At 69.9% G+C, this 175,322-nt stretch carries 157 protein-coding genes and 9 pseudogenes (1 of these 166 running past the window's edge); 64 read left to right on the top strand and 102 right to left on the bottom strand.

The window, feature by feature from the left end:
* The 3 genes from RCO28_RS16775 to RCO28_RS16765 all read left to right on the top strand — a co-directional run.
* Positions 1-437: hypothetical protein (locus tag RCO28_RS16775; protein WP_308941928.1), on the top strand; the 437-nt coding region annotated here is incomplete at its 5' end.
* A 43-nt stretch (positions 438-480) separates the two neighbouring features.
* Positions 481-789, top strand: coding sequence for a transposase (locus tag RCO28_RS16770; RefSeq protein ID WP_374991175.1), 309 nt, complete (start codon positions 481-483; stop codon positions 787-789).
* Entirely contained in the window at positions 786-1,658 is an 873-nt protein-coding gene (locus tag RCO28_RS16765; protein WP_308941927.1) for an IS3 family transposase, read from the top strand. Before RCO28_RS16770 ends, RCO28_RS16765 begins: the two co-directional genes overlap by 4 nt.
* A 37-nt stretch (positions 1,659-1,695) precedes the next feature.
* On the opposite strand, the gene RCO28_RS16760 is transcribed toward RCO28_RS16765, so the two are convergent.
* The 16 genes and pseudogenes from RCO28_RS16760 to RCO28_RS16685 all read right to left on the bottom strand — a co-directional run bounded on the left by RCO28_RS16760 (position 1,696) and on the right by RCO28_RS16685 (position 17,022).
* The gene (locus tag RCO28_RS16760) at positions 1,696-2,898 is read right to left on the bottom strand and encodes a hypothetical protein (RefSeq protein ID WP_308941926.1); all 1,203 of its coding nucleotides are present in this window, start codon (positions 2,896-2,898) and stop codon (positions 1,696-1,698) included.
* A gap of 455 nt (positions 2,899-3,353) precedes the next feature.
* The gene (locus RCO28_RS16755; RefSeq protein ID WP_308941925.1) at positions 3,354-3,830 is read right to left on the bottom strand and encodes a hypothetical protein; all 477 of its coding nucleotides are present in this window, start codon (positions 3,828-3,830) and stop codon (positions 3,354-3,356) included.
* Entirely contained in the window at positions 3,827-4,606 is a 780-nt protein-coding gene (locus RCO28_RS16750; RefSeq protein WP_308941924.1) for a glycosyl hydrolase, read from the bottom strand. The genes RCO28_RS16755 and RCO28_RS16750 overlap by 4 nt, the downstream gene beginning before the upstream one ends.
* Entirely contained in the window at positions 4,603-5,208 is a 606-nt protein-coding gene (locus tag RCO28_RS16745; protein ID WP_308941923.1) for a DUF4913 domain-containing protein, read from the bottom strand. The genes RCO28_RS16750 and RCO28_RS16745 overlap by 4 nt, the downstream gene beginning before the upstream one ends.
* A gap of 93 nt (positions 5,209-5,301) precedes the next feature.
* Positions 5,302-5,646: a hypothetical protein gene (locus RCO28_RS16740; RefSeq protein WP_308941922.1), complete on the bottom strand. Its 345-nt coding sequence runs from the start codon at positions 5,644-5,646 to the stop codon at positions 5,302-5,304.
* A 324-nt stretch (positions 5,647-5,970) separates the two neighbouring features.
* Positions 5,971-6,198: pseudogene (locus RCO28_RS16735) on the bottom strand (C-5 cytosine-specific DNA methylase); the annotation flags it as partial.
* A gap of 302 nt (positions 6,199-6,500) precedes the next feature.
* Positions 6,501-7,070: a hypothetical protein gene (locus tag RCO28_RS16730; protein WP_308941921.1), complete on the bottom strand. Its 570-nt coding sequence runs from the start codon at positions 7,068-7,070 to the stop codon at positions 6,501-6,503.
* 47 nt (positions 7,071-7,117) lie between these two features.
* Positions 7,118-8,290: a DnaB-like helicase N-terminal domain-containing protein gene (locus tag RCO28_RS16725; protein WP_308941920.1), complete on the bottom strand. Its 1,173-nt coding sequence runs from the start codon at positions 8,288-8,290 to the stop codon at positions 7,118-7,120.
* Complete coding sequence (locus tag RCO28_RS16720) at positions 8,287-8,517, bottom strand: hypothetical protein (protein WP_308941919.1); 231 nt, start codon at positions 8,515-8,517, stop codon at positions 8,287-8,289. Before RCO28_RS16720 ends, RCO28_RS16725 begins: the two co-directional genes overlap by 4 nt.
* A pseudogene (locus RCO28_RS16715) lies at positions 8,514-10,302 on the bottom strand (type IV secretory system conjugative DNA transfer family protein). Before RCO28_RS16715 ends, RCO28_RS16720 begins: the two are co-directional and overlap by 4 nt.
* Positions 10,303-10,870: 568 nt before the next feature.
* On the bottom strand, positions 10,871-11,611 hold the full coding sequence (locus tag RCO28_RS16710; RefSeq protein ID WP_308941918.1) for a hypothetical protein: 741 nt from the start codon (positions 11,609-11,611) through the stop codon (positions 10,871-10,873).
* Between the two features lie 428 nt (positions 11,612-12,039).
* A complete protein-coding gene (gene ltrA / locus RCO28_RS16705) occupies positions 12,040-13,488 on the bottom strand; it encodes a group II intron reverse transcriptase/maturase (protein WP_308941917.1) in 1,449 nt (482 codons plus the stop codon).
* 841 nt (positions 13,489-14,329) lie between these two features.
* Positions 14,330-14,506: a hypothetical protein gene (locus tag RCO28_RS16700; RefSeq protein WP_308941916.1), complete on the bottom strand. Its 177-nt coding sequence runs from the start codon at positions 14,504-14,506 to the stop codon at positions 14,330-14,332.
* 26 nt (positions 14,507-14,532) lie between these two features.
* The gene (locus RCO28_RS16695) at positions 14,533-15,297 is read right to left on the bottom strand and encodes a hypothetical protein (RefSeq protein ID WP_308941915.1); all 765 of its coding nucleotides are present in this window, start codon (positions 15,295-15,297) and stop codon (positions 14,533-14,535) included.
* 97 nt (positions 15,298-15,394) lie between these two features.
* Positions 15,395-16,258, bottom strand: coding sequence for a hypothetical protein (locus tag RCO28_RS16690; protein ID WP_308941914.1), 864 nt, complete (start codon positions 16,256-16,258; stop codon positions 15,395-15,397).
* Positions 16,259-16,383: 125 nt separating this feature from the next.
* On the bottom strand, positions 16,384-17,022 hold the full coding sequence (locus RCO28_RS16685) for a hypothetical protein (protein ID WP_308941946.1): 639 nt from the start codon (positions 17,020-17,022) through the stop codon (positions 16,384-16,386).
* A 231-nt stretch (positions 17,023-17,253) separates the two neighbouring features.
* On the opposite strand from RCO28_RS16685, the gene RCO28_RS16680 reads away from it, so the two are divergent.
* Positions 17,254-17,556: a hypothetical protein gene (locus RCO28_RS16680; protein ID WP_308941913.1), complete on the top strand. Its 303-nt coding sequence runs from the start codon at positions 17,254-17,256 to the stop codon at positions 17,554-17,556.
* A gap of 54 nt (positions 17,557-17,610) precedes the next feature.
* On the opposite strand, the gene RCO28_RS16675 is transcribed toward RCO28_RS16680, so the two are convergent.
* The 7 genes from RCO28_RS16675 to RCO28_RS16645 form a co-directional block, all read right to left on the bottom strand.
* A complete protein-coding gene (locus tag RCO28_RS16675; RefSeq protein WP_308941912.1) occupies positions 17,611-19,116 on the bottom strand; it encodes an ATP-binding protein in 1,506 nt (501 codons plus the stop codon).
* 23 nt (positions 19,117-19,139) lie between these two features.
* Positions 19,140-19,592, bottom strand: coding sequence for a DUF6238 family protein (locus tag RCO28_RS16670; protein WP_308941911.1), 453 nt, complete (start codon positions 19,590-19,592; stop codon positions 19,140-19,142).
* A gap of 34 nt (positions 19,593-19,626) precedes the next feature.
* A complete protein-coding gene (locus RCO28_RS16665; protein WP_308941910.1) occupies positions 19,627-21,099 on the bottom strand; it encodes an SCO6880 family protein in 1,473 nt (490 codons plus the stop codon).
* Positions 21,100-21,269: 170 nt separating this feature from the next.
* Positions 21,270-22,580 carry an ATP-binding protein gene (locus RCO28_RS16660; RefSeq protein WP_308941909.1) on the bottom strand — a complete coding sequence of 437 codons (1,311 nt, stop codon included), beginning with the start codon at positions 22,578-22,580 and terminating at the stop codon, positions 21,270-21,272.
* A gap of 27 nt (positions 22,581-22,607) precedes the next feature.
* Complete coding sequence (locus tag RCO28_RS16655) at positions 22,608-23,297, bottom strand: hypothetical protein (RefSeq protein WP_308941908.1); 690 nt, start codon at positions 23,295-23,297, stop codon at positions 22,608-22,610.
* On the bottom strand, positions 23,297-23,605 hold the full coding sequence (locus tag RCO28_RS16650) for a DUF6112 family protein (RefSeq protein ID WP_161700323.1): 309 nt from the start codon (positions 23,603-23,605) through the stop codon (positions 23,297-23,299). Before RCO28_RS16650 ends, RCO28_RS16655 begins: the two co-directional genes overlap by 1 nt.
* Before the next feature lie 88 nt (positions 23,606-23,693).
* Entirely contained in the window at positions 23,694-24,839 is a 1,146-nt protein-coding gene (locus RCO28_RS16645) for a C40 family peptidase (RefSeq protein WP_308941907.1), read from the bottom strand.
* Positions 24,840-25,418: 579 nt separating this feature from the next.
* On the opposite strand from RCO28_RS16645, the gene RCO28_RS16640 reads away from it, so the two are divergent.
* Positions 25,419-26,165, top strand: coding sequence for a site-specific DNA-methyltransferase (locus RCO28_RS16640; RefSeq protein ID WP_308941906.1), 747 nt, complete (start codon positions 25,419-25,421; stop codon positions 26,163-26,165).
* A 95-nt stretch (positions 26,166-26,260) separates the two neighbouring features.
* Here RCO28_RS16640 and RCO28_RS16635 read toward each other — a convergent pair whose 3' ends face one another.
* Together RCO28_RS16635 and RCO28_RS16630 are read right to left on the bottom strand one after the other, a co-directional pair.
* Entirely contained in the window at positions 26,261-27,196 is a 936-nt protein-coding gene (locus tag RCO28_RS16635; protein WP_308941905.1) for a DUF5655 domain-containing protein, read from the bottom strand.
* Between the two features lie 517 nt (positions 27,197-27,713).
* On the bottom strand, positions 27,714-29,243 hold the full coding sequence (locus RCO28_RS16630) for an amino acid permease (RefSeq protein ID WP_308941904.1): 1,530 nt from the start codon (positions 29,241-29,243) through the stop codon (positions 27,714-27,716).
* Between the two features lie 412 nt (positions 29,244-29,655).
* On the opposite strand from RCO28_RS16630, the gene RCO28_RS16625 reads away from it, so the two are divergent.
* The 4 genes from RCO28_RS16625 to RCO28_RS16610 all read left to right on the top strand — a co-directional run bounded on the left by RCO28_RS16625 (position 29,656) and on the right by RCO28_RS16610 (position 33,592).
* The gene (locus RCO28_RS16625; RefSeq protein WP_308941903.1) at positions 29,656-31,017 is read left to right on the top strand and encodes an NAD-dependent succinate-semialdehyde dehydrogenase; all 1,362 of its coding nucleotides are present in this window, start codon (positions 29,656-29,658) and stop codon (positions 31,015-31,017) included.
* A gap of 137 nt (positions 31,018-31,154) precedes the next feature.
* Positions 31,155-31,949 (top strand): SDR family oxidoreductase, encoded by a 795-nt coding sequence (locus RCO28_RS16620; RefSeq protein ID WP_308941902.1) that lies wholly within the window; start codon positions 31,155-31,157, stop codon positions 31,947-31,949.
* 108 nt (positions 31,950-32,057) lie between these two features.
* Positions 32,058-32,807 (top strand): SDR family oxidoreductase, encoded by a 750-nt coding sequence (locus RCO28_RS16615; RefSeq protein WP_308941901.1) that lies wholly within the window; start codon positions 32,058-32,060, stop codon positions 32,805-32,807.
* Positions 32,708-33,592 (top strand): VOC family protein, encoded by an 885-nt coding sequence (locus tag RCO28_RS16610; protein WP_308941900.1) that lies wholly within the window; start codon positions 32,708-32,710, stop codon positions 33,590-33,592. The genes RCO28_RS16615 and RCO28_RS16610 overlap by 100 nt, the downstream gene beginning before the upstream one ends.
* Positions 33,593-33,646: 54 nt before the next feature.
* Here RCO28_RS16610 and RCO28_RS16605 read toward each other — a convergent pair whose 3' ends face one another.
* From RCO28_RS16605 to RCO28_RS16585, 5 genes are all read right to left on the bottom strand, one after another.
* Positions 33,647-34,228 carry a TetR/AcrR family transcriptional regulator gene (locus RCO28_RS16605; RefSeq protein ID WP_308941899.1) on the bottom strand — a complete coding sequence of 194 codons (582 nt, stop codon included), beginning with the start codon at positions 34,226-34,228 and terminating at the stop codon, positions 33,647-33,649.
* Between the two features lie 92 nt (positions 34,229-34,320).
* Positions 34,321-35,289, bottom strand: a complete 969-nt coding sequence (locus RCO28_RS16600) for a PDR/VanB family oxidoreductase (protein ID WP_308941898.1) — start codon at positions 35,287-35,289, stop codon at positions 34,321-34,323.
* Between the two features lie 156 nt (positions 35,290-35,445).
* Positions 35,446-36,426: a 3-hydroxyacyl-CoA dehydrogenase NAD-binding domain-containing protein gene (locus RCO28_RS16595; protein WP_308941897.1), complete on the bottom strand. Its 981-nt coding sequence runs from the start codon at positions 36,424-36,426 to the stop codon at positions 35,446-35,448.
* Positions 36,413-37,342, bottom strand: a complete 930-nt coding sequence (locus tag RCO28_RS16590) for a 3-keto-5-aminohexanoate cleavage protein (RefSeq protein ID WP_308941896.1) — start codon at positions 37,340-37,342, stop codon at positions 36,413-36,415. Before RCO28_RS16590 ends, RCO28_RS16595 begins: the two co-directional genes overlap by 14 nt.
* Positions 37,343-37,349: 7 nt before the next feature.
* On the bottom strand, positions 37,350-38,489 hold the full coding sequence (locus tag RCO28_RS16585) for a ring-hydroxylating oxygenase subunit alpha (protein WP_308941895.1): 1,140 nt from the start codon (positions 38,487-38,489) through the stop codon (positions 37,350-37,352).
* Between the two features lie 346 nt (positions 38,490-38,835).
* Here RCO28_RS16585 and RCO28_RS16580 point away from each other — a divergent pair, with 346 nt between their 5' ends.
* Positions 38,836-41,286 carry an FAD-dependent oxidoreductase gene (locus RCO28_RS16580; protein WP_308941894.1) on the top strand — a complete coding sequence of 817 codons (2,451 nt, stop codon included), beginning with the start codon at positions 38,836-38,838 and terminating at the stop codon, positions 41,284-41,286.
* A 478-nt stretch (positions 41,287-41,764) separates the two neighbouring features.
* Here RCO28_RS16580 and RCO28_RS16575 read toward each other — a convergent pair whose 3' ends face one another.
* Positions 41,765-42,298 (bottom strand): iron-containing alcohol dehydrogenase, encoded by a 534-nt coding sequence (locus RCO28_RS16575; RefSeq protein ID WP_374991174.1) that lies wholly within the window; start codon positions 42,296-42,298, stop codon positions 41,765-41,767.
* 290 nt (positions 42,299-42,588) lie between these two features.
* Positions 42,589-42,936 (bottom strand): SH3 domain-containing protein, encoded by a 348-nt coding sequence (locus tag RCO28_RS16570; RefSeq protein WP_308941893.1) that lies wholly within the window; start codon positions 42,934-42,936, stop codon positions 42,589-42,591.
* A 345-nt stretch (positions 42,937-43,281) separates the two neighbouring features.
* Between RCO28_RS16570 and RCO28_RS16565 the strand changes: the two genes are divergently transcribed.
* On the top strand, positions 43,282-43,470 hold the full coding sequence (locus RCO28_RS16565; protein WP_308941892.1) for a helix-turn-helix domain-containing protein: 189 nt from the start codon (positions 43,282-43,284) through the stop codon (positions 43,468-43,470).
* 73 nt (positions 43,471-43,543) lie between these two features.
* Here the strand turns inward: RCO28_RS16565 and RCO28_RS16560 are convergent, their stop codons facing one another.
* Entirely contained in the window at positions 43,544-44,707 is a 1,164-nt protein-coding gene (locus tag RCO28_RS16560) for a tyrosine-type recombinase/integrase (RefSeq protein WP_308941891.1), read from the bottom strand.
* Positions 44,708-44,801: 94 nt separating this feature from the next.
* Here RCO28_RS16560 and RCO28_RS16555 point away from each other — a divergent pair.
* Positions 44,802-44,966 (top strand): annotated as a pseudogene (locus RCO28_RS16555) (pirin family protein); the annotation flags it as partial.
* 124 nt (positions 44,967-45,090) lie between these two features.
* Here the strand turns inward: RCO28_RS16555 and RCO28_RS16550 are convergent.
* The 7 genes from RCO28_RS16550 to RCO28_RS16520 all read right to left on the bottom strand — a co-directional run bounded on the left by RCO28_RS16550 (position 45,091) and on the right by RCO28_RS16520 (position 54,891).
* Positions 45,091-46,449 carry an FAD-dependent oxidoreductase gene (locus RCO28_RS16550; RefSeq protein ID WP_308941890.1) on the bottom strand — a complete coding sequence of 453 codons (1,359 nt, stop codon included), beginning with the start codon at positions 46,447-46,449 and terminating at the stop codon, positions 45,091-45,093.
* A 14-nt stretch (positions 46,450-46,463) separates the two neighbouring features.
* The gene (locus RCO28_RS16545; RefSeq protein WP_308941889.1) at positions 46,464-47,444 is read right to left on the bottom strand and encodes an Ldh family oxidoreductase; all 981 of its coding nucleotides are present in this window, start codon (positions 47,442-47,444) and stop codon (positions 46,464-46,466) included.
* Between the two features lie 9 nt (positions 47,445-47,453).
* Positions 47,454-49,490 (bottom strand): FAD-dependent oxidoreductase, encoded by a 2,037-nt coding sequence (locus RCO28_RS16540; RefSeq protein ID WP_308941888.1) that lies wholly within the window; start codon positions 49,488-49,490, stop codon positions 47,454-47,456.
* 61 nt (positions 49,491-49,551) lie between these two features.
* Complete coding sequence (locus tag RCO28_RS16535) at positions 49,552-51,042, bottom strand: aminobutyraldehyde dehydrogenase (RefSeq protein ID WP_308941887.1); 1,491 nt, start codon at positions 51,040-51,042, stop codon at positions 49,552-49,554.
* A gap of 76 nt (positions 51,043-51,118) precedes the next feature.
* Positions 51,119-52,018: a 4-hydroxy-tetrahydrodipicolinate synthase gene (gene dapA, locus RCO28_RS16530; RefSeq protein ID WP_308941886.1), complete on the bottom strand. Its 900-nt coding sequence runs from the start codon at positions 52,016-52,018 to the stop codon at positions 51,119-51,121.
* A gap of 38 nt (positions 52,019-52,056) precedes the next feature.
* A complete protein-coding gene (locus tag RCO28_RS16525; protein ID WP_308941885.1) occupies positions 52,057-53,436 on the bottom strand; it encodes an NAD(P)/FAD-dependent oxidoreductase in 1,380 nt (459 codons plus the stop codon).
* Positions 53,437-53,517: 81 nt separating this feature from the next.
* On the bottom strand, positions 53,518-54,891 hold the full coding sequence (locus RCO28_RS16520; RefSeq protein WP_308941884.1) for an MFS transporter: 1,374 nt from the start codon (positions 54,889-54,891) through the stop codon (positions 53,518-53,520).
* Between the two features lie 393 nt (positions 54,892-55,284).
* On the opposite strand from RCO28_RS16520, the gene RCO28_RS16515 reads away from it, so the two are divergent.
* Both RCO28_RS16515 and RCO28_RS16510 read left to right on the top strand, forming a co-directional pair.
* Positions 55,285-57,132: a helix-turn-helix domain-containing protein gene (locus RCO28_RS16515; RefSeq protein WP_308941883.1), complete on the top strand. Its 1,848-nt coding sequence runs from the start codon at positions 55,285-55,287 to the stop codon at positions 57,130-57,132.
* A 337-nt stretch (positions 57,133-57,469) separates the two neighbouring features.
* The gene (locus tag RCO28_RS16510; RefSeq protein WP_308941882.1) at positions 57,470-57,655 is read left to right on the top strand and encodes a hypothetical protein; all 186 of its coding nucleotides are present in this window, start codon (positions 57,470-57,472) and stop codon (positions 57,653-57,655) included.
* Between the two features lie 161 nt (positions 57,656-57,816).
* Here RCO28_RS16510 and RCO28_RS16500 read toward each other — a convergent pair whose 3' ends face one another.
* Positions 57,817-59,682 (bottom strand): helix-turn-helix domain-containing protein, encoded by a 1,866-nt coding sequence (locus RCO28_RS16500; RefSeq protein ID WP_308941881.1) that lies wholly within the window; start codon positions 59,680-59,682, stop codon positions 57,817-57,819.
* A 314-nt stretch (positions 59,683-59,996) separates the two neighbouring features.
* On the opposite strand from RCO28_RS16500, the gene RCO28_RS16495 reads away from it, so the two are divergent.
* The 20 genes and pseudogenes from RCO28_RS16495 (at position 59,997) to RCO28_RS16400 (ending at position 81,636) form a co-directional block, all read left to right on the top strand.
* Entirely contained in the window at positions 59,997-61,373 is a 1,377-nt protein-coding gene (locus tag RCO28_RS16495; protein WP_308941880.1) for an MFS transporter, read from the top strand.
* 96 nt (positions 61,374-61,469) lie between these two features.
* Positions 61,470-62,522, top strand: coding sequence for a proline racemase family protein (locus RCO28_RS16490; protein ID WP_308941879.1), 1,053 nt, complete (start codon positions 61,470-61,472; stop codon positions 62,520-62,522).
* A 102-nt stretch (positions 62,523-62,624) separates the two neighbouring features.
* A complete protein-coding gene (locus RCO28_RS16485) occupies positions 62,625-63,029 on the top strand; it encodes a RidA family protein (RefSeq protein WP_308941878.1) in 405 nt (134 codons plus the stop codon).
* A gap of 37 nt (positions 63,030-63,066) precedes the next feature.
* Positions 63,067-64,341, top strand: coding sequence for an FAD-dependent oxidoreductase (locus RCO28_RS16480; protein ID WP_308941877.1), 1,275 nt, complete (start codon positions 63,067-63,069; stop codon positions 64,339-64,341).
* Positions 64,342-64,362: 21 nt separating this feature from the next.
* Positions 64,363-66,009, top strand: coding sequence for an L-glutamate gamma-semialdehyde dehydrogenase (gene pruA, locus RCO28_RS16475; RefSeq protein WP_308941876.1), 1,647 nt, complete (start codon positions 64,363-64,365; stop codon positions 66,007-66,009).
* Between the two features lie 45 nt (positions 66,010-66,054).
* On the top strand, positions 66,055-68,094 hold the full coding sequence (locus RCO28_RS16470) for an FAD-dependent oxidoreductase (RefSeq protein ID WP_308941875.1): 2,040 nt from the start codon (positions 66,055-66,057) through the stop codon (positions 68,092-68,094).
* 61 nt (positions 68,095-68,155) lie between these two features.
* The gene (locus RCO28_RS16465) at positions 68,156-68,926 is read left to right on the top strand and encodes a glucose 1-dehydrogenase (RefSeq protein WP_308941874.1); all 771 of its coding nucleotides are present in this window, start codon (positions 68,156-68,158) and stop codon (positions 68,924-68,926) included.
* Positions 68,927-68,960: 34 nt separating this feature from the next.
* Positions 68,961-69,746, top strand: coding sequence for an electron transfer flavoprotein subunit beta/FixA family protein (locus RCO28_RS16460; RefSeq protein WP_308941873.1), 786 nt, complete (start codon positions 68,961-68,963; stop codon positions 69,744-69,746).
* Between the two features lie 23 nt (positions 69,747-69,769).
* Positions 69,770-70,726: an electron transfer flavoprotein subunit alpha/FixB family protein gene (locus RCO28_RS16455; protein ID WP_308941872.1), complete on the top strand. Its 957-nt coding sequence runs from the start codon at positions 69,770-69,772 to the stop codon at positions 70,724-70,726.
* A gap of 23 nt (positions 70,727-70,749) precedes the next feature.
* Positions 70,750-70,953, top strand: a pseudogene (locus RCO28_RS16450) (hypothetical protein); the annotation flags it as partial.
* A gap of 209 nt (positions 70,954-71,162) precedes the next feature.
* A pseudogene (locus RCO28_RS16445) lies at positions 71,163-71,300 on the top strand (sugar ABC transporter ATP-binding protein); the annotation flags it as partial.
* 642 nt (positions 71,301-71,942) lie between these two features.
* On the top strand, positions 71,943-73,235 hold the full coding sequence (locus RCO28_RS16440) for an MFS transporter (RefSeq protein WP_308941871.1): 1,293 nt from the start codon (positions 71,943-71,945) through the stop codon (positions 73,233-73,235).
* Positions 73,232-74,455 carry a CoA transferase gene (locus RCO28_RS16435; RefSeq protein WP_308941870.1) on the top strand — a complete coding sequence of 408 codons (1,224 nt, stop codon included), beginning with the start codon at positions 73,232-73,234 and terminating at the stop codon, positions 74,453-74,455. The genes RCO28_RS16440 and RCO28_RS16435 overlap by 4 nt, the downstream gene beginning before the upstream one ends.
* Positions 74,456-74,536: 81 nt before the next feature.
* Positions 74,537-75,685 carry an acyl-CoA dehydrogenase family protein gene (locus RCO28_RS16430; RefSeq protein WP_308941869.1) on the top strand — a complete coding sequence of 383 codons (1,149 nt, stop codon included), beginning with the start codon at positions 74,537-74,539 and terminating at the stop codon, positions 75,683-75,685.
* A 108-nt stretch (positions 75,686-75,793) separates the two neighbouring features.
* A complete protein-coding gene (locus tag RCO28_RS16425) occupies positions 75,794-76,558 on the top strand; it encodes an SDR family NAD(P)-dependent oxidoreductase (RefSeq protein WP_308941868.1) in 765 nt (254 codons plus the stop codon).
* Positions 76,555-77,340: a crotonase/enoyl-CoA hydratase family protein gene (locus tag RCO28_RS16420; protein ID WP_308941867.1), complete on the top strand. Its 786-nt coding sequence runs from the start codon at positions 76,555-76,557 to the stop codon at positions 77,338-77,340. The genes RCO28_RS16425 and RCO28_RS16420 overlap by 4 nt, the downstream gene beginning before the upstream one ends.
* Before the next feature lie 48 nt (positions 77,341-77,388).
* The gene (locus RCO28_RS16415; RefSeq protein ID WP_308941866.1) at positions 77,389-78,558 is read left to right on the top strand and encodes a thiolase family protein; all 1,170 of its coding nucleotides are present in this window, start codon (positions 77,389-77,391) and stop codon (positions 78,556-78,558) included.
* A 76-nt stretch (positions 78,559-78,634) separates the two neighbouring features.
* Positions 78,635-79,420, top strand: coding sequence for an electron transfer flavoprotein subunit beta/FixA family protein (locus RCO28_RS16410; protein WP_308941865.1), 786 nt, complete (start codon positions 78,635-78,637; stop codon positions 79,418-79,420).
* Positions 79,421-79,519: 99 nt separating this feature from the next.
* Complete coding sequence (locus tag RCO28_RS16405; RefSeq protein WP_308941864.1) at positions 79,520-80,482, top strand: electron transfer flavoprotein subunit alpha/FixB family protein; 963 nt, start codon at positions 79,520-79,522, stop codon at positions 80,480-80,482.
* Positions 80,483-80,619: 137 nt separating this feature from the next.
* A complete protein-coding gene (locus RCO28_RS16400) occupies positions 80,620-81,636 on the top strand; it encodes a LysR substrate-binding domain-containing protein (RefSeq protein WP_308941863.1) in 1,017 nt (338 codons plus the stop codon).
* 94 nt (positions 81,637-81,730) lie between these two features.
* On the opposite strand, the gene pntB is transcribed toward RCO28_RS16400, so the two are convergent.
* The 13 genes from pntB to RCO28_RS16335 all read right to left on the bottom strand — a co-directional run bounded on the left by pntB (position 81,731) and on the right by RCO28_RS16335 (position 96,151).
* Entirely contained in the window at positions 81,731-83,158 is a 1,428-nt protein-coding gene (gene pntB / locus RCO28_RS16395; protein WP_308941862.1) for a Re/Si-specific NAD(P)(+) transhydrogenase subunit beta, read from the bottom strand.
* A complete protein-coding gene (locus RCO28_RS16390) occupies positions 83,155-84,714 on the bottom strand; it encodes a Re/Si-specific NAD(P)(+) transhydrogenase subunit alpha (protein WP_308941861.1) in 1,560 nt (519 codons plus the stop codon). Before RCO28_RS16390 ends, pntB begins: the two co-directional genes overlap by 4 nt.
* 25 nt (positions 84,715-84,739) lie before the next feature.
* The gene (locus RCO28_RS16385) at positions 84,740-85,840 is read right to left on the bottom strand and encodes a putative sulfate exporter family transporter (RefSeq protein ID WP_308941860.1); all 1,101 of its coding nucleotides are present in this window, start codon (positions 85,838-85,840) and stop codon (positions 84,740-84,742) included.
* The gene (locus tag RCO28_RS16380) at positions 85,840-87,000 is read right to left on the bottom strand and encodes an acyl-CoA dehydrogenase family protein (protein WP_308941859.1); all 1,161 of its coding nucleotides are present in this window, start codon (positions 86,998-87,000) and stop codon (positions 85,840-85,842) included. The genes RCO28_RS16385 and RCO28_RS16380 overlap by 1 nt, the downstream gene beginning before the upstream one ends.
* Positions 86,997-88,175 (bottom strand): acyl-CoA dehydrogenase family protein, encoded by a 1,179-nt coding sequence (locus tag RCO28_RS16375; protein WP_308941858.1) that lies wholly within the window; start codon positions 88,173-88,175, stop codon positions 86,997-86,999. Before RCO28_RS16375 ends, RCO28_RS16380 begins: the two co-directional genes overlap by 4 nt.
* A complete protein-coding gene (locus RCO28_RS16370; RefSeq protein WP_308941857.1) occupies positions 88,172-89,428 on the bottom strand; it encodes an acyl-CoA dehydrogenase family protein in 1,257 nt (418 codons plus the stop codon). The genes RCO28_RS16375 and RCO28_RS16370 overlap by 4 nt, the downstream gene beginning before the upstream one ends.
* A gap of 1 nt (position 89,429) precedes the next feature.
* Complete coding sequence (locus tag RCO28_RS16365; RefSeq protein WP_308941856.1) at positions 89,430-90,464, bottom strand: phosphotransferase family protein; 1,035 nt, start codon at positions 90,462-90,464, stop codon at positions 89,430-89,432.
* A 91-nt stretch (positions 90,465-90,555) separates the two neighbouring features.
* Positions 90,556-91,311 carry a 3-oxoacyl-ACP reductase FabG gene (gene fabG / locus RCO28_RS16360; RefSeq protein WP_308941855.1) on the bottom strand — a complete coding sequence of 252 codons (756 nt, stop codon included), beginning with the start codon at positions 91,309-91,311 and terminating at the stop codon, positions 90,556-90,558.
* Positions 91,308-91,994, bottom strand: a complete 687-nt coding sequence (locus RCO28_RS16355) for an HAD family phosphatase (RefSeq protein ID WP_308941854.1) — start codon at positions 91,992-91,994, stop codon at positions 91,308-91,310. Before RCO28_RS16355 ends, fabG begins: the two co-directional genes overlap by 4 nt.
* Positions 91,994-92,752, bottom strand: coding sequence for an SDR family oxidoreductase (locus RCO28_RS16350; RefSeq protein ID WP_308941853.1), 759 nt, complete (start codon positions 92,750-92,752; stop codon positions 91,994-91,996). Before RCO28_RS16350 ends, RCO28_RS16355 begins: the two co-directional genes overlap by 1 nt.
* A gap of 44 nt (positions 92,753-92,796) precedes the next feature.
* Complete coding sequence (locus RCO28_RS16345; protein ID WP_308941852.1) at positions 92,797-94,014, bottom strand: acetyl-CoA C-acetyltransferase; 1,218 nt, start codon at positions 94,012-94,014, stop codon at positions 92,797-92,799.
* A gap of 173 nt (positions 94,015-94,187) precedes the next feature.
* The gene (locus RCO28_RS16340) at positions 94,188-95,222 is read right to left on the bottom strand and encodes an NADP-dependent oxidoreductase (protein ID WP_308941851.1); all 1,035 of its coding nucleotides are present in this window, start codon (positions 95,220-95,222) and stop codon (positions 94,188-94,190) included.
* Entirely contained in the window at positions 95,222-96,151 is a 930-nt protein-coding gene (locus RCO28_RS16335) for an amidohydrolase family protein (protein WP_308941850.1), read from the bottom strand. The genes RCO28_RS16340 and RCO28_RS16335 overlap by 1 nt, the downstream gene beginning before the upstream one ends.
* A 129-nt stretch (positions 96,152-96,280) precedes the next feature.
* Here RCO28_RS16335 and RCO28_RS16330 point away from each other — a divergent pair, with 129 nt between their 5' ends.
* Genes RCO28_RS16330 through RCO28_RS16315 form a run of 4 tightly spaced genes read left to right on the top strand, consistent with a single transcriptional unit; the run spans position 96,281 to position 99,796 of the window.
* Positions 96,281-97,270: a zinc-binding dehydrogenase gene (locus RCO28_RS16330; protein ID WP_308941849.1), complete on the top strand. Its 990-nt coding sequence runs from the start codon at positions 96,281-96,283 to the stop codon at positions 97,268-97,270.
* Complete coding sequence (locus RCO28_RS16325) at positions 97,267-97,719, top strand: hypothetical protein (protein WP_308941848.1); 453 nt, start codon at positions 97,267-97,269, stop codon at positions 97,717-97,719. Before RCO28_RS16330 ends, RCO28_RS16325 begins: the two co-directional genes overlap by 4 nt.
* Positions 97,716-98,165: a hypothetical protein gene (locus tag RCO28_RS16320; protein WP_308941847.1), complete on the top strand. Its 450-nt coding sequence runs from the start codon at positions 97,716-97,718 to the stop codon at positions 98,163-98,165. Before RCO28_RS16325 ends, RCO28_RS16320 begins: the two co-directional genes overlap by 4 nt.
* Complete coding sequence (locus RCO28_RS16315) at positions 98,162-99,796, top strand: 3-(methylthio)propionyl-CoA ligase (protein WP_308941846.1); 1,635 nt, start codon at positions 98,162-98,164, stop codon at positions 99,794-99,796. The genes RCO28_RS16320 and RCO28_RS16315 overlap by 4 nt, the downstream gene beginning before the upstream one ends.
* Positions 99,797-100,021: 225 nt before the next feature.
* On the opposite strand, the gene RCO28_RS16310 is transcribed toward RCO28_RS16315, so the two are convergent.
* From RCO28_RS16310 to RCO28_RS16280, 7 genes and pseudogenes are all read right to left on the bottom strand, one after another.
* Positions 100,022-101,014 carry an ABC transporter substrate-binding protein gene (locus RCO28_RS16310; RefSeq protein WP_308941845.1) on the bottom strand — a complete coding sequence of 331 codons (993 nt, stop codon included), beginning with the start codon at positions 101,012-101,014 and terminating at the stop codon, positions 100,022-100,024.
* Positions 101,015-101,098: 84 nt separating this feature from the next.
* Positions 101,099-101,833 carry an ATP-binding cassette domain-containing protein gene (locus RCO28_RS16305; RefSeq protein ID WP_308941844.1) on the bottom strand — a complete coding sequence of 245 codons (735 nt, stop codon included), beginning with the start codon at positions 101,831-101,833 and terminating at the stop codon, positions 101,099-101,101.
* A gap of 106 nt (positions 101,834-101,939) precedes the next feature.
* Positions 101,940-102,794, bottom strand: coding sequence for an ABC transporter permease (locus RCO28_RS16300; protein ID WP_308941843.1), 855 nt, complete (start codon positions 102,792-102,794; stop codon positions 101,940-101,942).
* Between the two features lie 51 nt (positions 102,795-102,845).
* Positions 102,846-103,640: a TauD/TfdA family dioxygenase gene (locus tag RCO28_RS16295; protein ID WP_308941842.1), complete on the bottom strand. Its 795-nt coding sequence runs from the start codon at positions 103,638-103,640 to the stop codon at positions 102,846-102,848.
* A 291-nt stretch (positions 103,641-103,931) separates the two neighbouring features.
* Positions 103,932-104,699 (bottom strand): GntR family transcriptional regulator, encoded by a 768-nt coding sequence (locus RCO28_RS16290; RefSeq protein WP_308941841.1) that lies wholly within the window; start codon positions 104,697-104,699, stop codon positions 103,932-103,934.
* Between the two features lie 435 nt (positions 104,700-105,134).
* Positions 105,135-106,673, bottom strand: coding sequence for a cryptochrome/photolyase family protein (locus tag RCO28_RS16285; RefSeq protein WP_308941840.1), 1,539 nt, complete (start codon positions 106,671-106,673; stop codon positions 105,135-105,137).
* A 291-nt stretch (positions 106,674-106,964) separates the two neighbouring features.
* Positions 106,965-107,129 (bottom strand): annotated as a pseudogene (locus RCO28_RS16280) (MerR family DNA-binding transcriptional regulator); the annotation flags it as partial.
* 156 nt (positions 107,130-107,285) lie between these two features.
* Between RCO28_RS16280 and RCO28_RS16275 the strand changes: the two are divergent.
* A complete protein-coding gene (locus RCO28_RS16275; RefSeq protein ID WP_374991178.1) occupies positions 107,286-108,161 on the top strand; it encodes an oxygenase MpaB family protein in 876 nt (291 codons plus the stop codon).
* 96 nt (positions 108,162-108,257) lie between these two features.
* On the opposite strand, the gene RCO28_RS16270 is transcribed toward RCO28_RS16275, so the two are convergent.
* Positions 108,258-110,234: a hypothetical protein gene (locus RCO28_RS16270; RefSeq protein ID WP_308941838.1), complete on the bottom strand. Its 1,977-nt coding sequence runs from the start codon at positions 110,232-110,234 to the stop codon at positions 108,258-108,260.
* 269 nt (positions 110,235-110,503) lie between these two features.
* Entirely contained in the window at positions 110,504-111,712 is a 1,209-nt protein-coding gene (locus tag RCO28_RS16265) for an FAD-dependent monooxygenase (protein WP_308941837.1), read from the bottom strand.
* A 236-nt stretch (positions 111,713-111,948) separates the two neighbouring features.
* Between RCO28_RS16265 and RCO28_RS16260 the strand changes: the two genes are divergently transcribed.
* The gene (locus RCO28_RS16260; RefSeq protein WP_374991173.1) at positions 111,949-113,394 is read left to right on the top strand and encodes a glycoside hydrolase family 26 protein; all 1,446 of its coding nucleotides are present in this window, start codon (positions 111,949-111,951) and stop codon (positions 113,392-113,394) included.
* Here the strand turns inward: RCO28_RS16260 and RCO28_RS39360 are convergent.
* From RCO28_RS39360 to RCO28_RS16220, 8 genes are all read right to left on the bottom strand, one after another.
* Positions 113,297-114,016, bottom strand: a complete 720-nt coding sequence (locus RCO28_RS39360) for a GNAT family N-acetyltransferase (RefSeq protein ID WP_374991177.1) — start codon at positions 114,014-114,016, stop codon at positions 113,297-113,299. The genes RCO28_RS16260 and RCO28_RS39360 overlap by 98 nt on opposite strands.
* 506 nt (positions 114,017-114,522) lie before the next feature.
* Positions 114,523-115,239, bottom strand: coding sequence for a lipopolysaccharide biosynthesis protein (locus tag RCO28_RS16250; protein WP_308941834.1), 717 nt, complete (start codon positions 115,237-115,239; stop codon positions 114,523-114,525).
* Between the two features lie 77 nt (positions 115,240-115,316).
* Positions 115,317-116,432: a glycosyltransferase gene (locus RCO28_RS16245; protein WP_308941833.1), complete on the bottom strand. Its 1,116-nt coding sequence runs from the start codon at positions 116,430-116,432 to the stop codon at positions 115,317-115,319.
* 8 nt (positions 116,433-116,440) lie between these two features.
* Positions 116,441-117,226: a polysaccharide deacetylase family protein gene (locus RCO28_RS16240; protein WP_308941832.1), complete on the bottom strand. Its 786-nt coding sequence runs from the start codon at positions 117,224-117,226 to the stop codon at positions 116,441-116,443.
* Complete coding sequence (murJ, locus tag RCO28_RS16235; protein ID WP_308941831.1) at positions 117,216-118,865, bottom strand: murein biosynthesis integral membrane protein MurJ; 1,650 nt, start codon at positions 118,863-118,865, stop codon at positions 117,216-117,218. The genes RCO28_RS16240 and murJ overlap by 11 nt, the downstream gene beginning before the upstream one ends.
* Positions 118,858-120,213 carry an O-antigen ligase family protein gene (locus RCO28_RS16230; protein WP_308941830.1) on the bottom strand — a complete coding sequence of 452 codons (1,356 nt, stop codon included), beginning with the start codon at positions 120,211-120,213 and terminating at the stop codon, positions 118,858-118,860. Before RCO28_RS16230 ends, murJ begins: the two co-directional genes overlap by 8 nt.
* A 2-nt stretch (positions 120,214-120,215) precedes the next feature.
* Complete coding sequence (locus RCO28_RS16225; protein ID WP_374991172.1) at positions 120,216-121,505, bottom strand: sugar transferase; 1,290 nt, start codon at positions 121,503-121,505, stop codon at positions 120,216-120,218.
* A gap of 215 nt (positions 121,506-121,720) precedes the next feature.
* Entirely contained in the window at positions 121,721-122,848 is a 1,128-nt protein-coding gene (locus RCO28_RS16220; RefSeq protein WP_308941944.1) for a glycosyltransferase, read from the bottom strand.
* Positions 122,849-123,283: 435 nt separating this feature from the next.
* Here RCO28_RS16220 and RCO28_RS16215 point away from each other — a divergent pair, with 435 nt between their 5' ends.
* Positions 123,284-123,991: a M24 family metallopeptidase gene (locus RCO28_RS16215; protein WP_308941829.1), complete on the top strand. Its 708-nt coding sequence runs from the start codon at positions 123,284-123,286 to the stop codon at positions 123,989-123,991.
* Between the two features lie 84 nt (positions 123,992-124,075).
* On the opposite strand, the gene RCO28_RS16210 is transcribed toward RCO28_RS16215, so the two are convergent.
* Entirely contained in the window at positions 124,076-124,636 is a 561-nt protein-coding gene (locus RCO28_RS16210; protein ID WP_308941828.1) for a CGNR zinc finger domain-containing protein, read from the bottom strand.
* A 95-nt stretch (positions 124,637-124,731) separates the two neighbouring features.
* On the opposite strand from RCO28_RS16210, the gene RCO28_RS16205 reads away from it, so the two are divergent.
* The 3 genes from RCO28_RS16205 to RCO28_RS16195 all read left to right on the top strand — a co-directional run bounded on the left by RCO28_RS16205 (position 124,732) and on the right by RCO28_RS16195 (position 127,715).
* Positions 124,732-125,907 carry an epoxide hydrolase gene (locus RCO28_RS16205; RefSeq protein ID WP_308941827.1) on the top strand — a complete coding sequence of 392 codons (1,176 nt, stop codon included), beginning with the start codon at positions 124,732-124,734 and terminating at the stop codon, positions 125,905-125,907.
* 121 nt (positions 125,908-126,028) lie between these two features.
* Entirely contained in the window at positions 126,029-127,093 is a 1,065-nt protein-coding gene (locus tag RCO28_RS16200) for a hypothetical protein (RefSeq protein WP_308941826.1), read from the top strand.
* A gap of 172 nt (positions 127,094-127,265) precedes the next feature.
* Complete coding sequence (locus RCO28_RS16195) at positions 127,266-127,715, top strand: spore-associated protein (RefSeq protein WP_308941825.1); 450 nt, start codon at positions 127,266-127,268, stop codon at positions 127,713-127,715.
* A gap of 85 nt (positions 127,716-127,800) precedes the next feature.
* Here the strand turns inward: RCO28_RS16195 and RCO28_RS16190 are convergent, their stop codons facing one another.
* From RCO28_RS16190 to RCO28_RS16150, 9 genes are all read right to left on the bottom strand, one after another.
* The gene (locus RCO28_RS16190; RefSeq protein ID WP_308941824.1) at positions 127,801-128,700 is read right to left on the bottom strand and encodes an NAD(P)-dependent oxidoreductase; all 900 of its coding nucleotides are present in this window, start codon (positions 128,698-128,700) and stop codon (positions 127,801-127,803) included.
* A gap of 68 nt (positions 128,701-128,768) precedes the next feature.
* Complete coding sequence (locus RCO28_RS16185; protein ID WP_308941823.1) at positions 128,769-129,908, bottom strand: cytochrome P450; 1,140 nt, start codon at positions 129,906-129,908, stop codon at positions 128,769-128,771.
* Positions 129,905-130,675, bottom strand: coding sequence for a glycosyltransferase (locus RCO28_RS16180; protein ID WP_308941822.1), 771 nt, complete (start codon positions 130,673-130,675; stop codon positions 129,905-129,907). Before RCO28_RS16180 ends, RCO28_RS16185 begins: the two co-directional genes overlap by 4 nt.
* The gene (locus tag RCO28_RS16175) at positions 130,672-132,153 is read right to left on the bottom strand and encodes a class I adenylate-forming enzyme family protein (protein WP_308941821.1); all 1,482 of its coding nucleotides are present in this window, start codon (positions 132,151-132,153) and stop codon (positions 130,672-130,674) included. The genes RCO28_RS16180 and RCO28_RS16175 overlap by 4 nt, the downstream gene beginning before the upstream one ends.
* Positions 132,153-132,896 (bottom strand): glycosyltransferase family A protein, encoded by a 744-nt coding sequence (locus RCO28_RS16170; protein WP_308941820.1) that lies wholly within the window; start codon positions 132,894-132,896, stop codon positions 132,153-132,155. Before RCO28_RS16170 ends, RCO28_RS16175 begins: the two co-directional genes overlap by 1 nt.
* Positions 132,893-133,921: a ketoacyl-ACP synthase III gene (locus RCO28_RS16165; RefSeq protein WP_308941819.1), complete on the bottom strand. Its 1,029-nt coding sequence runs from the start codon at positions 133,919-133,921 to the stop codon at positions 132,893-132,895. The genes RCO28_RS16170 and RCO28_RS16165 overlap by 4 nt, the downstream gene beginning before the upstream one ends.
* 151 nt (positions 133,922-134,072) lie before the next feature.
* Positions 134,073-136,034, bottom strand: a complete 1,962-nt coding sequence (locus RCO28_RS16160) for an ABC transporter permease (RefSeq protein WP_308941818.1) — start codon at positions 136,032-136,034, stop codon at positions 134,073-134,075.
* A 175-nt stretch (positions 136,035-136,209) separates the two neighbouring features.
* Positions 136,210-137,004: a molybdate ABC transporter substrate-binding protein gene (gene modA / locus RCO28_RS16155; RefSeq protein ID WP_308941817.1), complete on the bottom strand. Its 795-nt coding sequence runs from the start codon at positions 137,002-137,004 to the stop codon at positions 136,210-136,212.
* A 129-nt stretch (positions 137,005-137,133) separates the two neighbouring features.
* On the bottom strand, positions 137,134-137,529 hold the full coding sequence (locus RCO28_RS16150) for a helix-turn-helix transcriptional regulator (protein ID WP_308941816.1): 396 nt from the start codon (positions 137,527-137,529) through the stop codon (positions 137,134-137,136).
* A gap of 298 nt (positions 137,530-137,827) precedes the next feature.
* On the opposite strand from RCO28_RS16150, the gene RCO28_RS16145 reads away from it, so the two are divergent.
* Positions 137,828-138,250 carry a TOBE domain-containing protein gene (locus tag RCO28_RS16145; protein WP_308941815.1) on the top strand — a complete coding sequence of 141 codons (423 nt, stop codon included), beginning with the start codon at positions 137,828-137,830 and terminating at the stop codon, positions 138,248-138,250.
* A 33-nt stretch (positions 138,251-138,283) separates the two neighbouring features.
* On the opposite strand, the gene RCO28_RS16140 is transcribed toward RCO28_RS16145, so the two are convergent.
* From RCO28_RS16140 to RCO28_RS16130, 3 genes are all read right to left on the bottom strand, one after another.
* Positions 138,284-138,967, bottom strand: coding sequence for a DUF1707 domain-containing protein (locus tag RCO28_RS16140; RefSeq protein ID WP_308941814.1), 684 nt, complete (start codon positions 138,965-138,967; stop codon positions 138,284-138,286).
* A 280-nt stretch (positions 138,968-139,247) separates the two neighbouring features.
* Positions 139,248-139,448: a CsbD family protein gene (locus RCO28_RS16135; protein ID WP_308941813.1), complete on the bottom strand. Its 201-nt coding sequence runs from the start codon at positions 139,446-139,448 to the stop codon at positions 139,248-139,250.
* A 138-nt stretch (positions 139,449-139,586) separates the two neighbouring features.
* Positions 139,587-139,976, bottom strand: a complete 390-nt coding sequence (locus RCO28_RS16130; protein ID WP_308941812.1) for a hypothetical protein — start codon at positions 139,974-139,976, stop codon at positions 139,587-139,589.
* Between the two features lie 194 nt (positions 139,977-140,170).
* Here RCO28_RS16130 and RCO28_RS16125 point away from each other — a divergent pair, with 194 nt between their 5' ends.
* Positions 140,171-140,971 (top strand): VOC family protein, encoded by an 801-nt coding sequence (locus RCO28_RS16125; protein WP_308941811.1) that lies wholly within the window; start codon positions 140,171-140,173, stop codon positions 140,969-140,971.
* A gap of 25 nt (positions 140,972-140,996) precedes the next feature.
* On the opposite strand, the gene RCO28_RS16120 is transcribed toward RCO28_RS16125, so the two are convergent.
* Positions 140,997-141,887 carry a universal stress protein gene (locus RCO28_RS16120; RefSeq protein WP_308941810.1) on the bottom strand — a complete coding sequence of 297 codons (891 nt, stop codon included), beginning with the start codon at positions 141,885-141,887 and terminating at the stop codon, positions 140,997-140,999.
* 206 nt (positions 141,888-142,093) lie between these two features.
* Here RCO28_RS16120 and RCO28_RS16115 point away from each other — a divergent pair, with 206 nt between their 5' ends.
* The 4 genes from RCO28_RS16115 (at position 142,094) to RCO28_RS16100 (ending at position 146,662) form a co-directional block, all read left to right on the top strand.
* Complete coding sequence (locus RCO28_RS16115) at positions 142,094-143,056, top strand: TerC family protein (RefSeq protein ID WP_308941809.1); 963 nt, start codon at positions 142,094-142,096, stop codon at positions 143,054-143,056.
* Positions 143,057-143,065: 9 nt separating this feature from the next.
* Entirely contained in the window at positions 143,066-143,332 is a 267-nt protein-coding gene (locus RCO28_RS16110) for a hypothetical protein (RefSeq protein ID WP_308941808.1), read from the top strand.
* Between the two features lie 255 nt (positions 143,333-143,587).
* Positions 143,588-145,225, top strand: a complete 1,638-nt coding sequence (locus tag RCO28_RS16105) for a BCCT family transporter (protein ID WP_308941807.1) — start codon at positions 143,588-143,590, stop codon at positions 145,223-145,225.
* Positions 145,226-145,483: 258 nt separating this feature from the next.
* Positions 145,484-146,662 (top strand): FAD-dependent oxidoreductase, encoded by a 1,179-nt coding sequence (locus RCO28_RS16100; RefSeq protein WP_308941806.1) that lies wholly within the window; start codon positions 145,484-145,486, stop codon positions 146,660-146,662.
* Between the two features lie 104 nt (positions 146,663-146,766).
* On the opposite strand, the gene purU (RCO28_RS16095) is transcribed toward RCO28_RS16100, so the two are convergent.
* Entirely contained in the window at positions 146,767-147,639 is an 873-nt protein-coding gene (purU, locus tag RCO28_RS16095; protein WP_308941805.1) for a formyltetrahydrofolate deformylase, read from the bottom strand.
* 299 nt (positions 147,640-147,938) lie between these two features.
* Here purU (RCO28_RS16095) and RCO28_RS16090 point away from each other — a divergent pair, with 299 nt between their 5' ends.
* The gene (locus RCO28_RS16090) at positions 147,939-148,799 is read left to right on the top strand and encodes a bifunctional methylenetetrahydrofolate dehydrogenase/methenyltetrahydrofolate cyclohydrolase (protein ID WP_308941804.1); all 861 of its coding nucleotides are present in this window, start codon (positions 147,939-147,941) and stop codon (positions 148,797-148,799) included.
* Positions 148,800-148,861: 62 nt separating this feature from the next.
* Positions 148,862-149,986, top strand: coding sequence for an aromatic ring-hydroxylating dioxygenase subunit alpha (locus tag RCO28_RS16085; RefSeq protein WP_308941803.1), 1,125 nt, complete (start codon positions 148,862-148,864; stop codon positions 149,984-149,986).
* Between the two features lie 37 nt (positions 149,987-150,023).
* On the opposite strand, the gene RCO28_RS16080 is transcribed toward RCO28_RS16085, so the two are convergent.
* Entirely contained in the window at positions 150,024-150,737 is a 714-nt protein-coding gene (locus RCO28_RS16080; protein WP_308941943.1) for a 2-phosphosulfolactate phosphatase, read from the bottom strand.
* A 263-nt stretch (positions 150,738-151,000) separates the two neighbouring features.
* Between RCO28_RS16080 and RCO28_RS16075 the strand changes: the two genes are divergently transcribed.
* Complete coding sequence (locus RCO28_RS16075; protein WP_308941802.1) at positions 151,001-151,840, top strand: aminoglycoside phosphotransferase family protein; 840 nt, start codon at positions 151,001-151,003, stop codon at positions 151,838-151,840.
* Positions 151,841-151,857: 17 nt separating this feature from the next.
* Here the strand turns inward: RCO28_RS16075 and RCO28_RS16070 are convergent.
* Positions 151,858-152,091: pseudogene (locus RCO28_RS16070) on the bottom strand (FGGY-family carbohydrate kinase); the annotation flags it as partial.
* On the opposite strand from RCO28_RS16070, the pseudogene RCO28_RS16065 reads away from it, so the two are divergent.
* The 3 genes and pseudogenes from RCO28_RS16065 to RCO28_RS16055 form a co-directional block, all read left to right on the top strand.
* Positions 152,088-152,295, top strand: a pseudogene (locus RCO28_RS16065) (rhamnose ABC transporter substrate-binding protein); the annotation flags it as partial. The pseudogenes RCO28_RS16070 and RCO28_RS16065 sit on opposite strands and share 4 nt — an antisense overlap.
* Positions 152,296-152,408: 113 nt before the next feature.
* Positions 152,409-153,440, top strand: coding sequence for a LacI family DNA-binding transcriptional regulator (locus tag RCO28_RS16060; protein WP_308941801.1), 1,032 nt, complete (start codon positions 152,409-152,411; stop codon positions 153,438-153,440).
* Between the two features lie 121 nt (positions 153,441-153,561).
* Positions 153,562-153,750 (top strand): annotated as a pseudogene (locus RCO28_RS16055) (gfo/Idh/MocA family oxidoreductase); the annotation flags it as partial.
* Positions 153,751-153,806: 56 nt separating this feature from the next.
* On the opposite strand, the gene RCO28_RS16050 reads toward RCO28_RS16055, so the two are convergent.
* Positions 153,807-154,649 carry a SigB/SigF/SigG family RNA polymerase sigma factor gene (locus RCO28_RS16050; protein ID WP_308941800.1) on the bottom strand — a complete coding sequence of 281 codons (843 nt, stop codon included), beginning with the start codon at positions 154,647-154,649 and terminating at the stop codon, positions 153,807-153,809.
* A 290-nt stretch (positions 154,650-154,939) separates the two neighbouring features.
* Between RCO28_RS16050 and RCO28_RS16045 the strand changes: the two genes are divergently transcribed.
* Positions 154,940-155,965 (top strand): NAD-dependent epimerase/dehydratase family protein, encoded by a 1,026-nt coding sequence (locus RCO28_RS16045; protein WP_308941799.1) that lies wholly within the window; start codon positions 154,940-154,942, stop codon positions 155,963-155,965.
* Between the two features lie 146 nt (positions 155,966-156,111).
* On the opposite strand, the gene RCO28_RS16040 is transcribed toward RCO28_RS16045, so the two are convergent.
* From RCO28_RS16040 to RCO28_RS16020, 5 genes are all read right to left on the bottom strand, one after another.
* A complete protein-coding gene (locus RCO28_RS16040; protein ID WP_308941798.1) occupies positions 156,112-156,756 on the bottom strand; it encodes a carbonic anhydrase in 645 nt (214 codons plus the stop codon).
* A 69-nt stretch (positions 156,757-156,825) separates the two neighbouring features.
* Positions 156,826-157,287: a hypothetical protein gene (locus RCO28_RS16035; protein ID WP_308941797.1), complete on the bottom strand. Its 462-nt coding sequence runs from the start codon at positions 157,285-157,287 to the stop codon at positions 156,826-156,828.
* A gap of 105 nt (positions 157,288-157,392) precedes the next feature.
* On the bottom strand, positions 157,393-157,971 hold the full coding sequence (locus RCO28_RS16030; RefSeq protein ID WP_308941796.1) for a hypothetical protein: 579 nt from the start codon (positions 157,969-157,971) through the stop codon (positions 157,393-157,395).
* A 157-nt stretch (positions 157,972-158,128) separates the two neighbouring features.
* Complete coding sequence (locus RCO28_RS16025; RefSeq protein ID WP_308941795.1) at positions 158,129-158,872, bottom strand: chitinase; 744 nt, start codon at positions 158,870-158,872, stop codon at positions 158,129-158,131.
* 127 nt (positions 158,873-158,999) lie between these two features.
* Positions 159,000-160,331 (bottom strand): phosphoribosyltransferase, encoded by a 1,332-nt coding sequence (locus RCO28_RS16020; RefSeq protein ID WP_308941942.1) that lies wholly within the window; start codon positions 160,329-160,331, stop codon positions 159,000-159,002.
* Between the two features lie 365 nt (positions 160,332-160,696).
* Between RCO28_RS16020 and RCO28_RS16015 the strand changes: the two genes are divergently transcribed.
* The 4 genes from RCO28_RS16015 to RCO28_RS16000 all read left to right on the top strand — a co-directional run bounded on the left by RCO28_RS16015 (position 160,697) and on the right by RCO28_RS16000 (position 163,167).
* On the top strand, positions 160,697-161,443 hold the full coding sequence (locus RCO28_RS16015) for a protein phosphatase 2C domain-containing protein (protein ID WP_308941794.1): 747 nt from the start codon (positions 160,697-160,699) through the stop codon (positions 161,441-161,443).
* A 70-nt stretch (positions 161,444-161,513) separates the two neighbouring features.
* Positions 161,514-162,620 carry a CapA family protein gene (locus tag RCO28_RS16010; RefSeq protein ID WP_308941793.1) on the top strand — a complete coding sequence of 369 codons (1,107 nt, stop codon included), beginning with the start codon at positions 161,514-161,516 and terminating at the stop codon, positions 162,618-162,620.
* A gap of 71 nt (positions 162,621-162,691) precedes the next feature.
* Positions 162,692-162,847, top strand: a complete 156-nt coding sequence (locus RCO28_RS16005) for a DUF6131 family protein (protein WP_308941792.1) — start codon at positions 162,692-162,694, stop codon at positions 162,845-162,847.
* Between the two features lie 113 nt (positions 162,848-162,960).
* Positions 162,961-163,167 carry a DUF2180 family protein gene (locus RCO28_RS16000; RefSeq protein ID WP_308941791.1) on the top strand — a complete coding sequence of 69 codons (207 nt, stop codon included), beginning with the start codon at positions 162,961-162,963 and terminating at the stop codon, positions 163,165-163,167.
* A gap of 83 nt (positions 163,168-163,250) precedes the next feature.
* On the opposite strand, the gene purU (RCO28_RS15995) is transcribed toward RCO28_RS16000, so the two are convergent.
* From purU (RCO28_RS15995) to glyA, 7 genes are read right to left on the bottom strand one after another with little or no spacing between them, the layout of a single operon-like run.
* Positions 163,251-164,102: a formyltetrahydrofolate deformylase gene (gene purU, locus RCO28_RS15995; RefSeq protein ID WP_308941790.1), complete on the bottom strand. Its 852-nt coding sequence runs from the start codon at positions 164,100-164,102 to the stop codon at positions 163,251-163,253.
* A 22-nt stretch (positions 164,103-164,124) separates the two neighbouring features.
* Positions 164,125-165,498, bottom strand: coding sequence for an L-serine ammonia-lyase (locus RCO28_RS15990; RefSeq protein ID WP_308941789.1), 1,374 nt, complete (start codon positions 165,496-165,498; stop codon positions 164,125-164,127).
* Positions 165,498-166,118, bottom strand: a complete 621-nt coding sequence (locus RCO28_RS15985; RefSeq protein WP_308941788.1) for a sarcosine oxidase subunit gamma family protein — start codon at positions 166,116-166,118, stop codon at positions 165,498-165,500. Before RCO28_RS15985 ends, RCO28_RS15990 begins: the two co-directional genes overlap by 1 nt.
* Complete coding sequence (locus RCO28_RS15980) at positions 166,111-169,008, bottom strand: sarcosine oxidase subunit alpha family protein (protein ID WP_308941787.1); 2,898 nt, start codon at positions 169,006-169,008, stop codon at positions 166,111-166,113. Before RCO28_RS15980 ends, RCO28_RS15985 begins: the two co-directional genes overlap by 8 nt.
* Positions 169,005-169,325 carry a sarcosine oxidase subunit delta gene (locus tag RCO28_RS15975; protein WP_308941786.1) on the bottom strand — a complete coding sequence of 107 codons (321 nt, stop codon included), beginning with the start codon at positions 169,323-169,325 and terminating at the stop codon, positions 169,005-169,007. The genes RCO28_RS15980 and RCO28_RS15975 overlap by 4 nt, the downstream gene beginning before the upstream one ends.
* 23 nt (positions 169,326-169,348) lie before the next feature.
* On the bottom strand, positions 169,349-170,569 hold the full coding sequence (locus tag RCO28_RS15970) for a sarcosine oxidase subunit beta family protein (RefSeq protein ID WP_308941785.1): 1,221 nt from the start codon (positions 170,567-170,569) through the stop codon (positions 169,349-169,351).
* Entirely contained in the window at positions 170,566-171,882 is a 1,317-nt protein-coding gene (gene glyA / locus RCO28_RS15965; RefSeq protein ID WP_308941784.1) for a serine hydroxymethyltransferase, read from the bottom strand. The genes RCO28_RS15970 and glyA overlap by 4 nt, the downstream gene beginning before the upstream one ends.
* 389 nt (positions 171,883-172,271) lie before the next feature.
* On the opposite strand from glyA, the gene RCO28_RS15960 reads away from it, so the two are divergent.
* The 3 genes from RCO28_RS15960 to RCO28_RS15950 all read left to right on the top strand — a co-directional run bounded on the left by RCO28_RS15960 (position 172,272) and on the right by RCO28_RS15950 (position 174,844).
* Entirely contained in the window at positions 172,272-173,357 is a 1,086-nt protein-coding gene (locus RCO28_RS15960; RefSeq protein WP_308941783.1) for an S-(hydroxymethyl)mycothiol dehydrogenase, read from the top strand.
* A complete protein-coding gene (locus RCO28_RS15955; RefSeq protein WP_308941782.1) occupies positions 173,354-173,974 on the top strand; it encodes an MBL fold metallo-hydrolase in 621 nt (206 codons plus the stop codon). Before RCO28_RS15960 ends, RCO28_RS15955 begins: the two co-directional genes overlap by 4 nt.
* 204 nt (positions 173,975-174,178) lie before the next feature.
* On the top strand, positions 174,179-174,844 hold the full coding sequence (locus tag RCO28_RS15950; protein ID WP_308941781.1) for a GntR family transcriptional regulator: 666 nt from the start codon (positions 174,179-174,181) through the stop codon (positions 174,842-174,844).
* A 47-nt stretch (positions 174,845-174,891) separates the two neighbouring features.
* Here the strand turns inward: RCO28_RS15950 and RCO28_RS15945 are convergent, their stop codons facing one another.
* Positions 174,892-175,322 carry the 3' portion of a LysR family transcriptional regulator gene (locus RCO28_RS15945; RefSeq protein WP_308941780.1) on the bottom strand. Its footprint extends 484 nt past the window's final position, so only the last 431 of its 915 coding nucleotides appear in the window; its start codon lies beyond the right edge, outside the window — the gene reads right to left on this strand; it ends in the stop codon at positions 174,892-174,894.

Below are 175,322 nucleotides of genomic sequence, written 5' to 3'. Positions count from 1 at the left end.
CCGACCTGGCGCGACACCTTTCAGGCGGCCGCGTGAACATCACCGAGTTCCTGACGGATCTCCAGGCCCGCCACGACGAAGCCGTTGCGCGGGCTGATGAACTCCGCGGTCAGATAGAGGACTTGACCGGCGCACTCGCCGAGACCGAAGCACGGCTCGCGGAGCTGACCACCGCCCGAAAGGTCATCGCCGAACTCGCGCCGACCGGCGGCGGAGGCGAGCTCGATCCGCCCGAGTCGAGCACTGCCTACCAAGCCATCGTGAACGCCTTCAACCAGCACCCCGACCAGGCATTCCGGGTCCGTGAACTACACGAACTCCTCGGCATGCCCACCGACGACCCGGTCATGAACGTCACGCGCAGCCGCCTCGGACGCCTCACCCGCCAAGGCTTCCTCACCCAACCCGGACGAGGCCGCTACCAGAAACGGACTTAACGACCTCTGAGATCAGGGGCCCTGCCCCGGAAGGATGTCCATCATGGAGAGCATGGGGAAGAAGAAGCCACGCCCTCGCCGCTCGTTCGCGCCGGAGTTCAAGGCTGAGATCGTCGAGCTGTGTCGGCGTGGTGACCGCTCGGTCGGCCAGATCGCCAAGGACTTCGACCTGACCGAGACCGCGGTGCGGCTGTGGGTCAGCCAGGCCGAGGTCGACGCCGGCGAGAAGGACGGGCTGACCAGCAGCGAACGCGAGGAGTTGGCCGCGCTGCGGCGGGAGAACCGCCGTCTGCGCGAGGACGTCGACATCCTCAAGCGGGCCACGGCTTTCTTCGCGAAGGAGACCCGGTGACGGTGCATCCGTTCATCGAGGCGGAGAAGCAGGACGGTCACAACGTCAAGCGCGCATGTGAACTGCTCAAGGTCTCCCGCACCGCCTTCTATGCCCGCCGCAGCGGCAAGCCCGGTCCCCGCGCGGTCCGCGATGCCGAGCTGACCCAGCAGATCACCGCAGTCCACGAGCGTTCACGCGGAACTTACGGAGCCCCGCGCGTCCATGCCGTGCTCAAGCAGGAAGGCGCTGACTGCAGCCGCCGCCGGGTTGCCCGGCTGATGCGGGCGGCCGGACTCGAGGGACGGCACCGCAGACGACGGCACCCGACCACGATTCCTGATCCACAAGCCGCCGTCCGGCCTGACCTCGTGGTCCGAGACTTCGCCCCCGACGCCTCAGGGCTCGATACCCGTTGGTGCGGCGACATCACCTACGTCCCGACCGAAGAGGGCTGGCTCTATTTGGCCACGGTCATCGACATCGCCTCGCGGCGGGTGGTCGGCTGGGCAACCGCCGATCACCTGCGGACCGACCTGGTCGCCGACGCTCTCAAAATGGCCTTTCGGCAGCGTCGCCCGGTCCATCCGGTGATCTTCCACTCGGATCGCGGCTGCCAATACACCAGCCAGCAATTCGCCTCTCTTGCCGATGAGTTGGGCATCCGCCTATCTGTCGGCCGCACCGGACAATGCTGGGACAACGCGCTCGCCGAGTCCTTTTTCGCCACCATCAAACGCGAAATGCTCGGCACCACCGCCTGGCCCAGCCGGGCCGGTGCCCGCACCGCGATCTTCGACTTCATCGAAGGCTGGTACAACTTGCACCGACTGCACAGCAGCCTCGGCTACCGCAGTCCCGCCGACTACGAGACCGCCCTCGCGGCCTGACCACCACACCGATAGTGTCCGTCAAAGCGGAACAAGCTCAGTCGGGCCTGGTGACATGGCTGCGTACGCAGGGGGCGTCTCTGCGGACGGGCTTGTTCGTGCTCTCGGGGTACATGATCCAGTCGCCGTTCTCCCACTTCGGGATGACGTCGGCGCACTTGCTGTTGATGGTCTTGCTGCCGCCGCTCTCGTAGGTGCTGGCGAACGGGAACTCATCGCAGGAGTCGTTCGGCACCACTTGAGGCATGCGCTTGAAGGGCGAAGGGCCGCTGCGGCAGATGCGCTTGCGCCAGGTATCAGCGATTTTCTCGTCCGCCATCCGCCGCAGGCCCTTGCCCCAATTCTGGCCGGTCATGTAATCGATCGCCCATGCGTAGGTGAACGCGGCTGCCTTGTACTTGGCCGCGGAGAGCTCGAATCGCGCCTTGACGGAGGGGTACACGCACCCGGCACCGGCGCCGACGGCGCGGTCGCAGCGGATCATGTGCTCCTGGTTCCAGCTGATGTTGGGCCGGATGGGCAGATCGCCCCGCTGGTTGACATGTATGCGGGTGCCGACGGTGGTCTTGAGGGACTCACCCTTGGCCGGGTCCAGACGGTATGTCATCGAACCGGTCGCCGCCCGGCCACCGGGGCGCAGTGTCTTCGCTCCGCTCCAAGCGGACTTCTTGACCATCGTGCAAGAGCCCGAGCAGGTGCCGCTGAGGCCAATGTTGAGGCTGCGCACGGCACGGGAGCCCTTGATCATGGCGACGGTGACGTTTTCGGTCCAGGTCGCCTGGGTTGAGCTGAGCTGGATGGAACCTGACACCTTGAACGTGCCCGTGCCCAAGGGGCGTCCAGTACGCGTGTTGATCTGCGTGTACGTCATGGTGGTGTCGCGGTAGCAGTAGTTCTGGCGCAGGTAGTAACTCTGACCTGGGCGGGTGAGGGCGCAAGCGCCGTCCGAGGCCGCGGTGACCGTCTTCGTCTCGATGTCATGGCTGTCGGTGGGCGTGGCCTTGGTATCGAAGCTGATGCAGTTGGCCGCTCTGCTCTTGCCCCCCGCAGTGTCACTGCAATCGGCCGTGGTGCGGGGCGAGATGGCGCTGCGTAGCGCGAGCCGGGCCCCCGCCTTCTGTAGCTTGACGCCCCCCAGGGGTGCTGTCCTCGGCGCCGATGCCTTGTCGTCGGATGCTTGGCCATCTGGAGCAGGTGACTGGCAGCCCGCCACAAGCAGCCCCAGCATCATGGCCGCCACTGCGACAACAGTCCTGGGCCGCCTCGAAGTTCCCCCGTTGCGCAGCACAGCAACGCCCCCGTCTTGAGTTTTCCGCATAGCTTGCAGATGATCATGGTCGAATCGAAGCGATACCTTACGCTCAGCTTTCCGTGCCCATGTCATTTCACCTGCGGATCCGCACAACATGCGCACACCCGCAACTGCCAGGCGCGCTCGACCTCCAGCCTGACAACGCTCGGAGAGCAAGGCCAGCACGAAGCCCCGGCCCGGGGCTTCGTGCTGACAGCCCTTCGAGGCGGTCGTTCAGCTTGCCGATCACCTGGGGCCCGGCCGCCAGTGCGCCCAGGATGGGGTGCAGGTAGGAGCGGCTGGGGGCCGTCGGGAACTCGGCGGTGAGGATGCAGGAGACGCTCTGCGCGGCATTGGTGAGAAGGTCCGCCAGTTCGGTACGGGTCAGGGGGCGCGGTCGGCGGTCATCGTTGGGGAACCTTTCGGGGAGTGGCAGCCGGAAGTGGGGCTGCTGCTGGAGGACTTGCCGGGCCCGCTGTCGGTCGGTCGAGGGCGAGCGACGACCGGGACCGTGCGGCCCGCACGCGCGCCTCGGTGGCGGAGTTGGTCTCGACGTCTTGCTGGGGGCTGGTGCGCAGGTGGGCCGAGCGGTAGACCGCGTAGTCCTTGCGGCTCCCGGCGGCGACGAGGTAGATCTCGCGCTTGTGGGTCGAGGTCGGGGGAGCGGGTCGGAACTGGATGACCATCCGGTAGGCGACGGAGGGGTCGACGTAGACCTTGTGGAAGCCGGCGAGGCGGCCCTTCAAGGCCAGGCAGTCGTCGCTGCCGTGGACCAGGTTCTGCAGCTCCAGCAGCGCCAAGTTGCGTATCTCGTCGGGAAGTTGACGCAGGTCGGCGATGGCGTCGGGGTGTGCGGCGAAGGCAAAGAGGGCGCGGCTCACAGCAGCCTCCCCTGTACCGGACGCTGGCCCGGTCCCGTCGGGGCGGGGCGTGGGGTGTCGACGCTGGCCTTCGGCGTCGTGGACGCGCCGGCCGACCGGGAGAGGGCGATGCGGGCGATGCGGGCCCGGACGACGGCGCCGTTGCTATCGCTGTACTCCGGCGGTTCCGGCAGCGAGCCGCTGCGGTCGTCGAGCCAGGAGCGGGCAGCACCCACATCCGCGAAGGCGCCCTCGCGCATCGAGTAGGTGCCGGCATCGTGGTCCCACTCTTCGTGGAAGACACGAATCGGTGCCTGACCGGCGCTGGAGTCGCGGGTCAGCGTCCAGGTCTCGCTCGGGTTGAAGTCCGAGGTGTGGGTGTCGAGGACCTTGTAGCGAGTGCCCGACTCCCGGATCTGCTGTTCCACCTGAACAGTGAGGTCGTCGGCGGGCTTGACGTAGTCGCCGCCGACCAGAGCGATGCGTTCGGGCGGGCAGCCTCGTTCGACGAGCCAGCTCTGGGCGAAGGACGCTGTGGCGTGGTGGCTCGTCTCCAGCGTGAACGTGGACTGGCTGAGGTCCCGCGCGACCGTGATCGCAACGAGCTGTGGCGAGCCGGGGATTCCCCACGTGAGCGATCGGTCGTGGGCGAGGACGAAGCTGTGCGAGCCGTTGGGAGTGGAGTGGTGCTGGGCCAGGGCCGTCAGGTCACTGAACCAGAACCTGTCCATCTCCTCCTCGGAGGCGTCATCGGCGGGCGCGAGTCCGTCGAGGTCGAGATCGAAGGCGTCGTTCACGCCGCCACCCCTGACTGCTCGGGCGCCGGGGTGGCCAGCACGCGATGGTTGAGCCGGTTGGCGCTGGTCGCGCAGGCCGCGAAGGGGCCGTCGGGGGCACGCAGGTGCGCCAGCGTCTGGTCCAGGTGGTCGCGGTGCCAGGTCGACGGACCGGACAAGCCGGCCTCCGTATCGGTGAACTGCTGCCACGCGAGCCAGAGCGCGTGGAGCCGGGCGACGGCCTCCAGGTGCTCGTGCCACTGGGCGCACCACGGCCGAGTCGTGCTGATCTCCCGGCCGTAGACCGGGAGGAAGAGGTAGTTCACCCAGTCGCTGAGGGCGGTGAGTTCGACTGCGTACGCCTCGCCGCCCAGGGCGAGGATGAACACCGAGGCGGGGCCGTCGATCTGTTTGGGGTCGGCCGCCCCGGCTGCCGAAGCGCCGTCCGCCTGCTGGCTGGCAGCGGGTGCGGGATCGGGTTCGGAGCCGAGGCGGTCGAGGATGACGCCGTGCCGCCTTACCTCGGCCATGGTCTTGGCGAGGGTGCTGGCGAGGTCGTCGAGGTCCCCGTCGGGGACACGGAACGGCTCCGGGTCGGGGGTGGTCGGGCTGGTGTCGGACATGCGGGCGTTCTCCATCTGTGAGACGGCGACATGCCCGAGAGGATCCGGAGAATCCGCGGTTTGGTCCTGCCGAGAAGACCCGGTAGTGGGGCGCTACCCGCCTGCGCAACGAGGGCAGCGCGGAAAGGGCGGTGCCAGCAACTGCAGTGCGCGCGAAGCCTGTTGGGGGACGACGCCGTTGCCGAGCGCGGTGAGCTGCGCCGGGCGTCCGAGCCCCGGGGTGGCGGTGACCCAGCCGGTGTCCAGGCCCTGCATCCACTCGACGAAGTCGGCGCGGAGCCGCCCGGCCGCGTCGGTGGGGGCCGGTGCGGGGCGGGTGGCCCTCTCCCATCGGGCGATGGCGGCGGCGTACGCTCCCCATCGCCGGTCTGCTCCTCGGCCGGAGGGGTCGACTCCGTCCAGAGCGGGAGGACCACCGCTGACAAGGGAGGACGCCACCCCTTGCCAGGGAGGCGACCCGGGGCCGTGTCGCTGGCCCTCGGCATGGGCAGCAGCGACGCGGCTGCGCTGGGCAGGGTCATGTCCCCGTTGCCGTGCCGCTGGTTGGGCGAGCCCTTGATCCTGTCCGACGCCTTCGGTGTCGGTTGCAGGAGCCACTCGACCTCGTCGGCCAGGTTCGGGCCGTGGCCCCCGTCCTTCCTCTTGGAAGGGTGTTGGGAGCCGCCGTTCTTGCCGATGTTGCTGGTCGGCGTCTTGAGCAAGGTGTCCGGTGGGCCAGGCGGCGAGGAAGGTCCGCTCGCGGCGGTGCGGGGCCCCGATGTCGGAGGCGCGAAGCACGAGCCACTTCGCGTCGTACCGGAGATCGGCCAGGGATCCGAGTACGGCACCGAGTGCCCGCAGAGGAGGCTGACCTGTGGTGTCTCCCAGACACCACGGGCAGGGTTCCACGTCGCCAGGGGAACCGGCGGGGGAGGTGAGGAGGCCGCGCACATTCTCGATCACAACCAGGCAGGGACGGAGGGCCTCGACCGCACGGGCGACGTGCAGCCAAAGCCCCGAGCGGGTCTGGGCGTTGAGTCCGGCCCGGTGGCCGGCGACCGAGACGTCTTTGACAGGGGAAACCTGCCGTCAGGACGCACACCCGGGGCGCGGTGGACCAGTCGACGGTCGTGATGTCGCCCAGGTTGGGCACGCCCGGCCAGTGGCGAGCCAGGATGCGCGAGGCGTTCGGATCGACCTCCGCGTGTCAGGCCAGCGTGCCGCCGAGGGCGGACTGCACGCCCAGGTCGAGGCCGCCGTACCCCGAGCAGAGCGATCCGATGAGCGGGGGATGCGCGAGGGCGGTGGGCATGTCACCGCCCCCGCGTGATCCGGATCGGGGGAGCTGCGGGCGGGATGGCAGGGGGCGGGGGAGCGGGAGAGGGTGCCGCGGTGACGGAACGGCTGCGAGCGGCTTCGACGCGGGCGGGCGAGGGTGAGATTGCCGCCGCTGCGGCGCGCAGGCCCTCGCAGGTCTCGCGAAGGGCCTCGTCCGCGATACCGAGGGCGTTGCCCATCACCAGTCGGTCGTTCTCCTCAGCCTCGGGCTCGTCGCCGAGGTGCAGGGCCTGGTCTCGGGCGGAGAGCCGGTGCGCCACGGTGCCGAGCGCGGACGCCGCCTCACACGCGGGTCGGATGGCGGCGGCGAAGCCCGTGACGGCCGGGGAGGTGTACCCGTCCCGCCTCTGCTCGGCATCACGGAAGAGGACCTCGTCGGTCAGATCGGCGAGCAGGATGCCGACGGCGGAGAGCTGACGGGCGACGGTGACGCTGTCCAGCGGGCGGTCGGGATCCCCGGTAGCCGGGAGTTTGCCGCGCACGGCGTTGAAGCTTGATGCCGTGGCGCGCAGGGCCCAGGCGTCGGTAGAAGAGGTGTCAGTCAAGGCGAACTCCAAGCGATAGAAAGGGACATGGCTGGACCGAGAGCGGGTTAGGGGTGGCCGCGCGCAGGCGAGCGGGCACTGGCCGGGGCGGGGACGGGACGGGTCCGGGCCGGGGGTGAGGGGGCCGGGTGCGGCGTGCTGCGGGCGCGGGCGGCCTGCACCCGGGCCGGAGGCGGCCCGCTCGCCAACGGGGTGGTCGACGGCTTCGGAGCCGGGCTGCCGTTCGCGGACTGCCAGCGGGCGCGCACCTCGTCGAGCGGGCCGAGCGCGTGCAGGGCGTGGTTGATCAACCGACCGGGCCCCAGGGCTTCGTCCTCGGCCAGAGCCCGGACGGCACGCGCGGAGGCGGCTGCGGTACGCGTGAGCGAGGAGCGCATCACCCGTTCCCCGAGCCATTCGGCGCTGCCGGGGACCATGCCGTCGCAGATGGCGGTGAGCTGCTCGCCCGACAGCGTGCCGTCGGCCAGGAGGCCGCGCCGCTGGGCTTCCCAGAGCAGGGTGATCCGGTCGATGGGCTCGCCCCGGTGGTGCAGCGCGCCGAGGCACCGGTAGAGCTGCCCGTGGGCCGGGTCGGCGAAGTCACCCGGCCGCAGCCAGGCCACCACCTCGTCCATGGCCCTGGGCTGTTCGGTGAGGACGGCCAGGAGGAACCGCTCGTCCTCGGCGACCTGGTCGGCTCGAACCGGCGGCGAGGCGGCCGGGGCGGTGGCCGGCGAAGTGGCGGGCGCGACCGGGCGCGGTTCGGTTCCCCAGCGCCGTGCAAGATCGGTGAGCACCCCGGTCAGGACATCCGCGGAGCGCAGCGCACCCTCGACCTCACCCCGCAGGGCGTCGGCCCGAGCCGCTTGGTGAAGGCGGATCGCGTGCTGGGCGACGGTGCGGTGGATCGCCCCCTCCAGCACCATGCGGCCGTACACCGGAGCGTGCTCGGGGCGCGGACATGCCTGGATCAGGGTGTGGGCGTACACCGCGGTCAGCCCCCGGACGTGGAGGCTGGCCTCGTCGATCGCGTCGGTCACCCACGACAGCGGCACCGGCCCGTTGGGGATGCCGACTGTGGGGTGGCCGTCACTTCGGAGCTTGCGGAGCGCGGCGAACAGAGCCTGGTGGACCGGCCGGTAGAAGTGATCCGGCGCGAGCCAGTCCAGGTGCGCGAGCTGGTCCGGGTCGAGGAGCACGGAGCCGAGGACCGCCTGCTCGGCGCTCAGCAACGGGTTCATCGCCAGCCCCGCGGATCGGAGCAGGAGGAGTCGCTCTGCCGGGTGTGGAGGTCGTGGATCGCCCGGTCGGCAGCGGCCATCGCCTGGGCGAAGTCGTCCAACACGGCGGTGAACGCGGGATCGGAGGCCGGAATCGAGCCCGCCCTGCCGACCAGCCACCACTGGCCGCCGCGCAGAACAACCGGCGAGCGCGGCAGCCGCCCGGGACGCGGCCTGGGCGCGCTCACGCCGACAGTCCGAAGTCGTCGTGCCCGATGGTCTTCGCGCGGGCCCGCTCGGTGATCGCCTTCGTGGCGCGGGCGGAGGCCGGCCCGACCACCTTGGCGGAGGGTTCCTTGTACCAGGGCTTGAGGTTGAGCATGGCGACCCGGATACCGGTGGCCAGCAGCAGCACCTTCCCCTTCGGAAGGGCACGGATCGCGTCGGGCGGCAGGATCCGCTCGGTGCGCATGCTCACCGAGGTGGACTTGCCGCTCTCGCTCGTCGACACCGAAGTCGTCTGGACATCGTGATCGCCGACCTGCCGACTGAGTCGGTCGGCGAAGTCTGCGTCGTCGATGCCCGACCCGATGATCTTGACGGTGGCGGCGGAGTACAGAGCGTCCATGCCCGCCTCGCCCCAACACCGCTGCCCCTGACGGTAGGACTGCAGGATCGTCATGGGGATGACGCCCCGGCTGCCCAAGTGGCTGTAGAGGTCCGGGAGATCCGAGATGCGGCACACGTTGGCGGCTTCGTCGAGGACACACAGGGCGGGCGGATCGAGCCGCCCGCCCGAGCGCTCAGCCACGATCACGGCCGCGCGCATCACGGCGTCGGCCGCCGCCGCGATGATCGCGCTCGCGCTGCCGCCGCCGTCCTTGCTGAGCAGATACAGCGTGTCCCGGGAGGCGGCGAAGGCGAAGGGCTTGAACTCGGGGAGGTCCTCGTTCGGCGTGACCCAGGCGGCCACGTCCGAGTCGAGCAGGCAGCTCGCGTACTGCCTCGCCGTCTCGAAGATGCCGTCGCGGGTCTCGGTCGCGCCGGAGACGGTGCCCTGGAGCTGGGCGGCGACCGCGTCGTGTCCGGCGTCGGTCAGCAGGTCCACCGGGGTGCGGTCGGCCGGGGTGGCGAGCCAGGCCAGAACGTCGGTGATCGGCCGCCGGTGGCTGGCGGCCGCCAGGAACAGGGCGCCGAGGGTGTTGCTCGCGGCGGTGGACCAGAAGTCGGAGCCGCTCGACTCGTCCACGCTCGCGGCGACGAAATGCCCGGCGAGCCGCTTCGCCCCGGCCAGGTCGCGGGCGTCGGCCAGGATGTCCCACCACATCTCGCGCGGATGGTGGGCGATCTGCTGGGGGTCGAGGGTCCAGATCGTGCCGACTTCTGCGCGGGCGTCTACCGTCGCGGTGAAGGCGTCGTTCGCAGCCTTGTTGCTGGTGAGCAGGACCGGGCCGGGCGCCGAGAGGATCGCGGGGATCGCCAGTCCGGAGGTCTTCCCGCTTCGGGGAGCCATGATCGCGACGATCACGTCCTCCCAGGAAGCGCGGACCTCGGCCCGCCCCGGGGCGAGGGTGCCGAGCAGGATGCCGCGGTCAGCGGGAGCGACCTCTTTTACGCTCCCGGTCGCTGAGGGACGGCCGCAGGCTCTTCGACTTGGCGGTGATCTCCTTGTCCAGCAGCGGCGCCAGGTCACCCTTCCGGGCGAGGCCGCTCTTCGAGCCGGAGCGCCAGCGCATCCACAGCACCAGGCCGGTGGTGATCAGGGCCAGGGTGAGCAGGCCGGGGACGACGCGTGCGCCGACCCGCAGCGCGGTGGTGCTCAGGGACGGCCACAGCACATCGGGGTGCAGCAGGGCGTCGGTGGCGCGGAACGGGGCCCACGGTCCGCTGCCGACAAGGGAGTTGGTGACATTGCCCGTCAGCCAGGCGAGGGAGCCGAAGGCCATGGCGGCGCCGAGGACGCCGAACAGGAGGTAGAGGAGCGCGTCCGACCCGGTGGTGGTCGAGGGCGCGCTGGTACGAGGGGAGGGCACGGCGGTTCCTTGGGGGTGCGAGCGGGCGGGGGCGGGGCGCGCTCGGCTCTCGTACTCCTCACGGGCCAACTCCTTGTGGATCGAGGACGTTTCAGCAGCGGCGGGCGGCGGGGCGTGCCGCGGACAAGGGCAGGGGCGGCGCAACGCCCGGAGGGTGCTGGTCGGCGACGACGGTCGTCGGGGGTCGACCTGCGGCGAGGGGTACGGGCAGCACGCTGCCGGCCCGCTTGGGGATCCGGAGAGAAGCCGGTACCGGGGCTGCGGCGGTACCGAGGGCGTCGTCGAGTAGTTCCCATGTCCGCAGGACGTTGACCGTCTCGTGATGCCTGGGGTCGGTCCGCTCGGCGGGACAGGCGGCGACCCGCCCTCGGCGATCCCCAACTGCTCCTGAACGTCCCGGAGCATGCCGTGGGCGGCGGCCAGCCGCGTCCAGGTCTCGAAGGCGGGGTGGTGGTGATCGGATGTTGTGCTGCATCGCGATGCCGACGGTGTCGCCGATGCTCGAGTAGAACTCGGGCACGAGTGCTCCATGGTGGTTGTCTTGGGCGACCTGGCAGTGGGTGCCGGATTACCGCTGCGGACCAGGAGCGTGCGGCGGGCGGACGGCCGCGCTGGAATGCGCCGCTTCGACGCCGAGGGCCGCGGGGACCTTGGCGTTCGCCGCAGCCGGGGACGTGGCCAGCGCGGCGCCCCAATGGTCGGACAGATTCGGGGAGTGCGTTCGCGTCTCGGTCTGAAGCTGCTGTGGGTTGCCGACACGGCGCAACTCGACCTCGGAGTCGACGAGTTCAGACTGAGCAGAGCTGACGAACTCGGAGGCGAAGCCGAACCGGTCCGCGAGCGCGTACGCCTCGTCGTCGAGGTCGTTGATCTGCTCGCCCGCTGCCTCCAGCGCTTCTCGTACGCGCTCCAGAGCACCGTGTTCGGGGTGAAGAAGGTGGTCGACGGCTTGCTGGAGGTCGGCCCCGTTATCGGCCGACCTGATCCGGTCCGTGATCTGGAGAAGTTCCGCGCCGGCGGCGTAGGGCCCGAGGGGGTGTGCCGGAGGACTCATCTGGGCCATGTCGAGGGAGGAAGGGAGGTCGACGCTGTAGCGGGCGGCGCGGAGCATTTCGGCTGCGTGGGTGGCGATGGCGACCTTGTCGGCGACCGGGGTGGTCGTGGGAAGGCGATGTCGTCGGCCGTGCCAGTCGTCGATCTGCTGGAAGCCGGCGTGCTTCAGGAGTGAGGCGGAGAGGTCGTCGGTGGCTCCCTTCGCCACGACGCTGCCGCTGAACTCGGAAGTGATGGTGATCGAAGGGGCAGGCACGTGGGTCTCCTGGGCGCGGGGGTCGGGTCTGGAGCGGCGGGCTGGTGCCGCTAGCTCGAAGGCGAGCGGCACAGTGAGGACCCGGTGAGTGGGCTCAGGGAGAGAGTCCGCAGATTCCGGGGTTTGGGCCTGCCGGAGATCGCTGGTAGATGCCGCTGCTTGCGCGGGGAGCCCAGATCGCCGACGGGAGAAAGGGGACCGGTGTCCCGCCGTAGCGGGACACCGGGCGGTCAGAAATGGGGATTCTCGGTCGGCCGGTCAGCCTCGGTGGCGGCCTGGAGCAGCTCGGTGAGGTCGTCCGGCTCGGAGGAGCGGTGAGGTCGGCCTGGGGCGCGGTACTGGCCTTTTGACCAGTCCGTTTCCCCAGGCCGCCTCCCGAACCGGACGTGCCCGTTACCAAGCATCCGGCTCTCCACTGTTTCGTGGCGTCAGGCGAGTTGCCGTGCCAAATACTCGGCCCATGGGGTTGGAATTCTCTCGCCGCGGAACCGGTAGCGAGTTACTTCCCTCGATGCGGCCAGATAGAGTCGCACGTTCTCCGTGGGGTCTGCCCACAGCCATCGATCGAATTGATACCGACGCCGTAGTTGCTTCCTGCTGGCACGGCGGTGCTTCTTCCGCAGCCACCTTCCGACGAGCCACCACACGTAGTGGCTGAGGTAATGGAAGGTGTGCGACGAAACGCCGTGCTGGAAGTACGCAGTCCATCCCCGCAGCACCTGATTGATCCGGCGTAGCAGGGTGCCGAGCGGGACGTTCGTGGTCTGTTTCGCGATGGCCTTCACCTTGTGCTTGACCGACGTCAACGCTTTGTCGGACGGCCAGGTGTAGACGTATCGCTTACGACTTCCCTTCTGGATCTGCCGCTGGATACGGAAGCCGAGAAAAGTGAAGCCCTCGTCGATGTGGACGACATTCGTCTTCTCCTCCGATAGACGCAGTCCCATCGGGGAGAGGATCTCTGCAGTTCGGCCCCGGATCGCTTCAGCGTGCGCTTTGGTCCCTGCAACCATCACCACAAAGTCGTCGGCATACCGCACGAGGCGGTAGGTCGCTCCTCCGCGACGACGGAGCCGGGTCCGCGCATTGCTGTCGCGTCCGGCCCTCTGCCACTGCTCGGCGAAGAACTCGTCGAGCACGGACAAGGCAATGTTGGCCAGCAGAGGCGACAGAATGCCGCCCTGCGGAATGCCGGTGTCGGTGCGCCTGACCAGCTGGCTCTCGGAGAGGATGCCAGCTTTCAGGAACCCCTTCACCAGACCCAGGACGCGCTTGTCTGCGACGCGGTGTCGCACCCGGCCCATGAGGGCCGTGTGGTCGATCTCGTCGAAGCACGCCGTGATGTCCGCCTCCAGGACCCAGTGGTAGATGCTGGTTCCGTAGTGGTGGATCTCAGCGATGGCGTCCTGAGCACGCCGGTTCGGGCGGAAGCCGTAGGAGCACGGCTTGAAGTCCGCCTCGAAGATCGGCTCCAAGACCAGCTTGAGAGCCGCCTGCACCACCCGGTCCCGCACCGTCGGAATGCCCAGCCGGTGCACCTTGCCGCCGGCCTTCGGGATCATCCGCTCACGTACGGGCATCGGGCGGAACGCCCCGGTCTTCAGGTCGGCCCGCAGCACGGCCAGAAACTCCTCCAGGCCGTAGCGGACTTCGACACCGGTGGCGGTCAGCCCGTCCACCCCTGCCGAACGGGCTCCCCTGTTGCCCCGCACCCGGCTCCACGCAATGAGCAGGAAGGCCGGGTCACAAACGAGGTTGAACAGATCATCGAACCTCTGCGACGGATCATCCGTCGCCCAACGATGCAGCTTGGCCTGGATTCCCAGTACCCGGCGTTCGGCCTTCATCAAGGCCCACTCCAGCTCGTCGGTATTCACCCACGACCTCCTGGCATTCCAGCACCTGCACTGCGCAACAGCTGCCGCCCTTCGCCATGTGGACGGCTTTCCCGCCCTCGGACTACTACGGCGGCTCCGTCCCACTGCACGACTTCCGGTCGACGACGGACCTGGCCACTCCCGCACTGGAGGTGCGGACAGACGGCGGGCCGCGCAGCGGTTCCCACGTTCACCACAAACCGATCGGCGGGGGGTGCCCAGCTCTTCCCCGGCAGCATGGCCACGCCTACGCCGCAGACCTTCGGCGTGACTCCCGACGACAGCAACAAGAACTGCCGCCGGGCGCGCTCCGTCGACCAAATACTCGGCGCCTACTGCAATCCAGCCCATATCCACCAGATTTGAGCTGGCGGTGGAGTTACGGGGGTTCAGCCACTGGTTCACTCGCGTTACACCTCTCCGCCTTGCTTGCCGCACCCAGGCCGTCTGGTAGTTCCGGCCCGTCACGGCTTTGTCAGGGCTGCTTTCCGCCCTCCCCGGCGTCTCCCGGATCGGACTGCCCTCAGCTTCACCACCCCGCTGCGACGGGACGGCGGTGGAGTCCTTCCACCCCCACTCGGTTACGTGGCGCCTCGTGGCGCACCTGGTTGATCCACCATCCGGCACGGGTGACGCTACGAACGGCTTCCTCGATCCCTTCCCACACCGTCTCGGTGGTGTCGCCGTCGAGGACCAGGGCGGTGTAGGCGGCTGCCAGGACCTGGTGACGACAGCGCACAGCCCAGGCGACGGCCCGTTCGGTCCCCTCCAGAGGGGGCATCCGGTACTGCTGCGACCAGTCTTCGGACTCTGCCTGCTCTTCGGCCCGCTTGGCCTTCAGTCAGGCCTCCTTGTCCGTCTCGTCGCCCACTTTGGAGGCGCGCCAGCAGTCGGTGCACTCCTGCTTTGCGAGCCACTCGGCGAAGCCCGCACGACGGTCCGCCGGTCGGTCGGACAGGTCGCGGTCGGCCTGGTGACCGCAGGTGTGGTTGATCGACCAGATGGTCTTCACGACCATGGAGCTTTCTCCTGACGGGAGTTGGATCAGAGGGGGCGGGAGAACGTGATGCGGGGGTCGACCGGCCGGGCCGCCGCAGCTGGGGCGATGGGTGCGGGGACCGGTGCCTTGCCCGGGAGGCCGGCGCGGGCTGGGCTGGCGGCGAGCGCGGCAGCGCTGACCGGAGATGCGCGGGGAGTGCCCTGGTCGCGCTCACGGGACGTGATCGTCGCGGCAGCATGGCGAGGACGGGCTGCTGCGTCCTGAGCGAGATGGGGCTGCACCGCGACCTGAACACCGGACCGGTGCAGCGACAGCGTGGCGCTGGCGACCTTCCCCAGGGCCTCGTCACGGTTGGTGGTGGTGGGCAAGGTGTAGATGTCCAGGCTCGGGTTGTGCCGCCAGCCGTGCTTCGCCAGAGCGGGTCCGGTGAGCCCGGAGGCACGGTCGTCGATGGCCGCGACGATGCCGAGCTGCGGATGCTCGGCGAAGGCGACATCGGGTTCACCAAGCGGGACCCGATCGCGGACAGGCGACGCATCGGGTGCCAGCGAGGGATCGAGCGCCGCGTCCACGTCGACCCGGTAGCCGGACTTGCGCAGCAGCTCGACTGCTCGGCTCGTACGGCCCTGTCCGTCACGTTCCTGGTTGGCCAGCGCGTACAACGTCGGCTCGTCCGGAACGGGGTGAAAGTCGAACCCCTTCAACATCCAGGTGCTGGCCGCGAGGTTCTTCGGGTTTGCGGCGACGATGCCGTAGGCGGGGTGATGGCCGAAGGCGACATCGGGCAACACGTCGTAGTGGCTGGGCATGACGAATCCATCCGGGGTGGGCGCGGTCGCAGTGGTGGTCGAGGGGCGAATTACTTCTGCCGATGCGGTACACGGAGGACTCCAAAGCGGTGGGCGGTCAGCGACCGGGGGCGGACGAGGGGCGTGCGGACGGCAGCACGGTGGGGGCGGACGACTCCGCCGGCAGACGGAGCGGGGTCGTGCGCTGTCCGACCGACGGTGAAGGTGCGCGAGCTGCGCTCACCTGTGGCGAGACGGAGGTCGACGGGGCAGTCCTGTCCGCATGCGCCCGAGCCTTGTTGGTGGGGGCGGTGTGGCGGTCAGTCAGAGGGCTGGGGTCCAAGAGGGCTGGATCGCACGCGAGGTTGAAGCCCTCGGCCTGCAACATGGCGAAGGCCCGGGTCACCACTAGTCGCTGTTCGGCCGGGTCGGTCATGGACGAGGGCAGCCAGTGGTAGTGGTCACCGCCGAGCGCCACGGCGGAGACGAAGCCCGCGCGGTGGAGCACAGTGCCGGCGGCGTGTTCCTCAGCGGATCGCTCATGCTCCCGGCGCGGAGGCACACCGAGTCGGTCCAAGCGCGCGTCGACGGCAGTGAGCAGGTTCGGGACGTTGCCGCCGTGCCGGGCGTGGGGGCCGTCGGGCTCCGAGTCGTAGATCACTTCGTACACCGCGGGCTCGGCGGACCGGTGGCGGGTCACCATCCAGCTCTCGGGAGCCCCGGCGTGATCGGAGGACGGTTCCTGCGGGGGCGAGATGATCAGCGAACTGCCGTCGGGAAGCTCGGCGTTGACGATGTGGTCGCTGAGGCCGTACTCGACGGTGCACTCCAGGCCGCGCTGCCGGAGGGGAGCGGTGAGGTAGCCGTACCGGTGGTCCCGTTCGGCAGCGTCGTCCGCAGGCGGGAAGGACGTCGTGTTGATCCAGGCGAGGACACGTGATCCCTCCTGCTCGAAGGTGATGAGGGCTTTATCGGGGTGCATGGGTTCTCCGTTGCCGGATGCCTCCGGGCTGGCGGCGTGAGCCGCAGGCGCGCCGAGGCTGGAAGGGGAGCGGTGGCCCATGAGGATCCGGCGATCGGCCGGTTTGGTGCTGCCGCGACTCGGTGTTAGGAGCGGGACCTGCCTGGGGCTGGGGGATTCGGCGCCGGGGGCGCAGGAGGCGAAGCCGGCAGGACGCCGCGAGCGCCAGGAGTGGACCGGGCGAGAGCTACGCGCGTACGTTCGGTCCGCGAGGGCTGTTCGGCGTCCACCCGGTTGGCCAGGTATTCGGCGGCCCGGACGAGCGCCGGGCCCTGGTGGGACAACTCGTCCGCGTAGTGCCAGCCCTCGGAATTGCGGTGCTCCTCCGCGCGCTCCTGGTAGAGCGTCCGTGAGCCCGGGAGCGAGGCGTCCATGAGCGCCATGATCTGGTCCCACTCGTGCCGGAGCTGTCCCGCTCGCACCAGAGTGGTGTCGATCCCGCGCAGGCGGCGGAGGTCTTCGCTGATCGGTCCCTCGACGTAGTCAGGGCCGTCTGCGGCGGCGCGGACCCCGGCCAGCACCTCAGGGCCGTGGTCAAGGAAGACCTCGGCGTGCTTCCACGCTTCGGCGTCGCGCTTCACCTGGCCGTCCGCGTAGCCCTTCTCGTCCATGGGCCAGCCGTCCTCGTCGCAGAAGGAGTCCGAGACCGCGTCCCATGCGTCGGACGCCTGGTTGATGCCGGCGGCGGCGGAGGCCAGTGCCGGGAGGTGTCGCCGCCACTCCAGGTGATCGGTGCTCGCGGACGGCTGATTCTCGGACGGTGCAGGCGAATTGGAAGGGGTAGACATGATCGATCTTTGTTCCTGTGCGGGTCGTCACCGTGAGCACGGCAGCGAGCGGATGGAGGTCGGAGGCAGAGGAGCAGACCTCACGTTCGGCAGACCGGCGGAAGGCCCTCGTGCCGAGACGGCTGGAGAGGTGCGGCTCGCCGCTGCCGCTCGCCGCGAGCGGATCTCGTGTCCCGCACCCTCCCGCACGAGGTGCAGCTCCTCGCCGAGATCGGCCAGGCGCTCGGCGAGCGCGTCCAGCTCGGCAGCGCTGCCGCGGGCGCCATGGGTGCGGCACCACTCCGAGGCGGCTTGCAGTGTCTGGTGCAGCCGGGCCACTGCGCCGAATTCCCCAGTGAGGGCCGTGGAGAACGCCTCCTCGAACTCCTCGTGCCGAGCGGCGGCGAGATGGTCGCTCGCGTCGGCGGTCGGTGTGCCGACCCGCGGACTCGCAGCCGGAGTTCGGACGTGTCCGGACGGTCGGTGGTCTGACCGCGATGCGGTTGAAGCCAAGAGGTAACTCCCTTACAAGGCAAGCTGGTTGGGCTAGGCGGTCATGCGGGCGTCGGTGTCGAACAGCTCGCCCTCTGCCGGGTGCAGGATGTGCTGCGTGATGAAGGAGCGGCCGGCGACCTTCCACAGGCCCCGGCCCTTGGTCAGGGCGGACACTGCCTGGGTCTCGACGCCGGTCAGGCCGAGCAGCGACGCGGCGGCAGAGAGTTGGTCGGGCTCCTGGCGGTAGATGATGCGGGTGGAGCAGTCGGCCAGGAGGCCCTCGGCGAGCACCCGGCCGCGCGAGCCGGCATCGCCAGCCGAGAGCAGGTCCGACAACCGGTGGATGACCATGAGGTTCGCGATGCCAAGGCCACGGCTGAGCTTCCACTGCGACTGCATCCGTTCCAGCAGGCCGACGTGCCGCATCAGCCGCCACGCCTCGTCGTAAATCACCCAGCGTCGGCCGCCGTCAGGGTCAGCGAGGGCGGACTCCATCCACGCGCTCGCGCAGGTCATCGCGAGGACCAGGGCGGTGTCGTCGCCGGAGCCGCCGAGGCGGGAGAGGTCGATGGACAGCATCGGCGTGGTCGGGTCGAAGGCCACTGTCGAAGGGGCGTCGAACATGCCGCTGAGGTCGCCGTGCACCAGGCGGCGCAGGGCGTGCGCGAGGTCCTGAGCCGCGGGCCCCAGGTGCCCGGCCTGGTGGCCGAGGGCCCGATCGAGGCGCTCGGGTGAGCCGAGGGCGTGCGCGATCTCGCCGAGCAGCGGCACCGTGCCACGGGCGGCAGCCTCGGCGACGACCAGGTCGAGGGCGAGGTCCAGGGCGGTGTGCTCCATCGGCAGGAGATCACGCTTCAGCACGGTGCGCGCCAGGCTGGCCAGGAGGAGCAGGCGGCGCTTTCGGACCTCGGTCGCCCAGTCGTCCTCGCTGACGGAGGAGGGCCGGGCCGGGGCGTCCAGCGGGTTCAACCTTCCCGGCAGCCCCGGCCCCAGCGCGATGCTGTAGCCGCCGAGGGCCTGCGCAACACCGGTCCACTCGCCCTTCGGATCGCAGGGGATATAGATCCGGTAGCCGTGGGCGATCGACCGGGTGGCGATGGACTTCGCCAGTGCCGACTTGCCCATGCCGATGATCCCGGCGAGGACCGCGTTCGGGTTTGTGAAGCCCTCGATCCGGCCGCTGCTGTACAGAGAGAAGGGGTCGAAGCAGAACGCCGCTTCGGCGTGGACGTCACGACCGATGAAGATCCCCTCCGCCCCCAGGCCGCCCTCGGCCACGAAGGGGTAGGCGCCGGAAGCCGTGGCGGTGGTCATCCGGTGGGCGGGCAAGTTGAGCTTGCCGCCGCGGGCCGAGGCCGGACCGGGACGACCTGACGGCGGATAGGTCGGCCGCAGCTCCGGGTCGACGGCCACCTCGGCGCGGTGCTTGGGCGGTGTTTCGGCGAGGCGGGCCTGGCGGCGGGCCTCCGCGAAACCGGCTCGGGCGGCCCTGTGCTCGGCAAGTGATGCCTTGTGCGGCACGTACACGGGAGAGGCGCTGGCGCGAGTGCGGGGCATGAACGTTCTCCAGACGGGGGTGGTCAGCGGCGGACGAGGCCGGTGAACGGGGTGTGCAAGTCGGCCGGGGTGGTGCGGCGGCGCACCAGGTGCGCGGTGCGCTGGTGGCGCTGGCAGATGGTCAACTCCGGTGCGCCTTCGGGCAGTCCGGCCTTGCACGCCTCGGGTTCGGGCAGCTCGCCGGAGTCCTGCCGGGGCGCTGCGTGGTAGGCGGCGTGGACGTGGTCGGCGGCCTGCCAGATCCGGGTGCGGGCGGTACGGAGCTGGTCTCCTTCGACCGGAACGAGCGGACCGGTGCGGCCGGTATGGGCATCCAACAGACCGTGCAGGGCGACGAGGTGAGCGTGCAGAGCGTCCAACTCGACGCGGGTGGTGACGAGCGGGCCACCGGGGATGTTGAGCGCGCGATGGAAGTCGAGCGCGGCGGTGGCGAAGGGCACGAAGTCCTGCGTGGTCGGGCTGGCGGTGCGGGACATGAGAGCGCCCTTTCGGAGTGAGGGAAGGCGGGCGTCAGACGGCGAGCGCGAGCGGCATGGCGGCGGCTGTGAACGCTTCGGCCTGCTGCCAGGTCAGCGGCCGGACGTCGAGCTGGGCGCCGACGGCGGCGGTCTCCACGACCGCGCAGGCGGACCGGAGTTCTTCCTCGGATTCGGCCGAGACGGTCAGCAGCCCCGTCAGGGCGACATCGGCGTGGCCCGCGATGAGCTGACGCTCGCGGGACTTGATGTCCTGGTACTCGATCGAGTCCGCCTCGGAGTCGACCTGGCCGCGCCGGGCCCGCTCGGCGGCATCGGCGATCACGCTGGCCTTCTTGCGCTGGACATCGCGCAGCGCGGCGTCCAGTCCCTTCGGCTCGTAGGAGAGCGACAGCGTGCGCCGGACACCGCCGGTGAACAGGAGCTGATGCAGGAAGCCGGCCGAGGTCTCGGTCCGGGGCCAGTTCTCCACCCAGTACGTGGCGTGGACGGCCGAGTCGGTCGCGATGTGGTCCGCCTTCTCGACGACCACGACCGGTCCGGCGGCGGCGGGCTCGGCCTCGGGACGACCGGCGGTCGACCACCGGTCCAGCGTCGCGAGGGCCTTCGGGTCGTAGGCGGTGCGCACGACGGCGGTGATCTCGCGGGCGGTGAGCCAGCCGGTGGGGTTGAGCCCGGCGGTACGCGCGGCCTGATCGAATGTGGAGGTGAGCTGCGCCAGGACGCTGAAGGACCCGGTCAGACCGCCGCCGGCCTGGTTGATCAGCCGTCGAGCCGCCTTGGTGTCCAGCGACACCGCGACGTACGCCTCGTGCGGGGCCGCCGCCGGGCCCGCGCTCTGGATGAGCTCGCTGTAGATCGTGCCGGCCATGGGGGCGTGAGGCTGGCCGTGCTCTTCCCAGTAGCGGCGCAGGGCGTCGCCGGAGTCCGGGACAGTGCGCTCGATCACCTGGATGCGGGCGACCTGCCCGGTGCGGGCGAGCGCGGCCAGCGCACGTCCCCAGCCGCTGACATTGGCCTGCTGGGTGCCCGGGTCGAGCAGCGCGTAGGCGCGGGAGGAGACCTTGACCACGGCCGTCAGCGTGCCGCTGTGCGGATCGTGGACCGCACCGTAGCGGCCATCGGGAGCGGTGACCACGCGCAGGCTGGCAGCGGTGCCGGGAAGGTGGAGGAGCCCTTCGCGGGTCGGTCGGCGGGAGGGTCGGGTGAGCCAGACGAGCTGGCCTCGCATCCGGCGCAGAACGTAGCGGGTGACGATCGGAGCCCAGTCCGCCAGGGCACGGCCCCGGTGGCGGACGAAGACGAGGAGGGCGATCACGGCCCAGAGCGGGATGAGCTGAAGAGCGCCGACCACGCCGCGGGTGAGGACCACGGCGAGAAGGAGAAGGCCGGTGAGGCTGGCGACGATCAGTTGCGGGGCGGTCAGTCCGAGCAGGATGCCGCGCCTGCTGCGGTGGGGGAACTTCACGGTGGCCGTGGTGGCTTCGGCCTGGTGCTTGCCGGACATGGTGGTTCCAGACGGTGGGAGCGGGCGGAAGGCGGGGCGCGCGGCGCTCTTCTGTAAGTCATGGCGAACTCCTCTACTAGATCGGAGAGTTGGAGGGGGCGGGCCGTGGAGTACAGCCCGCCCCCGGCTGTGCTGTGTCAGGGACCCGACGGCGTCGAAGACCCGGTGGCCTAGCGTCCGGTGGGAGACGGCGGCGCGGTGCCCGTGTACGTCATGCCGCCGCCCGGTGGCGACGTGCCGGCGTGCCGATCGGAGCTGCCGGCAACACGTTGGACGCGCGCCTCGGAACCGTCCTCGCCGGGACGCGTGATGAGCGGTGGGATCCCGGGTCGCTGGATCAGGGCTCGGCCCTTGTCGCCGGTGGCGTTCGGGTTCTCGCCGTACCGGAAGCGGGTCTGCTGCTTGGGCGGGCCGGCGTCGATTCCCTCCTTGCTGAGGTTGCCGCCGGAGGGGTTGATGCCGGAGGCGACGCCGTCGGTGCCTGCGCCGGGGACCTTGTTGGGACCCTGTGGGGCGGGGGTTCCGGTCTTGGCCTGCATCGCCAGGGTGCCTGCGGTCTTCGCCGCTCCTGCGGCGACGGCCATGCCTGCGACGCTGGTGCGGTGCAGGTCGTCGTGGCCGCCGCCTTCGCTGGCCCAGTGGACGAATTTGTACGTCGCGTAGGGGCAGAGCAGTACGAGGACCATCACGACGATGCCCGCCATCGCGTCGGACAGGGCACCCATCCCGTCGCTGGTGTCGGTCTTGCCCATGGCGGAGACGCCGATGAGGAAGACGACGGTCATCAGGAGCTTGGAGACGATCAGGGTGGCGGTGGCCTCGATCCAGCCGCGCCGCCACCGCTTGGCGACCTCCCAGCCACCACCGGCCCCGGCGAACACGGCGAGGGCGACCATGATGAGCACGCCGACCTTGCGGGCGACCATGACGCCCCAGTAGAGGAAGGCGCCGATGGCACATCCCACGGCGACCAGGGCCGGGATGGCCCAGCCGAGGCCGTACATGGCCCCCAGTTGATTGACCTTGATCACGCGGCGGATCGCGTCGTCGATGGAGCTGTTGGCCGCCTGGAACAGGCCGTCGGACAGGGCGTCGACCACGGTGATGGCGACGGTGGTGAAGGCGATGGCGGAGAAGCTGAAGAGGACGCCGGTCATGGTTCCGAACGCCGCCTGAGCAAGGGCGCGTTCATCGCGTCGCCAGGCCGCGAACATGAGCTGGATACAGAAGATGCCGACGGTCAGGGCGAGCCCGATGGGCAGCAGCAGCTCGTAGTTGTCCCGGAACCATCCGGCGTTGAGGTCGATGGCGGTCGTCTTGTTGACGGCCTTGGCGGCGAGATCGGCCGCGCTGGCCGCCAGCTCGCCCGCCGACTTGGCGATCCACGCGCCGATGCCGTCGGTGACGGCCCCGGCGGGGTTGGTGGCGAAGTCGACGGCGCCGCACACCTTGTCCATCATGGGGAAGTCGCAGACTCCCATGGTGCTACCTCCTTTCTCGGACGGGGGTCAGGGCGCGACGGACGGCATGACGCCGACCAAGGCGCAGGGATGGTCGGGCCGGCACTGGACCGCGAGGGTGGTGGAACGGCTCTCAGCGCCGCCGTCGGGAGAGCCCTTCCAGGCGATCGACTGCTTGCCGGAGACCGTGACGGCGTAGACGTACGCCTGCGTGATCGCCCCGGGGTCCTCCTGAAGGGCCTGGGTGAAGGCGTTCGGGAAGTGCCCCTCGTGCACCTTGGCGGTGGCGAACTGCTTGTTGGCGGCCATCTCCTTCCACAGCATGCGTGAGGGGACGACCTTGTCGACCGACGCGGTGTCGGCGTACTTCGCCTCCTTGGTCAACCAGCCGTGCAGGGCCTTGCGCAGCTCGGCCCGCGAGTACGCACGGGTGTCGTAGGACCACAGCGCTGCCGCTGCTGCCTTCCCGTACGCGATCGGGTTGTGGGTCTTCGGCGGGGCCGGGAGGTCACGAGGGCCGGTGCGCGGCGTGGGAGGCCCGGAGGACGACGCGGATGGGGAGGCAGCCGTGGGCGAACTCGACGGCGGAGCTGAGGTGTTGGAGGGGCTCCTGCCGTCGCGGGTGAGGTACGCGGCCATGCCGGCGAGGGCGACGAGCACCACCAGAACGGTGGTGCCGAGCAACGCCCGGCGGCGCACGCGAGATGCGCCGCCGGGGTGGGTGGAGTGCTGAGCCATCAGTGGACCTGCGTCCCGAGCGTGCTGAAGAAGGCCACCACGCCGTTCGCCGCGCCCAGCAGAAGGGCCGCACCGGCGCTCACCAGCACGCCCTTCTTGCCGTTCGCCTCAGCCTGGTGACCGCCGGAGTGGTGGCCCCAGGCCCACACGCCCGCGCTGACGGCGAGGGCGCCGACCACGGCGATGAGGCCGAAGAGGTTGATGGAGCCCATCACCTGCTTGAGGACGGACAGGCCCGGCAGGCCGCCCTCGTTCGGCCTGATCCCGGGGTCGTAGGCGAGCTGTATGACCTGGTCAGCGAGATACATGGAGTACTCCAGTGCGATTTATGGCACGCCAAAGCCCGCTGGGGCGAAGCGGCGGTGCGAGGAAGGAGGGGAGGGGGAGAAGCGCCGGTCAGGCGACTCGGCGGGCCGCGAGAATCTGCGGCTTCCAGGACGCGAGGGTCGTGATGCGGACCACGTCGCCGGTGCGTGGGGCGTGGACGATCAAGCCCTGCCCGATGGCCATGCCGACGTGCTCGGGTACGGCGGCCGTCCCCTCGGTGAAGAGGAGGTCACCCGGCTGAAGTGCGTCGACCGACACCGCCTTGCCGTCCTTGACCTGTGTGTATGTCGTCCGCGTCAGCGTGACCCCGGAGGCCTTGTACGCCTGCTGCATCAGGGAGGAGCAGTCGCAGCGGCCCATGGCGTTCTTGCCGTGGGAGTTCTTGCAGGTCCCGCCCCACTGGTACGGCGTGCCGAGCTGGCCGAGCGCCCACCGGATCGCCGTCCGGACCTTTCGCGGAGCGTCGGCCGGGATCTTGTACTCGGCCGGCACCGCGCCGGGCGGGATGGTGCCGAAGTCGGTCCCGTCCCCGTCCGCTGAACAGCCGCCCGCGGTGCCGGACTTGCCGGTGTTGGCCGAGCCGGACGGAGAAGGGCTCGGCGACCCGCCACCAGCCTTCGGAAGCAGCGGCTCGATGGCCTTCTGCAGCGCGCTGGCCAGGGGCTCCCACTTGGCGTACGCCTCCGGGAAGCCCGACTTCTGCACTTCCTGGGCGGCCTGGGTGATCGAGAGAGACTGCCAGCCCGGGACCTGCTGGAGTCCTTCGTAGAACTTGGTCGAGGCGTGCACCGGGTCGAGGATCTGGTTCGCCGTACCCCAGCCCTGCGAGGGACGCTGTTGGAACAACCCCAGCGAGTCACGGTCGCCGTAGGTCAAGTTCCGCAGGCCGCTCTCCTGAAGGGCGGTCGCCAGAGCCACGACCTGCCCTCGGGCCGGGATGTTCATTGCGACGCCAGTGCCCTGGATCGTCTTGGCATTGGGCACCTGTTCGGCCGGGTCGTCCAGGCCCGGCACGGAGATCGAGCCCTTGCTGCCGCCGCCCAGGATGTTCTTCACCTGCGTGGCGACGGCCCCGGTATCCACGCCCCGTGCGCTGTCGGTTGAGCAGGGGGCGGTGGCGAAGGCGGTCCCGGCCGCGATGGCGAGGACCGGCGCGGCCAGCAGCAGTGGACCACTCGCGCAGAGACCGAGGACGGCTCCGGTGGTCTTCTTCATCGCCGCCGCCGGTCACCGAGGCGGTGGTGCTGGCCGGGTGACGGCGTTGGGTCGGGGCGCGGAGGTATCAGGGTGTGCTGCATCGCAGCGGCTCCTCGGTGTTGGTAGGAGACGCGGTGCCGACTTCTCGTGCAAAGCCGTCGGCACCGCGCCGATGTGTATCCGCCGCTCGGCGGGCCCGGGTCAGGGGAGTTGGTAGCTCCCGGACGCCGGTGTCAGGTCACGCGCGGCAGCCAGCCGCGCTCGTAATCTCAGGCAGTACACCGGGGCTCCTGACGGCGTGCGGAGAGGAAGAGGTCAACGTGCCTTCCGTACCTTTCAACTGGACGAGACAGCACGGATAAGCACAGGTCAGCGGGGGTGCATCGAGGCTCCTGCGCGGCGACACGGCGAGACAGTAGACCGGGATTCCGGCCGCACCAAACAACTCTCGGACCTGGGCCGACAGCGCGGTCCACCTCTTTAGGTCCGGCCGGAGATCGCCGCTAACCTCCGGCACAACTCCGCCCCGGAAGAACGCCGTTGAGGGCCGTCCGGAGCGAGCCCAGCCCCCGTCATGCCCTGAAAGAGGCCCTTCCCATGAGCTACACGCTGCACCGCGGCGACGCCCTGACCGTGCTGAAGTCCCTCCCGGACGAGAGCGTCGACGCGGTGATCACCGACCCCCCGTACAACTCCGGCGGGCGCACCAGTTCGGACCGCACCGGGCGTACCGCGCGGGCCAAGTACGTCACCAGCAACTCGGCCCACGACCTCGCCAACTTCCCCGGTGAGAACCGCGATCAGCGCTCGTACCGCTCCTGGCTGACCGAACTGCTCACCGAGTCCTACCGGGCCTCGACCGAGCACGCTGTCGCCGTCGTCTTCTCCGACTGGCGCCAGGAGCCGACCACGTCCGACGCCCTGCAGATGGCCGGTTGGACCTGGAGCGGCACAATCCCCTGGATCAAGCCCGCCAGCCGGCCGCGCAAGGGCGGCTTCAAGCAGTCCGCCGAGTTCATCACCTGGGGCGTCAAGGGCAGCCTGGCCAAGGACCGGGACCTGTACTTGCCCGGCCACTTCATCGCATCCCAACCGCGCAAGGACCGAGTGCACATCACCCAGAAGCCGGTCGAGATCATGCAGCAGCTCGTACAGATCTGCCCCGAGGACGGCGTCGTCCTCGACCCGTTCACCGGCAGCGGCTCCACGGGCGTCGCGGCCCTTCGCGAGGGGCGTCGCTTCGTGGGCGTCGAACTGTCCTCGCACTACGCCGACGTGGCCGAGCAGCGGCTCCGCGCCGAGCTGACGAAGGACGACTTCGCCCTGGCCGGACCGGAGGCCTGATCATGAGAGCGGAGAGACCGGGGCCGACGGGCCGCAGACACCGAAGGGCGGCTGGAGCATCGAGAAACCGATGCTCCAGCCGCCCTTCTCCTTAGTCAGGCCGCCTCGAACGCCCGCCGGATCAACGGCGCCGCCTTGTCCAGGTCGGCCGCCGAGACGAGGCGCACCTCCAGGTCCCCAGTCCCCAGGTGCCCGATGCCGCGCATGTCCCGGGTGAAGCCCTCCTCCAACGCGACCGTATCCGGGTCGAGTCTGAGGTACACCAGGATCGCCTCGTGCTTCGGACGGAAGATCACCGACGCGACGTTCACCAGCCGTCGGTAGGCGATGTAGTGCCGAAGCGGAGCCACTTCAACCTCGCCCCACGCTGTGAGCGCGTCGTCCAGCTCCTCGTACAGGTCTCGCAGAGACCCCGGGACGAGGCTGGCACTCACTGGCGGACGAGCCGCCGGTGCCGCCGGCGCGCAGCCGACCACCGCTTCCCGCCCCCGATTCCACCGGGATGAAGCGGCGGTTGGTGAGCCGGGCGAGGAGTCGACGAGCAGCAGGCTCAACAGACCGCCCTCGAAGACCCGGTAGCGCACCAGGTCGACCCGCTCGGGCAGCCGCTGCACGGCCACGCGATCGTGGTGGGAGAAGCTGGCCGCGATGCAGACCATCCTCGGCCGACGCCAGTCGATGGTCTCGGCGGCCTCTGCTCCCAGCACCTTGCGGACCAGCGCCTCGAACTCGTGGTGCGCCGACTCCAACCAGGACAGATAGGAGACGGCCTGCGACAGCACCCCGCTGTCGGAGCCCTTCTTGAACTCGATCACCACCGGGCTGCCGTTCTCGTCCAGCCCCAGGGTGTCGATCCGCCCCCGATGCCACGGACCAGTCGCGTACTCCGACGCCAGGAACCGGATGCCGAGCATCTGCTCCAAACCCGCCTCGACGCGACGCTGCAGCTCCACCTCCAGCGCCACAGTCGAGCCCCGAAGCTCGACATCCCGGCCCTCGGCATCCTGCCGGAACAGCATCAGCTCAGCCACCTAGCGTCCCCCTCCCGCGATCCGTACAAGAGAACCAATCGAAGTGGCCAGAGGGGTATTCCAGTTGGAGGGGAGTCGCCTGCCTTGGGATGGTCGGACCCCCCGAGATGGACAGCGCGTGCCGACCCGCGAGGGGTGCCCGCCGAGACAACGAGCAACAAGGTCGGGCCGGCGCTTGGCTCGCGGCACAGAAGTGCGTCCCGCGCGGCGGGCCCAGCCGGGCCCGCCTGTAACCGCGATGGTGCACCGTCAAGGTGCCCGGGGATGCGGGGCTCTCAGAAACCCAGTTGTCGGCGTCTGTCAGCACTCGTTGTTGTCCCCCTGACGCCGCTCTCGCTGAGGTTCCACACCAACTACGCGGCGTTTTCGCCACGCGTCGAGCGCCAACTCATGCCGTTCGGCATAGAGGTGCGCGAAGTCCTTGATGCCATGGGTACATGAGCCTCCAACGTCCCAGGCTGCGCCCGATGGTTATGGGCACGGCTAGGGGCTCGCGGTCGTGAGTGCCAAGTACGAGTCACGATGCCTCGTGGCCGGCGGAGGCTCGGTGTTCGGGCAGGCAACCCAACTGGTGGCGACCACGCAGCAAAAACCAGCACAACCCGCCCAGCGCGACGACTCCGATGAACAGGAACCCGATCCACTTCAGCCATCCTGAGCCGTAGACCTCGGCCCGCGGCCAGATCAGATTCACCGTCATCCCGGCACCCCACAGCACCGCCAGAATGTTCACCGGCAGCCCGAAGCGACCCAGGCTGAAGTACCCCTTCTGTTGACCGTCCGGCCATTGGCCCCGCAGGCGTTTGACCAGCATGGGGACGGTAACCAGCAGATACGCAAGGTAGATCATGATGATCGCGACGCTGGTGAGGGCGGTGAAGACTTCCGGAGCCCCGATGCCGGCGACCAGGGTCACGATGGCCACCACTCCGATGACAACGGCCGGTACCACCGGTGTCTTGCGGACAGGGTCGATCCGCGCGAGCGTGGCGCCGGCCGGCAGCGCGTTGTCGCGGGCCATCGCGAACATCAGCCGGATCGCCGCGGTGTGCACGGCCAGCAGACAGACGACCACCGCGAGAGCGATCGCGATCAGGGCCAAACGCCCGAACCCGCCGCCGAACACCACCATCAAGACCCACTGGCCACCGCCGCTCTTGTCGGCCATCGCGGGATCCGACAGATTCGGCGCAGCCAAGATGATCAATAGCAGGATCAGTCCGCCGAGCACGAACGAGGCGAGAACCGCGTTCAGGACGGCCGATGGGGCGTTGCGCCGGGGATCGATCGTCTCTTCTCCCAGCGAGCTGGCGGTGTCGAAGCCGTACATCACGTACGACGACGCCAGCGCTGCGACCAGGAACACTGAGAAGTAGCCCCCGGGCGCGCCGGCCCCGGCACCGTGTGTGTCGAGGAGTACCGACGGCGGGTTCACGATGTTGAACGCAAGGCCGACGATGATCGCCACCGCCGCGATCAGCTCGAGGAACACGCCGGCCGAGTTGATGCGCGCCATCAGCTTGACGCCCATCGCGTTGACCACGGTCGTGAACACGATCAGGGCCGAGCCGAGCAGGACTCCGTTGACGGCAGCATCGCCTGGATCAGCGACGTCGCCTATCAGCTGGAAGCCGGACCAGATCTGCGGGAGCGTCAGCTGCAGGGCCAGAGCCACCGCCGCGAGCGAGACCACCGAAGCGGCGAACATCATCCATCCGGCCAGCCACGATACGGCCGGGCCGGCGAGACGTTTCGACCAGTTGTAGACGGACCCTGCGACCGGGTATCGGGCGGCGAGTTCGGCGAAGGAGAGAGCGACCATGAACTGGCCGGCGAAGACGAGCGGCCAGGACCACCAATAGGCCGCGCCGCCGGTGCCGAATCCGAAGTAGAAGAGCTGGAACGTGCCGGTCAAGATCGAGATGTAGCTGATCCCAGCCGCGAAACTCGCGAACTTTCCGACACTGCGGCTCAGGGTCTGGCTGTATCCGAAGTCAGCAAGGCCGTCATCGGTCTCCGCCGCTTTCCTGGCTGGTGCGGTCGTCACTAAGAACCTCCGTGATCTCCTTGGGCTCCTGGTTTCACCAGGGCCGGTCCGGTAGGCGCTCGCGTCTCGAACGGTGCTTGTTCACGTGCCGGCAGCCGCGAGTGGGGCAAGTGTCTGCTTGAACGAACGACCAGGCAACCCCTTGAACGAACGACCAATCGCGACTCGGCGATCACCGCCGGGTCGGCAACGTGCCCTCAGTGCCCCTCAACAGCGCTGATATCAGATCGACTTGTGCTACCAGCGCTCAGCAGGAGGCCGGCGGTATGTCACAGGACCGGCGCAGCGAGGAGCGACCAACAAAGACGGTCGACTCGGGTCGATGAGATCCGAATCCAGACCTTGAACGCACGTTCAAGGTCTGCCACTGTGTGTGCTGCCCTGACCGACGAGGCCCGGCTGAAGGATGCCCATGAGCCAGTACGCAGTCATCAATCCCGCGACCGACGAGCTGGTACGGCAGTTTCCGACGAGTACGGACGAGGCGCTCGAGGCCGCTCTTCGAGCAACCCACACAACCCAGGCCTGCTGGGCAGGCGAGACCACCGTGGAGCAACGGGCGGCCCTCATCTCACGAGTGGGCGAGCTGCACTCAGAGCGGCGTACGGAACTCGCGCAGATCATCGTCCGTGAGATGGGCAAACCCATTGAGCAGGCGCTGGGTGAGGTGGACTTCTGCGCCGACATCTACCGCTTCTCCGCCGAAGTGGCGCCGTCCTGTCTGGCGGACGAGGAGATCCGGCTGCGGTCCGGCCGCGCGCTGATCCGCACCGCCCCGCTCGGTGTCCTTCTGGGGATCATGCCGTGGAACTATCCCGCCTACCAGGTCGCGCGTTTCGCCGCACCGAACCTCCTGATCGGCAACACGATCCTGCTCAAGCACGCCCCGCAGTGCCCGGAGTCGTCTGCCTTCCTGGAGCAGCTCTTCATCGACGCCGGGCTGCCCGCTCAGGCGTACACCAACATCTACGCCGACAACGACCAGGTGGCGAAGCTGATCGCCGACCCGCAGGTCAGAGGCGTGTCCCTGACGGGTTCCGAACGTGCCGGTCAGGCGGTGGCCGAACTCGCGGGCCGTCACCTCAAGAAGGTTGTCCTGGAACTGGGCGGCTCGGACGCCTTCCTCGTCCTGACCGGCGACGACCTCGACACCGTGGTCGAGAAGGCGATCGCTGCGCGGCTCGAGAACGGCGGTCAGGCGTGCAACTCCGCGAAGCGGATCATTGTCGTCGATGACGTGTACGAGCAATTCGCCGAACGATTCATCGAACTCTTCACAGCGCTGGAGGCCGGCGATCCGACGGATCCCGGAACCGTACTGGGGCCACTGTCCTCAAGTGCAGCCGCAGAGCGGCTGGAAGCGCAGGTCCAGCGCGCGGTCCAGCACGGGGCGACTCTTCACCGGCGGGAGCCCGGGCGCGGCACCTTCGTATCGCCTGCTGTGCTCACCGGTGTGACTCCGGACAATCCCGTGTACCACGAGGAACTGTTCGGTCCCGTCGCTGCCCTGCACCGGGTGGACGACGAGGAGCACGCCGTGGCTCTCGCCAACGACACGCAGTTCGGCCTCGGTTCGTACGTCTTCACTCCGGACCTCGAACAGGCGATGCGAGTGGCGGACCGGCTCGACGTCGGGATGGTCTTCGTGAACGACGTCGGTGTCGAAGGAGCCGAGCTCCCGTTCGGCGGCGTCAAACGCTCCGGGACCGGCCGGGAGTTGGGGCGTCTGGCGTTCAACGAGTTCGTGAACAAGAAGATGATCCGATTCGCCTGACCGCAGGCGTGCGGCGCAGCGATCAGGCGAATCGAATCGGTGGCTCCACTGTCCCGTAGTCGAAATTTGCCTCGCGTTCCGCACCATGCACGAAACACGACACAGAAGTCGCTGCGACCACAGGGAGGAACGAGCACGTGAAGCTGAGTGGGAAGACCGCTTTGGTCACCGGTGGCCGGGGAGGGATAGGCCGGGCGATCGTCGCGCGTTTCTTGAGTGAGGGGGCCACGGTCTACGTCGCGGACCTGGCCGCGCAAGAGCCTGCAACGGTGGACGAAGCTGACGGAAGCCTGTTCCTACCCATGGACGTCGCCTGCCAGGAAGACGTCGCGGCGGCCATGTCACACGTCCGAGAGAACGTCGGCAGACTAAACATCCTCGTCAACGCCGCCGGCATCGAGCTCGAGAAGTCGATCGAGGACACGACTCTGGAGGAGTGGAACCGCTCCTTCGCCGTCAACGTGACGGGCACCTTTCTGACCTGCAAGTACGCGCTGCCCTTGCTCCGGAATGCCACACAAGAGGGCCTGACCTCCTCGGTGATCAACTTCGGCTCGTACGACGGATTCCTGGCCGACCCCGGGCTTGCGGCCTACTGCGCCACCAAGGGTGCGGTACACGCCCTGACTCGCGCCATGGCCTGCGATCACGGCCCCGAAGGCATCCGGGTCAACGCGGTCTGCCCGGGTTACATCGACACTCCGATGCTGCAAGGCTTCTTCAGCGGCGCCGGATCGGGCGGCAAGGGGCGCAGCATCGAGGAACTGCAGGAGGCCGTCCGTGCCGTGCACCCGATCCGTCGGTACGGCACGCCGGAGGACATCGCGAACCTCGTGAACTGGTTGGCGTCGGACGAAGCAGGCTACGCCTCGGGCCAACTATGGGTCCTCGACGGCGGGTTGTCCGCACAAGTACAGCAGATGAGGGTGTGAGGACATGACGAGAACAACGACCGCACGCGCCCTGCAGCCAGGCGTGCCGCAACCCGGCCGCATGCCCGGGTGCCGCAACAGGCAACCCTTCGCCGGCGAGGTCGTCCAGTGACGGCGCACACCGCCATCGTCACGGGCGGAGGCCGTGGCATCGGGCGCGCCATCGTGGAGCGGCTGCGCACCGAAGGAGCCCGGATCGTGACGTGTGGCCGCGGCGATCGCCCCGCCGATCTGGCGGCAGACATCCGGTGGGTGCGGGCCGACGTCTCGCGCGTCGCGGACGCCGAGAGCGTCGTGGCGGAGGCGAACAGGATGTTCGGTCCGGTCTCGCTCCTTGTCAACAACGCCGGCGTTCAGGTGGAGAAGACCGTCCAGGAAACCACCGACGAGGACTGGGACCTGGTGATGGGCGTGAACTGCCGGGGGGTGTTCCACACCTGCCGCGCCGTTCTGCCGCAGATGACCGAGCACGGTGGCGTGATCGTCAACATCGGTTCGATCTCAGGAACGGTGGCGGACCCCTCCATGGCCCTCTACAACGCGTCCAAGGCCTTCGTGCACGGGCTCACCCGCTCCATCGCCGTTGACCACGGACCGAAGGTGCGGTGCAATGCCGTGCAACCAGGATGGGTCATGACCGCGATGGCAGAGGACGGTTTCGCGCTCGCGCGCGACCCCGAGGCAGCCCGACGAGATGCCCTTGCCCGCCATCCTCTGGGGCGGTTCGGGGAACCGGCGGACATCGCGGCTGCCGTGGCGTGGCTTGCCTCCGACGAATCCCGGTACGTCACGGGCCAGTGCTTCACCATCGACGGCGGTCTGACCGCCGGCTCCCCGCTCCGGCCGGGGCTGCTGTGACGGCCCCGCGCACCGCCGCGACGGGCGGAACAGGCATAGATCTGGACCACACCTCGTTCGCCGTGCACGACGCGATGCGTTGGGCACGGTTCTTGCGCCGGAAACTGGGGGCCACACCGATCAGCGGCGAGACCCTGCCGGAATTCCGGTACCTGTTGCTGTACGTCGGGGCCCCGGAGCAAGGGGCCCGCCTGGAGTTGATGGAACCGCAGGGCGACGGCTTCCTCACCCGCAACCTGGCAAAGCGCGGGGAGGGGCCGCACCACGTGACGTTCACCGTGCCGGACCTGCGCGCCGCGGTGGCGCGCGTTCGGGCGCTCGGCTCGACGGTGGTGGGCGAGAGTTATGAACACCCGCCCTGGCACGAGGCGTTCATCGTTCCCGACGACAAGCACGCGGTGGTCATCCAGCTCGCCCAGTCCGATCGTCGTTACCCGGGGCCGGAGGACTTGCTGACCACCTGCGCACGGGACCCGGAGAGCCTTCCGAGTGTCAGCGGCGCGACTGAGCCGTTGTGGTGGACGTCGCTGTGGGGGACGCCGGTCGAAACCACTGCGCGCCTGGGAGCGACACATCTCGCCTCCACGGACCTGGCGTTCTCCCGCCGTCTTTTCGAAGGCGTCCTGGGCGGAGAACTGCGTGCAGAGGACGAGCACTTCGACTTCTCGTGGCCAGGTGGCTCCGTGCGCGTGCACGCTGCCGAGCGGCCAGGCATCCTTGGGATGGCCCTTCACGGCAGCGGATTCACCAGCGTACGGATCGGCTCCGCAAGCCTGAGAGCGTGACTCCCCCCGGGCGCGGGGCTCCCATCTCAGAGGGAGCTGCCTGTCTCGGGCGGACTACTCGAAGGCGATCTCTTCACAACGGGCGACACTGCGCCGGATGGCGGCGCGGTTGAGCCCCAGCAGAGCGGTGAGCCACATGCCGTTCTGGACGACGTCGATGTCGGTGGCCCGGCGATTGGCCTCTGCTCGGGAGAGGTCCGGTCGGGCCGCACGGATGAGCGACGCCAGAGCGGCGCGGTAGCGCTTCTGGGCAGCGGTGTTGATGTCTTCGAAGTCAGGGTGGGCCTGTGCGAGCGCCCACAACTGGAGCCGGAGGGACAGGTACTGCGTCGTGAGGAACTCGGCGCTGGCGACCCGGCGGAGGGCGGCTCGGAGGTTCTCCTCAGGGCCCTTCGCCGGGTTCGGATCGACCATGGTCATGTCCTGGCGCTCGATACGGCGCAGTGCCGCACCGATCAGGGTGACCTTGTCGTCGTAGTAGTAGTTCACGAGCCCGAGGGAGACACCCGCCTGACGTGCCACCGCACGCATGCTGATCCCCGCGATGCCGTGCTCCGACAGGAGAACGAGCACGGCATCTAGGATCCGTTCCTCCCGGTCGACCTTCTTCTCAGGTTCCGCTGTCCCGTCGTTCATCAGGCCGAGACTAGCCGTTGTACGGGGCCGGTTCCGCATCGGCCTGCCCTTGCTCCGGTAGGCATCGAGGGCTTACGAACTGGTCCACGTCGTCACAGGTCAAGTACCAGCTTCGCGCTGCGCGCCCGTCCTACGCAGAGGAGCATCGTCCCCTCCGCCTCGTGTTCATCGGGCGACATGAGCGTGCCGCGGTGTTCAGGCTCGCCGTCGAGGACGCGGGTCTCGCACGTCCCGCAGTAGCCCTCCTGGCAGGAGGAGTCGATGTCAGGCCGCACGGCCCGTATCGCCTCCAGGAGGCTCTGATCCGCGGAGACGGTCAGTGTCGTGCCGGACCTGTGGAGCTCCACCTCGAAGGCCGAGTCGACGCCAGTATCCGGTGAGGCATCGGCGGCGGAGAACCGCTCGATGTGCAGCCGGTCGGCGCACCCGGCCCGGGCGCACGCCTCCGTCACGGCGGCCAACATCGGCGCCGGGCCGCAGCAGTACACGCGCGTCTCCTGCGACACCGATGCGACGACTCGGTCCAGATCCGGCAGCCCGACCTCGTCCTGGGGTACGAGTGTTACCCGGTCGGGGTGGGCCGTGGCGAGCTCGTCGGCGAAGGCCATGCACCGTCGGCTGCGTCCTCCGTAGACCAGTCGCCAGGAGATCCCGCGACGGTGCAGGTCCTCGGCCATGGACTTGAGCGGGGTGATGCCGATCCCGCCGGCGATCAAGATGAACTCGGGTGCGTCGACCAGGGGGAAGTGGTTGCGGGGCGCGGAGCCGGTGACTTCGACGCCGACCTCCAGCCTGTCGTAGGCCTCCACAGATCCGCCGCGGCCGTTCGCCTCCCGTTGGACACAGACGACATAGGTGTCGCGGGCTGCAGGGTCACCGCACAGGGAGTACTGGCGCAACAGGGCAGAAGGGAGCCGCAGTTCCAGGTGCGCGCCGGGCTCCCACTGAGGCAGGTCGGCGCCGTCGACTGCGGAGAACTCCAGCTCCACGACACCAACGGCCCGCACCGTCCTGCGTGTCACCCTCAATTTCAGCGACGTGCTGTCGCTCACAACGGACATGAAGGGACTGCTCCTCCCCGGTGGTGCGGATGGCGCAGTCGACACGTCCGATTCCGGGCCGGTCATGTCGACTGCGGTGCGGGCCATCCGCGGTCGTGGCCGCTCGTGCACCCTGCGGCAGGGAATGGGAGCGCGCATTCCGCGTCCCCGGAAGGGCTATCGCGCGTTCGGCGGAGACTTCCGACTGCTTCGGGCGAGCGCGATCATGCTGGTGATCAGCGCGTCACGCTGTTGCGCCAGGTTGTCGACCGAAAGCTTCTCGCTGATCGGGCGCAGTCCCTCCACCAGACGTTCGGCCGTCGGCCCGTCGAGGTGCGGGCGGCCCAGGCTGTCGAACCAGCGGTTGAAGCTGTCGGCGTAGCGCTCACAGAAGGCCGCGAGGCCACCATCGCCCGCTCCGAGGTGGAACAGCATGGTGGGACCCATCGCCGCCCACCGCAGTCCGGGGCCGGCGGCGACCGCGGTGTCGACGTCCTCGACGCTCGCTACGCCCTCGTTGACCAGGTGGATGGCCTCGCGCCAGAGCGCGGCCTGCAACCGGTTGGCGACATGGCCCGGGACCTCGCGCCTGACCTCGATCGTCACCTTGCCGATCGCTTCGTAGAAGGTGCGTGCCCGCTCCACCGTTCCTGAGGCGGTCCGCTCGTTGCCCATCACCTCCACCAGGGGTATGAGGTGCGGGGGGTTGAAGGGGTGGCCGAGGACGAAGCGGCCTGGGTCGTGCCAGCCGCCCTGCATCTCCGTCAACGTCAGCCCGGAGGCCGAAGATGCGACGACCGTGCCGTCGTCGAGGGCCGGTTCGATGGCCGCGTACAACTCGTGCTTGACACCCAGCTGTTCGGGGACGCTCTCCTGGACGAACTGTGCGCCCTCGACGGCCGTGCGGGCGTCCTTGGTGAAGTGCAGGGCGCCGGGGTCGCCGTGTGCGGTAAGGCCGAGTTGCGTCAGCACGGGCCAGGCGGTGTCCACGGCTTGCCGGACCCGCTGCTCGGCGCGCGGGTCAGGGTCGAACACGGTTACGGAGGTGCCGGCGGCCAGGAACAGCGCGGTCCAGCTCTGGCCGATCACTCCGCCGCCGAGGCTCGCCACCCGGGTGACGTCGCTCGCCGCGGTGGCCTTGGGTTCAGAATGCGACATGGTCCGCTCCCTTCAGGCCGAGCCGGTCGCGCGCCTCGGCCGGTGTGGCGACGGTGTGGCCGAGGCCCTCGACGATGGTGCGGATCTTCGTGACCTGGGCGGCGTTGGACGGGGCGAGGGCGCCGGGGCCGATGTAGAGGCTGTCCTCAAGGCCGACCCTGAGGTTGCCGCCGAGCATGGCCGCCTGGGTCGCGAAGGACATCTGGTGCCGCCCGGCAGCCAGTACGGACCACTCGTAGTCGTCGCCGAAGAGTTTGTCGGCGACGGTGTGCATGTGCACGAGGTTGTCCAGGTCGGCGCCCACCCCGCCGAGCACGCCGAAGACCATCTGCACGAAGAACGGCGGCCGCACCCAGCCCTGTTCGACGAGCCAGGCCAGGTTGTAGAGGTGACCGAGGTCGTAGCACTCGAACTCGAACTTCGTGCCGTGTGTGCCGCCCAGCTCCTTCACGATGTGTTCCAGGTCGGCAAAGGTGTTCTTGAAGACGAGATCGCGCGTCGACTCGAGGAACTCCGGCTCCCAATCGTGCTTCCACTCCTGGTACTTCTCCTGCATCGGGAAGATGCCGAAGTTGAGCGAGCCGACATTGAGCGAGGCCATCTCGGGCGAGGCCGCGACCGCGGCGCGCAGCCGGTCCTCGCGTGACATGCCGAGACCGCCGCCGGTCGAGATGTTGACGACGGCGTCGCACTCGGCGGCGATCCGCGGCAGGAACTGCTTGAACAGCTCCGGCCTGGGGTCGGGCCGTCCGGTCTCCGGGTCACGAGCGTGCAGATGGATGATCGCGGCGCCGGCCTCGGCGGCCTCGACGGACGCCTGGGCGATCTCGTCCGGGGTTATGGGCAGGTGCGGGGACATCGTCGGGGTGTGGATGCCGCCGGTCGGGGCGCACGTGATGATGACGGGCTTGGGCATGTGGACCTCACTTCACGAGGGTGCGGTAGGCGTCGAGGACGAGGCCGTGGAAGTGGTGCACGCCGTGCTCGGAGAGTCCGGGTGTCCGCTCGGGGTCGTACACGATCCGGCCTTGCTCGAACGCCGGTGTCTCCATGCCGCGTTGGACGCTCTCGACGAGGTCGATGTCCTGCACCTGGAGCACCTCGTCCATGTAGCGCACCGACTGCTCCTCTGCCTGGTCGAGCTCCTTGCTCTCCAGGTAGAAGTCGAGGGTCTCGCGGGTGCGGCCGGGTCCGTCCGGCAGGATCTGCAGGACCATGAAGTTGCCGCGCCCGGGATAGCGCAGCAGGCAGGTATTCGGCCAGAGCCACCACACCGAGTGCTCCTTGACGGTCGCTCCGGACACGTCGTAGGCGGCGTTCGCGCTCTTCCCGGCGTCGGCGAAGTGGCTCGACCAGATACCGTGCGTCCGCACGTCGTACGTGTCCATGTCCACGAGGGAGACGAACTCCTTGTGCGCGACGTGGCAGTGGTAGCACTCCAGGAAGTTGTCGACGACGTTCTTCCAGTTGGTCCTGATCTCGTAGTGCAGGCGCTTCGCGTGCGTGAGCCGGGCGATGTCCGGCGCGCGTTCGGTGATCTCGGCGGCGAGGTCGGGCGCCTGGTCCGCCAGCGGTTGGGCGTTCGGGTCGAGGTTGACGTACACGAAGCCGCAGAATTCCTCGACCTGGATCCGGTCGAGGCAGATCTTGCTCTTGTCGAAGGACTCCATGCGGTCCGTCTGCCGCGCTCCGACCAGCGTGCCGCTCAGGTCGTACGTCCACGCGTGGTACGGGCACACGATGGCGCGTGTCGTGCCCGCTCCGGAGAGGAGCTCGTGGGCGCGGTGCTTGCATACGTTGTAAAAGGCTCGCAGCTTCCCGGCCCGGTCACGCACGACGACCACCGGCATCTCGGCGATGGTCGCGGCGACGTAACTGCCGGGCTCCGTCAGCTTCTCCACGTGGCACACCCACTGCCAGGTGCGACCGAAGACCGCCCCCAGGTCCGCGGTGTGCCACTTCGGGTCGGTGTAGGCCTCTGCCCTGAGTGACATGGACCGCGCGGGATCCGGGTCGTAGCCGGAGGCGATCGCGCTGAACTCATCTGCGGTGAGAGCAACCATGGCGACAACATAGACCCGTTTGGACGTTCGTTCAATGGAGGTGTGGACGATCGTTCAAACACCCCGTTGATCGTCTCCTGACTCGGAATCCGACGTCGCTCAAGGGCCATTGACGGATGGGAGCGACCGTCCTACGGTGCCGCGCAGCTGGTATGTCAATCCACCATGTCTTCTGCGGCAGCGCGCCGCCCACAACGCGCACCCCCATGCCCTGAAACCGTCTGCGCCACCGGGCCAGGCGTGACCGAAGGCATCACCGACAACGCCACCGGACGGTGCGCCGAGGGCGCCCCCCGCGCTACGCGGCCACTGGCCATCCCATCGCCTCGACTCTCGGAGGAACCGCATGTCTTCGCAGCCCAAGGTGGTCGTCATCGGGGCCGGGATCGTCGGCTGCTCGCTCGCCGACGAGCTGACCGTTCGTGGCTGGACCGACGTGACCGTGCTGGAACAGGGCCCGCTGTTCGCCACCGGCGGTTCCAGCTCGCACGCCCCCGGCCTTGTCTTCCAGACCAGCCCCTCCAAGACGATGACCGAGTTCGCCCGCTACACCGTCGAGAAGGCCCGAGCCCTGGACCTGGACGGGCAGTGGTGCTTCCGCCAGGTCGGCGGACTTGAGGTCGCCACCAGCCCCGAACGCCTCGCCGAACTCCAGCGTCGCCAAGGATGGCTGACGTCGTGGGGTGTGGAGAGCCGCCTGGTCGACCCCGCCGAGGCGGCCGAACTGCACCCCCTGCTTGACCCCGGCAAGATCCTCGGTGCGTTCCACATCCCCACCGACGGCCTGGCCAAGGCACTACGGATCGGCGAGGCGCAAGCACGCCGTGCCATGGACCGGGGAGCTGTCTTTCTGGGCCACCACACCGTTACCGACATCGAGACCCGGGACGGCGCAGTGCGCGCCGTGGTGACCGACCGGGGCACCTTCCAGGCCGACATCGTGGTCTCCTGTGCCGGATTCTGGGGCCCGAAGATCGGCCACATGGCGGGCCAGCCGGTGCCTTTGGTGCCGATGGGCCACCAGTACGCCACCACCACCCCGCTCCCCTTGCTGCGAGGGCGCAACACGGAGCTGGACGAGGCCAACCTGCCGATCCTGCGCAACCAGGATGCCGGCCTGTACTACCGAGAGCTCGGCGACCGGATCGGCATCGGCTCCTACGCGCACCGGCCGCTGCCCGTGTCGGCAGACGACCTCGCCCACCCTTCGGACAGCCGGGTCATGCCCTCCGTACTGGATTTCACCGAGGCGGACTTCGCGGGTGCCTGGGCCGACTCGCAAGTGCTCCTGCCCGCCCTGTCCGAGGCCGAGGTCGCGGACGGCTTCAACGGTCTCTTCTCGTTCACGAGCGACGGGATGCCGCTGATCGGCGAATCGGGCACGGTCAAGGGCTTCTGGCTGGCCGAGGCGGTCTGGGTGACCCACTCCACGGGCGTCGCCAGGGCCGTCGCTGAGTGGATGGTCGACGGGCGCCCGGGGGTGGACGTCCACGAGTGCGACATCAACCGCTTCGAAGAGGTCCAGCTGGCGCCGAACCACGTGCACGAGCGCAGTTGCCAGAGCTTTGCCGAGATCTACGACATCATCCATCCGCACCAGTCCCCCGAGCGGCCCCGGCCGCTGCGGACGAGCCCCTTCCACAGCCGACAGCAGGAGCTGGGCGCGGTGTTCCTGGAGGGCGGCGGCTGGGAGCGCCCGCACTGGTACGAGGCGAATGCGCAGCTGCCCGAAGTCTCCCGGATCGCCGGACGCAACGCGTGGGCCTCGCGTTTCTGGTCCCCGATCGCCGGGGCGGAGGCACTGGTCACCCGGGAGCGCGTGGCGCTGTACGACATGACCCCGCTCAAGCGGTTGGAGGTCACCGGCCCTTCCGCACTGGACCTCCTCCAACGACTCACCTCGAACCAGCTCGACAAGCCCGTCGGCTCCGTGACGTACACGCTGCTGCTCGATGAGAAGGGCGGCATCCTCAGCGACCTGACCGTTGCGCGGCTTGCCGAGGACCGGTTCCAGATCGGCGCCAACGGCAACCTCGACCTGGTCCGGCTGCGGCGTCATCTGCCTGCGGACGGGACGGTCCAGGTCCGCGACCTCACCTCCGGTACCTGCTGCATCGGCCTATGGGGACCACGGGCGCGAGACCTGGTGCAGCCCCTGGCCGACATCGACTTCTCGCACGAGGGGTTCGGCTACTTCAAAGCCAAAGAGGCATTCGTCAAGGACGTACCCGTCACGGCGATGCGGCTGTCCTATGTGGGTGAGCTCGGCTGGGAGCTGTACACAACCGCGGACCTGGGCTTGCGGTTGTGGGACACCCTGTGGGAGGCGGGCCAGGAGCACGGGGTGATCGCGGCCGGCCGGTCCGCGTTCAACAGCCTGCGCTTGGAGAAGGGCTACCGGTCCTGGGGCCACGACATGACCGCCGAGCACACCCCCTATGAGGCCGGCGTCGGCTTCGCGGTACGCAAAAAGAAGGGAGAGTTCACCGGCCGAGAGGCGCTGGAGGGCATCACAAAGAACACCGTCGCGCGGCGGCTGACCGCGCTCGTGATGAAGGACCACGACGCCGTGGTGATGGGCAAGGAGCCCGTTTTCGCCGCGGGCCGAGCCGTCGGCTACGTCACCAGCGCAGCATACGGCTACACGGTCGGACACCCGATCGCCTACGCGTGGCTGCCCACCGAGTACACAGAGCCGGGAACGGCCGTCGAGATCGGCTACTTCGGCCGGAAGCTGTCGGCCGTGACCGCCGCCGAGCCACTGCTCGACCCGGAGATGACCCGCATCCGCCGCTGACACAGCGTCGAGCCGGTTCTACGATGCCCAGCCGACCGTGCAGTCATCGAGCCCCAACCGACCGAACGCCCCCGCGCTCTCACGAGGTGCCGGGCTGAATCCCCAACATAACCTCGTGTTTCGACGCCAGCACTGGCGTCGACCACCGTTTCCTCACGGTGCCCAAAGCAGCGCTCTGGCAAAGGACTTGATCGCCCACATGCGCCCATGGATCATGGGCGCTCAGGCGGTCCGCGCGCCGCGTCGTTCCTCCACCCCGAAGGCGGAAACCCGCGGTAGATCACCCCGAGGCGCGATGCCCCTGTCTCACCGGAATTGAGGCGGGGTGCCGGTCTTTGGGGCTCGGATGTGCCGACTTCAATAGGATCATTAACGGAAGTGCGAGCAGATGTTCGCCGGTGGTACGCATCCGCCCCACGGGGGTGCGGGCCGGTGTACAGATCACCTCGTGCCGACGAGAGTCGTCACAGCGCACCTGTCAGGAGTTGCTCGAGGCCGGCGCGGCCGACCGGGCGGGGGTTGGAGTATGGGTTCGCCAGGACCGCCTCCTGGAGCGCGGCGGCGCGGGCGACCAGGGGCCTGGGGGGTCGTCGACGAGCGCCGGCAGTGCGGCCGCCAGGTCGCGCACGCCCTGTTCGGCCATCGCCGCGATGACCGGCGACCCGTCGGGTGCGTAGAGTGCCTCGACGGCGTGCGCGAGGGCGTTCAGCCCGCTGGTGGCCGAGACCTCCGGCGGGAGCGTCAGGGTGAGATCGGGGTCGTAGACGACGCTGCGCGGCAGCACCGCCCGGTCCTGACCGGTCCGCTTCTGCGCGTTCTCGGTCAGGCCCCAGATCGGCGTCATCTCCGAGCCCGAGTACGTGGGGACTGCGACCACGGGAGCCCCGAACTCCAGCGCCAGGGCCTTGCCCAGGCCGATCGTGGATCCGCCGCCGACGGCGAGGTAACCGTCAGCGTCGAGCCGCCGGGCCTGCTCGGCGGCATCGAGGAAGTCGTCAACTATAGGCGGCATCACGCACGGTGACGAGATCCTGGCGTCGCAGCGGCGACGCGTTCGGAGGTGTCAACGTAGATGAGATGCGGGTGCCGGTCCTGATGCCGATGCCGGGCATGGACATCAAGCACCTGGTGGCCCCCCTTCGAGCCCGTCACCGCGCCCTACGGCGGCCACAACGCAGGGGCCGCACTCCAGCACGGAGTGCGGCCCCCGAACCGATGTGATCGCGGTCGTGCACTACGGTGCATGCCCCGCCGCGCGACGGCGCCACGGGCACTTAAGGGGATGCTTTCGTGGCCCGCTGGTCAGTCGAGACACATTCCCGCGGCGCGGTACACGTACTTCCCCGAGGCCCAGCCCTTTATGCCGGTGGTCTTGTTGATGACGTACACCCAACCGCCCGACTTCTTCTTGGCCTTGAAGCTGTGCGACTTATGCAGCACACCGCGGGCTGTGGACTTCGACGACGGGTGCGAACGGATCTTCACCGCACTCGTGCCGTGTACCGCCCAGGGGCCGGGCCCGGTGCAGTAACCACTTGTGGAACCGGGGGTCGCAGTCGGCAGGGCGGCATGGGCGGCGGACGCGGTGACGAGGGGAAGCGCTAGCGCCCCCAGGACGGACGCGGTGACGGCTATACGGGAAGTGCGCATGGGGAACCTGACCTCGTGAAGCGGGAAGCGGATGTCCAGAAACTGGCCCACACGTTTCGGTGTCGGCCGTGTCCAAGAATCAGGAGAATCCGCGGTTTGGTGAGGCCGGAAGATGGCTCTACGATGCGCCTCCGCTTCGAGGCGGTTCTGTTAGTCATTCGTAGCGACTACGCGAAGATTCCATTGCTGCCGGACGGGTCCGGTCGGCCCACTCAATCCGGGCTGTTGGGTGGGTTTGGCCGGCCGTACCGTGATTCCACGGCCAGGCCAAACCGGTCGTTGCCTGCAGGTTGGGCGCGTCTGGGTTTCCGCCCAGGCGTGTCTGAAATTCGCAGGTAGGTTCTCATGGCTGTGCAGTTCATGGATGTTAAGCAGACGGCCAACTATCTCAACATGTCTGTTCAGTGGGTCTATCGCGAGGCCCCGAGGCTTGGTCTGCGGCCGTATCGGTTCGGTGCGGGGCGGAACGCGAAGATTCAGTTCAGGATGTCCGAGGTCGAGGCGTGGGTCAGGCAGCAGCGGATACTCACCTGACGGCCGCTGTGAAGTCGTGGTCATGCCTGTGCAGTTGAGTTCGCCAGCCCGATGGGTCATGGCTCCCTCTTCCTTACACCGCGAGCCCCACGTCCAGGATCTTGGCGGCCTTGCCGATCGAGCCAGGCATGAGGTGACGGTAGATCTTGAAGGTGATGTCGAGGCTCTTGTGCCCCATCCACTCGGCGACGTCGGTGATCGGGATGCCGTTGGTGAGGCAGTTCGAGGCGAAGAAGTGGCGGAAGCCGTAGACGACCATGCCGTCAGGGATGTCTGCTTGCTCGGACTGCTTGATGTCCCGTTGCCACTGGTTCTGCAAGTAGTGGTAGGGAAATGGCCTGGTGATGTCCTTCGGGTGTCGCAGCAAGTAGCCCTCAATGGTGCCGTGCTTGTCGGCGTACCACTCGATGGTCGTCTTGATGCTGGCCGGCAGGGGGACATCGCGGTACTCGCCGACTTTGCGGTGCTTTAGGCGCGCGTACGTTCCTGTCGTCTGGTTCACCTGCTCGGTGATCCGGTAGACGTCGTCGGCGACTATGTTGTTGAGGTTGACCGCAGCAGCTTCCCCGTTGCGCATGCCACAGCCGCTCATCAGGTCGGCGAAGAGCAGGAAGGTGTCGTCGCCGGCCGTTCGTATGGTGCGGAGCTGCGCTACGGACGGGATGACGCTGCGTTCAGGGTCGTACTGGGGTGGCTTGACCCCGTCGAGGGGGTTGTCGGCGTAGAGGCCCAGACGGTGCGCGTCGAGGAGGATCGCCTTCAGCTTGTCGTAGGCGTTGGCCTGGGTGGCCATGCCTATGCCGTTGCGCTCCATGGTCTGGATGAAGCCGTCGACGACCTTATGGTCGAACGTTGCCATCCGGCGGCTGCCGAGCGTGGGGTAAAGGTGGTTTTCCAGAAGGGAGTTGAGGTGCCGAACCGAGGCCTCGGCCAGGTCGCGCTGGCTCGCCTTCCACTCGGTGGTGTACTCGGCGAACTGCATCGTGCCGTACTTCTTGATGCGCTCGGCCTTGGTCTGTCGCTGGGTCTGCGGAGCGGACCGCTTCGCGTTGTAGATCTCCGTCAAACGCTCGATGGCCAGGTTCTGGGTGGCGAACCCGGATTCCACCGTCTGCTTCCCCGTCCCGTCCCGGTACCTGATCTTGTACAGGTGCGGGCACTTGGACCACCGCGACTCGGCGTGCTCGCAGTCCTTGAAGAACGTACCCATTCCATGGGCCAACGTCTTGGTAGCCACGTGTGCTGACTCCTCGGATGCCAATGCTGACGAATTGCTGACGTCCGAGGGTCGGTTACGCCCCTGACCTGGGGAGAACCGTCATTCCTGTGGTATGTGGTGGAACTTCATCGGGCGCTCCAACGAGGATATCGCGCAGGCCCGTTCGGACTGGATGGATGGGGATCGCTTCGGTGAGGTGAAGGGGTACGACGGTGATCCGCTGCCTGCGCCGGAACTGCCCGCGGTGCCGCTGAAACCGCGGGGTCGGGTGCGCTGAGCTGGTGTTTGTCCAGCCGAGCCCGACACGCAGGGCGAATGGCCGACAGCGGCTGTGCGTTCCAGGGGTGCTTGGTCCGAAGTCGAAATCGGGGCTGTCGAGACCGAACGTGGTGTCGACAGCCTCAACGCGTGTCGAGTTCAAGCCCCTCGGCTGTGGACTCGGCACGCAGCAGGCTCTCGGCGACTCGCTGCGCCTCGGCGTAGCAGCCGTGCGTGCCTGCCGTCGCCGAGGTGTAGTCGCCCGCGAACTCGATGCCGTGGACCGGGCGGCGCAGCGCGTCCAGTACGGACAGTCGTGTGGGGGACAGGAGGGAGAAGCAGTGCGGCCAGGTCTGCCCATGCACGCCGACGACATGGCCGCGTAGTTCCGGCGCCACGATGAGGAAGTCCTTTACCCAGGCGTCGAGTTCCGACTCGTTGGTGCCGAATCCCTCCTGGTGGCCCGCGCTGTTGCCGTAGCAGACGTACTGGATGAGGGAGGCGCCCGTACGGGGATCGGTTCGGGGGCGGCCGGGTGTGGGGTTGATGACGGCGTCGAAGCGGGTGCCGACCGTGGTGAGGAAGGACCAGTCGGCCAGGTGCGGGGCGTGGCGGACATCGGCGACGACGGCGAGGGTTCTGCTGCCCGGGGTGAGGGCCTTGTCCAGGGCGTCCCGCTTCCAGCCGGGCAGGTGCGGCACGACCTCCGGCACCTGGGGTGCGGGCACGGTGACGACCACGCGGCGGGCCGCGACCGTTCTCGTGCTGCCGTCCGGCTCGCGGAGCCGGACCCGATGGGCGCCGTCGTCGAGCGGCTCGACGGACTCGACCGTCACCCCCAAGTGCACGGTTCCTTTAGGTAGTTGCTCCGCCATGCGCAGCGGAAGCTGCTGCATGCCGTCCACAGGGAAGAGCCGGTTGCGCTTCTCGTGGGCGAGGTAGGAGGCGAAGTACCGCAGGCCGTACTGGGCGGTGGTCTGCGAGGCCTTGCCGACGGCGCCGCCCCGGACAGCGGTCCTGATGATGCGGGCGACGTCCGGGTGCAGGTCGGTGAGCCGGTCCTCGACCGACTGTGCGCCGAGTTCGTCGGAGCGGGAGGCGAGTGCGCCACCGTCGGTGCAGCGCCGGTACTCGTCCATGGCTTCGTCGACGAAGGCGGTGAGCTGCTTCCTGGCCTCGTCGTCCAGGGGCAGGCGGGCGATGAGTGCCGTGTTGTCGGCGTCGACCACGGTCCGGCCGTGCACGTGGATTCCGTAGGTATCCGGCTCGAACGGCTCGGTGCGGATGCCGAGTTCGGCTGCCAGCGCTTCGGCAGGGGTGTCACGGTAGATGAACATGGCGCCGGTGTTGACGGCGAGGCCGCCGATGCCGACGCTGCGGGTGCGTCCGCCGATCCGGTCCGAGGATTCGTAGACGCCGATGTCGAGGCCGGATTCACGGAGCTGGTAGGCGGTCGTCACGCCTGCGGCGCCGGCGCCGACGATGAGTACGTCGTGCTGCATGCGGCGGACTCCTTTCACTGGGCGTCGGCCGCGGTGCGCAGCCGGCGGGCCGTCTCAGGGGCAAGGCCGATCACGGCTGACGGGGCGGGGCTTTCGAGTGCGGGCAGGTGTACGGCGTGCTCGTCGCGCAGCCTGCGGAGATGCGCGGCGGCACGGTCGGGCGCGCCGGTGAACGCCGCGGGGTTGAGGCACAGGATGAAGACGCCGATGCCTGGTGGCCGGGTGCCGCCGTCGAAGGGCGGTGCGTCCAGGGAGAACGAGCCCCCTGCGAGCGTCGCGAGGAGTTCCACGAGGAGGGCGATGTTCCCGCCGCGGTGCCCGCCGAACGGGAGCAGCGCCCCGGCCACGGCGGCCGCCGCATCGGTGGTCTCCGTACCGTCGGAGCCCACAGCCCATCCGGCGGGGATCGGTTCACCGGCCTTGGCCGCCTGCTTCAGGTTGACGTATGCGGTCTGCGAGGACGCCTGGTCGATGACCAGCGGGGGTTCGCCGGAGCGGGGAAAGGCGTAGGCGAGCGGGTTCGTGCCGAGCACGGCGGAGCCGGAGCCGCCGAGCGACATGAGGGCCGGGCTGTTGGCGCAGGCCACGGCGGCGAGGCCGTGTTCGGCGGCCCGGCGGGCGTAGTGGCCGAGTTCGCCGCAGGTGTACGAGCGCCGGATCCACAGGGCGGCGACACCGCTCGTCTCGACGGCCGCGAACAGGTTTGGGGCCGCCGCCTCGAACGCGACCTGCGCCAGCCCGTGGTGCGCGTCGGCGACCAGGCAGGACGGCGCCGCGCGGGTCACCTCCGGCACGGCGCCGGGGATGATGCGGCCGTCGCGGTACGCATCCAGGTAGTCGAAGAGATGCGTGACGCCGACGGCCCGGTTGCCCGCCTGCTCGGCGTCGACGACGGCCCGCGCCAGCACCCCGGCGGCCTCGGCCTCCTCGCCCGCCGCCCGCAGGGCCCGCGTGCAGAGCGCGACAAGTTCGTCGTGAGTGACAGTTGTGGTCATGTCGGCCCGTCAGATCGTTCGGCAGAGGCGGGCCGCGTCCAGCATCGCGGCGTGCACGTTGCGGCTCGCCACGGCGTCTCCGATGCGGAACAGCTGGAACGTGCCGTGTACGTTGCGTACGAGGGTCTGGGGCTCGCGTGCCAGGAGTGCGTTCAGGTCGACAGCGCCGGAGTTGGTCGAGGAGCCGAGTAGTTCGTCGTAGAGCTCCTGGACCGGGTCGGTGCCCATCTCTGCCACGACGGCGTCGAACGTCCGGCGCTCACGGAAGTCGAAACCGTCCACGCCGAACTCCGCCTCCAGGCCCCGCGGGGTCCGCGTGACCGAGTGCAGGCGGCGCGTGACCGTGGTCGTGACGCCGTTCTCGGCAAGGGAGTTGATGTATCCGGATGCCGTGAGCGAGCCGACGTCGGGGGACAACGTTCGCTCGGGCGTGACGAGTTCGACGGTGGCGCCCGACCGTACGAGGGCCTCCACCGCGTCGAGCGCCTGGTTGCCTCCGTGGTCGTCGTAGACCAGGACGTGTCCACGCGGCCGGCGCACCCCCGCGAGGACGTCCCAGGTGTCATGGACCAGGCCGGCGCCCGGGATCGGCGGGGCCGCGGGGGTGCCGCCGGTCGCGACGACCACTACGTCCCAGGCCTCGCCGAGGAGCGCCGCACCCTCGACGTACGTGTGGAGGTGCACCGGCACGCCCAGGCGGGCCAGTTCGTCGGTGCGCCAGTCGATGATGCCGCGCAGGTCGCGTCGGCGCGGGGCCTTCGACGCCAGGAGCAGCTGGCCGCCCACCTTGTCGCCCGCCTCGAACAACTCGACCCGGTGGCCGCGCTCTGCGAGGACGCGGGCCGCCTCCAGACCGGCGGGTCCGGCGCCGACGACCGCCACACGCTTGCCCGCGCCGACCGGCTCGATGCGGTGCGGCACCTCCAACTCCCGCCCGGTGGACGGGTTGTGCATGCAGTACGCGGCGCCGGACTGGTAGATGCCGTCGATGCACATGTTGGCGCCGACGCATGGTCGGATCTGGTCGGTGCGGCCGTCCCCGACCTTGTGGGGCAGCTCGGGATCGGCCATCAACGCCCGGGTCATGCCCACCAGGTCGAGCAGACCTTCCGCGATCGCGTACCGCGCGGTCGCGACATCGCTGATCCGACCCGCGTGCATGACGGGTACCGACAGCTTCTGCTTTATCTGCCCCGCGAACTCCAGATGCGGAGAGGCCGGCGTGGACATCGGTGGAATGGTGCGGGCCAGGTCGGCGTCGGTGCCGATCGACCCCTTGATCAGGCTGATGAAGTCGATCCCGGCCTCGGTGATGTCCTCCGCGATGCGCAGCGCCTCGCCCGTCTCCAGGCCGCCCTCGCGCTCCTCGTCGAACGTCATGCGCGCCCCGATCGCGAAGTCCGGCCCGACCGCTTCCCGTACAGCGCGGATGACCTGGAGCGGGTACCGCATCCGGTTCTCGTACGAGCCGCCGTACTCGTCGTCGCGGTGGTTCCAGAACGGCGTCCAGAACGCGTCGAGGAGGTGGCCCCACACCATGACCTCGATGCCGTCGAGCCCCGCCGACCTGCAGCGCTGTGCGACGTCGACGAAGTCCTGCAGCACCCGGTCGAGGTCCCACTGCTCGGCGGCCTTGGCGAAGGCGCGGTGGGCGGGCTCGCGGACGTCGCTCGCGGAGATCGCCGGGAGCCAGTTGTCGGTGTAGTTGCTGGTGCGGTGGCCGAGGTGGGTGAGCTGGGTCATCACGGCCGCGCCCTGCTCGTGCACCTCATCGGCGAGGCGGCGCAGCCAGGGCTCGGACTCGTCCTTCCAGAGCTGCAGATTCCCGAACGCGGGTGCGCTGTCCCGGCTGACGAGCGCACTGCCGCCGATCATGGTCAGTCCGACGCCGCCGCGGGCCTTCTCGACGTGGTAGGCGCGGTAACGGTCCTTGGGCAGGCCGTCCTCGCTGTACGCCGGCTCGTGCGACGTGCTGACGATCCGGTTGCGCAGCGTCAGGTTCTTGAGAACGAACGAACTCATCAGGGGGTCGTCGTTGCCGGTCACCGGACACCTCCACGGTGCAGTTGAGTCTTCACTGCGGACTCCTTCGTCAGGCGGTACGAGCTCAACGCCCGTGGTGGTGCATCACGTGCTTGGTACGGGAGTAGTCGTCGAGGGCGTACAGGGACAGGTCGCGGCCGTAGCCCGAGCCCTTGAAGCCGCCCCAGGGAACCTCGTTGGCCAGGACGAGATGGGAGTTGACCCAGACGGTCCCGGCGTCCAGTCGGGCGGCGACGGCGTGGCTGCGGCGGGCGTTCTCGGTCCATACGGAGGCCGAAAGGCCGAAGGGGACGTCGTTGGCGCGGCGGATCGCCTCGTTCTCGTCGGTGAACGTCTCGACGGTGACGACGGGGCCGAAGACCTCCTCGCGGGCGATCTCGGCGCCCTCGGGCACGTCGACCAGGACGGTGGGCGCGACGAAGTAGCCGGGGCCGTCCAGGGAGCTGCCACCGATCGCGGCCCGGACACCTTGGCTGCGCGCCCGGCCGAGGTAGCCGCGAACCCGGTCGAAGTGTGCCTTGGAGACGAGCGGACCGATGTCGACGTGCTCGCCCGCGCGCGGATCGCCGACGATCAGCTTGCCCACCTCGCGGACGAGTTCCTCGGTGAACCGGTCGGCCACGGAGGCATGGACCAGGACGCGGCAGGCGGCCCCGCATTCCTGGCCCGAGTTCCAGTAGCCCGCCGTCCGCAGTGCCACCGCGGCGGCCTCCAGATCGGCGTCCTCGAAGATGACGACCGGTGCCTTGCCGCCGAGTTCGAGGTGGACCCGCTTGAGGGACTCTGCGGCTGTACGGGCCACGGCGCGGCCGCTGCCGACCGAGCCGGTCAGGGCGATCATCGCGATGTCCGGGTGCTCGGCGAGCCGGGCACCGACCACCGGACCGTCGCCCGTCACCACGTTCACCACACCCGGCGGCAGCAGGTCGGCGACGAGTTCGGCGAACTTGAGGGTGGTGAGCGGTGTCTGCTCGGACGGCTTGATCACCAGGGTGTTCCCGGCGCCGAGCGTCGGCGCGATCTTCCAGGCGGCCATCATCAGCGGGTAGTTCCACGGCGTGACCAAGCCGACGACGCCCAGCGGCTCGCGCAGGATCACCGAGAGGTGGTCCTCGACGTAGTCCCCGGCGGCCATGGACGTGGTCGCGCGCAGGGCGCCTGCGATGAAGCGGAACGTGTCGATCGTGCCGTCGACGTCGTCCCGCGCCACCGACAGCGGCTTCCCGGTGTTCGCCGCCTCGAGGCGGACCAGTACGTCGGTGTGCTCGGCGAGCCGGTCGGCGATCGCGTGCAGCACCTCCGACCTCTCCTTGGGTACGAGCCGCGCCCACTCCTCCTTGGCACCTACGGCAGCCGCGACGGCGCGGTCGACGTCCTCACGGTTCCCCTCGGGCACGCGGGCGATGACGTCTTCCGAGGACGGGTCGATCACCTCGGTGAATCGCTCGGCCGCGGTGTCGACAAAGGCGCCTCCGATGAAGTGGAGGGAGGGCGGCAGGTCCTTCCCCTCCGCGAGAGGAGCGGCGTCGGCGGCGCGGTGGACGGTCGCGGTCATGAGTGGTAACTCCCTTACGGTGCATTCCGGTTGAGCGTGGAGCCGATCTACGGCTGTGCGGGCGGGGACCCGCAGATCACTGGGCGTTGGTCAGCTCGGGCAGGGCGTTGAGGGCGGCCGCGATCCGCGTACGGGTCTCGGTGTTCACGGGCAGCATCGGTTCGCGGGGGCCGCCGACGGGCAGGCCGATCTCCTCCAGGGCGGCCTTGACGGCGGGGATGAACGGGGCGGACATGAGGGTGTCCATGAGGGGGTAGATCCGGTCCCACTGCTTGCGCGCCCCGGCGAGGTCTCCGGCGAGCAACGCCCGGTGGACGGCGACGAGTTGGGCGGGCATGACGTTGGCGGTGCCGGCCATCACGCCGGCCGCGCCCTCGGCGACGGCGGCGAGTAGCAGGGCGTCCCAGCCGATGAAGGTGGAGATGACGTCGCTGTGGTGGTGGATGAGCTTGCCGGCCTGGGACATGTCGCCGGTGGTGTCCTTGATGTATTTGATGTTCGGGTGCTTGTGGGCGAGTGCGCCGACGGTGTCGGGGTCGAGGTTGACGCCGGTGGCGCCGGGGAGGTTGTAGAGCATGACCGGGATCTGCACGGAGTCGGCGACGGTGGCCAGGTAGTGCAGCGTCTCGTCCATGGTCAAGGGCTCGTAGTACGGGGTGACGACCATCAGGACGTCAGCGCCCGCCGCCTCGGCGTGCTGGGAGAGGGCGACGGCCTCGCGGGTGCTCACGGCGCCGGTCTGGGCGATGACGGGGACGCGGCCCGCGCTCTGGTCGATGACGGTCTCGACGAGCAGGCGCCGCTCGTCGCCGGTCATGGCGGCGAACTCGCCGGTGGAGCCGCAGGCGACGACGCCGTCGACACCGCCGTCCACGCTCCGGTCGACGAGGCGGCGCAGCAGCTTCTCGTCGATTGCACCGTCCGGTGTGAAGGGGGTGGCGAGTGCGGTGAGGATTCCGGTCAGCTGATCGGTCATGGTCAAACTCCTTGATACGTAAGGGAATTGAGGGGAGGTCAGTGGGTGTCGGTGAGGGTGCGGCGGGTGGTCTGCCGGTCGGTGGCGAGGATGCTGCGGGCCTCGTGTGCGGCGGACAGGCCGGAGGAGATGGCGGTTTCGGTGTAGAGGGTGCCGAGGTAGTCACCGGCGAGGAACACGCGGCCGCCGCGGCGGGTGAGCGCGGGCTGCAGCTTCGCGCGGCCGGGGAAGCAGTAGGGGGCGCCGGTGGGGAAGCGTTGGACCTCGGCCTCGACGACGTTCTCGGCGAAGCCGGGAAGGACCTGGTCGAGGTCGTCGAGGTAGATGCGGCGGATGGTGTCGTCGTCGTGTTCGAGCAGGGTGCGGGCGAGGGAGCCGGGGGAGAAGGTCATCAGGCTGGAGCCGGGCTGGCGTTGGCGTTCGTGGCCGCGGACGATGTTCGACATGTTGAGGGCCACGTTGAAGGAGCGTTTGGGGGTGGCGATGGCGTACGCGTCGTCCCACTGCTGGCGGCCGGTTTCGTTGGAGAGGAACGCGGCGCTGACGTAGGGGCCGTAGACCACCTGTGCGAGGGCGTCGCGGATGTCCGGGTCCAGGTCGACGGCGACGCGGTGCGCGACCGTCGCGGGGGTGGCCAGGACGACGGTGCGGGCCTCGACTTCCTGCTCGACGCCGTTCTCGCGGTAGCGGACCACCACCGAGTGCTTCTTGTGCACGATCTCGTCGACATGGGCGTCGAGGCGCAGCCGGTCCCCGAGGGAGGCGGCGATGGACTCGGTGATGGTGGAGGGGCCGCCGACGATGGACTGGGTGAGGCCGCCGCCGATGCCCCAGACCAGGCTGAAGTAGCCGACGCCCGCACCGGCGGAGAGTTGGTCGATGTCGGCGGCGGACCGGGTGACGGTCGGCTCGAACAGGGCCTGGGTGTCGGCCGGGACGTCGCCGATGAAGTCCTTGAAGGAGCGGTCGTTGAGGAAGTCGTAGATCCGCTGCTGTCGCTCGGCGGCGCTCTCGCCCTTGCGTTGCCCGACGATGCGGGCGTAACGGGCCACTTGCAGCGCGACCTTGGCGCCGGTCTTCACCATGCCGAGGCGGGCCTGCAGCGGCATCGGGATGCGGAACGGGTAGGTCTCGACGCGGCCCTTGATGATCGTCCTGCCGTTCATCGAGAGGCCGGACAGGGAGCCGGGCACGTCGGTCGCCTCGACGCCGGTGTTGTTCAGGAGCCAGCCGGTCGCGGAGTTGCCGCCCGCGTAGACGTGACCGCCCCAGTTGAGGAAGTACGGTCCGCGCCGCTCGGAGCGGATACGGCCGCCGACCCGGCTCTCGGACTCCAGGAGCAGGGTGTCCCAGTGCCGCAGCCGCCACGCGGCCGACAGCCCTGCGATGCCACCGCCGACGATGACCACATCTTTCATCGCTATACCTCTCTTCTTTCCAACCGCGGGCAGCAACTGCCGTACGAGAAGGGTGAGTTGGCCGTCAGAAATGCCGACCGGTCAGACCCGGAGGCCTTCCTGCGGCGTGGACTGGCCGGGCAGGGCTGCGGCCTCGTCGAGGGACATGCCGCGGGTCTCGGGCGCCCACAGGACGGAGACGACGGCGCCGATGAGGCTGATGGCCGCGGCGGCGATCATGGTGCCGCCGATGCCCCAGGCGGTCAGTGCCACGGGGACGAGATACGTGCCGACGGCGGCACCGATACGGCTCGCGGACGAGGCCAGGCCCACGGCCGAGCCGCGCACCTCGGTCGGGAACAGTTCGTTCGGGTAGACCCACTGCAGGATCTGGGTGCCGCCGATGATCAGCGCGTACAGGGCGAAGAGCGTCATGATCACGTTCGACGGGGCGTCAGGGAAGATGCCGAGCAGCAGCAGGGCCACGCCGGACCAGATGAAGCTGTGGATGACCAGCGGGCGACGGCCCATGCGGTTCACGCAGAACAGTGCGATCACACAGCCGATGAGGAACATGACGGTGATCAAGGCTTCGCCGATGTTGGCGAGTCCGCCTTCGAGGTGGAGCGCGTCGAGGATCCTCGGGCCGAACGCGTAGATGGCGAAGAGCGGAACGATGGAACAGGTCCAGAAGACGGTGATGTAGAGCATGCGTCCGCCGTAGCCCGAGCGCAGGATCGCCTTGAGGTCGACGTTCTCGCGCTCCTCGGCCGGCAGGTCATGGATCGTCGCCTCGGGTCCGTAGACCTTCTTCAGGACGGCCTCGGCCTCGTCGGTGCGGCCCTTGTTCGCCAGCCAGCGCGGGGACTCAGGCGTGCCGTGGCGCAGCAGCACGATGACCGTGGCGGGCAGCGTGGCACTGGCGAGCATCCACCGCCAGGCGTCGTCGCCGCCGAAGGACAGCAGGACTTCACCGACGATGTACGCGGTGGCCGCGCCGACGAACCACATGACGACCAGGCCGCCGAGGAGCGGGCCGCGGTAGCGGCGCGGCGTGAACTCGGCGAGCAGCGAGGTCGCGATCGGGTAGTCCGCGCCGACCGCCATGCCGATCAGCAGACGCAGGACGAACAGCCACACCGGGTCCGTCGCCCAGAACTGCGCGACGGAACAGACGATGATGGCCACCAGGTCGATGGTGTACAGGAGTTGGCGCCCGAACTTGTCGGTGAGCCAGCCGCCCACGAACGCGCCGAGGAAGATGCCGATGAGCGCGGACGCGCCGATCAACCCCTGGGCGGAGTCGGACAGGTGGAGCTGCGGCGTGATCTGCACCATGGCGACGCCGATGATGCTCAGGACGTAGCCGTCGAGGAACGGTCCCCCGGAGGAGTACAGCGCCAGTTTCTTGTGGAAGCGCGACAGGGGCGCGTCGTCCACTCTGTTCTCTGCTCTGCCCTCTGCGTTTGCGGTCATCTCAGCCTCCGGGAGCGGTTCCCGGGCCTACTTGAAAGCGTAGGCCCGGCACAGGTCCGGGTTGATGTCGTGTCGTGGAATTGGATGCCCGGTCGCTGCCTTGGTGTGGATGTCCGGGCGGGACACACTGCGTTCCGATGTCGCGGGTGCCGTGCCCGGTGAGCGTGGTCCGCCCCGGGCTTGCGGGATCGATTCCTGCGTCCCATCCGCCCCTACGGACAGGTGGACGGTGTCGCAGTGATCGAGGGAACTCGCGGCTTTCTCTTGGCTGGCGGAATCGTGGCCGCCGGATGACACGAAGTATGTGAAGGCCAGGAGCGGCCAACAATGCCCCTGCTGTCTCACCAGGGTCTGGCCTGTCTGTGAGTCGGAAATTCGGCTACGATTGATGGCATGGCTGGCCGACCCCGCAACGCCGTGTACCTCACTGAGGACGAGCGGGCCACGCTCCTGCAGTGGACCCGCAGTCGTACGTGCTCGCAGGCTCAAGCCCTGCGCGCGAAGATCGTGCTGGCCTGTGAGAAGGAGCCCACCAACACCGCTGTGGCCCAACGCCTCGGTATCTCCCGCGACATGGTCGGCAAATGGCGGGCCCGTTTCCTTGCCGAGCGGCTTGACGGCCTGGATGAGCAACCACGTCCCGGGCGCCCGCCCACGGCGGACGACGACACGGTGGCCCACGTTCTCCTCCGTACGCTCACGCCTCCGCCGTCCGGTGCCAGGCGGGCTTGGTCGACCCGCGCCATGGCGGCTGAGACCGGCCTGAGTCAGAGCACGGTGAGCAGAGTCTGGCGGACCTACAGCGTGCAGGGGGCACCTCGCAACGGGACCCGGGTGCGCTCGGCGTGGTCCCTGCCGGATCACGCCGAGGAGATGGTCGGCCTGTTCCTCGCTCCGCCCATGTGTGTGCTCGCCGTGACGGCCCGCGCCGGACGAGGCGTGGCCGCACGCAGGTCCCAACCGACCACCGCTGGGCGCCTGTTCGGTCAGGACGCGGACGTGCCCCAGGTGCTGGCCGTCGCCGGAGCCTTCGCGGCGCTGCGGGGCCAGGTGGATGCGGAAGGCGCGACGGTTCCCTCTGGGCTGCGCGCATTCCTGAAGAGGGTGACGTCGGGAGCGGGTGCCGGGGCAAGCGTGCACCTGCTCGCGCACGGTGTGCCGGCGGATACCCGCGGTGTTCTCGACGGACCGGACGCAGCCGACTCCCGATGCCTCCGCTGGCACCTGGCGCCCACTCCCGGGGAGTGGACCGATGAGACCCGGCGTCTGCTCGCTGCGGACGGCCGGCCCTCTCGTGGAGCAGCACCCGAGGGGTCCCGCCTCCGTGACGCGCTGCTGACCTGGTCCACCACGTGGACCCCGTCCGCCAGCCCGTTCATGCGTAGTGCAGCGGCACGTCTGCCTTACGAAAACCCGGCCATCTGTGGCCCTGGTAGTGACTCAAGGGTGCCGGATGTGCGTACAGCCGAGCACGTCGGCACCGGCACGGCGCCCCGGATCGCACCCGTCGACACTCCTGCCGGAGCCCCCATCACCACGGACCCCGTCGTAGGGCTGTTGCGGGAAGCCGTCCTCGCCGCCGGCTACCGGCCGGGAGAGCGCGTGCGGGAGGCTCCGCTCGCTTCCCGTCTCGGCCTTTCGCGCCGGGTCGTCCGTGCGGGGCTCCGGGCACTGGCCGAGGAAGGCATGCTGGAGCTGCTCCCCGGTGGTGGGACCGCTGTCCCCGCCATCACGGCGAAGGACGTCCTCGACCTCTATGCCCTGCGGGCCAGTCTCGGTGCACTGCTCATCCGCCGTGTCGCCATGCTCGGGCCGGAGAAACTGGCCTCGCCCTCGGCCGCCCTGGCGGAGGTCCGCGCCGCCGCCCGAGAAAACGACCACACACGTATTCGTGAAGACGACCTGCGGTTCCAGGACGCCCTCGCACGCAGCGCGGATCTGCCGGAGGCCGCCCACACCTTCGAACGCCTCACGGCCCGGCTGCGTATGTTCGTCACGGTCCTGGACATGGACTACAGCCAGGCGTGCGGCACCATCGCCAATGAAGACGCCGTCGTCTACGACGCGTTGTGCGATGCGGACGGGAACGAGGCGGCCCGCCTGTGGCGAGTCAAGATCGAACGGTGCGTTCACTACATGCTCGCCCAACTCCCGGAGGACGACGCCGATTCGCACCTCTGGACATCCCTTGCGGGCAGGCCCCGCCTGCATCCCGAGGACGTACGGGGCGCCGTGCACTGACGCGGAGGGTTCGCCGCCGGGCGGCGGCATCGTCGGCACACCTCGCTTGGCCACCTGCTGTCCTGCCGGTGGCCTTGCAGGCGGGGCGCGGCGAGATCAGCTCACGGCGCACCACACGCGTCGCCAGGTTGTCGCACCTGACCAGGGGGTCCTCGAGGTACGGGTGGTGGGTGGCAGCCACTACGACGATCTCGGCGTCAAGGGGTGCTGCTGCGCCACCGGTAGAACAGACGGTGCGGCACAACGACGAGCAGGTCGCCACTGAGCTGGGCTTCGGGCTCACTCCGGTCCTGGAGGCGTGCAAACGCCTTGGGCACGAGCGCCTCATCGTCAGTGCGTGCTCAGGCTCGTCGTTGAGTTCGGCTGCGGGCGGGCGAGGGACGCGAGCACGGTGAACCTCCCGCAGGTGCTCTGCCCGGCCCCCGGCGGCCTGGGTGAGCAGGTCGTCCCGGGCGACCCCGACCACACGTCCGCGGGCGTCGAGTACGAACGCACCGCCGGCCTCGATGTTGCTTGTGGGTGACGAAGGCGATCGTGCGCCGCAGGTCCCGTTGCAGGGTGAGCAGCAGGTCCTGCATGTCGCGGCGGATCAGCGGGTCGAGTGCGCTGAACGGCTCGTCCATGAGGACTCGGCCTGGCCGGGGAACTCCGATAGTCGCGGGTGAACGAGTCAGAGCTCCGGAGCTACGAACCCGACGCGGACTTGCGCGGGTCCCCGGGCCGCGGCGTCGGCTTGCCGGCCAGGGCCAGCCAGAGGTTGGGGTCGAAGTGTCCGTCGGGGAGCTGGGTGACCATGTAGCGGACGCTGCGCTCGACCTTGACGCGCCACAGGCGAGCGGCCTCGTCGCCGTCCCCTTCGCGGATCGCTTCGAAGATCACGGCGTCCTCCCGGGAGATGAGGTCAACGGCCGAGTCGGGAAAGCCCAGTTGGACGATGGAGAGAAACATCCGCAGGCGCATGGTGAGGCGCTGGAACAACAGGCTGGACTGGGGCAGGTTCGCGGTCGCGGCGATCGCATCCTGGAAGGACAGGTCCGCGGCGCCGATCCGCGCGTGGTCACGGCCTGCCCGGGCGACAGCGCGAACTTCGGACAGTGCCGCTCTTACGGGGCGTAGCTCGCGCTGGTCGAGCATCGCGGCCCGATGTATGAGCACCGCTCCGAGTGCGCTCCGCGCGGCGTAGAGGTCCACGATCGTGTTGACGTCGACGTGCGGATACGCCGCCCCGCCCTGCGGCAGCCGTTCCAACAGCCCCTCGTCGGCGAGGGCATGAAGTGCCTTGCGGATGGCACCGCGGGACAGTCCGAGCTGGGCCGCCAGGGGAGCTTCCCTGACTCGCTCCGCGGACGGGCGGCGTACGGAGAGCAGCTCTTCGCGCACTGCACGGACCACCGGGTCGGCCGCCGGCCGGTTGCCGGGCAACTCGAGTGAATCGTCGACTGCCTCTGGGCTCGCGTCCCTCCCGTTCGAGGTCTGTGAATGCTCGTAGTTCTGATTGTTTGAGTCGTAAGTCAGCTTCCACGTGAAGGGGGCTGCTTCCGTGCTCCAGCCGGCACACCATGTGTGCAAGTCGGCGCGGAGTCCGGGCAGGGCGGAGCCGAGCCCGGGGGCTGTTTCGTGGCTGAGCAGCGGATTGCCGGCAAGGAGTAGTTCGACCCCGCCGAGCCATGCCGAACCAGAGACGAAGTGCCCCTGGAAACGCGAGTTCTCCTGCGTCCAGGCTTCGATGGCGGGGCGGGCCCACGGGGTCGCCTCGCCCCCGACCAGAAGGTGTACCGACAGGTTCGGGGCGGCGCTCCGGTCGAGGGCGTTCAGGAAGTCCTGGAGCGAGTCGTGCCAGGAAGGCTCGCTGGTGGTGGACCGAGCCGTGGAGCCGCCTCGGAGCGTTGCGAAGGTGTCGGCCGCGGCGAACAGGTTGCGCGCCCGCGTCGAGGGCCGGTCCAGCGGGGGTGTGCCCGAGGCGGGGCGGCGGCGCCGGGGCGAGCCGGGATCGCGCGAGGTGAGGGCGAGGACCCGAACGGGAGGAGCGATGAACAGCCCGGCCACGTCACGGACTTCGAGCGGCAGAGAGCCCGGCAGAGAGCCCGGCAGAGAGCTCGGCGATGCCTCGGCAGGTGGGACCCGTCCGGCGCGGACCTGGAGCCCGTAGGTACGCCAGATGCGGCTCACCGTCGTCTGGCTGAGCCCTGATTCGGCGGCCATGGCCCGCGTCGACCAGGACCGCGCACCTGCGGGCGGTGCCGTGAGCAGGCGTACGAGGATCCGGGCGACGGACTCGTCGTCGATCTCGGCAGGCCTGCCCGTTCGAGGGCGCTCGGCGAGACCGTCGAGGCCTTCGGACAGGAACCGCGAGAGCCATGTGCCGACCATGTGCCGGGAGACGCCGAGCTCCTCGGCCACGGACGTGTTGTCCGCGCCCTCCGCGCTCGCGAGGACGATCTGGGCGCGCTGCGCCTGCACCCGTGTGCTGGTGCGGCTGCGCGCCCAGGTCGACAGGGTGGCGCGTTCGCTGTCGGTGAGGGCGAGAGGGCGGCGGGGTTCCTTGGGCATCGCGATCCAGTGTAGGCGTATTTAAAACTCGTGAGGCCGTGACGCCGAGTGTTCACACAGGGCCATTGTTGTGGGCCGGGCTGCGTCGCAGACTTCCTGGCAATCCGGCGGCAACACGGCCGACGCCCACAAGGCACCCCGAGCCCTTTCCCCTCCCATTCGGCGCTACCCCCTTGGCTTTTACGGGCTTTTACGGACGCACAGGTCGCGTCTCCCGACGCCGCGGCTCCCCGGCACCTCGGGGATCACGACGTGATCCGAGACCTGTGAGTCGGCCCAAGGGGCTGGCGGAACTGAAAGCAGGAGCAATTCTCGTGGACCACACCCAATCGATCATCGACAGACAGCCCTACGGGCGGTTTCACCGCAAACTGTTCCTCCTGTCCTCCGGAGGGCCCTTCCTCGACGGCTTCATCCTCAGCATCATCGGCGTGGCCATCGCCGGGGCCGACAAGGACCTGGGGCTCACGACCTTCCTCGAAGGAATGGTGGGCGCCGCCGCGCTGGTCGGTGTGCTGGTCGGCGGGGTCGTCTTCGGCTGGCTCACGGACCGCGTCGGCCGCCAGGCCATGTACACCATCCACCTGGTCGTGCTCGTGGTCGCGTCGGCGCTTTCGCTCGGCGTGACCGAGGCCTGGCAGCTGATCGCGCTGCGCTTCGTCGCCGGACTCGCGGTCGGCGCGGACCACACGATCGCCACCGCGCTGCTCTCCGAATGGCTGCCGTCGAACCGCCGTGGCCGGACCATGGGCGCCCTCGTCGCCATGTGGTTCGTCGGCGCGTCCACCGCCTACCTCGTCGGATGCCTCGTCTCCGCCTCCGGTGGAGACGAGTGGTGGCGCTGGATGCTCGCGACCGCCGCCGTGCCCGGTGTGCTCCTGCTCCTCGGCCGGCTCGGCACGCCCGAGTCCCCGCGCTGGCTGCTCAGCCACAACCGTCCCGAGGATGCCCGCGAAGCCATCAACACCGCCTTCGGCCGCTACCCGACCGACGCGGAACTCACGCAGCTGTCGGAGAGCGAGCCCCCGAAGAGCGCCCGCCTCAGTGAGCTCTTCAAGGGCGGATACCTGGGACGCACCTTGTTCGCCGGCGGCTTCTGGATGTGTCAGGTCGCTCCGGCCTTCGCGATCTGGACGTTCTATCCGGTGATCCTCGGCGAGTACGGCTTCGAGGACGGCAACACCGCCCTGCTCTGGTCCGTGGTCGTGAGCCTCGTGACGTTGCTCGGGTGTTTTCCCGCGATCCGGTGGGTGGACACGTACGGGCGCAGGCCGGTGATCATCTGGACCTTCGTGGGGGTGGCGGTCTCGCTGGCGATGCTGGGCCTGTTCCCCGGCATGGCTGCGGCACTCGCGATCACGATGTTCGTCATCAACGCCCTGGCGCTCGGCGGCGGCAACATCCTGCAGTACATCTATCCGACCGAGCTGTTCCCCACCCACATCCGGGCCTCGGCCATGGGCGTGGCCAGCTCCATCAGCCGGATCGGCGCGGCCGCGGGCACCTATCTGCTTCCGCTCGGACTGGACACCATCGGCCTCGGCCCGTCGATGCTCGTCGGCGCGGGCATCGCGGCCGTCGGCACCGCCATGTGTGTCGCCTGGGCGCCCGAGACCAAGGGCAAGGCGCTGCACGAATCGGCCGCCGTCGGGCCACGTCCCACGGCCACCGAGACCGTCAAGGTCCCGTAGCAGCACGGCAGTTCGTACCGGCGGCCCGCCGCCAGAGGCAGCACTGTCGCCAGAGGCAGCACCGTCGCCAGAGGCAGCAAAGGAAACGCAGCCACCATGTCTTTCAAGCGAATGATCCACGCGGTCGAGACGCACTCGGGCGAGCCGATGCGCGTCATCACCGGGGGAGTTCCCACCATCCCCGGCGACACCGTCTACGAGCAGATGAAGTGGCTCGAGAAGAACGACGACCAGCTCCGCAAGCTCATGCTGCGCGAGCCGCGCGGCTACCCGCCCCTGTGCTGCAACCTCATCGTGCCGCCGAAGCACCCGGACGCGGCGGCCGGCTTCATCGTCATGGAGCAGGTCGAGTACCCCGTGATGAGCGGCGGCAACACCATCTCCGTCGCCACCGTCCTGCTTGAGACCGGGATGATCCCGATGCAGGAGCCGGTCACCGAGTTCAAGCTCGAGTCCCCCGCAGGACTCATCGGCATCCGGGCCGAGTGCGGGAACGGCAAGGTCAAGAACGTCACGTTCGAGAACGTCCCGGCCTTCGCCGCGCACCTCGACGCGAAGATCGACGTCCCCGAGCTCGGCAAGGTGACCGTCGACGTCGGCTGGGGCGGCATGTTCTACGTCATCGCCGATGTGCGGCAGTTCGACTGGCTGGAGCTCGTCCCGGAACAGGGCGCGGAGATCGCCCGGGTCTCCTCGCTCATCCTCCGGGCCGCACAGGACCAGCTGCCCGTGGAGCACCCCGACTACTCGGGCATCGGCATCACCATCTCCCAGCTCTCCGGACCGACCGCCAACCCCGCCGCCGACCGCAAGAACGCGGTGACCATGGCGAGCGGCCCGGTCGACTTCGACAACCCCGCCACCTGGACCGGATCCGTCGACCGCTGCCCCTGCGGTACCGGTACCTGCGCCCGCATGGCCACCCTGCACGCCAAGGGCGAACTCGCCCTGAACCAGCAGTTCCGCCACGAGGGCGTGCTCGGCACGGTCTACACCGGCGAGCTCGTCCGCAAGACCCAGGTCGGCCCGTACGAAGCGGTCGTGCCGACCGTCGGCGGCCAGTCCTGGATCACCGGCTACAGCACCCATGTCCTCGATCCCGAGGACCCGTTCACCGAGGGCTTCACCATGGGCGACCTCTGGGCGTGACCCCGACACCGCCGCCCCTCCCGTAAGAGCACCGAAGCCCGTAAGCGCACTGAAGCCCGCAAGCGCACTGAACGCACTGAACGCACAGCAAAGGAAGCGCTCATGACCACGCACGACACAGCCGGCGGCCGGGAACTCATCACCCTCGAGTCCACCCCGGCGACGGCCCCGTACTCCGCAGCCGTCGCCCTGGGCGAGCTGGTCTGGACGAGCGGCGCGCTGCCCAGCAAGCCGGACGGCACCTGCCCCGCCGACTTCGGCGACCAGGTGCGCGCCGCCCTGGCGAACCTGGAGAGCCAGCTGAACGCGGCGGGCGCCGACTGGTCGACGGTCCTCAAGATCAACGGCTACGTCTCCGACATCGAGCGGCTGCCGGAGCTCAACAAGGTCTACGAGGAAGTCGTGAACGTCCACGGCAAGCCCGCCAGAACCACCGTCGAGGTCTCCCGCTTCCGCGGCCATGTGCTCGTGGAGTTCGAAGCGGTGGCGTACCGGCGGCAGGCCTGAGTCGAGCCGTCCCGTACGAGCAGGCAGGAACAGACCAGTGAAGATCACCGTCATCGGCGCGGGCGTCATCGGACTCTCGTGCGCCTACGAACTCTCCGCACTCGGCCACCAGGTCACGGTCGTCGACGCCGGCGCCGCGGGCGCTGCGGCCTCGGCCGGCAACGCCGGGTGGATCACGCCCTTCCTCTCCGCACCCCGTGCGGCACCCGGCGCCGTACGCGATGCGGTCCGGAGCTTCACCAGCACGGAGGGCCCGGCGCGGATGCGCCCGCACCTGGAACTCGGGTTCGCCTCCTGGGTGACGCAGTTCCTGCGGGCCAGCAACAAGCAGCGCAGCGCCCGCGCGACGGCAGCACTGCAGAAGTTCGCCCGGCACGCCCACGAGCACGTCGACTCGCTCCTTGAAAGGGGGGTGAGCTTCGAGCACTACACCGACGGCCTCGCGGTCGTGTTCAAGCAGGCGGACAACCTCGCCCACTACGAGCAACTGGCCGCGAAAATACGGTCGTTGGGGTACGACGGAGAGATCGCCGTCCACCGCGGCTCGGATGTCGTGGCCTTCGACCCGGCGATCAGCCGCGACGTCGCCGGCGTGCTGCACCTCGTGAGCGAGCGGCACGTACGGCCCGAGACCCTCACCGCTGGTCTTGCCAAGGCGCTCGTGGCGAACGGCGGAGAGGTCATCGAGGGTGACCCCGTCCGACGGGTCACCCGGCTGCCCGCGGCGGGGAAGTGGGCCGTCGACACCGCCGAGGGGCGGGAGTTGGACGCGGACCACGTCGTCTTCGCCGCCGGTTTCGCCACCCGGGCGCTGCTCAAGCCCCTCGGCGTGGACGTCCCGCTTGAGGCCGCCAAGGGCACCAGCATGACGGCGTACGGCGAAGGGCTCGCGCCCTCGCACCCCCTGAAGCTGTACGAGCACATGGTCGCCTGCTCACCCTTCGGCAACTCCGTACGCCTGTCGGGCACCTTCGACATCGGACGCCGCGACTTCGACCTCAACCGCAAGCGGCTCGACATGGTCGTCCGGCACGGCACCGGCTACCTGGACACCTGGCGTCCCACCGACATCGAGTACGAGTGGGTGGGCCACCGTTCCACCACCGTGGACGACACGCCCATCATCGGCCCGGTCCCGGCACTGCCCGGCCTCTACGTGGCGACCGGACACGGCACCCTCGGCGTCACCCTCGGCCCGGCCACCGGAGCGCTCGCCGCCCGCGAGATCGCCCTCCAGGAGGAACAACCCCTCCTCGCACCCTTCCGCCTCACCCGCTTCCGCGCACGCAACTCCCGTACGCAGAACGCCTGATCAACGACTAGGAGCACCAGCATGACCGGCGCCAACCACCCCCTCACCGGCAACTTCCATGTCCCCGCACCCGAGAACGAGCCCGTCCACGAGTACCGCCCCGGATCGCCGGAAGCCCTCTCGCTCCAGGCGGAGATCAAGCGGATCGGCGGCCTGACGCAGTCGATCCCGCTCTCCATCGGCGGCAAGGTCTTCGAGACCTCCACCACCCAGCCGGTCGTCTCGCCCCACGACCACCAGCGTGTGCTCGGCCGGTTGAGCCTCGCCGACGAGTCCCACGTGCGCGCCGCCATCGAGGCCTCCCTCGAGGCGCGCCACGACTGGTCACGCACCCCCTGGTACGAGCGGGTCTCGATCTTCCTGCGCGCCGCCGAGCTGATGACCGGCAAGTACCGCGCCGAGGTCAACGCGGCCACCATGCTCAACCAGTCGAAGACGTACCACCAGTCGGAGATCGACGGCGTCTGCGAGCTGGCTGACCTGATCCGCTTCAACGCGCACTACGCCGAGGAGATCTACACCCGCCAGCCCAAGTCCACCCAGGGCGAGCAGAACTACCTGGACCAGCGCGGACTTGAGGGCTTCGTCCTCGCGGTGAGCCCGTTCAACTTCACCAACATCGCCGGCAACCTGCCCTCGATGGCCGCCATGATGGGCAACACCGTCCTGTGGAAGCCGTCGGAGAAGTCGGCGGTGAGCACAGACGTCGTCCGTCGCATCTTCGAGGAGGCCGGGGTCCCGCCCGGTGTCATCAACTGCGTGCACGGCGACGGAAAAATGGTCACCGACATCGCGCTCGCCGACCCGAACCTGGCCGGTCTCAGCTTCGTCGGCTCGACCCAGGTCTTCCGGCAGCTGTGGAAGAAGGTCGCCGACCACATCGACACGTACAAGGGCTACCCGCGTGTCGTCGGGGAGACCGGCGGCAAGAACGCGATCATCGCGCACCCCTCCGCCGACGTGCAGGCCCTGCTGACCGGCATGACCCGCGGCGCCTTCGAGTTCCAGGGCCAGAAGTGCTCCGCCGCCTCGCGCGCCTACATCCCGCGCAGCATCTGGACCAAGCTGAAGGACAAGCTCGCCGAGCAGATCGACTCGCTCGTAGTCGGTGACGTCGCCGATCACTCCACCTTCCTCGGCGCCGTCATCGACGAGGTCGCCCACGACCGTCTCGCGGGCGCCATCGAGCGCGCCAACTCATCCGACGACCACACCCTGATCGCGGGTGGCACCACGTCGAAGGAGACCGGCTACTTCGTCCGTCCGACGGTCTTCGAGACCACCGACCCGACGTCGTTCGCCCTCAGCACCGAGTTCTTCGGCCCGCTCCTGACCGTCTACGTATACGACGACAAGGACTGGACCGAGACGCTCAAGCTCGCCGACCGCACCAGCCAGTACGGCCTGACCGCCTCCGTCTACGCAGGCGACCGCAGGGCCGTCGCCGAGGCCCTCGACATCCTGCGCGACGCCTCCGGCTACCTCGCCATCAACGACAAGCCCGCCGGAATGTCCATCGGCAAGCAGCAGTTCGCGGGCGCCCGCGCCTCCGGCACCAACGACAAGATCGGCTCGCCCTTGGCCCTGCAGCGCTGGGTGAGCGGCCGGTTCGTCAAGGAGAACCTCGCCCCCGACACCGACTACCGCTACCCGTACATGGGCGCCTGACCGCCCGCACGCCCGCTACCCCGTCTTCGTACATCGGAGTACGTCATGCCCCTCAACGATCCTCTGCTCGAGCCCTTCGACCTGGGGCACCTGCGCCTGAAGAACCGCGTGGTCAGCACCTCGCACGAGCCGGCCTACGCGCAGGACGGCATGCCCAAGGAGCGCTACCTCCGCTACCACCTGGAGAAGGCCAAGGGCGGGCTCGCGCTGACGATGATGGGGGGCGCGGCGTGCGTGGCGCCGGAGTCTCCGGCCTTCGTGAACAACATCGCACTGTTCCGCGACGAGGTCGTCCCGTACTTCCGGGCGATCTCGGACGCGGTGCACGAGCACGACACCCTGGTGATGTGCCAGGTGACCCACGCCGGGCGCCGGACCAGCAACTACGAGGGGGACTGGCTGCCCGTCATCTCCTCCTCGGGCGACCGCGAACCCCAGCACCGGGCGTTCCCGAAGGCCGCCGAGGACTGGGACATCGAGCGCGTCATCGCCGCGTACGCGGACGCGGCGGAGCGCTGCAAGGCCGGTGGCCTCGACGGTATCGAGCTGATGGGCAACGGGCACCTGCTCGACCAGTTCTGGTCCCCGGCGACCAACCACCGGGACGACGAGTGGGGCGGCGACTTCGAGCGCAGGCTCCACCTCCCGCTCGCCGTGGTCCGCGCCGTACGGGAACGCGTGGGGGACGACTTCGTCGTAGGCCTGCGCATGGCCGTCGACGAGGCCCGGCCCGGCGGACTCACCGCCGCGGACGGCCTGGAGGTCGCCCGCCGGATGACCGCGGAGGGCATCGACTTCCTCAGCGTCCTGCGCGGCAGCCTCGACAGCGACCGCAACCTCGCGCGGGTCATCGCCCCCATGGGCACTCCCGCGGCCCCCGACCTCGACTTCGCCGGCGACGTCAAGCGCGAACTCGGCGTCCCGGTGATGCACGCAGGCCGCATCGCCGACCTGCCCACGGCCAGGCATGCCATCCGCGAGGGCCTGCTCGACATGGTCGGCATGACCCGCGCACACATCGCGGACCCGCACCTGATGCGCCGTCTCGCCGAGGGGCAGGAGGACCGCATCCGGCCCTGTGTCGGGGCGGGTTACTGCATCGACCGCATCTACGAGGGCGGTGAGTCGCTCTGCCTGCACAACCCGGCGACGGGCCGCGAGACGGTGCTGCCGCACGAGATTCCGGTGGCACCCCGGCCGAAGTCGGCCGTCGTCGTCGGCGCGGGACCCGCGGGCCTGGAGGCGGCCCGGGTCCTCGCGGAACGCGGTCACCAGGTCACGGTCCTGGAGGCGGGCAGCAAGCCCGGCGGCCAGATCGCCATCGCGGCGGCGGCCCCGCGCCGACGGGACCTCATCGGCATCGTCGACTGGCGCGTCGAGGAGTGCCATCGCCTCGGAGTGAAGATCCGCTGCAACACATACGCGGAAGCCTCCGACATCCTGGAGCACCAGCCGGACATCGTCATCGTCGCCACCGGCGGCATCCCCAACACCGAGTGCGTCGACGGCCCCCCGAACCTGATCACCGACAGTTGGCAGATCCTCACCCGCGAGGTGAAGCCCGCGAAGTCCGTACTCGTCTACGACGACAACGGCGACCACGCAGGGATGAGCGCCGCCGAGATCATCGCCGAATCCGGCGCGGAGGTGGAGCTCGTCACCCCGGAGCGGGTGATCGCGCCCCTGGTCGGGGGCACCAACTATCCCGCGTACCTCTCGTCGTTCGCCCGCCGCAACGTCCGCCTGACCCTCAACTCCCGGGTCACGTCGGTGAGCCGGAACGCGGACCGCCGCCTGACCGTGACCCTCACCAACGAGTACGGCGAGACGACCGAGACCCGCACCGTCGACCAGCTAGTCGTCGAGCACGGCACGACCCCCGTCGACGACGTGTACTTCGACCTGAAGAAGCACTCGACCAACCACGGAGCCGTCGACCAGGACGCGCTCCTCGGCCTGAGACCACAGCAGATCGTCCACAACGAGGACGGAGCCTTCCAGCTCTTCCGCGTGGGCGACGCCGTCTCCAGCCGCAACATCCACGCGGCGATCCTCGACGCGTACCGCCTGTGTCTGGCCATCTGACTCCTCTCAACTCCCTTCTCTACAGCGCCACTTGAACAATTCTTCACGATCGGAGAGAACCATGGCTGAGGTCACCGGCAAGGTCGCACTCATCACGGGCGCCGCCCGCGGCCAGGGCGAGGCGGAGGCCCGCCTGTTCGTCGAACGCGGCGCGAAAGTCGTCATCGCAGACGTGCTCGACGACGACGCGCAGAAACTCGTCGCCGACCTGGGCGAAGACAAGGCCCTCGCCGTGCACCTCGACGTCAGCGACCCTGAGCAGTGGGCCGCGGCCCTCGCCGCCGCCAAGGAGACGTTCGGCCAGGTGGACATCCTGGTCAACAACGCCGGCATCTACTTCCAGGGCGCGCTCACCGAGACCCCGCTCGACCGCTACCGCAAGCTCATCGACGTGAACCAGATCGGTGTGTTCCTCGGTATGCAGACCGTCGCCCCGCACATGGCCGAGGTCGGCGGCGGAGCGATCGTCAACATCGTGTCGGTCTCTTCGTTCGCCCCGCTGGACCTGACCGCGGCGTACGCGTCCACCAAGTCGGCGCTCCTCGCCATGTCCAAGGCCGCGGTAGGGGAGTTGGGGCCGCTCGGTATCCGCGTCAACATGATCCACCCCGGCGGCGTGGCCACCGAGATGGGCGCCCCGAGTGGTGTGGTCCCGACGGAGTACGACAAGGCCCCGCTGGGCCGCATCGGCCAGGCTCGCGAGATCGCCACGGTCGCCGCGTTCCTCGCCTCGGAGGAGAGCTCGTACTGCAGCGGCGCCGAGATCCTCGTCGACGGCGGCTGGACCGTCGGAACCCGCAATCCCTGGACTGTCACGACTGCCGCGCGCTAGCCGGGACGCGCGACGGAACGAACAGGAGAGAACCATGAGTCTGAACATTGTCGTGTGTGTGAAGTACGTGCCCGACGCCACCGGCGACCGGGGCTTCGCGGACGACCTGACCGTCGACCGCGAGGACACCGACGGCCTGCTGTCGGAGCTCGACGAGTACGCGGTCGAGCAGGCCCTGCAGATCGCGGAGGATGCGGACGATGCCGAGGTCACGGTGCTGACCGTGGGTCCGGAGGACGCCAGGGGCGCGTTGAGCAAGGCCCTGTCTATGGGCGCGGACAAGGGGGTGCACGTCGAGGACGACGACCTGCACGGATCGGATGTGATGGGTACGTCGCTGGTGCTCGCCAAGGCCGTCGAGCAGGTCGGCTACGACCTGGTGATGTGCGGGATGGCCTCCACGGACGGGGAGATGGGTGTTCTGCCCGCGCTGTTGTCGGAGCGTCTCGGCGTGGCGCAGGTGACGCTGCTGTCCGAGGTCTCGGTCGAGGACGGCACGGTCAAGGGCCGTCGCGACGGGGATGCGGCGTCCGAGCAGGTGGAGGCGTCGCTTCCGGCCGTCGTGTCGGTGACGGACCAGTCGGGCGAGGCCCGCTACCCGTCGTTCAAGGGGATCATGGCGGCGAAGAAGAAGCCGGTGGAGTCCTGGGACCTGGACGACCTGGACATCGAGCCGAAGGAGGTCGGCCTCACCGGTGCATGGACCGCGGTGGAGTCGGCCGCCGAACGTCCTCCGCGTACGGCAGGGACGGTCGTGAAGGACGAGGGGGCGGGCGGCAAGGAGCTGGCCGAGTTCCTGACGGGCCTGAAGTTCATCTGAATCACCGGGAGTTGAGGAATCTCATGGCTGAAGTTCTGGTCTACGTCGACCATGTGGACGGTGCCGTCCGCAAGCCCACGCTGGAGCTGCTGACGCTGGCCCGTCGTGTTGGTGAGCCGGTCGCGGTGGCGTTGGGGGCGGGTGCTGCCGACACGGTGGGCGCCCTGGCCGAACACGGCGCGACGCGCGTACTGATGGCGGATGCACCGGAGTTCGCGGAGTATCTGGTGGTGCCGAAGGTGGACGCGTTGCAGGCGGCGTATGAGGCTGTGCAGCCCGCCGCCGTACTGGTGCCGTCCTCTGCGGAGGGCAAGGAGATCGCGGCGCGTCTGGCGGTCCGTATCAAGTCGGGCATCATCACGGATGCCGTGGATCTGGAGGCGGGGGAGGAGGGTCTGGTCGCGACGCAGTCGGCGTTCGCCGCGTCCTTCACTACCAAGTCCCGTATCACGCAGGGCACTCCGGTGATCACGGTCAAGCCGAACTCGGCTGCGGTGGAGGCCGCTCCGGCTGCGGGTGCGGTCGAGGCCCTGGTCGTGTCCTTCTCGGATGCCGCTTCGGGTACGAGGGTGACTGCTCGTACGCCGCGTGAGTCGACGGGTCGGCCGGAGCTGACGGAGGCTGCGATCGTGGTTGCGGGTGGCCGTGGTGTGAACGGCGACTTCGCCGCTGTGGAGGCGCTGGCCGATTCGCTGGGTGCGGCGGTCGGTGCTTCGCGTGCCGCGGTGGACGCGGGCTGGTATCCGCACTCGAACCAGGTGGGTCAGACGGGTAAGTCGGTCTCGCCGCAGCTGTATATCGCGTCCGGCATCTCGGGTGCGATTCAGCACCGTGCCGGTATGCAGACGTCGAAGACGATTGTGGCGATCAACAAGGACGCCGAGGCGCCGATCTTCGACCTGGTCGATTACGGCGTGGTCGGTGACCTCTTCGAGGTCGTCCCGCAGCTCACCGAAGAGGTCAATACCCGCAAGGGCTGACCGTCAGGAAGGCGTGTCTTCTCATGCAACTCGCAGCGATCGTCGTGTCGTTGGCGCTGACCGTGATCGGTGTGGCGCTCCTTGGCCGGGCCGTCGCGCGGATCTACGGGTTCGTGCGGCTCGGCCAACCGGTTCCGGCGGGCAGCCGTACGGACAACTGGCGTGCGCGGACTGCGACGTTGGCGCGGGAGTTCCTGGGGCACACCCGGCTGAATAGCCAAGGAGTCCCTCCAGGTCGTCGACGTCTCCCAGCTCCTCCTCGAATCCGTCAAGACCCCGGCCGAGGAGGTGTCCCCCCTCTCGCGGCGGATCCGACGATGACTCTGTGAGCTGGTGGCGCAGAGCAGTGTCAGCGTGAGTGCGGTGGCTGGCAGGAGCCGCCTCGGGTGCGCTGAAACCGCGGGGGCGGGTGCGCTGAGCTGGGGTTTCGTCGAGCAGCGAAGTCAGCCTGGAGGAGCTGACCAACCACATGGCCGGTGGCGCCGAACTTGCCGCGCTCAAGCACGAGTTGGCACAGGTGGGCGGAGTCGACATCAGGAGCCTTCCTGAGCGGGAGGAACTCGCGGGTCCGTAGGACCACTGTGGGTGTGGGGCGGCCAGGCCGCTCTGGTCGGCAATCTCGGTGTTGGATTTGCCGGAGGACGCGGGGTCCTTACCGACCTGACAGGCGTAACGCATGGCGCCGTCGGCGAAAGGCTCCTGTCCGGAGAGGAGCATCAGGTTTCCGGCGGTGACGGGGTTCGTCGGCGGCTGATCACCCCCGCGAGTGCCCCCGACCAGGCGCCCGGCCCGGCCGGTGTCATCTCTCCTCGGCTGTCAACGGGAGCTCGACGCGAGCCGTGCTTAGACGATGTCGCACGTGACGCAAGCCGCGCCTCGCGTGGTACGCCGACGGCAGCGGCCCCGGTCCGGCCGGCTGACGACCGGACCGGTTCGAGGGCCGCTGAGCCGCGCCAGGGCTGAACAGCAGGCGGCCACAGATCTCCCCGATTCTCGCGCCCGCGATCTATAGGCAAACGCAGTCGGTTCGGGTGGGTATCGGTCTTGGACTTGATCAGTCGGCGTGGCTTCAATGAGGTTGTGTGAGATCGCAACCCGGTCTTCACGATTTGTTTGTAGGGCGAGCAGACATACGGCCCTGCCTCGATCGCGTCGGTCCATCGCATCTGGCGCCTCGCCCCTCATGCCCCTCCTGCGAGGAATTTTCATGACTCAAATGATGTCGAAGGCGGCGCCGGCCAGAGCCGCAGCGAATACCGGTGCGTGGTCTGTCACCGTTCTGCTTGCGCTGTTCATGCTGCTCAATTACGCGGACAAAGCCGTGCTCGGCTTTGCTGCGCAAGATATCTTGCAGGATCTGGGAATCACCGCTCAGCAGTTCGGTGTCATCCAGAGCTCCTTTTTCTGGCTGTTCTTCGCCGGAGCAATTCTCCTGGGCGCGCTTTCCACCAAGATCGGACTGCGCTGGCTCCTGGCCATCCTCATGATCATCTGGGTGGCCACGATGGTGCCACTGGTCGGGACCGTCAGTTTCACCGTGCTCATGCTCTGCCGGCTCACGCTCGGCTTCGCCGAGGGACCGGCCTACGCGCTCGCCAACCACGCCGTCCACTCGCGGTTCCCGGCTGAGAAGCGGGCGCTTCCTGCGGGGATCGTCTCGGCGGGGGCTTCGCTCGGTCCAGTGGTGATGGCGCCGATCCTGACCTGGGTGATCGTCACGTGGACGTGGCACGCCGCGTTCGGCGTGCTTGCCGTGGCAGGCACGATCTGGGCGGTCCTCTGGTTGGTGTTCGGCAGGGACGCCCCCGCCTCATCGGCTGCCTCGCAGGCCGCGGAGTCCGACGCCATCGACGTCCCGTACCCCGTCCTCATCAAGAGCGGCACGCTCATCGGTGTCGCGCTGCTCATGTTCCTCGGGTACTGGTCGACGACTCTGAAGGTCGCCTGGCTGCCGCTCTACCTCTCGGACGGCCTGGGCTACTCCACGCTCGAAACCGGGCGACTGGTCATGATCCCGTACGCGGTGGCCGCGATCGGATCCATCTCTGCCGGTGCACTCTCCAACCGTCTCCTCGCCAAGGGCGTGTCCCGTCGGGTGGCGCGCGGATACCTGATGGGCGGCCTCGTCGCGTCGTCCGGCGTAGCGATGTACGGCTTCACGGTCGTCGGTCCAGGTGTGCTGCAGATGGTCCTGATCACCTTGGCGTTCTCGCTCAACACCGCTTCCTACGCGGTGGCCTTCACCGCCGTTGCCGACATCCTGCACCCCCGGAAGCGCGGTGCGGTCATGGGCGGCCTGGTGGCGGTGTCCAGCATCGCCGGCGTCATTTCGCCCCTGGTTCTCGGGTACTTCGTCGGGAACGCCGCGGACAAGATCTCCGGATACGGCCAGGGCTTCGCCCTCGTCGGTGTGCTCATCGCGGTCGGCAGCGTCTTCGCGACCTTCGTGATCAACCCGGATCGCGACCTGGCCAAGTTCCGTGCCCGAGTTCAGGAGAGTGCCCGATGACCAAGCCGCTCGAAGGTGTCCGCGTCATCGACTTCGGTCAGTTCATCGCGGCACCCGCCGCCGCACAACTCCTCGGCGACATGGGCGCCGATGTGATCAAGATCGAGCCCGTCAGCGGCGAATCGGCCCGACTGATAGGCGTCCCGGGCCAGGCCATGCTCAATGCCTACAGCCGGAACAAGCGCGGCGTCGCGCTGGACCTGAAGGATCCCCGCGGCAAGGAGATCGCGCAGGAACTGATCGCCGGTGCCGACATCGTGGTCCAGAACCTTCGACCCGGCGTCATGCAGTCCTTGGGGCTGGGGGCACAGACCGTGCGGGCCAAGCATCCAGGGATCATCTACGCCACGGTCAGCGGTTTCGGGTTGCACGGTCCGTCGAGGCTCCGAGCAGGTCTGGACATTGCGGCACAGGCCGAGAGCGGCATCATGTGGGTGACCGGTGAACCGGACCGGGAGCCGCAGAAGGTCGGCTTCCAGGTTGTCGACTCGACCACCGCCTATGTCTGCGCTCAGGCCGTCCTCGGCGCCTACGTCCGGCGCCTTCGCACCGGGCATGGAGACGAGGTCGAAGTCTCCCTCCTTGAGGTCGCTCTCCACCTGCAGGCTCCCAATTGGGGTACCTACCTCCTGACCGGCAAGGAACCCGTCCGTACGGGAAACGGTCAGCCGGCCCTGGCCCCGGCGGCCGACGTCATGCCCACCAGCGATGGCGCCTTGGTCGTATCCGCCTATTCGGACGCCCACTTCGACCGCCTCTGCCGACTCCTTGGACGACCGGAGCTGGGAACGGACGAGCGCTTCGCGACGAACGCCGCACGAGTCCGCAACCGCCCCGAGCTGCTGGGTGAACTCCGTCCCCGGTTCGCGACGTTGACCACCGACGAGGCCATGAGCCTGCTGGCCGACAACGGCGTGGTGGCCGGTCGCATCAACACGTACGGCCGGGCGATGACGAGCCCGGACGCCCAGGCGTCCGGAATCTTCATCGACGTGACCGACGCGGCCGGGCAGGAGACGACCACACTCGGATCGCCGTGGCACCTCGGCAGCGTCCCCGAGCTGTCCGGGAACGGAGCCCCCGAGCTCGGCCAGCACACCGCTGAGGTGCTCACCGAGCTGGGCTACGAACCCGACGCCATCAGCACGCTCGAAGCAGCAGGCGTCGTCCGCTCGTTCAACGCCGACCAGTCCGGAGCACGCATGGCGTCGATCCGCTGAATTCGAGCCGCGAAGAGCCGCTGAAAACGACGAGCCGCTGAAAACACTGTCTCAATCCGTCCCCAGCCCAAGGAGTGCCGCATGGAACGAAATCTGTTCGACGAGCAGCACGACGCCTTTCGTGCCACCGTCCGCCAATTCATGGCGAAGGAGGTGGCGCCCAACATGCCGGAGTGGGAAGCGGCAGGAATGGTTCCCCGCGAGCTTTTCAAGAAGACCGCCCAGATCGGGATCAACGGTCTTCAGGTGCCCGAAGCCTTTGGCGGTGCCGGCGTCGACAGTTTCCTCTTGAACGCCATTGTGTTCGAGGAGATCGGCTATGCCGCCGCATCCCTCGGAGGTCTGCAGGTGCACCTCAACACTGTGCTGCCCTACTTCCTGGAGTACGCCAACGACGAGCAGAAGTCGCGCTGGTTCCCCGGGTTCGCCGACGGTGACCTCATCGCATCCATCGCCATGACCGAACCCGGCACGGGGTCGGACCTGGCCGGGATGACCACCACCGCCGTGCGCGACGGCGATGACTACATCCTGAACGGCGCCAAGACGTTCATCACGGGAGGGATCAACGCGGATCTCGTCATCGTGGTCGCGAGAACGTCCCGTGAGGGGGAGAACCGGCGCGACGGGCTCTCGCTCCTGGTCGTCGAGGCCGGCATGGAGGGATTCGTCCGCGGGCGCAACCTGGAAAAGCTGGGTCTCAAGTCCTCGGACACCGCGGAGTTGCTCTTCGACCAGGTCCGGGTGCCGGCCCGCAATGTGCTGGGCGCGGAAGGCGGCGCCTTTGCCATGCTCACCAGCAACCTCGCCCAGGAACGGCTCTCCATCTCGATCACCGCACAGGCGACCGCGACCGCGGCACTGAACCTTGCGATCGACTATGTCCGGGAGCGCAAGGTCTTCGGGCGCCGCGTTGCGGACTTCCAGAACACCAAGTTCGTGCTGGCGGACTGCGCCACCGAGCTGGAAGCCGCCCAGGCGCTGATCGACCGGGCCATCCTCGGCCTTGACGCCGGCACGCTGACGCCCGCCGATGCCGCCAAGGTCAAGTTGTTCGCGACCGAGACACAAGCTCGTGTCATCGACCGGTGCCTGCAATTGCACGGCGGCTACGGCTACATGCGTGAGTACCCGATCTCCAGGCTGTACGCGGACGCCCGCGTCACCCGGATCTTCGGTGGCACCAGCGAAGTGATGAAGAGCGTGATCTCGAAGTCCCTGGCTCTTTGAGCATCGCGTCACGAGCCTGTCCGCACCTGGAAGTCCGCAGCACACGGTCCTTCCACGTGATCTGAATGAGGCGGTCGGCAGCCGCCCTGAACCGCATGAAGGAAGCACATGGAAATCAAGGGGATTCACGCCGTCGTCACGGGAGGCGCTTCGGGACTCGGGCTTGCAACCGCGAGTCGTCTGGTGTCGGAGGGCGCAACGGTCACACTGCTCGACCTGCCTGGATCGGCCGGGGCGGACCAGGCCACAGAGCTCGGCCCGGCCGCACGGTTCGTCCCCGTTGACGTCCAGGACCCGGACGTCGTCGCCGCTGCCTTCGCGGCCGCTGCCGAGCAGGGCCCCATTCGCGCCGTCGTGCACTGCGCGGGGCGAGGCCGGCCGATGCGGGTCCTGACGAAGGACGGCAAGGCGGCAGACCCCGCCCCCTTCGAGGCAGTGGTCCGACTGAACGTCATGGGCACCTTCAACGTCCTCCGGTCCGCGGCCCAGGCAATGGCCGCCAATGAGCCCCACGGCGGAGACCGAGGCGTCTGCGTGCTCACCGCGTCCGTGGCCGCGTACGAGGGACAGATCGGCCAGATCAACTATGCGGCGGCCAAGGCCGGCATCGTCGGGATGACGCTCCCCGCAGCGCGCGACCTGGCCGGCGTCGGCATTCGTGTCTGCACGATCGCGCCGGGCACGTTCGCCACCCCGCTGCTCACGAACGCCCGTCCTGACATCGTCGAGGGCCTTGCAGCGTCCGTGCCGCACCCGCCCCGCCTGGGCGACCCCGACGAGTTCGCCGCCCTGGCCGCGCACATCATCGAGAACGGGATGCTCAACGGCGAAACGATCCGCCTTGACGGTGCGATCCGGATGGCGCCGCGATGACCGCCGGGTCGGACGCGGTGTCGGCTTCGGTCCGCGTCGAACGTGCCGACTCGGTGCTGGTCGTGACGATCGACCGCCCCGAGGCCCGTAACGCGGTCAACCGGGACGTGGCACAAGGGATCGCGAGAGCCATGGACCTGCTCGATGAGCAGTCGACCCTCGCCGCGGCAGTCCTGACCGGAGCAGGAAAACACTTCTGTGCAGGCATGGATCTGAAGGCGTTCCTGCGCGGCGAACGTCCGAATGTTCCCGGGCGAGGCTTCGCCGGGCTTGTGGAATCGCCTCCTGGAAAGCCTCTTGTCGCCGCCGTGGAAGGCGCGGCCGTCGCAGGCGGATTCGAGATCGTCATGGCGGCCGACCTCGTCGTCGCCTCGACCACGGCCACGTTCGGGCTGCCCGAGGTCAAACGAGGACTTGTCGCGGCCGGCGGCGGACTCAGCCGACTGCCCGAATGGGTACCGCGGGCGGTCGCGCTCGAAATGGTCCTGACCGGCAATGCGCTGGGCGCCGCGGAACTGCACCGGCTCGGGATGGTCAACCGCCTCGTACAGCCGGGGCAGACCCGCGACGCCGCGATCGAACTGGCCCAGCAGATCGCCGCGAACGGCCCTCTCGCGGTCAGGGCCAGCAAGCGGATCGTCACGGAGTCACCTGGCTGGACCCCGTCGGAGAAGTTCGAACGAACGCGTCAGATCGCCATGCCGGTCCTCCAGTCGAACGACGCCCGTGAGGGGGCCGCGGCATTCGCCGAGCGCCGGACGCCCGCCTGGACCGCGAGCTGACATTCGGAACCCAACGCATCGGAACCCAACGCAGCGGAAGGAACAACCATGCGTGATGCAGTCATCGTCGAGGCAGTTCGCAGCCCGATCGGGCGGCGGGCGGGGGGACTTGGAGAAGTTCATCCGGCCGACCTGTCAGCCACTCTGCTGAACGCGCTGTCCGAACGGTCCGGCATCGACCCGGCGCTTGTCGACGACGTCATCTGGGGGTGCGTCGCCCAGGTCGGCGAACAGGCAGGCAACATCGCCCGCTACGCGGTCCTGTCGGCCGGCTGGCCCGAGAGCGTCCCCGGGACGACCGTCGACCGCCAGTGCGGCTCCAGCCAGCAGGCGATTCACTTCGCTGCCGCATCAGTGATATCCGGACAGTGCGACGTGGCCGTCGCCGGCGGCGTGGAGAGCATGTCCCGGATTCCGATGGGGTCTGCCCGGCGTGCCGGTCCGGGTGTGCCCTCCAGCGACAAGCTGCTTGAGCGTTACGACGGAGTCGAGTTCAGCCAGGGCACCGGCGCCGAGATCCTGGCCAAGCGGTACGACCTGAGCCGGTCCTGGCTGGACGAGTACAGCCTTACGTCGCACCTGCGGGCTGCCGCGGCTGTCGACGAAGGCCGCTTCGTCAAGGAGATCGCCCCGATCGGGACGCCGGACGGATCGGTGGTCTCCGTCGACGAGGGCATCCGGCGTTCCTCCAGCATGGAGAAGCTCGCCGGCCTGAAGACGGTATTCGACCCCAACGGCCGCATCACGGCAGGGAATTCGTCGCAGATCTCCGATGGATCCGCTGCGGTGCTTGTCATGACGAGCGAGCGGGCACGGAGTCTCGGTCTGACCCCGCTGGCCCGGATTCACACCGCCACGGTCGTCGCGGACGACCCCGTCGCGATGCTGGCGGGACCCGTACCCGCAACTGCCAAGGCCCTGAAGCTCGCCGGGCTCGGTCTTGACGACATCGGAACCTTCGAGGTCAACGAAGCGTTCGCGAGCGTCGTCGGGGCGTGGCTGAAGGAGACGGGGGCCCAGCGGGAGCTCGTGAACGCGGACGGCGGAGCCATCGCGATGGGGCACCCGTTGGGCGGTTCCGGAGCGCGGCTGGCCACGACACTGCTCCACCGCATGCGGGCCGACGGGATTCGATACGGACTGCAGACCATGTGCGAGGCCGGAGGCATGGCCAACGCCACGATCTTCGAAAACCTCGACCCGGGCGCGAAGCACTAGTAGCCCGTCGGCGGAAGTCCGCATGACGTCGCCCGCCGCAGAAGCCGACGGATTGATCACGTGAGGAAGACTTGTGATGACGATGAGGATCGTTGTGTGCGTGAAGTACGTCCCCGATGCCACGGGCGACCGGTACTTCGCGGAGGACCTGACCACTGACCGGGATGCGGTGGACGGGCTGCTGTCGGAGCTGGACGAGTACGCGGTCGAGCAGGCGCTGCGGATCGCGGAGGCAGCGGACGATGCGGAGATCACCGTGGTGACGGTGGGTCCGGAAGACGCGAAGGACGCGCTGCGCAAGGCGTTGTCGATGGGTGCGGACAAGGCACTGCACGTGGAAGACGACGATCTGCACGGCACCGATGTGCTGGGCACGTCGCTGGTGCTGGCGAAGGCCGTCGAGCACACCGGTTACGACCTGGTGCTCTGCGGTATGGCCTCGACCGACGGCAGCATGGGCGTGCTGCCGGCGATCCTGGCCGAGCGACTCGGTGTGCCTCAGATGACGCTGCTGTCCGAACTGGCGGTCCAGGACGGCGTGGTCACCGGCCGCCGGGACGGCGACTTGGCCAGCGAGGAGCTGCGGGCCGCCCTGCCGGCAGTGGTCTCGGTGACCGACCAGTCCGGTGAGGCGCGATACCCGTCGTTCAAGGGGATCATGGCGGCGAAGAAGAAGCCGGTGGAATCCCTGGACCTGTCGGATCTGGGCATCGAAGAGGACCAGGTCGGTCTCGAGAACGCGTGGACGACGGTCCTCGAAGCGACTCAGCGCCCGGCCCGTACGGCCGGCACGATCGTCAACGACGAAGGCGAGGGCGGCAAGCAGCTCGCGGCCTACCTCGCGGAGGGACGGTTCGTCTGATGAGCAGCCGTGCCTGTCAGAAGCTCGTCAGTCGTCGGACCCATTCCCCGATCCCCGCTCGCCCCACCTTCATCGCCTTCGCAGGAGAGTGTCCTACCCATGGCTGAAGTTCTTGTCTATGTCGATCACGTGGACGGTGCCGTCCGCAAGCCCACCCTGGAACTCCTGGCGCTCGCCCGCCGGATCGGTGAGCCGGTGGCGGTCTTCCTCGGCTCCGGTGTCGACACCGCCGCCCCGATGCTGGCCGAGTACGGCGCTACGAGAGTGCTGGCGGCCGATGTGCCGGAATTCGGCGCGTACTTGGTGGCTCCGAAGGTTGACGCGCTGCAGGCCGCATACGCGACGGTCTCCCCGGCCGCGGTGCTTGTGCCGTCTTCGGTGGAGGGCAAGGAGATCGCCGCGCGTCTGGCGGTGCGGACACGTTCGGGACTCATCACCGACGCCATTGACCTGGAGGCGGGGGAGGAGGGGCCGGTGGCGACCCAGTCGGTGTTCGCCGCGGCGTTCACCACCAAGTCCCGGGTGTCCAAGGGCACGCCGGTGATCACGGTGAAGCCGAACTCGGCCGCCCCGGAGGTCTCCCCGGCGGCGGGTGCGGTGGAGCAACTGGCCGTCACCGTCGCCGACTTGTCGAAGGGCACGGAGGTCGTCTCCCGTACTCCGCGTGAGTCGACGGGGCGTCCGGAGCTGACCGAGGCCGCGATCGTGGTCTCCGGTGGCCGTGGCGTCAACGGTCAGGAGAACTTCCACATCATCGAGTCCCTCGCCGACTCGGTGGGAGCGGCGGTGGGTGCCTCCCGTGCGGCGGTGGACGCGGGCTGGTACCCGCACGCCAACCAGGTCGGGCAGACCGGTAAGAGCGTGTCTCCGCAGCTGTATGTAGCCGTCGGTATCTCGGGTGCGATCCAGCACCGGGCCGGCATGCAGACGTCGAAGACGATCGTGGCGGTCAACAAGGACGCCGAGGCGCCGATCTTCGACCTGGTCGACTACGGCGTGGTCGGTGACCTGTTCCAGGTTGTCCCGCAGCTGACCGAGGAGATCAGCGCCCGCAAGGGTTGACCGGCGCCGGGTCGGTGACAGTGAAAGGTGGCGGGCCCGCGAGCGCGGGCCCGCTGCGGGCGCTTGTACGCGATGGACGGCGGCGGGAGCACCCTGAGCGCGTCGACATGCCAGAGCCGGAACATTACGCTTCCCGCATGGATTTGCGTCAGATGGAGTACTTCCTCGCAGTCGTCGACCATGGCGGGGTGAACAAGGCCGCGGCGGCCTTGCGAGTGGCGCAGCCTTCCTTGTCGCAGGCGGTTCGCAAACTCGAAAAGGACCTTGGTGTCGAGCTGTTCTTCCGTGTCGGCCGGGGGCTTGTCCTTGCGCCCGCCGGCGAAGCGTTCGTCGGCCCCGCCCGCATGATTCTCCGCGAGGTCGATTCCGCCCAGAATGCGGTCCGGGACGTCATCGAGGTGCGGACCGGGCGCATTGACATCGCTTCTCTGTCGGACCTGTCCACGGACCCGATCTCCGTCTGGGTCGCCAGGTTTCGAGCGGTGCATCCAGAAGTCAAGTTCCGGATCGAGGAACGCGATGATCCGGCCGACGTCATCGCGCTGGTCAAGTCGGGCGTCTGTGAACTGGGATTTCTCTCTGCGCCCGTATCCGGCGCCGATGTGGCGGTAGATGAGCTGGTGGACCAGCGGCTCGTACTCGTCAGCCCCCCAGGCACCGAGGACCGATGGCCGGCCCGCGTGCCCATCGGCACGTTGTCCGGTGTCCCCCTGGTGCTGGGTGAGCGTGGCACCGCGACAAGGGACTACATCGAGAAAATGCTGCGGACCCACGGTGTTGAACCCCGCATCGTCGTGGAAGTCCGGCAACGAGGTGCCGTATTGCCGATGGTTCTGGCCGGCGGCGCCGTCGCCATCATTCCTCTTCGGGTGGCATTGGACGCTCGCCACCGGGGTGGTGTGCTGAGAGAACTCACCCCGGGCCTTTCCATGGGAATCGTGGCGATCCACCGGCGTGCCCAATTGACCGCCGCGACATCGCAGTTCCTCGGCTTTTCGAAGCAGTCGCTGAACGACTGGGTTCGAGCCATCGACAGACGCATGGCCGAAGGTGATTCACTCGTCGATGCCGCCGTGCAAACGGCGAACGAGACAGACCAGAAAGTGCGCCAGGCCAACCTCGATATTTCCCCTTGGGGAGTTCGGCGTGGCTAGCCGCCTGTTCCCCGCCACCGTGCACCACCTCGATGCCGGCACGCTGCTGCGAACCGGCATCTCGGTGGTGTCGTCAACGCGTACGGAGACGGCGTCAAAGGGCCTTGAGGATGTCTTCGACGCGATGCTTGGCGTCGCCGAAGAGCATCTGGGTGTTGTCCTTGAAGAAGAGAGGGTTCTGGACGCCCGCATACCCAGTGGCCATGGACCGCTTGAAGGCGATCACGTCCTTGGCCTCCCAGACCTGGAGGATGGGCATGCCGGCGATCGGCGACCCCGGCTGATCGATGGCGGCCGGGTTGACGGTGTCGTTGGCGCCGATGACGAGGACGACGTCGGTGTCGGGGAAGTCGTCGTTGATCTCGTCCATCTCCTGGACGATGTCGTACGGCACCTTGGCCTCCGCGAGCAGGACGTTCATGTGCCCCGGAAGGCGGCCGGCGACGGGGTGGATGCCGAACCGGACGTTGACGCCCCTGGCGCGCAGGACCTTGGTGAGCTCGGCGACGGCATGCTGCGCCTGCGCGGTGGCCATGCCGTACCCCGGTGTGATGATGACCGAGGAGGCGTCGGCCAGCAGCCCGGCCGCATCGTCGACGGTGATCTCGCGGTGCTCGCCGTGGTCGCCCTCGACCGCGGCGGACCCGGCCTCGACGCCGAAGCCACCGGCGATGACGGAGAGGAACGACCGGTTCATCGCCGTGCACATGATGTAGCTCAGGTAGGCACCGGAGGAGCCCACGAGGGCACCGGTGATGATGAGCAGATCGTTGCCCAGGAGGAAGCCGGCTGCCGCGGCGGCCCACCCGGAGTAGCTGTTGAGCATCGACACGACGACGGGCATGTCGCCACCGCCGATGGATATCACCAGGTGCCAGCCGAGGAACAGCGCCGTGACCGTCATGCCCCCCAGCAGCAACTGCCGGGTGAGCTCCGCGTCGTGTGAGGTCAGGGAGTAGATGACCGTCATGACAGACATCGCGGCGACAAGGGCGAGATTCAATGCGTTGTGCGCCGGCAGGACCAGCGGGGCACTCTTGATCTTCGCGGACAGCTTCAAGTAGGCGACGATGGACCCGGTCAGGGTCACCGCACCGATGAAGATCCCGACGAAGACCTCGACGTCATGGACGGTCGGGTATGCCACGTTCTCCTCGTACGAGCTGTTCCAGCCGACGAGGACGGCCGCGAGACCGACGAAGCTGTGCAGCATCGCGATGAGCTCCGGCATACCTGTCATCTCGACGCGCCGGGCCAGGGCGATGCCGATGACGGCCGCGACCGCCATGGCGGGGACGATCAGCGCGAGCCCGGGCAGCCCGCTGCCCTCGGACGCCGGTTCGCCGTCCGTCGTGGTGCCCGCGACCGCGGCCACGACCGTGGCGATCAACGCGATCGCCATGCCGGCGATGCCGTACCGGTTGCCCATGCGGGCGCTCTCATGCTTGGACAGGCCGTTCAGGGCGAGGATGAAGAGCAGGCCGGCGACGATGTACGCGCCCTGGACGAGGGTGTGATTCATCGGGACGCGTCCTCCTTCTTGAACATCTGCAGCATGCGAGCCGTCACGGTGAACCCACCGAAGACATTGATGGTCGCGAAGAGGACACCGACAAAGGCGATCAGCCAGTGGCCGTACTGCCCGACCTGGAGGAGCGCGCCGACGACGATGATCCCGGAGATCGCGTTCGTCACCGACATGAGCGGTGTGTGCAGCGCGTGGTGGACGTTGCCGATGACGTAGTAGCCGATGACGACCGACAGCATGAACACCGTGAAGTGGCCGAGGAACGGCGGCGGTGAGAACGCGGCCAGCACCAGGAAAAGCGCCGCCGCGGCACCGAGGATGCCCAGGCGGGTGCCCTGACTCATCGGCTTCTTCTCGGGTTGGGGCTCAGGCGTGGCAGTGGCGGCCGGGGCAGCGGGCGCCGCGGAGACCTGCACCGGTGGTGGTGGCCAGAGCACCTCACCGTCGTGGCATACGGTCATCCCCCGCTGGACGACATCCTCCAGGTCGAGGGCGAGTTGGCCGTCCTTCTCCGGCGTCAGCAGCTTCATGAGGTTGACGAGGTTCTGTCCGAACAGCTGAGACGCCTGAGTGGGCAACCGCCCCGGCAGGTCGGTCCAGCCGAGGAGCGTCACGCCGTTGGCTGTGACGACCTTCTGGTCCGCCTTCGTGCCCGCGACGTTGCCGCCGTTGGACGCGGCCATGTCGACGATGACACTGCCGCGCTTCATGGAAGCGACCATGTCCTCGTCGATGATCCGGGGCGCCGGACGACCCGGAATCAACGCGGTCGTCACGATGATGTCGACCGTCGGCACGATCTCCCGGTACATCTCAGCGGTCCGCCGGTTGAACTCCTCGCCCATCTCCTTGGCGTAGCCGTCGGCGGACGGGCCGGTGTCCAGGCCTTCGAGGTCAGGGCGGAGGAACTCGCCACCCATCGACTCGACCTGATCCGCGACCTCCTGCCGGGCGTCGAACGCTTTCACCACCGCACCCAGACTGTTTGCGGCGCCCATCGCGGCCAGCCCGGCAACACCCGCACCGATCACAAGGACCGTCGCCGGCGGCACCTTGCCGGCCGCCGTCACCTGGCCGGTGAAGAGCGAGCCGTACGCGTTCGCCGCCTCGATGACCGCCCGGTACCCGCCGATGTTCGCCATCGACGACAACACGTCCAGCGCCTGCGCGCGGGAGATGCGGGGGACGGCATCCATCGCGAGCCCGGTGACACCCCGGACGGCGAGGGCCTTGAGGAGGTCGGGGGCCAGGGCCGGCGCCATCAGACTCGCTACGGTCTGCCCCGGGCGGAGACGGGACACCTCCGCGTCATTCGGGGCATTGATCTTCAGGACGATGTCGGCGTCCCACACCTCCGGGCCACAGGTCTCGGCGCCGGCCGCGCGGAACGCCGCGTCGTCGAACGCCGCGCCGTCGCCGGCCCCGGATTCGACGGACACGGCATACCCCAACTTGATCAGCTGCTCAACGGTCTTCGGGGTAGCAGCAACCCGGGTCTCACCCGGTTCGGACTCCAGTGGAATCCCGATACGGCGAACGATCGCCGTCATGGCCGGCCTCCTTGGGGCGGGTAGGTCAGTTGGTGACAAGCAGCGTTCCGGCGTACGAGAACGCCATGATGAACACGGTGGCGAGAACGGCCAGACCGGCCTCGGCACGGCCCCGGCGCAAGAGGGTGGGAAAGTGCACGCCGGCACCCATCCCGAAGAGCGCCATGCCGAGGGCGGCGCTCTGCACCCGGCCGGCCACGTCGAGGGCACCCTGCGGGAGGACGCCCGTCGTCCGCAGGACGACACAGCCGACGAAGGCGACGACGAAGAGCGGGACCATCGGAGGGTGGCTCCGGGACGCGCTCGACTGACGGAGCGCACGCCGTCGGCGGAACCCCGCCGCCGCGACCATGGGGGCGAGCATGATGACCCTGGTCAGCTTGACGACGACGGCCACCGCCAGCGCACCGGCACCGGCCGCACTCGCCGCTCCGACGACCTGGCCGACGTCATGGATGCTCGCCCCGACCCAGATCCCCATCTGGTGACCGGTGAGCCCGAGCGGGCCCTGGAGCAGGGGGAGGCCGAGCATGGCCGCGGTCCCGCACAGGGTCACCAGGGCGACGGTGACGGCGACGTCTTCCTCGTCGGCCTCCGCCGTCGACTTCATCGCGGCGATGGCCGAGGCCCCGCAGATCGCGAACCCGGTCGCGAGAAGGAGTCTGCGCGGGCTGCTGAGTCCCCACAACCGCCCCACGGCACTGGTCATGAGGAAGGTGACCAGGAGGGTCGCGATGACCATGGCTATGGTCGGGAGGCCCAGGGCGACGATCGATCCGACGGAGACGGCCAGCCCGAGAAGTGCCACTCCGACCCGGAGCAGTCGCTTGCCGGCGAGCTTCAGCCCCGGCGCGCACGCCTTGGGTATCAGGTTGAGATTGGCGAACAACGCACCGAGGACGACGCAGAAGGTCACCTCGCCCACCGCCGGGACGACTTGGTGCAAGAGTGCGGCCACGGCGAGACCGGCGCCGGCCAGGGCAATCCCCGGGACGTGGGTCAGCGGTCCGCGGAGCAAACGCGAGGGCGCCGGACCCGCAGCACCGACTGCGGCCTGAGACGACGGCGCCGTAGGCCCGGGACATCGTCCCGTCGCGACGGATCCATCGGGAACTTCCGTGGCCATCAGCGACACTCCCTGTCCGGGACGATCCCGACGAGGTCGCCGAGGCGGGCCCGATGCCGGACAGGGGTGCCGAGTGCGACCTGGTCCGCGACGGCGCGCTTCAGCCGCAGGTGTGCGGGGTGCTCCCAGGTCATCCCGATCCCACCGTGGAGTTGGACGCACTCCTCGGCGGCACGGATCGCGACCTCGCCGCACACTGACGCGGCCACTGCTACCGCCACGGGTGCGTCGTCGGGGTCGTCGGCGAGCGCGGCCGCGGCGTACCGGGCTGCGGCGCGGGCGCCTTCGACGGCGATGTGGAGGTCCGCAAGACGATGCTTGACCGCCTGGAAGCCACCGACGACCCTCCCGAACTGGCGGCGCACCGTCAGGTAGGACACCGTCTCGGCGAGACACCAGTGCGCGAGACCGACCTGCTCCGATGCGAGCAGCCCGGCGCCGGTGAGCAGACCGGCCCGTACGGCTTCCTCCGCGGCCGGCCCACGCACCACCAGGCGGGCGCGGGCGCCGTCGAGTCGGACCGTGGCCAGCGGACGGGTCATGTCGAGGGCCACTCCAGGGGTGACCCGGACCGCGGCGCGGTCGACGAGCCAGAGCCCCGCACCGTCCGCGCCGAGTGCCGGCACAAGGAAGGTGTCGGCATCCGCACCGGCCACCAGCGTCGCCTCACCGTGCAGGCCGTCCGGCTCCTCCCGGACGGTGAACACCGGGCCGGAGGGGTCCGTGGACCAGGGGAGGAGGAGCGTGAGGACGGACTCCCCGGACGCCGCGGCCGCCAGCGTGTCGCGTACCGCGCTCTGGTCCGCGGGCTTCGCGGACAGCAGGTGTACGAGGGTGGACGTGGCGATGACGGCACTGGTGAGGAAGGGGACGGGAGCAACGGCCGAGCCGAGCTCCTCAAGGACGGTTCCCGCCTCGCGCGCACCTGCCCCGGCGCCCCCTGCCTCCTCCGGGACGAGGAGCCCGGCGAGTCCCAGATCGACGGCGATACTCCGCCACAGCGGCGCAGCCAGAGAGTGGGCGCCGTCATAGGTGGCAGCAACATCGTCGGACGCGCACCGGTCGGCGAGCAGTTTGCGGACGACGGTCCGGACCGACTCCTCGTCCTCGGACTCGACGAGCGAGAGCCGGACCGGGCCGGAGCCAAGGGGGAGAGTCATCGGGGGACCTTCTTCCAAGGGACGTCCTTGTCCACCCGGGCCTCGCCCGGGAGGCCGAGGACACGTTCGGCGACGATGTTGCGCAGGACCTCGGACGTTCCGCCCTCGATCGAGTTGCCCTTCGCGCGCAGGTAGCGGTAACCCGGCCCCCGGCTCAGGAAGTCGACGGACGCCGGCCGCACCAGAGTCCAGTCGTCGTACTGAAGTGCCGCATCGGGGTCGAGTTCGAGTTCGAGCAGACTGATGCTCTGGGCGAGGTCGGCGAACATCACCTTCATGGCGGCGCCTTCGAATCCGGGCGCACCTGTCGCGAGCCGCTGACGAAGCCGGGCGCCCGTGAGACGGAACACCTCGGCGGCGACCCAGCGCTCCATGACGCGGTCGTGCACGGCGGCGCCGCGGACCTCGGGGTGCTTGCGCCACAGTTCCGCGACCTTGGAGATCATTCCCGATTCGCGATGGGCCTGGTCCCCGCCGATGGCGACCCGTTCGCTGCTCAGCGTGGCGTTGGCGACCTTCCAGCCGTCACCGACCGCACCGAGCCGTGCCGTGTCGGGAATGCGGACATCGGTGAGGAACACCTCGTTGAACTCGGCCTCCCCGGTGATCTGGCGCAACGGCCGGACCTCGACTCCCGGGGCGGACATGTCGAGGATGAAGTACGACAGTCCGCGATGCTTCGGCACGTCCGGGTCGGTGCGCGCGAGGAGGATGGCGAAGCGCGCGACGTGGGCGCTGGAGGTCCACACCTTCTGCCCGTTGACGACCCAGTGGTCACCTTCGCGCACCGCGCGCGTCGCGACCGCGGCGAGGTCCGACCCGGCGCCCGGCTCGGAGAACAGCTGGCACCAGACCTCTTCCCCGAGCCAGAGCGGTCGCAGGTAGCGGGAGCGCTGCTCCGGGGTTCCGAACGCGAGGATGGTGGGCGCCGCCATACCGACGCCGATGCCGACGTGGCCGGAGGGGTTGACCGGAGCGCCGGCCGCACGGAGTTCGGTGTCGACGACGTCCTGAAGGTCGCGTGCGAGTCCCAGCCCGCCGAGCCCTTCGGGGAAGTGCACCCACGCGAGCCCGGCGTCGAACTGAGCTCGGTGGAACACCGACGGGTCGGTGTTGGCCGGCGGGTACGTGCGCAGCAGCTCGGCGACGCGGGCACGCAGCTTGTTCACGGTCATGACCTCAGCTCCAGGGGGCCGCCACCTCTGGCGCGGCGCTCGGCGGCTCTTCGTATCTCGCCGCGGGAGAGGGCGTTGCGGTGCACCTCGTCCGGCCCGTCGGCGAGCCGCAGCGTGCGGATGCTCGCGAAGGCGCCGGCGAGCACGGTGTCCTGGGAGAGCCCGGCCGCACCGTGCACCTGGATGGCCTTGTCGAGGATCCATTCGACCGTGGTCGGGGTCGCCGCCTTGATCGCCTGGATATCGGCGTGCGCGGCCTTGTTGCCGAGGCGGTCCATGGTCCACGCGGTCCGCAGGACCAGGAGGCGCAGCTGATCGATACGGATACGCGACTCCGCGATCCACTCCCGGACAACGCCCTGCTCGTCGAGACGCCGGCCGAAGGCCACCCGCTCACCGGCCCGCGCGCACATGAGGTCGAGGGCGCGCTCCGCGACGCCGATGGACCGCATGCAGTGGTGGATGCGGCCGGGGCCGAGCCGGGCCTGGGCGATGGCGAAGCCGTCGCCCTCACCGAGGATGAGGTTCTCGCGCGGCACCCTGGCGCCGTCGAAGACGATCTCCGCGTGTCCGCCGTGATCGCGGTCGTCGTAGCCGAAGACACTCATCCCGCGCAGGACCCGCACGCCAGGTGTGCTCCGGGGCACGATGACCATCGACTGCTGCCGGTGCCGCTCTGCCGTGGGATCGGTCTTGCCCATGACGATGAGCAGTTCGGCGTCGGGGTTCATCGCGCCGGTGATCCACCACTTGCGTCCCGTGATGACGTACGCGTCGCCATCGGACTCGATCCGGGTCTCGATGTTGGTCGCGTCCGACGAGGCGACGGCCGGCTCCGTCATCGCGAAGGCGGAACGGATGCTCCCGTCAAGCAGGGGTTCGAGCCAGCGCTTCTTCTGCTCGGGCGTCGCGAACATCGCGAGGACTTCCATGTTCCCGGTGTCCGGGGCGGCGCAGTTGAGCGACGCAGGCCCGAGCCGCCAGGCCCGGCCGGTGAGTTCGGCGAGCGGGGCGTACTGGAGGTTGGTGAGGCCGGCCCCGTGCTCTCCAGGGAGGAACAGGTTCCACAGTCCACGACGGCGCGCCTCGGCCTGCAGTTCTCTGACGACGGGGAGCCGGGTCCACGCCCACGGGTCGTCGGCGTCCTCGATCTGCTCCTCCAGGGCCGGTTCTGCCGGGTAGACGTGCTCGTCCATGAATTCGGCGAGCCGTGCCATGAGCTCCCGGGTCCTGTCGTCGTACGCGAAGTCCATGTCAGCTCCATTCCTTGAGGAGGGCGATGCCTTCGCCGAAGAGGGGCTCCACGAGGGCGCCGACCGTGTCGAAGCCGGCGCCCACGGTGTGTCCCTGGGAGTGCCGCAGATGAATGCCTTCGAGGATCACGGCGAGCTTGAACGCCGCGAGGCCCAGGTAGAAGCCGAGTCCCGCCGGGGGCAGCGGCCCGGTGCGCGCGGCGTACCGTTCCACGAGCTGTGCCGCGGACGGGTGGCCGGGGGCGCGGGAGATCGTCGTGATGACCTCGCCACCGGGGATCTCGGCGACACGTCCGTACACGACGAGAAGTGCCAGGTCGGTGAGGGGGTCACCGATCGTGGCCATCTCCCAGTCGATGACGGCCCGTACCCCGGACTCGTCGACGAGGAGGTTGTCAAGGCGGTAGTCGCCGTGCACGATCCGGGCCGCCGACTCGGTGGGCACCCGGGCCGCGAGAGCGGCGCGCAACTCCTCGGCCCCGGCCAGTTCGCGTGAGCGGGAGGCGTCGAGCTGCCGGCTCCACCGGGACACCTGGCGCCCCAGGAAGCCTTCCGGGCGGCCGAGTTCACCGAGCCCCACGGCCGACGGGTCGACCGCGTGGAGATCGGCGAGGACGTCGATCATCTCCTCGGCGATCTTCCGGGTGCGGGCCGCGCCCAGCTCGCGCAACTCGCTCTCGTCCCGGAAGGCGGTCCCAGGCACGTACTCCATGACGTAGAAAGGCGCGCCGATCAGGCCCGGGTCGGTGCACACAGCGAGGACCTGCGGCACGGGCACGGCCGTCGGGGCAAGGGCGCTCATGACCCGCGCCTCGCGCCCCATGTCGTGGGCGGTCTCCAGGACATGGCCGAGCGGTGGCCGTCGGACGATCCACTGGTGGCGGCCGTCCCCGACGAGGTAGGTCATGTTCGACTTCCCGCCGACGATGACCTGGCCGGTGCACTCGCCGATGTGCGGGTCGACCTCGGCCCGGAGGAATGCGCCGACGACATCGAGGTCGAGGCCGGGCAGTTTCTGGTTGCGGTCGTCGGCCATCACGGCACCAGGTGGGCGGGGGCCCGGACGACGTGGACGGGGCGGGTGCCGCCCCCGATTGCGAGGGTGACGTCGAAATTTCGCATGGCTCTCAGTCCTTCGGTCCGCCGGCGACGTAGATGACCTGGCCGTTGACGAATCCGGCATCCTCGCGGGCGAGGAAGGAGGCGACGGCGGCGATGTCGGCCGGTGTCCCGACCCGGCCGGCCGGGATGTCCTTGACGCCGTGCTCGACCAGTTCCTCGAAGGAGACGCCCATCCGCTCGGCGGTCGTGCGGGTCATGTCCGTGGCGATGAACCCTGGCGCGATGGCGTTCGTCGTGACGCCGAACTTCCCCAGCTCGATGGCGAGCGTCTTCGTGAAGCCCTGCAACCCGGCCTTGGCGGCCGCGTAGTTGGCCTGGCCGCGGTTGCCGAGGGCGGACGTGCTCGACAGGTTGACGATGCGACCGAAGCCCGCCTTGGTCATGTGCCCTTGCGCGGCACGGGACATGAGGAAGGAGCCGCGGAGGTGGACGTCCATGACGGTCGACCAGTCGTCGTTCGTCATCCGGAAGAGGAGGTTGTCGCGGAGCACGCCCGCGTTGTTGACGAGGACCGTCGGCGGGCCGAGCCGCTCGGCGACGTGCGCCACCCCGCGCGCCACCGAACTCTCGTCGGAGACGTCGATCGGGACGGCGAGGGCACGGCCGCCGGCGGAGGCGATACGGGCGGCAACCTCGGCACAGGCCCGCTCGTCCAGGTCGGCGACGGCCACGGCGAGGCCGTCCGCGGCCAGCCGCTCCGCGACGGCGGCGCCGATGCCCCGGGCGGCACCCGTGACGAGGGCGATGCGTGGGGACGTCATGCTCGGGTCTCCTTGCTCGATTGGGACGTGGTCGATCCGACGGCTGTGCCGGATTCGAGGAGGGACAGCAGCGCGTCGCGGGTGGCGCAGGCGTCGCTGTGGTGGACGGCGTGGAGGCCGGCCCGGCGAGCGCCCTCGACGTTGGGGCGGGCGTCGTCGATGAACGCGACCCGCTGCGGCGGCAGTTCGAGGCGAGCGCACAACAGCCGGTAGATGTCCGGGTCGGGCTTGCGCAGCCCCACCTCACCGGAGATGACGACGGGCTCGAAGCGGCCGTCGTGGAGCCGCTCCGGGTAGGTGTTCGCCCAGCTGTTGGAGAGGACGGCGACCCTGGTGCCGCGTGCCCGCAGCTCGTCCGCCAGGTCCCACATCGCCTCGTCGGGGTGCAACCCGGCGAACATGCCGGCGAGCAGCCCCGCGGGCTCGGGGCGGCTTCCGTCGGTGCGGCGGAGCCGGGCCGCGAGCGCGTGCTCGAACCCCGCCGCGTCGAGCCGTCCGGTCTCCAACGCGTGGATCGGAGAGTTCTGTTCGGCGTCCCGGCCGAGCCAGGCGCGCAGGCAGTCGGTGAAGCTCTGCGCATCGATGCCGGACGCGGTACGCCACTGCGCGAGCGAGTCGGCCATGGAGGTGGTGAGCACCCCGCCGTAGTCGAACGCGACGGCCTCGACCGGGGCGGCGGCCATCACTCCCCCTCGCCGACGAAGAGGTGTCCGCCGTCGACGACGAGGGTCTGCCCGGTCGTCCATGCGGCGTCGTCGGAGAGGAGGAAGGCCACCGCACCGGCGATGTCCTCGGGCTCACCGAGACGCCCCATCGGGTACCCCTTGAGCACGGCCTCCTCGCGGCCTTCGTAGAGCGCGGTGGCGAACCGGGTCTTGACCACTGCGGGCGCGACGGCGTTGACCCGTATGCGGGGCGCGAGTTCGACCGACAGCTGGGACGTGAGGAAGGAGAGCATCGCCTTGGTGGCCCCGTAGAAGCCGATCCCGGTGGACGGCCGGAGCCCGGCGATGGACGACACGTTGACCACGGCGCCGGGGCCGCGTTCGCCCATGCCGGCCTCGCGGGCCAGACGGATCCAGTCCAGCGCGGCAAGGCAGTTGACCTCGAAGATCTTGCGGGCCGCCGCCGGGTCGATGTCGAGCAGCGGGCCGTACACCGGGTTGATGCCCGTGTTGTTGACCAGCAGGTCGATGCCGCCGAAACCCTCTACGGCCGCGGCGACCGCCGCCTGCCGGCTCTCCGGCTGCTCGGCGCTCCCGGCGACATACCTGACCTGGTCCGGAGTGCCGAGCGCGGCGGCGGCCTCCTTGAGGGCGGCTTCCTTGCGCGCCGTGATGACGACCCGCGCGCCGCCTGCGACGAGCCGCTCCGCGATGGCGTGGCCGATGCCGCGGCTGGCACCGCTGACCAGGGCCACCTTGCCGTCGAATGGCTTCATGACTCTCTCCTCCACGGGGGGATCTGGGTTTCCCGGAACGGCGTTCAGGCGAGGCGCTCGATGACCATGGCCATCCCCTGGCCGCCACCGACGCACATGGTCACGAGGCCGTGTTCCTTGTCCTCGGTGCGCAGTGCGTTGAGGAGTGTGGTGGTGATGCGCGCACCGGTCATGCCGAACGGGTGGCCGAGCGCGATGGCCCCGCCCTTGACGTTGAGCCGCTCCTCGTCGATGCCGAGCTCGCGCGCGGACGCGATGACCTGGGCAGCGAAGGCCTCGTTGATCTCGACGAGGTCGATGTCCTGGATCGACATGCCCGCGAGCTCAAGGGCCTGCCGGGTGGCCGCCACGGGACCGAGGCCCATGATTTCCGGGGACAGGCCGGTGACCCCCGTCGACACGATGCGGGCCAGCGGCTGGAGACCGAGCTCGCGGGCCCGGACGTCGCTCATGACGACCAGGGCGGCCGCACCGTCGTTGAGGGGACAGCAGTTGCCCGCGGTGACCGTCCCGTCGGGACGGAACACCGGCCGCAGCGCGGACACCGCTTCGAGGGTCACGCCGGGCCGGGGACCGTCGTCGGTGGCGACGACCGTGCCGTCCGGCAGTGTCACCGGGGTGATCTCGCGGGCGAAAAAGCCGTCGGCGATGGCCTTCTCGGCCCGGTTCTGGCTGCGTACGGCGAACTCGTCCTGGTCGGCCCGGGTGACGCCCTTGAGCTGGGCGAGGTTCTCGGCGGTCTGGCCCATGGCGATGTACGCGTCGGGCAGCAGCCCGGCCTCGCGGGGGTCGGACCAGGTCAGCCCACCCTCGGCTAGCCGCTCGGTCCGCTCCTGGGCAGGCGCGAACACGGGGTTGTACGTGTCCGGGAGGCTGTCGCTGTTGCCGTGCGCGTAACTGCTCACGCTCTCGACCCCGGCCGAGAGGAACGCATGCCCCTCGCCGGCCCGGATCGCGTGCATGGCCATGCGGATGGACTGGACGCTGGATGCGCAGTAGCGCGTCACCGTGGTGCCGGGCAGCTGGTCGAGCCCGGAGAGGACCGCGACGACCCGGCCCATGTTGTGACCCGAATCCCCACCGGGCAGACCGCAGCCGAGGATCAGGTCACCGAGCTCGGCCGGGTCGAGGTCGGGTACCGCCTGGAGTGCCGCCTGCACGACATGCGCGGCGAGGTCGTCGGGCCGGATGTGCTTGAGCGATCCCTTGACGGCTCGCCCGATCGGCGAGCGGGCCGCGGAGACGATGACGGCCTCTGGCATGACGCGTCCTTCCGGAATTGATTAAAGGGTTAATGTCGACACTGAGTTGCCAAAAAACAGGCGGCCACAGGTGGCACAGGCCGCTGCCCGGCACCCGGAGAGCGTCAAGTGGACGCTCTCCGGGCGCCGTTCCCCGTTCCCCTGTTCCCCCGTTGGCCCGAGCCGGCGCTCGGTCAGTTCCCGGCCGGAGAGCCGGCGTTCGCCGGAGCCACCTCGACGAGCTGCTTGCCGAAGTTGCGGCCGGTGAGCATGTTGATGAACGCCGACGGCGCGCCCTCCAGGCCGCCCTTGGCGACATCCTCACGGAACCGGATGCGCCCGTCCTTGACCCAGCCGGCCAGTTCGGCGATGGCCTTGGGCCAGTACTCGCGGTGGTCGGCGATGACGAAGGAGTAGAGGTTGACCCGGTGGAGCAGCAGGTGGCTGATCCCCTTGAGGCCGTACGGCTCGTCGCGGTTGTAGTCGCTGATGTTGCCGCACAGGACGACTCGGCCGTGGTCGTTCATGCGCGGCAGAATCGCATCGAGGACGGGACCGCCGACGTTCTCGAAGAGGATGTCGACCCAGTCGGGGGTGAGCTCGGCGAGCCGCTGCTCGAAGTCGTCGGCGCGATGGTCGAGGCACGCGTCGAAGCCGAGTTCCTCCTTGACGTACCGGCACTTCTCCGGGCCGCCTGCGATGCCGACGACCCGGCATCCCCTGATCTTGGCGAGCTGGCCGACGACGCTGCCGACCGCGCCCGACGCCGCCGTGACGACGACGGTCTCACCGGGCTTGGGATCACCCAGGCGCAACAGGCCGTAGTGCGCCGTGGCCCCGGTCATGCCGAGGACGTGCAGGGCCAGCGAGACGTCCCCTGCGCCGAGCTCGACGATCCGGGCAGTGTCCTTCGTGACCAGGCCGTACTCCTGCCAGCCGAGCATGCACGCCACGTGGGCGCCCACGGGCAGCGCGCTTTCGTTGCTCTCGACGACCTCGCCGACCGTGGCGCCGGGCATCGTCTGGCCGGGCTTGAGCGGCTCGACGTAGGACCGGACCGGGTTCATCATCGGCCGCATGTACGGGTCGAGGGAGAGGTAGCGGACGCGGACGAGCGCCTGGCCGGGGCCGGGAGCGGGACGCGGGGTCTGCTCGATGAGGAAGTCGCCCTCGCCGACCATCCCTTGGGGGTGGTCACGCATCGCGACGCGCACGGAACCCTCACCCATCACTTGCCCACCTTCCGGAGCAGCCGCTCGGCGTTGCCGTACATGTAGGCGTGCAGCGCCGCGTCGTCGAGGTCGAGCTCGCAGGTCTTCTGGACGCCCTCCTCGATGCCGCAGAACGAGTAGGCCGACGCGTAGACGAAGCGGTTCGGCAGCCAGTTGACGCCCTCGGCGTAGGCCTGCCCGCCGGGGGCGAACATGTAGACGTCGGGGGAGACGAACACGTTGTGGACCCCGGTGACCTCGCTCTTGAAGGCGAGGGCTATGGCCTCGTTGACGTACGGGTAGCAGCCGTGCCCGAGGATGACCGGCATCCCGGGGTGACGGCGGGCCACCCGGTCGAAGCGGACCGGGTCGGTGTGGCTGATGTCCGGGCCGGCGAGCGGGCCGGTCATGAACAGCAGCGGGACGCCGAGGTCGGCGATCTTCTCGTACAGCGGGAAGAGCTGCTCGTCGTCCGCGTACATCGGCGTGCGGGCGAGGCCCGGTTCGAGGCAGACGCCCACCAGATTCAGTTCCTTCACCGCGGTGTCGAGGCCGGCGATGATGTCGTCCATCGGCTTGTCGAAGTCGATGCCCGCGAGCCCGAGGACGCGGCCGTCGCTGCGCTCGCTCAGCTCGGCGAGGTCGGGGTCCTCGATGTGCACCGGGACCGGGCGGTTCACCGAGTGCCGGCCGTTCATGATGCCGAGCCGGACTCCGGCCGAGTCCATCTCCCCGATCATCGCTTCGAGGGCGCGCTCCTCGGCGTTCGGGAACGGGTCCGTGCTGATCGTGTACGACCGCGGCACCGGGTCACCCATGACGCGGTTCACGGCGCCGACGACGGTCGGGGTGAAGAAGAGGCGGTAAGGCCCGGTCGGCGGGCGGAGACGGAAGTCGATGATCCGGCCGCGGAGGCCGTCGAGTCGCTCGGCAGGGGTGCGGGTCATAGCTGATGCCCTTCTCTTGGTCAGGCGGAGGTGTCCGTGTTCTTCGGCCACCGCTGTCGCGCTGTCGCTCTGGCAGAGTAATCCTCGCCGGTGTTATTGTCGACAGTAATCTGAAGGAAGGTTTGATCAATGCGTGCTGTACGGATCCGTCCCACTCCCGACGGCGGTGTTCCGGTCGTCGTCGACGTGCCCGCGCCGACTCCCGGTCCCGGGCAAGTCCTCGTCCGCGTACGGGCGTCGAGTCTCAACCGCGGAGAGCTTCTCCAAGCCGGCCGGGTGAAGGACGGCGATCCGGTGCCCGTCGGTGTCGAACTGGCCGGGGAGATCGAGGCGTTGGGGGAGGGCGTCACAGGCTGGAAGCCCGGGGACGCCGTCGTCGCGCACGGCACCGGCACCCAGGCCGAGTTCGTCGTGGTCTCCGCGGGCGCCTTGGTGCGGAAGCCGGAGAGCAGCACCTGGGCAGAGGCCGGGTCCTTCCTCAACGTCTCTATGACGGCTCACGACGCGCTCGTCACCAACGGCCGCATGGCCCCCGGCGAGGCCGTCCTCGTCAATGCCGCGACGGGCGGCGTCGGACTCGCGGCCACCCAGATCGCGCGGGCGCTCGGCGCCGGCACGGTCATCGCGACGACGACCTCGGCGTCCAAGGTCCAGACCCTGTTCGACCAGGGGGCCCATCACGTCATCGATGTGTCCTCGCGGGACCAGGTGTCCGCCGTCGCGGATATCACCGACAACCGGGGCGTCGACGTCATCGTCGACTCTGTCGGGGGCACGGTGTTCGACGACAACCTGACGTCGCTGGCCGTCAAGGGCCGCCTCGTCCAGGTGGGCCGGATGGGCTCGGGCCGGGCCGAGATCGACCTGACCAAGCTGTGGCGCAAGCGGCTGAGCGTCATCGGCGTCACCTTCCAGACCCGGACCGAGGAGGAGCGGATCGACTGCATCCGAGCGGCCGAGCGCGACCTGTTCGACCTCTGGGAGCGCCGGGTCATCGTGCCGGTCGTCGACCGCTCGTTCCCCATGGAGGACATCGGTGCGGCATACGACCACATGACGAAGAGCGGGCACATCGGCAAGATCGCGTTGCTCACGACCTCCTCGGCCGGTGACCGGTGAACGTCGCCGGCCACCGCGACAAGTTGGACCGCCTTGTGGCCCTTCGTCAACGCCTCGACCCGATCGAGGACTTCGAGCTCTGGTACTGGACCACGCTGACGGCGTGCACCAACGCCTACAACGCCTGCGTCCACGATGCCGGGCTCACGGTCGCGGAGACCGCCTTCTCCACGATTCCGGGAATGTACGTGGTCCCGGACGCCGACGGCTCATGGCACCGCGAGCTGCGCGAGCTCGGAGACGTCAGCCACGTCGGCTGGCCCCCCGTGGACGGTGACAAGCCCGACGACATCGTCCGCCTGGAACACGCCGTCCACCGCATCGAGGAATTCCGCGACCCGTGCCTACGAGGGAACCGACGGCCCGACGCCGGAATCGTGGCCGAGTGCGACGACGCCTTCGCGGTCGTGACCAGGGCACTGGCCCAACGTCTGAAGGCGGCAGCATGAACATCGAACGTCACGTCGAGCTCGCCTCGAACATCGGACGCTCGCTCGCGCATCTCGGCCCGGACGACCACGAGATGGCCATCGAGGCCGCGATGCTCGCCGGCACCCACTGGCTCAACGCCGCCCTGCACGCGGACCGCATCGCCGACGAGGACGAGGACGTCGTCCACTGCTCGATGCTCGTCGTCAACACGGTCCGCAAGTACGCGGTCGCCGAGCCCGCCCTCGTCGGCGCCCTTCAGGAGATCGAGGATCTGCGTCCCCTTCACGTCCGCGGTGACGTTCCCGGCGGATCCGCCGCCGGACACCGCGCCCTGGATCTGCTCGCCGCCATGCGGCTGCGAGCCATCGATGCCATCACCGCCATCGACGCCATCGACGCAATCGACGCCATCGAAGCTGAGGGCTCCACCCACTCCGCCGACTCACTTCAGGAGGCCCGGTGAACGGCCTGATGATGCACCAGCAGCTCCTCGTCTCCTCCCTCCTCACGCACGCCGAACGCCACCACGCGAACACCGAGGTCGTCTCGGTCCGTTGCGAGGGCGACATTCACCGCTACACCTTCCGCGACCTGGCCCACCGCAGTCGGCAGGTCGCCCAGGCTGTCGAGGCCCTGGGAGTCGGACCGGGCGACCGCGTCGCCACCCTCGCCTGGAACGGCTACCGCCATCTGGAGCTGTATTACGGCGTCTCCGGTGCCGGGTCGGTTCTGCACACCCTCAACCCGCGCCTGCACCCGGACCAGCTCGTCTGGATCATCAACAACGCCGACGACTCGGTCCTCTTCTTCGACCTCACCTTCGTCGACCTCATCCGGCAGATCGCCCCGCGCGTGCCGTGCGTGCGCAAGTTCGTCCTGCTGAGCGACGCCGAGCACCTGGCAGCCGCGTGGCCCGCCGACGACGCCCTCGAAGTCGCTCCGTACGAGGACCTCGTGGCGGCGCAGGACGGCGACTACACCTGGCCGACTTTCGACGAGAAGCAGGCCGCCTCCCTGTGCTACACGAGCGGCACGACCGGCCACCCGAAGGGCGTGCTGTATTCGCACCGGTCGACCGTGCTGCACTCGTACGGCGTCGCCCTCCCCGACTCGATGGGCCTCTCGGCACGCGACGTGGTCATGCCCGTCGTGCCGATGTTCCACGTCAACGCGTGGGGCATCCCGTACGCCGCATGCCTCACCGGGACGAAACTCGTGCTGCCCGGCAAGGACTTGAGCGGCGCGGCCCTCACCGCGCTCCAGGAGGCCGAGGGCGTGACGATCTCCGGGAGCGTCCCCACGGTCTGGCAGGGGCAGTTGGACCACGCCCGCGTCCACGGCATCACTCTCGACAGCCTCCAGCGGGCCGTCATCGGAGGCGCCGCCTGCCCCGCCTGGATGCTCCGTGAGCTCCAGGATGTCCACGGGGTCCGGGTGATCCACGGCTGGGGCATGACGGAGACGAGCCCCTTGGGCGCCGCGTCCGTCCTCAAGCTCTGCCACGACGGACTCGACCGCGACGCCCAGGAGGCCGTGCTGGCGAAGCAGGGCCGCACTCTGTTCGGCATCGACCTGAAGATCATCGACGACGAGGGGGCCGAACTGCCGTGGGACGGCCGGACGCCGGGCCACCTCATGGTGCGAGGTCACTGGGTCACCAGCGGGTACTACCCCCCAGGGCGCCCGAGTCCCCTCATCGACGGCTGGTTCCCGACCGGCGACGTCGCGACGATCGACCCTGAAGGGTTCATGCAGATCACGGACCGGAGCAAGGACCTCATCAAGTCCGGCGGCGAGTGGATCAGTTCGATCGAGATCGAGAACCTTGCCATGGACCACCCCGAGGTCGAGACGGCCGCCTGCATCGGCGTCAGGCACACGAAGTGGGATGAGCGCCCGATCCTCGTGGCCGTCCGGCGACCGGGCTCCACACTGACGGCGAAGGAGCTCCTCGGGTCATTCACCGGGAAGATCGCCAAATGGTGCGTCCCCGACGATGCGGTCTTCGTCGAGACGTTGCCCATGGGGGCAACGGGCAAGATCCTCAAGGCACCCTTGCGGAAGCAGTATCAGGAGCGCCTCATGAAGGGCTGACCGGGGGCGTTTCCCTCACCGAAGCCGCCGTCGAGCGGCCCCTGAACCAAGGCCTGGACGGTCGGCAGCGGGTCGTTCGACGGCGGCTTCGTCGTTGTACGCCGGCACAACACCCCGCACCGCAAAGGGCCCCGCCCCGGCCTTCGCCACCCATGCGTTCCTGGTGGCGTTGGTCGGGGCGAGGCCCTCAACTAGTGCGCAAAGAACCGGAGTTCGCGCCGGACCCTACTGTCCGCAGTCGTTGTCGACCGCGCTGAACGGCACGGCGTTCGGCGCCCCGGCGGAAAAGGCCACGTTCGTCTTCCAGGCGGCGGCGTCGGTCGACGTGACGAACGACTTGTGGACCTTGTCCCAGAGCCGGCCGGCGGCATCCGGCTTGAGCCCGAGCAACTTCGACAGCGACTTCACACCGGCGTCCCGATTCGCGTCGTCGTTGATCCACTTCACCGCGGAGTCGAGCGCCCTGCAGAACTTGTCGACGGTGCCCGGGTTCTGCGCCTTGAAGTCCTTCGTGGTTGCCCAGAGGACCTGAAGGCCGTCCCGGCTGAGCTCACCGGCTTCGCCTTCGAGAGCGTTCGAGAACGGCACGAGGTCAAGCCCGTGCGAAGCCATGGTGATGTAACTGGACGTTGATCCGATCACGGCATCGACCTTGCCGTTCCTCAGGGCGGGCTCCATCGTCACCACCCCGCCCACGGCCACGAAGGTGACGGAGCCGGGGTCCACACCTGTCTTCTTGAAGATCGCCCGTGCGTATTTCTCCGTCGCAGACCCGCGTGAGAGGACGCCGATCCGCTTTCCGTCCAGGTCCTTCACGTCCGTGATTCTGCTGGACTTCGGGGCGATGAACTGCATGTCCATCTTGCCGTAGGGCGGCAGCAGCGCAATCGGCTGACCCTGCTTGATCGACGGGAGGATGTTGTCCGGGCTCACGGCCGTGATCTGCGTCGATCCGCCGATGAGCTGCGCCGCCAGCTCAGGTCCTGACTTCGCGATCGAGGGTTGGACATCCAGCCCCTCCTTCTCGAAGAAGCCCTGCTCGTCGGCGATGATCGCGGGGAAGGTGATGGAGTTCTGGTTGAAGCTGCCGAGGGTGATCTTCGTACCGTTGGCTGCGCCTTGGTCACCGGAGGCGCCCTGGCTGCCACCGGAGCAGGCAGTCAACAAGACGAGTGCGAGACCGAGCCCGGCGGCAGCCGGCTTGCTGGCCTTGTTCATCCTGAGCCTCCTCTACTTCTACTGTTCGGTGTGGTGTGGACCGGGGGAAATTGACGGCGGAACGGCCGAGGGTGCCGCCGGCGTTCACCGGCGCAGATGAACACGGAGCCGCTCAAGGATGTCCTGATACGTGGAGTCCATCGCGATGTGCGTCAGATCCCGGGGCCGCTCGATGTCGACCATGACGTCGTCGAGGATGCCGCCCTCTCCCATGAGCACGACGCGATCGGCGAGTGCGACGGCCTCGCCGAGATCATGAGTGACGAACATGACCGTGCGGTGTGCCTCTCGCTGCCACAGGTCCAGGAACTCGTTCTGCGCCGATCGCCGCGTGTTGACGTCAAGCGCGGCGAACGGCTCGTCCATGAGGAGCAGTTCCGGGTCGAGGGCCCAGGTACGGGCCAGTGCGACCCGCTGCCGCATCCCCTGCGAGAGCTGCCAGGGGAAATGCTTCTCATGGTCTGCGAGGTGGACGGTCGAGAGCCAGTGGGAAGCGATCTCCTTGCGTACGGCCGTGGGCTTCAACCCGCGCAATTCCAGGCCGTATTGCACATTGCCCGATGCGGTGCGCCAGGGGAGCAGGGCATCGCGAGCGAGCATGAAACCCATTCGCTTGCGGGCGGCTTTGGGCGCGGACCCGAGGACCGTCACCGCGCCGCCGGCCGCCTCGACAAGGCCGGCTGCCATGTTGAGCATGGTCGTCTTGCCGCAGCCGCTCCGGCCGACGACGGCCAGGAACTGGCCGGCGGGTATCGTCAGGTTGAGTTCTTTGAGGATCGTCCGGAGCCCGCCGTCGCCGTCGGGGAAGGCGACGGTCACGTTGTCGAACGTCACGGCGTCGGCTGGGCTCGCGCCGTCCTGAAGTGACGGTGTGTCAGTGGTAGCGGGATCTGTCTCGGATATCTGCGCTCGGGCTGGCATACGTTCACCGCTCTTCCGGGGGCTGCCAACTGAGCAGCCGTGCCTCGATGGCGCCCATGAGTTGGTTGAGAGTGACAGCGATCAAGGCCAGCAGGATGAGGATCGCGTACACCGCTTCCATCTGAAAGATGTTGGAGTAGTTGGCGATCAGCTGGCCCAGACCGTTCTCGGCGGAGATCAGCTCGGATCCCACGACGCCGAGCAGTGAGTAGATGAGGCCGAGACGCAAGGACGCGAAGATGGCCGGCGTTGCGACGGGGACGAAGATCTTCGTGAACAGCTGGAAGCTGTTGACGCCGAGCACCGCCGACAACCGGAGCCACTCCGCATCGGCGGACCGCACGCCCGCTCGCGCCCCGGACATGACAATAAAGAAGACGAGGGTCGAGGCGAGGGCGACCTTGGCCCACAGCCCGATGCCGAACGCCACGATGAACAGCGGCGCCAGGGCGATGCGGGGCATGGAGTTCATGGCCTCCAGGTAAGGCGTGAGGATCCGCTCAGTGGTGGGCAGGAGGCCCAACGCGAGCCCGGCGATGACGCCGACGATCCCCGCGAGGACCCACGCCAGCAGAACCGCCGTCATCGTCGCCTTGGTGTTGGACCACAACTCCCCGGACTCCGCGGCAGTCGTGAGGTAGTTCCACGACTGCTCCGGGGTCTTGGAGAGAACGGGGTCCAAGATGCCCGCGCTGGTGGTCCATTGCCACAGACCGAACCAGACGAGCAGCAGGACGACTTGCCATGCACGCACCTTGAGCCGTCCGCGCTTGCGAGGAGCGGACGAAGGGCGGCCTTGTCCTTCGGCGGCTTCGGGTACCCCCATGGGAACGGGTGACTTGGTGTTGCTGGAGGTCATGGAGTCTCCGTCTCGGGGAGAAGCATCAGGAGGATCACGATGCCCGGTCGCTCAGACCGGGGCCTCGCCGTGGAGCGTGATCCGGTTGAGAGCCCGCGGCTGGTCGCCGTAGTCGTGGACGGCGTAGTGCATCGTGCAGCGGTTGTCCCACATCACGAGGTCACCGGGCTGCCAGCTGTGCCGGTACACGTTGTCCGGGGTGACGGACTGGGTGTACAGGAATTCCATGAGAGGGTCGCTCTCCTCCTTGGTCCACCCCTCTATGCAGCTGTTCTCGAGGTGGCCGACATAGAGGGCTTTGCGCCCGGTCTCCGGGTGCGTACGGACGAGGGGGTGAACCGCCTGGGGCTGCTCCGCCTCGGGAATGCCCATCATCCGGCCGAGCCGAATGCCGCGGAACCGTACGCGCAGGGTCTCCAGAACGCGCCGCAGATCAGGCGAGAGCCGGTCGAAGGCGAGGTACTGGTTCGACCAGAGGGTGTCGCCGCCTACGGGAATGGTGACGGCCGAGAGGATCGAGATCTTCGGCGGGACCGCCTCGAAGGTCGCGTCGTAGTGCCAGGCCTCGGTGGCCGTCGTCTCTTTCTTGACATCGGTGATCTGGACGACGCCCGGAGCGTCTGGGAGCTGGTTGAGCATGGCTGTGACGACCGGCTCTCCCCAGTTGCGGGCGAACTCCGCGTGCGCCGGCGGCTCAAGGTGCTGTCCCCGGAAGACGAGCATGCAGTACTCCAGGAACGCCTCCCTGAGTGTGGTGAGCGTTGCGTCGTCAAGGTCCTCCCTCAGGTGGACCCCTTCGACCGACGCACCGATCGACCCGGTGAGCGGTGTGATCTTCAGGGGCATGGTTTCCTCCGCGATCGACGTCGACAGGGACGGTCTCAACCCCGCTTGTGATTGATGTCGACAAGAATAAGGAAGGCCTGATCGCTGTCAACCCTGTGCGTAGAAGCTGGTTCGGTCCGATGGGCTGGGGCGTACGCGGAGCCACAAAGGCCGTATCACAGAAGGAAGTTGTGACCGCCGAGGAAGGGGGTGACCGCAGTCAGCCGGATGGGTCGAACCTGTTCAGCCCGATGGGCCGAATCTGTTCAGCCCGATGGGGCGAGTCTGTTCAGCCCGATGGGGCGAACCCGATCAGTCCGATGTGTCGGCGTCTTCGAGGGCTTCCAGGGCCGCGTCACGGACTTGCTCGATACGTTCCTTGGCGATCCGGACCACTGGGGCGGCCTTGCCCGCTGACACCGCGGCGTGAAGGGCGTGCCAGCTCTCGAGGGACCGCGAGATGTTCCCCGGGTGGTGCGCCAATCCCAAACGCACATACCGGAGCGTTTGGAGGGAGACGGACTGCAGCAGGTCCGCGAGGGTCTGGTTGCTCGCCGCCGCCGCGATCGACGAGTTGAGCAGGAACGTCGCCGTCGCATAGTCGTCGGCGGACTCGGTGACCGACCTCTCGACCGCGGGCATATGGGCGTTGAGCACGGCGAGCAGCCGCTTCGGATCCCGGTTCATCTCCTCCCGGAGGAGAATTCCGTACAACGCGATCCGGACGTCGAAGACGTTGCGGATTTCCTGCGCTGTCGGCGCGGTGACGAGCGCGCCCCGCCGTGCCTGGAACTCGACGAGCCGATCCCGTTCGAGGATGCGCAGCGCTTCACGGACCGGCGCCCGGCTGACGCCAAGAATCTTGCAGATGTCCTGTTCGAGCAGGCGCTGGCCGGCGTGGAAGAGGTCGAAGGTGATGGCGCAGGCCAGCCGGGCAGCGATCTGTTCGGGCAGGGAGACCGCCACCTGCGTGCTGGAGCGGTGCCGGAGCACCGACTGCTCCACGGCAGCCATCCGCTGGTCACGGGGCAGGAGCAGCCCGGACAGGTCAGGAAGGTCCTGCGTCCGTTTGCGTGCCAAGCCGCGGCCCTCCTCCTCACTCGGTGTCGCCGGCCAAGGTCAACCCCGACAGCGCGGACGTTTACAGTACCGGGACCGCGCGGACGCTACAGCACCGGGCTCCGAGCGAGTCCCCTCTCTGCCGGCAGTGATAGCGAGTCCCCTGTCTGCGGGCAGCGATGTGGGCGACGCTCAGCTGAGTCGCGGCGGCGGCAGCAGCGGCGGCCGGTCGCGGCGCTCCCTACGGCGGTCGTCGAACGGCGGGACCGTTGAGCGCCTCCTGCCGCAGCAGGCCGATGCCGCGTCCACCACTTGACCGAGCCCGGTACCAACCGCCGTGACGGTGCTGGATACGCCCGCCCCCCTGCGGCCCGCGGCAGCCCGCCAACCACACAACAGGCGAACGCCGCCCGCAACCATTGCCAGCGCTCACTCAACAGGCCGCCGTCACACACTTCATGGCGGAGCGTCACCTCTCGCGGTCTGTTGTTGTCGGACCTGCGGGAGGTCGGCGAGCTGGTCCAGTTGCCACACCGTGCGAGAGGTGCGGGGGTTGTGTGCGAGCAGACTCCGGTGGCGATCGAAGAAGGACCAGTACCCGGCGGTGTACGGGCAGGCGTGTTCGCCGGTCCGCTCGCGCGGCTCGTAGCGGCACGGTCCGCAGAGGTCGCTCATGCGGTGCAGGTAGGCGCCGCCAGAGGTGTACGGCTTGGTCGTCATGCGGCCGCCGTCCGCGTACTGGGACATGCCGACGACGTTGGGGACCATGACCCAGTCGTAGCCGTCCACGAAGCACCGGTGGAACCAGTCGGTGACCGCGGCGGGATCCCAGCCGCGCTGGAGTGCGTGACTGCCGAGGACCATCAGCCGCGGAATGTGGTGCGTCCAACCGGTGTCCCGCACCTGCTCGATGACCGTACGCAGGCAGCGCGCACCTACGGCGTCAGCGTCGAGGTCGTTCCACCAGCCGGGCAGGGCACCGGTGTGCCGTAGAACGTTGGAGCGCCGGTATGGCTCACCGAAGTACCAGTACAACTGCCAGACGTACTCACGCCAGCCGGCGATCTGCCGCACGAAGCCCTCCACGCTGTTCAGCGGCGCCAGCCCGCCCCGCCAGGCGGCTTCGGCCCGCTCGACGCACTCGGCCGGGTCGAGGAGGCCGAGGTTCAGCGGCGCGGAGAGCAAGCTGTGGCTCATGACCGGGTCGGCGGCGAGCATGGCGTCCTCGTACGGGCCGAACATGCCAAGCCGGTGTTCGACGAAGCGCTTGAGGGCGCGCAGTCCCTCGGTCCGGGTGGCGGGGAACAGGCGCGGGCCGTCCCGTCCGACGAAGGAGACGTCGCCGTCCCGCTCCCAGCGGTCGAGGTCGTGGCGGACCTCGTCGTCGATGTCGTCCTCGCGCGGACGGTAGGGGGCGCGGACCGGCAGGGTGGGCGCCTCGCGCGGAGGCGGCCGACGGTTGTCGTGGTCGTAGTTCCACCGGCCGCCTGCGGGAGCGTCGGCGTCCATCAGCAGGTCGTGGCCCCGCCGGACCCAACGGTAGAAGTCCTCCTGGCGGAGCCGCTTGCCGCCGTGCCCGTCCGCCCAGGCCGCGAAGTCGTCCATCGGCACCAGGAACCCGCGGGCGGGCCCGACGCTTACCTGGGGCAGGGATCGCATCAGCTTCAGGGCGGCGTACGAGGTCGGATGGTGGACGGTCACCGGCCTGTCACCCACCGCACGGGCCAGCCCTTCCCGGTACGTGTCGGCCCGCACGTAGGTGACGCGGTCGCCGAGTTCCGCCGCGCGGTGCCGCATCGCGGACAGCACCAGGTGGGCCTTGGCCCGGTGGAAGCGCCGACGGCGGAACACCGAGCGTGCCTCGATCATGAGCAGCGGCGTGTCGCGTCCGGGGCCACCGTCGCCGGACGCGAGGAAGTGCGGACCGAGTTGGTCGCCGAAGAGCCAGTGCACGCGCTTGCTCCTCGACTCCGGCAGTGCGGGGTCCTCGCGCATGATCGACTCCTTCTCGTGAGTGCCGCACCGCGGAAGTACCCGTTGGTGAGGCCCCGGCGATTCCGCCCAATACGCTTCCGAACCGCGCCCCGCGTCGCAATTTGCACCGCTGATGCACCGCTTATGCGCCGCTTTGAGCGTGGGCGACGGCGACGGCGACGGCGACGGCGCGGGGCACGGCTACCGGTAGCCGAGGGCGGTCGTACGGCGGCTCAGCTCAGCCGGGTGGTCGCGTAGGCGTCGATCCCGGCCTGCACCGGCCCGGCGGGCGATCGTGCGGGAGACGGTGCCGAGCAGGGCGTCGAGCCGTAGAAGCTGGTGCTCCTCGTAGCAGCGGTGACCGTTGGCGCCGATACGGGTCGGCATGAGCAGGCCGGTCTCGTCGTAGTGGCGCGGTGTCCGAGTGGTCGCGCCCGACATCCGGGCCACCTCCGAGATCGGCCAGTCCCTCGCCACTCCCCGCACATGTGTGGCGCCGGGCCGGTCTCTCCGGCCCTGGTCACGACGGTAGAAGCTGCCGCAGCGGCAACTTCAACCACGAGATCCGCAGGCACACACGTCGATCAGTCGACCGGGGCATCGTGGGCCGAGGTGGACAATGACCGTATGGCGATGACAGCCGCGCTCTCGGTGTCCGGCGCTCCGCTGACGAGTCTGCGAGAACGTCTCGGAAGGGGCCTGTTCGCCCTGGTCGCCGGTCCCGAGCACCAGGCGAGCCGCTCCCGGATCCACGACCTGCCGGGGACCCGGTGGTTCGGTGAGGACCGGCCCATCCGCCGGGTCCATGGCGATGCGTCGATGTTCATCGGCGGCCTGAGCGCTCTGCTGCTGCAGTCGCTGCATCCTCGCGCGATGGCCGCTGTAGCGGCACACTCCGGCTATCGCGGTGACCCATGGGGCAGATTGCAGCGAACGAGTACGTTCCTCGCCGTGACCACGTACGGCAGGGCAGGCGACGCGCAGCGGGCCGTCGAACGGGTTCGAGCTGTGCATGGCCAGGTCCGGGGAACGACGTCGAGCGGAGAGCCGTACCACGCGAGCGATCCGCACCTGCTCGAATGGGTCCACATCGCGGAGGTCTACAGCTTCCTGTTCGCCCACCAGTTGTACGGTGCGCGGCCGCTGGACGCCCTGGAGTGCGACGGGTACGTCCTCGACACGGCTCGTGTGGCAGAGGCCCTCGGCGTGGTGCGTCCACCGCGCGATCTTGACGGTCTGACCGCCCGCCTCACCGCCTACCGGCCGGAGCTTCGGGCCACCCCGGAGGCCCGAGAGGCAGCACGGTTCCTGCTCCTCCATCCACCGCTGCCCTGGATCGCCCGTCCCGCCTACGCGGTACTCGCGGCGAACGCGGTGGCAGCGCTGCCCCATTGGGCCCGTACACCGCTCGGTCTGCCGTTGTTGCCGAGGGTCGAGCGGACCTTCGTACGGCTGGGCGGACACGGACTCACCCGCTCGATCCGCTGGGCGATGGCGCCTCCGCGCTGACAGGCGGGGAGGGGTGACCGGCGGACGTTGCCCGGGAGAGGTTGCCCGGCGGACGTTGCCTGGAAGAGTGGTTCGGCCGAGGGAGCATTACGCAGGTCAGTCCCGGCCGACCGGTGTCAGGCGCGAGCCGTCCGACAGCCGAGCCCGCACCTGTGTGCTGGCGTCGTCTCGGGCCTTGTGCGCCAGGGTAGGCCCCTGTACCTCGGTCTCCACGGCGCCGGATGCCTTGATGGAGGTGACCTCCCTACTGCCCGCGGCCAGCAGGTACCCCTCGCCGGACGGTGCCTTCCAGTGGGTGGTGGCGAGAACGTGCTGCCCGAACCGGCTGCAGGCCGCGGTCGACCGGGCGCCGGCGACCACCGGGGCGGCTTCCCGGGCAGAAGCGGCCGGCGCCTTGAACTGGATCAGAACGTGGCCCGGTCCGCGCCAGGTGGTGGCCCGGGTGCAGGACCACACGGCCCGTCCGGAGTCCTGCGGCAGCTCCTGGGCCGCGAAGTCCCAGACATTCACGGCCCGTACGTCGTCGTCGCGGAGTTCGGTGAGGCGGCATGCGGTACGGGCCCAACTCGCCAGAGCGGTCGGGCTGGTGGCCTCGCGAGGCTGGCGCGGCCGACTGCCGTCCTCAGGCAGCGGCGTGTAGCTGAGATGGGCGGGGCTGAGGCCGCCGAGATCGGTGACCAGGAACGCGTGCTTCTCCACGATGCGGCCGGAGGAGCGGAGTTGGAGTGCGGGCCAGCTGTCGCAGGAACCACCGGCGGAGGGGCCGCGTACCGGGTCGGTGATGCCGTCCTCGTTCGCGCCGAGGGCGTTGCCCGGGGTGTCGGGGCGCAGGAGGTCGCGGCTCTGCGATTCCACGATCCACGGTGCCAGCAGAAAGCGGGTCCCGCCTTCTCCGCGGTGCAGTGCGATCGCGGCGGCGGTGGTGACGTCGGCATCGTCGGTGCGGGCGAAGGAGAGCTCGGGGGCTGCTCCGGCCGATTCGCCGTAGCGGACGAGTCGATGACCGTCGTGGAACACGACAAGGGCGGTGCCGTCGAGGTCTCCTGCGTACAGCAACTGCGGTGCTCCACCCGGCGGTTCGGCCGTGGTGGCGGCGCTCTTGGTGACCTGGGCGCCGGCCGGTGGGTTGGCCCAGGTGGTGAGGGCCCGGACGAGCAGGGGCCGGTCACCGGTGCGGCCGCCGCGGGCGGGCCAGGCGGTGAAGTCGACGCGCGAGGTGTCGGCCCAGTCGTCACGCGGGATACGTACGAGATCGTCGGGGTCCGGCACCTCAGCCGAGCCCACCGACGGCGGCGGAGCAGGCCGACCCCCGACGTCGGCGCCGAGAGCGGTCGTCAGGACTGCGGCGATCGCCACGACCGCGGCAAGTGCCCCTGCGAACCGCATCCGGTGTCGGCGTCGCAGCAGGTCGGTGGGCCGGGTCTGGACCGTGCACGCGTCGAATTCCTGTGATCGCAGAAGCGTTTCGGCCGGTGGACCCGCCGTGTCTTCCAGCGTGTGTGAGGTGCGCAGCACAGCTTCGGGCTGCGCTTGCCCCGCGGCACTCAGCAGGTCCAGCACCTCGCTGTCGGGCAGGCCGTCCAGGCGCCGGAGCACGAAGGCCGCCCTGGCTGCGGCGGGCACACGCGCCAGCGCGCCACTGAGGGCGATCTCCTCGGCGCCGCCCGCCCGGGGGAACAGCCGCAGCCCCCACACCACGGGCAGCAGCGTCGCCAGAGCTCCGGGCGGCGGCAGACGCCTCGGCCAGGCACGCGGGCGCCGCTCGTGAGCCAGGGCCGCCCGCAGGACACGGACGCGCAGCCAGGCAGCGACACTCTGGTCGTCGGAGCCACGCTGGGCCGGCACCCGCGGGGCACGGTCGGCACGGAATCCGCCGAACCTCGGCAGGGCACGCTGCACCAGCCCGTGCGCCACCAGGACACGTTGATGCCGCGTCAGCGTGGCCGGCAGCGTCAGGTAGGCCAGGCGCACCAAGCGGGTGTACTGGTCCACCAGTGTGGCCTCGGCCTGATCGAGCGGTGGCCGACCCGGCGGCCGGGTCCCGGCGTCGACGTGGCGGTGGGATGTGAACACGGGCGGGGCGCCTTCCGGATTCGGCACACTGAGCTGCTTCCGCTCCGTCAAACGAGGTAATCGGGTGATGGTCACAGCGCGGCCGGGCACAGCGGGCCGCACCGGGCCATCGGTCCTCCGTACGGTCTCGGCGCCGGGCCGCATCGGGCCATCGGTCCTCCGTACGGTCTCGGCGCCGGGCCGCACCGGGCCATCGGCCCTCCGTACGGTCTCGGCGCCGGGCCGCCATCCACGCTTGAGGCGCCGAGGCCGCGTCGAGCGGCACCGCGTCAAGGACGGCTGACCTGCTGCGTGAGCTTGCCGATGCGCGGGCCCAGCCAGCGCTTGAAGCGGCGCAGCGAATCCGCCTGGCTCGCGAGGCGATCGAGCCGGTAATAGAGGCCGGGCGGTACGTAGGGCAGGAGGGGGGAGTGGCGCTGTCCCAGGAGAGCGAACATCTGCTCCGGCGGGAGACGCAGGTAGCGCGGCAGGTTCTCGTACCACTGCGCGCTGTGGCGGGCGGCACTCTGCACCGGAAGGAGCGCGCGCTTGCGCTCCTTCTCGTAGTGGCTCAGTGCTGCGCCAAGACCCCTCTCAGGCATGGTCCGCAGGTGCCTGGCCAGAGCCACCGCGTCCTGCAGGGCCAGGGCGGTGCCGGCGCCGATGGAGAAATGGGTGGTGTGGGCCGCGTCCCCGAGCAGGACGAAATGGTCGTGGGACCAGGTTCTGTTGGTGAGGGTCCGAAAGGGCTGCCAGTTCTGGCCGTCGCGCATGCGGTCCGCGCGACTGATCAGCGGGTGGCCGTCGAGGAGTGAGGCGAAGTGCTGCTCCAGGAGGCGCAGACACGCCGCGTGCTCCATCGAGTCGAGGCCGAGTCCGCGCCAGGTCTCCGGCGAACACTCGATGACACAAGTGCTCTCTGTGGGACTGAAGCCATACGCGTAGCACCAGATCCAGCCGTGGTCGGTAGGGACGAACGCGAAACTGAAGGTGCTGAACACCTTGGTCGTGCCCAACCACAAGAAGCGGGTGTTGCCGTGGGTGATGTGCGTCCCGAATTGCTCGGCATACGTTGAACGCATTCTGCTGTTCATTCCGTCAGCCGCCACAACGAGATCGGCATCGGGTACGTCGGTCTGCACCTCGTGGCCGAACTCGGTGCGTACGCCGATTTCCTGGGCGCGCCGGGAAAGCGTGCGGAGCAATTGGTGCCGCCCGATGGCATATCCGGCGTCTCCCGCGTGTGTGGCCGTCCGGTCTCCCACCTGGGCCATGCCGTCCCGCCAGCGCACCGACTGCTCACCGATGCGACGGCCCGATTCGGCGTCATGCGTCTTGAGGAGATTCAGGGTGTCGGGCCAGAACGTGACCCCCCAGCCGTACGTTGCGCCTTCCTGATTGCGCTCGAGCACCGTGACCTCGTGCCCGGGGTCGTCGAGCTTGACCAGGATGGACAAGTACAGAGCTGCGGGCCCTCCGCCCACACAGGTGATCTTCATTTACCGGCCTTCCTGAACGGCTCTGCTCACCGTGGCATTGTCCACGCCCAGCACTTCAACAACTCGCAATCCAGGCGCAGGAAACGCACTGAACTCCGCCCGCGGCATGTCTCACGAATGGCCCTGCGGAAGATGCCGATTCCGGCGATCGAGAGGAACGTCCTATTACCGATGGTGATCACATGAGGGACGGTCCAGTGGGCGAGGCATGGCTTTCTCGACGCAGCATGACGGGAATGGGTCTGATCACGGTGACGGCGACCCTGCTGACCGCGGGAGTCGCGCTCAACGCATCGGCCGTGCCCGCCTCCAGCTCCTCCGGCCCGCCCGGGAGCGCGAAACCACCCCCTGACCCACCGGCTCTGGCGATGGGCGCGTACCTGCACTACGGCCCCGCCGGTGTGGAGCGCATGCAGCACCTGTCCAGCTGGCTCGGAGGATCTCCGCTGCGCGTCGGACACACCTATCTGCCCGGCGATGTGTGGTCCAACATCGAAGGCAGCCCGGCCTTTCTCCGCGCGTGGGCGAACTGGAAACGCGGTGGGCCCCACCGCATGTTCGTCCTCAACGTCCCCATGCTGGAGCGGAACGAGGAGCGCGTACCCGACCAGGAAGTCCGGCAGCTGTTGCGAGCGGGCGCGCAGGGTTCGTTCGATCAGCACTTCCGCAGGCTGGCCCAGCGCCTCGTACGCCTTGGAGTCCCCGACACGGTGATCGTGCTCGGCTGGGAGATGAACGGCATCACGTACACCCACCGTTGCGGGCCCGACCCCGAGGCATGGAAGGCGTACTGGAACCGCATCGTGACGGCCATGAGGTCGGTCCCTGGACAGGACTTCACGTTCGACTTCGCACCCAACCGCGGCCCCGACGCCGTGCCCTGGACGCAGTGCTACCCGGGAGATTCGGTGGTCGATGTCATCGGCCTCGACTCCTACGACCAGCCGCCGGGGGAGTCGTTCGAGGAACAGGTGCGCGGCCCCTACGGCCTGCAGCATCAGGTCGACTTCGCCAAGGCGCACGGCAAGGCCATCTCGTACCCGGAATGGGGCCTGTTCAGGAACGGGGACAACCCCGAGTACATGCGAGGGATGCTCGACTGGTTCGAGCAGCACAAGCCGCTCTACCAGACCATCAGCGACTACTGCCCGCACGGCGTGTGGCAGTGCGACGCGAACCCGGAGTCGTCGAAGGTCTTCCGCTCGCGCCTCTTCGGCCTCGGCAGACCCGACGAGAACGAGCCGACCACTCCGACCACTCCGGCCAAACCGACGAATCCCCCGACGGCGAATCCGACTCCGACCTCGAAGCCGACTCCAACACCGAAGCCGAAGCCGAAGCCGACCGACCCGGACGAGGACTCCACCCCCACTCAACCCCCGAGCCCCCCTCCCTCCAAGCCGACCCCACCGTCCACGACACCGCCGCCGTCACGGATGCCCGAGCCGACCACGCCTCCGCGCCCGACACCGACGGATCCGCCCGGGAAGCCAGAGCCCAGCCCTACTCCCGAACCCCCACGCCCCTCCGCACCCACCGTCAACTCCGACAACTGGTGTGTGCCGCATGGGCTCGGGGACTGGGTCAAGAAGTGGATGGGGGACGGCGCGGACTGGTGCGTTCGTCGGGACTCCCGGACGGGCTGGCGCTGGGAGTGGCGGAGGACCGACAGGCCGTACTGATCCGGGACCGCCAGGCAGCGACGACCGGCGTGTGCCGGCGCACCGTCCGCGCCAGCACGCGCCGCCCGTCCAACTGCGCGCGGTACAGATCGAGCAGCGGTGACCCTCCGGGCGGAGCGAGCAGCAGCCGCTGGTTGTCGACCCGCTCCGGCTTCCAGTGATGCTTGTAGGGCTCGTCGCCCCGCAGCAGGCTGATGACGGTGCGGCCCTCGACCACCGCCAGCTCGGCGTCCTGACGCAGCAGCATCGTGGCCACGTCGAGTTTCCTGCGCCGCAGTTCGGGATGGGCTCCATAGAGGTAACCGCCCGACACGGAACGGTCCTGCAGGCTCAGGTTGGCGGCCACCGTTCGGCCGTCGAGTCGATACAGCGTCAGGGCGGCGTTTCCCGTCCGCATCATGCCCTGTACGGCGCTCCGCAGATGGCGGGCGAATTCGGGGCTGAGGTGTTCCGGTGTCACGGCACGCCCCTGCCACTGCTGGGCGTGCAAGCGCAATAGCACGTCGACGGCCTCGGGGACCTCGTCGGGGCAGGAGACCGGATGCGCCTCGACGCCCGCCGCGTCGAGCTTGCGCAGTTTGGCCCGTACGCGCTGTGCGCGACTGGACGCCAGACGCCCCATCAGGCCGTCCATCGCCAGGGCCGGAAGCTCCAGGCAGACCGAGTCCTCCTCGCGGTGCCGCGGGCCCGGCCAGCGCTCGAACAGCTCCTGCGCCGCGGCCACCGGACGGACCTCACGCAGGTCGACGACACGGTGCCGCGCCAGTCGGCCGAGTGCACCGACCAGGGCGGGCAGGGCCACACCGCGATGCTCGTCGTCCACGAGGACGTCCGCGAAGTCGGAGACGGCACCGCCCAACGGAACCAGCACGGGCAGCGGCCGGTGCGTCAGCGTCAGCGCCGCAGCACCGATGAGCGCTCCACCTCGCCGGACCAGCAGGACGCGCAGCCTCCCGGGTTTGCCGTAGACACGCCACCACGACGACAACCACGCATGGCTCTGGAAGGCGGTGGCCGCGGAGCACCGTTGATGCACTCGGTTCCAGGACGGCCCAAGAGCGGCGAACTCCTCGCCGTCCCGGCACAACGACGCTGTCACCGCGGGCGCTTCCGGGGCGAGGCAAACGGTCACGACGGCTGATTCTCCTGCTTCTTCCGCGGCTTCTTGGCTCGCGCGGTGGTGGTGGCGGTGGTCGCTTTGGTGGGTGCGGGCGCGGTGGCCCTGGCGGTGACGGGTGTCGGCGCGGGGGCAGGGGTGGTGGCCCTGGCGGTGGCGGGCTCGCTGGCGGGCGCGGGCAGGACCGGGGACTCGTACGCAGGGGTCCTGCGCGGCCTGACCAGCAGGATCAGTCCGCCGACGAGGGCGCCCGCGCTCGTACCGACGGCGATGCTCAGCGGCAGGGAAGGGGAGACGGGCTCGGGTGCCTTGACGGCCTGGGAGAACCGCACGAGCTTCACACCGGTGTTCTCGCTCTGGCCGTTCGCCTTCAGACGCAGCGCGTCGGCGACCGCATTGGCGATGTCGGCGGCGTCCCCCGGCCGGCCGGCGGTCCCCGTGATGCCGATCATGGGCGACTCCGGTGACGTCTCGGTCTGTACGCGAGACCCCAACTGCCGGGTGGACACCCCGGCATTGCCCTGTGCGTACGCGAGTGTGCTCGTACTGGTGGCCAGACGTCCGTAGGCCTGCGCGAAGCCCAACGTCGCAGCCGGTTCCGAATCCTTCTCCGCCACGGCGATCAGATAGGTCGTGGACGCGTACTCGGGTTCGGCGAGGGCGCCGTACGCAGCACCGGCAGTGAGCCCCAGTGCCGCACAGGCAGGCAAAGGCCACCAGACCGGCACCGGCGGCCTTCTCCCACGCAGGCGAAGCCGAGCGGGCTTGACGACGGACGGGATGCGGAAGCGAGGTCGCACGGCGGTCAGCTCCTTGAAGAGGTGCGGCGAAGGGTGTCGTCGTAGATGTGCATCAAACGGTCCGCGCTGCGCGCGATGTCGTAGTGCGCGACTGCGGCAGGCGGAGTGATCCTCGTGGCGCCGGCGGTGAGACAGGTCATCAACTCCCTTGCCAGGAGCGTGGGATGACTGCTCACCCGGCGGGCGCCCTCGGTGTGGTGGGCGGGCAGATCCTCCAGCGCGGGACACGCGGTGTACAGCGTCGGCAGCCCGGCGGCGAGTGCTTCCACGGCAGCCAGGCCGAAGGCCTCCTCCCGTGAGGTGGAGACGAACACGTCCATCGCGGCCAGCAGACCGGGAACGGTCGGCTCCGGACCGTCCGTCCCGCATTCGCCGGGCAGATGCAGCCGGTCGGCGACGCCGAGTTCCGCGGCCAGCTTCTCCAGCGCGAGCCGCTCGGGCCCGCCCCCGACCAGCAGCAGATGCGCGCCGGGAGTCTCCGCCAGCGCGCGCAGCAGCAGGTCGAAGCGCTTGCCGGGCACCAGCCTGCCGACGGCTCCGACGACGAAGGTGTCCGGACCGATGGACAGCCGTGCCCGCGTCCGCTGCCGCCCCGCCGCGTCGTAGCGGAACCGGCGCGCGTCGATTCCGTTCGGAACCACATGGATGCGCTGCTCCGGAACTCCCCACTCGCGCAGTCGAGTCGCGACCGTGTCCGACACCGCGACGGTCGCCCGGCCCAGCCGCTCGGTCAGCAGGTACAAGGCCCGGTTGCCCCGGTTGAGAGGCCTGCCTTCCATGTGGTGGCTGCCCAGCGAATGCTCCGTGGCGATCGCCGGCACCCTCGCCAGATACGCGGCAGGACGGCCGTAGACGCAGGCCCGGTACAGGTGGGTGTGGACGAGGTCGTAGCCCCCGCTGGCGATGGTCCGGGCGAGTCGGGGCAGCGCGCGGAGGTCCCGGTTGCCCCGCATGCCCAAGTGCCTGACCGTCACACCGTCCTCGCGGAGTTGATCGGCCACGGGCCCGGGATGGGTGAGGGTGACGACGTCGCTGCGTGCCGGCAGGTGCGGCAGCAGCATCCGCAGCTGTTGCTCGGCTCCGCCGATGCCGAGGCCCGTGATGATGTGGAGAACCTTCATGGACTCGCTCACTCGCTCACTCGCTCACTGGTCGGGGCCGGCCGGGACGTACCGATGCACCGGGGCGCGTGGTGCAGCAGATGCTTGACATGGAGCCGCCACGAGCGGTCGGCCTGGCTGATGTGGACCCGGGGGAGGGCGAGCAGACCATGCGGCGGGTCGGGGCTGATCGCGCACGCGTACTGGTATCCGGCCAGGCTCACGGCCTGCACGGTCCGCTCGTCCAGCCGCCCGTACGGGTAACAGAAGCCCTGCAACGGCTGGTTGGTCACCCGGGACAGGATCGTCCGGCTGTCCAGCACCTCACTGCGCAGGTCGGCGGGGGAGAGCCGGGTGAGATCGGTGTGACGCAGTCCGTGGGAGCCGATCTCCATGCCGGCCGCGGCGACGGAGCGCACCCCGTCGCCTGACAACAACCTCTTACGGGGCCCCAGCGGATCCCAGGTGTTGGTGCCGTCCAGCCGGCGGGCGAGGACGAACACCGTGGCGGTGAAGCCGTGGTGCTGCAGCACGGGCAGCGCGTGCGCGGCGAAGTCGGCGTAGCCGTCGTCGAAGGTGAGGCCCACCAGATCGTCTCCCCGCCCGGTGGCGAGGGCGCGCAGCAGCTCCGCCACACCGACACCTCTGAGGCCCCGGCGCCGCAGCCAGTTCATCTGGTGTTCCAGGCGGTCCGGTTCGACGGTGATGCCGTACGGATCGCAGGTGGCGTCATCCACGGAGTGGTACATCCAGATCCACGGCGCCCGTGGCCCGATGCGCGACGCGGTGGGGGCGGTCCCTGTCTCAACGGGCATGACGGACCTTCCGACGGAGCCAATCGATGAGGTCGGCGATCTCCGGAGCGCGCAGCGCGGCGCAGGACGCGGCGAAGACCACGGGGATCAGCAGAAACCCCACGCAGAGGCTGAGGAAGGCGTGGGGTACGCGCGGTCCGAGGAACCAGCCCGCGGCCGAACTGACCGCCGCCGCGGACGCCAGTCGCGCCAGGGTGACGGCCGTGGTGTGGACACCGATGGGCACCACACGCGGCCCCAGGCCGCACAGCAGCAATACGGCGGTGACGCTGATGCCGAGGGCGTTCGCCCCGGCGATGCCGTACGCCCCCCACACCTGAACGCTCCAGGCCCCCACCACCGCGGTCGTGGCCAGGCCCACCGCCATGGCGGCCAGCGGATACCAGGTGGGACGGCGGGTGGAGAAGTAGGGGCGGCACAGGGCGCCGACCAGACACTGTCCCAGCAGACCGAGAGCGTAGACGCGCATCACCCCGGCGGTCACCGTGGTGTCGGCGTCGCCGAACGCGCCGCGCTGGAACAGCACTTCGACGATCTGCGGCGCGTAGCCGATGACCAGGGACGAACCGGCCAGCACCAGGAGAGCGGCCGTGGCCAGGTCGCGTTCGATGCGGCGCCGCGCCCGGTCGGAGTCGCCGTCGGCCATGGCCTGCGCCACCACGGGAAAGGTGACCGTGCAGATCATCAGCGACAGCACCATCGGGATCTGTGCCACCTTCTGCGCGTAGTTGAGGTGCGAGATGGCCCCCGCGGGCAGTCCTGCCGCCAGGAAACGCTCGACGACCACCTGAAGCTGTCGACTCACGGTGAACAGCACGATCGGCGCGAGCGCGGCCAGGCTCACAAGCGCCGGGCCTGCGACGGCGGAATGCCCGTACCGGGGAGCGGGGATACGCCGGACCGCGCCACGGTGGCGGAGGAACGCGGGCAGCTGCACGAGAACCATCAGGCAACTGCCGAGCGCCACGCCCGCCGCGGCGGCGCGAATACCCCACGCCTCGTGCAGGAGCAGCATCGTGACGATGATGCCGATGTTGTAGGCCACGTAGATCGTGGCGGGCGCGACGAAGCTGCGGTGCGCCCGCAGCGCGGCACTGAAGTAGCCCGCCAGCCCGAAGGCAAGCAGGGTGACGGCCGTCAGGCGGATGCAGGAGACCGCGACGTCCGGCCTGCTGAGCCCCGGCGCGAGCAGCCGCACGACCAGCGGAGCGGCTGCCATGAGCAGCCCCGCGCAGCAGACCAGGACCACGACGAGCCGGGGCAGCGTGTGGACGACCAACGCCTGTACGGGATCGGGCTCCTGCGGCTGCGCCGCCCGGCGGGCGAGTGCATGGCTGAAGGCGGGCACCAGAACCAGCGCCATGCCGTCCTCGATCAGCAGGGTCGAAGCCATCTCCGGCACGGTCCACGCCACCAGGAAGGCATCGCTGTCCTCTCCCGCGCCGAACAGGTGCGCAATGGACTGGTCGCGTACGAGGCCCAGGACCGCGCCCGCGATGGTCAGCGCGGCGGTGAACGCGGCGGCCCGCGCCAGGGCACGCCCCAACCGGTCCGAGCCGACCGCGGCCGGAGACGTCGGCGGAGGAGGGCCCGGCGGCGCCCCGGGCAACGGCCCGCTGCCGCACACCGCTTCAGCCATGTCCGTCCTCGCCCGCACGCGAGGCCAGCGCCCACCAGGCGCACAGACCGAAGAGCATGCCGGTCAACGCGGTCGACGGGCCGCCGATGTCCGCGTACAGAAAGTCGATCAGCTGCCACGCGAGCAGCCCGACGGCGACCAGCCCACAGTCCGCCGACGTGCCCAGGCCGCGGAACAGGCATCGCCACGTCCGGCGCAGCGCGAGCACCAGAAGGGCCAGCCAGCTGCCGACGAGGCCGACCACACCGAGGAGGCCCTGCTCACTGAGCACCAGCAGGTACATGTTGTGCGGAGACAGAAGGGGCTGACGGTGAAAGTCCCGCCCCGCACCGGCGGTGTCGCTGCCCGCGGACAGCGCGAGCCCGGAGTACGCGTCCCGGTGCGTGGCGAACCCCTTGAGCCCGACACCGGTGACCGGGTTCTCCTGCCACATGCCCGAGGCCGCCGCCCACATCGTGTACCGGTCCGTGACCGACTGATCGGGCGCGTCGGTGACCTGCGTGATGCTGCTCAGCCGCTGGTTCAGCATGGAGGAGCCGACACCGAAGCCACCGACCAGCACCACCACCACGGCGATCGCCGCTGCCAGGAACTGCACGAGCCGGCGCCATCCGGTGAAGGCGACCAGAACCAGCAGCGTCGGCACCGTGGCGATCCAGGCTCCGCGGCTGAACGACAGCACCAGCGGTACGCACAACACGCAAGCGATGACCAGCAGCGCGGGCCGATACCAGCGGGGGTGCCGCGCGGGCGGTCTGAGGGCCAGGGCCGCGGCGACCACGGTCCCGAGCGCCACCACGGTCGCCATCCCCATGACATCGGTCGCCCCGAACGTCCCGACGGCGCGGATGTCCTGCCCCATGTACGACGCGCCGGTGCCGGTGACGTACTGGTGCAGCCCGACCGCGCCCTCGACAACCGCGAGCAGCACCAGACTTGCCGCGACCAGGCGGAAGTCCCGCGCGTCGCGCACCAGCAGCACCACGGCCGCGGGGACCAGGACGAAGATCTGCAGGTACCGGGCCAGTCCCGGAAGCGCCGTCACGGGGTCCGCCGCCGTCACCGCTGCCGCTGCCAGCGCCACCGTGGGAGCAGCGAACACCACGGCCGCCGCCGGCGTCAGCGGCCGGGCGCGGCCCCGCAGGACCTGCACCCCACAGAAACAGACCAGCAGCGCGCTCCCCACATCTGCGGGCGTCACATCGACCGTGGTGGCGTCGCCGCCCGTGTAGGGAAGGGCGAGCAGCAGGATCGGGGCGGCCAGCAGAACCAGGGCGACAGCGTGGCACGACCGCTGGCCGCCCCGGACCGTCGGCCACTGGGGACGAGCCCGTACCAGGTCAGCCATGCTCAGCCGCCTCCCAGGCGTAGCAGCGAAACAGCCGTGCGCAGCATGACGGTGATGTCCTGCCACAACGTCCAAGTGGTGATGTAGCGGTTGTCGAAGCGGGCCCGGTCCGCGATGGACGTGTCCCCGCGCAACCCGTTCACCTGGGCCAGCCCCGTGATCCCGGCGGGCATCCGGTGCCGGGCGGCGTACCCCGGGTGCTCCTTGGCGAACTTCGCCACGAAGTACGGGCGTTCAGGGCGCGGGCCGACGAGGCTCATGTCTCCCCGCAGCACGTTCCACAGCTGCGGCAGCTCGTCCAGCGAACTGCGTCGCAGAAAGCCGCCCACGCGACTCATCCGGGCGTCCCCGGCGACGTTCCACCGCGTCTCGGACTCGACGTCGTCGGTCGGGCGCAGAGTGCGGAACTTCAGCAGCATGAACGGCCGCTCGTCCTGGCCGATCCTCACCTGGCGGAACAGGACCCCGGTGCCGTCGCTGCACCGCACCGCCAAGGCACAGACGACCAGCACGGGCGAGAGCAGTACCAGAGCGGCCCCGGACAGGACGACGTCCACTGCCCGCTTGACGTACATCGACGGCCGGCGCGCCGCACGGGTACGCAGCAACTGCGCCGGATATCCGTACAGATGGTCCGGCAGGGTTCGGGGAGGAACCACCTGGTGGTTCTCCTCTCCGGAGTCGACGATCCAGACCTGTTGGCCGTGCGCGGCGAAGAGGCGCATCAAGTCGGGTGCCGGCAACGTGGGGGAGCCACCCGAGCGAGCCAGAACCACGTGCTGCACCCCGTTCTGGATCAGCGCGCGCAGTACGGCGTCACGGTCCGTCAGCACGGGCAGGGCGGGCCCCCTGTCGCCGCTGAAGGGGGGAGGGAACCGGCTCGTCGTGGCGAGTCCGACCGGATGGAGCCCCAACTGCGGCTGCTGCTGCAGCACATGAACCAGCCGGTGCACGTCGGGGCCCTGCCCGACGATGATCGCGGGATGCGGCCGACGGGCGCGCCGGATCCGCCACACCTGGTGGCAGACGGCCCGAAGGACGATCAGGGCCAGGATCTGCACAGCCACGGCGAGACCCAGAGCGGAGAAGGACAGCGCGTAACCGTGGTCCCAGGCAGCGAGCAACGCCGCGACCGCGCCCCAGACGAGGAGCGTGCAGGAAGCGAGCGCGGGAGTCTCCGCCAGCACCGAGCGGCTCAGTCGGTCCTGGTAGAGCCCCTTGCGGAGATGCAGCCCGGTCTGCGCCAACGCCGACAGGACGACGAGGGCCAGAAGCTCCCCAAGCTGCGTCACCACAGCGCTCGTACGGGCCATCAAGGCAGCCGCGCACACCACAGCACCCACATCGCCGACCCACAGCGACCGCGCGAAACGGCCACCCCTCCGGGCCCGCGGCACGATGGCCCGTACGCGCCGTTCCTGGACTCCGGGCGTACGAACACCGGCGCCGGTGTCGGGGAATTTCCGTCCGGACGGGGCGGTGGCGGAGAGGGCTGAGCTGTGCGGCGTCATACGCGCTGCCGCTGACGGGCGACCGCAGGCGACGGAGCCACGCGCTCATACAGGTCCATGACCGCCCGCGCGGTACGGCGCACATCGAAGAACGCATGAGCGTGGACGCACGCCTGACGCCCCATCTCCGTCCGCAACGACGCATCGGTGAGCAGCCTGGAAACGGAACGGGCGAGTGACGCGGGGTCCTCCGGCGGTACGAGAGCCACTGCGCGGTGACCCGGTGGCAGACTCTCCCGAGCCCCGTTCACATCGGTCACCACCACCGGCAAGGCCGTGGCCATGGCCTCCAGGGGAGCCAGCGCCATCCCCTCCCACCGCGACGGAAGAACCAGCACATCTGCTCTCCGCAGCCACGGAAGAACATCACTCACGGAACCGACGAACTCCACTTGTGCGGGCGCCGTCGCCTCCCAGCGCGCACGCAAGGGACCGTCACCCACCAGCACCAGCCTCGCGTCCGGTACGGCCTTGAGGATCTTCGGCCACGCGCTCAGCAGGACGTCCTGGCCCTTCTGGTGGCACAGGCGCCCCACACACACGACCACCGGAGGCCGAGGGCGCTGCCCGCCTCCCGGCTCCGCCGGTGTGAACCGCGACAGGTCGACCCCGTTCGGGATCACCTCCCAGTGCGCCATGATCCCGGCGTCCTGCCCCTCGCGCCGCTCTGCCGCACTGACGCACACGATCCGGTCGCACCAGCGGGCGCCGAGCTGCTCCCAGCGGACTGTCGCAGCGGCCGTTACTCCCTCGACCGCGGAGAACGACCACGCATGGGGCTGGAACACCGTGGGCACTCGGCCGCGCAGCGCCAGACGGGCCGCCAGACCGGCCTTCGCGCTGTGTGCGTGCACGAGGTCGGGTCGCAAGGCCTTCACCATCCGGGCCACCTCGCGTACTTCGGACGCCAGTTGGGGTCCGGGCAGCCGTGCGGCCCGCCACGGGACCACTTGCGCACCGGCCACAGCCAGGTCCTCGGCCAGGGAGAGCTCCGGATGGCAGGCGACTACCGTGTCCAAACCGGCACGGGCCTGCTCGCGAACCAGGTCGACGACAACGCGCGGCACCCCTCCGCCATCGGGCTGAAGAATATGAAGAGCCTTGAACCTGCCACCTGTTGCCATGTATTCGCGCTGCACGTCGGCCTTTCTTGGCAGGGCTGAACACGTCTCGTGACTCGCAGGAGGGAAACAATAGGGAAAAGCGTTAAGCGGTGAGGGAGACGCGATGCGGCCACCGTCAAAACCACCTGAATGGTGGGGCGTTGTACTGCGACTCATTCACTCGCGCGGAGACTTTGCAGCGATCGGTGGATGCGGCCATTTCCTGCTCGCGCGGCGCGAATTCTTCTCCCGCGGCCCGTAGACCGGCCGATTCAGAGAAGTGAGAACCAGGAGTCCTGCGCGGCAGTGGAACTCCATCGGGTGCTCCAACGAGGAGGCCGGGCAGGCGCGTTCGGACTGGATGAGTGCTGGATGTGCAGCTGAGTGGGTGGCTAGCCTGGCGTGTGCGCGTGCCCGGCTGAGGCATGCCGTGTCGAGAGAGGGGAGTTCGTGGCGGTGGACGCAGGGCGTGTCGAGGTGGCGGAGGCCGAGCGGGTGGCGGGGCTCGTGGCCGCGCAGGAGAAGGCGATCGCGCTGTTCGCCGAGGTGGAGGCCCGCGGCATCGTGGTGCCGGGCGTGGGCGAGCGCGAGGCCAGTGACCGGATCAGGGACCTGGCGAACGAGATGTTCGGCACGACCAAGCACTGGCACAAGCGCGTCGTCCGTTCCGGCGCCAACACCCTTGTGCCGTACCGGGAGAACCCGCCGGACCGGGTGATCGGCCCGGACGACGTCGCGTTCGCGGACTTCGGGCCGATCTTCGAGGAGTACGAGGCGGACTTCGGACGTACGTACGTGTTCGGCGACGACCCGGACAAGCGCCGCCTCCTGGAGGATCTGCCGCGCCTCTTCGACGCGGGGCGGGAGGTCTTCGCCGCAGACCCGGACATCACGGGACGCCAGTTGCACGGCGCGGTGGAGAAGCTCGCGGCCGAGGCGGGCTGGGAGCTCGGCGGCTGGCACGCGGGCCATCTGGTCGGAGAGTTCCCGCACGAGACGATCGACGGAATGAAGGTCGAGTCGTACATCACGCCGGACAATGACACCCCGATGCGCCGCACGGACCGCCGGGGCCGGACCTGTCACTGGATCCTGGAACTGCATTTCGTGGACCGCCGCCGTGAATTCGGTGGATTCCACGAGCAGTTGCTGGACCTGGCCTGAGAGAGCCGCCCCCCGGTCGCGGTGAGGTACTCCTCGCGGTCGCGGTGAGGTACTCCTCGCGGGATTCAATAGCAATCCGCTGATCTAGGGTTTGCGCTGGTTGGCATGGAAGCGCGCCTTCTTCTGACGATTCCCGCACGTGTTCATGTCGCACCACCGGCGGGTGCGGCTTTGGCTGGTGTCGAAGAAGGCCGCTTGGCATGTTGGTGATGCGCACAAGGCCATTTTTCCGTCCCGTTCGCCCGCGATGATGCTGATCGCGTCGGCGGCGATCACGCCGAGGGCGTCCTCCACGCGGGAAGCCGAGCTGAGCCGCCATTGCCGCTTGCCCTCGGGCGTCAGGATCGCCGCGGCCCGGCCCTGAGCGCTGCAGTCGTTGATGACTTGGACAGCGGACGCAGGGAGAGCGTCCTGCAGCGCGGCCGCTGTCGCGGCGGCGTGGATCGACTCCCTCAGTTCCCGGGCGAGGTCGAGCTGGGCCGGGGTGCAGGAGTCCACGGCGAGGTCGTACACCGCGAGCCAGTCGACGAGTCGCTGCGGCGTGGGGATGCGCTCCACTGCGTCGCCGTGACGCTCCGACAGCGTCCCCGTGAAGCTGGTGGCCAGCACGTTGCCGAGGCGGAAGTCAGGGAATCCAGCGCGCATGGAACCACCTTAGCCGGTTGCGGCGTGGCTCGGCAGACTGCTAGAACCGTCTTAGACGGTTCCGCGAGCCGGTTCCGCGATGGCCAGGAGGTCTCATGCCCCGTCCAACAGCCAGCGACGTGCGAGCATTTGAAGCCCACGCAACCGACGCCGACCTCGACGATCTGCGCGCGCGACTGGCCGCGGCGCGGCTACCGGAGGCTGAGACGGTCTACCGCGCCGCGCCCGACCCTCGCCGATGGGAACAGGGCGTTCCGCTCGCCGACCTCGTCGATGTCGTGAACTACTGGCGCACCGGGTACAACTGGCGGTCGTTCGAAGAGAGCCTCAACGGGATCGGCCAGTTCCGCACGACCATTGATGATCTGGGAATCCACTTCCTGCACCGCCGGTCCACGCGCGCGGATGCCACTCCTCTGATCCTGACGCACGGCTGGCCGGACAGCATCGTTCGGTTCATCGATGCAGTGGACGAGCTGGCAGATCCGAAAGATGCTGCCGCGCCCGCGTTCCACGTCGTGGTCCCGTCGCTGCCCGGCTTCGGTTACAGCGACAAGCCGGCCACCACCGGGTGGGGAACCGAAAAGATCGCGGCCGCCTGGGTGGAACTCATGGGAAGGCTCGGGTACAGCAAATTCGCGGCTCACGGCGGCGATTGGGGCGGCAATATCACCACGGTTCTCGGCGGCAGATTCCCGGCGCACGTTCTCGGCATCCACACAACGTTCGCGGAGGGACCGCCCGGATTGACAACGGACGGGCTGACGGCGGTCGAGCGCGAGTGGGCCGAAGAGACCCGCGGTTTCTGGCGCCACCGCGCTGCGTACGCGAAGCAGCAGGCGACCCGACCGCAGACCATCGGCTACTCGCTCGTCGACTCACCGGTCGGGCTTCTTGCCTGGATCCTCGACAAGTTCGCCGAGTGGACAGACACCGAAGACAGCCCGTTCGAGACGATTTCCATGGACAGAGTTCTTGACGACGTCACCTTGTACTGGCTGACGCGGACCGGTGCATCGGCGGCCCGCATTTACTACGAGAGCCACAACTCCCTTGACCCCGAACTCCGGGTCGACGTTCCGTCAGCCATCACCATGTATCCCCGTGACGTCGAGAAGTGTCCGCGCCCCTGGGCGCAGGAGCGGTACCGGCAGATCGTCCGATGGAGGACCGCCGAAAGCGGAGGACATTTCCCGTCGCTTGAGGTTCCCGAGTATTTCGTCAAGGACCTGCAAGAAGGCCTCGCGGCAGTGCTCGACGCCCAGCGGTGACCACGGCTCGGTGAAGCCCGGGCCCGTCCGGAGAACCTCGTCCGCCCGCCGCCGCGTCCTCACCTGGGACGGATGCGGAACGGACAGCAGGCTCACCCATGCACGGACAGAAGGCTCACCCATGAAGCGCACCACCCGGCACGATCACACCGCGCCGCAGACCGGCCTGGGCGCAGGCCCGCCGGGCGCGAGCCCGCAACGCGGCGTCACCGCAACGGTGTTGGTCGCCCTGCGGTGGAATCGAGGCGCCGTGGCGGGGGCGACGGCACGGGTCGTCGGCCTGGCCGGACTCGTCGGGCTGGTGCTGACGGGTGCGATATTCGCGCTCGCCTGGCCCCTCTTCACGCACATGCGGAACGAACGCATCAGGTACCAGCAGCTGGAGGACCCGTACCTGCACGACCCCACCGACCTCGCTCTGCTCGCCCTGTGCACGCTCCCGCTCTTCCTGCTTCTCCTCGGCGTCGGCAGTGCGGCCCTGCAGAGGGTGTGCTCCCGAGCGGTCGCAGCGGCGAACGGCGCTGATGCGGCGGAGGGGGAGGCGGAGGAGGCGGAGGAGGCGAGACGGCCGCGGACCGGGGGCCGCGCGCCGTGGCGACCGGTGCTCGCCGTGTACGCGCTGCGTGGCCTGGTCGTATGGCTGCTGCCGTTGCTCGTCCATGCCGTGGCGGACAGCCTGACCGGCTACCACCTCGACACCCCGGAACCCCTGGAACGCGGGTCCTGGCCGCACGCACTCGTCACCGCGTCTCCCGTGGTGGCCGTGGGCGTCGCCCTGCTGCTGCGCCTCGGACTCACCCTCGCCCCCGCCGCCGCGGCAGCCGGTCTCGGCCCGCGTGCGGCCCTGCGCCGGTCCTGGTCGCTGACCTGGACGCGCGGCGGGTTGGCTCGCGTCCTCGCCCTCGCGCTGCCGCTGGCTGCGCTCACCGCCGGGGTGCTCCGGCTGACGGTGCAACTCGCCCTCCCGCTGCGACCGCTCGTACGGGAACTCGTCGAGCAGGTCACGGGCAACTTCTTCGCCGCCTACTACGCGGGCATCCTCGCCCCCGTGATCGTCGGCATCCTGGTCACCGCAGCGCTGACTCTCCCGTTGACGTACACGGCCTTCGCGGCGCTTCACGAGCAGCTGCGGCCGGCGCGTGTCCTTCCTCGGCCCGCAGGGGAGACGGCGGACTCCGCCCCTTGACACAACAGGGCCGAGGGGACGGGCCGTTCGGCGTGCCGCGCTGCCGCGCTGGGCGTCGGCACGTGCACCGCGGTTCGGTGAAGTAGCCGCACAGAGGGGCACAACCATTGCGATGTGTGGTGGGTCATACCAAGCACGAGCAGACCGCTCCAACCGTCATATGGGGGGAAATATGCGATTCAAACGTTCTGCCCTGACCGTCGCGGCCTTGTCGGCCCTGGCGATGGGAGGTGCGACCGCCCTGGCGACTCCCGCCTCCGCGGCGCCCAACACCACTCCGCAGAAGGTCTGCGGCAGCAGCTACAAGACCGTCAACTCGGCGCCGATCGGCTCCCGGGGCACCGTCTACCTGACGTACAACGCGAGCAACGGCAAGAACTGCGTCGTCACCATCCGCAGCAACCCCGGCACCAAGATGGACATGTCGTCCTGGATCTACATCCCCGACACGGGCGAGGGCGGCGACGACTACGGCGCCTACACCTCGTACGCCGGTCCCGTCTACGCCTACGGCAAGGCCCACTGTGTCGACTGGGGCGGCAGCATCGGCAACGTGTACGTCCAGGTGACCGGCTCCAACTGCGCCGCTCTCAAGGAACATCGGGTCACCACGGTCCGCTGACCACCACAACTCGGCCGTCCCCCAGGCCCGTTCTGGCGCACTCCATGCGGTGCGCCAGGGCGGGCCCGGCGGCGTCGACCCCGGGCTACCCGCCCCCGTAGTCCCCGAGCCCCCGCTCCGCCCTCCACCCCCGGGACTCGGCCTTGGTCACGTCCAGGACGACCGGGTGGGCCAACTGCTGCACCGCGTAACGGGTGAGGACCGGCTCGCTGTCGGGCCGGAGGCGCGCCAGGGCCTGGGCTGCTCGGGCCGCCGTCTCCGCGAGGGGCAGCGGAAGGTGGCGGATGCGAGCGCGCATGCCGTGGGCGCGCAGGACGGTGCGGATGGCCGTGTCACGGTCGTACGGGGTGGGGTCGGCGATGTTGTACGCGCCCGGGGGCCAGTCCCCGGCGGTGAGGCAGGCGCGCGTGAGGTTCTCGACGGCCGTCAGGCTGAGGCGGGAGCTGGGCCCCGGCAGGACGAGCAGCCCGCGCCGGACCCGGGACAGCAGCCGTGGCACCAGATGCGGGTCCCCTGGACCGTAGACCGCACGGGGCCGCAGCACCACGGCCCCGGCGGCGAGGGCCAGTTGCTCCCCGGCCGCCTTGGTGCGGCCGTACGCGTTGAGGTGCCCGCGTACGGGATGGTCCTCGGTGATCGGGAGGCCTCCCGGAGCGGGCGCGTAGACGCTGGCGCTGCTCACCCACACCACCGGCCGACCCGCCGCCGCCTCGAGCAGCCGTGCCGTGCCGTCGACGTTGACGGCACGCATCGCGGCCTCGGCGGGGGAGCCGGGCACCGGGTCGCCGACGGCCGCCGCGCAGTGCACGACGAGATCGGCACCGGCCAGGTCAGGCACTTCCCGCGCGGCGTCCCAGGGGATGTGTCGTCCGACGGGGCCTGGCCTTCGTCCCAGACACAGGACTTGAGCACCTTGGGCGGCGGCGGCCGTCGCGAGGTGGGAGCCGCAGAAGCCGCTGGCTCCGGTGACGGCGATGGTGGTCATGGGTGCTCCGGTGTGGGGCGGTGGAGGGTGGACGGCGGCCGTGTCGCCTGGGGGAGGGTGCTGGTGCGTCATCGATGGTCCGGGGAGGCGGTGTGGTCCGTCGCGCGGATCGTGAGGGAGCGCCAGCCGGGGAGGGCCGCGGCGCGGTCGACCCGGGCGCGTAGGACCGTGGGGCGGTGGGGTGCGAGTGCGGCGAGCGTGTCGGTGAGCTGGGCGCGGGCCAGGCGTGCGCCGGGGCAGGCGTGCGCGCCCGCGCCGAAGACGAGTTGGGCCTCGGCGGGCGGCGCCGGGCAGTGCGCGTCCGGCAGATCGCTGTGGGCGCGTACCGCATGCCGTGCCACCAGGAGCAGCCGGTCCCCGGCCCGTACGGGGCAGCCGCCCAGCTCCGCGTCTGCTGCCGCCACGCGCGGCAGCAGCGGCGAAGGGGCGGTCACGCGAAGCAGTTCGCCGACCAGCGCCGGCCGCAGCCGGTCGTCGGCGGCCTGTTCCCACAGCCGCGCGTCGGCGCACCAGGCGGCGGCGCGCGGCAGGGCCGCGACGGTGGTGTTGACCGCGGCGACCGCCAGCATCGCCCGCAGCGCGGACTCCGTGCCCTCCCCGGGCAGGTCCGCGGCCAGCAGCGCCTCAAGACGCGCGGCCGCCGCGGCCGCCGCACGCGCGGTGCCGGGCGGCCTGGGCCCGGGCAGATGGTCGCGTACGGCAGTGGCCGCCGCGTGGGCGGACGCCTCCGCGATGTCCTCCGGGGCGGCCGTGGACCCGAGCAGCGCGCGGACCGTCGCACCGGCCAACTCGCGTGCTACGACCACGAGTTCGACCGGATGCCCGGCGGCCAGCGGGGCGAGGCGGCGGGTCAGGACCTCCTGCCACACCGGCCGCAGCCGCTCCACCCCGGCCGCGCCGAGGTCCTCGGCGACCGCACGCCGGGTGCCCCGGTGACCGGCGCCCTCCTGGTCGAACAGCGTTCCACCGGCGGACAGTTCACGCGCTGCGCCGCCCGTCGTACCGACCGCCGTGCGGTCCAGCGGCACCCGGGTGAGGGCCTGCCGGTACGGGGCGGAGCCATGCACGAGGACGGCGCTCCCGATACGGGCCACCGGCCTGCGACGGGTCGCGGCGAGGAGCCCGAAGAGGACGGGGTGGGAGCGGGTGTACACCCGCCGGTCACGGCGCCGGGCGGCCCGCAGGCCACGCTCCGAGGCGGTGCTCATCGGACGTGCACCTCCTTCAGGTCGGCGGGACGGTAACGCCGGTCCCAGCACCACAGCAGCGTCCGGCGCGCACCCCAGGCCCGCAGCCGGCGCAGGCTGGCGTACACGACCATGTCCTCGGCGCGGGCGATCCGGTCGGAGTGCTCACGGGCCCGGTTGAGGAGCGCGACGTCCTCCGGCGGCCCCTCCAGCGGCGTGCGCGGCGTGCCCCCGCAGCGCACGTACAACTCGGCGGTGACGGCGATGTTGTGGCCGTGGCACAGCACGTACGGGGCGCGGTAGCGCGGGTGCCGGTGCGCGCTGCGGCAGCGCCCGTACAGCGCGGTCGCCCGCACCACCCCCGGCAGCAGATACCGCTCGGCGAGCGAGGGCCGCTCGTCGCGGCGCGGAACGCTGCGGCCGCAGGCCAGCTCCGTGCCGCGGCCGAACTCCGCGCGCGCCGCCGCGATCCAGTCGGCGGCGGGCAGACAGTCGGCGTCCGTGCGGACGAGAAGCGCGGCGCCCCGGGCGATCGCGTACCGGAACCCCGTGTCGACGGCCGCGCCGGTGCCCCGCTCCTCCTCCCGGACGACGTGCACCGGGAAGGGCGCGGTGCCCGCGAAGCGGCGTACGAGCGCGGCGGTCGCATCGGTGGAGGCGTTGTCGACGACGGCCAGGGTGAAGTCCGTGTCCGTCTGGGAGGCGAGTGCGGTGAGGGTGGCCGCCATGCCGGACTCCTCGTTGTACGCGGGCACCACGACCCACAACGGCCCTCTCCGCGCGCTCACCCCCGGCTCCCTTCGCGCCGGCGCGCCGCGGCGAGGCGGGCGGTGGCGGCGCGGTCCGGCTTCAACGAGCGGCCCGCCAGCGGGATGTCGGCGAGCAGCACCGCGTCCGGCCGGGCCGCGCCCATCCGCTCCAGCGGTCCGGCCAGCGCGGCGCGCAGCGCGCCACGGTCGGCTCCGCGGCTCGGCTGTACGACGGCGACCAGGTGTTCGTCGCCGTCCCCTGCCGGTACGCCGACGAGTACGGCGAGTTCGACGCCGGGCACGTGCAACGCCGGTTCGTACAGGCCCGGGTAGATGTTCTCCGCCTCGCGCAGCACCATGTCCTTGAGGCGGCCTTCGAGGACGATCCGGCCGTTCGCGTCGAGGTGGGCGCGGTCCCCGGTGGCGACCCACGGGTCCGGCTCCTGGCCGAGGTAGCGGTGGCGGGCGGCCGGGCCGGAGAGCAGCAGTTCGCCCGCGGCGTCCGTCTTGGCGGCGACCCCCGGCAGGGGCGGACCGGCCAGGTCTCCGGCCCCGGTGAAGGCGGCCTTGTCGGCCTGCTCGACGGCCGCGGCGGGGAACAGTTCCGTCAGCGCGTAGACGCCCCAGGCCTCGTCGGCGCCCGCCTGCTTGACGCGGGTAAGGAGGTCGGCGCTCGCGGGGGCCGAGCCGGTCCACACCCGGCCCGTGAACCGGCCGCCCGCAGCGAGCAGGTGACGCAGTTGAGGGGGTGTCAAGTAGGTTGCCTGCGGGGCGAGTTGGCGTATCTGCCGGGCCAGGACGCGCGGCGATCGTGCGGGCAGTGCGACCGGCGCCCCGCTCGCGAGCGACGGCAGGAGGACGAAGAACGTACCGCCGAGCACGGGCCGTCCGGCCTCCGGCCCGACCAGCTCGGCGACGGTCGCCATCCCGGCCGCGAGCGAGGACCGCGTGTGCACCACCGCGCGGGGACTCGACGTGGTGCCCGACGTGAACACGATGACCGCGTCGCCGTCCTCGTCCACCGGCCGAGGCAGTGCCGTCGTCCGCACACCGGAGTCCAGGGCGGGCGCGCAGCCCGGCAGCCGCGGGCCCACCGTGACGACCGGGCCGAGCTCGGCCAGGTCCGGCAGGGCGAGGCGGGCCCGGCGGGCGAGCGGCCGGGCCCAGCCCGCGACCGCCTGCGCGGTGGCGTCGGCGAGGACCACATCGGGGCGGGCCAGGGCGAGCCGGGCGCGCAGCACGTCGGGACCGGCCCCGGGGTCGAGCACCGCGGCCCGCGCGCCGAGCCGGTGCACGGCGAGCATCACGGCCAGGGCGCGCGGCCCGGGCCGTACGGCGACGCCGACGGTGCTGCCTCTTCCGATGCCCCGGGCGTGCAGGGCCGCGGTGTGGCGGTCGGCGAGGTCGGCCAGGTCCGCGTGGGTGGCCTTGACGCGTACGGCGCCGGTGCGGGTGGCGCCGAGGACGGCGGGCCGGTCCGGGTGCGCGCGCAGGGTGTGGGCGAGGGTGTCGAGCATCAGCGTGGGTCCTCCCCGTGACGGCCCGGGCCCTTGTCGAGGTACCAGCGGGCGGTGCCGACGACGCCGTACGCGCGCAGCCGCCGGGTCGAGTTCTCCACGACCATGTCGCGGGCCCGGACGATGGCCGTGGTGTGCCTGCGTACGCGGTTCAGGAACAGCCGGTCGGTCGGCGAGGGACGGCGCGGCATGCCGCCGACGGCGTCGTACAGGTCGGCCGTGATGGCCATGTTGTTGCCGGCGTGCATCCGGTACGGCGCGAGGTAGCCGTGGCGGTGGTGGTGGGCGGGGCGGATGCGGCCGAAGAACGCGGCGACGCGGACCAGGGCGCGGAAGACGGCCCGCCCGAGCGGCCCGTGCTCGTCGCGCCGCGCGTCGATGCGTCCGCACACCAGACCCGCCCCCCGCGCCAGCGCGCCCCGGGCCCCGGCCGTCCAGCCGGGGCGCGGCAGACAGTCGGCGTCGGTGCGGGCGAGCAGCACCGCACCCCGGCCGATCGCGAACCGGAACCCGGTGTCGACCGCACAGCCCACACCCTTCTCCGGTTCGCTCAGGACGTGCACGGGGAAGGGGGCGCGCCGGGCGAAGGCGTGCGCGACAGCGGCCGTCGCGTCGGTCGAGGCGTTGTCCACGACCACGAGCGTGAAGTCCCGGTCCCGCTGGGCGGCGAGGGCCTCAAGCGTGGCGCCGATCCGCGCGGCCTCCTGGTGTGCGGGCACCACGACCCACAGGGGAGTGCTCATGCCTTCTCCCAGACCATCGTCATGATGCTGACGCCGCCGCCCAGGCCGACGAACAACACCCGGTCGCCGGAGCGCAGTTGGCCGTGCACCCGGTCCAGCTGCACGCCGAGCGTGGCGCTCGCCATGTTGCCGAGCTCGGGCACGGTGACGACGAGCCGGTCCCGGGGCACACCCGTGAGCTCCACGAACCGCTCCAGGTACGGAACGGTGACCTGGTGCACCAGGATGTGCCGGAAGTCGCCCCACTCCAGGCCGGTGCGCCGGCGCATCCGGTCGAGCACGGACGTGCCGACCTTCTCGAACACCTCGCGCAACTCGCTCCCGTCCCCACGGAAGTACGTGTGCTCGTCGCCCCGCGGATGCCGCGAACCGCCGCCGAAGATCCCGCCGACCGCCCAGTGCTCGGAGTGCGTCTCGGTGTCGACGTCGACGATTCCGCCCCGCTCCACCGCCTCCAGGACCACGGCCGCGCCCGCGTCACCGAAGGTGTATCCGGCGAAGGCGTCCCGGAGTTGGCCCGCGTCGGCCGGCCGGTGCCGCACGGCCCGGCTCGGGGTCTCGCCGGTGACGACGAGGGCGCGGCGGGCCCGGCCCGCGAGGATCAACGCCCGTGCCGTGTCGATGGCGTTGACGAAGCTGTTGCACGCGTTCGTCACGTCCAGCGCATGCGCCCGGGACCCCAGCTCGGCCTGGACGATATGCGCCGTCGCCGGCTCCACCACGTCCCGCGTCGCGGAGCCGAACACCAGCAGGTCGATGTCGTACGGGTCGAGCCCCGCCCGGCCAAGCGCCGTACGTCCCGCGCGTACCGCGAGCGTCGAGGCGTACTCGCCGTCCGCCGCCGCACGGCGCGAGACGATGCCGGTCGCCCGCTCGAACATCCGCTCCGGCAGCCGGAGCCCGGCGGCCGCGGTGACCCGCTCCTGAAGGTCGTACGAGCTCACCTCGGCCCGAGGCAGACAGGAGGCCACCGCGGTGATGCCGACGCGGACCTCCGGGGCGCGGGCAACGTGGTCTATATGCATGGAGGGACGCTAAGAGGGCCCTCGGGCGTCGCGCCTGAGCACGCGTACTCAACCCGCCATGGGTAGGTGACCCGATGCTCGGGCGTCGCTCGACTTCGGTTGACCGGCCACCCGCCGCCGGACCCGCTCACGCTCGGCGTCGGCGCAAGGGCTAGAGAGGCACCAGCACGACTTCCGTGGCCTTGATGCCGGTGAAGACGGCGGTGCCCTCGGTGAGGGCGAGTTCCGTCGCCGCCTGCGGGGTGATCTCGGCGACGAGGTCCGGCGTGTGCTCCGCCGTGACCAGGACGCGGAGGCGGCTGCCGACCGCGGTGATCTCCCGGATCGTGCCGTGCCACACGTTGCGCGGGCTGCCCTCGGGGCGCGTCCGGTGCAGCGAGACGGCCTCCGGGGCGATGACGGCCAGCGCCTCCGTGCCCTCCGGCAGGGGATCGGCGACGACAAGGCGGCCGCCGTCGGCCAGCCGGAGTGTCCCCTCCGAAGTGCCCGTCCCGGCAAGGGCGTTGCGGCCCAGCATGCGGGCCACCCACGGCGAGCGGGGGTGCCGGGTGACCTCCGCCGCGGGGGCGTCCTGCAGGGTGCGGCCGTCTTCGAGTACGAGGACACGGTCCGCGAGCGACACCGCCTCCACCGGGTCGTGGGTGACGATCAGGCAGACGCCGCCGAAACCGGAGAGATGGCTGCGCAGGGTGTGGCGTACGTGGGCCCGCGTGGACTGGTCGAGGGCGGCGAGGGGTTCGTCCAGCAGCAGCAGTCGGGGGCTCGGCGCCAGCGCCCGGGCGAGAGCGACGCGTCCGGCCTGGCCGCCGGAGAGCTGCGCGGGCTTGCGGTGCGCGAGGTGGCCGACACCGAGCCGGTCGAGCCACTCCTGGGCGATGCGCCGGGCCTCGTCCCGGCGTACGCCCTGGGCCCGGAGCCCGTACGCGGTGTTGGCGAGGGCGCTCAAGTGCGGGAAGAGCGCGCCGTCCTGCGGGACCCAGGCGACGCCCCGACGGTGCGGCGGCAGGGCGCTGACGTGCTGCTCGCCGAGCCGCAGGTCCGCGTGGGCGCGTGGGGTGAGGCCGAGCAGCGCCCGGAGCAGGGTGGTCTTTCCGGCGCCGTTGGGGCCGACGACGGCGATGGTGGTGCCCGGAGCTGCGTCGAGGGTGAGCTGGTTGAAGCCGGTGACGTCGGCGTGCAGCGGCCAGTGTCCCGGTGCGGCCCCGGTCTTCGGGGTGGGGTGCCCGGTGTCCTGCGGGATGTCCGTGGCACCGGTCGGGGAGTCGGGGCTCTCGCCGCGCGGGCGCGCCGCGCGGTGGGCCGCGCCGCCGCCGGCCCAGCGTCCGCGCAGCGCGATCAGGACGGCCATGGCGATGACCAGGAGCAGCAGCGACACGGACGTCGCCGCCTCGGGCTGGTCCTGGAGCAGCAGATAGACCTGCAAGGGAAGGGTCTGCGTGGTGCCGGGCAGGTTGCCGGCGAAGGTGATGGTGGCCCCGAACTCGCCGAGCGCCCGCGCCCACGTCAGGGCCGCTCCGGCGGCGAGGCCCGGGGCGACCATCGGCAGCGTCACGGTGAAGAACACCCGTACCGGCGAGGCGCCGAGGGAGGCGGCGGTCTCCTCGTACGCCGGGCGCAGGCCCGCGAGCGTTCCCTCCAGGCTGATGACCAGGAACGGCATCGCCACGAACGTCGCCGCCACCACCGCGCCCGACGTGTGGAACGGCAGCACGATCCCGAAGGTGCCCTCCAGCCACGGCCCAAGCAGCCCACGGCGCCCGAAGCCGAGCAGCAGCGCGACACCGCCCACGGTGGGCGGCAGCACCATGGGAAGCAGCACGAGGGAACGTACGAGGGCCTTGCCGGGGAAGCGGACCCGCGCGAGGAACCAGGCCAGCGGCACGCCGAGGACCAGCGCCAGGCCGAGGGACCAGAACGACACGTACAGCGACAGCTTGAGCGCCTCGGTGACGCCCGGGCTGGTCAGGTGGGTGCCGAGCTCGCGCCACTCGGTCCGCGCGAGGATGCCGACCAGCGGCAGCAGCAGGAACGCGATCGCGAGGAGGGCGGGCACGGCCAGGGCCACGGGGGTGCGCGGCCCGGCCTGCCGGGGGTGTCGGCTTCGGCTTCTCATCGCGGGTTCCTGAGCGTGTCGTATGCGTTCGTGCGTCGTATGCGTTCGTTCGAGGGGGAGCGGAGCTGCGGTGCCTTCGGGGCCCCCGGTCTCCCGGAGACGGTGCCTTCGGGGCCCGCCCGGTCTCCCGGAGACGGTGCCTTCGGGAGACCGGGCGGTCTCCCGGACCGGACTGCTACGGCTTCTGGAAGCCCGCCTCCCGCAGGATCTTCTGCGCCTCGGGGCTGCCGAGCCACTTCACGAACTCGGCGGCGGCATCGGAGTGTTCGGACACCTTGAGCGTCGCGGCCGGGTACGAGGCGATCGCGTTCCGGTCGGTCGGGATGTCGACGCCGTCCGCCTTGCCGCCGGAGGCGGTCACGTCCGTCTTGTAGACGATGCCCGCGTCGGCCTCGCCCAGCTCGACCTTGCTGAGCACCGCCCGCACGTTGGGCTCCTGCGAGACGGGCTTGACGGTGAGGTCCTGCTGGTCGAGGACCTGCTTGCTGTAGCGGCCCACGGGCACTTCGGGGGCGGCGAGGACGACCTTCAGGTCGCTCTTCGCGAGGTCCTCAAGGTCCTTGATGTTCTTCGGGTTGCCCTTGCCGGTGGCGATCACCAGGCGGTTCTTGGCGATGACGGTCGGCGTGCCGGTGTCGGACCGCAGCCCGTCCATCGTCTTCTCGTCCGCCGTGACGAGCGCGTCCGCCGGGGCGCCCTGCTTGACCTGGGCGGCGAGCTCCTGGGAGCCCGCGAAGGAGAACGTGACCTCGGTGCCGGGGTGTTCCTTCTCGTACGCGGCCCCGGCGGTCTTGAACACGTCGGTGAGGGAGGAGGCGGCGAGCACGGTCAGCTCGGTCTTCTCGCCTCCCTGCCCGGAGCCGTTGTCCTCTTTTCCGTCGGCGCTGCTGCCGCAGGCGGCCAGCGGGACGAGGAGAGCGGCGACGACGAGGGTGGCGGCGGTGCGGCGCTTGGTCATGACGGTCGACATGAGTGGGACTCCTGGGGCATCGGCTCGGCGACGGAGGCCGGACCGTGAGCGGAAAGGGTCAGCGCCGGGGACGGGCAGCGCCACGTGTGGTGCGGGTGCGGCCGTCCGGATGCGGCCGTCCGGTGCGGCTCAGGCGCGGTCGATGTGGACGCTGGTCGACTTCACGCGGGCGGTGGCCTGCATGCCGACCTCAAGGCCGAGCTCCTCGACGGCTTCCCGGGTCAACAGGGAGACCAGCCGGTGCGGCCCTGCCTGGATCTCCACCTGCGCGGCGACGTCGCCGAGTTTGACGGCGGTGACGATGCCCGGAAAGGCGTTGCGCGCCGAGGTGTACGACACGTCCTCCTCGCCGACGCCGCCCTGGGCGACCTCGACGGAGAACGCGGCCAGGTCACGGCCGTCGATGAGCCTGCGGCCGGCCTCGTCGCGGTGGGTGGCGACCTTGCCTCCGTCGGCCCAGCGCCGCGCGGTGTCAGGGCTGACGCCGAGCAGACGCGCGGCCTGACCGATCGTGTAGGACTGCATGTGCGACAAGGTACGGCGCTTTTCCTGGCATGTGCAATTCTCCGGCGGAATATCCATGGCAGGTGCGAGGGCTGCTGGAGGAATCCCCAAGTGCGGACGGCGGCGTCGTGCCCGTTCACTTGTCACGGAAGTCGAATTGTCACGGAAGTCGAATTGTCACGGATGCCGACTGTCGCGGAAGCCGTGACTGTTACGGAAGCCGTGACTGTCACGGATGCCGACTGTCACGGAAGCCGATCGTCACGGAGTCGACCGCTCCGCTGCCGCCGCCCATCACTCGAGACCGGGGTGTTCCCTGATGAGCCTCTCCATCCGCAACCAGCTCCCCGGCACCGTCACCGCGGTCGCCCCCGGGGAGGTCATGGCCACCGTCAAGGTCCGTCTGCACGGCGGCCAGGTCGTCACCGCGGCGATCACCCTGGAGGCCGTGCGGGAGCTGGGCGTCGCCGCGGGCTCGGCCGTGCACGCCCTGGTCAAGTCCACCGAGGTGTCCCTCGCGACCGGTCCCGTCGAGGGGCTGTCCATCCGCAACCAGCTCTCCGGCACGGTCGCCGAGGTGGTCACCGGTGGGGCCATGGCGGCGGTCAAGGTCGAGATCGAGGGCGGTGGCGCGCTGACCGCCGCGATCACCAAGGACTCGGTCACCGATCTCGGTCTGGCCGTCGGCTCCTCGGTGGTCGCGCTGATCAAGTCGACGGAGGTCGCCCTCGCGACGGCCTGAGGCGCGGCATCCGTCTCGGCCCGCCGCCGCCCGTCACCCGCCCCCGGACCCGGACGGCGGCGACACCGGCCTGCGCAGCAGCCACTGCCCGAACGTCCGGCGCGGGGGCCGCACCACCACATTGCCGTGGGCCTTCTGGCCGACCAGCTCCACGCGCAGCCTGGTCGGCGTGCCCGGAGCTGCGCGCATGCGGCGGTGTCGGAGCTTGCAGTGCACCAGGGTCAGCCCGTCCACGTCGACCTCGATGTCCGGCCCCGTGATCAGCGTCAGGCTCTTGCCCGCCATGGCCACGTCGATCCGCACCGTGTCCTGGGTGATCACCGCCTCGGTGAAGTCGAGCGTCACGTCGCACCAGGTCACCGCCAGCTCAAGCCGCCGCGGCAGTACCCAGCGCCCCGTACGCTCCACCGCGCCGCTGAAGACCTGCTCGATCCGGACGACGTCCTTGGGTTCCGCGACCGCCGCGACCGCCGTGACCGCCGCGGCGGCACCGCTCACCGCCGGCAAGTCGGCGGTGAGTACGGCCAGTTGGCCCAGGGTCCGCGCCGACAGGGCGACTTCCAGGCGCTCGTCCAGCTCGTCCGCGCTCAGCAGGCCGTCCCCCGCCGCGATACGCAGGACGTCCACCACCCGGTCCCGGTCCGCGTGCGAGGCTCGCAGCGCGGGCGGCGAGCCCGGAGCGGGCTGCTTCCCCGTGGGTGAGATCTCTCCCGACATGCTTCCGTCCAGGTCCCTTCGAACGTCTCCGCGCGGCGTGGCGCACGCATCAGCCCGTCAGACTAACGCTATATCGCGATAGAAGTCCCGCCCCGGCGCCGGAAAATGCGCCGCCCGCGCCGGACGGCTCGACGGTCAAGTCCGCCGCCCGTACGAGGAGTTGACCGGTGTGGTCTGCGAAGCGCACGGCAACCGGCACGCCGAGAGCCCGGCGCGCCCAACCCGCGACCTTGTCTGCGGGCTGTGGTGCGCCGGGCTCTGCCGGCTGCCGGACCTCAGGTCACATCGGGTCCTTCGGACCCTCCGTCATGGAGCCGCCCGTCTTGCGGGCCCGCTCCTCGACCTTTCCGCGCATCTTCTTCGCCTCGCCGCGGGCCTGTTCGCCCTTGCCCTCGACTTCCTGCTTGCGGTCGCCGGTGACCTTGCCGGCCACTTCCTTGGCCTTGCCCTTTGCCTTGTCCATGCCGCCCTTGTCGGCCATGGTTCCTCCTCGTCCGGAAACAGAGTCCGGGAAGTTCGTCGGAAGCTTGCGGATCCAACGTAGGACGGGTCGGCGCATCGCACACTTCGGGAAGTCACTGTCCGTGGTGGGCCGTTGGGCGCGCGGGGCGCGGCCTGGTCAGTCGGCGCCCTGCGAGCCCCGCAGGAAGCGGGCGGCGGCGGTCCGAATGGTGGCCGCCGTCGCGTCCGGGACGGGATCGGTCACGGCGACCCGGGCGAACGGGGCGGCCGCGGCGTGCAGGTCGACACAGATCACCGGCCCCGACCGGGGGCGGAGCGCGACGAAGTCCTTGGTGCCGGACACGTCCCGTACGCCGATGCAGAGCACGTCGGGGATCCATGTCCCCCGGCCCTGCGTGCCGCGCAGCACCCGCCACCAGGAAGGGTCCGCCGCCACCTGCTCGACCGCCCCGAGCGGTACGTGGATGTCACCGTGCCGCGCCGCGAGCTTCTCCCACCAGGACAGCCGGACGATCAGCTCGCCCTTCCGGACCACCAGTCGGGCCATGGCCGTCACACCCTCCGCTCGGCGTTCCGCCCGCACGACCAGGATATTCCGCGCCGTGACACTCGGGTCGTTCCGCTCGGATACTTCCCATACGCTGGATAAGTTCCGTTTCGTCCCCTCTTCTCTTCCCTCTTCTCTTCCTTCCCTCTTCCCTGCTCTCTTCCGCCCTCTGCAGCGGTGGAACGGAGGATCCCGTGGTTCTGGTGGCAGCGGATGTGATCGGCGCCCCTTGCTGGTTGAGCCTCGTGGCACGCGATCGCGAGGCCGCGGAGCGCTTCTACGGTGCGGTGCTCGGCTGGACGTTCCGGCAAGGGGGCATGTTCGGCCGGGCCTTCTCGCTGGCGGAGGACGAAGGCGTACCGGTGGCCGGGATCGGCGCGGTGGCCGGGGAGTTCGCCGTACCGGTGGTGTGGACGCCGTACTTCGCCGTCGACGAGGCCGACGCCGCGGTCGCGCGGGTGCGCGAGCGCGGAGGCACGGTCGGCGTGGGGCCGGTCACCTACCCCGCCGGGGGACGGGCTGCCCTGGTGACCGACCAGGAGGGCGCCGTATTCGGCATCTGGGACGGGGACGTCCTGTCCGAGTGGACCATCGGCGCGGAGCGCTCGCCCGCCTGGATCGAACTCCACGCCCGCAACGCCTTCGACTCGGCGATCTTCTACGGCGAGGTCCTCGGCTGGGGCGAGGGTGACGGCGACAGCAGCTGCGCCACCTCGTACGAGGAGGACCAGGTGGTGCTCCGGCGGCAGGGGCGCCCGGTCGCCCGCATGAACAGCGGCCCCGTGGAACAGGCGGCGCCGAAACCGCAGCTCCGGCCCCGCTGGCTGGTCCACTTCAGGGTCGAGGACCTGGACGAGGCGGTGTCCCGCGCCCTGGAACACGGCGGCAGTACGCTCCCCGACGCGGACTGGGCCGACAGCCCCACCCGGCAGGTGACCGTACGGGACCCCGACGGCGCCCTGTTCACCCTGGACCAGGCTACGGACGCCGACTGAGGCCATGGAGAGGTCATAGAGGCGGTCACAGGCCCGAGCGCACGACGGCCACGGGGCAGTGCGCGTGGTGGAGGAGGGCCTGACTGACCGAGCCGAGCAGCAGTCCGGTGAAGCCGCCGTGTCCACGCGCGCCGACCACGACCAGCTGGGCCCGACCGCTCGCCTCGATCAGCACGGGTCGCGTACGGCCCCGCACCAGGCTCGGGCGCACGGTCACGTCGGGGTAGTGCTCGCGGAGCCCGGTGAGTGCCTCGGCGAGCAGCCGTTCCTCCGTCGCCCTCAACTCGTCGATGTCACCGAGTAGTTCGAGCACGTCCACCGGGCTGCCCGGCACCATCTCGCCGTGGTCGCTCCAGGTGGTCCACGCGTGCAGCGCCTCAAGCCCGGCGCCCCGCAGCGAGGCCTCGGCGAACGCGAAGGACAGTGCCCCGCGCCCCTGCGGCGAACCGTCCACGGCCACGAGCACCGGACCGTCCCGCACCTCCCGACCGCGTACGACGAGAACCGGGCAGTGGGCGTGCGCGGCCAGCTGAACGGCCGTCGACCCGAGCAGCAGGTGGGCGAAGCCGCCCGTGCCCCGCTCGCCAAGCACCACCAGCTGGGCGGTACGCGACTCCGCCTCCAGGGCGCCCACCGACTCACCGGCGATCACCGCGTGCCGCGTCACCACCCCCGGAGCCGCGCGCCGGGCCCGGCCCGCGGCCTCCGCCAGGAGCGCCTCGACCGATTCCTGGACGCCTCCGGTGGGCGGGCCGAGGACGGACGAGCCGGGCGGTACGTGCATCGCGGGCCACAGGAAGGCGTGCACCACCCGCAGCTCCGTGTCCCGCAGGAGCGCCTCCCGGGCCGCCGTCTCCACCGCGGCCCAGGCCGACGCGGAGCCGTCGACCCCGACCACCACCGGAGGGGAGCTCACCACGCCTCTCCTTCACCACAGCGCGTACGTGCCCTCCTCCCAGCTTCGTACGAGCGGTGGGCCCGCGCACCCGATCGCGCCCGGCCCCGCACGCGACCGAGTCCGGCCCCTCCCTGTACGGCATCCGGCCGCGCCGGAAGCGGCGGTGTGCCGCAGACTGTTGTACAAGCGCCGATGCGCCGTCGGTTCCCGGGAGAGTGGCCGGTGTGCTCGAAGTCCCGCTCTGGCTATGGGGTGTGTTCGCCGCGACCGTGGTGGTGTCGTTGGCGGTCGATCTGCTGGCCCACCGCAGCGCACATGTCATCGGATTCAAGGAAGCCGCCGCCTGGAGCGGACTCTGGGTCGGCCTCGCGCTGATCTTCGGCGGAGTGGTCTTCCTCGTACTCGGTACGACGGCGGGGACCGAGTACACGACCGCCTGGCTGCTTGAGAAGAGCCTGTCGGTGGACAACCTGTTCGTCTTCGCCGTGATCTTCGCCTACTTCAAGGTGCCCCGCGCCTACCAGCACCGCGTCCTGTTCTTCGGCGTCATGGGCGCGCTCGTGTTCCGCGCCGTGTTCCTCTCCCTCGGCGTGGCCGTGGTCAGCAGGTTCACCGCCGTGCTTTACGCCTTCGCCGCCGTCCTCTTCTACAGCACGTACAAGCTGCTCAAGGATGAAGAGGACTCGTTCGACCCCGGCCGCAGCTTCGCGGTCCGGGCCCTGCGGAAGATCGTCCCCGTACGCGACGAGTACGCCGGTGCGAAGTTCTTCGTGAAAGAGGCCGGGAAACTTGTGGCCACGCCGCTGCTCGCGGTGATCGCGGCCATCGAGGCGGCCGACCTGATCTTCGCCGTCGACAGCGTCCCGGCCGTTCTCGCCGTCAGCGACGACGCGTTCATCGTCTACACCAGCAACGCCTTCGCGATCCTCGGCCTGCGCGCGCTGTACTTCCTGCTCTCCGGCCTCCTCGACCGCTTCCACTACCTGAACACCGGGCTCGCGGTCATCCTGTCCTTCATCGGCGTCAAGCTGATCCTTCAGGCCTCGCACAAGCTGATCAGCCCGGCCATCCCGGAGATTCCGTCCCCGCTGAGCCTCGCGGTCATCGTCGTCGTCCTGGCCGTGTCCATCGTCCTCAGCATCCGCCGGCCGCCCGCGCGGGCCCCGGATTCCGGTGATTCGGATTAACATTAAAAAATGGGTAAAGAACAGCATGAGACGGGCCCGCAGGGCGAACTGCTGTGCCCGGTCTGCAAGCAACACGTGGGCTTGATCGTCAAGAGGCGCCACAAGACTCTCGGCGCCTACGTACCCGTCTGGGCCACGGGCCCCTGCCACAACCCCGACTGCCCGGAGTACCTGGAGCCGCACGAGCACGCGGAACACACGCAGCAGACGCAACAGGCGGCACGCGCGGAGCAGGCGGCGCGCGCGGAACGGGGTGAGCCGCAGAAGAACGGCTGACCCTCCGGTTGGCGCGGGGTGCGACGCCTGGCAGGGGAAGGGCTGTTGCGCGCCGTCCGCCGGAGCCGGGGCTCGTACGGAGCACGCCCACGCGGCCGAGGCGAGGCCGGCCGTCCGGTGTGAGCGAGGCGTGCGCGAGGGGTTGACGTGCCGTGAGCCGGACGGGACTGTGTTGCGCATTAAGCGCACTGTTGCGTGTAACGCAATTCGTGGTGCGCTGCGAGAGACCCCGGCACCCCTCCCGGAAGGCTTCGGATGAGCAATGCGACGACGGAGAAGAAGAGTGCGGACGGGGCGCGGTCGGACCCCGCGGTCCTCTATCTGTCCGTGACGCTGGCGGCCCTGTTCGTGGCCTGGGGGGTCTTCTTCACCGACAACCTCGCCCGCGTCGCGGACGCGACCCTGGGGCGGATCATCGAGAACTTCGGCTGGCTCTTCGTCCTGGCCATCGCCGGATTCGTCCTCCTCGCCGTCTCCCTGGCCCTGAGCCGGTTCGGCGACATCCGGCTCGGAAAGGACCACGAGCGACCGGAGTTCCGTACCGCCTCCTGGGTCGCGATGATGTTCAGCGCCGGCATGGGGATCGGCCTGATGTTCTACGGGGCGAGCGAACCGGTCATGCACGTGTCCAGCCCTCCGCCCGGCACCGCCGAGGCGGGCACGCAGGAGGCGGCCCGCGTGGCCCTGGAGTACTCGTACTTCCACTGGGCGATCCATCCGTGGGCGCTGTACGGGGTCGCGGGGCTCGTGCTCGCGTACTTCGGATTCCGCAAGGGCGGCAGCAACCTGATCAGCTGCGCCTTCCGGCCGCTGATCGGTGACCGGGTGGACGGGCCCCTGGGCAAGTCGATCGACATCCTCGCGATCTTCGCCACGCTCTTCGGCTCCGCCGTGTCCCTCGGCCTGGGGGCGATGCAGATCAACAGCGGGCTCAACGCGGTCTGGGGCATCGGCAGTTCCACCGCCCTCGCCGTCTCGGTCATCGCCGTGCTGACCGTGCTGTTCGTGCTCTCCGCGCTGTCCGGAGTGCACCGCGGCATCCAGTGGCTCAGCAACGGCAACATGGTGCTCGCCGGCGTCCTCCTCGCGTTCGTCTTCGTCGCGGGCCCCACGGTGTTCATCCTCAACAGCCAGACCGAGGCGCTCGGTGGCTATCTGGCCTCGCTCCCGGAGATGAGCTTCAGGACGGGGGCCTTCGGCGGCGGCGAATGGCTCTCGGGCTGGACCGTCTTCTACTGGGCGTGGTGGATCTCGTGGACGCCGTTCGTGGGCATGTTCATCGCCCGCATCTCGCGCGGCCGCACGATCCGGCAGTTCATCTTCGGAGTGATCCTCGCGCCGAGCCTGGTGAGCGTCGTGTGGTTCGCGATCCTCGGCGGTACGGCGATGAACCAGGAGTTGCACGGCGGCGGGCTGTCCGAGGCCGTCGCCGCGGGGGAGGAGGCGGGCCTGTTCGCCACGCTCGCGAACCTGCCCTGGTTCCCGGTCACTTCCGTGGTCGTGATCATCCTGGTCGGCCTGTTCTTCGTCAGCGGGGCGGACGCCGCGTCCCTGGTGCTCGCGACGCTCTCCTGCCGGGGCAGCGCGAACCCGAGTCGGGTCGTCGTGATCCTCTGGGGTGCGCTGACCGGCCTTGTCGCCGCGGTCCTGCTGCTCGCGGGCGGTCTTGAGGCGGTCAAGCAGGTGGCCGTCATCGCGGCCTTCCCGTTCCTGTTCGTGATGATCGGTATGTGCGTCTCGCTGGTGAAGGCCCTGCGAGCCGAGCCGCGCCGCGAGCGTTCCCCGGAACCGGCGAGCGCGCAGGAGGGTGACGAACTGCCCGACGGGCGGCCCGACGAACAGCCCGCCCCCGTCGCGACCGGAGTCCTGGCGGGCTCGCACACGGACGACTGAGCGCCCGGCCGGAGCGGACCTTCGAGCCCGAACACCCCGTGACCAGCGGGGAGTTCGGGCTCGACGGCTGTTCCCTGACCGCCGCTCGCCAGGAGCCTCCGTCGCCGTCCCGAAGTGGCCGTCCCCGGCGCCTGGATCTGCCTTGACAGGGGGTGGAGCCACCTCCAGACTTGTTGCGTAAAGTGCACAGCGTTTCTCAATGTGCAACAACCTGCATGGTTGACCCCACCACCCGCGCACACCTGCCGGAGGTTCCGCATGAACACCGTGGCCGTCGTCGGCGCCTCACTCGCCGGACTCTCCGCCGCCCGCGCCCTGCGCGCCCAGGGCTATGACGGGCGCCTCGTCCTCATCGGGGACGAGCCCCACCGCCCCTACGACCGCCCGCCGCTGTCGAAGGAGTTCCTCAAGGGCTCGATGGGCGAGGCCGACCTCTCCCTGGAGTCGGACGACGAGGACCTCGGTGTCGAGTGGATCCTCGGAACCCGTGCGGACGGCCTCGACCTCGGGGGGCGTACGGTCCGGCTCGCCGACGGCCGCGGTGTGCGGGCCGACGGCGTGGTCCTGGCCACCGGCTCGTCCGCGCGCACGCTTCCCGGCAGCGAGGGCCTCGCGGGCGTGCACGTCCTGCGCACCCTCGAAGACGCCCGGGCGCTGCGCGACGACCTGGCGCGCGGTGGTCGGCTCGTGGTCGTCGGCGGTGGCTTCGTCGGAGCCGAAGTTGCCTCTACCGCACGGCAGTTGGGGCTCGACGTGACGTACGTCGTGTCCGGTCCGGCGCCTCTGGCAGGCCCGCTCGGACCGGCCATGGCGGCAGCCCTCGTCGGCGTGCACGGCGACCACGGGGTGCGCGTGCTGTGCGGCACCGGGGTGCGCGGCGTGACCGGCGGCGAGCGGGTGGACGCCGTCCTCCTGGAGGACGGCCGCAGCATCCCGGCCGACATCGTCGTCGCGGGTATCGGGGCGACTCCCGGCACCGACTGGCTCGTCGGCTCGGGCGTGGAACTCTGGAACGGTGTGCTCTGCGGGGCCGACGGCACGACCAACGTCCCGGAGGTCGTCGCGGTCGGGGACTGCGCGTCCTGGTACGAGCCGGCCCTCGGTGCGCACCGTCGGATCGAGCACTGGAGCGGCGCCAACGAGCGGCCTGCCGCCGCCGTGGCCGCACTGCTCTCCGGAGGCACGGCGTCGATCGCCCCGCCGCGCCCGCCCTACTTCTGGTCCGACCAGTACGGCGTGCGGATCCAGTTCGCCGGGCACGGCGCGCAGGCCGACAGCGTGACGATCGAGGACGGCAGCCCCGACGACCGCAGCTTCCTCGCGGTCTACCGGCGGGCGGGCGCACCCGTCGCGGTCCTCGGCGTGAACCGGGCCAAGCAGTTCACCCGTTGGCGGCGGCAGCTCGCCACCGCGGTGGCGGGGGCCGGGCTGGTGTGAGCGCGGCGGCGCCGCCCCCGTGAGCACGGCGGCGGCGCCCCGCCACACGTCGATACCCCCGCGCGTCCGCTGCGGGGGTATCGACGTGTCTGCCGGGGGTGCGGTCAGCGGAAGACCACGGTGCGGTTGTCGTTGATCATGACGCGGCTCTGGCTGTGCCACTTCACGGCGCGGGCGAGGACCTGAGCTTCGACGTCCCTGCCGAGCGCGACCAGGGCGCCGGAGTTCTGCGCGTGGTTCACGCGGGTCACGTCCTGCTCGATGATGGGGCCCTCGTCGAGGTCGGGCGTGACGTAGTGCGCGGTGGCCCCGATGAGCTTGACGCCGCGGTCGTGGGCCTGGACGTACGGCCGTGCGCCCTTGAAGCTCGGCAGGAACGAGTGGTGGATGTTGATCGCCCGCCCCTCCAACTGCTTGCAGAGGTCGTTCGACAGGATCTGCATATAGCGGGCCAGGACCACCAGGTCGATGTCCAACTCGCCGACGAGTTCGAGGAGTTGCGCCTCCGCGTCCGCCTTGGTCTCGCGCGTCACCGGGATGTGGTGGAACGGGATCCCGTAGCTCTGCGCGAGGGGTTCGAAGTCCCGGTGATTGGAGACGATCGCCGGGACTTCGATGTTGAGCGCGCCGGTGCTCTGCCGGAAGAGCAGGTCGTTCAGGCAGTGGCCGAACTTCGACACCATGATCAGTGTGCGCGTCGGCGTCGACGTGGAGTGCAGCTGCCAGGAGATCCCGTACGCCTCGGCCACCGGGCCGAAGCCGGAGCGCAACTGCTCCAGTGACGCGTGCGGATCCGATACGTCGAAGTGGACGCGCATGAAGAAGCGGTCCTGTTGCCGGTCGTCGAACTGCTGGCTCTCCTGGATGTTCCCCGAGTGCTGGACGAGGAAGCCGGTGACAGCGTGGACGAGTCCGGCCCGATCGGGGCACGAGAGGGTCAGGACGTACTCGCCGCCGGGGTTCGGGCGCAGGGACACTGGGGCCTCCTAAGATGCGTAATGCGCAACGCCGTGTTTGATACGCAACATGGTCGGGGTCGCGCGGCGTTGCGGTCAAGAGCCTTCGCCAACCGTGGTTATCAAGGGGTACTCACCCTTGACACGCCCTTTGGGCCGCTGCACTGTTTGTTGCGTAACTCGATGCGCAGTGCGTATTAAGCAACACCCGCATGCGACACCTGCATCGCAACACCTGCATCGCAACACCCGCATCGCAACACCCGCATCGCAACACCCGCATGGCAACACCCTCCTTGGCGACAGGAAAGGTGATCCACATGAGCGCGAACACCCTGGACGGCCGTGCCACCGCGGCCGCCATCCGCGCCGAACTCGCCGGGCGCGTAGCCGCCTTGGCCGAGCGCGGCGTCGTACCCGGACTCGGGACGGTGCTGGTCGGCGACGACCCCGGCAGCCGCGCGTACGTGGGCGGCAAGCACCGCGACTGCGCACAGGTCGGCATCGCCTCGATCCGCCGAGAGCTGCCTGCCGACGCCACCCAGGCGCAGGTGGAGCAGGTCGTCGACGAGCTCAACGCCGACCCGTCGTGCACCGGCTACATCGTCCAACTGCCGCTCCCGCGCGGGCTCGACGCCCATGCCGTACTGGAGCGGATGGACCCGGCGAAGGACGCGGACGGGCTCCACCCGGTGAACCTGGGCCGGCTCGTCCTGGGTGTCGACGGTCCGCTGCCCTGCACGCCGAGGGGCATCGTCGAACTGCTGCGGCGCCACGACGTACCGCTCGCGGGCGCGCGCGTCTGCGTGATCGGGCGTGGCGTCACCGTGGGACGGCCCATCGGGCTGCTGCTGACCCGCAGGTCGGAGAACGCGACGGTGACGCTGTGCCACACCGGGACCAAGGCCCTCGCCCAGCACGTGCGCGAGGCGGACGTCGTCGTCGCGGCGGCCGGTTCTCCCGGTCTGATCACCCCCGAGATGGTCAGGCCCGGCGCCGCTGTCCTGGACGTCGGCATCACCCGCACCGACGAGGGGCTGCTCGGCGACGTGCACCCGGACGTCGCCTCGGTGGCCGACTGGGTCGCGCCGATGCCCGGCGGCGTCGGCCCCATGACCCGCGCGATGCTGCTCGCCAACGTCGTGGAGGCGGCCGAACACGCAGCCGGACTCGCTGCCTAGGCCCCCGGTACTCGTAGAGATCTTCTCAACTGCCCGTCCAAGCTGCTCCTTTGAGGTGAACGATGACCAGTGCCGGACTTCCGGAGAGCCTGATTCCGACTCTCCCCGGCGAGCACTACACGGACCCGGAGATCTTCCGGCTCGAGCAGGAGCGCATCTTCGAGACGATGTGGTTCTGCGCCGCCCGCTCCTCGGACCTGGGCAGGCCCGGCGCGTACAGGACCGTGGACGTCGGGCGCGAGAGCGTGCTGCTGACCCGGGCCCGGGACAACTCCGTACGCGCCTTCTTCAACGTGTGCCGGCACCGGGGCGCGAAGCTGTGCACCGAGGAGTCGGGTGAGGTGCGGCGCTCGTTCCAGTGCCCGTACCACGCCTGGACGTACGACTTCGAGGGCAAGCTGATCGCGGCGCCGAACCTGACGAAGATGCCGGACGTGGGCCGCACCGAGTACGGCCTGGCGAAGGTGTCGGTGCGGGAGTGGCTCGGCTATGTGTGGGTGTGCCTGGCCGAGGACCCGCCGTCGTTCGAGGCGTCGGTGGTCCAGGACGTGGTGGCGCGCCTGGGGGACGCCGAGTCCATCGGCGGGTACGACATCGAGAACCTCGAGGTCGGCGAGCGGATCGTCTACGACGTCAAGGCGAACTGGAAGCTGATCATCGAGAACTTCATGGAGTGCTACCACTGCGCCACCATCCACCCCGAACTCACCGAAGTCCTGCCGGAGTTCGCCGACGGCTTCGCCGCGCAGTACTTCGTGGGACATGGCGCGGAGTTCGGCGACGACGTCAAGGGCTTCACCGTCGACGGCTCCGAGGGCCTGGACCGTATCCCGGGGGTCTCCGAGGACCAGGACCGGCGGTACTACGCGATCACCGTGCGGCCGCAGGTGTTCATCAACCTGGTGCCGGACCACGTGATCTTCCACCGGATGTACCCCGTGGCCGCGGACCGGACCGTCGTGGAGTGCGACTGGCTCTACCTGCCGCACGTCCTGGAGAGCGGCAAGGACGTCAGCCGTTCCGTGGAGCTGTTCGACCGCGTCAACCGCCAGGACTTCGACGCCTGCGAACGCTGCCAGCCGGCGATGAGCTCCCGTATGTACGCCAAGGGCGGCGTCCTGGTGCCCAGTGAGCACCACATCGGCGAGTTCCACGAGTGGGTCCAGGAACGCATCGCCGGACAGTAGGCGCCCCGCCGCTGCCGGTCCGGGCGGTTCCCCGCGCCTACGGGTGTACGGCGGCGGGGCCCGCCGGGTGTACGGCGGCGGAGTCCGCGGCCCGGAGGACCATCAGCGTGTCCTCCTGGGCCGCCACCAGGGCGAAGGGGAACCGGTCGAGTTCGAGGCAGAGCGCGACGTCGTCGGGGTGGACCCCTTGCCGTACACCCTCCGTCAACTCCGTGGCGGCGCGGGACGTGGCGGCGCGGCGGAGGAACGGAGCCGCGTCCGTCACCGCCTCGTCGGCCCGACCGGCGATGTACTGCGCGCACGCCAGATCCTCGTCGGCCCTCCCGCCCTCACCGGTGACCACGAACGTGACCTTGTCGCACCCGCGGGCGCGCAGGAGCCGGGCCGTCGCCTCCGCCACCACGAAGCCGGCGCACAGCACAAGCGACGCCTCCTTGACCGCGAGGGCGCCGACCGTCCCCGCCGTCGTCTTCTGCACCACGGTCCGTCCGCCGAGGTCGGTCGACCGCAGCAGGCCCGGCGAGTTGACGGCGTCGAACCCCGGCGCGGCCGGACCGTCCTTGAGCGCCACCCAGTCCGGGTGCCGGGCCTTGAGCGCCAGGGCCTCGTCGAGGGACGCGGCGAGCACGATCTTCTCCGCCCCCTGCGCGAAGGCCCAGGCGGCGACTGTGTAGGCACGCATGACGTCGACCACGACCGCCACGGACGGGGGTGCGGTCAACTCGTCGATGGCAACGAAGCGGGCGTCCATCCGGTCATGATCGCGCATGCCGTAGCCCGACTACCTGTGGGGGAGCGGGCGAGGACCGCGGTGAACGCGACCCGCGTCTCGAATCGGCCAGGGTCTCGCTGACCGCAGCCCGGGCACTCGGCGCCGACAGGTGCGTGGCCTGGCGGTTCGCCGAAGTGGGTACGTTCCTGGAACGCGTCGGTGAGGGCATCCTCGACTCGGCGGGACGCCGGCGCGCGCTCCTGGAAGAGAACGGCTGAGGTGGAGGGAGGGGCCGGGCGACGATGCGGGCCTCGGACGTCTCACGTGCGGTGGCCGCGGCCACCTCGGTCGCCGCGTCACTCGGCCTGACGGCCGACGACGCGACCGTGCTGCACGACTCGAACAAGCTCACCCTGCGGCTGCTGCCCTGCGACACCCTGGCCCGGGTGGCGCCCGCGGCGCAGCAGGTCGCACAGTTCGAGGTCGACCTCGCCCAGCGGCTGGCTGGAGCCGGGTGCCCGGTCGCCGCTCTCGACCCTCGGGTGGAGCCGCGCGTCCATGAGCGGGACGGCTTCGTCGTCACCCTGTGGACGTACTACGAACCCGTGGCGCGTCCCGAGATCCCCCCGGCCGCGTACGCCGACGCGCTCGCCCGGCTGCACGCGGGAATGCGCCAACTCGACGTATCCGTACCGCACTTCACGGAACGCGTCGACGTGGCCCTGCGCCTCCTGGCGGACCGTGACCGGACTCCCGCGCTCGCCGACGCGGACCGGGAGCTGCTCGCCGACACCCTGCGGGACCGGACGGGCGTCATCGTCGAGCGGGGCGGCGCCGAGCAACTCCTGCACGGCGAGCCGCACCCGGGCAACCTGCTCGGCACGCGGAACGGGCCGCTGTTCATCGACCTGGAGACGTGTTGCCGCGGGCCTGTCGAGTTCGACCTCGCGCACGCACCCGTGGAAGTCGGCGCGCACTACCCGGGGGCGGACCGGGAGGCGCTGCATGCCTGCCGGATCCTGGTGCTCGCCATCGTCGCCACGTGGCGCTGGGACCGGGACGACCAACTCCCGGACGGGCAGCGCCTCGGCGCGGAGTGGCTCGCGCAGATCCGAGCCTCCGTGGACGGCGACGGACCGTAGGCCGGGCCGAGTTCCGCTCAGCCGAGCCGCGACGCCGCCGACGACCAGGACGAGGAGTTCCCGGCCGGGACGTCACGGCGCAGTGGCTGGGTCTCGGCGAGGAGGCGACGCATCGCGGGGAGGTCGCCGACGAGGCCCTGTGCGCGGGCCTGGACGAGGATGTTGCCCAGTGCGGTGGCCTCGGCGGGGCCCGCGACGACCGGCAGACCCGTGGCGTCGGCGGTCAGTTGGCAGAGCAGGGCGTTGCGGGAACTTTGAGCTCTGGGACCCGGCCCAGCTCGGAGCCCTCGCCGCCCACACGGCCGTCGCCCTGGAGTCGGGCCGGATCTCCGGCAAACCTGGGGGCCTACCGGGCCGGTGACATGGGCGAGTTCACCATCGGCAAGGACGGTGTGGTCAACCTCGGCAAGCCGACGGTGCTCGACGCGGACAACGTCGACGACTACGACTTCTGAGCACCTCCTTCGATGCCGCGCGAGGCGTTCCACCTCGACTGATCCGGAACGGGAGCGGCTAGCGTGAACCCCCCTGTCTCCCGTTCCGCCTTCTCACCAAAGGAAAGTTCCCGATGGCTCAATCGGTGGGTATCAAGGACGTCGCGAAGGCCGCCGGGGTGTCCGTCGGAACGGTGTCGAACGTCATCAACCGCCCGGACGTGGTCGGCCCCGAGACCCGGACCCGCGTGCTGTCCGCGATCGAGCAGCTGGGATACGTCCGCAGTGAGTCGGCACGGCAACTGCGGGCGGGCCACAGCCGCATCATGGGCCTGGTCGTCCTCGACATGGGCAACCCCTTCTTCGTCGACGTGACCCGCGGTGCGGAACGGGCGGCACGGGCCGTCGGCCTCGGCGTGATGACCTGCAACAGCGCCCAGAGCCAGAGCGAGGAGGCCGAGTACCTGTCCCTCTTCGCCGAACAGCGCGTCCGCGGCGTCCTGTTGACCCCCGCCGACGCCACCGGCCGCAACATCGAGAACTTCCGCCGCACCGGCATCCCGTTCGTCCTCGTCGACCGGGTGGCGCAGGACGCCGAGGAGTGCTCCGTCTCCGTCGACGACGTCACCGGCGGCACCCTCGCCGTACGCCACCTCCTGGAGGCCGGACACCGCTCGATCGCCTACGTCAGCGGATCCGAGACCCTCAACCAGGTACGGGACCGCCGCACCGGTGCCCTCGCCGCGCTGCGCGAAGCCGGGCACGGGCCCGAGGCGCTGCGTGAACTCTCGGGCGACCGTCTGGACGTCGCCGCCGGACGGGACGCCGGCTCCCGGCTGCTCGGCATGGCCGACCGGCCCACCGCGGTGTTCTGCGCCAACGACCTGCTCGCCCTGGGCGTCCTCCAGGCCATGTACGCCGCGGGCCTCCGGGTCCCCGAGGACGTGGCGATCGTCGGCTACGACGACATCGAGTTCGCCTCGGCGGCCGCTGTCCCCCTGACCTCGGTACGGCAGCCCGCCGTCGCCATGGGAACCCTGGCCGCCGAGCTGCTCCTCGAAGAGATCGACGCGCTGGGCCGCGACGAGCCCCACCGGCACCGGAACGTGGTGCTGCAGCCCGAACTCGTCGTCCGCAGATCGACGTTGGCCTCCCGGGGCCGGTAGGCGCCGCGTGGCCTGGCCCGGGCAGGTCAGGCGAGCACGGACGTCACCTCGTACCGCCCCGGGGCCGGCCGGTACGACGCCACCTTGTCCGCGAAGCCCAGGGACGTCACGCCCTCGGGGCCGCGTCGTCGAGGCGGTCAGGACCGCACGCGAACCGAGCGCCCTTCCCGCCGAGGCGTGGAGCATCCGGCCCGGCGGCACCGACGGCGCCGTCCGCCGTGTCGTGCACGGCATCGACGGACTCGTCGCGGCCGGCGCCGACACCCTCACCGGCTACGCCGAACTGGGAGCGCCCTGGGCCCGGTGCTGATGTCCGGCGCCAGGCAAGGCCGACGGCCGGCCCCCGACCGGCACCGGTCTCCCCGCTCAATCGGTGCGGCAGCACTGCTCGTCCCCGCCGCCCGCGACCTCCTCCCGTACGCGCGAGCAGGTCTGCGCGAGGATCCGGCACACCTGCATCTGGGAGACGCCGATCTCCTCGGCGATCCGGCTCTGCGTCTGGCCCTCGAAGAACCGCAGATAGAGGATGGTCCGTTCCCTGAGCGGCAGGTGCCGGATGCTGGACCCGGCCGCGAGCCGGTCCACGACGAGGTCGTACGAGGGGTCGGGGGTGCCCAGAGTGTCGGCCAGGGAGACGCCGTCCTCACGGTCGGGTTCCGCGTCGAGGGAGAGCGCGCTGTAACTGCTCAGCGCCTGCTGGCCCTCCTGGACGTCCTGCTCGGAGAGGCCGGTGTGCCGGGCCAGCTGCCGGATGGTCGGCTCGGGGCTGCCGGGCCGCTGGGACAGTTCGCGGTGCGCGACGCGGACCGTGTTGCGCAGATCCTGGATACGGCGGGGCACGTGCACGTCCCAGGTGTGGTCGCGGAAGTGGCGGCGGATCTCGCCGCTGATCGTGGGCACGGCGTACGGCTCGAAGGGGCCGCGGCGCGGGTCGTAGCCCTTGATGGCCTTGAGCAGGCCGAGTGCGGCGATCTGCTGGAGGTCCTCGAGGGCCTCGCCCTTGCCGTGATAGCGGCCGGCGATGCGGTGGGCCATCGGCAGCCAGGCCTCGAACAGTTCCTCGCAGAGCGCGTCGTGCTCCGGCCCCGGGGCGAGGCCGTGGAGGCGGGTGAAGGCCTGGTGGGTGTCCGGGGCGTCGTCGTGCCGGCGCCGACGGGAGCGCCGGCGGGTGCCAGGCCGTCCTGCCTGGGCAGATCGGTCGGTGAGCATGAGCATCCGCTCCTCAACGCTGCGGCCGGAGGGGCGCGAGGAACAGCGCGGGGACCCGGCTGAGACTCCGGGGGCGGCCGGCCGTTCCCGATCGCGCTCTCGTCCGAAGCACAGGTCGTCTCTCCTAGCCATTGTCCTCCGCACGCGCCGCACCGCGAGTCGTGCGCTCCAGGACGCTGCAGGACGCTCCCGGGCGCCTCTGAGGCCTCCCCTACGGGCCCCACGCGTGTGCGCGGCGCTCGTACGGGAACCCGGCGTGTGCACCGGCTGCGGAACGGGAGGACGGGACCATGAACACAGCAAGCGCCCTGCGGGTCGCCGTCACGGGCGCCACCGGCAACGTCGGGACGAGCCTGGTCGGGGCCCTCGCCGAAGACCCCCGGGTCGGCTCGGTCCTCGGCATGGCACGCCGTGTCCCGGACTGGTCGCCCCCGAAGACCGAGTGGGCGGCCGTCGACCTCGCCGCGGAGGACGCACTCGGCGACCATCTGCGCGGCGTGGACGCGGTCGTCCACCTCGCCTGGCGCTTCCAGCCCACCCGCAACCCCGCGCTGACCTGGCGGACCAACGTCCTCGGCAGCCTGCACCTCTTCCGGTCCGTGCTGGCCGCGGGCGTGCCGACGCTGGTGCACGCCTCGTCCGTCGCCGCGTACTCACCCGGCCCCAAGGACCACGCCGTGGACGAGTCCTGGCCGACGCACGGCTGGCCGGAGGCCGCGTACTGCCGTGAGAAGGCGTATCTGGAACGGGTGTTGGACGCGGTGGAGCAGCAGCGCCCGGAGACCCGGATCGTACGGATGCGGCCCGCGTTCCTCTTCAAGGAGCAGTCGGCGAGCCGGCAGCGCAGGCTGTTCGCCGGTCGCTTCGTCCCCGGCCCGCTGGCCCGCCCCGAACGGCTGCCGCTGCTTCCGGACATCCCCGGCCTACGGGTGCAGGCCCTGCACACGGACGACGCCGCCGAGGCCTACCGGCTCGCCCTGCACTCCGATGCGCGCGGCGCGTTCAACCTCGCCGCACAGCCGCCGCTCGACGCGGAGACCCTGGCCGAGCTGTTCGACGCCCGTCTGGTCCGGATGCCGTCCCAGGCCGCGCGCTCCACCCTCGCGGCGGCCTGGGGCCTGCATCTCGTACCGGCGTCTCCGCAGTTGTTCGACGCGGTGCTGCGGCTGCCGCTGATGGACTGCGGACGAGCCCGCGACCGGCTCGGCTGGCGACCCCGGCACACCGCGATCGAGACGGTCGAGGAGCTGCTGCACGGACTGCGCCACGGCGCGGGCGGACCGACCTCGCCGCTGGCCGGCAGCAAGGTCGGCTGATGGCCGGGGACACCGGGACACACCGGGTCTCACGGCCCGCAGCTGGACGGTCACCGACCTCGGTGACCGTCTCGACACCGACCCCTGGGAAGGGCTGGCCCGCCACCGGTACGGCCTGACGGAGGCGGGCCGGCGTCCGCGCGCGCTCAGGCCGCCTTCGTGACCGAATCGCTCAGGCCCCGGGAGGCGATCAACTGCGCGGTGCCGTCCGAGAGTTGGTACGCGAGGCCCACCACGGCCACCTGCCCCGCCTCGACCCGCTCCGCGAGGAGGTGGGAACGGTCGAGCAGCAGGTCCACCGTGCGCCGGATGTGCTCGTGCAGGATCTCGCTCTCGCTCGTCCGCCCGGCCGCCCGCGCGGCCAGCACGCTCGGCGTCACGCGCTCGACGACGTCCCGGACGAAGCCCTCCGCCGCCGCGCCGTCCTCCACCGCGGCACGGGCGGCGGCGACGGCGCCGCAGGAGTCGTGTCCGAGGACCACGACCAGCGGAGTGCCGAGCACACTCACCCCGTACTCGATGCTGCCCAGGACCTCGTTGCCCAGGACCTGGCCGGCGGTGCGGACGACGAACAGGTCGCCGATGCCCCGGTCGAAGATGATCTCCGCGGCGAGGCGGGAGTCGGAGCACCCGAACATCACCGCGAACGGGCTCTGCCCCGGCGCGGTCTCGGTGCGGCGTGCGGCGTCCTGGTTGGGGTGCGAGGGCGCCCCGGTCACGAACCGCTGGTTGCCCGCCATCAGCATCTCGAAGGCGGCATCGGGAGTCGTCGGTGCAAGCGCGTCAGTCATGGGCTCAGCCTACGATCCGCCTTCGGCGGCAGGTCAGGGAGGTGTGCGCCTCTTCGTCTCCGGGCCACGTCAGTCGATGTGCGGGGCGGGCTCACGGCCCGTGTCGGTGCACAGCGCCCAGATGACGAAGACCGCGAGGGCGATGGTCACCAGGGACCAGATCGGCTGGTACGGCAGCCACAGGAACTGCAGCAGTACGACCAGCGCCGCGATGGTCACGCCGAGGGTGCGGGCCCAGGCGGCGCCTTTCAGCAGTCCGGCGCCGGTGATGAAGGCGATCACACCGACGACCAGGTGGATCCAGCCCCAGCTGGTCAGGTTGAGCTCGAAGACGTAGTCGCCGAGCCGGGCGTACACGTCGTCCTTGGCGATGGCCGAGATGCCGGCGATGGCGGAGAACATCCCCTCCAGCATCAGCAGGACACCGGCGAACATGACACCGCCCGAGGCGAGCGCGTTGCTCTCCTGGTGGCCGTGCGGGTGCTCCGTGTGGGCGTGCGGGTGGGACGGGTGAGGCGTGCTTCCGGACATGTCTTCCTCCTGCCCTCCCCCGCGTCGTACCGGCAGATCAACACTCGACGCTCCACCGGCACCTCGCAACCGCGGTCGGGGGGGGGGCGGGGTCAGGCGCGTGCCTCACGGTTCGCCCTGCGGGCCCGGTAGTGCCGGAGGTGTTGCCGGGCCGATCGGGGGTTGGGGCTGGGGCGGCACCGACTCGACCAGGACGAGGGCGCTGGAGGGAATCGCGGCGCGCAGCTCCAGCAACTCGACCAGGGCGGTGTGCAGTCGCTCGACTCCTTCGTACGCCTCGTGCGCGAGGACGAGGCGGGCGCGGGTCTCCAGGCGCTGCCAGGCGTAGCGGCGACGGAGGTTGGCCATCTGCCGTGCGTCGGCGCGCAGGAACGTGGACCCGGCGGAGAAGCCCGCCGAGAGCAGGGCCAGGATCGCCGCCGGTACCCGCGCTCCGGCCGAGGCGAGCCCCGCTGCACCGGAGATCCCGGCGAGCACGGCGGCCGGAAAGCCGAGACAGATGTACGTGGCGTTCCACAGCTTGCTGCGCCGCTGCGCCCTGCGTGCCCCGATCCGGGCCTCGGCCGCGATCTTCTCGACCTCCTGGGCGAGATGCCGCATCCGCCCGCCGACTTGCCCGCCGACTTGCCCGCCGACCTGTCCGCCGACCTGTCCGCCGGCGGGCGGCTCCTCTTCCGCGGTCATGTGCCCCTCACCCCCGGTTTCGGCGCCCGGAATCCTATCAACTCCCCTGTGTTCAGGGGGAGTTAGGGAGGGCTGGGAGCGGTGGTCACGCGCGGATCCGGCCGGGCGCGGTGCCCGGCCGGATCCGTACGCGGCGGCTGCGCGCCAGGGGTGAACGTCAGCAGGTCAGGTTGTCGCCCGGCGTGGTGCCGAGGATGCCGGTGATGCGCTTGTAGTTGTCGACCCTGCTCTGCACCTGGCCCGGGTTGCCGCCGTCGCACTCCAGGCTGCCGTTGATGGCGCGGATGGTCTCGCCGAAGCCCGCGCCGTTGACCATCGCGTCGTGCGGGGTCATCGTGCCGGGGCCGGACTGGGTGTTCCAGTACCAGAGGCCCGTCTTCCAGGCGACGGCCGAGTCCTTCTCCACCTTCCACGGGTCGTTGAGCAGGTCGATGCCGAGGGCGTCACCGGCGGCCTTGTAGTTGAAGTTCCAGCTCAGCTGGATCGGCCCGCGGCCGTAGTACGCGGCCTGGCCCGCGGGGCAGCCGTAGGGCTGGTTCGCGTCGCAGTAGTGGGGGTAGTTGTCCTCGTTCTGCTCGACGACGTGCACCAGGCCGCCGGTCTCGTGCCCGACGTTGGCGAGGAACGCGGCGGCCTCCTGCTTCTTGACCGTGTCGCTGCCGGTGTTGGCGAACGCCGGGTACGCGTCGAGCGCGGCGGTGAGGCCCTCGTACGTATAGAAGGCGTTGCGGTTCGGGTAGATCTGCTCGAACTGCGCTTTGCTGACGATGAATTCGGCTGCCTTGCCCTGGTCGGCGTCGGGCTTGACCTGGGCGGCCTGCGAGGTCATGGGCATGACAATGAACAGTGCGCAGGCGGCCATGAGCGAAGCCAGCGCGGCCACGATGCGAGTCCTCGACATCGGTGACTCCCTTGCGGTGGGGGCTTGTGGGGGTGGCCGCACTCAACCGCATTGGTCTGTACCATGTCAACAGGACGTGCGAGGTCAACTTCCCTCGTACACAAGGAGATTGACGCCCGGATGATCGCTACGGCGTCACGATGTGGACCGGCCCCGGACGGTCGCCCGCCGACGTCAGGTGCCGGATGAACCAGTCCCGCGCGAGGTCCGCGACCTGGTCGAGGGCTCCGGGCTCCTCGAAGAGATGGGTGGCCCTCGGGACGATCTCAAGCCGGTTCTCGCAGTGCAGTTCGGCCTGCGCGGCCCGGTTGAGGTCGATGACGAGCGAGTCGTCGCCACCGACGATCAGCAGGGTCGGCGCCTCCACGTCGCCGAGGCGGGGCGCGGCCAGGTCGGGCCGGCCGCCGCGCGACACCACCGCGCCGACCGCCGCGTCACCCGCGGCGGCCCGCAGTGCGGCGGCGGCACCCGTGCTGGCGCCGAAGTAGCCGATGGGCAGGGACTCGCGCTCGCGCAGCCAGCGCGTCGCGCCGAGCAGCCGGTCCGCCAGGGTGTCGATGTCGAAGACATTGCGGCGGTCGCCCTCCTCGTCCGGGGTGAGCAGGTCGAAGAGGAGCGTGCCGAGACCGGCGTCGCGCAGCGCCGTCGCCACCCAGCGGTTGCGCGGGCTGTGCCGGCTGCTGCCCGAGCCGTGCGCGAACATCACCACGGCCTCGGCGCCCTCCGGCAGCGCGAGGTCCCCGGCGAGCCGGACCGCCCCGGCGTCCACCACGACCTCCAGCTCCTCCGCGACCTCGACGCCCACCCCGGTCACATGCGGGTGGGCCGCCGCGGCCCGGGACAGCAGGGCGATCACCTCCTCGTCGGAGGTCTGCGAGAAGTCCCGGTACCACTCGCCCACGGACCCGAACAGGTGCGGCGCGGACAGGCACACCACCTCGTCGGCCACCGCACGCATCCGCTCCGCCGTGTCCGCGGGCGCCGTCGGCACGGCGAGGATCACCCGGGCCGCGCCCTGCGCCCGTGCGACCCGGCAGGCCGCCGCGGCCGTCGCGCCGGTCGCGATCCCGTCGTCCACCACGACGGCCGTACGCCCCTCGACCCGCACCCGGTCCCGCCCCTCGCGGTACCGCACGGCCCGCCGCCGCAGCTCCAGCCCCTCGCGCTGCTCGACCGCCGCCATCTGGTCCGCGTCGACCCCGGCGTGCCGCACGATGTCCTCGCTCAGCACCCGCACGCCGCCCTCGCCGATCGCCCCGAAGCCCAGCTCCGGCTGGTGGGGGACACCGAGTTTGCGTACGACGATCACGTCGAGCGGGGCGTCGAGAGCTCGGGCCACTTCAAACGCCACCGGCACTCCGCCCCGTGGCAGACCGAGCACGACGGGCCGCTCGCCCTTCAGGTGGCGCACTGCCTCGGCGAGGCGCCGCCCCGCATCCTCACGGTCGTGGAACAGCATGGCTGCTCGCCCCATCTCAGCGGGTCCCGGCGGGCACACGCACCCGCCCTGCTCTTTACCCGTACCCCCGGCCTGACTCCGTTCACGGCGAATGGCACACCGGAAGCGCGGGCGCCCTCCAGGGGCGCGGGGCTGTGACATGTGCGGCTCCGCCGCGGGGCGCGACCAGCCACGACGGCGAGAAAGCCGAACGACGGCAAGGGAAGCCCCTCCGGCGCATGAGGAGCCGGGGTCCGGGGGCGGAGCCCCCAGGGGGTACCCCACGACCACCCGCACAACACCCGCTGAGCCCCCAGCCGCCCGCGGGGCGACAATGGAGTCGAGACCGCGGAACGCGCCCGCCGGTGCGGAGAGGCGGGAGGAAGATGCCGTATGTGACGGTCACCGCCCTGAGCCACCCGGGGCTCATGCGCGAGCACAACGAGGACAGTCTGGCCGTCGGGCCGTGGACGCTGTGCGCCACCGTGACGGAGAACCCGCAGACACTGGGGTTCCCGCTCGGCACGCCGCTGGTCGTCGCGGTCGCCGACGGCATCGGAGGCCAGCCCGCCGGGGAGGTCGCGAGCAGCCTCGTGGTCCGGCACCTGGCCTCGCTCGGAACCACCCTGGACAGCGAACAGGCCGTGAAGGACGCCCTGAACGTCTGCAACCGCTCCGTGTACGCGGCCGCCGACGGAGACCCGCATCTGACGGCCATGGGGACGACGGTCGCGGGCGTCGTCGTGCTCGAACGGGACCTGCTTGTGTTCAACGTGGGCGACAGCAGAGTGCTCGACGTGACGAGCAGACACGAGATGCTGCACCGACTCACCGTCGACGACAACCCGCCGATGCCACCGGGCCGGCGCACCACGTCGGTGCTCACCCAGGCGCTCGGCGGCGCCCCGAGCTTCACCGCGATCAGCCCGCACGTCAGCACCCGACCGCTGAGCACCGGCGAGCGCTACCTGGTCTGCACCGACGGCCTCACCGACCCCGTGCAGGAGGACCGCCTGGACGCCGTGCTGCGCAGCAGCGACGGCGGACGGGCCGCCTTCGCGCTCTGGAAGTCGGCCATCGACGCGGGCGGCCCGGACAACATCACCCTGGCGTTGATCAGCGTCGTGGACTGACCGCCGGTCCCGGTGGCAGGGGCGCGGCGACCGACTGGCAGGGGTGCGGCCGACCGACGGAGGGCCCGCAATGATCACGCTGTTCGTCTGCGGCGACGTCATGCTGGGCCGCGGCGTGGACCAGATCCTGCCGCACCCCGGCGACCCCGAACTGCGCGAGGGCTACGTGCGCGATGCCCGCGACTACGTCAGCCTCGCCGAGGCCATCGCCGGACCCGTGCCGCGCCCGGTCGACTTCGCCTGGCCGTGGGGCGACGCCCTGGAGGTCCTGGACGCCGCCGCGCCCGACGCCCGCCTCGTCAACCTGGAGACCAGCGTCACGAGCGCCGGCAGGTTCGCCCCCGACAAGGCCATCCACTACCGCATGCACCCCGCCAACCTGCCCTGCCTGACGGCCGCCCGGCCCGACGTCTGCGTGCTGGCCAACAACCATGTCCTCGACTTCGGCCGCGTCGGCCTCGCCGACACCCTCGACTCGCTCGCCGACGCGGGACTGCGCACCGCGGGCGCGGGCCGCGACGCCACCACGGCCGAGCGGCCCGCGACCGTCCCGCTCGACCCGAGCCACCGGCTCCTGGTCTTCGCCGTCGGCATGCCCTCCAGCGGCATCCCGAACGACTGGGCGGCGGGCGAGGGCCGCAGCGGGGTGAGCTTCGTCGCCGGTACCTCCACCGCTGCCCGGGCCCAAGTCGTCGGCCGGGTAAGGAAGTTGAAACAGGCCGGGGACCTCGCGGTGGTCTCGGTCCACTGGGGCTCCAACTGGGGTTACGACGTGACCCGGGACCAAGTCGCCTTCGCGCACGCCCTGATCGACGCGGGCGCGGACCTCGTCCACGGCCACTCCTCGCACCACGTCCGCCCGCCGGAGGTGTATGCCGGGCGACTCGTCCTGTACGGCTGCGGCGACCTGATCAACGACTACGAGGGCATCACCGGGTACGAGCGCTACCGCGACGACCTGCGGCTCCTCCACCTCGTCTCGCTCGACCCGGACACGGGCCGGCTGATCCAACTGCGCATCGTCCCGCTGCAGGCCCGCCGGATGAGCCTGAGCCGCGCCTCGGCGGAGGACCACCGGTGGCTCGGCTCGCTCCTCGACCGGATCTCCGAGGGCTTCCGGCCGTGCGTCACGTCCGACCCGCGCGGCCTCATGCTCGTGCCGCGGTCCGAGGACTGACGGCATGGACGCCGGTGCGGCCCGGTGGCGTCGGCGCATACTGGAAGTGACTCCGAGGTGTGGAGGCGGAAATGATCATTCTCGGATTGATTCTGCTGGCCATCGGCCTGATTGCCGGCATCTCTCTGCTCACGACGATCGGCGTGGTTCTGGTCGCCATCGGGGCGGTTCTCTGGCTCCTCGGAGCATTCGGACACGCGGTCGGCGGTCGGCCGCACTTCTGGTAGGCAGGCAGGGCTCTGCTGAATTGAGTACGGATCTCTCGGGCCGGACACATCAGAACGGCCCGAGAGTTCTGTCCCCCCGCGGGACGTCTTCGGGTAGGAGGAGCGTGGTGGGCATGAACTGCTACGAATGCGTCAACCAGGGCCTCACCTCGGACGCGGTCGCCGTGTGCCGACTGTGCGGCGCCGCCGTCTGCACGGCGCACGTCCGTACGGAGCCGCTCCAGATCCGCGAGGCGGCCAACCCCGGCAAGGTCGTCCACGACCGCCCGGCCCGGCAGTTGACCTGCGTGGTGTGCAGCGCGGCGGAGGAATCACGCTGATCCCCGGAGGGGCTGGTCCTTCAGCCCGCATGGCTGAGTGCCGGCACGCTGCAGCGTGCCGGCACTCAACGGGGTGCGGGCCCCTACCGAAGGACCACGGTCCGCCTCCCCTGCACGAACACCCGGCCCTCGCAGTGCCAGCGGACCGCGCGGGCAAGCGCCGCCGACTCGGCGTCGCGGCCGATCGCCGCGAGATCCTCCGGGGTGTGGCTGTGGTCGACCGGGTTGACCTCCTGGGCGATGATCGGGCCCTCGTCGAGGTCCGCGGTCACGTAGTGCGCGGTGGCGCCGACGAGTTTGACGCCGCGGTCGTGTGCCTGGTGGTACGGCTTGGCGCCCTTGAAGCTCGGCAGGAACGAGTGGTGGATGTTGATCACCCGACCGGCCAGGTGCCTGCACAGGTCGTCGGAGAGCACCTGCATATAGCGGGCCAGGACGACCAGGTCGACCTCGAACTCCTCGACCAGGGAGAGGAGTTGGGCCTCAGCCTGCGGTTTGTCCGCCTTGGTGACCGGCACGTGGAAGAACGGGATGCCGTGCCAGTCGACGAGCCCCTCGTGGTCGCGGTGGTTGGAGACGACCGCGACCACGTCGATGGGCAGATCCCCGCTGCGGGTGCGGAACAGCAGGTCGTTGAGGCAGTGGTCGTACTTGGACACCATGATCAGGACACGGCGCCGGGTACTGACCGGCTCCAGGTTCCAGCGCATGGCGAGCGGCGCGGCCACGGCCTCGAAGTCCCGGCGCATCTGCTCCGCCGTGGAGCCCCCGCCGGGCGTGGAGAACCGCACCCGCATGTAGAAGTGGCCGTCACGGCGGTCGCCGAACTGCTGGTTGTCGATGATGTCGCTGTCGTGCTCGACGAGGAACCGCGAGACGGCGTGGACGATGCCGGGCGACTCAGGGCAGTCGAGGGTGAGGACGTGTTCGGTCATGGCCTCAGCAATCTCGGGATTCTCAGCATTCGATGACGTTGACGGCGAGGCCGCCGCGGGCGGTTTCCTTGTACTTGTCCTTCATGTCGCGGCCGGTGTCACGCATGGTCTTGATGGCCTTGTCGAGCGTGACCTTGTGGGTGCCGTCCCCGGCGAGCGCCAGGCGGGCGGCGTTGATCGCCTTCACCGAGGCGACGGCGTTGCGCTCGATGCACGGGATCTGGACGAGCCCGCCGACCGGGTCGCAGGTCAGGCCGAGGTTGTGCTCGATGCCGACCTCGGCGGCGTTCTCGACCTGCGCGGGCGTCCCGCCGAGCACCTCGCAGAGCGCCCCGGCCGCCATGGCACAGGCCGAGCCGACCTCGCCCTGACAGCCGACCTCCGCTCCGGAGATGGACGCGTTCTGCTTGAAGAGGATGCCGATGGCGGCCGCCGTGAGCAGGAAGCGGACCACGCCCTCGTCGTTCGCGCCGGGCACGAACCGCACGTAGTAGTGGAGTACGGCCGGGATGATGCCGGCCGCGCCGTTGGTCGGGGCGGTGACGATACGGCCGCCGGAGGCGTTCTCCTCGTTGACGGCCAGGGCGAACAGGTTCACCCAGTCCATGACGTGCAGCGGGTCCCGCTCCCCGGAGCCCGCGCTCAACTCCTGGAAGAGGCCGGGCGCCCGGCGTGGCACGCGCAGGCCGCCCGGAAGAACGCCCTCGCGCCGGCAGCCGCGGTCCACGCAGGCCCGCATGACCGACCAGAGGTGCAACAGCCCGGCCCGTGTCTCGTCCTCGCTCCGCCAGGCCCCCTCGTTGGCGAGCATGACGTCGCTGATCGACAGGCCCTCGCGGGCGCAGAGTTCGAGCAGCGCGCCCGCCGTGCCGAAGGGGAACCGGACCTGGGTGGTGTCCTCCACGACGCGGTCGGCGCCGGTGGCGGCCTCGTCGACGACGAAGCCGCCACCCACCGAGTAGTACGTCCTGGCGGCCAGCTCCCGGCCGTCCGCCGCGAGCGCCCGGAACGTCATGCCGTTGGGGTGCGCGGGCAGCGACTTGCGCCGGTGCAGCACCAGGTCCGCGTCGCTGTCGAAGCGGACCCGGTGCTTGCCGCCGAGCAACAGGTGCCCGTCGGCCCGCACTTCGGCCACCCGGTCGTCGGACCGCTCGGTGTGCACGGTGGCCGGGTCCTCGCCCTCCAGGCCGAGCACGACCGCCTTGCCGGAGCCGTGCCCGTGCCCGGTGGCGCCGAGCGATCCGTACAACTCCGCCTGGACTCGGTCCACTTGGGCCAGTCGCCCGTCGTCCTCAAGCAGCCCGACGAAGCGCCGGGCCGCCCGCATCGGCCCCACCGTGTGCGAGGAGGAGGGGCCGATGCCGACCGAGTACAGGTCGAACGCGCTGAGCGCCATCAGGTCACCTCGGGCTGCGCGTACTCGTCGATGGCGTCGAGCAGCCAGCGCGCGAGGTAGTCGGCGAACGAGGAACGCGGGAACAGCCGGTACGAGGGTGCCTCGTCGGTCTGCCAGAGGATCACCGGCACCGGCCCGACCTGCGTGGCGACGGCCCGGCTGGGGCCGAAGGCGCGCGGGTGCAGATCGAGCACGCAGCCCTTCTCCAGGACCTCGCGGGCGGCGGGGCCGGAGAGCTCAAGCGTGGTGCGGTTGGCCGAGACGTCCACGACCGCGCCCGGGTCATCCCCGAGCGCCTCCGTCAACTCGGCGGTCAGGGACGGGCTTTCGGCCTGCGACACGACCAGCCACTCGTCCGGCCCGAGCCAGAGCACGGTGTGCGGACCGGCGGAGGTGGTCTCGCCGCAGGTGCGGGGGAGGGGCGTCGCCAGGGTCTTCTCGATCCGCGCCGCCGCCTCCGCATCCGGGTCGACGCGCACGCTCACCATGGAGATGTACGGCCACTCGGCGAGCGAGACGCCACGGGGGCCCGTGACGGTCGCCGCGCGAAGGCGCTCCTCCAGGTGCGCGAGGGGGCTGCGGCGCAGGGCCGCCGGTCCTGCGGTGGTCGGCTCAGCCATCGCGCTTGGTCCCTTCGGGGTCGTAGAGGACGGATTCGGAGACGAGGCAGGGCACCAGCGTGTCGCCGACCGGGGCGAGCACGGTCTCGCCGATGCGATGGCGCCCGTCGGCCACGAGCGCGAGCGCGAACGGGCGGCCGAGTGCCTCGCTGTGGTAGCTGGACGTGACATGGCCGAGCATCGGCACCGGACCCGCCTCGGGCGTCAACGGCACGCCCTGGGCGACGAGTTGGGCCCCCTCGGGCAGTCGTGTCGTCCCGTCCGACGGCAGCAGGCCGACCAGGTGCTTGCGGTCCGTGCGCGCCGTGTCGGGGCGGACGAAGGAGCGGTTGCCGACGAAGTCCTTGCGCTTCGACACCACCCAGTCCATGCCCGCGTCCTGCGGGGTGACCGTGCCGTCGGTGTCCTGGCCGACGATGATGAAGCCCTTCTCGGCCCGCAGCACGTGCATGGTCTCGGTGCCGTACGGAGTGATGTCGTACGGCCGGCCGACCGCGTCGACCTCCTCCCACACCGTGAGCCCGTACCAGGCCGAGACGTTGATCTCGAAGGCCAGCTCACCGGAGAACGAGATACGGCAGATCCGGGCCGGGATGCCGGAGGCGAGCGTCGTCTCGCGGAAGGCCATGAACGGGAAGGCCTCGTTGGACACGTCGATGTCCGGGGCGAGTTGGGCGATCACCTCGCGGGACTTCGGGCCGACCACGGCGATCGTGGACCACTGCTCGGTCACCGAGGTGCAGTGCACGTCGAGCTCGGGCCACTCGGTCTGCAGCCACTCCTCCAGCCAGTCCAGGACGTTCGCGGCGCCGCCGGTCGTGGTCGTCATGAAGTAGCGGTCCTCGTCGAGGCGCAGGGTCACACCGTCGTCGAAGATCATGCCGTCCGGCTTGCACATCACGCCGTAGCGGGCCATGCCGGGCTTCAGCTTCTTGAAGGCGTTGGTGTAGACGCGGTTGAGGAACTCGCCCGCGTCCGCGCCCCGGATCTCGATCTTGCCGAGCGTGGAGGCGTCCATGAACGCCACACCCTCGCGGGCCGCGCGGCACTCGCGCGCCACGGCCCGGTCCATGTCCTCGCCGGGCCTCGGGTAGTACCAGGGCCGCTTCCACTGGCCGACGTCCTCGAACTCCGCGCCGTTCGCCACGTGCCAGGAGTGGATGGACGTGCAGCGCTCCGGGTCGAACAGCTCGCCGCGCTCCCGGCCCGCGAGGGCGGCGAAGGCGATCGGCGTGTACGGGGCGCGGTAGGCGGTCGTGCCGATCTCGCCGGGCGAGGCGCCCGCGCCGAGCGCCTCGGCGATCACGCCGATCGCGTTGACGCCGGAGGTCTTGCCCTGGTCGTTGGCCGTGCCGAGCGAGGTGTAGCGCTTGACGTGCTCGACGCTGCGCATACCGGCGCCGGTGGAGCGCCACACGTCGGCGACCGTCACGTCCCGCTGGTGGTCGACGAAGTGCGTGTCCCACGTACCGGGATCGCCGCCGCCGGGCGCGGGCACCAGCCACACGGCCCGCGTCGGAGCCACGGCGGGCCGCACCGCGTCGACCGGCGGCACCGGCACCGGGAACCCGGCGTCCGTGGCGGCCAGGGCACCCGCGCGGGCGCCCTCGACGAGGCAGCCGTCGAGCCCGTACGTGCCGCGCGCGGCGCCGACGACCTGCTGGTCCCGTACGACGGTGGAGGGCACGAAGGCCGCCAGGTCATCGTCCCAGCGGAGCTTGCCCTGCCGCTGCGAGTGCAGGTGGACGACGGGGCTCCAGCCGCCCGAGACCGCGAGCAGATCGCAGTCCAACTCCTCGGCGGAACCGGTGAGTTGACCGTCGGCGTCGAGACCCTGGACGGTGACGCCGGTGAGGCGGTCCGGGCCCGCGGTGTCGACCACGGTGGTGCCGGTGAGGACCCGCACCCCGGTCGCCGACGCCGACTCGGCGGCCCGCGCGGACAGTTCGGGGCGGGCGTCCACGACGGCGGCGACCTCGACCCCGGCGGCGTGCAGATCGGCGACCGTGTCGTACGCGCTGTCGTTGGTGGTGGCCACCACGGCACGCGAACCCGCCGCCACCGCATAGCGGTTGAGGTACGTGCGCACGGCACCCGCGAGCATCACGCCGGGCCGGTCGTTGCCCGCGAACACCAGCGGACGCTCGTGGGCGCCGGTCGCGAGGACCACCTGCCGGGCCCGGATGTGCCAGAGCCGCTGCCGGGACACGCCCTGCGGCGCCTCGGGACCCAGGTGGTCGGTGCGCTTCTGCAGCGCCAGGACGTAGTTGCCGTCGTAGCTGCCGAAGGCCGTGGTGCGGGGGAGGACGGTGACCTCGGACGCGGCGTCCAGGGCCGCGCGGACGTCGGCGACCCAGTCGAGCGCGGGCTGCGAGGCGACCGTGTCGGCGCGCCCGGAGAGCAGCGAACCGCCCGGCTCGGCCTGGTCGTCGACGAGGATCACGCGGGCCCCGGACTCGGCGGCAGCGGCGGCGGCCGCGAGCCCGGCCGGGCCCGCGCCGATCACCAGGACGTCGGTGTGCACGTACTTCTTGTCGTACATCGAGGTGTCCGGCGTCGGGTCGAGCCGGCCCATGCCGGAGAGCGTGGTGGCCGTGAGGCCGTCGTACAGCTCCACCATCGTCGCGGGCAGCATGCCCTCGGAGCAGTGGCTCTCGACCTGGATCAGCGCGTTGGACTCCTCGACCCCGGCGGAGACGATGCCGCGCGGCCGGCCCCGGTACAGGGACGGGGCGACGTTCACGACGCCGTTGGCGAGCATCGCGGAGGCGACGGTGTCGCCGGCGTGACCGGTCAACTCCCGTCCGTCCACGCTGAATCGGAGCACGGAGGCGCGGTCGATACGGCCGCCGGTCGGCAGCCGGTGTTCCTGCTCGGACTGATCGGTCATCGCTTTCCTCCGGCCTGCGCGACGGCCTGCGCTGCGGCCTGCTGCGGTTCGGGGCGGGGCTCGTCGAGCCGGTAGGCGGCGAGCATCTCGTTGGTGACGGTGTCGCGCAGGACGTTGAACCAGCGGCGGCAGCCGGTGCTGTGCATCCAGCGCTCCGCGAAGGGGCCCTTGGTGTTGTCGCGGTAGAAGACGTACTCGGCCCACTGCCGGTCGTCGAGGTCGGCGGGGTTGCCGGGGTAGGGCACATGGGCCTGGCCCCCGTAGTGGTACTCGGTCTCGTCACGCGGCCCGCACCAGGGGCAGTTGATCAGCAGCACGGTCTGCTCCTCTCCACAGGCTTTCAGTGGGCCACGGCGGCGGCGCCGTGCTCGTCGATCAGGGCGCCCGAGGTGAAGCGGTCCAGGGCGAAGGGGGCGTTCAGGGGGTGCGGCTCGCCGGTCGCGATGGTGTGGGCGAAGGTCCAGCCGGCGGCCGGGGTGCCCTTGAAACCGCCCGTGCCCCAACCGCAGTTGACGTACAGGTTCTCCACCTCGGTGGTGGAGATGATCGGCGAGGCGTCCGGGGTGGTGTCCACGATGCCGCCCCAGGTCCGCAGCACGTGCGCCCGCGCGAAGATGGGGAACAGCTCGACGGCGGCGGCCATCTGATGCTCGATCACATGGAACGAACCGCGCTGCCCGTACCCGTTGTACGAGTCCACGCCCGCGCCCATCACCAGCTCGCCCTTGTGCGCCTGCGACACGTACACGTGCACGTGGTTGGACATCACGACGGTCGGGTGCACCGGCTCGTGCAGCTCGGAGACCAGCGCCTGCAGCGGGTGCGACTGGATCGGCAGCCGTACGCCCGCCCGCTCGGCGAGGACGCTGCTGTGCCCGGCGGCGGCGAGCGCGACCCGCCCCGCGTTGATGCGGCCGCGGTTGGTCTCGACGCCGACGACCCGGTTGCCGTCCTTGATGAAGCCGGTGACCTCGCAGCCCTGGATCAGGTCCACGCCCATCTCGTCCGCGCGCCGGGCGAGGGCCCAGGCCACGTGGTCGTGCTTGGCGATGCCCGCACGCGGCTGGTAGGTGGCCCCGAGCACCGGGTAACGGGTGTCCGTGGACACGTTGAGGATCGGACAGACCTTGGCGACCTCGTCCGGCTCAAGCCACTCGGCGTCCACGCCGTTCAGCTTGTTGGCACCCACACGGCGCACGCTCTCGCGGACGTCCTGCAGCGTGTGCGCGAGATTGAGCACACCGCGCTGGCTGAACAGGAAGTCGTAGTCCAGCTCCTCGGGCAGCTGCTCCCACAGCTTGAGCGCGTGCTCGTAGATCGCGGCGCTCTCGTCCCACAGGTAGTTGGACCGGATGATCGTGGTGTTGCGCGCCATGTTGCCGCCGGCCAGCCAGCCCTTCTCCAGGACGGCGACGTTGGTGATGCCGTGGTTCTTGGCGAGGTAGTAGGCGGTGGCCAGGCCGTGGCCGCCCGCGCCGACGATGATCACGTCGTACGAGGAGCGCGGCTCGGGGTTGCGCCAGAGCCAGTCGGGGTGCTCCGGCAGCGACTCGGTGGTCATGCCGCTTCTCCGTTCAGGTGGGCGTAGAGGGGGAAGGCGTAGGCGAGCTTCTCGACGCGGTCGCGCAGCAGGGCCGCGCGCTCGTCGTCGAACCGCTCGTCCTTGAGGGCCTGGGCGATGATGTCGGCGACCTCGCGGAACTCGGCTTCGCCGAAGCCGCGGGTGGCCAGGGCCGGGGTGCCGATGCGCAGCCCGGAGGAGACCATCGGCGGGCGCGGGTCGAAGGGCACCGCGTTGCGGTTGACGGTGATGCCGATGCGGTGCAGGCGGTCCTCGGCCTGCTGCCCGTCGAGCGCGGAGTTCCGCAGGTCGACCAGGACCAGGTGGACCTCGGTGCCGCCGGTGAGGACGGTGATGCCCGCCTCGGCCACGTCGTCGGCGAGCAGCCGCCCGGCCAGGATGCGGGCACCGTCGAGGGTGCGCTGCTGCCGCTCGCGGAACGCCTCGGACGCGGCGACCTTGAACGCCACCGCCTTCGCCGCGATCACATGCTCGAGCGGGCCGCCCTGCTGGCCGGGGAAGACCGCCGAGTTGATCTTCTTGGCGAGCGAGGCCTTGCTGAGGATCACCCCGCCGCGCGGCCCGCCGAGCGTCTTGTGCGTCGTGGTGGTGACAACGTCCGCGTACGGTACGGGACTTGGGTGCAGACCGGCGGCGACGAGCCCGGCGAAGTGCGCCATGTCCACCATCAGATACGCGCCGACCTCGTCCGCGATCCGCCGGAACGCGGCGAAGTCCAGGCGGCGCGGGTAGGCGGACCAGCCGGCGACGATCAGCTTCGGCCGGTGGGTGCGGGCGAGCTCCGCGACCTCGTCCATGTCGATCCGCAGGTCGGACTCGCTCACGTGGTACGGCACCACGTTGTAGAGCTTGCCGGAGTAGTTGATCTTCATGCCGTGCGTGAGGTGGCCGCCGTGCGCGAGGTCGAGCCCGAGGATTGTGTCGCCCGGGTTCAGGAGGGCGAACATCGCGGCGGCGTTGGCCTGGGCACCGGAGTGCGGCTGGACGTTGGCGGCCTCGGCGCCGAACAGCTCCTTCACGCGGTCGATCGCCAGCCGCTCGACGACGTCGACGTGTTCGCAGCCGCCGTAGTAGCGGCGGCCGGGGTAGCCCTCGGCGTACTTGTTGGTGAGGACCGAGCCCTGGGCCTCCATCACGGCGGCGGGGGCGAAGTTCTCCGAGGCGATCATCTCGAGAGTGGACTGCTGGCGGTGCAATTCCTCGGAGAGCGCCGCGGCGACCTCCGGGTCCAGGCCCTTCAGAGGGAGGGAGAGAAGAGCTCCGTCATCGGTCACCGACGGATTCGCTGCCATGCCGAACACCACCTTCGAACCACGGGGAAGCATTAATATGTGACTGATATATCAGCTCTTCCAGGAAGGTAGAGCGTGCCGCCGCAGCGGGTCAAGAGGTGGGGAACGGTAAGTGAAATCCGGCCGTGGCCCTGCGTTCCGACGAGCCTTCGACGAGCCCTTGACCGGCGAGGTCACCCCGCATACGTTGCGACCGGCATTGATATATCAATCGCCTGGCAGGCTCAGGCGCCCGTGGATCCCCAACTCCCGCGATGATCAGGTTCGTGCTCGGCCACCTGCTCACCGACCACGCCGCCCGGCGGTCGGACCGGTGGCGGCGAGTCCCGTCGGCCGCGAGGTCGTTGACGTACCCGTAAGAACGCACACCGAGACAGAAGGAGTACGACATGCAAGAAGTCCGCGGCGTCGTGGCCAGGGCGAAAGACGCGCCGGTCACCGTTGAGACGATCCGCATCCCCGATCCCGGTCCCGGCGAGGTCGTCGTGAAGGTGCAGGCCTGCGGGGTCTGCCACACCGATCTGCACTACCGCCAGGGCGGCATCAACGACGAGTTCCCGTTCCTGCTCGGCCACGAGGCGGCGGGCCTGGTGGAGACCGTCGGCGAGGGTGTCACCCAGGTCGAGCCCGGTGACTTCGTGGTCCTCAACTGGCGTGCGGTGTGCGGGAATTGCCGCGCATGTGACCGCGGCGAGCCCTGGTACTGCTTCGCCACGCACAACGCCACCCAGAAGATGACCTTGACCGACGGTACGGAACTCACGCCCGCCCTCGGCATCGGCGCCTTCGCCGAGAAGACCCTCGTCCACGCCGGGCAGTGCACCAAGGTCGACCCGTCCGCCTCGCCGGCCGCCGCAGGGCTCCTCGGCTGCGGAGTGATGGCCGGACTCGGCGCCGCCATCAACACCGGCGCCGTGGGACGCGGCAAGAGCGTCGCGGTGATCGGCTGCGGCGGCGTCGGCTGCGCGGCCGTCGTCGGGTCGAGCCTCGCGGGTGCGTCCCGCGTCATCGCCGTGGACATCGACGACCGCAAGCTGGACTGGGCGAAGGACCTCGGCGCCACCGACACCGTCAACAGCAAGGAACGGGACGCGGTCGAGGCGATCCGCGAGCTGACCGGCGGCTTCGGCGCCGACGTGGTGATCGACGCGGTCGGCAGGCCGGAGACGTACCAACAGGCGTTCTACGCAAGGGACTTGGCGGGCACCCTGGTCCTCGTCGGCGTCCCCACCCCGGACATGAAACTGCCCGACATCCCGCTGATCGACGTGTTCGGCCGCGGCGGCGCCCTCAAGTCCAGCTGGTACGGCGACTGCCTGCCCGCGCGGGACTTCCCGATGCTGATCGACCTGTACCGGCAGGGCAGGCTCGACCTCGACGCGTTCGTGACCGAGGAGATCACGCTCGGGGACGTCGAGTCGGCCTTCGAGCGGATGCACCACGGCGACGTGCTGCGCTCGGTGGTGATCCTGTGAGCCGCGACCGCGTACGCGTCGAGCACACCGTCACCTCCGGGACGTTCTCCCTCGACGGCGAGACCCACCAGGTCGACAACAACGTGTGGGTGATCGGCGACGACCAGGAGTGTGTGGTCGTCGACGCCCCGCACGACGTCGACCGCATCCTGGAGGTCGTCGCGGGCCGCCGCGTGAAGGCGATCCTGTGCACGCACGCCCACGACGACCACGTCCGCGTGGCGCCGCAGCTGGCCGCCCGTACCCAGGCACCCGTACTCCTCCATCCCGACGACCGGCCCGTGTGGGAGCTCACGCACCCGGGCAGCAAGTGGGACGCCGACCTCGGGGACGGCGACGTCGTGGAGGTCGCGGGCATCGAGCTGCGCGTCCTGCACACCCCCGGGCACGCGCCCGGCGCGGTGTGCTTCTATGCGGCGGAGCTCGGCGCCGTCTTCACCGGCGACACCCTCTTCAACGGCGGCCCCGGCGCCACCGGCCGGTCGTTCAGCGACTACGACGTGATCGTGCGCTCCATCCGGGAGAAGCTGCTCCGGCTCCCCGGCGAGACCGTGGTGCACACCGGGCACGGACCGGACACCACGATCGAGGTGGAGAGGGACAACGTCCCGGCGTAGGCCGGGCGCCCACCCCAGACAGCCGGACCGCCGTGCACTGCACCCACGGCGGTCCGGCACGGGGATGGGAGACGGAGTGAGTACGGGGATGCGAGACCGAGCAATATAAGTGACCGAGTCAACCGATGTGCGGGCCAGTCACTAGACTCGGCCAGCACACGGCGCAGCACACAGGGTGCGCGTTCCGGTAGGCAAGGGGACTTCATGCAGCAGGTCGCGACCGATCCTCGGGGCGATGAACTGTCGCTCGCCGAGCGGGCGTACCGCGCCATTCGCGACCGCCTCGTCATGCTCGAGATCCGCCCCGGCGACCCGATCAACGAGGACCAGCTGATGCAGTCCCTCGGCGTCGGCCGCACCCCGGTGCGCGAGGCGCTCAAGCGGCTCCAGTACGAGCGGCTGATCACCACCTACCCGCGCCGCGGCACCTTTGCCACCGACGTCAACATCACCGACCTGGCCCATATCTCCGAGGTCCGCCAGGAACTGGAACCCCTCGCCGCCGCCCAGGCCGCCCGCCGCGCCACGGCCGCCGACCGCGAGGCGCTCGCCACGCTGCTCGCGGAGCTGAAGTCCGTGGCCGAAGCCGAGCGCGACGCCGCCGAGCTGATGCGCCTCGACCTCCAGGTCCACCGCGCCATCTACGCGGCCACGCACAACCCGTACCTCGAAGACACCCTCGTACGCCATGACAACCTCGCCACCCGCATCTGGTGCCTGTTCGTCGACCGCCTGGACGACATGTCGGGCCACGTCGAGGAGCACAGCCCACTGATCGAGGCCATCGTCGCGGGCGAGCCGGACCGGGCGGCGCTGCTCGCACGGGACCACGTGGAGGGCTTCGAGCGGGCGATCCGCGAGGCGATCTGAGCGGAGCCGCCCGCCCCGCCCGCCAAGCAGGGCGCCGTCCTCAACTCTCAGGAGTGTGGCAGGAGTTGGGCGGCCGTTCGGGTGATCGTGTCCACGGCGTGCAGCAGTGTCGGGATCTTGCGGCCGCCCGGGCGGGTCACCGCCATGATGCGGCGGGCCGGCGCGGGCTCGCCGTGCAGGCGCAGGCGCGTGACCCGGCGGTCCTCGTGCAGCCGCGCGAGCCGCGGCACCAGGAACACCCCGAAACCGTGCGCGACGAGCGCCGTGCCGGTGTCCCACTCGTCGGAGTGGTGCGCGATCTGCGGGGTGAACCCGGCGCCCATGCAGGCCGCGAGCACCAGCTGGTGGTAGGTGGTGCCGGGGTTGCCGACGATCCACTCCTCCCGAGCGGCGTCGGCCAGCGTGACCCGGCGCTTGCGGGCAAGGGGATGGTCCTGCGGTACGACGAGGTCCAACGGGTCGTCGAGCAGGGGCTGTT

Source organism: Streptomyces sp. LHD-70, from assembly GCF_031157275.1.
Taxonomy (GTDB): Bacteria; Actinomycetota; Actinomycetes; order Streptomycetales; family Streptomycetaceae; genus Streptomyces.
The sequence above is the reverse complement of the archived record's forward strand: the minus strand, read 5'-3'. Positions and strand labels throughout refer to the sequence as shown.

Excerpts from the sequence above, each read along its gene's own strand:
- RCO28_RS16275 (WP_374991178.1), top strand. The coding sequence starts at position 107,286 with ATGACAGCCGCGCTCTCGGTGTCCGGCGCTCCGCTGACGAGTCTGCGA.
- RCO28_RS16085 (WP_308941803.1), top strand. The coding sequence starts at position 148,862 with ATGACCAGTGCCGGACTTCCGGAGAGCCTGATTCCGACTCTCCCCGGC.
- RCO28_RS16690 (WP_308941914.1), bottom strand. The coding sequence starts at position 16,258 with ATGCACCCCGATAAAGCCCTCATCACCTTCGAGCAGGAGGGATCACGT.
- RCO28_RS15950 (WP_308941781.1), top strand. The coding sequence starts at position 174,179 with ATGCAGCAGGTCGCGACCGATCCTCGGGGCGATGAACTGTCGCTCGCC.
- RCO28_RS16435 (WP_308941870.1), top strand. The coding sequence starts at position 73,232 with ATGACCAAGCCGCTCGAAGGTGTCCGCGTCATCGACTTCGGTCAGTTC.
- RCO28_RS16240 (WP_308941832.1), bottom strand. The coding sequence starts at position 117,226 with ATGCCCGTTGAGACAGGGACCGCCCCCACCGCGTCGCGCATCGGGCCA.
- RCO28_RS16335 (WP_308941850.1), bottom strand. The coding sequence starts at position 96,151 with ATGACCCGCACCCCTGCCGAGCGACTCGACGGCCTCCGCGGCCGGATC.
- RCO28_RS16500 (WP_308941881.1), bottom strand. The coding sequence starts at position 59,682 with ATGCCCAAGGAACCCCGCCGCCCTCTCGCCCTCACCGACAGCGAACGC.
- RCO28_RS16550 (WP_308941890.1), bottom strand. The coding sequence starts at position 46,449 with ATGCAGCACGACGTACTCATCGTCGGCGCCGGCGCCGCAGGCGTGACG.
- RCO28_RS16520 (WP_308941884.1), bottom strand. The coding sequence starts at position 54,891 with ATGACCGCAAACGCAGAGGGCAGAGCAGAGAACAGAGTGGACGACGCG.
- RCO28_RS16590 (WP_308941896.1), bottom strand. The coding sequence starts at position 37,342 with ATGCCCAAGCCCGTCATCATCACGTGCGCCCCGACCGGCGGCATCCAC.
- RCO28_RS16110 (WP_308941808.1), top strand. The coding sequence starts at position 143,066 with ATGGGTAAAGAACAGCATGAGACGGGCCCGCAGGGCGAACTGCTGTGC.
- RCO28_RS16260 (WP_374991173.1), top strand. The coding sequence starts at position 111,949 with ATGGGTCTGATCACGGTGACGGCGACCCTGCTGACCGCGGGAGTCGCG.
- RCO28_RS16035 (WP_308941797.1), bottom strand. The coding sequence starts at position 157,287 with ATGTCCGGAAGCACGCCTCACCCGTCCCACCCGCACGCCCACACGGAG.
- RCO28_RS16595 (WP_308941897.1), bottom strand. The coding sequence starts at position 36,426 with ATGTCGCATTCTGAACCCAAGGCCACCGCGGCGAGCGACGTCACCCGG.
- RCO28_RS16460 (WP_308941873.1), top strand. The coding sequence starts at position 68,961 with ATGAGTCTGAACATTGTCGTGTGTGTGAAGTACGTGCCCGACGCCACC.
- RCO28_RS16650 (WP_161700323.1), bottom strand. The coding sequence starts at position 23,605 with ATGTATCTCGCTGACCAGGTCATACAGCTCGCCTACGACCCCGGGATC.
- pruA (WP_308941876.1), top strand. The coding sequence starts at position 64,363 with ATGACCGGCGCCAACCACCCCCTCACCGGCAACTTCCATGTCCCCGCA.
- RCO28_RS16570 (WP_308941893.1), bottom strand. The coding sequence starts at position 42,936 with ATGCGCACTTCCCGTATAGCCGTCACCGCGTCCGTCCTGGGGGCGCTA.
- RCO28_RS16725 (WP_308941920.1), bottom strand. The coding sequence starts at position 8,290 with ATGAACCCGTTGCTGAGCGCCGAGCAGGCGGTCCTCGGCTCCGTGCTC.
- RCO28_RS15980 (WP_308941787.1), bottom strand. The coding sequence starts at position 169,008 with ATGACCGATCAGTCCGAGCAGGAACACCGGCTGCCGACCGGCGGCCGT.
- RCO28_RS16440 (WP_308941871.1), top strand. The coding sequence starts at position 71,943 with ATGATGTCGAAGGCGGCGCCGGCCAGAGCCGCAGCGAATACCGGTGCG.
- RCO28_RS16150 (WP_308941816.1), bottom strand. The coding sequence starts at position 137,529 with ATGCAGTCCTACACGATCGGTCAGGCCGCGCGTCTGCTCGGCGTCAGC.
- RCO28_RS16165 (WP_308941819.1), bottom strand. The coding sequence starts at position 133,921 with ATGCATATAGACCACGTTGCCCGCGCCCCGGAGGTCCGCGTCGGCATC.
- RCO28_RS16660 (WP_308941909.1), bottom strand. The coding sequence starts at position 22,580 with ATGGGAGTCTGCGACTTCCCCATGATGGACAAGGTGTGCGGCGCCGTC.
- RCO28_RS16365 (WP_308941856.1), bottom strand. The coding sequence starts at position 90,464 with ATGGCCGACGACCGCAACCAGAAACTGCCCGGCCTCGACCTCGATGTC.
- RCO28_RS16140 (WP_308941814.1), bottom strand. The coding sequence starts at position 138,967 with ATGTCGGGAGAGATCTCACCCACGGGGAAGCAGCCCGCTCCGGGCTCG.
- RCO28_RS16220 (WP_308941944.1), bottom strand. The coding sequence starts at position 122,848 with ATGGCAACAGGTGGCAGGTTCAAGGCTCTTCATATTCTTCAGCCCGAT.
- RCO28_RS16185 (WP_308941823.1), bottom strand. The coding sequence starts at position 129,908 with ATGAGCACCGCCTCGGAGCGTGGCCTGCGGGCCGCCCGGCGCCGTGAC.
- RCO28_RS16160 (WP_308941818.1), bottom strand. The coding sequence starts at position 136,034 with ATGAGAAGCCGAAGCCGACACCCCCGGCAGGCCGGGCCGCGCACCCCC.
- RCO28_RS16490 (WP_308941879.1), top strand. The coding sequence starts at position 61,470 with ATGTCTTTCAAGCGAATGATCCACGCGGTCGAGACGCACTCGGGCGAG.
- RCO28_RS16040 (WP_308941798.1), bottom strand. The coding sequence starts at position 156,756 with ATGACTGACGCGCTTGCACCGACGACTCCCGATGCCGCCTTCGAGATG.
- pntB (WP_308941862.1), bottom strand. The coding sequence starts at position 83,158 with ATGAATCACACCCTCGTCCAGGGCGCGTACATCGTCGCCGGCCTGCTC.
- glyA (WP_308941784.1), bottom strand. The coding sequence starts at position 171,882 with ATGGCAGCGAATCCGTCGGTGACCGATGACGGAGCTCTTCTCTCCCTC.
- RCO28_RS16210 (WP_308941828.1), bottom strand. The coding sequence starts at position 124,636 with ATGCGCGCTGGATTCCCTGACTTCCGCCTCGGCAACGTGCTGGCCACC.
- RCO28_RS16485 (WP_308941878.1), top strand. The coding sequence starts at position 62,625 with ATGACCACGCACGACACAGCCGGCGGCCGGGAACTCATCACCCTCGAG.
- RCO28_RS16010 (WP_308941793.1), top strand. The coding sequence starts at position 161,514 with ATGATCACGCTGTTCGTCTGCGGCGACGTCATGCTGGGCCGCGGCGTG.
- RCO28_RS16200 (WP_308941826.1), top strand. The coding sequence starts at position 126,029 with ATGAAGCGCACCACCCGGCACGATCACACCGCGCCGCAGACCGGCCTG.
- RCO28_RS16425 (WP_308941868.1), top strand. The coding sequence starts at position 75,794 with ATGGAAATCAAGGGGATTCACGCCGTCGTCACGGGAGGCGCTTCGGGA.
- RCO28_RS16300 (WP_308941843.1), bottom strand. The coding sequence starts at position 102,794 with ATGACCTCCAGCAACACCAAGTCACCCGTTCCCATGGGGGTACCCGAA.
- RCO28_RS15970 (WP_308941785.1), bottom strand. The coding sequence starts at position 170,569 with ATGACCACCGAGTCGCTGCCGGAGCACCCCGACTGGCTCTGGCGCAAC.
- RCO28_RS16370 (WP_308941857.1), bottom strand. The coding sequence starts at position 89,428 with ATGGACTTCGCGTACGACGACAGGACCCGGGAGCTCATGGCACGGCTC.
- RCO28_RS16075 (WP_308941802.1), top strand. The coding sequence starts at position 151,001 with ATGCGGGCCTCGGACGTCTCACGTGCGGTGGCCGCGGCCACCTCGGTC.
- RCO28_RS16175 (WP_308941821.1), bottom strand. The coding sequence starts at position 132,153 with ATGCTCGACACCCTCGCCCACACCCTGCGCGCGCACCCGGACCGGCCC.
- murJ (WP_308941831.1), bottom strand. The coding sequence starts at position 118,865 with ATGGCTGAAGCGGTGTGCGGCAGCGGGCCGTTGCCCGGGGCGCCGCCG.
- RCO28_RS16350 (WP_308941853.1), bottom strand. The coding sequence starts at position 92,752 with ATGAAGCCATTCGACGGCAAGGTGGCCCTGGTCAGCGGTGCCAGCCGC.
- RCO28_RS16600 (WP_308941898.1), bottom strand. The coding sequence starts at position 35,289 with ATGTCCGTTGTGAGCGACAGCACGTCGCTGAAATTGAGGGTGACACGC.
- RCO28_RS16645 (WP_308941907.1), bottom strand. The coding sequence starts at position 24,839 with ATGAAGAAGACCACCGGAGCCGTCCTCGGTCTCTGCGCGAGTGGTCCA.
- RCO28_RS16060 (WP_308941801.1), top strand. The coding sequence starts at position 152,409 with ATGGCTCAATCGGTGGGTATCAAGGACGTCGCGAAGGCCGCCGGGGTG.
- RCO28_RS16265 (WP_308941837.1), bottom strand. The coding sequence starts at position 111,712 with ATGAAGATCACCTGTGTGGGCGGAGGGCCCGCAGCTCTGTACTTGTCC.
- RCO28_RS16670 (WP_308941911.1), bottom strand. The coding sequence starts at position 19,592 with ATGTCCCGCACCGCCAGCCCGACCACGCAGGACTTCGTGCCCTTCGCC.
- RCO28_RS16430 (WP_308941869.1), top strand. The coding sequence starts at position 74,537 with ATGGAACGAAATCTGTTCGACGAGCAGCACGACGCCTTTCGTGCCACC.
- RCO28_RS16100 (WP_308941806.1), top strand. The coding sequence starts at position 145,484 with ATGAACACCGTGGCCGTCGTCGGCGCCTCACTCGCCGGACTCTCCGCC.
- RCO28_RS16575 (WP_374991174.1), bottom strand. The coding sequence starts at position 42,298 with ATGCCGCCTATAGTTGACGACTTCCTCGATGCCGCCGAGCAGGCCCGG.
- RCO28_RS15985 (WP_308941788.1), bottom strand. The coding sequence starts at position 166,118 with ATGGCTGAGCCGACCACCGCAGGACCGGCGGCCCTGCGCCGCAGCCCC.
- RCO28_RS16390 (WP_308941861.1), bottom strand. The coding sequence starts at position 84,714 with ATGACGGCGATCGTTCGCCGTATCGGGATTCCACTGGAGTCCGAACCG.
- RCO28_RS16400 (WP_308941863.1), top strand. The coding sequence starts at position 80,620 with ATGGATTTGCGTCAGATGGAGTACTTCCTCGCAGTCGTCGACCATGGC.
- RCO28_RS16295 (WP_308941842.1), bottom strand. The coding sequence starts at position 103,640 with ATGCCCCTGAAGATCACACCGCTCACCGGGTCGATCGGTGCGTCGGTC.
- RCO28_RS16135 (WP_308941813.1), bottom strand. The coding sequence starts at position 139,448 with ATGGCCGACAAGGGCGGCATGGACAAGGCAAAGGGCAAGGCCAAGGAA.
- RCO28_RS16105 (WP_308941807.1), top strand. The coding sequence starts at position 143,588 with ATGAGCAATGCGACGACGGAGAAGAAGAGTGCGGACGGGGCGCGGTCG.
- RCO28_RS16700 (WP_308941916.1), bottom strand. The coding sequence starts at position 14,506 with ATGGTCGTGAAGACCATCTGGTCGATCAACCACACCTGCGGTCACCAG.
- RCO28_RS16340 (WP_308941851.1), bottom strand. The coding sequence starts at position 95,222 with ATGGGTGAGGGTTCCGTGCGCGTCGCGATGCGTGACCACCCCCAAGGG.
- RCO28_RS16515 (WP_308941883.1), top strand. The coding sequence starts at position 55,285 with ATGGCTGGCCGACCCCGCAACGCCGTGTACCTCACTGAGGACGAGCGG.
- RCO28_RS16380 (WP_308941859.1), bottom strand. The coding sequence starts at position 87,000 with ATGACTCTCCCCCTTGGCTCCGGCCCGGTCCGGCTCTCGCTCGTCGAG.
- RCO28_RS16525 (WP_308941885.1), bottom strand. The coding sequence starts at position 53,436 with ATGAAAGATGTGGTCATCGTCGGCGGTGGCATCGCAGGGCTGTCGGCC.
- RCO28_RS16415 (WP_308941866.1), top strand. The coding sequence starts at position 77,389 with ATGCGTGATGCAGTCATCGTCGAGGCAGTTCGCAGCCCGATCGGGCGG.
- RCO28_RS16285 (WP_308941840.1), bottom strand. The coding sequence starts at position 106,673 with ATGCGCGAGGACCCCGCACTGCCGGAGTCGAGGAGCAAGCGCGTGCAC.
- RCO28_RS16015 (WP_308941794.1), top strand. The coding sequence starts at position 160,697 with ATGCCGTATGTGACGGTCACCGCCCTGAGCCACCCGGGGCTCATGCGC.
- RCO28_RS16745 (WP_308941923.1), bottom strand. The coding sequence starts at position 5,208 with ATGTCCGACACCAGCCCGACCACCCCCGACCCGGAGCCGTTCCGTGTC.
- RCO28_RS16195 (WP_308941825.1), top strand. The coding sequence starts at position 127,266 with ATGCGATTCAAACGTTCTGCCCTGACCGTCGCGGCCTTGTCGGCCCTG.
- RCO28_RS16145 (WP_308941815.1), top strand. The coding sequence starts at position 137,828 with ATGAGCCTCTCCATCCGCAACCAGCTCCCCGGCACCGTCACCGCGGTC.
- RCO28_RS15960 (WP_308941783.1), top strand. The coding sequence starts at position 172,272 with ATGCAAGAAGTCCGCGGCGTCGTGGCCAGGGCGAAAGACGCGCCGGTC.
- RCO28_RS16405 (WP_308941864.1), top strand. The coding sequence starts at position 79,520 with ATGGCTGAAGTTCTTGTCTATGTCGATCACGTGGACGGTGCCGTCCGC.
- RCO28_RS16625 (WP_308941903.1), top strand. The coding sequence starts at position 29,656 with ATGAGCCAGTACGCAGTCATCAATCCCGCGACCGACGAGCTGGTACGG.
- RCO28_RS16465 (WP_308941874.1), top strand. The coding sequence starts at position 68,156 with ATGGCTGAGGTCACCGGCAAGGTCGCACTCATCACGGGCGCCGCCCGC.
- RCO28_RS16375 (WP_308941858.1), bottom strand. The coding sequence starts at position 88,175 with ATGACCGTGAACAAGCTGCGTGCCCGCGTCGCCGAGCTGCTGCGCACG.
- RCO28_RS16330 (WP_308941849.1), top strand. The coding sequence starts at position 96,281 with ATGCGTGCTGTACGGATCCGTCCCACTCCCGACGGCGGTGTTCCGGTC.
- RCO28_RS16020 (WP_308941942.1), bottom strand. The coding sequence starts at position 160,331 with ATGCTGTTCCACGACCGTGAGGATGCGGGGCGGCGCCTCGCCGAGGCA.
- RCO28_RS16695 (WP_308941915.1), bottom strand. The coding sequence starts at position 15,297 with ATGCCCAGCCACTACGACGTGTTGCCCGATGTCGCCTTCGGCCATCAC.
- RCO28_RS16000 (WP_308941791.1), top strand. The coding sequence starts at position 162,961 with ATGAACTGCTACGAATGCGTCAACCAGGGCCTCACCTCGGACGCGGTC.
- RCO28_RS16230 (WP_308941830.1), bottom strand. The coding sequence starts at position 120,213 with ATGGCTGACCTGGTACGGGCTCGTCCCCAGTGGCCGACGGTCCGGGGC.
- RCO28_RS16320 (WP_308941847.1), top strand. The coding sequence starts at position 97,716 with ATGAACATCGAACGTCACGTCGAGCTCGCCTCGAACATCGGACGCTCG.
- RCO28_RS16675 (WP_308941912.1), bottom strand. The coding sequence starts at position 19,116 with ATGCCCCGCACTCGCGCCAGCGCCTCTCCCGTGTACGTGCCGCACAAG.
- RCO28_RS16455 (WP_308941872.1), top strand. The coding sequence starts at position 69,770 with ATGGCTGAAGTTCTGGTCTACGTCGACCATGTGGACGGTGCCGTCCGC.
- dapA (WP_308941886.1), bottom strand. The coding sequence starts at position 52,018 with ATGACCGATCAGCTGACCGGAATCCTCACCGCACTCGCCACCCCCTTC.
- modA (WP_308941817.1), bottom strand. The coding sequence starts at position 137,004 with ATGTCGACCGTCATGACCAAGCGCCGCACCGCCGCCACCCTCGTCGTC.
- RCO28_RS16025 (WP_308941795.1), bottom strand. The coding sequence starts at position 158,872 with ATGTCGAGGACTCGCATCGTGGCCGCGCTGGCTTCGCTCATGGCCGCC.
- RCO28_RS16470 (WP_308941875.1), top strand. The coding sequence starts at position 66,055 with ATGCCCCTCAACGATCCTCTGCTCGAGCCCTTCGACCTGGGGCACCTG.
- RCO28_RS16565 (WP_308941892.1), top strand. The coding sequence starts at position 43,282 with ATGGCTGTGCAGTTCATGGATGTTAAGCAGACGGCCAACTATCTCAAC.
- RCO28_RS16170 (WP_308941820.1), bottom strand. The coding sequence starts at position 132,896 with ATGAGCACTCCCCTGTGGGTCGTGGTGCCCGCACACCAGGAGGCCGCG.
- RCO28_RS16130 (WP_308941812.1), bottom strand. The coding sequence starts at position 139,976 with ATGGCCCGACTGGTGGTCCGGAAGGGCGAGCTGATCGTCCGGCTGTCC.
- RCO28_RS16005 (WP_308941792.1), top strand. The coding sequence starts at position 162,692 with ATGATCATTCTCGGATTGATTCTGCTGGCCATCGGCCTGATTGCCGGC.
- RCO28_RS39360 (WP_374991177.1), bottom strand. The coding sequence starts at position 114,016 with ATGGGGCGTCTGGCGTCCAGTCGCGCACAGCGCGTACGGGCCAAACTG.
- RCO28_RS16205 (WP_308941827.1), top strand. The coding sequence starts at position 124,732 with ATGCCCCGTCCAACAGCCAGCGACGTGCGAGCATTTGAAGCCCACGCA.
- RCO28_RS16605 (WP_308941899.1), bottom strand. The coding sequence starts at position 34,228 with ATGAACGACGGGACAGCGGAACCTGAGAAGAAGGTCGACCGGGAGGAA.
- RCO28_RS16030 (WP_308941796.1), bottom strand. The coding sequence starts at position 157,971 with ATGACCGCGGAAGAGGAGCCGCCCGCCGGCGGACAGGTCGGCGGACAG.
- RCO28_RS16355 (WP_308941854.1), bottom strand. The coding sequence starts at position 91,994 with ATGGCCGCCGCCCCGGTCGAGGCCGTCGCGTTCGACTACGGCGGGGTG.
- RCO28_RS16345 (WP_308941852.1), bottom strand. The coding sequence starts at position 94,014 with ATGCCAGAGGCCGTCATCGTCTCCGCGGCCCGCTCGCCGATCGGGCGA.
- RCO28_RS16770 (WP_374991175.1), top strand. The coding sequence starts at position 481 with ATGGAGAGCATGGGGAAGAAGAAGCCACGCCCTCGCCGCTCGTTCGCG.
- RCO28_RS16310 (WP_308941845.1), bottom strand. The coding sequence starts at position 101,014 with ATGAACAAGGCCAGCAAGCCGGCTGCCGCCGGGCTCGGTCTCGCACTC.
- RCO28_RS15990 (WP_308941789.1), bottom strand. The coding sequence starts at position 165,498 with ATGGCGCTCAGCGCGTTCGACCTGTACTCGGTCGGCATCGGCCCCTCC.
- RCO28_RS16050 (WP_308941800.1), bottom strand. The coding sequence starts at position 154,649 with ATGCTCACCGACCGATCTGCCCAGGCAGGACGGCCTGGCACCCGCCGG.
- RCO28_RS16580 (WP_308941894.1), top strand. The coding sequence starts at position 38,836 with ATGTCTTCGCAGCCCAAGGTGGTCGTCATCGGGGCCGGGATCGTCGGC.
- RCO28_RS16090 (WP_308941804.1), top strand. The coding sequence starts at position 147,939 with ATGAGCGCGAACACCCTGGACGGCCGTGCCACCGCGGCCGCCATCCGC.
- RCO28_RS16665 (WP_308941910.1), bottom strand. The coding sequence starts at position 21,099 with ATGTCCGGCAAGCACCAGGCCGAAGCCACCACGGCCACCGTGAAGTTC.
- RCO28_RS16420 (WP_308941867.1), top strand. The coding sequence starts at position 76,555 with ATGACCGCCGGGTCGGACGCGGTGTCGGCTTCGGTCCGCGTCGAACGT.
- RCO28_RS16190 (WP_308941824.1), bottom strand. The coding sequence starts at position 128,700 with ATGACCACCATCGCCGTCACCGGAGCCAGCGGCTTCTGCGGCTCCCAC.
- RCO28_RS16585 (WP_308941895.1), bottom strand. The coding sequence starts at position 38,489 with ATGGTTGCTCTCACCGCAGATGAGTTCAGCGCGATCGCCTCCGGCTAC.
- RCO28_RS16545 (WP_308941889.1), bottom strand. The coding sequence starts at position 47,444 with ATGACCACAACTGTCACTCACGACGAACTTGTCGCGCTCTGCACGCGG.
- RCO28_RS16535 (WP_308941887.1), bottom strand. The coding sequence starts at position 51,042 with ATGACCGCGACCGTCCACCGCGCCGCCGACGCCGCTCCTCTCGCGGAG.
- purU (WP_308941790.1), bottom strand. The coding sequence starts at position 164,102 with ATGACCGAACACGTCCTCACCCTCGACTGCCCTGAGTCGCCCGGCATC.
- fabG (WP_308941855.1), bottom strand. The coding sequence starts at position 91,311 with ATGACGTCCCCACGCATCGCCCTCGTCACGGGTGCCGCCCGGGGCATC.
- RCO28_RS16245 (WP_308941833.1), bottom strand. The coding sequence starts at position 116,432 with ATGAAGGTTCTCCACATCATCACGGGCCTCGGCATCGGCGGAGCCGAG.
- RCO28_RS16410 (WP_308941865.1), top strand. The coding sequence starts at position 78,635 with ATGACGATGAGGATCGTTGTGTGCGTGAAGTACGTCCCCGATGCCACG.
- RCO28_RS16045 (WP_308941799.1), top strand. The coding sequence starts at position 154,940 with ATGAACACAGCAAGCGCCCTGCGGGTCGCCGTCACGGGCGCCACCGGC.
- RCO28_RS16385 (WP_308941860.1), bottom strand. The coding sequence starts at position 85,840 with ATGGCCACGGAAGTTCCCGATGGATCCGTCGCGACGGGACGATGTCCC.
- RCO28_RS16655 (WP_308941908.1), bottom strand. The coding sequence starts at position 23,297 with ATGGCTCAGCACTCCACCCACCCCGGCGGCGCATCTCGCGTGCGCCGC.
- RCO28_RS16080 (WP_308941943.1), bottom strand. The coding sequence starts at position 150,737 with ATGGACGCCCGCTTCGTTGCCATCGACGAGTTGACCGCACCCCCGTCC.
- RCO28_RS16640 (WP_308941906.1), top strand. The coding sequence starts at position 25,419 with ATGAGCTACACGCTGCACCGCGGCGACGCCCTGACCGTGCTGAAGTCC.